Raw genomic sequence first — 228676 nt, forward strand, 5'->3', positions numbered from 1 at the left:
GCGTGGTAGCTGAAGTCCAGAATTGCTTCGAGCCGCTGAGCCACTGCTACGCAATGCATTGCTGATGGCCATCGCTGCAAATGGGACATTGAACCTGATGGCCAATGTCTCGGGGGCATCGAACCTGTATTCAGCTACGTGCTTGCGTGCCGCAACGAGTCTTCCCTGCAGGTAGCAGTACATAAGGTGCATAGCGCAGTCCAGCGCGCACTTGCCCCCGGGCCTGAAGCCTGGGGATTAGTAGCGCTGCGCTCACTGCCCCTTAATTGAAGCGCGCTTGGCATTCAGACCTTTACTCACCGTTAGCCAGTCGATACCTTCGCTTCGACCGTCTAAATTGGCCCTATGACGGACCATGTGCCGAACACGCTCCCAAAGTGCAGGATCGTAATTGGCAATTCCGGTTACGCCGTAGTGACCAGTCTGGTAAAGCTCAAGATCCGGCTTCGTTTCAAACGCTGGGGCGTGGCTAGCTTGATGACCACGGTCGGGCATAACGTGATTCCTCGTTTAGGCGGCTTATCCGGGGCTTCTACGGACTAACCCCACTTGTAACTGCGGGATTTGATATAGCGGGTCAGTCGAGCCGCGCCATTGCTTTAAAAATAGTTGCCCAGTCTACGCCAGAGCATACGGAGCCAACCAATCTTAAAGGTCCGCAAGGGTCGCTTTGCTCAACATACTCGGACTTATATGGGATGAGCTTAGGGCAGCCTTTTTGAACTAAAAGACCGGCAACGACGCACGCTGTGCTTCTGATCCATGCTTCCAAAGGAAATTCACCATGGCTTCAGACAAAGGCTTTTCCAAATCGAAGTCACCGTATCTTTGCTGAAAGTCAGCCCACCTGGTCTCTAAGAGGCCCATACGCCTGAACATTGGGGCAATCCAGATCCATTGGAGTGACCACTCTCCTTCAGCCTTTCTGGACGTTGTATGCATGAAAGCGCAAGCTCCGGCGATTTCGCCCCCGGGGCCAGCAAACAAATGGCCTCTCCAATCAGATGGTGCGCGTGTACTTGAGCCACCAGGCCACTGAATAAAATCGTAACCAAATTCCCTTCTGAAAGCTGCCGCCCTCTCGTACACCTCACCGTGCATCCACAGCGGGGCGTCCGGACCTACGAGTTCGCCGGTAATCCCGGTAACGACTCGCTTCTGAAGGCGCGCACTCGGCTTGGGATTTAATCGGCGAACCACTCGATCGTGTGTTGTCTTGTGCCGCCGCGCATCACCAGGATGATTTGTGACGTAGAGCATTCCGCAGAGGTCGCACGTCACCGCCTCCTGAGGTTTGGGCTCCCGGTATTTAGGCCCACTGATTTCCAGTGAATATGGCAGATCACCCCGCGAACAAACGGTGTATCGATTCCCGATCGAGTCTTTAAACGTCTTCTGGGTAACTGGCCCCTCAAGGAAGGTTCGATCAGCATTCAACTGGATCCGCCGTTTTCCCAGGGTATGCTTGTAGTGAAGGATGTCGAACTCAGTGCCTGTAAGAAGTTTACGATCCCCGATATGGGTAACGAGTGCTTCAACAAGTCTACTTGGATCAACCTGTACCCCAATCGCCTCCAGCATGATGAGAAGCCAGGTAGCATCGGCCGCATTCAACCCCTTCTCGCCCTCAACCTCATCACCAAGGCACTCAGGCCTGGGGTAGATGCCCTGGATGTACAGGTCAAACACAGTGGCCAGGTCTTCAACCAGTTCTTTAATGGCCGAAAACCCCCGTTTCTCATTGGCAACCAAGTGGGTTCCTATCGCGGTTAGCGTACAGACACCCTCCGCTAATAACGCATTCTCAAACCTCAACACCGTCGGAGAGGCAGTAAAGGCTCGCTGCGCCTCAGAAATAATTTCGCAAAGGCGAAGCAGGGTCTCGCCGGGTAACTTGAAGATCATGGTATCAGTGCTCAGTTTCAGACTCAGTATCTTGCCAACCGATAGCGGCCCGCACAACTAGGAATGCGTTACTACCGTATGTTTGGAAAGCTGAGGAATCGTGACACATGCACCCAGATACTGAGTAACCCAGCCTCCGGCCGAAAATCGGAATTCAGAACTTCATGATAGAATCGTGCCAAGTCAATTGTTTATTGATCTGTAGTCCGCCTGCAGTTGTTTGAGGGCTTGTTCAAAAGCAGCAGTATCTACCATGGGAAGCCCACCATTTCCACCAACTTGTATTTCCATTACTTGTTTTAGGCTTTCTTCATCAGGCGCACTCCAACAGAAACCTCTTTCACACCTCTCGTATTCAGTATGCTCATCACGCGTTACAATCCGCTGCGTTACTGGCGCCGACGCTTGCAAGGCAAGCTCTGCAACACTTCGCGAGTATGTTTGCCTATCTATGTAGATCCTGAGCCCATTATAGATACAGCCTCCCAATACTAACAAGATAGCCAAATACAAAACTACACGAGTGCCGACTGGAGATTTTGTACTAGTTTCCACCGAAATTTCCCTTTTTCAACTTGAAGTGAAAAGCTGAGAATTAATACCCTGGCCTGATTTTGAGGGTTTCTCGACGGTATTCACCCTTGTCCGAGCATATCCACAGCTTACCGCACCACTATGGCTGCGGGCTACCTTTTCTCGGTAGTTTCCTTGCAAGCAGTAATTAACTCCCAGCGCACTTGAAAAAAATAGTGGATTAATGCTTGGCTGGACAGTTTCAAGCCAGAGCCAACTTGACTATAAGGTACTGAACTACACAACAGAAATTTGTAAAGATTATGTAGCCACGGAATGGAGCCAGCATATACATCACGTTTTCTTCTTTTTGGGTTCATGGCACTCCAGTGCAAAGAGCGCTATAAAACACAAGGCGATCACCCACCATATACTGAAATTGGCTACAAAGTACACGGCAATAGGAATGACGATTAGGCACAACACCGTTAAAAAAAGTATCACTTCAATGAGCATCATTTATACCTATATATGAATTCAAGATTTAGATAGAGCTCACCAACCCACTCCAACCGTTAATATAACGGCGACGACCTCAGGTTTCAAGTCCAAAGCAAATTACGGATTCAATCTTGACTTCTCAAATGATGATGACAACGTTCTGCATGCAGCCCCAAATTACCAACCCATCGGATGCCTTGTCCGTGCGCTCATGAACAATCAATTTGAAGCAGCGGCGCCTAGCTGACCATCGACTTTTAACACGACGGCCAGGAGTATAGGCTTGCAATTACGTCATCATATCAATGCGCTCCATCGTGATGTGGTGCATTTTTCTAGCGCATGGAAACAAATTACATCTGGTATTACACTAAGACCTAAAGACCGCACTTCGCCTTCAATCCAACTCCCAACAGACATTTTGAAAAAATAGTCTGACCGTTACAGTCACCTTTGAAATCTCTATTTTTGCCTTCGAACCGCTCATGTTCTGTATTAACGCTTCAAAAGGAGATTTCACAGATAGCCGGAGCGCAGTTCAAGGTGGCTTTAACTGAAACCTGTTGGGAAAGAATCAACGGATTGGTAGACTTAGTATCTGAGACTGAAACCTAAATTCTGATCTCCGCCTCGCAATAGCACCTCCTTTTCTCACCAAAGGCGCTTCAGGCAGAACAGATTCAGAGAGCTCTAGGCTGGACAACTACGGCATTTGGATCTCGAGTCTTGCCAGTAACGCAATCGTAATCATATGGAGCACCAAATGAGCCTCATCAACGAATACCGTACCATTGAAGCAAATATCCTCGAATTGGAGGCCCGTCGAGAAGCACTCAAGGGTGACCCGAAGCTTCAAAAAGAGATCGAGTTTGAAGCCAAGTTGAAAGACCTACTGGCTTCCTACGCGAAAAATCTCCGCGACGTGATCAATATCCTTGATCCGCAGGCTTCCGCGAGCAAGGTTGCCAAAGCGGTGCCCGGTAAACAGGTCCAGCGAGCGCCACGCCAGATAAAAGTCTACAAGAATCCACACACCGACGAAGTTGTTGAAACAAAGGGTGGCAACCACAAAATTCTGAAAGAGTGGAAAGCTGAGTGGGGTGGTGATGTAGTCGAAGGCTGGGTATCTGTTCGTTAAAAATCTCGCGGCCACCCATACAGGCCAGGGAGATATCCCTGGTTTTTATGACAGTCAGGGCACGTAGTGATTTTCTTCGCTATTGGGCGCTCCTAACAGAGCCAAAATCAATTAGGCTGGCTCGCCACCTTCGAGATACAAGGTCTAGAGCAAACACATTTGTTAACCATGTTTTTTCCAAAAGTCACTGTTAAAAGTAAATCCCTAGGTCGATTTAGGGCAGAATTCGATCATCTATAACGGAGCACACGCATGAAGTGGATTAAAGGAGTGATTCTCGGCGCGTTTTTGCTGGTGGTCACCGGCGCTGCCCTGGGTCTGTTTTATGTTTTACCGCAATACGATGTGGTGGCCATCACCGGCGTCGAGGTAAAACGTGTGGATGATGACGGCGTCATTAATGCTGAAAACCCCGCGGACGGCCCTACCCGGGATGTGTATTTCATTAACACTGAACACCCAACATCGAAAAACGTAATGGTCTATCGCAATGAAGATACCGGGTGGAGTTTTCCGTGGTACTTCAAGTTTGACGCGGCCGATGTTCAGGCAAAGGCCCAGGGTTACTCACGAGATGCCCAGCAGCTGGCTCTCATTCGTTATTACGGCTGGCGCATTCAAATATTGTCCGTGTTCCCAAACATCACAGACATCGAAGCCACGAACAGTCGCGAAGAGCCGTTTCCTTGGTTCAACACGATTTTCCTCACCGTAGGCACGCTGCTTATTTTGTTTGTGGTGTTTTTCCTGCGCCGGCGATTCAAGCGCAAGACCAGGGGCGAAGTACTGGGTTGAGCGGTTGAACCACTCGCCTTTTCAGCTTGGAAGATCGTTAGCCGCAGAATGAAAAATGCCAGTCAGTTACCTGACTGGCATTTTTTGTAGGTGAGATTCTTTTATCCGGCCTGGCAAAAGCAAGCCAGTCAGCGCTTTACCATTTCACACTGACGTCGCAAGTCGTCGTTTTTGATGCTCCCGCAACTGCCATTGCCAGTCTTGGCGTAGCACAAGTATCGCTGATCGTCGTCACGGATACTCGCGCAACTCCCGTTGCCTGTTTCGACGTAGCAGGCGTTACGCAAGTCGTCATTGTTGATGGTTGCACAGCTTCCGTTGCCCTCTTTCACGTAGCAGTATTTGCGTTTGTCATCATCACGGATACTCGCACAACTGCCATTGCCGGCCTCCACATAGCAGGTAGCGCGCAGATCGTCGTCCTTAATGCTCGCACAGCTCCCATTCCCCTCTTTGACGTAGCAGTAGGCGCGTTGATCGTCGTTGTTGATGCTGCCGCAACCGGCGTGAGCGAAGCCGCTGAGCACCAGCAGCATTACCAAAATAAACCTCATCCCACCCTCCATGAATTGCCAAACGCTACCTCGAACTGTCCGTAGCAGCCGCGTCGATTACCGTGGTTCGGAGCAAATGAAGGTCAGCCGCGGGCATCCTTTCGGAGGTCGTCCAGTTCGTCGACAATGTCCTCATCGCGATCCTCGAACGCCTTGGCCATATCACGCTGCAGATCCACCTGGACGTCCATGGATTTTTTTGCCAACTTCATGCCGTCCTTAGAGCCCATAATAATTTTCATCGCCTGATCAGGATGCTTGTTGGCCTCGATCATCAGTTCGAGCTCGTCGGCATCAAAGTGATCTGCGTATACCTGGACCAAGGTATCTTTCAGTAGGTCCCGGGAAATGTTGTCCTCAATCACGGCCTTGATTTTTTCTGGCGCGACTTCGCGATATTTGGATGCATAACCCGACGTGGCGACTTGCACTACCATCTTGTATTGGACGTCCATGCCCATCAACTTGACCAGTTCTTCAGCTTTGTCCTGGCTTGAATCGCAAGCGGCCAGCAGCACCGAGCAGAACGCCGTGATTGCCCATTTGGAAACCTTCGTCATGAAATGCCTGCCTTTGTCTTGAAATTTTTTTGGTGACCGTGGAGTACGGCGGATCGCACTCCAGGTTCTAGGAAATGTGGTGATCAGTTCGTCTCAAGCGTGAAGCTTTTGCTCACGAACAGGCCGGAAAATAACGACTTGTCTTCCTTGAAAATGTAGGACTCTTCAAACTTGGCATCGGTGGCTAGCTTTTGAGCGATCGCGCACTCCGAATCGCTGTGATCCTTGCCCTTGACTCCAAAGTCACTCTGATAAACTGATAGGCCTGTTTCATTGCAAAAGCCGGTGAACTCCTCACGCCTGGTAGCGGCCTTGAATTCGTCGAACGACTCCTTTAACTGGTCGAAGCCCTTGTAGGTCAGCGAGTAGCTGGCCACCTTGGTCTTACGAGCAAAGTCACCTGCGGCTTCCGCAATTACGGCCTGGCCCATGGACGTACTGTAAGCCCCCATGATGAAGCCACTTAGCGCGCTCTTGAGTTGTGCCTGGACATCGTCAAGCTCTGGGATGGACGCAAATTTAGCCTCGCGCACAATCCTGCCAACTTCACTGCCGTCATTACGATGCACCACTACAAACTCGACCGAGCCTTCGCCGTCGCTAGAGCGCGTGAGCTTGAAGTCCAAGTCAACTTTGGTGCCGAACTCCCCTGTAGCGCCGGTGATAAATGCACCAGTGAACGGCAGACGTTGGACGATATTGCTACCCCACGAGTAGGGCGACTTGACCACGCCTCCGTACTGATCCATCTCCGCGCGCGGCTGGATCTCATCCGCTACTTCCGAGGGCAGGACCACATCTGTGCCTTTGTGCGACAGGTAAGGAGTACTCATGTCCATGCCCAACAATTGGACATGAATCTCGCCCTTCTTGTTATCACCTTCGCGGCTAACCTTGAGGGTGTCGGCCTTCAAGTAAACGCCACCGGCACGACCTCCACCAGTACTGGAAGAAAGCAGATACCGTGACCATTCGACCAGGGCAGACTCTTTTGCCCCGGAGTCCATTCCACCGAGCAGCCCCAGAATCCCTTTCAGGAATTTATCTGCGCCGTTGGTCTCTGCCGCAACCAGGCGGATTTCTGGTGTTTCAACGGTGACGTTTCCCGACCAGAAGGAATAGGAAATATCTCCCTCGCTCAGGACGTTCTCGAGGAAGTACTGTTCCTTCATCTCATCGTACTGGCGCAGCGCTTGCTTCTTGCCGGAGCTCGATAACCCCACACCAGCTGCAAGAATCGCAATACCGGCGACCGCAGCGGCGATGAGGATGTGCTTCTTGTTCATCGTTTTCATAGTCGGTTGCCTTACTGAATTTGAGCAGATGCTTGCTGCCAATCAATCACGTGCTGCTGAGAGACTGCAGGCGTCCAGTTGAAGTCGATCCCGGCGCTAGGAAATTCCTTGGCCAGTACGGCACCAAATGACACTCTGTCAGCACAGTGGTCTTGCTTGCAGGCCTCAGCCGCGCCAGCGGTATACACGCGATACGTAGGAACGGCGCGACCGTCTTCGAGCGCCAGGAAGGGTGTCATGTTTGCCGCCGGCAGCACGTACCACTGGCTCTCCAGTTCAGCATCAGCCTGTACACGCCCCTTACGTGGGAAGTCGACCTCGTAGAAGTCGCCGCTCTTTCCAGTGACGTGAATCATCATCGGCACAGCGGACTTTGAAGAGCTCGGGTCCTGCATTGCGATCGGCGATGGGAAGGTGACTTTAATACCAGCCATCTGCGCCAGCGCCTCAGCCTCCCGACCTTCGAATTCCTTCATCCCGGATTTGAGTTGTTCGTAACGCGCCAAGACGCGTGTGTGCAGCTCTGCCATTTGCTGCTGCAGACGACGTACTTCTCTCAGGCGGATCTCCTCGCGACGCAGGGCGAAGTTATTCCCTTGGCGAGCATCGAAGTAAAACTCACCACGGTTCTCGCCCATACGCGTTTTGAGAATGCTGTCTTTGGTTTCCGACGCGTATCCCTCGGGGTAAAGCGCTTCGAAATTCTTGGCGAAGAAGAGGTTCGACAGGCCGACGGTCGTTGGCGACGTTGCCTTCACCAATTGGTAGACCTCAACCACAGCGCGCTTCAACTCAACCGCATCAAGAGCAAATGCCTCATCTGCAGTGATCACTACATAATACGGATCACTGGAGAACGGCGACAGGACACGGTAGTTGGGGCGCTCAAAGGCCAAATACACCTTCATGCTACGCGCATGCAGTTCACCCAACTGAAAGAGTGCTTGGTCTGCCCGGCTATTCAGGAATGAAAGCGCCTTGCCTTTCACCGCTGGGACCAGTGCCTGGTTGAACATCAGACCGCTCGGGTGCACGGTTATTTTTGACCAGGTATCACCGCGATAGGTGTTCGGTACCGCCCAACGCAATTTGTCATAGGACCCCTCGGCATAGCCCGATGCAGAGCAAGGCATGGCGGGTGTCGACGCAAAGGACAGACTTGGATCGGACTCATCAGTTACCGACTTACTGATAACCCATTTGCATCCACTTCCGTCGGTAATCCCCATCAGGTTCCGGTTGTCCAGCACCAATGAGCGGCCGAAGTCACCGGTAGGAACGGCGGCAACAGCGGCCGGCGCTTCAGCTGGAGCGGCAGGCTTAGGGGGGGCGGCTGGAGCTGACTCCACAGGTACTGTGGCCACGGCAGCTACAGGGGCAACCGTCACAGGTACTTGAGCCACCGGCACCGGTTGCACTGGCACGGGTGAAGCCTCTGGTGCTGGTTGTGGTATCACAGGTGCCGTTACAGGCGCTGGGGCCGGTGCAGCAACCACAGGCGCTGCACCGGCAGGCTCAGTAGGCGCAGCGACGGCTGGTAGTACAGATGCAGCCGCCACAGCTGCTGGTGGAGTAGGAGGAGAAGCCACGGGGGCTACCGAAACAGCGGGCGCGGCAGCGGCCGTAGCGGCAGTCGGTGAAGTCAGCGTGGCCAGGCCCAGATTACTCGCATTGCCCGCGCCGGTGGCGTAAACCGCCCCCTTTGCGTCGACTGCTTTCCAGGTGACCTGGGCCGTCGGGCATTCCTGGCCAAGAATATACGGGAGCTTCGATAGAAGCGTGTTCAGCGGCTTCTGGTCATCCCAAGTTGGGCGCTGCATGGTGATGGCCACTTCTGGTTTGCACCAGGATGTCGCCTCACCATCAACGTTCACCTGGATCTGTTCTGTCTTCGAGTAGGCGAGCTGGTGTGCCCAGGCTTGCGGCGCGATGCCGCAAGCACCCACTACAAGGAGAGCGAGTGCGCGGTTTTTCATGAAGATCCCTTAGATGAGTTCCCAGGTGCCGTTGGCTTGTTTGCAGAAGGTGTTCTTCTCCTGCACAGTGTTTCCGTCGGCCGCTTTGAGGCTCACGGTCACCGGCCGGCAAGACGTTTCAGCAGCGACCTGCTGAGTTGGCAACGTCGGGATCGAATCGAGATCGAAGGCCCTTGTTTCTTTGTCAACAGCGACGTTCATCTCGTCCAGGTTGGCCGCGGACTTCACACGCTTCGCAACGGCTACTGATTTTGGTTCAACCAAATCTTTGTGGACGTAGCCGACAGTTACACCCTTGCGGCCGACAAGAATCCAGTCGCCTGTCGAACCAACGGCAGTGAACTCGGTGCCAGGTTTCAAACCACCCACTTTGTCTGCGCCTTTTTCAGGCGCGGCGCGCACATTCGAACTACTTTTGGTGACGTACTGTTCGTTGATGAGCTTCATCGAAGGGACGGCGACGATCTTCGGAGCACGTTTCACTTCAACCGTTTTGGTTTGGGTGAACTCTTTGCCCTGAACGATCTCCGCCGACGCGCCAGAATGGGCCGATGTCCAAGACACGGGCAGACTGGACCCGCTCGGCGACGCGTTCAATGCATCTTGCGTGCGTTGTGCCAGAGCCTGCTGATCCTGCTCATCGAGTTTTGCACCGATTTTGTTACCGATGTAACCGCCCAGTGCACCGCCGACAAGGGTTGCCACGATCCGTCCGTTGCCTTTCCCGATGAACTGCCCGATGACAGCGCCAGCAACGACACCCACTGCGGTACCAGCCTGTTGCTTGTTGATACCCAACTCAGCGCAGCCAGAGGTTGATGCTGCGATGGTCAATGCCAGTACTGAAACGAGAAACTTTTTACGCACGGTGACTCTCCCTTTGTGTAGGTCACTCTGCTTTCAGCAGAGGCCTTGTAATGTTGTAAAGCATTGCTTCTGAGGACATGGCCCAATGGAAAACGGTGGCAAGCACAACTGGCTGTTTGCCCAAGCTCCTGAACGCATCTCTATAACCGGGGCTATCGACAATTGCGTTGCCAACAACGAGAGGCAGCATAACGATCGAAATCACGGCGACCGGTCGAACGAAGCGAATTCGCCCGGGGAGGCTTCGAAGCGCCTCAACACCCGAGATGATCAAGACCACTAGACTGATGCCGCCGAAGAACAACCCACTAAGAAGGGAGAAGGGGATAAACCACATATTCTTGAGGACGTTCAAACCTTCAGCCCCGTGGATGTCGGTGTGAGCGACGTCATAGGCCATGTTGTCGGCAATGCCAGGCAGATAAGCCTGGTACTGCTCTCGCGTAGCCAGAAGGTTCATGCCCTTCACATAGAGAGGACCGAGTTTGGTCTTCGCCATGTGGCGAACCTCGGTGGTGTTGGCCAGAGCATCTCGTGTCCGCACACCGGGATTGATTGACCGGGCGTACTCGTCAATGGTCGGCTGGTATCCCAGATCTTCCCCTGCATTCGGCCATTTGATCGGTCGCCACTCACTCCCCGAGATGCCTCCCGCACGAAAACCTTCAAGCTGTGCATACGCCCTGCTGATGTCACTGATTGAGGGCACGACAGTTTCTTGCAAGCGCTCGTATAACGCGTCTCCATTACGGACGGTGTAGCCACGAAAAACAGCAGCTGAAAAGCCTTGGAAGTTCCTGTCGATGCGCTCGACGTAAGAGCCTTGAACACTCATCAGAACGCCGAGGTTTGCTATAAAAGCCTTCCCCTCTCCCTGATCCTTGTAAGCCTTATAGGGGATCTGCGGAATAGTCAGGGAGTCATAGAGCAATCCCTTTTTGGTGACGTATGCGTAGAGGCTACTGACCCGTAGCGAGCCGGGGAACTGCTCTGCGATCCAATCCGGTGCCGCACCCTGAAACCACCACGTCAACGGCGTAACGACAAGTGTCGATGCTCCGAGCCAAACCCACAGCACCCTCCCCTTGCCTTGGTATCGTCGATAACAGATTCGCCATACCAGCAAGCACATACTCGTCGCCGCCAGGATCTGGCTATAGGTCTCAAGGACTTCGAGTTTTCGGAGGGGGATATCAGCGCCAGCCATGTTGAGCAGTTCGGCGTTGAACAGCAGACTGCAGATCAAATAAAGGGCGTTCAAAACCACAAGTGCGATTAGCATCCAACGGGTCCTTGTCAGAAATTAAACGCCAGACCCTGGATGATGAGGGGAGCGCAAATAGATGTAGCATATTGCCATCTAGCAGGAGACCGCACCACTCAAAATGCCGTGTCGAATTCCGGTGCAGAACGCCGGGCAGATGTTTTTGTTTCCTACGAACAGAACTTAACGGGACTGAGAGGACTTTCAATGTCGCGCACAACATTCCCTCTCGTACGTTCCAAACTTGGGTTTCAGACGGTGTGTAAATGGAGAATGGATGTCTCGGCGGTCGCCGGCGGCCAAGCCGTTAAACTGCATCAATGCAATCAGCACCAATGAGGGATGTTTCCCCATTGGCCGGCCTTCGCGCTCAAACAACAAAAGCGCAGCGCATGAACAATGCGTTACGAAAACCCATGGAATAGGCGGCATGAATTGAATCAGTCACTCAAACCCGGCGAGAACACAACGATCTTTTCCTCCCAAGGGCGGGTGGAAGTTACCCATGCGGCAGGTAACAACCTAGACGTAACCCTTACTGCGTTTTTGGTCACCGACACTGGCAAGGTAGTGGATGACAGCGGCATGGTTTTCTTCAATGCACCCGAGCACTCTTCAGGGGCGGCGACATTCGCGCCCCCGATCGCTCGTGGCGACACGGTCAGTCACAGCATCAGCTTCGACTCGTCTCGACTCCCGGCAAACATCACGAAGATCGCAATCACTTTGACGCAAGACGGCAGCGCCGGCGGCTTCGAAGCAGTCAAAGACCTTCGCGCTATCGTCATTGCCGGGGACCAAACCCTGGAACTGGCACCTGAGCCCTTCTCACAAGAGACGGGCATCATCGTGCTTGAGTTGTACGTCCGGAACGGCCAACTCAAGGCACGCTCTGTATGGCAAGGTTTCGCCTCAGGTCTTGCCGGACTCTGCGGGTTTTATGGCATCGAAGTTGAAGACAATGCATCCTCCGCGCCGGCGGCGACACCTTCACCGCCTCCAAAGCCCGTCAACATCGCCAAGACCGTGGTTAAACTGGACAAGCCTGGCAGCAGCCACAAGGTGTCCCTCGAAAAAGGGCCGTCCGCTCCAAAGGTAATTCGGGTCAGCGCAACGTGGGTTGATAACGGCGACGGATCTGACAACGACGACCTCGATCTTCGAATCGGCATCCTTCGTCCTGATGGGCGAATGTCCATCATCCAGGCACCTGACAAGCGTGGGGCCTTTGACGTCGATCCCTTCGTTTTCCATACCGGTGACGTAGTCAGCGCCAGCGCCTCCGCTCCTGGTATTGAAACCGTCGAAATTAACCCAGCAATCTCGCAGCTCATGGGCGGTAAGGTAGCGCTGGTCTGCAGCGTTTATTCAGCGGTAGATAACGGTGCGGTTTCGGTGGCATCACTGAAACCTAAGATGCGGATGGAATACGGCGACCAGGTCGTCGAGTGCGCATTCGAATTCAAGGCTGGCGGTTTCTTCAGTTCAATGATTTACACTTTTGTTATCGGCCAAATCGAAATCCATGATGACCACATCCTTTTGAGCCCATCCGGAGTTACCTCCAAAACTGGCAGTGAAGCCACCCCCTGGCTGACTCGGAAAGGTGACAAAATCGAACTGACCATGGACGGCCCACACGTATTTAAAGGGCGCCCAATCGCAAGGAGCGGCAAAAAGCAGTACGTCTAAGCTTTCGTGTTTACAGGCGCTTTGAGCAGATCCATGCTTGACCAGTACTCCCGCGACGGCACACGGCCGCCGCGGGATTTCTTTTTTGGTTGTATGCCAGCATCATCTGCCTCATCAACTCATGTTGAATCGCCCCGCGCCCACGAACAAAACAGTTCTTACCATAGGAACTTCCCGCTGCGACCTCACTGGCCTTATAAGACTTGCAGGAAGGTCGAGCGCCGTTAGGTTTAAGCCGACGGATAAACCAGCCACCCGTGCAGAACCGGCTGTTTCACCATGGCCACTTCATCATCAGGCGCTCTAATCGTCACAAGGAACCATGCATGCAGATCACCCAAGGCCAGCGCATGCCGCTGGCAAATATTGTTCCCGGTCTCTCCCTCACTCTCTCGGTCAACATCGAAAGCCCCGGCGTCATTGACTTCGTCTGTTTCGGTGTCGACGACCAAGGCAAGCTTTCTGACGATCGCTATATGGTCTTCTTCAATCAGCCTGTCACGCCTTGCAGCAGTGTGAAGCTTGCCCCGGGCGGCCAGTTTGAAATTAATCTAGCCACCCTGCCCGCCTCTATCGAACGTTTGGTCTTCACAGCCTCTATCGATGGTGCCGGGGCCATGAGTGACATCCGGAATGGCAACTTCAAAGTAATCAGCCCCACTGGTGAGACAGGAGCGACCTGCGCGTTCTCAGGGCTCACATTCACAACCGAGAAAGCGGTAATGATCGTTGAGCTTTACCGAAAGAATGGGGAGTGGCGGTTGGCCTCTAACCTTCAGGGGTTTGCCGAGGGCTTGGACGCTCTCGTGAGGCATTTTGGCGGCGAAGTTACTGAAGAGGCGGCACCGGCCCCATCTCCCTCCACAATCTCTCTGGAGAAGCGTGTAGCTGCTGTCGCGCCGGAGCTGGTCAGTCTGGCCAAGAAGGCACAGGTTAGCCTCGAGAAAGCCTGCCTGGTTGGAATGAAAGCTCGCGTTTTGCTCGTGCTCGACGTCACCGACTCGATGAGAAATCAATACAAAACCGGCCGGGTGCAGGAAGTCCTAAATCGACTTGTGCCAATCGCCGTCGCCCTAGATACAGACGCTGAACTTGAGTGCTGGACATTCGCCGAACGACCATTGCGACTCTCACCTGTGAAACTGAACAACTACCAGAACTTTGTCGAATCCGACAACAGCGGCTGGACAAAGTGGGACGTCGGTCGGCGCTACAATGATGAGCCGAAGGCGATCCAAAAAGTGATCGAGTCCTTCCAAGCTTCCAAAGACAAAACCCCTATGTTTGTGGTTTTCATCAGCGACGGTGGCGTGTCTGAAAACCGCAAGATCACGCAACTTATGGTGGATGCAGCGAAGCTGGGAATCTTCTGGCAATACGTTGGTTTAGCAGGCCGGAATTACGGCATTCTGGAAAAACTGGACACCATGCCCGGGAGAGTCGTGGACAACTGCGGATTCTTTGCCCTGGATGACCTGCACGACATGACGGAAGAGCAGTTGTACGAACGGCTGATGCAGGAATTTCCGATGTGGATCTTGGAGGCAAAGCGCGAAGGAATCATTCGCTAATCTTCTCCTGCCCTGCCCCACACCGCGGCGGCTCTAGCCGCCGCGGTTGTCTTCAGTTCAAGACCGACATATCCATCGGCGTCACCTCAACAAAACGCGCAGAGCGGTCTAGCTTTACCACTGCGCCACACGCGATCAGGGTCGCTGCAGGATCGATCGCATCCAGACGATTAAAATCAATCGCATCCCACTGATCTCGGCCTACCAAGACCGAGAGCACGTACTGATCATCCACCGCACCGGTAGCGGGGTTGTTACGCTGAATGTAGCCCGACACCAAGATCTTCTGGATCGCCGGCAGTAAAGCAAATACCTCTCCTACAACTCGAAACAGAGAGCCATAGCACAATGCGACAAAATCCCTACGCACCTGGGCATCCGAACGATTCTTAAAGGTCAGCTTGCCATTTCCTCTGGCTTCAGCGCTGCGTTGCGGGATGTCGCCCTCATCAGGTAAATCAACATCGAGCGCGACGCCGGTAACGTCTTGTGAGAACTCATAGGCCACTTGGGTTTCTTTTGGCCAGGCAATGCCGCTCAACACATAGTCCAGAGCGCGTTCCATCTGAGCACTGAAGCCCTTTGCCGCCAGCCGGAATGCTTTCTCGATTTCGGTGCGTTCAAGTTCATGGGCGTCCCGCGTGGCCTGCCAGTTCGCGAGGTCTTGTCGATACTGCTCTTCCGCTGACTCGGCCTCACGCTCAATCTTCGCGCTGCGCAGCAGCATTCGATCCATCAAGCCTGGCGTTTGCTGAGTAGGCCTCGTGGGTTCTTCAATGGCGAAAGGAGCTGGGATTACCGGCATGGCCCCCGGCCGTGGCGTCAACAGGTGCACGCCTAGGCAGGACTCAAGATCCTGGTTGACCTTATCCGCTGCTTTCGTCAGCAAGTCCTGAATGGAATCGGCCATCTCGGATTTGACGCGTTTGATGACAGCAGCCGGCAACTCGATGTCATCCATGTCCGTAATCAACAACGTGCCATCTTCGTTTACCTTGACCTTTACCTGGCCCGAGTATTCGCTTCCGGCGGGCGCCGACTGAGAATTACTTGATCTACTGGGCCGGTCGATCCTTTCACGATATGAAAGCCCGGTACCGGGCAAACCCGCATTGAGATAGGTGCCATTGCGGCCCATCGTCATACTCAGACCACGGGGCCCAATAGAAGTACTCACCCCCTTCCCACTGATGTTAAGGCGTACGCCAGGCACAATCGTGATTCGCTTGCTGAAACGAAATCCCATGACTACTCCTTGATCCTTCTTCCTGGATTCTTTGTTGTTTGAAATGCCGGCTTCGGTCGGGCCCCTTAGACTGGCCCGACGTCCATTTACATCGGGGGCACGCATGTGGCAATAGCGCGACCTCCGATATGTCACTTATGCTCGTCCGGCTATGTAATCGTCGATCGAACTGAATTGCCGATTCCGGCACATCCAGCCTGAGAGGAATACGAATACGGTCGTGGCAAGAACTGCCCAGCCGCGCCGCCGCCGGGCCTCACTTTTGGTTCGCGCACCACCGCACAGCAGGAGGGCCATCATCAGAAGGTAGAAGGTCAGCAGAATGACCTTTGCGAAGAGGGATAAAAGGAAAAACCAGATGCTGTTGCTTCTGTACGTTTGGATAAGCACCTGCAATGACATAAGACCACCAAGGACACAGGCAGCAATGATGGAGTAGTTGCGTGGTACCTCGAGCCAGGCGCTCGCGACGAAATACGCACCAATCCCCAAGATCGGAGTCAAGGTTGTCCAAAGCGCGTCGGTGTAGTCCTGATAGATCGTAATGGTCCCCTGACGGTGCAGGTAAATGCAGACCAGCAGCAACATTGCCATCACGAACAGGCCAATCTTCAAGTTCAGGATCGCTTGATGATCATCCGTGGCATTTCGCGGGGCCGCCGGCTTCACCACGGCGGGGACCATTGGAGAAGTAGCGGTCTTTGAAATCACATTCGTTTCAGATTGATCAACCCGGGTAGCGGCAACGGAGGTTGGCGCTTTAGATGGCTGATCAACCCTGGTGCGTAATAGAACACTGAGCCGATCAGTCATCGAAGCGGTTAAGCAACTGGCGGTCTTGCAGTTGTCGCGCAGACGCAACCAGTCTCGTTGATCTTGACGGACCTGGGCCTTGTGCGGCGCTGCGTCTAAAGCGCGGACATATTCGGAGTTCATCTGCTCATCCAGACGACTGAGTGCAGAATCTGTGCAAATCGATTTCTCAGCAAAGCTTGCAGCTTTGGTGCAATCAAAGCTGGTGGCATTGGAGTGGGCTGATACCAGGGAGAGCAACATGACGAAAAGGCCAGAGCCGATGTTGAATCGCGACATATTCGATTTTTCCTTCATTTTGTTTGCTCCAGCGTTTCGCCAGAGCCCTGCCTAGCCGCACTCGTATGCACACGGCTAGGTGCCTGATGCCTGGCTCTTACTTACGACGTTGGGGCTTGAAGAAATGTCGTGCCGTCCCACTTGTAGTTTTCGGTGCTCTGAACACTCGGGCAGCAATCCGCATCATCCGGACCGACGGAGAGAACCGTCAGTCTGACGGTTTGGGGATCAACTACCTGAATGTCCTGGACACCATTGCCGACTACAGCTTTTCCACGGAAGTCCCATCCTGCCGAGTCGCCAATGAACGCGGCAAGGGTTTGGAAGTAGCCATTGCCGCCACCTTGACCTTCGATCGTGTAAAGCACTACGGCATCCTTGATGCCGTCGTTATTTAGGTCAGCAAACTTAACCTGACGGCCCTCTTTGTATTCATCCCCGCCATCCCGGGCGATTTCACTCGCGATCATCCGATCTGCAGATGCAGCAAGGTCGGATGGCACTAATGCCTGAACAGTCGACTCGGCGGCCTGTGCTGCTGGTTCCGCCGGCTGGGCAGTCGGGGTGACCTGAGCCTGAATCGGTGCCTGAGGTACCTTGCCTAACAAGATTGCCTCAGTCTCAGTGATTGGTTCATTAGGCTTAGCAGATGCTTTGCTCGCGTGGACACCGGAGCTGATCTTTTGAAGCACTGCAGCACTTAATTCTTGCATGTCTGCAATGTCAAAAAGTTGGTTGCGTGTGTTGCCGAACGGTTGACCTTCACCCAGGAACCATCGTGCAAAAAAACCTGGACGCTTGTTTTCCTGTTGATCGACCAAGTGGTCAATTAGCTCATTGGCAGTTTTTGAGAAACGATCAAATCCATCTTTGCCGACGACTTGCACAATCGAGTCCTTCTCCCGCTCGATGTTGCTTCGCGCGAGCTCGAGCATGACAATGTTCGTGTCGACCAGTTTGCTTTCGCACTCGTTCGTATAATTTCCAAGGCATGCCTGCCTGTATTCTTGAACTGCATTGTTTGCCTGGAAATCGTTGTAGGCTCCGCAGCCTGACATAGACACCAAAATACCTGCAGCTACAACCCCACGAAACATGCCCATCCAAATATCCTTTTAAACCCGAGAACCGGTAGACTGCCGTGGCGATCGCCAGCAGTCGCTCCTAGTGATGAAGTAGTCGAAACCGCCTACAGGACCAACTCCGTGGTGTTTCTGTAGGCAAGAAAAAGCCCCCGTTTCGCGGGGGCTTTCTCAACCCTTGCGGGTTAGCCGATGTTCACGCCCATCGATTTAGCCAGAGGCGCCAGGCCACCAGCAAACCCTTGGCCGATTGCCTTGAACTTGAATTCGTCGCCATTGCGGTACAGCTCGCCGAAGATCATGGCGGTTTCGGTCGAAGCGTCTTCGCTCAGGTCGTAGCGCGCCAGTTCTTTGCCGTCAGCCTTGTTCACTACACGGATGTAAGCATTGGCAACCTGGCCGAAGCTCTGCTTGCGCGCTTCAGCGTCGTGAATGGTCACTGCGAAAACCAGCTTCTTCACAGCGGCAGCCAGACCGTTCAACTTGACGGTGGCTTGCTCGTCATCACCTTCGCCTTCGCCGGACTGGTTGTCGCCCATGTGTTCAACAGAACCATCCAAAGATTTCTTGTTGTTGTAGAAAATGAAGCTGGCGTCGTCGAGAACCTGGCCACTTTCACCCAAGATAAAGATCGACGCGTCGAGGTCGAATTTGGAGCCGTCGGTAACTCGCGCGTCCCAACCAAGACCTACAGTGACTTCGGTCAGGCCTGGGGCCTCTTTAGACAAACTTACGTTCCCGCCTTTCTGCAGAGATACGGCCATTTTCGATTCCTTTACATGAGGTAAACAAGGCCTTGAAATCAAGGCCAAGTAAACAAAAAATAGTTTAATTAATGACTAAATTTTAAAAATTCATGCCGTAGTTATTGGCCAGAGCTTTCAAGCCGCCGGCATAACCCTGGCCAACAGCCCGGAATTTCCACTCGCCGCCGTTGCGGTACAACTCAGCGAACACCATCGCAGTTTCAGTCGATGCGTCTTCTGCCAGGTCGTAACGAACGACTTCCGCATTGGTCGTATCGTTAACGATGCGAATGAAGGAGCCGCCGACCTGACCGAAGCTTTGCTTGCGTACTTCTGCATCGTGGATGGTAACGATGAAGACCACTTTGTCCACGTCGGCCGGGATGCGGCTCAGGTCTACCTTGATTACTTCGTCGTCGCCGTCGCCCGCACCAGTGCGGTTGTCGCCTGTGTGCTCAACCGAACCGTCAACGCTTTTCAGCTGGTTGTAGAAAATGAAGTCGGCTTCCCCGCGTACTTTGCCATTTGCGCCCAGCAGTAGCGCACTGGCGTCCAGGTCGAACTCAGCACCATCAGTAGCACGCGGGTCCCAGCCCAGGCCTACCAAAATTTTGGTCAGGCTCGGGTCGGTTTTGGTCAACGAAAGATTGCCACCTTTCTGTAGGGTCAACGCCATGGGTATTACTCCTTGTGGTATGGGCTATTACTCAGCGGTTTCAGTTTGAGCTTCTTCCTTGCCTGGAAAGACAAGGCTTGCAACTACACCAATCACCAGTACAACCATAACGATTAGCAGGCTGGTGTTTGCATCGATTGTGTAGCCATGGTGAAACATGTGGTCGGTAGCGTTCAGGCCGAGTTTAATGGCGATGAAGAACAGCAGGGCGACTACAGATTTTTCCAGGTGAACCAGGTAGCGTTTCAGCGCTTCGAGCACGAAGTACATGGTACGCAGTCCCAGGATCGCAAACAGCATGGCAGAGTAGACGATCAGGGGCTCACGGCTAACGGCGATCACCGCCGGCACAGAGTCAAACGCGAACAACACGTCAGAAACTTCGGCCACTACAAGACAGAGGAACAGCGGCGTCGCAAAAACTGTTCCTTTTGCTGCCAGGGTCATGCCTTTATTCTCAGGCTTCTGGAGTTCGACCTCTAGCTGCTTACGGCTGACGAAGAAATTATGGCCGTGGAGTTTCGGCCACACAGGGAACAACTTCTGTGCGAAGCGGTAAGCCATGTGCTTGGAGTAGTCCTCTTCCTCTTCATCATCGCCGCCGGCGCGCAGCATCATAACTGCGGTCCACGCAACGATCACGGCGAACACGATTTCGACCCATGGACCGAAAGCCAGCAGACCGGTACCAATGGCAACGAAGATGCCGCGGAACACGATCGCGCCAATGATGCCCCAGTACAGCACGCGGTGTCGCATGCCATCCGGCACTTTGAACCATGCGAAAATCGCCATGAACACAAACAGGTTGTCGACGCTGAGAACTTTTTCGAGGGCGTAGCCAGTTACAAACAGGCTGGCGACCTCCGGGCCGTGCTGTACGTATAAGAAGCCGGCGAACGCCAACGAGATAGCGATCCAGAAGATCGACCAAATCGAAGCCTTAGCCAGGGAAATTGGCTTGTCACCGCGGTGAGTGACCATGTCGAGGAGAAGCGCGCCGAGCGCGATCCCCACGAATACCGCCATGGTCAGCGGAGGGAAACCGATGTGAGTGTCCAAATTACCGCTCCTTAAAGTTCAAAATCAGCTGGGTTAAGGCCCAGCTCAAGGCAGACCAAGCGGCACGCTGCTTTTTCTTTGTCATCGAAGTCGCCGTCAGACGCACCAATGGCGCAGCCGACGCGAACCAAGAGGCGGGAAGCGCCAGCATCGTTCTTGATCTTGCCGATAACCTTCAGTGCTTCGGCCTGGCCAATCTGAAAGTCGAACTCAAACTTTTCGCAGTGTGCGTTGAACGCCTTGATTACGTCGCCCATGTCGAACACTTTCAACTCAGGCGAGTTTTGAATGAAACCGGTCATCTTCTGTTTTTCTTCAGAAGAGATACCACCTGACGCAGCCGAGATGAGCGCGCAATTCGCAGTCATCGCATCAAGAAACTTCTGGTTCTTGAACTTTGAAACTTCAGTAGTCAGTGCTTCACGCGCTGCAACAGCGTTTTGTTTAAGCCATGCAAACATGTTGTGTTCCCTCAAGGGCGGGGTCGGCAGACCCCGCCAGATTCTCTATTTGGAGCCTGCGCGCCAGTTCATGCCCCAGCCGTAAGCTTTGTCCATTACTGCGTGACCTCGATGGAAGTCCACACGCCGAGAGACCTTAACGGCGCCGTTCACATTTTCAAGCATCGCAATGGCACACATTGCGTCACGACCACCCTCTTCATTGAGACGGACCTCAATTTCGGGTTGGCCAGGGATGAAAATCGTCACAACACCATCGGTTTCTTTCCAGTTCGGAGCACCTTCATAGATGAAGGCGAATACCAAGATCCGGCGGATGTCACTCCACTTCGCCCCGTTGATGTGCAGCCACTCACCACCAGCGACAGAGCCCGTACGGTCATCACCCATCAATTGGATGAAAGGTTCCTGGGTCAGGCTGCCGAACGATCTTCCGAGGGCTTGAACAACCCCCTTCTCGCCGTCTTGCAGCTCGTACAGGCAACCAACGTCCAAGTCGACGGATTGGCTTCGCTTAAAGAAGCCGCCCGAGCTGCCTTTGTTCCAGTTCAAATTCACCTTGATTTCGCCGAAACCGGCTGCCGTCTTTTCAAGACTGATAGACGATCGTGTTTTATCGAGGGTGACCTTGTTCAGACTAATCGTAGATTTAGGGGGCGCGGCCGGAGCAGGCGGCGGCGTTTGTACCACTGGCGCTGGGGCAGGGGCCGGCGCTGGTGCGGCGACATCTACACCGAAGTGCTTGGCCAACGGCTCAAGTCCGCCATTGAATCCCTGGGCCACACAGCGGAATTTCCAGTCACCATTTCGGCGATAAAATTCGCCGAGGATGAGTGCTGTTTCCTTCATGCCGCCAGTAGGGATTTGAGCTTCGATTCCTCCTGTCACCACAACCGAAAGTTGTGACACACGCTCAAAGCTTGCCTTGTTTTCGTAGATAGTGGCAGTAAGGGCCACTTTCTCAACTGAAGACTCAAGACGACTCGTATCGAGGGAAAACACTGCGCGCCCGGCCGAGGACTCGGTCAGTTGAACGGCGCCACCCAGAATTTGAGGCTGGCCATAGAAACACATGTCGCCATCGCCTCGGACTTTGGCCGAGGCGCCCAGTGCGAAGGCCGAGACGTCAATGTCGGCCCCCGGGATTGGCGTGTAATTGATATCAACGCGAAGCTGGCCGCTGGCAACCGGCGCGTTACCACCAGGTACGAGATTCGCCATTAGCGCAGCGCCTGAACGGCCAGAGTGATTAGGTCGTCGGCAGTTCGGCCATTCGTCGTCGTACCGATTGCCTTGAATTCCCAGTCGCCATTCTCGCGGGTCAGGCTCGCCATGACGATTCCGGTGTGCCCACCTTTTTCCGATAGGTTGAAGCGAGCTAGCTCATTGTTGTTGCTGCCATTCACAATACGGCAATAGGCCTTTTCGACTTTCTCAAAAGTCTGTCCCGTAAATGAGTTTACCGTAAAAATCAGATACTTGACGGAGGCAGGCAAGCGCTGCAGGTCGACATTAATGGTCTCGTCATCACCATCGCCTTCGCCGGTACGATTGTCACCGGAATGTTTGATCGAACCGTCCTGAGACTTCAGTTGGCGAAACCATACCAGGTCGATTTTTTGGTAATCGCTGTTCAGCAAAATGCAGGAAGCGTCGAGGTCGATCTCGGCACCGCCACCAAACATCTTGCCGAGGAAACCGCCCGCCTTGACTGGGTCCCAACCCAAACCAAGGCTGATGCTGGTCAGCGAACTGCCGGCCGTTTTAGCCAGGGAGATGGATTGCTGTTTTTGCAGGGTTAGTGCCATGGTTACGCTCCTTGTTGGTCATCAGTGTTCGCGTGTCGATCAGGGTTGATCGTCACTTGCAGGTTGGCTTGCGCGACATTGCGCACACCCGAATTCCCGCTTCTATTTGCCCGCAGGCCTAGACGACGCCATGCGGGATGAAAGTGTCGCCAGTGTGCTTCTTGGGCCGCAGCCAACAATTCGAAATCGCCGCGGGTATCACCCCATGCTTTAACCCGGAACAGGTCCAGTGGCCCGTACACAGCCTCAAGCCTGAGTACTTTGTTCTCGCATCTGCAGTTGTTGCCAGTCATGCGCCCGGTCAACAGACCGTCTACTACCTCAAGCTCGGTGCCGATCAACTTGATGCCAAGTCGATCCGCAAACGGCTTGAGAACCAACGCTGGGGACGCGGAGCAGAGAGTAACTACTGCTCCCGCCTCTACTTCGGCGGCGACAGATTTTAAACCTGAAGGGCGCATGAGCTGTCCCCAAAACAACCCGCAGAATTTCACGGCCTGCTCCTGCACCCATTTCGTTTCTACGCCTGTGAGAAACGTGCTGATCAGCTGTGCTTTCAACTCATCACGATTCAAACGCCGAGCCAGGTATCGAACGCTTGGCAGGGCAAGCCGCAAAATACGTCGATTGAATTCCCGGGTTCCAAAGGCAAACTTCAGGAATGGAACAAAGCTATCGTGCCGGGTCAGCGTGCCGTCGAAGTCAAAAACCGACAGCACATGACGCCTTTGCCCGCCAGCATCGTCATATTCCATTGTCATCCCACGGCCTCGGCCAAACGGATAGGGGCCTCAATGGGTCCTACATCTGCTTGCCGAACCCCGTGCCACTTCGCTCGTTCAAGGATGTTGACCGCCCACTTGTAATGGGTCGCAGGTTCGCACATGGCATCGTTGTGCTTGAACACTGCCGGAGCAGCGTCACTGACAATCATCTTCGCGCAGTTGAGGTCTTCGAGGCTTACGCGCAACGTGTCCTGGATCGTGCTGATCTGCGATGGATGAATCGCCGTCTTCCCTACCAAGCCATGGGCGATGTCGAGTTCAAGCTCCTCCATCAGCAAATGCGGTGTCGCGAGTTGCTCGAACACTGGTGCCGTCAGTGCGAAACCTTGGGACCCCATGACGCCTGCCAACATTGGGATCACGTAGCCCATTGGGGTGCTATAGAGCGTTGTTGCAGGATTCCGACGAAGTCCAAGACTTCCCATCAGGTCGTTCCCACCGATACGTAGGGCGATAATCCGCTGATTTAGGTTCGCCTTCAGCGCCTGGCCCAACTCGACCATTGCACCAGGGTTGAACACGTCTGTGGTTTCCAGCGTCGGCATAAGGTACAGCGCCGGGTTTGTAACGGCGTGTTCCCATTCCCCGAGGTTGCGCAGGGTCAATTTCGGCACAACGAACCCATCAACGTGGGCCATCAACGACCAATCATTCAGCACAGCAGCCATCACCGAGTCTCGGGGACGAACAAACAGCAGTGGACCATCGGACGGACGCCCACCACGCTCGTTGATTGCGGTAAGCAGTCCATGCAGATTTCTCAAAGCCGTGTCGACGTCAATCTCCGCGACCGCATCCTCAAGGCACACGACCAAAGAACGCAGTTCTGGCAGTTTTGTGCGGAAAACCACATCCAGCAGATCCGGACGTGTGGCCGGCATGTAGAGCGTTGCCCCCAGGGCATAAGGAGAAAGGACTTTCATCAGCTCACACTCCGAATGATGGTTACCGCCCGGTAAGGGCCTAATGCAGCACCCACTTCTTCCACAGCGACCCCAGCGCCCTCAGTCAGGTGCATGAGCAACTGAACATCACTGTCGCTACGGCTGCGCACCAAGACGTGATCAGGTACGCGACGCAGTACCGCGCGTGTTGCTTCGGCAATACCAGGCTTTACTCGATTGAGATTGGTAATGCCGAACTGGGAGGCCAGCGACTTGACTAGGTGCGAAGCTGCACCCTGCAGTTCAAAACGCTGGGTATCGGTCCATGGAGAGGCTTGAGGAGCCGTCCCCAACGCCTTTCGCTTCTCTTCGATCTGCTCGATGAACTCGCGGGTGACATCGTGCTCACGCAGATGGTCATAAACCACACAACCATGCAGGCCTCCATCTGCGGGCCATATGGAGCGCGAAACCAGACCAGACACCGTCGCACCAAGGATGCCGGAGGGGATAACCCAGTCTTCAGCCGACGCGGACAACCACGCCCGGCCGCAGGGATCTGCCAGTACTACAAGCCGGGGTTCCTCAGGGAAGCGCGAGTCGCCATTGAGGCTGCGCTGAATCTCGCCAGAGATTGCGCCCTTCCCTGTCCAGCCATCGACGAAGACGATGTTCTCGGAACCATGTTCCTGAATGATGGCCTCGAGGGCGACTTTGTCGATCCCGCGATCTCGGACAATGCTGATTCCGTAGTGGTGCGCATCTCGACCCATGTCGAGCAGGGCCCGACGCAATAAAACGCCGAGCGGCAAGCCAGCACGAACGAACGACACAAGAACAATAGACGGGCCCGTGCATGCCTCGCTCAGCGCCAGCGCCAGGGACTGAACGTCCATGGCCATGCGGGTACCGTTTTGTTCGAGTGCGCGCTCGTAGAGGGCTTTGTGCACGTCAGTCGGCGCACTCTCAAGGCTGATCATTTCGGAGTAGTGCTTCTGCTTCGACTGAATCAGACGCTCCTTCTCCAAGACATCAGTGGTCTCCATCTGAACGGCCTGCAGCAGGAACTGAACATCATCTGCTGCATAGCTGCCGCTCCCCACGGTAACCAGACCCGCAATGGCCTTAGTCATGGACTTTCCCTCCAACGAGCTTGGCCAATTGGCTACGCGCTGGGGTCGCCCACATATGGCACTCCTGCATGAAACCGAGGTCAGTGATGCTGTCCCCAAAGCCCAACACCGGACGCTCACCATTGGCCTCACGATCACGGCGCAACAATTCTTGAACAGCCACTACCTTCGACAGGCCCAGCGGCAAGAACGCGAGGTTGTTGGAATTTCCGTGGATGTGCATGCCTTCCAATAAACCGCGGGCCTGTACTTCAGCGAGAACCGTTTGCAGGACTTCATCATTGGATTCGTTGTGCTTGGTCACTACGTAGTGGCGCAGGCCTTCTTCCTCGACAACCCATCCGCGCAAGGAAATGCCAAGCTCCTTGCCAATGGCGAGGGTTGCTTCACTGAGGCCTGGCAAGCGAGCCTGATAGTCAGCAAGAACATCGCTCATGCGTGCTTGCCATTCCTCGTCAAGCTTTCCATCAGCACCAAGGATCACGCCGCCATGGGAGCAGACGGCACCGTGCATAAAAGGCAGTTTCACACGACTGAATGCTTCAACGCTGCGCGCTGTAACTGGGACCACGTCGGTCGTGGACAGGAGCCATTGTGCGAGGGAGTGTTGGACCGTACTCATGTAGCCATTGGGCTGACCCTCGATATCGAGAGTCGCAGTAATCCGCTGAGAACCTTCTGGCATTTTGCGAGCAGTCTGGAACAGGGTGTCGTCGAGATCAACCAGGGCGAGGGGGCGCTTATTGACCATCGACAATCACCTCCGCGCTCAGGGATTCAATCAGGGCGGCGGACACAGCCTGCTCAGGTGTTTCCGAGCAAATAAGGACACGATCAAATTGCCCTGGGCTGACATTGTAGAGGAAGTTGGGGATACCGAGACCGTAGTTGTCCGCGAACGACAACGCGTGACCGATGGCATGGCCCAGTGCGATTGGTGAGCGACTGGTCGAACTGAAATGCACATCAGCACCAGCACGCTCCAAGCGCTCGGCGAGCAAAAACGGACGCCAGACGAATTCGCTGGTACCAACCACGAGTACGCGCTCGCCCGCTTTGACCTTCAGATCGAGAGCCAAAGTGTCTTCTACACAACGAATACCATGGCGCCCCCAATCGCTTTCCGCCGACAACGGCCACTCTCCGGGCTCGATGCTACCCACGGCCGGCATTTCCGGCAGCGGCGCATCAGCGTCCTCGTGGAAGGTATACGCCCCCTGCAACAGCGAAACCTGTTGAGCAGAGTCACCGATGGTTTTGCGCACCGCATCGCCGGACCAATCCGTCAGTACGCAAGTCACCACGCGCTCGACCCGAGTCAGGCCGGCATCGACCAGCGCACGGTGAAGATTGATGAAGGTTTTGCCCGTTGAGGCTTCGTCGTCGACCAGCACTAGCGAACGGGCATTCAACATCATTTCCCGAACGTCGGCATCGATCGGCAAATGAATGAGGTGCGCACTGGCGTGACTATGTTCTTCTTCAAATCGGGCGAACAGGTCATTGCCAGTAGGGTGGCGTGTGCTGACCATATAAACCGTGTCCGGGCGCGTCGCGCTGTATGAGCGATGCACACCAGCACCCAGGCCAACTGCTGTTTCAGCCATGCCGATAACGAGTACGGGCCCAGGCAGGTCGTCAGGAATTTGTGCTGCGAGGCTATTGAAGCTTGAATTCATGATCGAAGGCCGCACAGGTATGTGGCGACCAAGTACTTTGGACACGAAAAGAAACGCACGCTTTGGATTACGGCGCTCGGCAAAACCGAACAAGGAGTCCGGGTCGATATGTGTGGCATCGACAGTGACATCGAGACGCCCGCGCATCAGTTGTGCGCTTAGAGCTTGTTTATCTGCGTTGCATTCCATGAAAAAATTCCTAGGGTTGCGTGAGGTCGATAACCTAACGTCTCTTCCGCAGTTTTCAAGTCAAAATAGGGGCTAAAAATTCTTGGCTTCGACGCGCCACATAGATGCTTGGGCCGAACGTGCTAATTCAGCAGTTGTGAACGTCCTGCTGCTGGATGTTTGAACTGCATCAACGCGGCACGCATCCAGAAAGGAGAGGAGCAAAGACGCTTTAACGGCAAAGTTCATATTTTGAGCATCAGGCATTGTAGAAGTTACCAACCCGATAACAGCGCCTGTCGAATCAAATAAGGGGGATCCGCTAGAGCCCGGTTGAATAGCCGCAGTAAATTGTAGAAGGCTAGAATCGTTATGCAGGCCAAACAACGCCGACACGCCGCCCTGGGTCACGTGGACACCACCGCCGGCGAAACCCGACATAGGGAAACCCAGCGCGACTACAGATTCACCCAAGTCGCAGCCGGAGCCTTCCTTAAAAGTGACAGATCTGAGGACAGGCGACTCCATCACCCTGAGGAGAGCGATGTCATTACGCTGATCAACGACGACCGGCTCTGCACGATAACGACCTTCAAAGGAGGAAATGAATATATCACTCATGCCCTCGATTACATGAGCACAGGTGAGCACATGGTGCTGGGAAACAGCGAAACCAGTGCCGGTTGCGCCCGCTCGTGCGCGGTCAGCCTCCGCAGAGCTAGTGCGCCCTTTTGGATGAGCGTCATTAATATCGATCCCGATGCGGCGGCCTAGAGCGGCTAAACCATAAGCCGAACCCTCAGCCAGTGCACGAAACTTCCATTGCTGATTGCGGATGTAGAATTCGCCGATAATGATCGCCGCTTCACCGTTATCGCGAAGGTCCAACCTATATTCAATCTGTTCGTCAACAAGTAGGTGCAACGAACGAAGATCGCTTACCGGTCCTGCTGCAGAAAAAGTGTATGCGATGAGGAGTAGCCTATCGCTACCGGACGGGAGGGCTGACAAGTTCAACTTACAACCAACCTTTGCTTGGTCGCCGCTCCACTCCATCCAGGACTGAGACGTCTGAAATAGGGCAGCCTCACCAGTGGGTAGGCGCTTGTCATTTACCGGCAGTATGGCAATCGCAGCGTACTCTCCGAAAGCCGAGGAGTTCCCGCATTCCAGAGTCCATTCACTCCGTGCACTAGATACCGCGGTGTTTGCGCCTGGCGCTAGCACCATCATTCCTTTTTTACTCCTTGAGTGCTAAATCCACCGCGCCACCGGAAGCGCTCCAATGGTACCAAACTTCAGGGTTCTCGATGATTCAGGATGTCATTTTGGAACTACAGCTGCAACGGAGACCCCTTTCACACGTACGCCTGCCCGCCAAACGGTAGGTGGCTCAGGAAGGTTTAGGCGGCGCGTAGCAAAGATCCCTGCCAAATTGACGCCAGCCTCCCGGGTGTAACCGACTCCACCGGAGTAGCGAGGATTGATTTCCAACAAATGCGGTTTACCCTGTGCATCATCCTTTGTTTGAACGTTCACGATGCCATCACACTGGAAATGAGCAGCCGCTTTTAGTGCCAACTCGACCGCCGCACCTTCCTTTTCAAATAACTGATACGCGCCGGTCTTCCTCCGGCCTACAAACGCAACCGCTCGGCCAGTCTCACAGACCATATCCACCGAACACTCGGTTCCAGCCATGTAGGGCATTACAAGCATCGACGGAGGATTTTCCACCTCGCTGTATGCACGCATATAGGTCGCGAAATTCGCAACGCGGGCATCGGGATCAGCAAAGCTACGAAATGGGTCAGCACCCTCCTTGAAGCGCCAAAAGCCTTGACCATAAATGCCAACGGCAGGCTTTACGCAAACCTCTCCCGAAGCAGACAGAGCCCCGTACGCTGCTAACATTTCATCGGCATTAGTTGCGGTTATTGCCGGAACGCAATCCAAGCCCGCAAGCTCCGCCTCAGCGGTAAACCTGCTTTTGTCATCAACAAGATCGAATGTGCGCATCGATGAACCACCAGTTACCAGCACCAGGCCAGCTTCCTCGAATCGATCCCGGGCGCTTTCAAATACCGCCCCCAAGCGACCCGCCAGGATTACTTTGATTCCATAGGTGCGTGCAGTAGTAATCACCCACGAAACCCGCTCTTCAGCACCACGGGGCTCGCAAAAGCTAATATCTGCTCCAGCCATAATTTCGGGGCGATTGTCGCGGTGCGAGGCGAATATCTTCACCTCAGGTGGCAGCGCGTCACGCGCACCTTCAATAATGTCACGCTGGCTTGACTGCCCTTCGAGAAACCAAATCATACTTTAACCTCACTTGTAGATGTGCACTGACAGTCAAACCCGAGGAAGGGGACTGACAGCATTCGATTGTTCAACCGGAACATAACGAGTCCAGCTGTAGCTTCAAGGCAATGCGGGGGGCCGCCCAAAATAGAGACGTCATTTCGACAAAAAGCCCCCCTCTACAATTTCGTTTTGCGGGTTTCAAATTGGTCGGCCTTGCTTGCGGTAACTGCGCTAGCAAAATATTTCTCGACGGTGGGTGTGGGGCAAAACGAGGTAAGGTAGACCGGTAAAATATAAACAACATCTACATTATAAGTTTCGGCACGGCCAAGACTGATTAACAATCCCAACAATCTCCCTCTAATTATGCAGAGACTCCAAGTTAGTCGTCCACAGATAATCTATTTCAGCATATGAAGGATCACGATACCCAGCTAAAAATGATTCGGTGTAAAGTGGGCCAACGCAGAACGGAGGATCAATATCAAGTCTATCACTAGATGTCAGGATTCACCGTTTCGAATTGGTTGCCCTTTTCCGTTTGCAAGCCGCGATCGGCCCAGGTGAAGAGAGCCATTTCAACATCGGCGATGCGCCATCCCGTCGCTGACGCAGCGGAGGGTAGATTGCACTCCGGGCGGCATATGCCCTTAGACTCGAGCTCGAAAACCAAACTCTCGCAGAGTGTTTGGAATTTCACGTAGCCTTCGATCATCGAGCTTTTATAGCTATCGTGTATTTTGGGAAGTAGGTCTGCTTTCAACAGTGCAAGCCTAATCCGGCGATCCAAGCTCCCATACCGGCCAGGGTCAAAAAAACGGAGAAGCTTGGAAGCATACGTCAGACCAAATCCCGGAATTTTAAGAGCAGCGTCAATAGCAGCAAGCGGCTGTTCAAGACTGGCCACTACTTGCTGGAGGATTACAATGAGAGACACGTTACCCAGCCCGGCCTCAAATTTCATCCCGGGGTCATTCTTCCCCGCGCCCCATGCAAGGATCTCGCGAAGGTAGTCCGTCGGGCACGCAGTAATGACACCTTTCGCCACAATCCTCACACCACGTCCTTCTAGCGACTGAATCCATGGAAAATCAGGAAACGTGTCCCCTGGATATCCACGAGAAGCATGATTAACGTTAGTCCAGCGATAGGCGCGAAGAAATGCAGGAAACTCAGCAACGTTGATGGCTGGCAAAATGGATCCTTAGCGCTGGACTGAGCCGGCGAATGCTTGTTCTAGTTGAGGGTTGATACGAAAGCCTGGGCGCTCGCGGAATAGCTCTGCTGCACCACGAACGTACTGTAGAGCCCGCTCGCCAGTGATCCAAGTCCGATTAAGCATTTCGGCGGCCAAACCTGTCATCGAGCGGCCACCCCATGGATCCACCACAAGGTCACCTTCCTCAGTCAAATATTTGATAAGGAATTCAGCAACGCTAAAGGGCTGGCCCGCACCATGACTAGGCAACCCCAGCGCTTCCGCTGAAGCACGAAACTGTGAGCCATATGGGCAGCGAATGCCGCGCTCCAGTACGTTCTTAGGAATACGTCCCTCAGTTTGGTTGCTGTAACTGCCAACCCGTAGCCGATAGGCACCGTCCCCATAGTTTGTTGTTCTCTTTTCGCCACCTGAATTGATTAATGCAAGATGTCGCTCAGAGTGAGGCTCGAGAACGCGCCTATTGTCCCCTTTAAAAAGCTTTGGGTTCTTTGCAAATATTAGAATTGGTTCATAGGTTGCGTTAAGAAGTTGCCTCGTCTTAGACGCCCAATGAACTGGCCCAGGCGGCTTGTTGGACTTCCATACCAAACGATCTATAAGCCCTAGACCCATGTCTTCCAGTGTTATCGTCAATCGCTCAACGTAGGTTGAGCGCGCGGGGGAATTAGGCAGGAAAATATCATTGCTGACATTGATAGCGAGACTACCTGTGTCTGCAAGCTTTTCAATAATTGGCTCAAGAATCCCCACAATGTATTTAACGATTTCCGATTGGGTAGGATTAGAGTAAGCCCGACTTTTTGCCAAAGGATAGGGAGGACTGCAAATAATTGATACTGGCTGAACATCTAAGTTATTGAAGATATACTCGCTACCGCCGAAAATTGCGACACCTAGATCAGTTCGAAAGCCAAGTACCTTGACGCCTGGCTTCGCCATGTTTAAATCGCGCTTAGCCTCCTCCGTAAGGCGCCAAATACCACGCTCACCCGGTACTCGCTCAAGGACCCCTGCCCTGCGCAGATCTTGCTGCGTCCATCGAATCGCACGCCTCTCTAGGCTATGCCGCTGCCCTGATCGGCCTACGGGTACACGCTCGTTCAATGCGCCAGCCGACAATCCGTTTCGCATGGCAACCAATCCATACAAGGTGGCATTGTCGATGTGTGCTTCCGGTTGGGATCTATAGATGGCGGCGATCTGATCTGCCCCGAAAAGCTCACCTTGCGAAGCTGGTACTGACTTGGCCTTAAAAGACTTCATTGCTGATAACTCGCCTAAAATATCGATGCCCTACCTTCCCATCGCGAAACCTGTGGCAGAAGCCTTCAGGTGGTAGGGATGATGTAGCGCGGTTAAAGTCTTGACTCCACTATGGAGATCTACTGTGACCCGCGATGAACTGGCTGCCCTCTTCGACCCTATCCAGCACTCGAACGTCGAATGCGATGGATTTTCACGAATTGTCTTTTCCGTTTTGACGGAGAGAGGGCACAAACCAATTCTCAAAGCGGGGGCACTGTCCGCCCGCGGCGCTATCGTGCGTCCACACCTCTGGATCGAGGTATACGGCTTTATGATCGACTACCAGGCCAGGCGGTGGCTTGGACATGAGCCATGGATTCCCCATGGCGTATTCAGAGCCTCTGAAACCGAAGCTATCTACGAAGGGGTCACCATAGAGGTAAAAGTGCTCCCTGAACCGATTAGAAGGCTGATGTTGATGTCTTTTGCCGACGTCGAGTCAGAAAGCCAGAGCAGCCTGATTACGCCCGAAATAATTCGCTGAGTAGAGGGCTCGACCCACTGTTTGTGGCCGCAAAGCACTGACCAGGTAAGCCTGCACAAACGTCAGCGCTTATGGTCACTCTGCCTACAGGAACGCTGAGATGCATGTAGCGACGCTCCACTTAATGACTAAACTTCTCAGTCAGCCCATACGCCCCATCGAGATCTACACCTGACAGAACAAGCACAAACTCCTCACCACTATTTCGAGCATCACCTATCGGCTTTACCAGCCCATCTACTAAATACCTACCGCATCAAGCACGGCGCTCATCATCGAAGAGTCCCGGCATCAGCCCACCCAGCACACTCGCGGTACGGACAGTACCCACTCCGCGATTTGGAAACCAAATGCACTTATGCCTCGCCCTGGTGATTGCCACGTGGACTAGGCGCAAAGCCTCGCCGTGAGAGACCGTATCCCCCGGCGCAGAGTCACCACCCGAACTGAACCCCGCTATCTTGTAGAGCTGATTGCGGTACCAAGACGAAACACCAGTCGACGGGTCTCCGACCATCACGACGATGTCCGCTTCAAGTGACTTCGCCTTGTGGAATGAACGAACACGGATAGACCGCCCGCCTGAAGCACGATCATCTCTAATCTGGTCCCCAACAGCAGAGTCGACCCAAGCCTTGTCGACCTCGCTGTCGATGAGTATCAAAACTTTGTAGCCATCTGCCGCTGCTGACTGGCAGATGCGTTGAAGTTGATCCAGATCATCACCAACTATCCTGACAGGCTGATCCTCCCCCTTTGGAGGTCGAATAGACCTAGGGCTTCGGTTTACTCCCAAAGAAAGGTTTTGGACCAGGTTAGATCCCGCATCGATAATGGCTTGAGTAGACCGGAATGACTCGGTCAGGGTCACCTTCGTAGCCGGTACCGGACTACTAAACATATCTTCGAAGTCAAAGAACAATTTTGGAGTCGCCCCAAAACTACCGTACACCCACTGATTCGGATCTCCTGCCACTGTAATACTTGATGACAAACCCCTTGTGTATATTTGAGCTGAGTCTCTTCTACGTATCTCAATCAGTACCGACCGCACCCAAGAGGCAACCGGGAGCGTCTGATCTTCTGCACCGTCAATGAGAAGGTGGCGGCATTGCTCGAGAATACTCATAGGCACGTACCGTACGGCTGGCAGCTTACCGCCCCCAAGCGCGGCGAACAGACGACCAAACGGAATCACCGGTCCCTCTAGTTTAGAGAGGTGCCGCTCAAGGGCCTCCCAGTAAATCGCCAATGCCTCAAAGTAGAGTGCGTCAGAATCTGCAGGTAGAAAATTCATTCTGCCAGGCACAGACCCTACCTCTATGCCCAGCGAATCAAGTAAGGCTGACGTTGAATTGAACGAATCGAGAACCGGTACCGGACCTGTTTGACCTTGTAGTGCGTAAGAAAAGCTTGGAGCGGCTTGAGCGAGGTATTTCAGCCTCTCCGACAGTTCGGCAGCATCTTGATAGGAGTCCAGGTGCACCACACCCTCTGGAAAGTAGGCCTGGAACAGGGTGCGCTTGATCGCGACCTCTTTGTACAGTTCCATTGAAGCTGAAGGATCGCGGCGCAAGCTCGGCCCTTCCGACCTATCGAAGCCAAGCACCACGTGGAGTTTCAATTGTGGGATGTAGCCATGTGTTGCATAAGGTCGACCTCTGACGGTGAAGACCTTTCTAGCGGCTGTCACACCCTCAACAGGCCAGGCCTTTGCTTTGCGCCACAAAGCCTCAACAGAGTTGGTCAGGGCCTCGTCATGCTCGCTGAGCTTCCATCCCAATGAAGCGCGCCTTACGACTTCGGGTGAATCGACTTCAAGCTGAGGTAGTCTTAGCGACGAAATCCACAAAGCAATGTAAGTTTCATTGAACCGCTTATTGGATCGATAGAGAAGGTTGAGGCACTTGGTCATCTCCACCCTCTGCGTATTGTTCAATGACGCCTCGAAGGGTCGGCCGTCAGCGAGGGCAGATGTGTCAGGCGGGCTGGCTCCATAGTTCTCAAGCGGTATCACCGTGGCAAGGTCAGGAAGAGCCATCGATTGGGTTAAAAGGCATGAGCGTGGGGTCATCACTATCGCTTGACATTCGGCCGGCGAGAGCACCACACCGAACAGACCAAAGACCTCCTGTAGATCGCTGGCCATCTCTACACGAGCCTCACGGCTGAACGTGAGAATACGTATCTGAGATAGAGGGACCTGCGCATATCGATGGAAAAACAATGCCCTGAACAGCAATGTCTTGGTCTTACCAGTACCCGCACCACCTCCGAGAAGAGTCGTATTGGATGTCGAAAGGATAGCCTTCCATTGCTCCATTGTGGGCTGTGCACACTTATCTAGCCTTGCTTCACAGTCAGCGCGCATAGCTGCGCGAGCATCACTGCTGATATGAATGCGTTCGCCGCCAAACACCAAGTCATCTTTGCCTGTGACCTGATGATCGGGCTCAGTGGTTTTCAAACCGGGAATTACGACCTGATCCTGGGTAGATGACTGCTGAGCTAATGCCTTGGCCTCCATGAGACCGATACGGCGGCCAGCCTCCCAGGACTCGAGATGTCTCGCATTAAGTAGATCCAATCCAGCACCCAACACCTGGGCTGCCAAGCGATGATGAAATGGAAGCTCATCGAGTTCGTAGGGTGGCTCGATTGGTTGATTCACTGTGATCGCCTGTCGAACAAATTAATAGATCAAGTGTGTCTTCAGGATCCTCTATGTGCTACCCAAAACGAGCTCACGGAAATTACACAGCCCTCTTTTGAGTAACACCTTCCACTGAATCTGGGTATCGTCCTGCCATCTCCCAATGACCAGGTATCTCGTCATTATGGGACTTACAGATGATGGAGCGATGAATGAAACATGCCGGCAGCAGTGCGCTCCAGAAGGCAGGCGCTAATACCTTGTTTACTGCGTCGGGCAAAAGACGAAAATTTGCTCGGGGTTCGACGTTGATGAGATTCGACTCTGAGGAACCATGTGTTTTTTTGCTCACAGAAGGTACTGCGGCTATACAAGTCACTGATCATTCTCAAGTAAGCGAGCTCAACATTGCGCACCTAATTCCTGGCGACGTATTTGGAAGCATCGATCCCGGAGAAGGCAACAAGATCGAAATGTACGTGCTTGCCAAATCTGAGTGCTTTGCATACGTGCTGACTGCCAAAGAGCTGCTGCAGGCCTGTGCATCTCAGCCTCTTGCGATGTTTGGACTCTGTCGTGAGCTTTCACGCACGAGCGTTAGGTCTTTACGCAAGGTCGGCCAATTTGCCTTCTATGACGTTCGCGGCAGAGTTTCAAGCGCGCTCGTGGAACTATGCAGTCTACCCGGTGCAATCTCTCACCCAGAGGGGTACGTATTGAAGAATACACGGGTCGAGATCGCGTCCATGGTCGGGTGCACGCGAGAGATGGTTGGAAAGGTGATGAAGGAGCTTTCTCAGGAAGGTCTTATCAGCATCAGGGGAAGGCAGACCCTCGTCCATGCCAGCACCACCAGGTGAGGTGAGCTGCAGGGTGTCTTTGCGTAGTGGACTACCTTGCAGACACTTGCGCTTTAATTAGTCCAGAGCCTTCGCCGGGAGGTCGCTATCTGGTGCGACCTTACCGAGTTGGTGGACTAGTTGCCGAACTAAAGCCGCTAATTCGTCCACCACGCGGCTGAATGCTTCCTGATCGTTCACAGCTTGTTTACTCGAAAACTGTACGGTTACCTTGATGCCATCGCCGAATTGCGAGGCAACGAGAACACGGCCGATAGCCCCCAGTATTTGATATTCACGATCGATCCTGGGAGCGAAAATCACGCCGCCCCTACGGCAACGGCCCCACGGGTTAGGCGGGGCTTGGGTGTTCCTCATGCGATTTTCTTGATGTCTACTCGGACTTGCTAGAAATAATCCCAATTGACCATCCGCTGGGGTTGCCGATGCTGTTCACAATGTATTTTTGGAAGAACTCCGCGCTAGACTCGCACTGGGTCTGCACCATAAAGAAGCGAATCATGCATTCCGAGCCGCTGTCCTGAAACTCTGGCCCTGGCTCATTAATGTCCTGTAGAGCAGTTGTTGCACGAAGCAACTTGTCGAATGAGTCCAGCGATCTGTTCAGGAGCAGATCGCGCCAAGTCCCCTCATGATGAATCTGGCCAGCGTAGGTGAACCGCTTGCCCCCAATTTCTTTTTGCTGCAAATGTCCCCAGCAGAGGAGCAGGGTATCCGCACCAGTGATCGCTTTGGCGCTCTCAAGCATCACTCGACGAACCTCATCTGCCATCTGGTCATGATGATCTAGCGGCGTGTAAGCAAGGCTGGTCAGGAAGACCGGTACCTTTTCGCTATCGGATATTTCAGGGCTACACGGCATGAAGAACGATGGTCCACCGTATTCATAATCTTCGACAAAGGTATCTTCGATCAGGTCGAACCCCTGATCGCTGTAAAAGTCCCAGAAATCCCCCGGTTCAACCGGATGAGAAATGCGCAGGCGGTCGGTTAAGTTATCCAGATTGCAGCCTTCGAGGCCTGGCGCACCACCTAGCAAATCCTTGAGCATTGCGTTTGCTACCCGAGGATCATCAAAGCCCGGCACATAGAGGCTCAAACCTTCATCTTCAGGCGGAGAATGCAAAGTACTTCGGTTGATTGATATAGTCTTAGGCATTTTGCCGCTGGAGGGACTGAGGTTCGCGGCCAGGTGGACGGCCATCGATGGGTTTATCGCAAAGACATCAACCATCACAGCAATGTAGCTATCCCGTCGAGCCATCAACTCGGGTACTTCTAGTTGCTCGTCTGGAACACTGGGCTGCTTGTTCCCTATCGCACTGGTAACTGCATCCCAAGTTCGGAAACCGCACAGATTTGCATACATGGCTGCGGCCTCAGCACGCTCGATGCCCAAGCTCTTGCCGCAGACCTCGACCCATAGGCGAGCCAATTTGTGTTCAGTAGCTATGAATTGCGTCATGACGGTGGCCTCGTATTCAAACAACGCTGGGTATCCCGCCATCGCTGTGGCGATACATCTGCACTGCGCCACCTTAGGCTTTTCACCACACGGTGTTGTCAGTTAAACATACGATTTCACTGCTGCGCATCTTCAAACCGATTCGGGCGACGATTTCGTCCAGCACAATGCCTTCGCATGTGAAGCGGGCGTTGACCGCGCTTTGCGGGTTCACTGGGTGGCATCAACATAGATTGACACAAAGCCCCTAAATCACTGACCACTCACGTATCAACCCGGACAGCAACGACAACATAGTTTGACACAACCTACCAGTGATTCCGGGCGCTGCAGGCTGTTGCTCTGCTCCAGAGGGCGATTCATCAGCGTTTTTGTGTCAATCTATAATGCCGAGTGTCGCAATAAGTTGTCTTGTGTCGAACGATGTTGTTTGCTGCCAACAGATCGCATGGCTCGTTTTTGTTTGCAACAGTCAGGACTGTTTCCGTGGTCATTCGTGGTCAAAAATCGCCGCCTCAATCTCTCCACTGTTTTTCGAGCGAAAACTTCTCATCGCATGAGAGATTTTATCGTGAGCGATTTTGACCTTCAAAGCGTATTCGGGTGGCATACACGGCAACCCTTCGATCAGGGTGCAAACATCTGTGATCAGCGGGAAGCCGTTATTGAAGTCCGATTCACGGAGCAGGGAGCGAATATTGAGCAGAAAGAAGTCCTTATTCTGTTGGGTTTGAGAGAACACGTTCCACCCGCCAGAATATTCACCTCCCGCAATCAAACTTAGCGTAACCGTCCGGCCAGCACCCTCTCCTGACAGCCCTCCAAATTGGCCAAGATAGTGGACACCATTTTTTAGTGGACACTATCTTGGATACAGTTGCCCCAGCCCGTCGAGCCGGTCGCCGCCCCAACTTTCCGCTGGACTTTAAACGCCAAGTCGTCGAGGCCACCTTCCAGCCTGGCGCCTCCGTGTCATTGATCGCTCGCGAACATGACGTCAATGCCAATCTGGTCTTTCGCTGGCGGCAGCAATACCAAGAAGGGCTATTCGGCCCGGTCAGCCAGAGTGCTTCGTTTTTGCCAGTCCAGGTGATCGAGGCGCCAATGGATCTGCCGCCAGTCTTCCAGCCACAGGCAGAGTGTCATTCCGAGATCGCAGTTGAGGTAGGAAAAGCCAAGTTGCGTATCACCGGAGCACCAGACCCGCAGACGCTGCAACTCGTCTTGCAGCAGTTAGTGCGATGATTGCCCCTCCCGCTGGAACCCGTATCTGGATCGCCGCTGGCGTCACGGACATGCGTCGTGGCTTCGACGGTTTGGCGGCCATGGTGCAGACTCAACTGGAAGCCGATCCCTTCTCCGGTCAGATCTTCGCCTTTCGCGGACGGCGTGGTGACCGGATCAAACTGTTGTGGTGGGATGGCGACGGCTTGTGCCTGTTTTGCAAACGGTTGGAGCAAGGACGCTTTGTCTGGCCGCAAGCAACCAGCGGCAGCGTGTCGCTGACGACCGCGCAGTTGTCGATGCTGTTGGAGGGCATTGATTGGCGCCGGCCAATTCGTACAGCACCCGTCCTCGCGGTCTGACTTGCCGCGCTGAAAAAATCCCCAGTAATATTCGGGCATGACCCTCGTGACCGACTCCCTGCCGAATGATCTTCAAGCCTTGAAGGCGCTGATCGCTGCCCAGCACGCAGAGATTGAGCGCTTGAAGATGATGATCGCCAAGCTGCGTCGTACGCAGTTCGGTCGCAGCTCCGAGCAACTGGAAGCGATGATCGACCAGCTCCAGTTGAGCCTTGATGAGCTGCAAATCAGCCAAGCCGAAATGACACCTCCAGTCGAGCCGGCACCTCGCGCAGTTTCGCGCCGTAAACCATTGCCTGAACACCTACCTCGCGAAACCCACGTTCATCAGCCCGAGTCGCAATGCACTGGCTGCGGTGGGACGCTTCGCCATTTAGGTGAGGATGTGTCCGAAGTGCTGGAGTACGTTCCGGCACGTTTCAAAGTCATTCGCCATGTCCGTCCGAAGTAGGTTTGCCGCTGCTGCGAGCACTTCGCCCAGGTGCCGGCACCGAGTCGCCCGATCGCCCGAGGTCTTGCCGGCCCAGGGTTGTTGGCCCATGTGCTGGTCTCGAAGTTTGTCGATCATTTGCCGTTGTATCGGCAGTCCGAGATCTATTCCCGTGAGGGCGTGGAGCTGGAGCGCTCAACCCTGGCCGACTGGGTTGGCCAGAGCAGTCAGTTGCTGCGACCACTGATCAACGCCCTTGAGCACCACGTCATGAGCGGACACAAAGTCCATGCCGACGACACGCCGATTGGCGTGCTCGCGCCGGGCAACGGCAAGACCAAATCGGCGCGCCTGTGGACGTACGTGCGGGACGACCGACCTACGGGGGACGCGACACCGGCGGCGGTCTGGTTTGCCTACTCGCCGGATCGCAAGGGGCAACATCCCCGCGCGCATCTCAAGCGCTTCAGCGGGATCTTGCAGGCGGACGGCTATGCCGGTTTTGCTCAACTATATGCCACGGGCACCATTGAGGAAGCGGCGTGTTGGGCTCACGCCCGGCGCAAGTTTTACGAGGTCTACAAAGACCTGGCTTCACCACTTGCCGCCGAGGCGCTGCAACGGATTGCGGCCCTGTATGCCATCGAAAGCGAGATTCGAGGGCAACCGCCCAACCTGCGAAAAGTGGTTCGGCAAAGCCGAGCCAGTCCGCTGCTGGAACAACTCCACGCGTGGCTCAACCAGACGCTGACTCAACTGTCGAAAAAATCGGCATTGGGCGGTGCGATTCTCTATGCCCTCAATCGGTGGCAGGCCTTGGTGCGCTATTGCGATGACGGGCGAATTGAGATCGACAACAACGCTGCCGAACGCGCGCTACGTGCTGTCGCGCTAGGCAGAAAAAATTATCTGTTCGTCGGTTCCAACGCCGGCGGCGAACGAGCGGCTGCGATTTACAGCCTGGTGGGTTCAGCCAAACTCAACGACCTGAACCCGCAAGCCTATTTGACACACGTGCTGGAGCGCATCGCCGACCACCCGATCAATCGGGTCGACGAACTGCTGCCCTGGAACGTTTCTCTCGCCTCCACGGAACTCTGCGAGGCCGCCTGATCCATGGTCAAAACTGTTCGCTTGCCAAAACCCGAACCTGATTTGTTGCTACTGCACATTGAATTGAAGTGGATCGAACCTGCCATCTGGCGCCGTGTGGCGGTGCCCGAGAACATCACCTTAGGCAAATTGCACGCGGTGATCCAGATCGCAATGGGCTGGCACGATGACCATCTGCATGAGTTTGAAATAGCTGGTGAGAGTTACGGTATTCCCGACTCCGATGGATGGGGGCCTCCCGTGAACTCGGAGACCCGCAAGACTCTGATCAAAGCGTTGAACGGGAAAAGGACATTCCGCTAGGTCTATGACTTTGGCGATGGCTGGGATCACCGGATCAAAGTCGGAAAGAGAAATCCGATGCCCACTCCGTAGGACATTGAGTCGAAATCCAATCACGATGTTCTCATTGGAAGGGTCTGCAACAGATGTCGATTAAGCTCCTGGCCCACGCCGAACGCCTCTTGGACGCTTACGATAGTCAATCCTTGATGCTTGGAGGCCCAATCTTCTGCCGCTGGGATAGATGCGAAGAAATGCACATGGCAACAGAAGGACTGACGAACGTCGGCCGCCTCCTGCGGCAATACCAGTGACACTGCCACGTCGGCAGGTTCAACAGCCTGTATCTCGCTGGGTGAAACCGTAAGCGAAACGGGTGCTCCAGTTGCAGCGCAATGCGACGAGACGCGAGCTGTACGGCCGATTAACGCCGGGAGCATCAGGGTGTCCAGCGCGCACCAGGCATACAGCCGGCGGTTGTCAATTTCCAAGACATGCGACGTCTCGCGCAAGGTGAGGACATAGCCGATGATGTTCCCATCGTTGTCGTATTCGGTACTGGTGGCTTGTTCGAGCACAGCCGCCACTTGCTCAGCGGGCCAGCCAAGAGTCCTGGCAAGCGTAGTTCGCGAAATCGGGCGTCCCTTGGCAAGTTCACCCAGTAGCGCGACCAAGAACTCCGCAAAACCTTTGGGCCGGTTGGTCGGGGTGAGACGTTCGGCGATCTCGGTAATGTAGCGGGCAAATTTCATGGTGCTCTCCATTCATCCAGCGCAGCAGGACAATTGCTTTACGTCCTTGGTGAAAGTCTGCGCCGCGAGCTTCAGGCCCTCGACCATGGTTAGGTAGGGGAACAACTGGTCGGCCAGCTCCTGCACGGTCATGCGGTTGCGAATAGCCAGCACCGCCGTCTGAATCAGCTCGCCCGCTTCCGGGGCCACCGCCTGCACGCCGAGCAACCGACCAGAACCCGCTTCGGCGACCAGCTTGATGAACCCTCGCGTGTCGAAGTTGGCCAGCGCACGCGGCACGTTGTCCAGGCTCAGCGTGCGACTGTCGGTTTCGAGGCCTGCGCGCTGTGCTTCCGCTTCGCTGTAACCGACGGTGGCCACCTGCGGATCGGTGAACACCACCGCCGGCATGGCATCGAGATTAAGCGTAGCTTCGCCGCCGGTCATGTTGATCGCCGCACGGGTGCCAGCCGCCGCCGCGACGTAGACGAACTGCGGCTGGTTGGTGCAGTCGCCGGCTGCATAGATATCCACTGCGCTACTGCGCATGCCCTGATCGATCTGAATGGCGCCGCGTTCATCCAACAGTACACCCGCCGCTTCCAGGTTCAGGCTTTGGGTGTTGGGCGTGCGGCCGGTGGCGACGAACAGTTGGTCGGCGCGCAGTTCACCGTGGTTGGTGGTCAGTACGAATTCGCCGTTGGCGTGGGTCACCTGACTGGCTTGTGTCTGCTCAAGCACGTCGATGCCCTCCATGCGGAAGGCTGCGGTCAGCGCCTCGCCGATGGCCGGATCTTCGCGGAAGAACAGCGAGTTGCGCGCCAGGATGGTGACGCGGCTACCCAGCCGGGCAAAGGCTTGCGCCAGCTCCAAGGCCACCACGGATGAGCCGATCACGGCGAGCCGTTGCGGAATACTGGCGCTGGCCAGTGCCTCCTCCGAGGTCCAATAGGGGGTGTCTTGCAGCCCGCGAATCGGCGGCACGGCCGCACCGGCGCCGGTAGCGATCAGGCAGCGGTCGAACGCGACTTCGCGCCCGCCCCCCTCGACCAGTTCGACGCTGAGCGTGTGGCCGTCCTGGAAGCGAGCGGTGCCACGCAGCACGGTGATGGCTGGTGTGCTCTCCAGAATGCCTTCGTACTTGGCGTGACGCAGTTCGTCGACAAGGCCTTGCTGTTGCGCGAGCAGCCGCTCGCGCAGGACGGTCGGCGGCGTGGCGGGCATTCCGTCATCGAACGGACTCTCGCGGCGCAAATGAGCCACATGCGCGGCGCGAATCATGATTTTCGACGGCACGCAGCCGACGTTGACGCAAGTGCCGCCGATGGTGCCGCGCTCGATCAGAGTGACGCGGGCGCCGGCTTCCACCGCCTTCAAGGCGGCCGCCATTGCCGCACCGCCGCTGCCTATGACTGCAATGTGTAGCGCGTCGCCGTTTTTGCCGACCTCGGTGTCGCTGCGCAACCAGCCCAACGCCTTATCGAGCTGGCCGGGGCGCGGTTGTAGCGAGGCGACTTCGAACGACGCTTGATACCCAAGGGCCTCGACGGCGGCTTGCATTTGTTCACGGCTGACAGCCGCGTCGGCCGTCATTTCGGCCTTCCCACCGGCGTAGGAGACGTCCGCCCGGTGCACGCCGGAGATTCCCTCCAGAGCATCTCTGACGCGGTCGGCACAGGAGGCGCAGGTCATACCGTGGATTCGCAGTGTGGTCATAGCGTTTACTTCCTCAAATGGGTCTCTTTGCGGCATTACTGTTTTGGCTGTGGTGGGCAGGCACCCGGGGCGCAACGGGGGTGGGCGGGCGACACGAGATCCCAGATCGAGCCCCCAAGCATGAGGGCCAGACCGATATAGAGCAGCCAACCGCTCCGCCAGCCATAAGCCCGCATCAAAAACACCGCAGCCAAGACCAGGACAGGGCCTATCAGGCCGAGTGCAGTTCGCTGCCACTGCCGATGTTTGAGCCAGCCAAGGGAATTGACGAGCAGCGCCAGGGCCGCAAACAAGGGCAGTAGCGTGGTGATGAACAGGCCTTCCCACTGGCTCAAAAAGCCCAGACCGATTGCAGCGCCTAAGCTAGCCAGAGCAGGAAAACACGCGGCGCAGCCTAGGGCTGAAACCAGCACACCGACGGAACTGGCTTTGTCACCGATCCGCGTGAACAGATTGAGAGGATTTCTCATTGGTATTTCCTCCTATTGCTTGATGGTAGATGGATAGCCGGCATCCTCGGTCGCCTTGGTCAGGGCCTCGGAGTTGGTCTTGGCATCGTCGAAGGTCACGATGGCTTCGCGTTTCTCGAAACTCACCTCGGTCTTGGTCACGCCCTCGACCTGGGTCAGCGCTTTCTTGACCGTGATCGGACAGGCGGCGCAGGTCATGCCCGGTACCGACAGGGTGACGGTTTGGATGGCGGCCCACACCGGGGAAACCACGGCAATGAGCGCGAGAGCGGCAAACAGCTTTTTCATGGGAGACTCCTGCCTGATCAGTAAAACAACGGGAGGATGTAGGGGAAACCGAGCGCGACCAGCACGAGTGCCATCACGAGCCAGAAAATGAACTTGTAGGTAGTTCGTACCTGCGGAATTGCGCAGGTCTCACCGGGTTTGCAGGCTTGAGCCGGGCGGAAAATGCGCCGGTAAGCGAAGAACAGCGCCAACAATGCCGCGCCGATGAAAAACGGGCGGTAGGGCTCCAGAACGGTGAGATTACCGATCCAGGCGCCGCTGAAGCCCAGGGCAATTAGCACCAGCGGGCCCAGGCAGCAGGTGGACGCAAGGATCGCCGCCAGACCTCCAGCGAGGAGTGCACCACGGCCCTTTTGTGATTCAGACATGGGTTCAACCTTTCGAATGTTTGATCGATGGGTTAAGGTTATTTCCGTAGTCAGGTACGGAGTCAAGCGGTATGAAAAACACTGCGGAAAGCCTGACCATTGGCGTCTTTGCCAAGGCAGCCGGGGTTAACGTGGAAACCATTCGGTTCTATCAACGCAAAGGGCTGTTGCCCGAACCGGACAAGCCCTACGGCAGCATTCGTCGCTACGGCGAGGCGGATATTGCACGGGTGAAATTCGTGAAGTCCGCACAACGGCTGGGCTTCAGCCTCGATGAAGTGGCCGGACTGTTGCGGCTCGATGACGGTACGCACTGCAATGATGCGCGTGTGCACGCCGAGCAGAAGCTCGAAGACGTGCGGGGGAAACTTGCGGATCTGCGGCGGATCGAGTTGGTCCTGGCGCAGTTGGTTGATGACTGTTGCGCGAGCCACGGGACGGTTAGCTGCCCGCTGATCGATTCGCTGCATGGAATAGATAGCCACGAAAACTTCGCGCCTTAGCCTACGATTTCCCGTTTCATTGCCCCCCTGTTTGTCGGCTTGAACAGGAAAAGAGCGGCGCTCAATGAGCCCCGTTGACTGGCCAAACCTACGGTCTGCTTTTATCCACGCTCTTACCCTACAGAGCCGAGAGTCCTGATCACTTCGAATGCAAATGATTGGTCAGTTGCAACGCAAATGGGTGGTCAAGTGGGGTGCAATTTCGCAGTTTTTGAGTGTGAGCGCGTCAATCAGCGGTTAAAGGGGATTAAGGTCTGAGATGCAAGGCGGTGTAGTTCGGACGCTTACAACTTAGCGAGCCAAAAACAGAGTGTATGTCACCATGAATTGCCGCTAGGGTGCGGTGACTGTCGAAAGCTAAAATTTCTTCGTCACGACCGATAATGGCATCTGCATCGCGAAGTACACTAAGAAGTTCAGTTAGGACATTCAGTACGTTTTGATTGTGTTCGGTTGCCTGCTGCATTGTGGCTTTCATTGGGTCTCTCATTTTATATTTACCGTCATTCATGACAAGATGCCGTTTGCTTACCTTACTTGCAATTACCCGCCTTCCTGTAGTTGCTCGTAATCGCTTCGGCTTCACTAGCAAATACCACCAGATTCTTCTCCGAGATCATTCCGTAGGACGGGCAACCGCTGGAAAGGTGGTAGATATGGGAGCTCTTATTACCGTGCACGCTCCCGACCTGAGTATTCGAAGCGGTAGAAAGGGCACCAAGCCCGGTCGATGCGAGAGGAGTGAAGACAGAGTCATTACGAGCCGGAGCATTCACTACCTGGTGCATCAGCTGAGCGGGTCCTTGAGGATAAGCCATCTGGACAGCACTCCCCAGCCTAGCCTTCCCAAGCTGGAAGAACACTGGCGCATGATCGCTCACGGCGCGCCGCCCATCCTCATGGCTTACCTTGAGCATCGCAGGGTAATTGACGATCCCAACACCGGACATCATCGATCGCGCTGACTGGTTGGCAAACACATTGTCGTACAGATTGGCAAACCGACCGCTTGTGTTCGACAACGTGCTTGCGCCGTCTGTAACCATTGGGATAGCACGTGCTCGAAGGGACTCGAACGCAGGGTCCGAAGGGGGCATGTTGAAATCACCCATCAGCATGATGGGCTCTCCTGGGTATACCTGCTCGAGCCATTCCCAGTAATTACCGAGCTCTTTCAGCTCTGGGGTTCTGTCAGCGGCTGACTTGCCGTAAATGATATGTACGGTGGCCAAGGCGAAGGTATTGCCGTCACTGAGGGACTTAAAGCGCGCGCTATAGGGCTCTCGCATGAACACATGCTTACGATCCAAAAAGCTTACGGCGCCGTCTTCATATTGAACTGCCGAATCGCGGCTAAGAAAGCAATACTGCTCCTTATAACTGCGCGAGCCTACAGGGCTTGAGCACAGCGAGCTCCACTTTTCACGTGTCCGTTGCTCCAGTGCCAGTTTTAGGTATTGGATGCCCTCATCATTCATCACCTCCTGAACGGCCAGGACGTCAACATTGGCGGCGACTGCTGCTAAAGCTGGGTAACTTTTCTGGTCACCGTTGCCCAGACGCATTGTATTCCAGGTTCCAACACGAGCGTCTGCGGCTGCGGCAACCCCTGATATAGCAGTAGCCAACACCAACAAAGCAGACATCAATAACGTTTTCTTCAAAGGTTATGCTCCAGGCAGTTAGGCTTCATATTCTGTGGGGGGGGTCATCTGACAACGGGGTTCAAATAAGCGCCCTGCGTAGTTCCGTGACGGGTTTGAATGTCTAGATCTTTGTCGTAGGCAGAAATCCGTTCTATCAGCGCGGCCGTAGCCTTCTCAGCGATCACCTTGGCGCGAGAACAGGGCACATCAGTGCGTGTCCCGTTTATTTTTGCCAGTAGCGTGGTGGCGGCCCGGTAGGCGTTTTGCGCATGCAATGCTTCATGAGCATTGAGGGCGCTGTAAAACCGCCGCCACTCTTGCTCAACACCTGGGGATTTGGGAATCGATTCCAGAACAGGTAGGTGAATCCTGATTTTCAAGAACACCTGCCCGTTATCGAGTAGGCAGCCATGTGGGGAGGGAATCAGGTCATAGGATGCTGAGAGATTCCATATCGTGACGCCGGCGTAGTAGGAGCCCCCGTTTCGACTGGGTGTATGCTCTGCAATCGATCGTTGAATTTGATCGATGGTTTGCCCGGACACTCCGTAAGTGACCAACTTGGAATCCACAACTGGAACCGTTGATGCCACAGAATGTAAAGGCATCCAAGCGAGGATCGCTGATATAGCGATTCTTCCAGCCCAATTTGAAGCACTCAGTCGAATCCTAAGTAGCATTTGCCACCAAGCGGGTGTCGAGCTTCTTTTGAAATGCAGCGATTTCCTTCGCTTCGCGCTTGATTAACGAGCGTTTCCCAATTCCGTGCTCAAGCATGTAATCGGCTACTTGCCGCGCAAGGGCTGCTGCGTCGACATGACCATAGATCCATGCCGCGCGAAGGAATTCCAGGGCGCCTTGCAGGTCACCACCTTTGGCAGACAATTCTCCAAGCTCGTAATTGGCTTCAGGATCCTTGCGAGAGGCGGCTTCGTTCAAGAGAGCCAGACCCTCGTCTACTCGCTTACTGTCACAGAGCATCTTCCCGAGGTCTGTCATCGCAATCGGGTATCCGAACTCGACAGCGATTCGCAGATATCGCTCAACGGCGGCTAAGTCTCCAGCTCCCAAAGCCTCATAGGCCAAGCCGTAAGAGCTCAATGGGTGCAGGGCCCCAGCCTTGCTTTGCCAAAGATGTGCCGTTACATCGCTTCCATCAGCTTTTGATGACTCATAGCACCGAGCCAGCGCTACAGCAGCTTCGACAATTCCGTCATTAAAACCCTGCTCAAGGGAGGCTATTGCCTCTTTGCGCCTGGCATCTTCTTTTGGCAGCTCTGTTTGAAATGCCAGCTTAATTCGACATGCCCACAGCAACAGCTCACGCTTGGAGCTCGGCATCAGCCTAAGCTCGCTGTCCCATAGATGGCCGACAACGCGGAGATCACGTGAGTCTTCATTTTTTTGGAAGACATGACCAGTTGAAGGGTCGATGGCCATGTTGCCAAGCAATCCCAACGGGATGATCCGGTTGAAGGCTACACCGTTTATGCGCTGGCCCAGGCTCCATGACGTATGGAGTGCTCCTTCAGCACATACGAGTCTCATCGCCGTGCGTACGAGAGCGGCCTCGCAGGGATCGCCGAGCTGCTGCGCCGGCTCAACTTTTGCCAATATTGCACCCCATCCACCCTCTACCCCTAAACCGAAGGTAGAAATGCCGTATCGGTTGATGGATGGGGCCCCGCGAGTAATCGGACCGCCAAGTGGCTGCAACTGCACAGAGTGATGTTGAATCAGGAAATTCTGTGTGTGGAGGTCGACCTCGTTAAATGAGGCCGAATAAACAGGAACACCTTGCTTGGTGGACAGCGACATCGCAGTGGAGGTATTCAGAGCCTCAGCCTCGTCTGCCGACTCTGCGGCAGGGTGAACCCATATTGCCAAGTCGACCTTCGAAAAGCCGCTCTCGACTGCTTCGCCGTGGGTCAATACGCTACATGCGGGAAGGTTGAGCGCTGTCGCAAGCTTTGAGAATTCGGAGTCCGCATTCTCGTCCAGGGTATAGATGATCTCCACAGCTCCTGGAGCTCCAAGAAATTCGCCAGCCAAGCTAGCCCACTTGGACTTATCGAATCTTATGAGAGGATCTGATCCCAGCAGGAGGACACGAATTGGCTTCTCGCTCCAGCTGATACCTGATTGACGAACGACATTCGCGACTAAAGCTCCCGGGGCCATTACCGAGGCAGCGTTGTTGAGCTTGGCCTTCACCCCGAGTTCGAAAAGTTGGGTCTTCAGCAGAGGCTTGATTGTGCGCAACCAGGCTTCAGTAAGAGCGCCCAGGTTCACTGCAGATTCAAAGGTTTTTGCCAGAGACAAGATTCGGATACCCCAATTTGGTTATGTGCCAGAGTGTACCCGCGCCATAATAGAATCCAATTCAAAACGCCTAGTCGAAAATCCAACGCCCGTTAAAGTGATGTGTGGGCTCACGCAGTGGACATCTCTATGGAACTCCACCTCAGCGCTATCAGTGAAGCAATCGCAGTGGTCAAACAGCTTGAGGCCGAGCTCAAGGTACTGGTCAGAATGCTCAATGACTCACGACACCGATTGAGAGTCGATGCGATTTTTGAGATGGAGTTTCGACAAGAGCCAGAAGTAGACGAAGCTGCGCCTATCCCGGTGAGGAGGCTTGAAGGTAGCGACGCGGTCGACGCAGCTATAGACGTCCTCACTTGCATCACGATGAAGGAAACTCAGAACGCGAAGGAAACCTTGAGGAGTCCAGGGGTAGTTGCGCTGCCTGGGGAAGTGATTGCCAAAATCATCGAAACGAATGATCTGCGCAGCAAGCTGGAAATGCTAATCGGCAAGATCAAGAAATCTAACGATCGCCGGAAGGTTTGGATTAAGTTTGAGGCCATATCGCCAAAGCAGGCAATGCGTTGCACCCCGGTGCTGATGAACCCTCAGACCATTAATTTCTACTGGACTGATACCGGCACATCCGGATCAAGGCATGTGGCTTCAGATTTAGTGAAAGAGTGGGAAGACCTCTTAGATGAGCTTCACGACCGACGTCCTACCATGTCCGACGCTCCTGAGGGATCAATTGAAGAGGGCTTGCTGACCGCTATTGATCTCTTACGGAAGCTAGGCAATGAACAGGTCGCTATTCGGAGACCAGTCAAACCCCACATCCGAGCACGGGTTCGTGACGGTGATACGCCGGTGCGCCAGATCATCTCTTCCGTGCCCTTCGTTTACGACATCGATGAATGCAAGTTTGCACCCACAATTAAACCGCTACTTAGCTACGACGTAGTCACGGCACGACGCAAATCTGCCGGCCGCGAACTACTCGAGAAAGAACCGTACATCAAGAAAATGAACCTCTATCAGTATCTCGAGAACTATCGCGTCTTTGGGCCTTTGGTACAGAAAGCCGAAAGCGATTCATTTCCTGCCTCAATTGATGAATAAGGCAATAATCAGAATGCAGTCCACTGACCAAACCACCAGTCTCCGCCTGGCCAGTCTCACTCGAGATCTGGTCTCCTGCGATGAGCGAAACCGAGCGAACGCATATCGAGACATGCTTGAGCTTGCTGAAAATGGAGATGGCAAAGCAATGTTCCAAGTGGCGAGGTGTCTCAATCAAGGCATCGGTGTAGACACTGACATAACCCGCGCTGACCACTGGCTCCGGCTCGCCTGCATTGCTAAACCTGCATCGACCGACGCCCTATTCACCTACGGAATGTCCCACGTCCTCAAACAACGCGCAGGGGCCGATCCAGTTAAGGGCATCCAATACATCGAGCGAGCTGCTTCTGCCGGTTACGTTAAAGCCACTATAGAGCTCGTCAAGATCGTCGAGCATGGCATGACTGACATCAAACCAGATCTTCGCCGCGCTTACCGCTTACTGGCATCCTCGCTTAGCGAGAAGTCCGACAAAGCCCTCTACGCGGCCTACGTTGGATTCGTAGAGCGCCACCAGCCCATCACCAACCTTCTGGACTCGTGAGCATGTACAAAGAGCAATCTGAACGTTTGGTCAAGAAAATGGCCTTGGGCATTAATGCTGAAGCGGCAAATGTGATCGTTGCGCGTGCCTACGGGTACAACCGTCTGAACGCTAAAACTGGTGAACTCGAAGAGCCAATCAATGGCCTGCAGATGATCAAGACCCCTGATCAGATAAGAGCCATTTCCGATCGAAGCCTCCAGATGATGGAGTTCTTGCGAATGGCCATGAACATGGATCCCCTCAAGAATACGTTACCCGACATTCGTAAAGGGCACCCTCAGGGAACGCCCATTGCAACCATGTGGGGGTTTAGCAATTTTGAAGCGCTGAAGGCATACGCAAGGCAAGATAAGATAGATCCAACCTCTCAATCAGCGGAGGAAATGGCGAGATTCAAGGCTCGCACTGGTTTCATGCCACCCTCCCAATATTTACTGGGACGTGATTATGCCGGCCATACCCTAATCATCCATACCGAGCCCCTGCACATCTCTCAATGGATCGACCAAGAGATTTGCCTGAACCGCCTTGATGACCTGTTCGTTGCCGTAGTGCGAGCCACACACGATGGCGACAACTATCTGAACCGTTACAGCCGCGGCCATGATGTCTTCAGAAAGTCGCTTTCTGAAGATCACAGTTCGTTCATCCTGGGTGAACGTCAGAAGCATCCAGACCACCACTTGGCGGTGACGATTTTACCAAGTCGTACCTACACGCTCGAGCAGCTAGTCTCCGCTCATTATTCTGCCCTTAACGAGGGAGCTGTGCGTGGACGCACCCTCATCATCGACCGGGTATCGGTCGCGAGGGATGAGGAATCGGTCACTGCCGGTTTGAAGCTTGCCAGTAGCGTAGGCATCAACGTCGTTCTAACCATCTCTCATCCAGACCCGATGCTTTGGGACAAATTTGATAGTCGTGTCATATTTGGCTTCGACCCTACAATGGTTGCTACGGGCCATGAGCAAATGGATCAATCGCTAGTTGCTTCAGCTCCATTCATTGGCCTCAAGAAGAACAACCTGCAACTCGCCTATCATTCGAACGACACAGGAGTAATCTTCAGCATCGTCCAGCTCGTGCCGGAAACCCAAGCCCAGGCACAAGGAGCTACGCTATTCAAACGGATATTCGGCAAGCCTGCCGTTGGTTGAGCTCTCTCATTCCCAGACGCGTCCTAAATTAGCGCGTCTGTTATTGCCAAGAATCACAACCAAGTTGACAGAATTGTCGTAAAAGGGAGGTGTAGAATTCCCGCAACAGGAAGCTACACGCCCTGAAATAGAGCATTACCAGTCCACTCGGGCCGGAGACAAGAAAAGAAAAATCCTGGTTTTTTTTGAACCGATGGGCGGCGAGAGGGTCGAAGACACTTGAGATAGAAAGCTTTTCCAGATTTTCGCCGCTTTGCGAGATTTCTGAGACCGCTGCATAGGTGTCAATTTATCGCAAATTCACGGCCTTCATCTTCACAAAGCCCGGTCGTTCGTACAGAATGTGCGGAATGGGGTTCACTCCCCCATGCCAGTTTTTGACACAGTTTCTTGAGGAAAGCATAGGCTTTAGACCTCCTAACTCCTAAGTCACCCCCTTCTACATCCAAATGCCTATGGGTGCCGTTGCTTCTCCTCGACTTATTCAAGGCCCGTCCATGAAAATGGGCGGGCCTTGTCGTATCACAACCAAGCAGTCACTGCTATCGGGTCAGCGCGCTTCGGGGAAGGACTCGCCCAGACTGTGAAGAAAAATATGTTCACGAGATTCCGGAGCTTGTTCGGACAGGGCAATCCCAAGCTGGAAATTTCCGCTTCGATGATCAGTACCGCAGTTCACCACCCTCCCTTCGAATTGAAGCTCGTCACCATTCCGCTGGATCAGCTTCATCGAGATAGCATCTCCGATTCCTTTCTTCTTTTCTGTCAGGATCATAGCGCCCGCGATCGATAAATCTCGCACCCGGCAATCGGCCCAACCCAGGAGCCCTGCTACCAAACCCTTTCCTTTGATTTTTTGAGAGAGCAGCGCTCCTTCAGAGATCACGTACCGCGTGTGCCGTCGGCTGGACGCATTCATCCTTTGTTTCCTATAGCTAGTTGTGCGGATCTGTTCAGAGCGCCGTTACAGAAATCCGAGACCCCTTTTTGGCTGGTCACCTTCAAGGAACTGAATAGTATCGTCACAACATATTCAACGGCTATTCAAAACCCCCTTATGAAATTCCTCCCTAGCACAGCTTCAATTTGGCCCCGAGGTGCTGGTGTGCTCGAGTCCCGAATACCCTGGCAACTTCAGATCCCGGTGTTCCTTTTTGTTTACTTGGCTGTGTGTGTGACTCTCACATTCGCCACACCTGACGGCGAACAAATCACTTTCCTGAAAGTGCTCGAGGATCTTGGCGTCTACGTTCTATTTCTGAGCTTATGGACTGGTATCTATGCTCATTTCCGCCGTGAAATGACCTTGGGGTGGCTCGCGGCAATTGCCGCAGTTTCACTATTCCAAGAAGAGGTCAATTTTCTTAACCTGGGGTACGAAGGAATTTGCTGGATGGTCGGTCACGTACCCACCGGCGAAGAGCGCCAACGCGGAGACGTCTACACACTGGCTCTCGTTTTTACGAGCTTGATTTTGCGGTTCATCGCCCAGCGTGGGTTCCGCAGTTTCATGCGAATTCACATCACATTCTTCCTTGTGGCCTACACCACCTTCTTGTGCTGCATCCACTATCTCTTCGCTTACTACATCCAGGGCGAATTGCTGACAGAAAGGATGCGTTACCAAGAGGAACTGACGGCGACCTATCCGGGTCGGTTCAAGTATGAATGTGAGCGTCTACCCATCAAATGCTTTCAATGGGTGGGAAATGAAATCCCAGCTGAGGTTTTGGCTGCACCTTCTGCTCAAGGTATCCTAGAGTCGATCGAAAGCTCAAAAATGAGTGTTACCGGATGGCTAGAGGTCTTCCCTGCTACCGATAACGAATCCGATACCGTCCTGAGGGGGGTTAGCGCAAGCCAGAAGGTGATCATCACTGCTTACAAAAACGACACCCTACATCGGGCGGTTTTCGATGAAAAATTCCCTAGTCATTCCCTCAACGTCGCCAAGGTTGGTCTACTTTCGTTCTCAACCACATTCATAGCTGTGTGGTTTTTTGGTGGGATGCATCTGGTCTTTATGCACCAGGCCCGCAGGAAGTCAAAACCCAAGGGAGCAATTAAGTGATCCTCGACTATAAGCTTTGGAAGCAACAGGTCATCAGTCAGGCCGTCTCTGCACATGAACAGTCACTCCCTATGGTGAACCAGCTCGCCAATCCCCAGATAATGGCTCTTTACGACAAGATCCTTGGGGTTCTCACTGGGCCGCACACAATCCGAGTCCGCCGAGACCCGGGGCTGTTTGATGCACTGCGCCTAAGGAAAGCGCAGCGATCCTTCGCAAGCGCCCTCTATCATCATCAGAAAATTGCAGATCTGAACAAATAATATCGGTCAAAGTCGCTGAAATGGGGCTGTCTCTTTCCACTATTAGGGCATGAGATATTTCAAGGGCCCCGTCCAATGTACAGCGAAGCGAAATCTGCCCAAGCCTGGGATCTTGCAGATCCCAGGACCATGCGCTCGAATTTTTCCTCCGCCAGCTTCTACATCGTCATCGATGGGCTGGACCACCCTATCGTCCTGCAAACTGCCAAAACGATTAAAACTGCCCTGCGCCGCACGCAAGGGGTGAAGGTGCGAGGCCCTCTCGCGCTTCCGACTGTACGCAGACGTCACATCATTCTCCGAGAAGCCCTGTCCAATGGCTCCCGCGGTCTTTACTGCGCCAAAGCCAAACGAATCAGGAATGTCCTCCTGGTTGAATCTCCAACCTCGGAATCCATCATGTCGCTCGTGGCGTTACCACTGCCGGCGACTGTCAACATCAAGATCGAGTCGTACCAGAGCCAATACGACTTGAAGGAAGCTCAATAATGGCAAACGGTTTCTCACACGCCATGAAACACCCAAACATTGCCGTCCTCGAAACGCCCGAACCTGACTGGTTCAAAACAAGCCCTCAAAAGGGAACGTGGGCCAGTTGGCTCATCCATGGCAACCATTACGGGACATTGATTGACCTCCCGCCAAAGACTCAACTGGACATCGACCGAGGGAATTTCTTCATCGTCCTTCAAGGCTGCGTGGTTGCCTATGCACTTTCGCCAGATGTCCAGGGCAAGGGGATCTTCGTAGACGCCCTTCGGAAGGGTGACATAATCTGGCCACTTCAACCTAAGCAGGTACGGTTTGGCTACGAGACTCGAAGCCATACCTTCCTACTCGCTGTCTCAAAGTCAAAATACGATGAGTTCATGAAAGCGAACAGCTACAGCGAGACTGTTCTCATGGCCGCTGAACTGAACTTGATGACCAAGCATTCCCAGGCTGCGCAGTACCTATTTGCCAAGGACCTTGATCGCATCAAGCGGGTGATTACCATGCTGGTTGAGCATCCCGACTCACGCCCCACGGCCCGCGGTATAGAGGTCCATGCCAGCAAAGATGAAATAAGAACCCTTGCGGGGGTCGAGAGGCGGTCGGGCAGTCGCGCGTTCAAAGCATTGGAAGAGGAAGGGTTGCTGAAGTTTGATGGGTACAAGACCTTTTTCTTTCAATCACAATCTGAGGTTTCGGCATGCGCCGCAGTACGAACGTAGCTGTTAGCAAGATCGCCGCTTATGCAGAGGATCCGCGCAAGTTCGTTGGGGCCGGTGGTGGGGCATACAACCAACGTTTAGCCAAAATGGGTACCGCAGCGCATGGCCGGATCGGCGCGGGGCCAAGCAAAGGCGGATTTATTGCCATTGTGTTGGTAGCCATCGCCGCCCTGCTCTACTTTAAGGTGATTACATTCTGACATGCTGATCATTCTTGGAATTATTGTAGCGGCCCTGTCGCTGTATCTGGCCCTCAAAGCCAAGGCACCACTCGATATTTACAAGCAGTTTTCGCTGCCTGCAACTCAGTGGGTAATTGTAGGGACTGACCTAGGCAAGGGGCATCCACGAAAACGGCTCAGCGCACTCGGCGTAGCAGGTGAACCGGATGCCATTTTCCGCGGAAATCGTACAGGGCAAATTGTAATCGGTGAATTCAAAAACCGAATGTACAAGGGGTTCGTACGACGCCGGGAATACTACCAGGTGATGCTGTATATCGGCCTTGCTCGGGAGGCATTCAAAGAATCGAATGTGGTTGGGCTGCTGAGCTTTAGAGATGAGTGTGTGCAGATCCCGTTCGATGAGCAGCTATTTCGAGCTTTGGTTTCCATCAGGACTGAGGTACCCATTTCACTCAAGAACAGAAAGCCGCAAGATTCAAGGCCTCTGCATAAGCGAATGGGCATCACAGTCAAGAACCCGAAAATCAGGTTCCCTCGTTAGGCTTAGGCAACCTCTGCAAGCCGGTCGAATGCTGGGAAATACAGCACCTTTTTAACAGGGATGGTGATACCGGCATCTTTCACAGCACGCTCGTACTCATCCATTTTCGGCCGGTACCGCTCAACCTCCCGCGCAACAAAAGCGTCTTCGGACATACCCTCCGGGCAGTCCGGAGTTTTGTAGTCGCTGATCCAGTAAACCCCATCATCTTCAAAAGGTCGATCCAGGAAGCGGTGAACCCAACGTCCGTTACGGTATGCACTGACCTGCACCTCATGGCCACTGCCCGGACGCTTCTTCAAGATCCATTGCCCATGAATACTGTTTACGGTATTGGACAGCAGCCGGAGGATGCGAGCAACCGCCTGAGGAAACTCAGCAGCAGGGAAGCCTTCACGACGAAGCATCGATGCGATAGCCTGAGCCTTTGTACGCACGCGAGCTTCATCCCAGAGTTCGATACCCTGCTTACCGATCTGCTCTACAAACCAGTGGTAGACGATACCGATGGTCTTGGCGCGATAGTCGCTCCCCTCCTCCTCCCGCAATTCATCGTTCAGTTCATTTTCAGTGGGTACTTGGTCATTGCTTGCAGCCGGAACAAAGACCGTTTTAGGCAATTCGACTTTGTAGCTGGGAGCCAGGCGTGCCTTAGAGGGAACCCCAGAATCCGTAACTGCAACAATAGGGAATGCCGGGGCGACCGCTTTCACTTGGGCTCCAATAGCCGACCACAAGCACTCAGCCAACGAACCTGCTGCTGGCTTGATTTCCTTCTCTTTCTGGACCTCACCCTCGGCAGCAGGGAAACGGTCGACGCATACGAAAAGGTGGCAATCTTCTTTGGCCCGAGTCGTCCCCACGTACGCCGCCCGACATACTTCATCAGAAATATCCTTGCGAACCATGCGGCCAACGAATTTGAATAGACGACTATCAGGGGTGGTAGTGTCCAAGTCTCCGAGGTTAGGAACGACGGAAAAGACACCATCCATCTGGCGGAAGTAGAACAGAGGCGCATCATCTTTAGCCCCGCCTTTGTTTAAGCCAGGAATCAACACAATGTCGTATTCCAGGCCTTTGGAGCCGTGGCAAGTCATGACTGTTACCGCGCCAGCTTTTGGGCTTGCATATGCTTTGTCAATCGCGCGGAAAAAGGCCTGAGGGTCAATAAGGTCACCTGACTCCGTGTGTGAAGTGAGTAGCTTGAAGATGGTTTCCACATCGTCCATCTCGCCAGTATTTACCGTTGCAGGTCCGCCCAAGGCGATCCAGGCTGATTTAACAGCCCAACCCAGCTCTGAACCACGACTGGAGCGCTTCACTCCGTCCAGAACCTCCAAGAGCCTCAACACTCGGGTCAGTCCTTCGGAAGACAATTGAGCCTGCACGCCTTCGTCGCGTAGAGCATTCTCAATGACGTTATGCCCCCGGGCGACAGTCAAACAGTCTGCCCAGCTAAGACCAACGAACGCTGCCCGTAACAGTGCGATCCACGAAGCTCGATCAGCGGAATGCCAGAGTGAACGAATCAGTGAAATCACTTCAGAGACAGGGGCAGCCTCTCCAATGGGATCAATATCCTTACCGCGAACCTCAATTCCAGCCTCTTTTAACATCGGCAGAATGTGTTTCAGGTGCGAGCGACCACGTACTAGGATTGCGATCGACTTTGAAGGGTCTTTTGAAAGGGCTTCCTGAACAACCTTTGTAACTTCTTCGGCTTCACCGATTTGACCTGTGGCCACGGGGTGTACGCTCACACCGCCATCGCCTTTCCGGAACGCTACCGATGGGACGAACTCATAAGCTGAGTCTTTGAAGACCTCGGCATAGGTCGCGTTATTCCACTCAACGACGCCCGGCAAGGACCGAAAGTTGACAGTCAACCGGAGAATATCCATTTGCTTGGGCCCGAAAGCTTTCGCCTCGACAACTGACGTGAACAGATTCAGGTCAGCGCCACGGAAAAGATAGATCGACTGAAAGCCATCGCCGACATAAGCGATAGAACGATTGTCGGCCGGCTCCCAGTTCTCTACCAGCAGTTTCAATAGGTCGTACTGGGCCTGGTTGGTGTCTTGGAATTCATCAACCATGATATGCAGAATCCGGTCTTCTTCGAGCAAGGCGTCGCCGACAGTCTCACCAGCGCCGAGAGCTTGAATGGCGCGCTGAGCGATTTCAGGGAAGTCCAGTGAGTTTGTCCCTTCCATTGCCAGCGTCAGATTGGCCAACAGATACCGAAGAATTACCGTGAAGTGCTCGACCATTTTTGCTGAACGAGCTGGGTATTGAAGTTCTGGCAGGGTTGCAAGTGTGGCTAGGGCCTGAGCATATTCTTGAGAATGAGGGTTAACCTTGAGGTCAGCCAGAATTCCATTCATCTCAACTGTGCTGAAATGCTTAGCTGGGAATCCGTTGGCTACGGTTACTTTCGCCCGGAGCGTGCCGGTACTAGTCAGCATGTAGGAGGCAAATTGCCCGAAATATTCGAGCGTTTTCGCACTCGCAATGGCAGCGGGCATTTCCGCAGCCCACTCGAAACCATCAAGGGCACCGGAGGCAGATTTAAGACAAGTCATTGCACGTTCGAGATCAGATCCTGGGATCAGTGAAATAGCTTGTTGGGCAGCATGCAGAACAACTGAGCTGACCGCTTCCTGCATTTCAATAGTGTCCAGTGCCATGATACGGCCGGCCCACTGATCGCGTTTCATTAGTAGGTTTTCGAACAGTGGAACCAAAGCTTCAAATCGGTTTTTAGCGAAAGACAATACCGCCTCAAGCGCGTTAGAGAGAGCCTCAGGAATGTCGTTGTCGTTAACGGACTTGAGGGTTTCGAGAATCGCTTGACGATAGATGAGCGAAGCATCGTCGGTAGTTTTACCGCCACCCAGCCCGGACATGATTGGAGTTTTGCTTGCCAGTGAAGCGCAAAAGCTATCGAAGGTCATAATGCGCAGACGGCTAGGGTTCAAGAGAAGGTTCCAACCCATTTCCTTATCTCGATCCAGCACCAAACGAGCCAGACGGTATTGCGGGAGCTCATGGGCCAATTCAGGCTCAATGCCAGTCGCTGCCTGCTGCAACGCACCAATAACACGCTCTACAATTTCAGCAGCAGCCATGTTGGTGAATGTGATAGCCAGCACTTCCTCAGGGCGCTCCACGACTGTCAGGCAGGAAAGCAAGCGCATTTGCAAGGTAGACGTTTTACCTGATCCGGCCGGGGCCAGTAACAGTAGCGAGCGGCGAGGGTCGATAGCCAGGGCGCGCGCTTCAGCATCTGCAATGCTGAGACCTCGGATTCCAGCAAAAATAGGGTCCAGGTGCGGCAGAGCGGCGAAGGGTACGAATGCAGTCATGTGGTCAGCTCCAATTCAGATACACCCAGAATAACGTCGCCCCCGCGTGCCACCAGCCGCCAAAGTAATCTTTCAGGACGCAGGTCGGTAAACCCGGGATTGGACTAAAAGTTTTCGCATGCGGAATGTTTTAAGCTATGGGCTCCCCTTCGCTATGCATTGGGAGCCCGACTGACGCTTATCGTGCGATAGGCGCAATGTACTCGTAGCCGATTGGAAACCCCTTTCCACATAGGTCCAGAGTCGCTTCGCCACGGATGAAGCCAGCACTCATAGAATCCAACTGCCGGTTCCATGCATCCTTCTGAGCTTCCCATTTGTCCGAGGTATCGACGTCCTCTTGTCTGGCCTTCTTCCCTTCGACGAGATTGGCCGAAAAGTTTGAGCGAGCATGAAAACCGAGAGACTTTTGATTCACCTGAGCCAGCACAATGCCGTCGATTGGTTCTACTGAAGCGACACTGAGGTCGATCTTGGTCGCGTAGATTGGCAATTGAGGCTCTGTGAGGGTGGAAGCATTCAGACTGTTCATCCGCATCTCTTGGCCTGTCTTGTAGTCAAACACAACACTCCGAGAGACCGTTTGCTCTTCGTTCAAGAAGATGCGCTCCCGACGATCAAGGCTTACCGTCAAAGGTACCTGCCCAACAACGATGTCATGGCGTTCTTCAAAGCCGATAACCTCGAACTCGAATTCCCGCTTCTTTTCGAGCTCCAACCACTCAATGGTCAGGTCGACGATACGACGTTGCTCAAGCATGATCAGCTTCATGCCGTAGCGCCAGATCAGCTTGTATAGAAGGTCCTCGGAAGCCAGCTGAGTGTGGTGCTGGACCTTGGCTTTGAGCTCGGCAACCGAGAATGCCTTGAGTGCCTTGGAGGTCACCACCTCAGTCCAAAATTTTTCAAGCACAAGGTGGATCATTGTCCCTTGGATTCGAGGATCAAGGCCGATGATTGGTTGCGGAAACATGTTGGCTCGTAGGCGATTGCGCACGAATGAAAAGAATGGGGACTCTGCATAGTCCTTGAAGATGCGAACTCCACCCTTGATATCAGTTAGTTCGATATCGCTGACAGCTGGGGCCACCTCTTGCTCGTAATTATTCCTATCCAACTGGCCCATCAGGTCATCAAGGAAGTCACCCTTTGTTTCCAGGGTAGGTGCAGTTGCGGGCCACGTGCCAAACAACTCACTGGCCCCGATGGCCGCCCCCTTTTCGTTATGGCTGGGGCACGACACCGTGACGTCAGCGCTAGAGCTGAGGAGTGCGCACACGACACTTTGAGCATATGCGAGCATCCCTTCGCTAGAGGCGTCAGAAATCCCCGCATCAATCTGAAGATCGGTAGGAATGAAGGGTGATGGCTCAGCGCGGCCCGGCAATACGTTGTTCGATGCGCCAACGATCCATAAGGCGTCGAAGTTGAGGCCGATAGCATCCTCATAGCCCAAGATCGAAACTGGGGCCAAATGGCTGATACGGGGCTGGAATTGTCGTGTGTCTACGACCTCCCTGAGCCACATGAATGCTCGCTCATACTGAACAGTCCCGAGTTGAGCATCCAGTGTGCGGAACATTGCAAGCGCCTCAGCCCAAGCATTAAGTGTCTGGAAATTGGCACTGTCCAGTTCGCTCTGACCGGGCCAGCCCATATCGTTCAGGGCTTCGGTAAAATGGTCGGCCCACTCAGATGGATATCGGCTTTGCTCGCCGGACACCAACTTCTCAAGAAGTCCACCAAAGCGCTTTCGGAAATCAGGAACTGCATCCCCCTTGTATGCCCCAATAGCCCGCAGAAAATCCTTGCCACCCATGTTCAGGCCTAGGTTGTCACGGAACCACAGATCCAGAAGGGCACGGGTCGCAGACTCGCCCACATGGCCAGCAATCCAGCGAGAGCGCAGCACACGGCTGAAAGTCTCGGAATCTGCCTTGTCGGGCGTGATGGACAACAGATCCATAGCCGCACGGATCATGGGGCGGCTACCCAGCGTTGCACCACTGGAAATATCCCACGGCGCGCGTGTTTCACCATCCGGACCAGCAGGCATTAATGATCCTGGGCTCGTATGCAAGCTCAGCGCATCAAGCAAGGGGCCTTTGTAGGAACGGATGTCAGGTACGACGATGGCGAGTGAAGGTGCAGCATGAGGGGCGTCCACGAAGGGCAGCAGGTGATTTGACACCCATTGCGCGACCTCTAGCATTTCGCTCGCATTATTGTGGCTGCGCACAAGACGCGGGGTCGTCTTATCCCCCTCTGCTGAGACGATAATTACATCAGTACCGAGAGCCTCTAAGGCATCGAACACGGCCTTTTCTGCTGGGTTCAGGGACATCATGCCTACGATAATCACCCGCTCCGGGGGTTGAACATCGCCAGCCTTGATAGCCTTAAGCAGGAGCGTAGGGAGGTGAGCACGGAACACATACTGTTTTGCGCCGCACACGCTATCGAGTTGAGTCTTCCATTGGAGGAAAGCCTCAAACTCTTCTTTGAATCGGAAGCGATCACTATCCATCCCAATCAGGTACTTGTTTACCTGCGAGTACGCCACCCCAACTCGGCGAGCTGCGTTCGTGGAAGAGATCATGTTTGACGGCAGTAGGTCCGACTGGTCAATTACCGACTTCACAGTGGCCAACTCCTGAACAGGGTTGAGGGCTTGTTCGTCGGGCATCAGCTCCAACCAAGTGGTCTCAATCCACTTCGTGATGGTCATAATCTGCCCCTTGGTGAACCAAGCCTTCTTCCCACCTACCGCCTGGAGCAGTGCTGCTTGTAGCTTAATGTGTCGCGCGACACGCTCTGTCGAGGCCAGGACAACTGTCCCGTCTGTGATGTTTGAGAGGTGGCTGAGGAATTTCATTCGGGCAGATCTCCGTTTTCGATACACCCAGAATAACGGCGGTCTTTAGTGCCACCAGCCCAGACCAAATGAATCATTTCCAACGGAATGCGGCAAATGGGGTAGTGACATCCCACTATTAAGGTATCCGCTCAATGCTTGGTTGCGTCATATGTCGATCCAGAGGTTATCCCAGACTTCGCCTTGGGCACATGAGGGATCAGTGCCCGTAAGATTCAGCCTGGCATACCAGCCAGTCTTCAGTGTCATGGATGACCAAAGATCAGTAATAGCCTTTGAGTCCTTGCTTCGGATTTCTGACAGCACTGGGACTCAGGGGCCAGCTGCGCTTGTCGCGCGTGCAGAGTCTGATGGTTCGATTGTCGATATCGACCGCTGGGTTCTGGCCCAGGTGATCAATCAATTGAAATCCCGGCCGAGGCTTTCTGTCTGGATCAACACAAGCCAGTTGTCGATCGCGCACCCATCCTTCGTCGGAGATGCCGTGCAGACCCTCCTTGCAGCGAATGTGATGGGCAGGGTCACGTTTGAAGTGACTGAAACTGCAGACGTTGATGCTCACCTGCTTGCGAAGCGTCTTGAGGCTCTTCGTTTACAGGCGCTGACAGTGATGGTCGATGACGTGCGTGATGGTTACGCAAAGCGCTCGCTCTTGCTAAGCGACTCGGTTGTAGGCTGCAAACTCTCACGCGAGTCAACCATGGAGCTCATGGTGTCTGAGTCAGCGCGGGCAGAGGTGCAGCGTCTGGTAAAGCTTTGCCGTCGGCGAGGTAAGCAGGTTGTGCTTGAGGGAATTGAGACTATAGACGAGTTGTCACTGGCCAAGCATTTGAATATTGACCTGTGCCAAGGGTACCTGCTTGGTATGCCGGCAATCCCCTCAGAATTACAACACTTCGCCGAGATGCGCCCCTGACTGAGGGGCGCTACAGCGTATCAATACATTACCGAACGTAGTCCAGTTGTGAGTCGTTGATACGACCACGTGTCTCAAGCCATTGGCGAAGTTCTTCACGTGTTGCCTGATTCTTGCTTACCCAAGCTGTCGCCGACTGGGCCATAGATACACGTTTCTGAGAAACCATTTCGTTCATCAACTGAGGCAACTTCTCTGGGCCGTCAGCAATGATCTGACGTACAGAGTTGGTTACATACAGCGATTCGTAAATGGGAAGCGGCTTGCTTTTCCCGTCACCGCGTCGATAGACATGCTGCCACCAAAGTCCGCGTAGAACAGATGGCAAGATCCGAGCGAGTTTGGGATCGAGCAGCGAAGCCATGCGCGTTGGGATATCGATGGCACTGTCCGCATGGAGGGTACCCACAACACTGTGACCGAGGGATGCGGCGAGAACCGCTGCGTCGGCAGTTTCTGGGTCACGAATCTCACCAACCATAATTGTGTTGCGATACTGCCGGACGAAGTCACGGATCGCTTCTGCGAATGAGTCAACGTGCGTACCTACTTCACGCTGAATCACTCCCCCGCCCCGGAACTCAACTTCAATAGGATCCTCCACCGTACCGAGGTTTCCGCGTTTGCGCCCCAACTGCTCGATTGCTGAGATCATCGTTGTCGATTTACCTGACGACATCTGCCCCGCAAAAATGGTCAAGCCCGACCCCTCAAGAAGCGGACGTATCGCGTTCCAGTCCAACCCTAGATCTTTCTCAATTCGCGGTATCGAGCTCATGAGTTTACGCATGGTAATGACCTGGCCGCCCGAGGAGTCAGCCAAGATGCAGCGGTAACGTTCCCCGTTGAACGGGGTGGTGAAGTTTGCGGCCTTACGCTTGTTACCTCTACCCTTCTCAGAGAGCATTTTATCGAAGAAGTCTTTCCACGCTCCTGGAGGCTTCATTATTTCGAACCGACCGCTGTTATCTTCAGCCTCAAGGCTGTCCTTGGTCAGAGTGATGTTAGTCGCGTCCTCCGGCCTCAAGGGTTTGTCATTAAGATGACTGGTTGTGAGCACAGACACCGGGTTTCTCCTAGTACAGTTGAACGGGGCCACTGAGGCGGGGATCTAAGGCGTTGCGATTGATGGCATGTGCCACAAATCGCTTTGCGCCGAAGCACTCATCGTCAGGCTTGTTTGGTTTTGCGAACTCGAGAAGGCATGCGTTACGAAATTCGCAGGATGCACATTCAGGATTGTTGTTCCTACGCATCTGCCGACGCAGGTACAGAAGCCGCTCTCGCGAACAGAGGATGTCTCGAAAAGTCACCCCCGGCTCAAGGATGTTCCCAAATGAGTGCAGGTACTCCTTCCAGCCATCACGGTAATTGGGAAGAACCATGTCGCCATCGGGGAGGAGGAACAGTGTTTGGCCGGCCATGTTGCTCATGGCGTTGCCTTTGATCTTTTCCACGGCAAAGTGTGCTTCGCCGATCGCAGGAGCATTGACCCCACGCTCCTGCAGCTCGTACCAGTAGTCGAGCATTTCGATCATGAAGTCATTGAAGGCTTTCATGGTTGGGGCAAGTACTTCGTATTTGCCGGGCACGTCGTTCTGCTCATTGAGCATGAACGGCAGCCAACCCGACTCCTGAATTCCCATCTCACGTAGCTTATCCAGAGTGTGCCTTGGGCCCTGGGTCAGGAGGTCCGAGTTGACCACGCTGATGGTACCGACATTCAGACCTCGCCTGATCGCCTCCCGAACCTTGAGTTCCCACTTGCGTACATAGTTACCTGAACGCATATCGCCATCGTATGAGGTCTGTACATAGCCATTGCAGTGCTTCTTCCACAGCGGTTCCCATACATCGAGGTCGACACCAAGCATTGAGGTCAGCATCACATGACGTACTTGGTAGCCCTCTGCTGCTGGGAACTCTTCAGCCATCATCTGAACGTAACCTTCGAAATATTCAGGCCCGGCGGCAGTTGGCTCCCCACCGTAGTTGTACGCAATGATGGTTTTCTGATCCGGCTGCTGCTCCTCGAAATAGTCGTAGATCTTGCGACAAATGACCCGCAGATCATCGAGGGACATAACGCTCTTATCTGCTCGCTGCTCCTTGCTCAGATAGCAATGTTTGCAGTTATAGGGGCAGTGCAGCGTCGGCATTATGGTGAAAACGAAGTAACCATTTTCAATCGTGTCTGGCCGAAGGGCTGGGCCCATGAGTGAAAAGCTATCGCTGCCGGACTGCACGCAGCACCTCCTCATCGATAACGAATCGGCCTTGGCCAAGCTTGTTGGATTCCTCAATGAGGGATTCAGCTTTTCTGAAATACGGCGAAGAGGCGTCCTCTACGTAAATCGGGGTCGACTCAAGGTGGGTCTCGAATTCAACCTCTTCAGGCGTGCGCTCGCCGCTGCCCTGCCCTTGCTTTTTCTCCAGGGCAACGAGGGTTTCGAAACTCAGCAATTTCTTGGCAGCGCGGAAAATTATTCGAGCCAAGAGAGGGAAAATTGAGAAGAATCCTGGTGTTCTAGACTCGTCCACTTTCACCCCACCGCAATCAAGTTATTTCCCATCGCGCGCTCACGCTCGAGAACAGACTTTGGAAGTACGCCTTTTTCCTCGACCAGATGGCGCACGTACTTTATGAAGGTCTTGAAGCCCGGGCATTCGTCTTTCTGATTCCACTGCTCATGCAATACACCGCAGTTTGCCTGGCACAGCGTTCGCTCATCGCAGGTACGACATATCTCTGGCAATCGCCGTGCCTTCGCGACCTCTCGCAAATAACTTTTTGAAGTGAGAACATCGTGGACGGACGTCGTAAACTCAACTTCGGTAACACCACCCTCCCCAATGACCTCTCTCGTCTCAAAGACATTGCCGTGGGAAACGTAGTCGTTAGTGCCACCCTTTTCGATACAGCTGATCGTACGGCCGTCAGAGTCGAAATCCAGAGCGCCAGCGACGATTGGACATACCACGTCGTCCGAGGGGACGTTCCGGAACACAGCTTCAAGCCATGACTCGCAAGGATTGATCCAGAGGTCATCGATGTGATCACGCTTGGCCAGGTACCAGTCCATCAGTTCCATATAGAACTTTGAGGTTGCCGCGTGCTTGGGCTGAATGAGTTTTGCATTAAGATCCCCATCGCCCGATGGGATGAAGAAGCCGAAATGGACTTTCGTGAAACCCAATTGGTACAACTCTTCCATCATCGCAACGGCGCCGGCTTCGACAACAGGCTTAACTAGCGCAGTCGTGACAGCGAAATCTTTGGGGCCGTAGATTTCTGGTTGTCGGGATTCATTCATGAGCGTGGTCACATTGTTTCGCCAGATCTCTTCCTGCCTACCCTTCGTGAACCTGGTAGACCGCTCATAGGATGTTGATATCTTGTCGAACAGCCGGGCGACATCAAGCGCCTCTTTTGTCACAAGGTTGGTCACAATCGAGAATGAAACTGCTTGTGGGATCAGGGCAAGCAATGCCTTAGCTTTAGGCAATGCGCTTTCATAGAATGGGACTCCAAGCATCGAGGGTTCACCGCCGATGACGTGGATATCGACATGGTTGTAGCGCTGAGCGAAATTATGATCCGCCTGCATGTGCTCGACGATCCCAGCCACAATGTGGAGAAACTCCGTTTCGCTCATGTCAGGACTCTTGTCCTTTTTGTCGGACAAAATGTAGCAGTGTGAGCAACGTAGCTGGCACCGGCGAGTGACGTTGATCTGAAACAGGAATGTGCTGCGCCCCGTTTCGCCGATTGAGGTCAAGCCTGGCTGCATGGGGGCGTTCCTTTAAATAAGACTGATCGGAGGTCGTCGATTCGTCCGTCGCTATCAACCACCTCGGGTTTGTTTAATCTTGCTTGGCCAACGCGCGTGTAAGCACTCCCGCTTGAGTCAACGAACGATGACGGGTGGCTTGTCAAAACGACGTTGCGGGCGCTGATGAATTCGATCTCATCGTGGTTGATGATCGTTCGGTGTAGACGTCTTGAGAGGTATTTCCAGGCAGGGTTGATTCCCGCTGCATCCCGCTCTCCAGGACGTACCGGAAACAACACTTCACGACCTGGCTCACCACGGATATGTCCGTGACTAGTCTGAAAGGTCGCACCATCAATCAAGGTGACCCGGCTAGTGGCCATGCAAGCGCTGCAGAGAAATGAAAGGCATTCGGCCATAGAGACCCCGGAGGGTAATGACGGGAATCGACTGCGGACTTCCTCGGCGATCGCTTCATCCCAAGAGTTGAAGATCGCGACCGCATTTTTGCCATAGTCAGGATTGGGCCATGATTTGGCGTCCAGTGTGTCTGGGAGCATGACAACTTTTTTGCCCTGGTCGGCCAGGGAAAGGGCTGCACAAATCCCCACGAGGGGGTCATTTCCCATCACAATCGTGTCGGGACGTAGCGACCCGTAAATCCCGTCCACAAAGGCATCAAGAACACGTAATACAACTCCAGTACGCGTTAGCGAAACCGGAGCCGTTATTAGTGCATCCCTGAATTGAAGCCGCCTCAGCGGGAGGTGAACACTGCTCAACGCCAATCATCTCCATATCTCTTGCGCGGGTAAGCACGCATTACATTCTCTCGATAGCCGAATTGGCCAATCAGTGTGTAGCGCGCCTTGTCGCAAAGGATCTCAGACACGCTATGAACCCATCTCGGGTTCGTGTTAATCAGCCATACGGCTGTGCCATGGTTGGGCGACACAGCTTCTTTCACGACAACCTTTGATGGATCGACAAGCGCTCCCTTGTCGTCAATGTCACCCTCACCCAACAACAGCTGCCCGCCGTCTTCAGGAGTCCAGATTTCGTCCGATAGGTAGATGATCACCACCATCTGCATGGGGTCGTAGGAGTCGTGGTGCCATCCCATCGAGTCCCCACGCTTACCACGCTGGAGCATCACGTTAGTCCGGCTCCAGTCGCCCATATGGGCCCGGATGTGCTCTGTCTCTTTGCCCAGACCAATCAATTCCATGGGCCCCAGGTAGTCCAGCGGTACTGACAGGCTTCGCGAGGGATCATCTTCTTCCCACGACACCACATCAGGGCTGCCAGGCTTATCGGGCTGGAAATCATCCGCCTTCGCGGCCTTCAGAAAAGCGTCAGCAATGTGCCTAGGGATAGAGCTTACAGCGAAGCCATCCCTGTAAATCGAATTCAGGTGCTTCAAAATTCAGCCTCCACCATTGCGGCCAGTTTGGCCCTATCAAGACCCGCTGATTTGGTGTTCGCGTGCCGCATGTCGATTCTATGAAGCCAATCAACGACCTCACCTAACCCATGCTCGGCGACGCCTTGATCGATCAGTGAGAACAGAGACTTCCAACTTGTGCAGTGCTGGCTTCTGCCGTACATGCCACGCCCTTGAGCTGCTGACTCGAACATACAGCCACCCTGGCATTCAGTGAGATACGGACACGAACGACAGTTGTCGTCGAGACGGTTCGGCCGCTCACTGAGCATTGCAACCATTTCAGCGTCCCAAATGCTTGTGAGGGCATTGCCTAGCTTCCCTATTCCGCCATCGGCCATGTCTTGGCATACATAGAGATCACCATTCGGCTCAAGGGAGAGTGACCGCTTGGTGCAGTCGGACTGAAACGCACAGGCAGCGCCTACAGCTTGCTGCTGGCCAGACAGCGTTCGAACTCGTGCCTGAGTGAGGTAGAAGTAAGGCTCTACGATGATGGGTAGTCGCATGAACCATTGGCGGAAACCTGTTACAAATGCGTCCCTTGTAGCCTCTGCCCCCTGCAAAACCTGGCCTGGAGTGCCCCCCTGGAAGAGCGGGCGGAGAGTCAGCATTCTTTGATCTCTGGCAGAGAGCATCATTTGTCGGGCTACGCCGTTTAGGCCAGATTCATCAAGGACATATACGGCCCCCGGCACACTCCGCTCACGCCGAAGAGCGGTATCAGCCTCCTTCCAAATAAGACGGTACTTTTCTGGCGAACCAGCAACGGTCCGGACATCACTCATGTCATCTACAGAAGTACCAAGCCGACCTTCAAACAAATCGTAAAGTCGTTTTGCCCGGGCGGGAGAACCAATCAGATTACTCTGGACACCATCTACAAATTGAATCCCACGTGAGGCTGCCATGTCGCGCAAGTAGGTGACACACTCCAATAGCTCTGCGTGAGGTACCGTCAAAATCTCTCCGCCGATGTACTGGGCAGTGAGATGTGTCGGAGAAATACCGAGTTTTTGAAACCCTTCCTGGAATATGAAATCGATAGAGCGCTTGAAGTCATTTGCGGGCATTCGTGTCGACTGCGATTCCTGCCAGCTACTGCAATACCCGCAATCGGCATTGCAGGCCTTTGTCATTCGAATATGAAGCGTGAGTGGTGAGGGAATCATGCTGCTCGCTCCCGCATCTGAATCACCTGGCTACAAAATTGGATCATCTCCTCATGGCTTCCACCGATCGTTTCCGCTCCAACTGGCAGACAACCCTCAAGCTCCTGAATCGTCCGCATCATCAGCTTGGACAGATACCATTCGCCGCGGTAACGAATCTCATTGAAAACGGCGACCGGGTCGAACTCGAGGAAATGAAAATTGCCATAGACAATATGCCGATAGAGCTCTTCTCCACCTTCGTCGGCGGCTTCAACGTACCAGCCCGGATAGTCATCGATTTGGGCACCAATTGCATCGTAGAAAAAGAGCCGCTCTACCCACCTTTTTTCGAAGAGCTTTCCAGGCTTCATTGCTACTAGCCTGGCCCGGTCGAACTCAGTGAAATACTTGTCGTAGTTACCAGCAACGCAGTCCTCAATGAGTGGCACATCCTTGCCCTTGGCCACAGCAGTCGTAACGAGCCTCTTTGTCATTCCCCCCTGGCGCCGGCGAGCTTCTGTTCGTCTGAGATAGCCAGCTCGGTCCAACCTACCTACCGTGGTTTCATCTGCAAAGTCCCACACGCGCTTCAAACCAGCACAATCGCCAGACGCAATGAGCGATGACATATTTGGATCGAGATCCTTATGCCACGCCCACCCTCCTGAGCAGGTGATGGCGAATTTGCACGTCCCGCATGCTTGATAAGGCATCCGATGCCGAGAGACGTACTCAGGAGTGTTATTGAAGATGGCCTTCGCTGAGAACAGTGGATCGTGCACGGATAGAGTCTGGGTCGGGAAAATTGACTCATTACCGGTGTAGCTAGAATTGAACGTGACCTGCCCATTGGGCTCGATTTCTATGTCGTATGAGTCGTTGCCTGGATAGTGATAGTGCTCGCCTGATCGGGAAGCGGTTCGCATCTCCACAAGCGGGCTGATAGTCACACCCTGTGGAACCAAGGAGTTGAGTTCAAGCAGGTAGTCGGAAACATCTCCGTACGTACAGGTCTTCAAGAAATAGCTCTTACCGCTGCCGGCCGGATACAGCATGTCGCAGCTGATGTCAGTTATTCCACGGCTGACGAACTCATCGACGATGAATTGAGGGCCGCGCTCAATGACTCCTCGGCTCATAGTGATACACAGTGTTTTCCGTTTGATACCGGTAATGGCTTCAAGCGTCGCGAAATACCGAGGAAGTAGTTTGTCGTTTTTTAGAAACCTGTTGGTGTCGGGCTCCCACGGGACAAAAATGTCAATCCCGTAGCCAAACTCGGTTCCGACAGAGTTGAGGAGGTCAATGTAACCAGGGTCTTTGAAGATAAGATTTGTGCACCAGATCAACGCTGCCTCAGCGTCATAAAGGGTTTCCCAGGCCTTCATAGTCTTGAGGGTCCACGGCAGGTTCCGCTCCCAGAACTGGAGGGGCATCATGGTCAACTCCCCACCCAGCAGCTCCACGTTTATCTTGGTGACCTTTTTGTCGCGACAGAACAACTCCTCGATCCGCTGGAAGGACTCGCGGTAAGTACCTTCATCCATCATGCTTTTGTCCCGCAAAAGGGCGGGATCGACATAGCAATGGGTGCAACTGAGGTTGCACAATCGGGTGGGCGCTATGCACACATTCAACATGTCTAGGGCGTTATGCACAAAACACCCCACCTGTAGGTTCAATTCGAATGGTCTTACCAACTAAATCTGCACCACATTCCACGCCCACAACATGCGGAATGTCCAGCCTGCGGGCGTGCTGAAGAAGATGCGATAGCGAGGAGCCAGATCGGACAACTAGAGCACCTGCTGTCGAAATCATGGCAAGCTGGGACATGTCCGTCGTTTCCAAGTAAACCGCTGTGCCTGCAGCAAAGTTGTCAGGGGTTGTGAGTGTCAATTCGAGCCCCGGGCGAGGTACGCCCCAGGCAATAGGCTTGGTGCCCGCCTGCGGATGGTGCTGACCATACTCAAAGAATTTGCGGATTTGCTTGGGCACTTCATCAAAAACCGGGCAGTTACCGGATAGATCGCCCAGGTATGACGGCAAGATGTCTAGCAGAAGGTCGGCGACCCCGCGCCGGCAAAGTTCATCAATTGCAGGACTCAGCCTTCCAAGTTCAACCATCATCATTACTGCGCATTTGTCCTTCATCCAGGCAAGAGGGGAATCCACTACCTGTATAACGCTTGATACCAGCTCAGCGTCTAAGCAAGGTTCGGCAAACGGAGCGTATGAGGTAACACCTGCATACCCTGCCACTGATGCCATTTCTACAGTCTCGTCTGGGCTGAACTTGCTGGCCTCATGCCCGATCAAAGTGGAGGTCAAGGCCCGTTCAAATCCCTGACTTGGGGATTCAATCTTCAGCTCGATCGCGGTCGTGGCTATTCGACTAAAGCGGCCGTAAAGGCGAGAGACGACAGCAAGCTCACATGCAATAGCTTCGGCCAATGCGCGATCAGGACCGCCAAGCGAGATTTGGCGGGTCCGGCGATCGCTATCACGCTTTCTGTCAGCCAATTCAAAAGCCTTCAACAGGAGAGCTCCTGGGACGCGGGAGAATGCAGATCGAGGCAGGGACCCAAGTACCGAGGTGATATCGGCCAGCTGAAGTGCCCGAGCACTTACGAAACTGCGAACCCGAGCTAGACGCACTCCCCCAACCGAGAACTGATCACCAGGTGCCGCCATAGCGGCCACCACCGCGGCACCTACGGAGCTTCCATGGTCTACTGGTAGTGCAACGAACCTAGATGATGTACGGCCATACCCGCTGGTGCCTTTCAACAGTTTTGAAAGACCGGGTCGCCCAAGGGTATCTGTACTGACCTGGAGGATCGTGAGAACTCCATTTGCCGACACCGCCCACTCAATCGAAGTTGCCCCCATATCCCGGTGCAGATTTAGAAGTGCTGAGCGAACCTTTTTCGTGTCATTCGACAAGCCAGAAGTTTTCCAGATAGGTATCGCTACACGCTCTGTCTTCCCTGTGCCGGCAGTAGCAGCGTCGCCCACCCCCCCTTCACAGATGAACAGATGACCGTCACCAGCAGTGCCAAACATTGCTACACCGAACATTCTCGCGGTGATAAATGTCTGGATAAGTGAAAAAGGGACTTCGCCGGCGGCAGTGATCTGCGCATGAACAGTCTTCAGTGCTGCCTTTACCTCAGCCTTGCCCTGGGCAGGTATCGACTCGAACACCCCGATTGTTTGAGCAGACGAACTCTCTGAGGAAGCTGCGGATCGAACCAGTACACGCGCTGAAGTTACCCAGTGCGGAAACCTGTCGAGGTCAACGTTTGAAACCACGTACCCCTTCTGCACGTTGTAGCCAAGCTCCGCAGCCCGCTGCAGAAGACCAATTTTCGCGGGTAGAACATCAATGACAGCGTCAGTTTTGAACTGCCGGCGGGCAAGAAAGTGCTTGGCTGCAATCCAGCCTGACAAGGCACCCAATATTTGCGAGATTGAAATGAGATCATCGCTAGCCCAAACCGGCGTTGTCTCAAGATACGCGAGCCAGAGAATGTAAGTGGCCACTGTACCAACGAGAGCTACGGCGACCTTCATGGCCGGATGTCGTGGGCGGGCAGCTAAGAATGCACCAATAAAACTGATGGCCAGGTTCAAGAAAACAACCCATGCAGCTGATCCAGGAACCAAACCGAACACGCTTCCAATAGCTCGGATGCTTCTGCCCTCGATACTTGCGTACATCGCCGCTTCCGGGTCGATGAGATCGTCGTCAGTAAGCACCGCTCGATTGAAGAGGCCGGGCTCTGTGTTGATACCGAGCCATCTAACTCCGCCTGCCGACAGGATTTCGCCCGCAAGGATGGAGTGATAAAAAGTCCTTCGATCGTATGCCAGCCCAACGTAAGCTTTGCTTTGATCCAGCCCGGCAATAGCTTGAGTAAGCCCACCTTTGGCCACGATTTCCATGTCGATATGGTCAGTGCGTGGTAACTGGTTCTTTGTTCTGGCCCAATCATCAGCAGACTGGAAGTCTAGGAATCGAACGTCTTGGTAACCCAACACGTAGTCGAACGATTGGGCTGCTCCGAAGTATCGATCTGCGTTTTTGTAAGCCTTGAAGTATGCTGGCTTGATCAGCAACTCTTCTCGGGTTGGCTGCATGAAGTAGGCATCGACACCCCTAGCTCGAAGCATATCGAGCAAAATCCAGGTATCACCCGAGTAATGACTTTCAGCCGCAGTGATGAGAACGGTCTTGCCATGAAGGGCTTCGGCAATAGCATCAGCCCCTGACAAGAACACAGGAAGGGTCACCGTCAGCCCATGCAGCCAGCCATAGTTCAAAAACTCATCGGGATTGGTCGTACTGATGATGGTTGGGTTCCGCTGCTCCTTGAACGATGGAATGTCTGCTGGCAACACCGCATGATCATCACCGAGCTTAGCCAAGTGATCCCACGCATAGTCATTGAGAGCATTGGCGCCGCCCTCCAAAAATTGTATGTGAACGCCGAATCTCTCATTCAGATCCTCAGCTATCGCAGCTGCTGTAGTCCCCCTCTCATCGACCAGGACCACTTGTTGGTTTCCCTTCTTAGCTATCCCTAGCAGTGGCTCAGGATTATTGTGGATCTGCGTCGCAGTCGCTCCAAACCCGAAATCCTTGAATAGCTGAGGGCCAAGGTCGACGCGGATGACACGAATCTTGCGATTAGAGACCCCTTTGTAGAAGTCATCTGCGGTAATGCGCGACCCTGATAATGCTTGGGCAGCATCACTTACATAAGGGTATGGGATGTCAGTAGTGCGCTGTGAGGGGGCTCCAAGGCTCTGTGTGTTAGCAAGGATCGCTTCACGATTCGCGTCAGCCCACTGGATGCAGACGATCGCGCAAATGAAAAATCCAGCCAGGGAACAAATAATCAGGGCAAGTCGGGGGAGCTTCCAGAGCTTGACGCCGAAATATAAGGCAAGACCAATTCCCAGAAGTGGGAGGAATCCCGCACCCAGAGCCAGGGCACCAGCTCCACCCAAAATCACTGGGAATGCCTGTGCCTGAGCACTGACACCAATGAGCAACAACAGCCAAATTCGATTCATGCGGCACCGTCTAGCGAAGGTTCGTTGTGATCAATGCCGAGTTCACGACCGCCAATCGCTCTTGCGACTGTTGAAATTCGACGAAGGAAACTGGCTGACTCTTCAGTTATCACCGCCGGCCGCCGAGCGAAGGCCAAGGCAAGAATGTCAGGCGGTGGACGTCGGAACAGGGCCCAAATGAGCAGATCCTCGAACTTATGGGAAACCTCTAGGCCGGAGCTTTGCCGGGTGCTACCGCCCAAGACGTCAATAGGAAGTTCTGCCCACGAAGAGAGTGATAGAGCGTCGATGACATAGCGGGACAATGGCGTCGTGGGACCTGACCTGAGTGCCGCCCATACCAGCTCGTCACTGAATGCAATCGAGTGGTAATTACCTGCCAGATGGTGAGCCAGAATCGAATAGCGCTCATCGAAACCATCCAGGCTGCCGTCCGGCAGGAGGATCTGTTTCTGCAGGCGATCGTAGAACCACAAGCGCTGGCGGGGGGTGCAGCCGAACATATCAATCGGTTCCAGTAGGACTCGAGTCGCCCCCTTCACGGCCTCGAAATAACCTTCGTAATCGCACGTGTAGTCAGCCTCGCGCAGCGGAGCAGAGTTATCCGCAACAGCTTGCTTCCTGAGTTGAGCTCGCTTAATACGGCGGACGTTGGCGTACTTGCTTACACCTAACGGATCAAAATTCTCACTCGCCTGTGACTCCCAAAGCTGGAAAAAACCTGGGCAGCTGAAGCTGTCATCTGAACTCTGCATGAACGACCGAACGGTTTCAGGCGGTAAATCCTTGTGTGGATACCACCCGGAATTACACGCCTGCAGGTATTGGCAGTCACGGCAGAAGTCGTGCTCGTAGCTGAGCTTGTTATCGAGCTCACTGTTGTTACCCCAAACAACTTTCAGTGCAGCATTCGCATCGTGCGCATTTAGATTTATGTAGGGCTTGAGCGCCTCTGTGCCGGTCTGATTGGGATTGAGCGAAAGCTCCCCTCTCTGGTCCCAGTGGAACTCGTAAGCATCGTTAAGCGTGTTCTGGGACCGTGACAGCGTACGTAACGACTTTTTCATGTCGTCCAGGTGATCGACCGTCAATCCATATTGCTTGCCCAGCCGAGCCAGTGTCGAAATGTACTCGGCAACGTCCTGGTACTGAGGTTGGGCTCGATCGAAATACGCCTTCCCTGAACCCCATGGAAAAATCATGTCGCAGGTTGCGTCGGTAACGCCCCGCTTCACGAACGTTTCGATGATGTACTCAGGCCCAAGATCAATTAGACCCTGCCCCATTACAAGCACCAGGTTGAGCATGTTGCAGTCGCCCAAGGCTTCTATACGCTTGAGGTACTTAGGCAGGATGGCCATGCCTCTTCCGAACCGCCCACTCTCAGGTCCCTCAAAGGGGATCGCAATATCCATTGCGGGGTGCCCCTTGAACTCACGAAGGAGACCTAGATACCGATCGTCCTTCCACATCAGATTTGAACAAAAGGTGAATTCTGTCTGAATACCAATCCTGTTCATCTCATCAATCTGGCCAAGCACCCAAGGGAGGTTTCGCTGCCAGAACTCAAAAGGCATGAGGGTGGCTTCCCCCCCAAGTACGTCCAGGTGTAGGTAGGTAACGGACTGATCTAGATGGAAGGCTTCAATGATGACCTCCACCGCCCGCCGAAAGGTCGCTTCGTCGATGTACTCTTTACGTCGGAGCAGCTCTGGCTGGATGTAACAGTGTTGGCACGCCAGATTGCAATTGAGGTTGGTCGATATGGTCGTCGACATCATCTCAATTGAGCGGTTACGCGGAAGGGCGAAGGGTTGGATATTCATACCCTAATAGTGGGAGGGGACTGCCCCATTTCGGCCGTTCTGCAAAAAAAAACCGCTCCATTAAAGCGGTCTAGGTTCAGCTAAGGTTATGCCGACGCCTTGCAATTCTGTCTTTGGCTCGTGCTTCAAGCTGAAGGTGGTGCGCGAGCTGCTGTACGAGTGGGTGCCGCTCATTATTCGACTCGCCAGAATGCGAAAGGCGCGGGTACTTGAGCACCCAGCGGACAAGTTCGGTATTGTGTCCGGCCACCAATATGTCTGTGTGGCACAGCCCGCTAGACTCTAGGTCAACCTCAGCTCTTGCAAGCAGGTCGGCCAATGGATCACCGCCATTGGCGTCAACCCAACTCCATAAAGCCTCTGAAGGTACCGAAACCGCGGATAGATCTTGATACACCAGGTGCTCGAAGAGCACGCGCTGCTCCGTAGCTGTTAGCAGGTGTATCTCAGCCTGCTGGATCATCGTGGCCGTCCCTACACCTTGATAAGCCCACAGTCGCTGGATCAACGGCTTATCGAAACTGCTCGATGCACGCACGTTTACTTTTGCTCCGCGGGTTTGCTTCAGCCAATCTGAGAATGTCCCTGCAACCCCTACCGCCTCCTCATGGAAGACTTCAGAAGGGGGCTGAGCCTTAGCGCTCATCATCATCGATTGCATTTCCGAGCTATGCCTGGCCTGCACAGGATCAAACGAACCGTGTCGATCCTTAACCTTTGTCCATAACTGCTTGTAGCCTGGACAATCTCCTTTATCCCATGGCCGGACATCGGCTGGCTCGGCTACCCTGTAGTGGTACCAGCCGCCAGCACACGCAGAGTGGAATTCACATTGGAAACAATAGCTGTGGTACTTAGATAGCTTGTTATCTAGCTCTTGAGTGTTGTCTGCAAGGACCCGGTAAGCCCAATCATCATCACCAACATAAATCTTACGCTCGCCAAGGGCTGCTTCAGCTGTCGTTTGATTAGCGTTGAATGTAGTCAACCCGTCAGGCTCCACAGCTAAATCGTATCGAAAATTGCCGATGCACTGATAGCTTGTTCCGCGGAAAACGGCTCCTGACATTTCATCGGCGGGGGTGAAGGTGATTCCGGGTGGCGCAATATCAAAGAGTCGACATAGGTAGTCACTCATCTCCTTGAAAGACACCATATTTGGCTGCCAAAAAGCCCTCCCCGAGCCGTAAGGGCTTATCATCTTGATGCTGAAGTCGGTTATGCCGAGCGGCAGAAACGTTTCTAGTAAGTAATCTGGACCCATCGCCACGGTGGTCTTCGTAAGAATCACATCGAGAATCTTCTGCTTGGCTTTGATCGCGCGCACAGTTTCAGCCCAGGGCCCCATGAGCTTCATGTTTTTGCCAAAACGATTTGTGTCGGGTTCCCAGGATGTATAGATCGCCATCTCTGGCCAGTCACCATAGGTGTTGAACAGGTCGACGTACTCGCTCCGATGCTTATCGTTGGCAAATATCAGATTCGTCAGGACATTGATAGATCCTGGCGTTTTGAAGCCAGCATTGAATTCACGGCACTTATTCAAAGCATAGGGAAGGTTTCGCTCCCAGTATGCAACGGGGAGCTTTGTAATCTCCCCCCCGATCAACTCCCACTCCACTTCCTCTAGACCAGTATCCAACGCAACGAGCTGAGCAACACTGTCAAAGACAGATCTGAATACAGCCTCGTCCATTTGCGTCGGATTTCCCAGCTCAGCTGGGTCGATATAACAGTGGGTGCAGCGCCGGTTACACCACCTGGTCGCGGTGATGCTGATGTTTGCTTGGTTTACACGAGACGCCTTATGCACTTTGCATCCTCAACGAAGAATTCCAGATGCTGAGTCCGCCGGCACACTCGCCCGAGCCATCAAAAACAGGCACATGCGCCGGTCCGCCACCGCAATAGCTGACATGCTCACACCCGTGACAAGCCCTAATTCTTCTGCGCTCATGGGAAATTCGGGATAGCCGGTTTCGTGAAATAATCATGGAGTCGAGCGAACTAACGTGCAGATCACCGAGTATGGTGCCTTCGAGGTCAGAGTACAGCGGGTTGGTAGTGACTGTGCCGTCTGGATTCAGGGTTAGGAACCGATCCTCGGAAAGCACATTGAACTGAAGGTTGCCCGCATCAGGATTCTGCTCGAACACACCAATTGTGATGCCGGCCCGAGTCAGCCGTGCATAATGCCGCTCCCTTAGATCTGCGAGGAATGACCAGGCTTTCTGGTATGGAACAGTGAGCGGTAATGCCGGCGTACTGGCGGGGTGATATACGGGTGTCTTCAAGAATGAAGCGAAGTCGACAGAAATGTCGAACTCCCATACCTTGCATTCACTTTGAAGCATGACATCCACAAGGGCATCCGCTCCAGCCTGAACCGTCTCTGCATTGAGCTCAACGTTGACAACGCAAGGGACCCCAGCGGACCAGAACTTGTTGAGGCCGGAAAGAAACCGTTCCTGATAGATGACTTCAGATCCGGCCAGGTTGAATTTGTTGCCAAGTGCATAGGTAGTTTCGACCAGCCCATCAAACTCTTCATGAACCATTGCCAATAGCCAGTCTGGCACTGAAAAGCAGTTTGTAACCATGGTCTGCCTTGCGCTTGGCAGCAGGCGACGGGCTGTATCAACTAAAAGTTGCATCGCCTGCGGCCCAATCACTGAAGGCTCGCCACCCTCCCAAATGAGGGTGCAGTCTCGGTCTGCCCAAAATGATGACTGGAGGAATTGCTGGAGTGTGGCGACCGGCAACCGCTCTTTAATGGCCCGGTGCTCCTCAGTGAGATAGCACCGCTTGCAGTCAACATTGCACTGTCGGGTTACGTTGATGAATCCGATAGCTTCTGAGCGCATGCATGCCTCATAGGCTGGCAGCTTACTGCTGCCAGCCGGGACTTAACCGACAGCGATCAAGCCACTGGGTGGGGTGGGCTTGGGCGTGGCAGGTGGTGGTGGCGGCTCTATAGCACCGCCAGCTTCGAGAACAACCTGAAGAAGTGTCGCAAGCTCACCTGCAGCCAAGGCAGCGACCTTTGGTGCAACACCAAGAGCATCAGCTACACGACCTGCAGCCAAACTTGGGAGGGTGGTTTCACGGTCAAGGTTGATCCGCTGATCGAGCTGAGTCGCAGACTCGATGGAAGCCCAAACAGCTTTGAGAGCGTCAGGGCCTCCAGCAACAGAACTAGCCATCAGGCACAAAGCTTTGGCCAAATCCGCTTGCTTGGTATTAGGAGCTCGAACGCGCATACCTGAATCCTCTGCAGGTACTTTTTCCTCTGGGTCGACCTGCTGAACTCCATCTGCATTCTTAACTTCAGCACTGGAGGCGGTGGAATTTTCGGGCTCTGGTTCTACTACTGGGTCAGATGGTAGGTACTTATCGAGCACTGTGTGGATTGCGTTCTTAAGCTCGAACAGTAATCCGGCCGCGTCGGCACCGCGAAGCCCCGTAGCCTCAGCCAGGATGCGAATCATGTTTGGAAACGGAGTGCGGGTATCCAACTCAGCTTCAAGGATACTGGCCCGAGCTTCCATGAACTGTAAATCCTTCAGGTGCAGGGCTTTTACAGTGTTTACAACGAGGTCTTTCATGAAGTCCGGGCCTAGGACTTCAATCACGACCTCCGCGATGCACGCTTTAACATGATCCATAACGACTTCGGGCATGGTATCGGTGTAGAGCAAGTTCATCATCTCGTCGGTGGAGATGACCTTTGGTTTGTAGCCAAGCTCTGCGTACAGCAGGTACTCCATGTAACCATCGATCGGCGACACCCGGATATTGCAGCTCTGGCCATGCAACGAGATCCGACCGTAATCACGAATGAGGTCACAATATGCCTCAACCTCGGCATTAATAACCGTAGCGTTCGCCGGGGGAAGTAGATTAACCCCAAAACCAGCAGACTCAGCCTGGTAGAGGATTTCACGCGTATCCACCGACGTGTCAAAAGGCACATCAATTGTGCCAGGCGATGACGATCCCATAGCGAGGATAAGGCTGAACTCAAAGTTTTCGCTCAGCATTGCAGGGTTTTGGTCATCAGCTTGAACAAGCAGGCCAATGGAGCGGGCGTCAAGTGGAATCTGATTCAACTGCTCGTCACAGATCACAGATTGATAAGCAACGTCGCGTTTTGGCTTTTCAGCACCCTCCTCCCGGATCTGACGATGCTGCTCCTCGAACAGCGCACGAAGCTCAGACACCTTCTTGTTGAACACAAGGTTGTACCGAAATTCTTCGGGTATCGATTCGTCAACCTGGTCGTCGCTGACCTGGGTGGGTATGTCTACATTGTCAGCCACAGTGGTTGCAGACTCCGGCAAATGAGAGCCCGTCAGGGCAGCTGCGTCATCAGTTTGGGTCGATTCAGGGGGGGTCATGTTCATATTGCCTTAGCGCCAGCCTCGTGCACCGTGACATGCACCGTGACATGCGCCATGGCATGCACTATGGCAATAGCCCCAATTGCCGACGTTCGTGGAGTCCATGTCCTTGGCGGTTGCTGTAGCGGCCAGAAGCATGTTGTTGATCCGCGGGACGGCCTCGTGCTTAACGACGCTGTTCAGAGTGTCAGCATGCCGCTCTACCATTGGCTTGATCGGGTTCATTTCGAGCAGCTTCCGCATCTGGGCGACGTTGTGGTCAGCTTCCAGTTCGGCCTGGGTCTCGTTGATTGTGAATCTGGTTTCAACGCTGTTGAACGCCGCTACCGCGATCGCGCTCACGGCCAAAGTAGCCAGCACCCTGTTGGGAGTAAATTTACTCATTATTCGCCTTCTCTCCAGATTATCAACGCGGCCCATACGGCACCGACTACTCACCCATTGCCGATGGAACCGGACTTGGATGTAGCAATACTTCAGAGGTCCTGACCATTCCCGACCAGAAGTCTCGCCCAGCTCACCAAGCTAATGGTGGACGTGGGAGTACATCGGGATAGTACATTCAGGTTTCCCAATCACGAAGCCAAAACGACACTACCGAATTATTCAAGATCCCAAGGGGTTCTATCCCGCGACTGCAATCAGCGATGGCTGCTCAGCCAAAGCCATTTGCTCGTTGATGAGCTTGAACGCGGTAAACCCACCGGCACACTCTCCGCTCTCATCCGTTTTTGGTGTCGCCATGCAGCCTGAACTGCAGATTGGCTTGAATTGACAGCTATAACAGTCAATCTGGCGATCCTCGCGCATCTCAACTAGTCGAGTCGGCTGGGCATCAGATCTGCCTATGGCGTTACGGTTATTTGATTCGGATGTGAGTGCAGTACAAGCTTTGTAGTAGCCGCCATCGTCAAAGGTGTGGAACCGGGTATCACAAGCGCCAGACAAGCATCCATAGCCTCCACGCTGCCCACTGCGAAGCCTCCGGACGCTTTCAGTCAAGCCGTCTAGTGGGGATATGTGAATATCCTGGTAGTGATCTCGAGGAGTCGCGATATACCGAGAATAAGCCATAGCGAACCGGGCGATCCAAAGACTGTATTGGCGGTTGGTCACACCGATACGATCCCAATTGGTGATTGCATATCCGGTCCTAGTCAGCCTCTCAAAGTGAACGTGACGGATTCCTTTCGAGCGAAGGTAGTCGATTAGGTCTGAGGGGTTTCTGAACCGTTGCATCAGGATCTTGGTGGTTGTAATCACCATGTACGGCTCAAGCCCAGCGCTCTGCAGGGATTCCATATTTCGCCAGAACCGCTCCTCGAAATCTACATTGGACCCAGGCTTGCTGGCCTTGGTACGACGAATAACCGGATCCCAAGAAACGCCTACAACGCCGTCAAAAAAATCTCTGTAGAGGTCGGCCCACCTGAGGTCGAAGTTCATCAGATTTGTTTGCAGTGAGAACACGACCTTGAATCCCTCAAGATTCGATCGCAGGTATACAACAACTTTACGCATCAACTCGACACCTACGAGAGTTGGCTCCCCGCCATGCATTTGAAACAGGATGGTGCTACCTGGAACAGCGAAGGTTTTGACCTTAGCCGGAATTGCTTCAATCTGCGCCCAACTCATCCGCTTTGGATTGTTTGGGATAAAGCAGTGCTCGCAATGTAGGTTGCAGGCCTCGATCAGTCGCACGTAAACCATGTGATCGAAATCAGGTGCGCCGATGCTCACTGAATACGCTCTATGCCGTAGGTGTAGGGGTCGTACCCGTATATTCCAGCTGCCGCTAGATATGAAGAAGCCAGCCGGACTCCATCCGCCGAGCTCAGAAAATCCTGGACATGGTTTAAGTGCGATCGATATCCAGCGCACTCACCCAGTCCTGAATGCACCTGATGCGCAGTGATCGGGCAGCCGGACTTGCACCAGCTCCGGAACTCGCATTTTCGGCAGTGGTTTTCGACGTGCTCGATATGCTGGACTCTGATCCAACCCTTGCGCGCAGGGCTAGACTGAAATGCATCGATACCATCAGAGGCCTTAGGCCAGGCGTCGACTTCATACTCCATCCTGTCAGGACATGAGTTGAGAGAGCCGTCCGGATTTATTACAAGAAAGTCACGCTGGCAAGTCCCGCCCCAACGCTCTCCTGGCTGCCCGTTCAATACACCGGCTATCGAGGCACCCACAGCATTGTTGGTAACGCACGAGCCGAACTGACGTAGGTCAGCCATCGAGATGTCGAATAAATCACGGAGAAATGTTGCGTGCTCACGGTTATCAGGGCGATTCTCATCACCGCCTTGGCTGTTGTAGCGTTCGATGTTGAAATGTTTGAAACCATTGCTCTTGAACCATGCGTAGATCTCGGGCGCCCTGCCTAGCTCGCCGCGGGTCGGCACCATGACAGGTCCAACCTCGAGGCCATTGTCCCGGGCCAACTGAACCTTATCCATCCAAAGGTCTACGTACCGGCTGCTAGAACCATTGATAGTTCGGCCAGAAAAGTCGATGGAGGAGCCAATGAAGGCGCCGCAACGCTCACGCAAAAAAGCAATGTGGCCCGGGCGCAGAGGGATCAATGAGGTTTGGATAGATTCTTGTACTTCAAGCCCAACAAGCCCCTGACGCACGGCATCAGAGAATTCGAACAATACTTCTGAGGCCAGAGTAAGAGGCTCGCCACCATGGTAGAGGATCGATACACGGTCGTGCCCCTCTCGTGCAGCAAGATCCCGGATCAGCTGCAGCGAGTGCTCCAACGTCTCCGTTGTCATTCGTTTCTTATTGGACCTGACTTCATCAGGCAGGTAACAGAAATCACACCCAACATTGCAGTAATTTGTTGGCTTCAAGTAGACCTGGAGCATCAGGACACCTTGCTCAGGTCTGAAATGCGCGAGTGAGCATCCGCAGGGGTGATGCCAAGCTTCAAAAGCAGCTTATCAGCCTCGCCGCTTGCCACTGATTCCTTGAGCCTGGTGAAAACCATTTTCCAGCTCTCACAGTATCCAAACTTGCCACCCATGCCGCGCTCAAACAAAACCGAATCTCGGGCGCAACCACCTTCACATTCGATGAAATGATCACAAGACCGGCAGTCGACCGGAAACTTTATTTGACGCCGCATAATCTCTTTGGACGCAGGCGACGCAGCTAAGGCAGAAACGATCTCGGCCGGCGGGTAGAATTTTACCTCTACAGGAGTGGAACCTTGGACCTCACCCGTCAGAATATTGCCAAATCGGTAGCGCTCATCACCAAGGTCACTGAACTCACTGCAATTGAATACTGAACCGTCTGGATCGATGGTTAAAAACTTACCGCCGCAAGACTTCGTCCAAGGGCACAGAGTGCTTCGGTAACCAGCAACCTTCTGGAGCATCTGATCCAGAGGCGTGATGTTGAAAATAGGCAGATCCTTGACCCAGCGATCGTACAGATCTACCAGCATCTGACCATACGTGTTTGGTTTTATCAGCATGCCAGAATCTCTGACCCGACCGGCCGGATACGCGTAGTTGAATCGAATGTCGAAGCCGTATACACCATAGGCCTTAGCTCGGTCATACATCTCCATTGCAGCCGGGGCAGCACCTTCGTCATACACACCGATGACAAGTGGACGAAACCCATCGCCAATCGCCGCATCCATAGCGCGCCAGAACAATCTGTCGTATGTGTCAGCCGACCCCTTAACAGTGCGGTAGCGCTTATAAGGGTCATAACTGGTTGAGATACGACCTTCAAAGACGTCTTCAAAGACATCTTTCCAGCGCGAGGACTTGTAGGCCAGAAGGTTGGTCTGAATAGCAAACTTCACACCAGGGTGGCGCGCCCGAGCGTATTCAGCACACTTGATGTAGAACTCAGGCTTCATGAGCATCGGCTCCCCGCCGTGCCAGATCCACTGCACGTTAGGGGTGAAGGAATCAACAAGCCGATCGAACATCTTCCGGAAATCGTCGAAGGTCCACCCTGCATTGCCGTCGGGAGGCGCAGAACAGTAAGTGCAATCTGCATTGCAGTCCTTTGTGGGCTTGGCGATGATGACTGAGTACGGCACTTATCAGTTAACCTATAGTGGCGAACGCCTCTTGTGAGGCTTAGGGGTAATAGCAGTACACGTCTACGAGCGAGTCCAGCTTGTTCCGCTCTTCCGCGGTCCCCCAGATATCCGTCTGGACAACCCACATGCTTCCGTTGTCGATAAGCCGGTACACGAACCCGAAAATACCGCTACCAGTGACACCAGGGTCGTAACCACCAGACATCATGCCAGGCCGTAACGAAGCCCTAGGGAGACCTCCATTCGAGCAAGTCGGCTTTATAACGCCCCAGCCATGTCTGACAAGGTATGTGCCTTTCTGAACATAGTTCGGTAGCAGATCCGAAAGGAGAGCGTTATTCCTCGACCTAATCTTAATATTGTCAACTGTCAGAATATTGTTAGTCGCGATGCTTACGCTTCCCGAGCCGGATGCAAGCTCTAGCTCCCCATTCAAAGCGGTAACCTTAGGGTTGACCTTGGAAAGCTGAATATCACCACCTTCTGCAATGGTTTGCTGCCCCATCAGGAGAGCAGTTTTCATTCTGTTGTCTTCGGGATCACCAGTTGCGATGCGACTCAATTTCGAATCAAGGGCCGGCTCTGTACCTGGGACACCAATAGTTGTCCTAACAGTATGGCTTGACGTATTTGTGATAGTGGTCGCAGGCAAACCGTTCGCAACATCCCCATCCCAGTCCGCAATAATGTTTTGAGAAATGCTGAAGGTGTAAACGGTGCAAGAGGTGTTAATGGCTGAGTTGAATTTGTTCTTGTTGGCAACTCCCGCGAGCATCGGTGGGGCCGTACCTTGAAGCACGATCTGGGCGTCTGTGCAGCTTGGACTGGCCGGCCAGACCCCATTCTTCATTCGATATGTGCGCACAGCATCCAAGAAAGTTTGCGTCTCTTGAATAGTCAAGCTGACGCGCCTCTCGTTGATCGACTCCATAAGCTTAGGAACCGTAAACACAGCCATAAGCGCGAGAATTGACAAAACTACTGACAGCTCGATGAGTGTGAAGCCCGCCTGAGCTTTGATTCTACTGCGATCAGCGTGTTTCTTCATCGTGCAAAATCCGTTTCTGATTGACAACCCAAGATGGGTATGAGGAATTCTTGATTCGCGTGGTGACTATCACCCGAGTCTTCCCACCTACAGTTTCGGTTGAATAGCCACCGTAGTCGCTCTGTAGGAACGGTAGGTCAACTGCCACGTAGCACCTGGCCGCGTCGAACTTCACCAGGATCTGGGAACCAAGGGCATTTTTTGTAGCCAGGTCGTAGTTGGTGGTCAGCTTCGACTGAAGCACCGTGGTCGATGCCCAGTTATCTAGAGAGCCATAGGTATGGGTGTATCGGCCCCGGGCATCTACAGATGTAGCCAGAACTTTCGTTCTAGCGATCTCGCAAATCTGCAAAATCATTTGAGCTTGCCCGATAGACCCCTCTACCTTTGCCTCGGTGATCCGCTCAAGTACTGGGGGCAAGATCGCAGTGCTGAGGATTGCCATGATAGCCAGCACGAAAATGATCTCCAAAAGAGTGAAGCCCGCTTGGGCATCGCGAGATCTCACATCTGTTTCAACGCTGAGTTGAGGTTTACAATCGGCATGTAGAACCCGATTGCGAACATCATGATGGTGAGAATCATCATTGCAAAACCGAGCATCGAAGCCGCTCTACTGACACGTGAGGAATACTCGAGGTAATAGGCACGCAAGGCTTCGTTGAGATTCGAGAGGATCATATCCCGGCCGCTGGGGCCCTGTTCCTCGAATCCCTGCAAGTTTTGATGGACAATCGTGGGCCATTCCGGACTGTCAAACACATCAGAGAGCTGACGGCCTTCAGTCAACCGGTCAGCCGCCTCTAGGTAAAGGCGATGGCTAAGCCCCTTCGATCGCACTGCGAGAAACCGAAAGCTCTGAAGGTTGTTGAAACCGCTACCCAGTAACAGCTGGTAAGAGGTTACAAAATCGAGTCCTCGGGAGATCTTCATCCGGTCGTTGATGAATGAAAAGATCGGCAGCGTACGAATGTTGTCCCAGATTTTCTCCCGGAATACATAGGTAGCGGCGACTGCAGCAATCAAGAAGACAAAATACTGGGTGTAGACCATGTACAGAAACATGATCATTTTACTCATGCTGTTGAGTTTAAGCGGAATGCGTTGAACCTCAATGAAGTCGTGCATTGTGCCGCCAGCCCATAGCGGGATACCAATCATGAACAAGCATCCCAGGACCGTATAGAGGAGGCCTTGCTGCATGGCCTTACCGAATTCTTTCTTGGCGTTAATCCGCTCCTGAATAGCTTTTGAAGCTCTGAAGAGCGATTCGGATAGCTTTCCTGCCTTCTCGCCGGCGTCCGCAACCAAGATTGCGGTTTCATCAAACCGCAGCTTGGTAAAATATTCTTTGGGGGTTTCGCACTGATCTAGCTCGGCGTAGGTAATGCCAAGACGCTCATGATCGACCGACTCCTTGATTGCCTTGCCGATTGTTTTACCGCTCGCCAGCTTTGAACCAATTGCAGAGAGAATCAGAACCTGTTCAACAAGTTGGAATCGTTTCTCAAACGTAGCCTTTACAGCACCCAGGTGATCAATCTTTACTTGCTGGATGAAGGCCGGGGGGCGACCGGAGAGAGTAATGGCTTGCTCGCGACTCTCTGCTTTGATTGACGAAGAAGTTTCGATGGAGCCGGACTCTCCGATGTAGCGAATCTGCCAGTAAGCCATTATCTCATTTCCCGATCAGTTGCAGCGGTAAGTGACAGCGATCCGGGTGTTACCAGAGGCAGTTGCCGACTGCACGTTGTTATTCGAGGAAAGGGCGGTTGCCATATCAGAAGCGGTTTTGGCATCCGTTGAATCGATGGTGTAGTTGATGGTGACGGTGTTCGAGGTCACACCAGCGACACTCCAGTCAGTGTTCCATACGGTGGTGGTCGGCAGGCCACGCGCGAGCAGCAGCTGTTTGGTGATCGAGGTGCTGGAGCAGGTATTGGTACGGGATACCTGACGCGTAATGGCGGACGGGAAGTCTTTCTCGAGCTGTGTCAGCGCGGTGCTGTACTTGGCGTCTTCCTTGTTCTGGAGCAAGCCAGGCAGAATGTACGCAGCCAGCATGGCCAGGATGGCGATTGCGATTACGATTTCCAGAAGGGTGAAGCCCTTCTGAACTTTCAGCGCTTGGTTTGAAACTCGGTGTTGGTGTTTCATCTCGGAGTTGCCTCGGTTTTCATGACTGTTTGTAAACGCAGATGATGTGAGCTGAATCTGCTGCTAGGTGCTACTGGTACCGCCGAGGCGGCCGTCCATGACAGAGCTAAAGACCTCATGCAGGACAGGGGTGAATCGAAATCCCCCATCCGAATGCCATCCATCGCCCTGTTTTCCGGGAGATATCTGCACTGCAAGATTGTCTTGGATGTTGTGGGGACACGCTATCCAAAACACCCTTCCCAAATTCCATAGGTGTCGCCACTCAGTAAAGGTCAGAGCTGTGGCTGAATTCGAAGATGCGAAGGTGTTTGTTGCCCGGCCGGATGTGACAAGCCCTTGGCCCCATGCTGACTTGCCCGGCCTGCACTTAGGCGGTCAGTCAAATAAGGACGCAGATGCTTTTCGAGCTCTTCGAAGCTGGTGATGCCGGCCTTGACCAGACGCAAACCATCGTCCCAGAGATCGAGGAAGGAGCCGTCCGCAATTGCGTTCCTGCGCATGGTGTTAGGCGGCACGCCAGCCAGGATTGCTTCCTGGATATCAGGCGTGAACTCAAGGATTTCCAAGATGCCAGCCCTGCCTTTCATGCCACCCGATTCATGCCCGCACTTCTCACAACCCTTGGGGTTGGCGCGATAGAGGCAGACATCGGTGTCCCCATTGAATATCTGGTTCAGACCATAGAGCGAAGCCTGGGCCGCAGAATCTTTTAATCTGTACTCAACCTTGCAACCGCTGCAAAGTCGGCGTACTAGCCGTTGGGCTGCAAACGCAGAGGTGTTGGAAGCGATTATGTCCAGCGGGATGTTCATTCGCTCAAGTCGACCGATCGACTCGTGGGCGTTGTTAGTGTGCAGGGTAGTTAGCACCAAGTGACCAGTTTGAGATGCCTTGAATCCCAGATCAGCCGTCTCCTCATCACGCATCTCACCAACGTAAATAACGTCAGGGTCTTGCCGCAAAAGGGCCCGAAGCGCGTCAGCAAAAGTCAGATGTTTCCCGCACTCAGTATGCGACATCCCCTCATGCTGAATTTCAACCGGCTCTTCGATGGTGTGGTAGTTACGATCAGGGTTATTGCGATATGCATCAACGAGCACAGCGCTGAGCGTGGTTGTTTTTCCAGAACCAGTCGGCCCGGTCATAGCTATGAGACCGTTAGGCTGGTTACCTAGCCGTCGCAAGATGTCCTCGTTGCGCTTCGAAAGGCCAAGCTGCGGAAGGCTAGAAAGCTGGGTGTTGTTTCCGAGAAGACGCAACACTAGCTTCAGCGCTTTATCAGAGCCGCGCTGGACGGGCAAAGAGCTCAACCGTAGGTTGATTTTTTTATTGCCCGTCAAATCGAAGCTGAATTTGCCGTCCTGGGGAGTACCTGTTTCAAGAATCAGGTTGCTTCGAGTTTCAATCGCCACCCGGCAGATAGAGTCATGAAGGGTGTTTAAATAGGTTCTTTGGGTTCGAAGATCACCATCGATGCGATAGCGCACCTGAACCCGATCACCCTGCGTGGGCTGCAGATGGATATCGGTAGCGTCCTTCGATGCAGCTTCACGAATCATGTCGTCAATACGCTTGGCAGCAAGCTGTTTAGCTTGTTCACCATCTGCGGTGATGACTTCATCATCATCGATAACGGTGTTGCGTAACCCGTCTAGTTTGGCTGCACCAATGACGCCAACACGAAGCTCGCTATCGGTCTTCAGCTCCCCTTCGTTCTTTTTCTGACGGGCCCAAGCCAAAGCTCGTGAAATGGACCGCTGATCCAGAGGATTGGTCAGAAACACAATGCCATCGTAAACGCAGTAGTTTTCAGAGGGGCCCGGTAGGACAGCTTTCCGCCCCTCTTCAACCTCGACAAATGCAGGACGACTCAATGCTGTTGCTACAGCAGCAACTAATGCGTCCTCGTTATTCGTCATCCGAGCAATGTCTGGGATGATCGACTCAACGGACTCAGACGGCGGTAACGACTGAGCCTGTGAATTGGTGATCTTCCCCTCGGAAACTAGAAGATTGAGAATTTTCTTCTGTTGAAGCTCAATAGATCGTATGTTTTCAGAGCTCATAGTCAGTCGTCCGCATAGCGCTTGGAAGATGTCCAGTCAATTGAAACTACCTGGGTTCCCTTAGGCCCCTTCAAATATGCTTTATCAACTGAGAAGCGAGTCAGAGTGAGGTCATAGACCTTCTCACCAACACGGAGGATCCGGTCGCCGTCATTGGTTCTGAGAATGATTGAGTCGCCGCGAACTTCTTGGAGAGAAAGGATCTTCTTATCGTCGTCATCAGATGCCGGCTGCTTTTGTGGTTCTGGACGCTCTTGATTCGGCAAGGGTGCCTGTTGTAGACGCTGCTGATTGCCAAAAGCGGAATTCGGCGTGCTGGGTACGGCCCCGCTCATGGTCGGCTGATCGAGCATGAAGGGCATCGCATTGGGGACGATTGGTGAGCCAGAACTCTGGAACGGGTTGACCTCGGAAACTCGGCCCTGCTTGCGCACCTCTACGCCCAGTTTCTGGATGCTTTCCACCCCAAGTGGATTACCTTCATTATCAACAATGAAACTGGCATCGGACATCTTCTTATAGGTTTCAGCCATGTCGGCTTGGATCTTCAAGAGGTCGCGCTTGTATTCCATTGCACTGAGGGTCTTCTGACGGTCAAGTACCTGGTCAGCATCATCTGCGAAGATCGGACATGCAACAACAGCAGTCACTGCCATTACCAATAAGTTAGGAAAGAATTTCATCTCAGGTCCCTACAACAGTGATGTTTAACTTCATGATTCCGCCTGAGATCGTGTAGTCATACAAGAACGTCGGAACCTCAGATTGGATTTTTTTCACGGCTCCAAGTACAGCCCGCGGCGAGCCGCTTACTTGAGCCGTCCAGTTTCGGAGAGGCCCAGAATAAGTATTGGCTTGTTCACTTTTGGCTTGATCATCCAGAGCTTTGAAAGAAACTCTGTGGATCGCAGCGGTAGCACTGGCCATTTTCCATGAGCTTTCAAGCTTCGGCAGTACCGGAAGCTTATTAATGGCATCAATTTCGTTCTGTAACCCGTTATTGACACGATCTATCTGCTTGTAGTCATTAGGTAGCTTTCGGTCTTCACTCAGCGACATCGTCACTTTGAGACTGATGAAAACTACAGAAATCATCGCCAAGTACATGGCGCCGGTGAAGAGAGGCTCACCACGGGTGTTTTTGCCCTTGGCCCCAAATCTTTTCCGGAAGGATTGAATATTAATACGCTACCTCCAGTGCATCAGGAGATACAGTCAAGAGATAGGACATTTGGGGCATCAACTTTGATGTAACACCTGGAATCTTTCCCGAAAGATCCACTGCAAAATCAGGCCGCGTCATAAAAACATGCCCAGCTGTAAAACCATTTGTGTGCCCGGCAGCAGTAGGCGTAGATATCTTGGGATCGAAGGCAAGAACCTGATCTATGCTCGAAATAACGACGCCATCATTTGGTATGGTCTGAAGCCGTTCTTTCAACAGGCCCGCGACGCGCGTATCCAAGTCGCTGCTTAACTTCTTTTTGGTTGTGTATTCGGCCATATTCATCGTGAAAACCGCATACATTGTGTAGTTGTAGCCAACGGCGGCGACAGCAGCAACGATGCAAATCGCTAGAGCGAGATACCAACGCTTTGTACGTTCGTGTTGCTTTTTGGAAAAGAGCTCAACTCGTGTAAACGCTGGCGTCGATGGAAGGATCAGGTCGGTGATGTCAACGCGGATTCTTGGCGCTGCGAGCAGATCATAGCCATATAAGTCCGCAGAGTAGTTGTCGATATACTCAGAGGATCGCTTGATATTTGCAGGACTGTCATAGTCAGTCCCATTCTGCATTTGCAGGTATACGCCACCTGCTTCGCTGGTAGGGAATACAACAACCTCGTGCCCCAAGGGCACAAGGTTGTTTGCAAATAAGAGCTGCCAGAGGCCATACACGTTTGTGCCGGGAAAATCCTCCCTTAACGTGCCGAGCTCATTCTCATCAATATAGATTGGTGGACGACCATCCGGGCCGGCATGCTCAATGACCGTGAATACTTCAGCATCACGGCCAGTTGCCAAAGCATCGGTACCGATAGCGTCACGGAAGATGATGACTTCTTCACCACCTATCTTGATCGGTATCCCAAGCTGAAGTTCTGCCATTACAACGCCCCTTGCACCAATGTTGGGGTTACGACCAGAACCAGTTCACGCCGCTCCAGAGAGTTGTTAATGCCTTGAGTGAGCGGATTAAGAATCGCTTTGGTCACCAGGTTCTGCCATGGCAACTGGCGCATGGCTTCGTTCATACGCTTTGTGATCAAACCACCAAGGTGCACTGACTGGCCCGAGGAAGTAATCAACTGGGTGCTGAACTCTTTAAGATTCACTCTCGGAGTATTGAACGAATAATCACCGATGTTGATTGTGTCCGGGTCATTCAGGTTGGAAATCACAGGCCAGACATCAACAAGCAACTGGTCATTATCAAGAACACGGACAGTAACGCTAAGCGTTACACCAACCTTCAGTCGGCCAAGCTTAGGGGTCACTGTTACGTTTCCGCTCTCATCCTGAGATTGTTCAACATCAACGATGTAGGTCAGTTCCTCACCGGCGTAGATTTGAGCTGGGACGCCATTGCGGACAGTGATGTTGGGTTGATCTTTAAGCTCAACACGGCCGTATTGCTCGAGGAATTTAACCAGAGCCGATGCCGTTACCTTGGAGGAGGTGTAGGTTCCTTGAACGTTCCAGAAAGGGTCGTCGCTCTTAGGAGACGTGTTAAAGAAATTCAGGCCGAGGGGGTTCCCGCTGACCGTAGAATTGACCAACAGATTCCAGTCGATCCCCTTTTGCTTGCCATCTGTCAGGAGGACGTCATAAGCCTCGACCTGAACGTTCACAACCTTCGTGGACTCTTCGATTGCACGCTTAAGATATCGATCAAGAACCTTCATCTTTGAAGGCTTGCCGCCGGCAGTAACGATGCCTACAGACCGAATGCCCTCGATGTACGCAGGTGCTTCCTCAGAGTCACCCAAGCCGCCAATCATAGCTGGGAGTTGAACGTCGAAATTCAACCCAGAACTTTGTTGGTTCGATGGGCCAGTGGGGGAGTTGCTACCGCGGCTTCCAGATCCAACGCTCGTACTATCTGCAGTACCCATTGAGCGCGTAGAGCCGCCTTTATCCGAGGCGGCACCGATGATCTTTCTGGCACCTTCCATGATTTTGGTCCACTCGTCCTCAGACAGGGTGAAACCAATGATGTTGCCAGTGGACGTGCCGGTTTCCTTGGTATTGTCTTCACTGTCACCCGCTTTGGCACCGCGGGTTTGAGTAGACGCAATCACGTTGTTTACGTTACGGGTCGAGGCAAAAGCTGCCAAGTTCCATTCACGCGTAGAGTAATTGCTGACAAAAATTCGGTTACCTTCGATCTTTATGTCGAGATCACGAGTTCCCTCAATGTACTCGATGAAATCCGCCATCTGCATGCCGTCAGCGGATACGTCGATAGTGTCATTCAGATTTACCTTACCGCGCGGGATAATTGAATAACCCGGAAGTGTTTCAGCCAGGACGGAGCGCAGGGGAATCCCCTTCTTGCTCAGGAACACCGGCTTACGCCTGGCGGCATCCTCCGTGCGAATCTCACGCACATAGGTATTGCCCCGAAGAGCCTGCATTTTCTCTTTAGCATCGGGCCGCAGGGCACCGTACTGAGTTTCAGGGGAGAATTCGAATTGGCTCTGGCAACCGAGCAACCCGGAGGCCAGTGTCAGTGCAAGTACAATATGCTTGAGCTTCATTAGCTGGCCTTACGTTACGGGCGATCGGTGAGGAGGATCATTGGAGAAGGGTTGCCACCGGCATCCTTCAAATCCCAAAAATATTGGTAACGGACTTTGGCGTCGCGAACCGAGGCCGTAAGACTTCGGAGTGCGACATCCCGAGCATCCGTGGAAACGAATTCATAGGTGCGAACCTCAAGTTCTGGCTTACGGCTGAAGTCAGTCTTCACACGCCAGCCATTCGGCATGATGCCGGTTACGATTTGCTTGATTGTTGCTGCCTGGTACTCAGCGGTAACCGTTTCGTTCATCACGACTGTGGGATCGATTCGCTCCAGGATCACCCGCTTATGGGCAGAAGACTCAATCACTTCAGCATTGTTTTCGGCCAGCATTAGCAGCTGGTCGCTATGAGCCTTGATATTGGCCACTGCTGCGACTTGCTCATACTTCAGGCGTTCTGCTTGTTGCTGAGCTTGTCGGTTAAGCGCTAGCGCTTGCTGAATCTCTACCTGCTGCGCAAGCAGATCGGAACGGCGCTTAGCCGCAGTTGCTTCGGCGGTAGCTTTAGCAGCCTCCAATTGGCGCTCAGTTTCCTTACGCGCATTCATCAGAGACTGCTTATTTGTTTCAAGGTCAGCCAGGGTTTGCCGGTACTTACGCTCCGTTTCAGTTTCCTGAACGGAAATCACTGGATCATCAGCAGAGAGATCGAGTTGAAGGCCGTGTGAGGGCTTAGTCTGCTGGTAGTCGACGGGTTGGTTGATGTTTTGCGCACGACCGGCCTCATAGGACCGATCGAACGGGGACAAGGCTTCGTTGCGTGCGAGGGCGCTGTCGCTGAACGCGCTATTCGCCGCATAAGCCGCTTGGCAGCCGATCATCAGTGCCAGGATGGACAGGGCATGCTTCACAAACAAAATCCTTTGGAGGTGACTGTTACCGTAATAGTGGAAGGCCAGTGCTCCAAAAACGCGGTTTTGGTTGGAACTTTTCGAAAAAAACCGGCACCCTTTTTGAGTCCCCGCTTTTGGTATGTCAAAAATGAGCTCTTCAGCAGCATCGAGCACTAAATCCGCGATGTTCCCATTGATCGTCATGTTGGCTTTGGTGATCGGTGGATACGCGGCCTACCTCGTCGAGATCGGCGAGGAACTCAACTACCAGGCACACGCGCTTGCGCCCGTCTGGTACATGTTCAAGCCACACTTGGTTACGCAGGTGATTTCGGATGGTGGCTACTTGGGTACCCTTGCTGCTGTAGGCATGAATATTGTCCACGCCTTATTGTTCTCGGCGGTGGCTTACTCCCTCGTAACCATAGGCTTTGCGAAAATCTATGCTCCACGCAACGATCAGCCCAAAGCTGAGGAAATGGAGGAACCAGATCCAGCGGTAACAGGCATTTATCCTTGTGACATTCCTGGTTGCACGATGATGGTAATGATCCCGGATAGCCGAGATGCCAGCACTGGGGCAGTCATTCCTGGTGTTAAGGATACGGACCCCTTTGAGCAATACTATTTGCGATGCGACCGCGCACCGGTCGCCACTGCTAGGCCGCCAGAATCGCCGATTGAAAAGCTCCAAGTTGCCATTCTTGAGTTACTCAAGGCTCATCCAGAAGTTCCGGCGAGCGTAGGACATCACCATGCTGATGCATCTCTCGGGGACCACTCCATAGCAATCTCTAAATCCGTTGCTGATTACATGCGTGCCAAAGGTTGGGAGGAGCCTCTTGCTCGCGTCGCCGGCCTGGCTCACGACATCGACAAGCTCCTCGCGTATCAGCAAAAAGGCCCTGGTGAATGGGTCAAACGCAAGGACGCGACCCACCACAACACATTCAGTGCTTATCTAGTCCGGCAACAGCCCGAGTTCAACTCGCTTGCCCCTGAGGACCGCTTCACGCTCACGATGGCTCTGCGTTACTACCACCACCCGACCCATCTGCCCACTAATGCAGGGGACCGCGTAGAGCGGCTCATTAGCGCTATCCGGCATGCCGACGGAAAGATTATTCAGTCTGAGAAAGCGGCAGGTATCGCTGCTGCTCAAGCTGCCTCAAATACGGTCGATCTTGTTGCTTCGGCAGTAGAGAAGTTCTTGAACGTGGCAGATATCAATGCTTACCGTGGCGGTCAAGATGCAGGCTGGACGAAGGATGCTTTCGAGTATGTGATCATGCCCATGTCACGCTTGATTGAGTCCCTTGATGAATTTTTACCCAACGCTCTTGCTCGTCAAATGCAGTTGGGCGTGGACTCACGAAGCTTCAGCCACCCGTCGATTCCCGTAATCAAGAATGCACTCGATTCACTAGGCCTTCTCATGTGGAAGGTCAAGGACATGGAAAGCCCCACTGCGATGTTCGACGTAAGGGTTGGTGTGAAACCATGGAAGGCCTGCGTGCTTCTCAATAAGGATCGAATCTCCGAATTGCTCCCAACAACAGTGCCTAAATGGGGAACCACCAAGTACGGAAACGTCAAAGTGCTACGTCCAACACTCGACAAAAATGAAGACGACAACGAAACGCCGGATGCAGACGCAACCAGCTAAAAGATTCTGCATGCGGAAACTTTTCCCCGGGGCAATCCCGGGGAAAGTGATCTTAAGGGGTGCTCAAAATCCGAAGGGCTGCCTCAGTTCTGACAACCCTTTCAGCACGATCTATCTCCCCCATTTCGTTCCAGCAGTGATAGGCCTCTTCGTACTTTGCTTGTCGCTCTGATATGCGGCACAGGGTCGTCTGATACTCTGACCCGGATAAGTAATCTTTCGCGAACTGCTTCAACGAATCGTCGCGACCGGTCTCCCAGAGAAGAGTGGCTACGGTATCGATTGCATGCTTTCTGTTTTCGCCACTGATGCCGAAGTATTTCATTCTGAGTTGACCAGAATTATTGCGGCTAACGTATTGGGCAAGCATCCGCTCAGCGTGCTGGTACTTACCCATTAGAACAGCCTGGTCCGCGCCCGAGAGTTGGCTCCGATCCTGCAATTCAGATTCAGAGGGTGCGAAGAAAGGCTTCTCGTCGTGAGCACAACCCGACATGGCAAGGACAGCCATAGCCAAAATGGAATAGCGCTTGATCATCACAATCACCGGAAATGGTTCACGAGCGAGTATGGACCTCCGGTACCGAACAAAAGGTTCTCGCGCGGCAGGAGAGATTTCAGCAAGGTCGGACGAACACCAAACAGCTTCGTTATTTCTTGGTACGAGGCATCAGGGGTCTTGAGCAGGAAAAACGTTGCAAAGTTCTTGAGCAGATCTTTGGTGACCTGGTCGGGCTGCTGCACACCACACCAGACGCCAACACCATAGCCTCGACCTTCCGTACCGATTCGGTTAAACGGACTTATTGGAGAGACGGAGATTTCCTTGATGTGTTTACCCTCGTCCGCAATGAGGATGTGAGCTGGAAATTTAGGGTTGAAGGCGTTGTTACGCTTGGTCTCCATTACCCCCATTGCGAATACCTGGCTTGCGATAATCCGCATGATCACTTGCTGGTGAGCTGGGCTCAGAGCGGTGAGATCATAGCGGTTGATTTTTCCCTGCCTCGGCTTAGACGGATTGCCGGTGAACAGCCTGCTATCAACCATCCCTTGGATGATTGCTTTGAGACTGTATAGAGTTTCCTTTGACCAATGTTCCCAGTCGCTACGGGCGCCATTTCGATTTGTGAGGGCATCGAAGTTGATAAGCTTTGAAGCATGACCTTTTAGCGTGTCCTCAAGGGTCGCTCGAATTTCGTGAACTCGCTCCTCAATTGCTGAATTAGGCTCCTCATCGATCTTCATCTTCCGGATGTCTTTTTCAGCCTGGTTTTTGGCCTGGCCAAAGGCCTTAAAGATGTCCGCAACGGTGGTGGTGTCCATTCCCCCAGTGAGGGCATTAAAGATCAAATCGATCTCACCAAGCACGTCGATCAAGGTTGGAGATTGCCGCGCCCAAGTCTCAGGGTCATCGTGGTCGATTCCTGACTTCGTGTAGACCGTCTTTAGAATCTCGATGAGGTAGTTCAGCTGCTTCGGGCCTGCCTGCGGGTTGAAGACCTTAACAAGCTCTTTAACGTACTCAATTGTACGCACGACTCCCCCACCCTCCTCTGTCCGCGGGACCTGCAGCGGATTGAGCGAGCAGCCGTCTTGGTAGTAGTTGAACTTGATCTCATTAAAGTCTTCAGGGTGGAGCATATGCCCCAAGCCCGTAGCCTCAAAGTTCGAATGCGCGAAGTCACCCTTAATGTCGATAACGTGTAGGGTCGTACCTCGCACATACACATTTGCTGCCATGTGATGGATCGTATGTGTCTTACCGGCACCCGACCCCCCAAGGAAAATGATGTTGAAATTGGTGACCGACGGATACGACCATATTTTGGGTTCGCCAGTCTTCGCGTCCACACCGATATGGATGTCTACGAAATGGTCCAACCCACTCCCGCGAGATACGCCTTGTGCTAACGCTGAAGGTGCGTGTGCTGAAGCTTGATGCATTTGATTTTCTCTAAGAATTTTAGGTCAGCGGCGATGCGCTGCGGAATTGAATCGCCCTGAAACCGGACGTAGGGAAACTTGCAGGTGGTGCACTTCAGCTCTTCGTTACGCAATTTGGCTGAATTACCTGGGGTGTCGGCAATCACATCGATTGACTCATCATCCCCGCATTCACACTCAACCAGGATGCCGCTCTTGCTCAACCGTACTGCTCGATCATCAAACTCACCCCGAACCTTGGCCAATGGCTCAATGTCCTGATCGAAACCACCTACGAGGTCGATGAAGATGTCGCTCCAAGCCTCGTCATGTGGTTTCTGAATTTCGACGCCATCAACCTTGGACTTCACACCATGTAAGACGTGAGCTAACTCATGGGGGATAACCTCTCTGATCATCACCTCGAAGTCCTGCATCAAGAATAAGGCCTGCAGGTTGAGCTTCACGATACCGTGGGGCTGCCCCCGTATCAGCATGACGTCTAGGTTTGATGAGGAGTGGTCGCTCAATGAGTAGTCGAACCGGAGATCGATCCACACGTCCTCACCAGGAAAGCCAACCTTCTGCAAAAGCCGACTAACCTCTTTGGCCGCATGTATCTCCCGGGCGTACTCAGCGTTGTGCTGATAAATCAGTGGGAATTTCAGATTCTCGTTCATACCCCAATAGTGGGACTGGACTGCCCCATTTTGGAGAAGTCACCTGGTCGAGGGGTGAAGCAAGCCGTAAATCTTGTCCCACTCAGTGAAGTCACCAACGTTGCCGGCTTTCACAAAACGATCCATGGCATCGACTGGACCATTCTGAATGTGCTCGATCGTACCGATGTCTTTGCGTGGCCATCTATTCTTTCCAACTGCGAAAACGGCCTTCTTGGCCTTCTCAATGTCGACCTCTAGGAGACACTCACCATTGGCAGGAATAGAGCCCAAAGGAGGCTCTGCGGGGAGCTCAGTTGGTTCGGGAACCACATTGACATGTGATGGTGTGCCAGTGGTCGTGGTGCATGAGGTTGGGGTCCTCATGCGAGGCTTCATGTGCGCTAGAAGAGCAGTATCACTCAATGATGGATAAAGCAGCTTGGCTAGCCCCAGGCAGTGCAGCTGCAGATGGAAAATGTCGGTGTCGGATAGCCCAACCAAAATAGACCTAGCACTACCATCCGAGTCATTTTCGAAGGCACGTATGCTAAGTGGGAATTCGAGGTCTGTCTCAAAGCCGGTCACCTGTTTCTTGGGAGCACCCGGCCGAATAATCTCATAGGTGAAATTGGGGGTATCGCCGGCTAACCATGCATAGAGTGATCTCACTCCACCCATGTCGAGAGTTAAGGAGATTTTTTGCATATCATCTTGCAAAAGAAACGTGCCCTTAACCTTCCGACTGAACACAAGCTTCAACCCAACGTGAACCTTAATTGCACGGCCCGCCTCGAAATCGTTCCTCAAGTAGAGGGCAACTCCAAGCCCGGCATTACTGAAAACCTGGTGGGTGCTCAGATGTCTACCTGTTCTAGGCTTTGCGGGGTTTACAGGGTTAAAACTCCAACCGGCCTCATCCATTGAACCCTTGAGGTAAGTTCGATGGACTGTCTCGAAGTCAATCAGCAAAAGACCTCCTCCTCGCGAAGCGGCGCTTGTGGAACCACAGAAGCCCAAGCGCCCCGAAAAGCCATACCGAGTGTGCTGCTGCACAAAGGATGTAGAAGGACCTCAAAATAACGGTATGGGCGCGGACACCATATCGACTGTCACCGATCACCCAGAAATGGCTGCCCTTCTTATACACAAGCACCGCCATCGTTCCATTAGATACAAGATCATTGTCGGAGCCAAAAGTCGTACCCAGCTCGGCTATCGGTTCTGACTTAAGCATCTCAATGCGCGCCCTGACTTGATCCCGAATGTAGGGATTGAATGCTGACGGCTCAAAGGTATCGCCTTGCCAGCAAACTAGACTACTTTCGCCACAGACCCGATCCATCTCAGAGGGCACCGCTACTGCCGCAACATTGCCCCAGGCAATGCTGAAATTCCAGCCTGGCAGAATTGTCTGCACAAGCAGCATGTGGAACAAAAGCGTTGTCGCTACCACGGTGCATTGAGCACTGAAAATCATGATCCGATCAAGCGTGCGCCATTGCTTCACAACCACCGTAACGCCGACCCCGAGTAGTGAGACAGCAGCCAGGCCGAGATTGAGGAACTGTGGGTTTACTGAAGGTCCAAAAATCAAATGGGCAAGCGTGTAGTTTTCACCTTGATGCCATAAAAGCAAGACGACAAAAAGCGCACCGAGTCCGCTTTTGGCGTTCAGTGTCCGACGAAAAATCATGGTTATCGATAGAGCAAAGGATAGGTAAATCAAGAGGTGAGAGTAATCGACGATCCAGTCGAAAATGTTGCCGGTGAACCAGTCACGGATGTAAGTGAACGAGAGGGAGAAATGGTCGAGATCAATGCTGCGGTCAGAGGCATCCTCGGTCCACATGATCTTGAAGAACTCTCTGTTAGACATTGGCAAGCGGCTTCTCAGTATGGGCGGTCACCTATGCTGCCGGTGAGGTCCTAAGATCGCTAGTCAAAATGGGGTAGGGAAAGTACAGGAGGCGTAAGGGCCGACTGCTCGGCCCTCGGTGCGTGTCCAGGTACACGCACGCCGGATGAGGTTGCGCCAGCAGAAGCAAGCGAGGAAGTAGGCTCACTTGCTTGAATACTGGAGCATCGAACCGCCAAGTATCGGCGGTAGGGTCTCGTTCTCGACGTTGCCCATAAATGAGTTACAGAAACTGATGTCCGCAAAGAGTACCAGTACGTGGTACCCAGGGTTGGCCATCTCGTCTTCTTGACTGAAGGCATAGTACCCAGTTCCTGGATGGTACCCGTGCAGCTCAATATTCCATTTCTCCATGGTATCGCGAACGAATTCAAGCGGCAGGGAGTCTTGGAAGTAAAGCTTGGGTGCCTCAGGCCGAGCAAGAATGCACTCTGCGCCGTAGCGAAAATGGCCCTCGAACGAAAAGCCTAAGTCTGTAACAAACTGGGGGGAATTGTCGCTAACGTGATCGTACATCGTGACACCTCATCGTCTGATTTCTGGGGCGGGCGCCACCTCCAATCAACCTCCAGAGGAAGATGCTTGGAGGTGACGCCCGCCCCTTCCGTCAGTCGGAAGAAGCGGGTCACCAATCAGTTAGAACAGCGCAGCCACGGCAGCTTCAAGAAAGCTCAAGGCCATCTGAAAAATGCCGTACACAACGCCCCCGATAGCTAAGTACCAACCGAGTGCCCGAGCCGTACGGCTAGAAGCATCAACGTCTTGATACATATGATAAAACTCCTGGTCACCGAGGTTGGCGGGGCCAACAAACAGCTTGAGTTCGGTCTCCTGGTTTTTAGGAATACCCAAAGCCTTTTTCGCGTCATAGTTCAACGCAATAGAGTCTTTGGTCAGCTGCTTTTCACCAGCTATGGTCGGTACGCCCTGGGCTCGGATCATCAAGAACTTACCGTTCTCAGCGTTGTAGATCTTGATCAGACCTTTACGGCTGACCAATCCAGTACGCCCTTTCCCAGTGCTACTACCAATGTGCATGTTTGAGAGCCGAGCAATACTTAACTCAGCATCAGCACCGCGTAGTGAGAAGCAATGCGTGACCTCAATGTTTTGAACCGGCTTACGAGCAGCAAAGTGCGTCTGAAGTGGACGTGGGTCAAAGACCTTCATGACCAACCAGAGGAATTTTGCTGCCTTGAGCACAGCTACGTCGAACATTGGGACCAGCTTAGCTTTGATATTTGCTTTCATGATTTTCTCCTACTGAGGGCCGGACCTCAGCTCGCACACCGTTTGGTGGCTAATGAATTATGGAGAGGACGCCGGCAGCGCCCCTCGAACATCAGTTAGTCAAAATCGTAAGAGAAGTCGTCAGACTCGAAAGCATCCATAAGAGCTTTAGATACTGGTTTTCTTCTCCCGCCCTTACTCGCAATGACTTCATCTGCTTCGTCGTCAAACTCAGCGAGATCTGCATTGAGCTCAGGCTCAGGTACGAATTCGTCTTCGACCTGTGCAGGCTCTTGCACGTCATCCACCGCCGGCACGCAACTGACCTCAACTGTCACGGAAGCAGGAACCACAAGTGGCTCGGCAACCTTGACGGGTTTAGATACAGCTTCGATCGGAGGTAGACCCTTTGCAGCACGTTGCTTGGCACGCATTTCACGCATCTGATCCCGCTTGGTAAGAGACCGGATGGTGTCCCCCGTGCGGGTGTTGTCGATGAAGTCGTGTTGGGCAAGAACTTGAAGGAAAGCTTTGAGGCAATATTGGTGGTCCTCATCGGCGTCCATCATTCTCAACCGAACGTCTAGGACGATAATTGAGTTGATGACCAACCAGGAGCAAGGGTCATGGAACAGCGGTTCGATTGCAGACCTCGCGGAGGTCAGCACAAGCTGCTTATTCAGATCCCGGAAAAGGCTGCCCTTCTCCCCATAACGTTTGGCGCCTTTGAATGGCTTACCAACGCGCCGGTATTGAAACCCGAACGTGTCGTTTAACCACTGCCCATTCTTCACGAGAGGTTCGAGCCCTAGAGCCTTTTCCAATCGCTCAATCGTTGCGTTGTCAGATCGAGTATCAGATGTGGCCATAACCTCAGCCACGTTTTCCTTATCAACCTGAACAGCACCGGGCAGATATCCAGAGGTCGACCACAGAGCCTTACGATCAAAAACCAGCCGGGTGGCGGTAGCTTTTCGGTCGGACTGTTTTCTAACGGATGGTGTGCGAATTACTTCGCCGAACAGATCAGTTTGCATAGCGCGCTCCAAATTGGGCGCACCACTCCCCTAACGGGTGTGGTGGCCCGTCAGGGGTGGGAAGTTTCGAAATTTAGAAGTAGAAAGCGAGCGAACCGGGGTTAGCGGTTTGCTGGGCAGATACGCTTGATTCAACGGCCGGGACCGCCTGCTCTAGCTTCACATCAGCAGCTTGTGCAGCTACGGCTGGAGCCGCAGCTTCTTCAACAGGAGCAGCCACAGAAGTGACTTCAGTTGTTGTCGAGGCAACCGCGGGGGCGGTCGCTACATTTTGCTGTTGAGCTACATCGCCCTGGACAGGTGCGCTTGCAGTGTTGCCCTGGGGAGCCGAGGCACCCAACAAGGTTTGCTGCGCTGTACTCACAACAGAGATCAATGGCAAGCCTTTGGTCAGGTGATCAACGACTTTCCGTTGGTCACGTAATGCAAGCAGGCACTGTTCAAAGTTGGTGAACTCAGGAGCACTCATGAACCCAGACTCAGGCAGCTTTTCCAACTCAGCCGAAAGGGCGTCGTGGAGCGGCTTGATCAGCGGATGAATGAAGGCCAGCGGAACCAGCTTTTCAGTCATCGCTTTAGCACGACGAATCGTGCGAGGGTTCAATTTGATCTCGCCAGTGCTAGTGGTCCGATCCTTACTGTCTACAAGCTTCCAAATTGCATACGCTTCAGCACAAACATGCTGAACGCAGGCACCCATCACCCCTTCACGAAGAGCCACAACGCTGTCGCGCTGGGCCTTGTAAAGCTTGGTATTAAAGTTCGCATCGTCCAGCTGGATAATGTGAACGCTGTACGCAAAGGTGAGGTTCTTAGCTACTTCCTCCCACGTTGGTTGACGCTTGACCAGTGCTGCCATCAGTTTCGAGACAGTGAGTTGATCTGCGCCACCTTTAATTGCTTTGGCACCCAATTCGAGCAAGTGCTTTTGGCACATGTCGGTGTAGCGCGCCTCATCAGTTGCCAACAGCTCATCCCATTTAACTTCCAATGCATCAAGTTCTTCTGCCTTCTCAACTGCCGAAGCGATGGTGTTAATACCGCCGAGATCAGTTTTGATGGAGCCGAGCTTGTCCAGCACCTCTTCCGCTTGTTCGCGAATGCGGTGGTATGGACGCAGAAAGTCCTTAGGGAAGATTTTCTCACAGAGCAGTTTACGTGCCTCCTTCGGCAGCTCTCCAACCACAACGTCAATGTCTTTCATGTCGATCTGACGATCTTCAGAAATGCACTTGATTTGATGATTTAGAACAGCAACCTCAGTTTCAGCAGTTTGAGCAACGATCTGAACAGAGCTGTTTACGTTTGCAATAGTCATGGTATTTCTCTCGCACCCGCCGGACCACGGGGCAAATTTAATTAACACCCGGGGCCGGAGCCGGGTGTGTATCGAGCAATAAACTCGAGCAAACACCCGGCGTAAGCCGGATGTTTGATCCAGCTCACTAGGAGGAGAAGAGGCCCGATATCGGGCCTCCCTGACTTATTGGCCGAAGCCGAATTCGTCAGGTTTAACGGTATGACTAAAGCGAGCCTGTGCGTTAAGTCCGATCGAGAACCACTCGGTGAGGAGAGGGAATCGCTCGAACTCTGGTGGGGTCAGTGCTCCCGGAGGGGCATTGAATCCAGCATTGCACGCTGCACAGATAGCGGCCTTTTCATCAGGCGCGCCACCGTTAGGAGCTATGTTCGTTAATGCGCTTACAGCGGTATCTACTAGGTCCATGATGGATCTCATTCCCGCCGTGTCGGGGTATTTGGTTTTCAAACACCTGGTCACGGGGCCAGGTGGAATCGAGATCGATGTCTCGAAAATCACCCAGCTAGGTCTGCCCGAAGGCCGTCCTGGTTGAGATAAGGCTCTAGAGAGCCTTCAGCTTCACTTCGCGGATTTCTCAGCGAGACGCTTAGCTGCTTCTTCCTTTTGATCGCGCTCACAAGCGGCTTTCCACCCAGCATTCCAGCCTTTCAGCAGAACAGGAGTGGTTTTAATCACGTCCGGTGCACCCCATGGATAACCATGGAAACCAGCTGAGTAGCCGTGACCCTCTACTGTTTCCAGAGAGATTTCACCGGGCTCTAAAACGTGATCATTGAACGCCGAAATTGCTACTTCGACGTAGTCGTAGTTGATTAGACCGGACATAACTTCCTCGCACCCTAGTTGGGGCATTTATGAAAAACGCCCAGGGCTACCCGGGCGTTCTGAGGCAAGACCTCGGAATACCCAGGTGGGTACAGTGATTGTTACATCAACAGTTTTCTGGCTTCAGCCAGTAGAACAGGTGTTACCTCAACACTCGAAGCTGCTACTGCATATGGGATACGAGCCTCAGTGAGCCAGTCTGTACGGACCTTTTCACCAATGACCAGATACACCACACGAACACCACTGCTTTCGCAGAAGCGGGTCATTTCAACAGCCTTGGCAACGTTGCCAGGGGCACCATCCGTGAGGACAAACATCACCTTACGGTTGGCTTCGTGGCACACCAGTCGACGCCCTGCATGGAATACAGCCTCTCCAATAGGGGTGTGACCGCCGCCCGCCACTTTCCTGAGTCCGCCAATGCGGTTGATTGCAGTTTTAGAGGAATCGCCGAAGCAGCGAGCCATAGAAATCAGCTCGCCGCCTTTAGGTGCGAACCCAAGAATCTCGCGAGGGCAACCGATCTGGTCGAAGACCTTCTCAAGGAGCATCACGGATTCAAGGATCGAACGAAGAGTGCTTGGAGCCTCAGCGGCCTCAAACTGGTCCTTCTCACCTTTGGCGAAATCTTTATCGGCTTTATCCTGAGTAGAGCTGGATAGGTCGACAACAATTGAGATTGCGGTAGTAGGACGTTGAGCTTCCTCACTTTGAGTGAAAACGCGAACATCGCCCAGGCCTACACGGTAGAGATGGTTTTGCCCCAGCTGACCGCGAGTAGTCGTAAACGACTCTGCTTCCTGCTGTTGCATCAGTAAGCCTTTCAGCTTACTAGCTAGCACTTGAGACCTACGCCCCAAACGCTTTTCCATATCGCGGGCCTCAGAAATGTCTTCGGGGCATACCGTCATCCCGTCGACCTTCTCCTTGTTGCCAGCGCCTCCACCGAAGCCCTTACCTGCTTTACCTGGTGCTTGATCCAGTTTGCCGTCAATGACGCAATCAGGAGCCAGCGATTGGCCTTTGTAGTCAGGGTTGGTACCGCTTTGTACAGACTTGGAGACAGACTTGACGGCGTCACCGTCGTCAAATACTTCTTTGTCGCCGAGGCCAGTGGTATTGAGAATCTCGTCAACGATTGATTTCAGGGAGCGACCATCAGCCGCCTCTGAACCGCCGGTTTGACCCGCATTACCATCAGTTGTACCAGCCTGTGCACCAGTTTGGCCATCAGGCCCAGTAGCGCCGTTACCTGGGGACTGCTCATCACCATTGCCTTTCCCGCTGTCAGCACCATCACTGTCCTGAGACTGTTTTGGGTCCTGGCCGCCGTCTTTGCTTGGTTCAGATGGATCCTCAGGTTCCAAATCGCCAGTGGTACCTTCAGTGCCACCGTCCTGTTTGGGCTCCCCATTCGAACCTGAATCGTCAGCAGGTGATGATTGCTCACCTCCCTTCGACTCCTCAGGTTGACCCTCATCCTTCTTCTCTTCATCTTCACCAAGCGCTTTCAGCATCGCAATGATCCGCAGCGTCAAGCTGCCAGCATCTTGAGTTGATTGCACATTTGGGAATTCGTTGATCAGAATTTCATTGAGATTGCCACGAACGTGATCAGCATGAGCACCGAAGTGCTTATTGAAGTTAGCCTCGATTACCGCGAACGGGTCACGATACTCACTCCACCGATCGGTACGTAAGTAGCAAAGGGAATAGCAGGCAACCGCTTCAGCAACAGAATTGCTGCCGTCACGGAATCGCTTGCGTTCAAACAGGATGCTCGCCTTACGCCGGAAATAGATTTCGGCTTCTCGGGTCGCTTGTGCTTGTTTGTACTCCATGTAGACGTCGTCCAATGCATTGAGCAGGAAGCGGGCGAAATCGCCATGCTTCGCAGCAAATGCCTGGAAGAAAACCACATCAGAGAATTGGATGTGCCCAACCTCGTGGAAGCCAAAGGCTTTCGTAAGGTCAAGATCATCTTTAGTCAGGTTCATAGGCAGGCTTGGAAGGTAGACACGTCGACCGTCCGTACGGGGTTGCTCATCCTTACCAAAGACGAACTCGATCCCCGAGTTTGAAGCCAAGACCCGAAAGAACGAGATCCAGCCTTGAGTGATTGCATTTTTGCTGAAGTTCATCATTGCAGACATGGTCATTCTCCGATTCGGATTGCTTTAGCTTTCTGATCGTGCAGCACTGCGTTGCCACGCAGCTTCGCGATAGAAGCTGTGGGAACGCGGTGTTGCGTGTGAATGACAAGATCGGCGTGATGAGAAGCCAGCTTCCGGTATGCCAGAGCCATGCGGCGGTGGTAACGGATCATCACGAATTTGGAAACAGCCTGCGCTACGGTTTTGAACAGTTTCATGGTGTTGCCTCGCACCCGCCGGACCTCGGGGCATAAAAGATCTACACCCGGGGCCGGAGCCGGGTGACGTTGAGTTCGAAGAACTCGACAAACACCCAGCCAGAGCTGGATTTCAACTCTCAGAGCAAGAGGCCGCCCGTTAGGGCAGCCCGTAAAACTGTTAAACCTTACCCTGCAGCAAATCAGCTTCCAGCTTGTGACGGAGAGCCTGGTGGCTCACGTAGTCAATCCGCGGGTGCTCAACTGCTGCAAGGGCCAGACGCTCAGCCAAACGGCTAAAACGTGCGGCCTGCGCTTCGTGATAAGTACGCAGAACGATGCCAATCCAGAACAAATCCAGAGCAGCGTCAACGCGAGTGATTGCTTTCATCAATGCTTTCATATTTGGAGCCTCTTACCTGCCGTGCACAGGAACAAATTTGGTTTCAACCCGGGCACGGTGCCGGGTCGTGTGAGCTCAGTGAACTCGAACAAAAACCCGGCGTGAGCTGGGATTTTGGTCCAACTCACTAAAGAGGTGCGGTCCATTGAGGACCGCATTTTCAACAATAAAAATCTACTGCACTGAAGACTTTCGTCGCCTGTACAGGGATCGTTTGGTCTAGCTTGAGAACACTGCTGAGAACTTCAGGGTGATCCTGATACCACTGAAGATGTTTCACATCAGCGGCAATGAACGGATTCGATTCGAGAAAGCGCCAGTTCTGATCAGATGTAAGCTCGATCACCGCGCCCGCCTTGATGGCCCCTTGCAGAAATGCTCGGACGTACACATCAAGAAAGGTTTCGCGAGTGCGCAGATGCAACAACCCACGCCCATCAGGGAGAAGGTAATTGTCATCCAGCATTCCGCGGTTCTCGCAAAGCTCCTTCGCCTTCGTGGTCATGATTTCCCATAACCGTTCAGGCACAAATCCAAACCTGATGATTTGAGCCCCAAGGCGCATCTCAACAAATTTGTCATCGTCATAGCTCTGTAGCTGGACATCAGCATGTGACAAGACCTCATGAACTGCCCGCAACCTGGCAAGCCCGGCTGCGAACTGATCTTTGGCCATAGTCTTCACACGTGCGTAAAAGCCTCTCAACACCAGAGGGAATTCCTCATGGTGAAGATCTGCTGGCACCTGCAATTTGCTGGCAGTGAATGCAGTGTCGAGATAACCGTCAGCTCTCGCCTCAGAAACCATCTCGCACATAAATTCCCATGCATCGTGAGAGCTGCTTGCAGCTCCCTCCAAACGCTTAGTGATCTTAGGTTCGCCTTGAACCATTTGACCCTCGAACATGATGCTTTCGCGCGTCCCAGCCGGCAGGAAGCCGGCCAGGAAACTTCCATTGGGGTTCACAACGTAAAACATGGCGAACTCCTTTGGTTAGGCGGCTGCTGCTTTTGAGGCAGCTACACTTTTGGTGATGAAATCGTCCGCGATCGACGTAACCGAATAAGCATGCTCTTCCGGCAAAATCAGGTCGCGGCTGAATGTTGACTTGAACAACTCAATAGCCAGCACTCGGTCGGTTTCTTCAAGATTGGTGTAGATAGAATCCACGAAGGACTCATCAGTATCGCCGTACATCATCCACTTGTAAGCCCAACGCTGAATCTCGCGGAACGAGATATTGTCGCAGGCTTCTTCCATGGCGAACGCTTTACGAAAACGGAAAGCGAACTCTACGAGTTGATGGATGAACATGTCATCCATTGGGGTCAGTTCACGCTTGGCAGCGTAGGCATCTGCAGCACCTTTGAGGGCTTTCATTTCCTCTTCAGGTGTCATGAAGCCCACCTTGAAGCTGGTCATGCGACTACGAACAGCAGCGTTCTGAGCGTTGACACCGGCGAACCGGGCATCGCTCTGCTGCTTACCACCAGTGTTATCGGTCGCGAACAACCGGAACATTGGGTGTTTAACGATAGTCATCCCGCCGTCCACGTTCAAAAGATCACGTGGGTTGAGCGTAGGATCAATACCGTGGTGTTTCAGGTTGATTACCCCGTCACCTTGAAGGATGTCGTTGACACCAACCATAACACCGGGACGCAGTGTGCAGATCTCGTCGATGAGGCATGTCAAGCCAGTGCGATACGCATAGCTCAAAACACCATCGAACTCTTCAACGTCACCACCCTTGATGGTTTTGCAACCAAGCAAGTGAGTGTCGTCGATGCCATTGCTGCCAGTGATAGCGATCATCGGCTTGTTCAGGCGATTGTGCATCTGTGTAACCAAGGAGGATTTACCTGTCCCTTTGTCACCTACCAGCATAAAGCTGGTATCGCCACCCTTCATGCTCAACAGGATCCGGCGAACCAGGCTCTTGTTGAAGACATGATCATCGTTACCCTTCGGCACTAGAGGATGGTCCCCAACGAAGACAGGCAGTTGCCCTACTCCCTTGAGTTCCTCAGAGAAGCCAAAAAGCTCGTGAGCCATGACCATTTTAACCGGCTGCGAAGCCAGGGATTCACGGTGCATCGCTTCGATATCAGCAACAGTGCGAGCAGCTACGGTGTTGGTTACAGCGTTAGTTACGTTAGTCATTTTAAAAGCCTCTCACCCGCCGGACCACGGGGAATCTTTAAGTAACACCCGGGGCCGGAGCCGGGTGCGAATCGAGTAGTGAACTCGAGCAAACACCCAGCGTGAGCTGGAGGTTTGATCCAGATCACTAGGAGAAAGGACGCCCGGATAGGGCGTCCGAATTACAGAAGAATGAGATGTGTACCCACACCCAATTGGACCGGGCATGAGTAGTCGCCACCTTCAATCTCAGTGAGATCGAAGGAGTGAAGTTGACCCATCCATTTCAGCTTCAGCGTAAGAACGTTGCCGTTCATGCTCAGCTGCGTGCCGGTGTACATAGCAACCTCTTCAAGGTACTGCTGGAACTCAACTTTCGAGATCCTGCAGCCCGTGGAAGCGCGACGAACGTTCAGCAACGTTTCGGTAGCGATACCAGTAAAACCTGGTACCCATTCGGCAGATATAGACATTTTGGTTCCTCGCCGGCAGTCGCCGGGATTCAAAATCCAGGCGAAATGCCAACGAGCTAACCGTCTGAGATTTACTCAGACTGGTTGAGCAGACCAGATATAACTTGGTGGTAAATGACGAAGCTGAGTGGTCACTTCATCGTAAGATCCCTTTCGGTGATACTCACAATTCGAATTCCCATCCCATACTTTAATCAGCCACATATTTATTACCCTTACCTACTAAATGCATGCGAAAGCACACACGGTCGAATGTTTAAAACATCCGGCAAGGCCGGATGCTTTATCCAGCCCTAATGCAAGGGTTACCCCGCTTCGCGAATTCCCAAAGGAATCGCATCCTCATCCCAGAAGTGATGAAGGATCATTCCAGCGCTTAACTGATCCCGAGAAACACCCAAGCGCGCAGCAAGTGCGAACTCAGACATTCCACCGACAGATAATCGGTTAGCTTCGGCCCAGAAGGCCCTATCAGGTAGGTGCTGCACTTCCATCAGAGGTAGTGAAACTACAACTGAAGCATTGATGGATTGCGACACCGCCGGAGCGTCATGCGACACTCCATGAGCAAAACCTTTCGCCCATTCAGCATGGTTGAAAGTGTTTGTCTCAAAAGGGTTGCTGGTGAAGCCCTCTTTGAGGTTAGCAGCCTGGCGGCCAGCCTCCCAAGGAGTGACTAGATCGTTAGCGAGGGCGATAAACCATACGAGGTCACCGCGAAAATTCATGTTGTTCATTGCAAAACTCTCCTACCCGCTGCAGACGGGAGATTAAAAAAAACGCCCGTCTGCAGACCGGGCGTGGAATTGCCGACGCCCGGCAACAGCAAAGCTGTGCCGGACGTTTTCACGACCAGACAGCGTTAGCTGTTTAGATACCCGTAGTGCTTCATTTCCATCTCTGCAGCTGCGACAGCTATCGAGAGAATTTCACCGGTCATCACGCTAGCGACTGAAAGCCACCAAGGTAGATGGATACCGTTGAAAAAGAGGATATAGAGCGTAAAACCAGTCACCCCCCATTTGAAAACCTTAGCCAGCCATACCGACACGAATGTAGGTACAACTAACCAGTGCCTCATAGGTGGCTCAGAAGTGATCGTCGATGCAAGAAGCACGAAGACCAGGACCAAGCGGTACTGATGATAGATTTTAATCAGTGCTTTCATAGGAGCGAGCCCTTTCTGAAATCCTGATAAACGAGTTTGTTGATTTTTGCAGTTTTGATAAAACATATATTCACCATTATTATTAGATTTTGTTTTTATAGAGTGCTGCGCCCTCCCAAAACCTAACAACCCAAAGGGGATTGTTAGGGCCCCTGGGCGGTGAATCCTTGCAGCTCCCTCAGTTACGAGGGGTGTGTCTGAACGGAATAAAACGCTTTCCGTTTGCTTCGCAGTGATCGCAACGTAACCATACTAAAAAAGCCATGATCAATACCGCTATGATTGCTGTGGAAGACATGGTCAGTTCCTTAAGTGAGTTAATGAAAGTTTTCATCTCACCATTACACTTAAGGGCCATGACCTTTTCTTTTCTTGCCGCGTAGGGACTTACGCTTACGCGCTCTCCGCTGCTGCAATTTCATTTTTCTGCTCTTCTCCTTTGAGGAAGTTGAAGACTTGGTCAGCATTACTGCGACCATCAGTACCGAAATCAGAAAAACAATCTTCTGTTCCTTAACAGTCCACCCTTCAAACAAGGAGGCAGAGACAGTACCCATGATAGCTGACACAATTGCCAGCATCAGGTTTTTGATGTATGACATCAGTACCTCCAGTGACGCCGTCGCGCGTTAGTTGATAACACTCCCGGGGCGTCCCGCCGGAAGTATTTACTTCCGGCCCGAGGGCTGGATTTAGCCCATCGTCTGATGGAAAACTATTTAACCGACATTAGCTTCAATGAAGTCTATAGCAAGTTGATTCTTTTGATGCTGACGCACGGCAACTCGTCTCTCCAGTCTGTCACGCAATGTAGTGCGTAGCGCTTCATACTGATGAGGACCTACCTTACGAACCCAAGAACTAAGGTAATGCTGTCCTTCGAACTCCTTCCGAAGTTCGGATGATAGGAGTCTATGGGTCAAAACCTGTGAATTGGGACACCAAACCACGTTGATCCCTTCCGCACCGTCTGAACTTTCGATCAGTTCGGTGTGTTGGGATATGTACATTTGCCGCTCCATTTGGCTCATCTTTTTCAGTGCCTCACAAAGATGATCACCTTGCGCAAGATATTTGATCAAGACAAACTGACCAATCTTGCGGTTAGAGTCTTCCTCTTTACGGCGCTTATCGACGGCACGTTGAGCATACCGCTCCATACGAACTGACTCTTTCATTTGTCACTCCGAAGGGCAGCATTACCCTGGGGGCAGTTGTGCCCCACTAGGTAGGATGATTTAGACCAGATCAGCAATTGTTAGCCCACCTGGTATTCTGTAGCCACGCTTTGAACCTTCCAGACACAGCCCAGCGAAATCACAACGAGTTTGACTATCACAGGGAGAGTTGTAAGCAGCACCAGACGTTCGATGAAACTCACCACGTCTAATACGGCCAGCAACTACACGAGCGTAGTCGAATGCTTCTTCAACATCACTACGTGTACGCTTGGTCCATTGCACTGGCTGCCACATGGCTTTTACAAGAGACTCGGAATCAGGTTTTGACATACTCGGCTTTAGCCCTGAGGCAAAACCACACGCTGTCGGTTCCTTAATCCCAAGAGACTCACACGCTAAACGTACAGCTTCCCAGTAAAACGTCAGTTGCAAAGCGATGCCTGCAAATAAAGCGCCTTCCTTAGTAGCTGCCGTTTTCCAGTCAAGAATGACTGTATCCCCTTTAGATGCGATAAGAACACCATTGAAAATGATGTCCCTTTCCGCAACACCAACAAAGTCGATGACCAGGTTGATGTAGGTATTGTGTGAAATCCTTAGCCGAAAAGCTCCCTCAATGATCAAAGGTCGAAGACCCAGATTCTCGAAAAACGATGGGAACTGATCTGCTAGACGCTTGCCGATTGCTTCGTTAACCTCGCGCGTCTTTGACTTTGCCATGCTGATTAAGCCTGACATAGACAAACGGAAAAACTCATCTGAGAAGTGCTTTCCCATTTGATCGCGGTCGATATAACCTTTGATATAACCTTCTATTACCCAGTGCAAGGCAGAACCAAACACAAGATTCAAAGGTGTAGCCATTGGTTTTATACGAGCTCGGTAATAGCCAAGTGAACGTTGGCAGACCTGAGATTTCAAAATCTGCGTAGGTGACATATCAACAACAAAGTCATCAGAGACAGGGTTGAAAATATATGTCGGATTAAGATATGCAGTCATGCTCTCACCTATTAACGGCGCACACGACTAACCCAAGGGCAGTGTGAGTGCCCTTGAGGGAAATAATATTTAGTTAAAAAGGAGAATCGTCAGACTCTTCCTTTTCATCCTTCAAATCAAAGTTACCTTCGTGTTCGTGCGACAAAAAGCGTGCTTTCGCTTGCTCAAATGAATCGCCTGAAGGTGTCCTCCAAATTGGAGGGACACTCACGAGTTCAACTTCGTTCGACATGAAGAACCTCCTATATCCCTGACTGCACCAGGAATAAGCTCATAGAGATTACCCGTGCAGGGGAGTTGGCATGAAGCCGGAGGAGCCATTATCAGAGCAAGAAAGCGCTGAGATGGCAGAGATACAAAATCCTGGGACAAATCTACTGAAGCGCGAACGCAGCAGGAAATGCCTAGTACCTCGAATATGGAAACGTCAAAAGACGGGTCCAAAATGGTTCCAGCAATGTCTGTGCTCAACAAGCCAAGAATTAGCATGACTTGAATCACACCCTGAAAAACCTCATAGAAATGCTACGACGTAGATCAGGTTAGCTCTCGAGGAGGGCTAGTAGGACGGGTTAATGCTGACTCACCTCTGATCGGCCGTCAAGCCAAAATGACAGCATAAAAAAACCCTCTGGCAGCAATAGCTGGCCAGAGGGTTGTTTTGTAGTCACGCCACTTTAGCCTCAGCCAAAAAGGTCTCTTTCGAGATCTTCTTAACGTGGCCTGTAGGTGTAAACACACCGCCTTCGAGAGCACGGGTACGCAGGTAGTCAAAACGCTCAGTCAGGGGCATCTCCAGCACCTTCTCATTGACCGCGATGTCCTCCCAGTCAGGACCTTTCGCTTCCTTGGTGGGGTTCGTATCGGGGATCATGAGACATACGCGAAAGCCTGCACGCATCAGCTCGATGAAGAGCTTGTACATGTAGGTCTGACCTGCACCATGCTTTTCGCTAACTTCGTTGTAAGGGTCGTGATCGGCCCAAAGCACAACGTCGTCAAACTCATCACGGTTGACGTAGAGACCAGGCAAAGACGTGCAGCTATTAGCAGCCCGTACGCTTTCACCCGTAACCAGATGAAGCGCCCATCCTTTTTCGACACCTTCACATATGTGCAAGGTTCTGCACTCTGGGACGGTGGCAATAGCAACGGGTGTCTTCGACCAGTTGTCCAAACCTGAGCAAACCTTCTTAGGCTTCGAAACCAGGGGGTGATCAAGCTTGAATCCGTCCTGAGTGAGGAAGATGCGATGAAGGTTCATCACCCTACCCTGCCCATTACGAAATGCAGACACGATCGCCGGGAACCTTCCTACCAGTTCCTTGATCCGGACTTTGTTCTCCACACGAGTGCGGTAGTACGGAAGAGCTGGATGGAATTTAACATCGCCAATGGCTTTGTTGAGTGGGATTCCGCGGCGACGGAAGTACAACCGTCCGACTGCAGCATCAGGATGACCAAGCGGAAGCAGATCCTTGACAATCTGTTTCATCGAAGCCGCCTTAATTGCATTGTCTTCAGCAGTTGAACGAGGACGCTGACGCTTAGGAGCCGGAGCTTCTTTAGCCTTATACGCCTCACTACCGCCACCAAACGCCCGCTTAATCTCTTTACAGACATCGACAAAATTACTGCCAACACCTGCTTGAATAAGCAGATCAAACTGACTCCATCCGTCCTGGTTGCAGGAGCAAATGGCCCGGCCTTCATGGTCCGCCTTTTCGGAAAACCTGAAGGAGTCACGACCGCCGCCTTCCCGATGACGCTCTGGGAAAGGACAATCTACGCCGTGACCATGATGTCGAATTGCGGGCGCGAGGATAGGGGCTACACGTTCGATGACGTTTAACCAACCACCAGCGTGCTTAACAATATCGGCAACCTCGTCCTTCAAAGGAAGACGTTTTTGACTATCTGACATGGCTGTATCTCCTTGAAAAATGAGGCAGCCATGTCCCTAGGGGCATTAGGCGTGCCCTTGAGGGTGTGTGTTACGTGAATACGGATTTTTAAAGAGCCCTAGCGCAGCAAATAGCTGTACGAGGAACCTTCGACAGAGTTCGATGCGAAATGCGCATGCGAAAAACTGGCAAAAAGATCACCTATGACGCTAAAGCTGTCGGAACTCGTATTCAAGGACACGATGTACCAGAAACGCAAAAAGCCCTGACGCGAACGCCAGGGCCTGTTGGGATTGCTTTCGCCTGGGTACCGCTCCTACAGCCTTGAGAAAAGCTGTACGAGGGGTACCCAGACAAAGTCATAGATGCAAAGAAAACGCTCTAAACCTACATCACGAAGTGTGGTGCGGGCGAAATACACAACTATGAACTGCGCATCAAGAGCTGATAATCAGCAAAGAGCAGCGGCGAACACGGTGGCATAGTCCTGAGGTTTTCAGTATCGACAAACGATAAGGTAGTCGAAACACATCTCTCTGAGGAGATTTGATACTGCATCAGAGATGTCATAGTTTTTAAGATCGGGACGGCGAACTGCGACAAGATAGTGATGAATGGTGAGTGCGAAAGGACACACACACAAACGTCAAAATCCAAGCAGACCGACCACATGCAAGTGAAAGCACAGATGGGCAATGAGCGAGGTGACGGATGGATGTGTAAACACCAAACGACAAGTCGCAGGAAGCAATCCTGAGAAAAACCGAAGACAATGACTTTTTAAAGAGCAGATCAGCGAAGCCGAGAGACCAGAAGTCAAAGGCAAGCTGTGAAGCTGAAGCAAGTGCAAAAAAGCAAAAGCAAAAGCCAAAGCAAAAACGATTAGTCAGGCCGGAGGAGAAGTAGCACCTCAGACAGACCACCTAAACAAACCAACGAAATAACGTAGGTCGGAGCAGGCCGTGATCAGCGCTTGAGAAATACTCGAAGCACAGGGAGATCACTAAAAACACCTTCAGGCTACTTTTGCGCAGATTGAGAATCAAGGACGGCATGTCCCAAATCAGGCACAAAAAAAGGGCCGCAGCCCTTTAAATGTTTTCGCATGCGAAATCTTTTAGTCGCCCGACGCTAGCTGAGCAATAGTAATTATTTCGATCTGATCAAGGTCAAACAGACCTTTTTGCTGCTTGCTTCCATCGAGATACGAAACCATGCCTTTGTTAGGGTTTCCGCAAACCACATTCAGAAGCAGCTCGCCGGTGAAGTGCTTCTTGTCAGTGCATACCCGAACCTGCATAACCATCTGATCAGCTGGAATCTCACGGACTTCGCTTTTCCCGAGCTTCTTCGCCTGCTGCCTAGCCGTTGGTGGTGTAGGGTTCAGTTCAGTGTGGCCGGCTCCAGGTTCTGACGGTGTAGTTGCTGGTGGCGGAGTCTTTGGGAGGCTTCCTCCGCCGTTTTGTTCTTTTGCAAGGTTATCTTCGCCGCTCTGTTGCGCTTGCGGATCGGATGTTTCGATACCACCCTGCCCTACCCCGCCGGCTTCAACTTCAGTCCCACTTTGATCTTTTGTTAGTGGGTTCATCTGAGATGTTACATGAGGGGGCTCGGATGGTTGTTTAGGCGCAGGCGCCCCTTTAGCTGCCTTTAAGTGATCGCGGGCCTCAGAGCGGCTTAAGCCGCCTTCAGACCGTGCTTGATCGATCAGTTGTAAATATAGATCTGGTTTAAGCTCACAAATTTTGGCTAATGATTGAATCAATTCCGAATCAGACGTGATCTCATCATCAATGAGAGCGGCAAGCTCATCAGGTAGGTCAGCAAGTGCCAGGTGTTTAGAAACCCACGATTCGGGCTTGTTGCAATAATCTGCGAGTTCACGGCCGGTGCCTTTCTTGCCCTCTTCCTTCATCTGTTCGCGTAAATCAACCAGCGCGATTGCGACTTCGATCGGGGTAAGCGGTTCACGCTGAATATTCTCAGCCAACTGGCTAGCTGTGGATTTAGACTTTGTTCGAATCGTCGGGTCGACGATAGCTTTGATTTTAAAACCTTCTCCGATGAGCATCGCGGCACGCAGCCGCCGCTCGCCTTTCTGAAGCAGATAAGTGTTAGTGTTTTTGTCTAGAGGTGAAACGATGATCGGAGATTGCTGCTCCTCCTTCATCGATCGCGCCAACTCTTCGATGTTACGAAACTTTTTACGGACCTGTTTTTCTACGCGAATTTGACTTGGGTCCAGCTCGAGAACAGTTCCCTGCTGAGCTCCCTCTGTCAGCGCATTAACGCTGGAAAGGCCTTTAAGACGGGTAAGATCGCGGGCCATTACTTTGTAACTCCTGATTTCTTCGCTACAGCCTTAGCTAGTGGCGGTTGGATCTTGGCACCCACATAACCGCAGATTTCCTGCATGAGAGAAACCATGCTCTTGGCTGTCTCTCGTTGAGCACCTGTTCTTTTGTTCTTCCACACAGGCACTCCATCCCGTAACGCATCATCCACTGCGCCGTTTGTCCCCAAACGAGCTGTCAGGATGTTCACGCCCGCAGCATTAAGCTCGGCCAACGCTTCCGTGTGGGAGTTAACCGGACGGAGCCGGTTACAAATGACGCCGGTCACTTGTAGCCGGTCCGATACATAGCGCTGAATCTCAGCCAGAGTTTCAAGAACACTTTCGACCCCTGTTACGGCGAAGGCAGCCATTTCAACAGGAACAAAGATGTAATTGCTGGTGATGCTTGCAGCAGACATCTTGTTGCCGTGGGCTGGAGGCGTATCCATGACGATGTAGTCATACGCATCCAGCATAGGGTCAAGATTTTCGTTGAAATTTATCAGGGCTTTGTCGAAATCCATACGCTCAACGTTGAAGAGCTCGACATCGCGATCAATCGAATAGATCAAATCGACGCCGTCTGGTGTGTCCAGAGGCTTGAGATCAGGCGTAGTGTCGTTGAAAAGATGAACGGAGCGGCAGCCACCTACTCGCTTGGATCGATCGAGGAACCGGCTTGAGAGGTTTCCTTGGCCGTCTAGATCGATAGCCAAGGTTTTGTACCCCTGCTCAGCCAGGTAGCAGCTGAGATGGTAAGCGATGGTGGTTTTGCCAACGCCGCCCTTCTGATTCTCGATGACAATGACCTTCGCAGGATCTTGGGTGCGTTTCTTCGGTGACATGACTGGCTCCTTTGCAGATGCAGATCAATGTAACCGCATCGCGGGCATTTTCAAGGATAAAAGCCCGCATGCGCAAATAATTTTTGAATTCTCACGCAATGCGGAATTTAGACCAAATAAAAAGATTCTGCATGCGGAATCTTTTTCTATCGAGGAACCTGCGTTTCGCGCACCTTCACATTGGATGAGGCGGTCGTTTTGTTTAAGTACGCAACTCGAGTCGCTGCTTCATCCTTGTCGTAGTAACGACCGCAATAGATGAAAAACTCACCTGCCTTGTTATTCCTGGTGGGCTCGAAATCAGTGATCCCATATGCCTTCAAAAACTGCTGAAATTTAGTCCAGCTCCCCTCGTCCTTGTACACATAGTAAACGTCGTAGATCGTGCGTGTTTTGGGCGATACCATCAAAGGGGCTACAGAAGCCTGTGCGGCCGGCGTAGAAACTCGTGGACCTCCTGCTAGCACGACGCCACCGATCTCATCGTTCGTGACAACTTTGGGCGTTGCATCTACTTTTGGTTCGAACCTACTAATGGTGAGAACTGGAGCTCCCTTCGCCACAGGAGTAGCAGGCTTTTGAGGCGAGGCTTGTGTTTCAGTTGGGATTTTGGGGGCTGCCTTGGGTTTCATTGTCCCGTTGTAGACGGCCCTTCCGGTTACAACCGGTGCAATCACATCCGCTTTAGCCATTTCAGTGTTTGCTGAAAGCGAAGCTAGCTCTGTCCTTGCTCTGGCTGTGATTTCGTTTTTATCCCGAGCGGATTGCGACTTCACTTCAGCAATCAACTGAGTCTTCCGGACATCCGCCTCTGCGCGAGCACGACTGAACTCGGTATTTTTCGCCTGCACATAGTCAGAGCCTGCTGGGGTAAGACCAGCTTGAGCTGATGATGCCGACGTTTTGAGTTCGCTACTGATCTTAGCGAGCCTATCGACTTCACCCTGGGCGAAGCTCAACTTCGATTCCTGAGTTCGGATTGCAAGCTGATCTTGGCCTTTGACCTTGACCAGGTTGGCTTCGATTACACCAATTTGTCGTTGAAGCTCTGCAATTTTTGCTTCTTCAGCGCTCACATGCATGGAAGCTTCGGCTCGTGCTCTATCTAACGCGGCCGACTCTTGATCACGGCGCTCCTTAGCAAGCCTTTCAGCCTCAGCGTTAGCTAATGCAAGGGTAAATCGTTGATCATCAAACCGCTTTGACTCAGCAAGGCGTTCAGCGCTATCAATACTGCGCCTTCCCTCAATGTCTTGATTGATACGATCCTCAACCTTTGAGAGATCCTTAGCAGCGTTGATCTCTATATCGGCAATCAGCTTAGCGGCTTTGCTGTCCGCTTCTAAGAGCTCCTTATCTCGCCTGTTCTCGATCAATGACTGCTCGATAGCCATGCGAGAGGTAGCTTCAGCAACACGTGACTGAGAGGCTCTTGAGGCCTCCTGGTACTCTTGTATTCGCCCCGCTTCAGTATCAGAAACGGGTGCGTCGGCTAGGCCACTTTCGTAAGCCCTGGCGTTGAGCCTTGCGTCCAAGTCACGCCGTTTCTTTTCCAGATCGTCGATCTGCGTTTGGTAATCGTTGAACCTGCGCTGATAAAGGATCTGTGCTTCTGTGTACTTTTGGGCGCCCAAAGCATCTTGAATGCGATCGTCATACTGGCTCTGCGGTTCAAGGGTCGATAACTCTGACGGCTTGGACGCGTGAGAACCGCATCCCGAAAGCGTCAGCGCCGCGGCCAACAGGGTCAGTTTGAAAAGATTTCGCATGCGGAATGGTCCTGGAGCTGTACCGCTGAGGATCTCCTGCCCAGCATCGCGCTCAGGACTAAAACAATCTATGAGTTCGAGGTGGGAAAGCATCTGCGGGGAATCCATATGTATTTATCTAATAGTGGAGGGCAGGTGTCCCAAAAACATGATGTCGCGGTTCAGTTTTCCAAATCAGAATCGAAGCGGACACCCAATCGGTCTAGAAGGCCGGTAAACGATTCACTTTCGGGTGCGAGAAACCCCAACTGCCAGCTGCCGCCAGGAGTGCGTTTAACAACGCAATCTAGCCCAGTGACCTCTGAAATGTCCCGCTCAAGACGCTTGAGATCAGGATCCGTATCAGACAGCTTAACGGGGGAGGGCTTACGCTGAGTGAGAGCGTTCACTGCCTGCTGAATCTTTTGAACGCTCCATTCAAACCGAACAGCCTTTTCCGCAATGTTTCGTTGATCAGCTTTGTTTTTCAATGAACAAAGAGGCCGAGCATGACCGTAGGAAAGCCGGGAGCTGATTAGCGAGTCGCGTACTCGAATGTCCAAATCCAGCAAGCGAACATAGTTAGAGATGTGGCTTCGGCTCTTTCCTAGCTGAGTAGCCAGATCGCCATGTGAAAGATTCAGTTCCGTGCAAAGGTCATTGTATGAGGTAGCTTCCTCGATGGGGTTTAGGTCCGTACGCTGAAGATTCTCAACAGCCGAAATGTATGCAGCCTGCTCATAGCTATAGGCACCAACCTCGCATTTCAGGGTTCGAAACCCCAGCCGTTGGCCTGAACGCCATCTACGCTCGCCTGCAATGATGCTGAAGTCACCATCTGGCCGGAAACATACAATCATGGGGACAACGTTCGTTCCCGTTGTCTTCATCGAGTCCGCCAGGTCATCCAAGGACTCTTCACTGAATAGCTTTCGCTTCTGCCAAACCCCAGGGTGAAGCCGCTCGACCTCAATGTTCATGAGGGTTGTAGGTACATCCTGGATACCCAGACAGGACAGCTTTTTCGGATCTAATTGATACACGTGTATCCACTCTGTTCGTCGTGTAACGGATACACAGGTATACCCGACATGAGAATTAATGCAAGGTCAAGCCAAAAATACAATAAACGACAACTCAGCTAAGGCCGAGACTGTGTAGATCTCGTCCTCAAAAACCATGTCGTCGAGGATTGGGTTTCCACAGATCGTTCAGTTCCCGAGCATTGAAGTCCTAGCTCGGAGCATAGTGTCGTCATCGATCAAGCCCCACGGCTTAGGAGTAGGCTTAAACCGGATGAGGAGACCAGGATTCTGGCCCCTTTCAGTGAAGGCGAGGGGATGGGCTATAAAGTGACCGTTGTCGTCCGGCAAAAAGCCATTCACGACGAATGCATCGAGGATAGGCTTGCAAGCTGCTGCCACTGATTCGTGGTCCAAAAGCCTAACTTCTGGGGTTATATAAATCTCTTCCACAATGACTGGGTACTCAGCGCGAGCAAGCCACTCTTTGAAAACTGGCATGCCTTCAAGCTTCATCGCTTCAATTCGTTTAACCCAGGTAGCTTTGAGAGAGGTGCTCTTCGCATCATGCACTCGCAACATCACATTGAGTCCTAGAAGTAGGGCACCTGGGAAAAAGGCACACAAAGACTTAGTCAACGTGTCGAATTCAAACCGATCATTCCGTCCGTCCATATTGGCATCACGCACCTTGCGCATGCGGGTGGTTGCCTTGCTTTCACCTGTCCGGCCAGAGGGTTGGGCGTTTATCTCTGAGCGAGGGGTGGCAGCTGTTTGTGTGTTTGGGGTTAACCCCTGCTTTGCAAGACGCTCAAGAAACTTCGGGTCAGAGGCAAATGCAGATCGATGGTTTGTTTTTGACGGCACTGGGTTCTCCTAAACCCAAGCAACATAACGACTGCCAAAAAAAAACCACCTCAGATTCGCTGATACCCCAGATATGGAGCACCTGAACCTCACTATTAGGGCATAGAAGAGGATTCAATATGCCCAAAATCAGATCTGTCTGCATCGTCGATGATGCCGGCGGTATGCGGAAGCTAGGTATCACGCTGCTTGAAAAACTCGGGTACGAGGTTCACGTCGCTGAGGATGGGTATAAGGCCCTGGCCGTGATCCGAGAAACAAACCCCGACGCATGTTTCATAGACCGTGAAATGCCCCAGCTCGACGGGCTTAGGCTCATCGAGCTACTACGCGGTTGGAAGGATTGGGGTGACAAGCCAATCGCAATGCTTTCAGGTGCAAGCAGCGTTTTCGACCAGCAATCTGGTCTCATAAGCGGAGCCGATCTGTACCTGACTAAACCCTTCACACGGGCGAAGCTTGAACAAGCTCTAACTGAGATGGATGAACTCCTTGAATAGCCTCAAGCAGAAAGGGGGGATGCACTTTGCCGGTTACCGGATAGGTGAAACTTACTGCCTTAGCCCGTCTACTTCGATCATTGCTGTAGATCAGGTGCCGAAGTTGCTCAATCAAATTCCGGGCACCAAGCCGTGGTTGATGGGCGCTGGGAGATTGGGCAGACAACTCCTTCCCTTCGTAAATATTTCACGCTTTTTGAACATATATCGAGACCCCGCCCTAGGTAATGAAGCAGGAGCGGCCCTGTTTGTTAAGGGCGGTGAGGGCGTCGGTAACGTGGCACTTGTCGTAGATGAGATTTGCGAATTCTTACTTGCGAGCGAGCTTCGGGATTGCGATCAGAGTGAATTCATGATCCCCCCAGGGCTTGGTAAGAGCATGCGGAAAGCTGTAACTGCAAGGGGCCGCACCTGGGCCCTCATTGATCTCCCAGCGCTAATAGCAGACGACAAGCTGCAGAACGTTGACCTCACTTGACCCCCACCCGAGATTGGACAGCATGAGTAATAATTCTTCCATCGTTTCACTAGCAACAATTATGGTCCTCCTGTCGGGTGGCGCAGCCGGTTATACCGGGTATCAATTCCTGAAAAACAATACCCAGCAAGGCTTCTTGCTGAAGGCCAGCTACCAAGCACAAACAAGCGCTATGCAGGCCATTTACCTTGCTGAGCGAGCAGCGACAGATAGCAGCTACAACTCAGATATGGCTAATTTAGAAAATGTTGTAGAGAAAGCATTCGCTGCTCTGCGCAACGGTGATCCAGTCCGAGGTATCGAACCAGCTCCACCAGTAGTGCTGGCGAATCTGGAATCACTTCAGAAGGTCTGGGCAGAGATTTCACCATCAATCTCCCAAATTGTTAGCCAGCGTACAGTTACTGATCAATACAGCAGGACTCTGGCTGACACCCAGAGAACCGCAGCCGAGGCTTTAAAAGCTGCGAAGGAGGCTCGTGCGAGCCTTGAAGCATCATCGGCCGGGCCGCAAATCAAGGGACAGCTTTCTAAGGCTGTGTCGTCGCTGGAAGAAGGCCAGCAAGCTTTGAGCTCGGATGGCGCTATCAACAGCGATACGTTGCGGGCGGCTGCGAGCGCATTCAGCCAGTATGTGACTACATTGGCCAGGCTCGGACCGTCGCTTCCAAAAGATCAAGACTTTATGACCCCCTTGGTCAAAAGCTATCGAGAAGCTGAATCCGTCGTTCGCCTGGTTCAAAAGACCATTGATAACGCATCAGGGGTAAGTGAAAACATTCCGCATGCGAAAACTATTTGGAATGTCCGTGACCGAGTTTCTTCGTCCGCGGCCAGCCTCATCGGTTCAGTTGAAGCACTGCCTGACAGTCGCCCAATGGGGATCACTATCGTCGCAGGCCTGGGCGGATTGACGTTGCTCCTTTCGATTATCTCAATGCTGATGATGCGATCGATCACTAGCAGTCGTACAGAGTCCATTGAGACTCAGGGCCGCCATCAAGAGGTCTCGATAAGCACACGATCTAAGCATTTGAAATTGCTGCTTGATGAGATCGAGTTGGTAGGGCAGGGCAAGCTCAATACACGGTTGACTGAAGACAACGAAGCTACGCGCGATATCGCCAAGGGCCTTAACAAAACATTTGGCAATTTCGCCACAATTCTTGACGAAGTCAAAGAAACAATCATTGGCCTTTCCGCAGCGACTGAGCAAACCCTGATAACTGAGCAGAACGTTGCACAGAATCGTGGCGAGCAGGACAAGGCAATTGAACATATCAGCCAATTGTTTGGCGATCTGTCTCAGTTCATCAACCAGATTGAGGATATGACGTTAGAGACTCAGCAGATCTCTGACGACATGGTGCAGAAGGTTGCTTCGGGTGAATCGTCGGTAACACAGGTTCATGACAACATCCTCGAGCTGCAACAGCAGACCCTATCAATCCAACACCGCTCGAAACACATGATCGAGAGTTTCCAGGTTCTGGAAACAATTGCGCAGGTTGTTGCAGAGGTAGCCTCCAGGGCCGCGATGCTCTCTTTCAACGCAAACCTTATGGCTGATGAGCTTCAGGATAAGGGGCAGTCGATCCGCATTGCCAACGCAGCAAAGGCAATGTCCCGCCTTAGTGAAGAGACGAAAGATGCGGTCGTGCAAATTAATGTCCAGCTGAAAACAATGAACGATGCCGCACGCGAAAACCAGTCCGCGGTGGATCGTGCGCAGCGTGAAACAGACAAGCTCCGTGATAGGTCGAATGTTGCTCAAGACGCTTTGAAAGACATCAAGGACCTGGCTGGTAACCTGACTCTGGGTGCACAGCGTGCAACCGAAGACACAAAAGAGCTGAAGGCGAAGTCGAGCGACGTGGGAGATCTTGTAGACAGCGTAAACCAGTACAGCGCTGATAACAGCGCAGCTAGCGAGCAGACAGCCGTCGCAATCAAAAACGTTAACCGACAAGCTCAAGACCTACAGAGCACGATCGCTCAATTCTCCAAGGACTGACGATGAATAGCCTCGATGCACCGGCTGAGCTGGACATATTTGACCGATGGTTAGTGACTATCGAGGCTAGGTTCTCAATACAGATTGATGCTAACCGTCAGGGCGCGTTCAAGAGCGCTCTGACGCGTTTTGTAGAAAGTATTGGTATGGACCTGGAAAGCCTGGATGAACGGCGTAAGTCGGGCCGTGTGGACGCTGAGACATGGTCAATGCTTCTACATCTGGCTACGAACCATGAAACTCGGTTCTTTCGATCGCTGCCAGCCAATGAACGAATCGTCAAGTTATGCGAAGGCATTACCTCGCCGCGGATTCTCTCTGTCGGATGTTCGTCCGGAGAAGAGCCTTTCAGCATTGCTTCCGCGCTACTAGATGCTGGTCACCCGACTTTCAGGGTTCACGGTACCGATGTTTCATCTGTGTGCATAAACACTGCGCGTGAGGGGCTGTACCCAAGGCATGAAGGTGTTGGCTTACTGGCCGCAGCCCCTACCCGCGGTAACAAGATGCGATTTCACAGGTTCGTCCGTGAAATGGTGACGTTTGAGGAGCACAACATTCTGCAAGACAGACCCGTGCAACTGGCGAATCCGAACATCGTAATCACACAGAACATGCTCATCTACTACCGCACAGATACTAGATACGAAATCCTGGACAGACTTTCAGCAATGCTTGTCCCAGGTGGCCACCTCATCACCGGCCCCGGGGAGACCCTCAATTGGTCTCACCCATTCATGACCCGTATTCCAAACAGTAATCCCAACGTATTCCAAAGGTCTGTCGATGTCTAACAAACTGCGTATCGCCCAACTGACCTGGCTTCGGGCTCCTATACAGAAGAGCGTCGACACGACCAAGTTGCAGCTTGAAGTCTTTAATAAAAAGTCAAAAGCTTTAGCGAGTCCTCCACCCGATGCCGAGCCTGTTTGGTTTGAAAACCAAAAGAAGGATCGCGATGCTGCATTCAAAAATGTCGAGATCGAGGTCAAGCATATCCATGCCGCGCTCGATGTTGCTGAGTGCATCGGCGGCAGTGCCTTAGCACTCGAAGTGAAGATCATCGTTACAAACATTGCAGATCATCGACTAGCTCAAGAGAAGATTGAGCAGGCGCTCGTCTCAATAATGGGTAGTCTGCTGACCATACCGAAGTTTCTGGGTATGGTTGTGGACGGCGCGCCAGATAGCGCTGGCATCCTTGCTAAACAGATCAACGAATTGAGGGAGCTCCGTGGGGTTCCACTACTGGAAGAGGACAACCTTCTTCCACCCGATGTGGAGTTCGCTTACGTCGAGCCACCGCATCGAAACCGCGATGTTTCTGACGATGAACGTCAGGATGTCTTTGGTCGTTCGCCCAAGCGATTTCAAACCGCATTCAGCGCGTACATGACCAACCAGAATAAAGCTGCGGTTATCGAACTGCGCGACATTCTTCGAGAACTTCAGGTCGTAACAAGCGATTTGGAAGTCGGTTGCTTTTGGTGGGTCGGGGAGTGCCTGACTGAAGCACTTGCTTGTGGTGCTATCCGAGCGGCTGGCGATACCCTTTCAAAAATTCGTATGCTATCTGTTGCCATTCAGAAAGCCGAGTCTGACGGAGAGGATGGTGCTAAAGCGACGCTAGGTGTCACAAGATTCAAATCCCTGCTTTCTGTCTTAAGCATGTCCGCGAAGCTACCTCAGTCCATCGAAGACGTGTTGGCCGTATTCAACGTCAGAAAGTCAGTGGACGCTACCTCGCTCGCGGAGCTTCAAGCCCGTATTGAAACCGCCAGTGCTGACTCGATAAAGGATGTGGTAGTCGAGCTCAAACCTCTGCTGGAAACCTCTATGGTTTCCCTTGGCCGGGCGATCATCAGCAAATCGCCGCTGACGTTTGATGCCCAGATTGCGACCTTCAGGGCCTCCATCCGGCAGGTAGCCAGCGTGTTCTACATGGTGAACGAGAGCGAGATGGCTGCTGTCGCGGCGCAATCGCTAGCGAGAGTGGAGAAGGTGTCCACCGTGGACGGTTTCACAACTGACGTGATTGAGAAGCTGAAGTCGGATTTCATGTTCCTTGATGAACACATCCGACGCCTGGACTCAAACGAATCGATTCAATCATTGCGTATTCCAGGGGTAAAACCTGACGTCATCGCCAGCGTTGTGGAGCAATCCATCCAAGAGTTGGCACTCACCCGACGCTCGATCACCGATCACTTGGACAGCGGCGCAGGCATCGAGGATTTGAGATCAGGCCTAAGCCGCTTGGTAGGCGCCAGCGCGGCACTGTCCTTCACGGGATTGACTCGTGCAGGTCTTGTTCTCAATGGGTCATGCCAGGGCTTCCTGAGTCAGATGACTGAACAGGGGATCAAAGGGTCCACTGCGGTAGATATGTCGGCACGGGCACTTGTAGCCGTCGAGAGTTACCTTGCGGCCATTCTGGCCGGCATGGCACCGTCTCCTACCCTCATGACACGGGCTGAAGAAGCACTTAGCGAGCTGAACATCCAGGTCGAGCACGTTGATGTTGTATCTCCCTCAGAATTGATGGAAAAGTTTGAGGCAGCAATCGCTACCGACGAAGTTAATGAGAGCGACGAAAATCACTTCCTCTCAGAAATCTTTGAGCTCAGAAAGATCTTCGAGCCCGTACTGCTCAAACCAGATGTTCGCGATAGAAAGACAATGGAGCAGCTGTACAAAGCTGCGGACCGTTTGGCGATGGGTGCGAAACTGTATGGGTTCGACTCATTCCACCGCCTTGCAAGAGCAATGGGCACGTTCAGTCAAACGGTGAATAACCATTCACGAGATGAGGGTTTCAATCGCACTGAAGCTGACGCTTTAGTCGTTTCGTCCCTCCAGATGATTTTCCGTTGCATGGACGAATACTCTGCTCGCGGTAAGGTCACTATCTTCACTAGGGATATGGAGAAAGCCCTACTTGCTAAGTCCGATCCAGGCATCGTCCAAGCACTCGACGAACCCCAAATTACCAACCACGACGTGAATCAGACACCTGACTCCTCAGAAACTAGTTCGGTGCTGGTTGGTGAGTTGGTTGAACGCGATACTGTTACTGAGCTCCGCGAATATCCAGAAGGCATCGACGGCGGCCACATCGAACTCTACCGTGAGGAATTCGTTCTCTACCACGGGATTCTCCTGTCATTTAGCGAGGGCAGCCAACCTCATCTGACTCGTGACATTTGCAGAGCTGCGCATTCAATACACGGCATCTCAGGGTCTGTGAATTGTGAGGTATTGCACGAGGTATACGGCGTCCTAGAGTCTCGCTTTGAGGTTCTATTCACGGCTGGCAAAGCGCTAACGGCCGACGACATATCGGTGCTTTCCGACGTACTCGCGCAGACGCATAAGTACATGTTGGATTTCCCGTGGGTGTCTGAGACTTCGCGCTTAGGTGCATGGGTCACGATGGCTGCCTCAATTGGAGATGATATTGAGGAAGCGGTATTCACTGAAATGCCTGCCGCGATTGCTAAGCCGCCAACCGAGCAGAAGGTGGAGGTTTTCGCAAGGCACAACAAATCGGAAGGTGATTCTGAGGAGCAAAAGATTCCGCATGCAGAATCTTTTTTGACCAACGACACAGGACCGACCCATGGTGAGGAAGTTGAAGCAGGCATTATTCAAGCGTCTATGGAGATTCCTCCAGAGTACAACGAGGATTTCCAGTTCTATCTAGATGAAGCTGAGGATGTGTTCCCCGATCTCGAAAGCAACGTTGCAGCCTGGCTCGAGGATATGAACGATAAAGATTTGGTGCTGACCATCAAACGCAATATGCACACCCTGAAAGGTGCAGCGTTGATGGCGGAAGCACAATCGATTGCAGCAATTACGCATTCGATGGAAAGTCTGTTTGAAAGCCTTTCAATTAAGCTTATCAATCCAAGTCCAGCGTGCGCTCAGCTAGTTATGCTGGTGATGCAAGCTATTACGGCGATGACGGAGGATGTTAAGAAGGGCCGTGGATACCCAATACCGAGTTCCCTCATTCAATGCCTTGAACAATCCGTAAATACAAACACAATCGATCTGTCTTTACTCCATTCAGATCAAGCGATTCCCGGTGCTCAACTCGAGGCGCAGATTCAGACCGTGATCTCAAGCGAGCCCGATCTTGAGCCTGCCACCGAAGACCAAGCTATTCTCGAGCAGCCTCATGACACAGGCGAAGTAGCGGAAGAAATGCCGGTGGTAACGTTCCTCGATGAGGTCAGCGTTGATCAAGCTGAAACCAAACCGGCTCGGAAGAAACGAGGTGGCCGCGGAAAAGGTGGCAGGGGCCAAGCTTCAACGGCTGCTGCCGAGATGGAAACTGATGGCGAGTATGGCCCAGCTGTACGTGAGGATAGCGTTCAGGGAGGCATAATTAATGAGGAAATCACCACTGATGACGCCGAGCAGGCGACAGTCTTAAACATTCCTCAAGCACCTGAACAGCTGATTCAGTCCGACGATATCGTAGCGAAAGAATCAATTGCTGATCAAAATCCTGTGCAGGAATCCCAACCTCAGCGGGAGACTGATGACCAAAACCAAATCGCCCCTAGCCAAAAGATTTCGCATGCGAAATCTTTTGAGGACGATCCAGTACGAGCCGAATACGCCCGCCAAGCTTCCGAGGCATTCGACAGGCTCTACACCATTAAAATGGACAGCGAGATTGGAGTCGAACAACCGATCGTCTCCAACGCTGTACTCGACCTGCTAGGGCGTGAGCAGGCCCAGGCCACTAATGATGGCAAGAAATCTAACGGGGGTACCTCCGAAAAGATCCGTGTAGAACTTCATCTGTTAGAGGCTGCTGCGGAAAGGGCTTCGGAGTTGGTCGCAGTACGCTACCGTCTTAGTGCCCTGAACGAAGAGGCGCACATCCGGCTAACCGGTGCCCGGGAATTACTTGAAGCCAACAGTCTTCAACACGGTCAGCTTACGACGGCCCTCAGGAGCTTCTTCAACAATCAACCTCAGGCCCGGAAATTTGAGGATGCTGCAGAAGCAGATTTAGAGCGGTTCAATGACCTTTCTGCGATGCATGTTGCAATGGGTGCACAAGTAGATGAAGTCCGTGAACAGGTTCACGAGATCTTCTCGTACATCCGCCAAATGCGAAATGCTCTCTATGAGCTTGATCCCGCCCTAATCGGACTCCAGCGAGATCTGCTCCATTCTCGCCTGGTACCATTCCTCAACGCCAGACAGAAGCTGACAGGGGCTGCGAAGACAGCCGCGAAAGCAACTGGCAAGGAAGTTGAAGCGACGATGGCGGGTGAAGAAGTCATCATGGATAAGATGATGCTGGACGCAATATCTGACCCTTTGACTCATATTATTCGGAACGCCATAGACCACGGTATCGAACCCCCTGCAGAACGTTTGAGGCTTGGTAAGCCGGAATTAGGCTCTGTAAAAATCAAAGCATCCCGCCGGGCTAAACACATCGTTCTCGAGATCAGTGACGACGGTCGTGGCATTGATGTTGAAGCCGTACACCGTAAAGCCATTGAGATGAAGATCATCTCCGATAGCGATCAACTGAGCCGTGCCGAGATCATGCGACTGATCACACATAGCGGTTTTTCGACCGCGGCTAAGCTGACGCATGTCTCGGGCAGGGGTGTTGGGATGGACATCGTTGCAACCACTGTTGAGGGGCTTGGGGGTCGCCTCTACATCGAAAGTGAGAAGGGTATCGGCACTCGGTTTCTGATTGAGTTGCCATTCACGATCGGCTCTAACAAAGCAATGATAGTGAGCTCTGGCAGCCAATGGTTTGCGATTCAGAGCTATTCAATGGTTCAAGTATTACTTGTATCTCGTAGCTCCCTGGCCGCGCAAAGAGCAGCTAATGGCTTTGCTACTGTCACGTACGACGACCGCAGCTTCGACGTCGTTCACCTGGCAGATCTGGTCGCTATGCCGGACTCACGCAGTGCCGATCAGAAAGGAGGGGATGTAACAGTCATTCTTTGCCAGCAAGGTGATGAACGGATAGCTATCGAGGTGGCTGAAGTCGACTCTATGCCAGAAATCCACATCAGAAAGCTTGAAGGTATGCTCGCGAATGTCCGTGGATTGGTGGGTGAGACAGAGATGCAAGATGGCAGTCCTGTCTTCGTGCTGGACGTAATGGAAATGGCTCGACTGAATCTCAAGCAAGGTTCGAAAGGGTATCAAGTTCGACAAAATCGCGTTCGTTCGCTGAAGCGTGAAAAAAAGCCAACTGTTTTGGTAGTAGACGACTCAAGAAGCTACCGCAGTCAACTTGAGCGAATCTTCACCGGATTCGGATACACCGTCATAACTGCAGTCGACGGTCAGAACGCGTTGCACAAGTTGGGCTTAATCGATAAGCCGGACCTGATGCTGGTTGATGTTGAGATGCCGAATATGAACGGTTTCGAGTTCACTGAGGCGATCAGGCGCAAGCCGGAATTTGACGACACTCCAATCATCATGATCACTACACGTACGGGCCTTGAAGAAAAAGCAATGCGGGCCGGCGTGACCAAGTATCTGCTCAAACCTTGTGATGCACCGTCTCTTCAACAGGCTGTAGCTCAGATCAAAGCGCAGAAATCGATGGAGGAATCCGCAGCATGAGAGTTGGCGTAGTAAGTACGGATGAGGTGCAGAAGGCGTTGTTCACTGAGCTTCTTGCACCACTGGTCGGCGACCTGATCATGTATGACGTTTCGCATGCGAAAGATGGCGACCTGGAAATCAGCAATGCACATATCCTGCTGATAGACATGGCGGACTCGAACGTCGTGGAATGTGAGGAGGTGATGGAGGCACTGGGCCGCGAAGAGCCCATCTGTCTTGTGCACGATAAGAATCTGTATGCCATGGCTCAACGTGATCGTATCTCATGGCGAAACCGTACGATCGAAGAAATCAAATTGGCTCTGCCTGACCTAGCCAACGAATTGGATGAAAAAAAGGATGAGGCGGACAATAAGAACGTGCCCGACCTTTGGATCATTGGTGCGAGCTCAGGTGGGCCGCAGGCGCTGCGTCAGTTCTTTGGTGATCTTCCAAGGATGCCCATTTCAATTTTCGTTGCCCAGCACATGTCAGAAGCTGGATACAGTCAGATGCTGGCACGCTTGAAGGATGTTGCTCCAGGGTGGGGAGTTCAATCAGCGGAGTCAGGCATGAAAATCAAGCCTAACTCCGTGTACCTAGTTCCGCGCGATAACACGATTGTGATCAATGCTGGTGTGATCCACCTTCAGCCATACAGCGCTCAATCTGTGTCATTCAACCCATGCATAGATGCAGTGATTCGTTCTGTCTTCGACTGTCACCCGCACCTCGGGGTGATCATTTTGTCAGGCATGGGAATGGATGGGTCTGGTGGGATCAGAACGATCAAGGGCAAAGCAAAAATGATCATGGCCCAAGATCACGAATCATCTGGGGCTAAGAGTATGCCGGACACTGCTCGCAATACCGGCGCGGTTCAGTATTCGGCGAACCCTGAGGGACTGGCCCGAAAGCTTGCCCAAATTTACGGACAAAAAACATTCTGATTCAAAGGCTACCCAAGGGTAGCCTTTTTTTCGAGAGTTAGTTGTTGTGCCGGTTGGGAGCGGAACGAAGCAAGTCACCGATTGCCGTACGCTGATCTTCAACGCAGCGGCTTGCGACTTCATGAATTAAGTCCAGGGCGCCTGGATTCGAAGTGGCAATCAAGTCCAGGAGAAACTGCAACTGCTGATCTGAGTCGACGGGGTAGTCGGCAGGTGGGAATTCAGCCCTGAGAAGCGTCTGAGGTCCCATTTTTGTGGTCACCTGTATGCAGGTATTCGGCATCAGGGTAGCGAAATTGCGTAGGAGGGGAGAGGTATTGATTTGAACGCTTGGCATAGTGTGATCCTCATGGTCGGGACCACTCTATGCGCTAAATCACGTGCCAGAAGCCCATCAGCCACACGTTTGTGGAGTACAGAAACCCATGATCTCATCATAGGATTTGCAGCAAACAACTGGGACCCACCACACAAAGGTATAGATCTCCTCCAGCGATACTGGCCACAACCGCATCTGGGTATCCAGAAGAAAGCTACCAGCCTCAAACCCTACAGTTACCCCTGGTGACGTCTGCTGAAGCTTTCCGACCGAAAGAGAGGCATTGAAAGGGAAAGAACCAACAGAAAAGCCACTGACATGAATTGCTCGGTAGGCAGCCTTTCCTGCGGCAATTGCCGCATTGTCATCGTGATCAGCCATTTGTCGCGGATAAAGGGCTCCCCACCTGGTGCCTATGCAGATCTCCGACCCAAAAAGGGAAACGCTGGATGTCAGAGGATTTGTGCATGCCACCATACCCAGGGCGGAAGCAACACCGATATCTCTGCACCCGGTGTTCCAAGTGGGGTCAAATTCAGTGTCATAGATCATTTTTGGAAAGCAACTAGGCAAGGCTTGGTTGAACGCATTGAGCGCTTTACTTTGGAGGACATTAGATGCCGCTCCGCATACATCAAGGATATTGGTCAACCCAACATTCGAGGTCCGAGCCATATCAGGCCCGCAAAGCTTGCAGCTTTGATAGGCCATAGCGATATCAAGGGCCCAGTCAGGGATCTCCCAAAGTCGCACATGCATTGAGGTGTAGTCGTTGTTATCAGTGCCGGCACTGAGCGGACCGCTGATGGGCTGACCCAAGGCGGTATCGCCCCCGCCTTTGATCACTTCACAGATGGCTACAGGCTGATAGTGGGACACGATGAGGTAATCCTCACACCACCAGCAACAAGGGCCATAAACCATATAGCTGAGGGTGACAGGATCAATGACAAGAAGGGTCGCTAGTGATGTTACTGCAGCTTCGGCATCTTCCGGCTTAAGCCCAAGGCCCAGACCAGACGCAGCTGCTAGAGCGGTAACCGCGGAAAGCTTGTTGAATTCGCGTCGAGTGGTCATCCCAATCTCCAAAAAGGAATCTTTACCTAATAGTGGAGTTGGAGTGCCCTAAAACGGGCTAAGGAATGTTGGTTACGGGTATGTGCGAAGGCCAATGCAACGCATCGGCCGTATCGTCAGAGTCGCACCCTTGCCCTACGCCCAAGGCAGCAGCGATCTTGACGGATAAGTGGTAGCCAGCTTCCAGGTCTGGAGATGGATCAAGAACCGATACCGTGGAGTCTGGATTGGCCGCCTGGTACAAATAGCCAAGGGGGTTTCGGACTAAGCCACAGCTAGATTGCCCATCATTGTGTTCGAGAGCGACGCAAGGTCCAGAGGTACAGTTCAAGTAGGTGCTGGCCAGCATGCAAGGTTCAAACGTGCAGCAATAGCCACATCCGTTGCAGGGCTGACCCAATCTAGGTTTTGAGAGGGTAAAGGGATTGATCATTATGGAGTCGACCTCCCACTCAATGTCGAGTCAATTTAGGGCGAATGACATGCCACGGAATGGAACACTCACCAAAGGCGCCTGACCATCGAGGCTCATATCTTCGTCAAATGAGGGGTTCATAACGTGCACAGTGGGGTCGGAAGCGTCCATCCGGACAAGCACGAGCACTCGCTCTGCGTCAGTCTGTGGACAGCGGCCTGTAACGTAGACATCGTGCTCAGATACGTAAGCGCAGATTCGACTGCGATACCGGTCCGCCCCGAACTCGCCCTTTCGCGGTTTAAGCGCAACAAGCGCACCTGATACGTTCATTGAGAGGTCGTGCTGTACCTCAAACATCAAATCGCCAACCTGGGCTTGGCCCTCAGTGCTCCAAACATCACCCTCAAACGAGAAGGAGGCTTCCCCCGTCTCACCCATGGCGGTTTCAGCTTGGAGGAGCTGCTTGAACTGAGCGAGTGCCATCGCGCAAAACTCCTCAGCATTGACATGCGCGGGGAGTGTGACGTTAAGCACACCATTGAAGTTTACTGGAAGGCTGATGCTTTGGGTCTGTTCGCTGCGTACTGTGTTCATGGTGATGCCCTTGAGAGAATGACTTGAGTATCCGCTCAGCGAGCTGTGCCACCAGCGAAAACCACATAAAATGGGGTAGTGGGTGGCCACTATTAGGGTATTAGCAACGGGAGAATTTGTCGTGATTGATGTGCCATCGAATTTGATTTGGATTGTAGGCTTAGTGTTGCTCGTAATTGCCTTGGCGTTCCTTTGGAACCTGAAGCTGAGCAACCATGCGTCCGAGGCGCAGCATTATGAGCATCCTCCTGAATTGTCGCATCCAGTGAATGAGGTACGGAGATACAAAGGCATGCCGGTTCTTGCGCCCGCGCCACCTCCTGTAGAGATCATCCTGGAAACTGAAACAGTTACTGTAGAGGAGGTCAAAACGGAAGAGTCCAAAATCGACAACCTCAATGAGGTGCCTGACTGCGAGGATGCGGAACGCATGCTTTCGCTGGCATGGAAACTTGAGGTGAACGGTGATTTTGAAGGTCGTGATGAGTTCGCAGGCATGGTCGTAGAGAACCAGGATGCGTCACCTCGTCAACGAGACCGTGCCCAAGCCATGTTGCGCCGTGACAGCATGGCCTGAAAACCTTGTACATCTTCAGATGCCTGGAAGTCCTCAATAGAGTGACCAAGCATCGTTGAGAAATCTTCATCGAATCGATCCCCAGTCGGACTCTTGCGCCACTTACACGCCCCCGATGAGACCGTAACGACACAGTCACTGATTCGCTGGATACCTACCAAGCAATCAATGCACTTGATGGCCATCAAGGACACGTTCGAGACCGATGATCGAATAGTGAAATAAACCTGCCCGTTACTCATCAGATCGGCCCCCACGAAAGTTCCCATAACGCCCTGGACTTCTACGTCTGCCCCAGGAAGAGGTAAGCGATCGTTCACATGTCACCCCACATTTCAAAGAGCGTCTCAGCGAATTCAGAGTCGCGAATTTTACTCAAAGCCTGGATCTCCAACTGACGCACTCGTTCTTTCGAGAGGTTCATTTCGACCGATAGTTCTGCCAAGGTTTTTTCACGGGCGTCGCCCATGCCGAAGCGATTGACAATTACGAAGATCTCGCGCTGGGTTAGAACGTCTCCCAGAGCGCTTTCTACAAACTGGCGCATGCTGTCGTCTTCGATCTCAGACATGAAATCGTTGTTGGTGTCAGCGAGCAGCTCATGAAGGCCATCTGCATCTGAAGTGTCAGTGCCCTGGAACGCTGTGTCGATCGATCTCTGACCGCCGGCGAAGTGGACAAGGTCACGAACAACGTCCTGCTCCAGCTTCGTTGCCTCGGCCAGGGAATTGATAGACACGTTTGGCTGATCACGAAGCATATTAGAAATCATGCGACGGTGTTTATGCATACCTTCGGGTAGGCGGATGGACTCTTGGTCAGCCAGATCTCGACTGATGGATACATTGATCCAAGTGAGCGCGATCGTCGAGAAGCGGAAACCCATCTCAGGCGCAAATCTGTAAACCGCACGAGTCAATCCCATGTTGGCTGCAGACCGAGCAATTTCCTTGTCCGCAAAACGGAAGCGGCCGATTTGCTGCTCTACCAGACGAACATTTGCGTTGGTGAAAATATCAGCGCATTTCTCAATATCACGATCAACGCGGTTGAAAACGGACCACGCGGAAAGAATCTCAATGGCTGGCGCTTCGCCGGTGGACGCAGCGTCAAGGATTGCTTGCTGACGGCTGGTGATACCGTGACGGAGTTTCTTCATCGCAGCTGGGGGGAAAAGCTTAAGCTCATAGCCGCCAGAGATCAGCAATGCCGGAATCAGCTTAGGTGATGTCCAGTTGCCAGAGATGATCCCTTCAACCTTGATCTTAGGAATCCGAACCTCGTCGCAGATAAACTTGATCAGATCACGAGTGCGAGCACTCAACTCCTTGCAGTTGACGCGAAATTGATCAGCCGCACGATTCAAGATGTAGTCGTATGGAACGATCTCAGCGAGCTTCAAACGCAGCTCATCGCGAACAGCAGCGCTGAAGAGAGTGCCGTCCATGCCTTCGGCCGCATAGCCCCGCAATTCGCTAATCAGGGTTCGGATCGTGTTCAGCTTGCGTCGAACAAGTGAAGCAAATTTCTGATCAGCAATAGCCTTTGCATTCTTGTGAGCCTCTTTGGCTGAGTAGTCGCCTTCAGGCAGGGTACCAACACGTAACCAGGCACCGTCGTGGTAGATCAGCGCAACCGCTTTGTCGACCTTGTCCTTCTCGCCCATGGCATCCCAGATCTCCTTGACCATCGAAGAGACAATGCTCGTATCGACGGCCAATGCCCGTACCAGGTCCAGTTGACCCATGAGGATCCGGAAGCCCAGAGCTTGCTCATCTTGAGCGCTCAGGAGCCCCTTTGGGCCATCGAGGCTTGGAAGTGCCGGGGTCTGGGTAGGCAGATCGAAGCCCCTACCAATACGTGGCTCTGCCGGGCTTTGGTGTTGTGTTGAAAGCTGGATCGCAACATTGCTCATCATTTATCTCCAGAGCCTGGCCCTATAGGCGTACCGGCATCAATACGAAACTGTGTGATGGCAAGTCTCGAGCTCTTAGGAGCGTGCCAGAAGCAGCTCCGGAAAAAATCACATCGATCTCGGCGGCTCCAAGAGAACGTACAATTTCCCCAGCCAGCTGGCCGTTGAAACCAATCTCCAGCGGCTCCGCGTTGTAGTCGCATGGGAGAACATCGTCGGCCAGGTCTTCGGCCTTACCGCCCACTGACTGGATCGAGATAGACTCGGCGGAAACTGCGAGGCGCACCAAGGAAACTGCACCTTCGGACAAGAGCCCGACACGGGCCATAGCACCAGCAAATTCGTCGCGGACAATGCGGGCGACGTCGCCTTGCTCAGCAGCTGCTAACAGCTTGCGGTAGTCAGGGAATTTTCCTTCAACTAGCTTCGTGTGTAGTACGCCACCCTCTCGAGTGAAGCGCGCCATGCTGCCAGAGGTTGAAACCCGAACGCTTCCGGTGCCAACGAATTGGCAAACATCCTCAATGCAGCTGCTCGGCAGGATGAAGTTTTGCATCGGTTCACCAGTCACAGGTACTTCAGTGACACCCAGGCGAAGTCCATCAGCGGCAGCGAGGGTCATGAGCCCCTGTTGGAAATCGAACAGAATGCCGTTGAGCATCACCCGAACGTCATTACGGGCAGCACAGAAGCCCACTTGATGAACTGCGGTACTGAGGGTACTACCAGCGATGTTCAGCTCACCCTTGCTCTGGTCGGCAGTGAACTCCATGACGGGAAAGTGATCGGCAGGAATTGTGGCGAGAGTGAAGCGCGATCGCGCAGCTGAAATCACGAGCTTAGGCTCGGCAAACTGGATGGAAACCATCGCATCTTTTGCCAGAGCTGAAACCACTTGGTCGAACTTGACTGCCGGGACGCAGACAGCAAACCCATCGCCCTGCAGGGTGAACAGATCGGCTGGGATGGTTAGGCTCATTTGCTTCTGGCCGTTATGAGCAGACAGCACCAAACCTGAGGCATCTACCTGTATCAAAAAGTGACCGTAGACGTCAGTGGCTTTGCGCTGGGGTACACGTGCAACGGTTTTAAGGTAGTGAGCTAGATCGGAACACTTGATGGAGAATTTCATGGGCTAATCCCTTTGAGGTATTGCCCATAATTACTGCCAAAAGAATGTGCCAGAACCAGTCGTGCTGATCAATTATTAACCACATCCTTTGAGGGTTGTTACCGTATGAGTTGCGGAGGGTTATGCACACATTTGTCCCCGGAAATTGTGGATAACATTACATTGCTTCGATCAGAACCTTGCTGAATGCGTTGGTAGCATCACGTCCGTCGACTCTAAATGATGACTTCTGTGCAAACCTTGCCATGTCACTGGCTACCCGGTGGGCGTACCCAGTTTGCCCTGAACGGTCAAAAAGGATCGCCAGCTGAACGTAAGCTTGAAGCCTCATGGCGTCACTAGAAAACTCGTAAAAGTCCTGTGGAGGAGGGTAGACACCTTGGGCTGCTTTGATAACCAGCCCGAACAGCACACCAATGTCTTTGCTGTTCAGTTCTTTGACTAGGCCTGCCGCTCGTTTCAGGAATACGTTTGCGTCTTCGATATGTCCGGTAGTCACGTAGCTAATCGCTATCTGAGCGAGCTCCATCGTGCTGCCCGGTCGCTTCGCGTAAAAATCTAGCAACACGTCTCTCAGGGTATTTGCCCGCTCGATGTCGCCTGTTGCCAGAAGAGTGAGTAAGCGTTGCTGAAGCGCGTCCATATACGCTGGCTGGTCTACCGAGTTTAAGGTGTTGAGGGACCGTCCAATCGCCTTAACATCGCTTGATCGAGATGCCAGCGCAGCAATGTGGCGAAGGGCTAATACCTGCGCTTCCGGATCCTTCACACTCAGTGCCTCATCGAGTGCTGAATCAAAGCGCTTCTCTCTAGCCGCGTTGATCGCTTGCCCAGCACTAACAAAGTCGATATCGGGCCTCAGGCACATGAAGGTTTCAGACTGCGTCTTCAGGTCTATCAGAAGCTGGGGGGTTGGAATACCAGCGCCTAGAGTTAATGCCGTAGTGCTGCGGATGGCTGAGTCCCGAACTGAACCAGGATGTTCGGTCTCAACGCTTTTAGCGATCATGTCACCGATGCACTTTTTGTCCGCGTGCTCAAAACAGATGGCTTTTGGAGGCGCTACAACCCAGGCAGGGTCTGCAGCGCAGCCACATAGCGAAAGCATTGCAATGATCAGCGCTTGGGCCTTCACGACTTAACTGACCCAAGGGAAGCGATGAAAGACCTTCCCCTGCTCCGCAGCGAGTTGTAGCAAACGGTTTGCCAGGGAAGAATCCGACTCAGCCTCTACACTGATTGTGAAGACATGGGTTCCCTTAGCGAGCATCTGATCAGCACAGTCTTGATCTGCTGAAGTGAACACTCGAAGGGGAATGTACCTGGCAAGTGCATATTTGTGCACCATTTCAGCTACCCCCGGTTCATCTGAAACGTAGATTTCATCGGGCATTCGGTTCTGAAACAGATGGTCAAAGGTTTTGAATATCTCTGCATCGATCACGCCTAAGTCGCCCGCCAGTACAACCCGCCGCAACTCATTTCCTGGCTCATGAGCTTTCATCAACCGCTCGTAGATGTCCGCGGCAACCTGGTCAATCAATGGAACACCTGTTTCGCATCCTGCCTGAAGCAATGACTCACGCAGGTGGTCTTGGTGCTGAACCAACTGCATCCACATTCCTGCTCTTATCAGAGCAAACCGAACCTGAACCCAATCCTGCCTTACACCACCCTGGTCAATGGCACCTGTCTCCAGCAGGAAGTCATCACGATCATCTTGCTTCAGCAGGAACTGACGATAGGACTCATCGACACCCCGGAATTTCTCAGATTCGACGAAGTGCATCAATGAGTAGCAAAACTCTCCCTCGGACCTATCAAGAGAGCGATAGGCAACAAAGGGTAAAAAAGCATATGGGTCGTAGCTGGGTGAGGTCGATGATTCCATGACTTATCCGATATTGCGGGTAATGCGTTTGTGCAGCTGCATAAGGCCGACTGCCGCTGATGATGCTTCATTGCCATCTTGTGCCTGTTTCAAGAGCTCTGCTACCCAAAGTGGGGGGGGCGAATTTTTGGCGAACCGAGATTGAGTGAATGCATCAACCTCGCTTCTTTGGCCGCTTGTTAATATTTCCGGGGCTATCCTGCCCAGCAGACGGACGACTAATTCATGGAACCTACCGTCGCTCGCGCCAACAGCTAGATTTAGCCATTCCCCCATAGGCGCTTGATGGAGCTCTTGCATCAGTACCTGGTCTTTAGGTGAAAATTCTCCTGCCCACATGCGGTGGTACACGTCAGAAGGTTGAGACGACAACTGGAGTACAGGTGTTTCCTTTAACCTGGACGGTAAGAGCGTCGCAGACCTGAGCTGGGCGATCCTTCGCTTCACCAGTCCGATATCGATGGAAAGCCGAGCTGCATCGGCCGGTCGTATGGCCGAAAGCGGTGCGCAGAAAGGAAAGCGGCTGAGGGAAATCCGCACAAGCGGCCCATTAGGATTTGATGAAGGGTTTCGGACAAAGCTTTGGTATGAAGTGATTGCTGGATTGCATAGTTGGCTAAGATCGGACTCAAGATCCGCCACATACAAAATATCGGGGTATGTGATATCGACACCAACTGGCAGTCCAAGGATGAAGCCTTTCGGTGCCTGCAGACTTTGGTGTACCAGGTACATGGGTGTGGCGCTTTCGAGATCGCTGACCTCACCCTGCTCTAAGCCCAAGGCAGATTTGATGCTCTGTAGAGATGAGTGCTTGAGAGCATGGCCAACAAGCTTGGGACAGCTGGCGTGCGTGTCCGCCAGTAGATCTCTCAACCTCACCGCGCGATTCTCGCCGCTTACATTCGCATCCCACATGAGGAAATGATGGAAGGATTGGGTGTTGGTTGGGTCAGGGCTGTCCGCCCAAGGGTACTCATCCGGCCTTAAGATATTAATGGCCCGGAGCATGGTTTCTAGATCCAGGTAGTAGCTGTGTCCCGGTAGCCCAATGCAGGGGAAAGGAAGAAGATTGCGGTAAAAAGTTGACCTTAGGAACGGATCAACTCGCGTAGTATTACCTAAGCCGATATGCAAACAGTTTGGTCGCGTGAAATGACGATGGACTGTTCTCGCACACTCCAATTCCGAATGGCCGCTCAGCAGATCCATTGAACCGAGTTCAGAGTTAGCAGCAGCCTCCAGATCAACATGCACATCACTGCGCAAACCGACCATCATCTCCATAACCTGAGGCATTAGAGACTCCTCGCACATGAGCGAGTCATAGCGCACGATTTGACCTTCAGCGGGTGATTTACCCGCTGTGATTGCATCGTAGAAATGGATTGCTAACGGCATTTTGTCTCCCCTATAGCCTAATAGTGGAAGGCAACTGCCCTATATTGGGATTTTTAGCTAACTGAGCCAGGATTCAGAAGGTTTGCTTTCAGATGACTCATTCAGCGCCAGCGTTATACTCGTATCACACCTCCAAACGTGATCGATCCGTGGGCCCAACGACTACCTTGCAACAAGCTATTCGCCAAGGGGACACCTTGGTGATGCTGGTGATGCACAAGCACGTTCACCTTGCTATGGCCCGACCTGAACCAGCTTTGATTGCAAGGCTAACTCTTTGTGATCTGTCTGTAGCTGGGAGTGAGGTCATCTACACTGTGGAAGTTGATGATCTGCCCGTGCTTCAAGATTTCACGATTTGTACATCGTGTGCCGCAGCATTCGCAGCAAATCTCAGGGAAGGAATGATTGCCCGGGCTAAGGCGCCAGGGCATTCCGGTCTGCCGCCCCAGTGTATGGAGCGGATTTATTTCGAGGCGAATCAGCTATCGCTGTTCTGAGGCGGGAAAGGGTAGGTTTGCTGCTCGCCCGTTTCCAAACTGACGGTGATCCAATTTCGATTTGTAGAGCCAGTACGGATCAACTCCCACACGACGTTCATCGCCGCCGTGGCAACCGTTCGATTAACTAGACAGTCTTGGGCTGCAATCGATTCAGCAGCAGAGCACGACTTCGTATGGTTGTCAGCCATGTCAGCAATTTCGGGGTAGTGATCCAGTACACATGGAAACTTCTTACGGTCTTTGGCCCGCAGCCCACCAAAAACAACCTGACCGTGACGATGTCCGTTGCCCATGTCGAGCCACATTGCGTTGTGCTTGAAATCACCCTCACTATTCCCGATTGCTAACCGGGCCGAGTTCACATCAACACATGAAATCAGCAGGTCGGCCTTGGCGAACGCAAATCGAGTTTCCTCACAAGGAAACCGGTACGGTAGGCCCACCCAATCAAGTCCCAGGTTCAGGTTGTAACGGTTGGCTAGGGCCACACTCTTGTATGCGCCCAAATCACAAGGCCAAAACCGCTGCCGGACTAGGTTGGATTCGCGCACTATTGCATCATCGATGACGGTGACATGCAGCCCATGTGAATGACCAAGGCTGCGCAGGGCGCAGTGCAACGACGACAGGCAGTCTACGACCTCGCTTCCGTTGCCCCCAGCTCCAAGTACGACGATACGAATTGCTCTAGAAGTCCATTCGTTGGGGGTCTTGTAACGTGTCGCCACTGGCAAGGCCTGAACGGTAGCAGTCATTCTTCACCCCCTGTAACCACTGCATCCTTCAGAGTGAGTTGAACCCCCTTGGCAAGCATCGGAAGCAGTTGAGCTGCCGGAAAGTTTTTGGCGCTGGTGTCGCTCAGCTTTTTATAGAAGGCAATAACCTCCTCGTAATTCGTCGGAGTCTTGAGCACCTTGATACCCATGTGCGTATTCACGCATTGCAGCACGAATCGCTCCCAGCCGGGGATGCTCGCGATGGTGTTGTCCTTTGGAACATCGCAGTTGCCCGAGCAGAAGGACCCCGAGCTATACATATTGCCCATTGGGGCCAAGAACAGTTTAGTGTCAGGGGTAGGACGCCCTTTACCCTTGAAGGCGAAGCAGCGGAGCTTTCCTTGGGAAGCGATAAATATCAGGCCCGGGATCGGAGCTTTGTGAACAGCGTCCCTGAACAGAACGTCAATGACCTGAGGCGGGTTGTACCAAGCCAGCAAGCTACGCGACTTGATCAGAATCCGGGTGTCGATAAATTCGATGCCAGCGTCAATATTCAAAAGAAGATCAACCAGCGTTTCCTTGTCTTCTTCTGAGAACGCCCGACCAGCTCCGAGAGTGAACCCACCTTCTACTGGTGAGTTAATGACCTCATGGGAAGTGAAATCGAGACGATTGGTCTTGGTGTGGTGAAACGCAATGAGGGCGCGGGCCGTGACATCATTGTTGAGCATTTGCAGGAACCTCAAGAGAGAGCTGGATGCGCCTTAGCAGTTCAAGGCATTGGCTAGTTCTCTCCATTATCGGGACTGTGACCTGTGCCACCAGCACCCCGGTGTTTAGCGGGAGCTTCACCGTCACATCAGCGCACTCCTCTAGATCGGCGTTGAAGCCCTCAACAGCTTCAACGTGAAGCGCCTTATGGCGTTCATCTGCGAGCACCCAAATGCAATCGAAGAATCGGTTTGGGCTGTTCTCGTATCCCCCAAGCTCCTCGCTGTCGCCGTAAGCCTGAGCAATTAGGGCGTCAACGGGTTGGTGTCCGTCAACCCGGCTAATGCAAGAGCTGAGCGCGTCAGACAGAACTTGCGCAAGACCAGATTCCCTTGAGTTCCGGCGGCTAATTTCCCGAGCCTGGGAAAGCAATTCACCCAATTCGGCTTTACGGTTTTCGTTGGTAACATCTTGGCCATAGGTAAGCTGATATTTGAAATTGCGCTCGACGTCATCCATCTGCCACAGCAGTGAAGCGGCGCGCTCAACAGATGCATCATCCATTTCGTCGGCATCCATCTCCATCCCCAGCCAGCCAAGCTCGTCGAGGTCATCGTGCGCCTTCAAAACCTCTACAATTTCAGCATGGCTCTTGCCCGTAACGTCATCCTTGATAGCTTCGTAGCTCTCAGAAACCCCGCCCGTGTACTGGCCCCAGCAACTGAAAGCTGTGAATGGCGTGTGAAACGGGATCAAGTAGGTATTCATCGCGTCGAGCGTCTTGGTCAGCAGGATATGCATCTCAAGATTCTCTTGGGTCAACTCTGGCCAATCGAGGTAGAAGCAGTTGCGCTCGCAGGCTTCTAGATAGAAGTCGTTACCGTGGATGTGGCTGTAAAAAGGCTGATCGGTGTAGACCGTGCCGCCTTCGACATTTCGGCATTCGCGCTGAGCTTGAGGCCACAAGGCGTCAAGGGCTGCCTTAGTTGCGTTGACAAGGTCATAGCCGCAATCGGCCCCCTGAGTGAGGATGGGGGCGAGAACAGAATCGTGCAGCAATCCTGCCTCAGCTACCGACAGCGCAATCCCGGAAGCGTATGTGATGTCGATGTCCTTACGGGCCAGACCGTAAGCAATTCGCTCGGCATCAGGAACCGCAGCCTCGCGTGTGAACTCGACCCGCGACTCAATGCTACGCACAACCTTGCCAGTCACCAGATGCAGGCCGTACCCATTCGGGTAGCAGTTGAGAGGGCTTAGGTCAGATTCGTGAAGCAATCCTCCCTGAAGGGCCTCCAAGCAGAAAGCGCTGTGACCTTTATGATCTACCAAATAGCCGTGCTCGCGCATGAACAAGGCAGCAACACTGTGTTGCACTGCTGCACTAACATGCGGGATGGTCAGCGCGGTTAGCGGGGCGCTAGGGAACTGGAGAGGACTCCAGGTTTGCTTGGTTTGTGCATGAGATTCCACAGTCTGACCTGCTGGCTGCGCTCAAGGCAGCAATCGTTGATGGTGGGTTCGGGAGTGGGGGCGGCTGCACCGCCCGCCCATGCCCTGAGTTGTTCTATCGGGCTAGCCGCGGTCGCCGAAGTTGCCTTGACGGAACTCATAAACTTGAGAATCTCCTTCGTTGATAGGGTCGATCAACTTGCCGCCATTCAGGCGAGGAAATTGACGGGCATAGTGCTTGAGCACATCCATCGGCTCCATGCTCGGATCAGGATCAGGAAGATCGCGACCGGCAAAGCGAAACAAACGGCTCAGAGTGAGAATTGAAACGGCCATAAATCCCCCTTAAAAGTTCGTTGCACTGTTGCCAGTAACTTCAGTTGCCACGGGGGCGCGATGGCCTGAGGCTTCGCTGTCTGCATCGCTGTCGGCTTCATCGTCACGGTCTTCGCTTTCGCCCACAGCAGGTGCAGTGGAGGCAGCTTTTGCCGCAGGCTTCGACTTGGCTTCATCAACCGCCTTAGTGGCAAGGCGCTCGATTTCATCCAGAGCGCTCAAACCACGACGCACTACAGCCGCCTTGGATGCGATCAACTCTGCGAACGCTTCCTCGATTTCCTCTGGCGTGCCACTCACTACCATTGGCTTTGCAATTGCGGAACGAAGCTGAACGACTGCCTCGGAGGATTTTTCAGGGGTTGGGCCAATGTCCGGGGTGTACAACAGCTTTATCTTTCCATCACCTAAGCCATGCAGCTCGACGGTTGCTTTCAGGCCGGTGGTGAGTACCGCACCTACTGACTGGAGAAAAGTGTTCATCGTTTGTGTTCCTCGTTAAGTTGGAGCCAGTGTGGGGGTGGTTAGACTGTGCCAGAACCATCGTAAGCAGAGATTTTCATCGTCTCTGGCAGATAGCCTTTCCAGCTGAATTCCTCAAATGCTAGGACGGCCTTGATAATTTCATCGCTCTTGCCCATCACAAGTTTTGCGAACTCTTTCGCCCCTTTGACTTCGTCATACTTCGCTTCAAAACCGCTGGCTTTACAGTCAGCGACCACACCGGCTTTAGTCAGGGACTTGAGGTAGCTTTCGGTCATCTGAAAATGATCGACCGGATCCATACCCGCTGCCTTGATGAATGCAATGGATTGAGCACCAGGAATCGATTTCTGGAATTGGTCGCTGCCGTCGCGGCGGAAAACAGTACAAGCGGCCAGTTGGCTCAGATATCCCTGAAGCTCCTCTGCGGGTTTCTGTGCCAGTGCAGCCTCGGTAGATGCCCGGTCATGCCCGAACAGACCATTCGGTAAGCCAAGGGCCTTCTGCAAGCGGGTAAGCAGTTCGCTTGGCAGATCGGAACGCATGTCGAGGTACATCGAAACGATGGCAATCGCCAACGAGTAGGATGGATTCGCTTGAATAGCCTGACTGCCCATTTGCGAAAACAGAGTGAATGCCTCGCGCTTGATCGCCTTTTTGACCTCCTGCGGCTTGGCAGGGGAGTTAGCACCGGGCTTAGTTGCCGACTTTGGGCCGGTAGCAGCCGGAGCTTTTCCAGTCGGGCTAAGCGATTGTGCGTTGTCGCTTTGATTCGCTGCGGGTTCAGCAGTGGCGCTAGCGATCAAGGCTTTGTAGGCAGTTTTATGCTCGTTATGGCAAGACGTATTGAAACAGTGGCCACCGATGATGTGCCCTTCGTTCCCCGGCTTGGTGCTCACCACAGCGCCGTAGCTCTTGCAGGCTGTGCAAGCAGTGAATTGATTGATGCCGACGCCATTCGGGCCTTTGTCTTCCAAAAGCACATAGCCATTGTCAGGAAGGGTCAGGTCGGTATGGACGATTCCGTACTCTTGCTCGGCCTCAATGAGCTTGACCTTAATGAGCGAGGACGTTTTCTCCTCCCAGCAGGTGCGATTCTGGCACTTAGCTTCACCAAGCGAGGTGCCGAACAGATCACCGAATTGCGAGCTGTTATGTTCGCAGCCTTGGCAGGCAGTTGTATCGAAGGGGGCATTAGCGATAACCCCGGAAAGTTGGATCAGTCGCTCGCGGGTCGCGGCAACTGTCATCTTGCGCTCAACAATACGGGCACAGATTAGTCGCTGGTCATCGTGAATCATTGGTGCAAGCAGTTCGGCATGGCCGAGCTTGATATCCCCTTGCACAAGGGCTTCAGCAACATCGTCGCAGCATTTGGACAGAAGGATGCGAGCGTCGAGCTTGGAGCGCGACCAACCGAGTGTACGGCATGCCTCTTCGTGATCGTTGTTCTGATCAGCAAGCTCAGTAACGGCTGCATACGACTCCTCAATGGGAGTCAGATCGGCGCGCTGGATGTTCTCGATGGTGGCTGCGCGGCGCGCCTCAACATCGGTCATTTCACGAATAATCGCGGGGATATCCGATATGTCCAGATCGACGCTGATATCGAAACGGGTGTTCCCATAGACGACTTCGTATGGATAGTCAGCATTGAGGATAGGGCGCAACAAGATGGGTTGAATGACACCTTCAGCCCGGATGCTTTCTTTCATCTGTGCATAGCGGGCCTTATTGCGACCCTTACGGGGGTCATTCTTTGGATTGCGTCGGATTAGATTACAGGCCACTCGCTGACCAGAGAGCGCTGGATCAATTTGGGTGTGGGGGACATTGGTGGTCGCAAGAGAAAGGTTCGTCACGGGAGGATCTCGTTATGTTGGGATGGGCAAATTGTTGACCCCATAACTGCGTGCCAGAACCCTCAGCGTCCGTATTTATCTTTAAATCCAGTTCAAAGTTTAAGTACGGAGCCGGGTTAGGGTTTTATTTTCCTTTGCCCTTTTGATTTCATAAATTCGGGTACCACAACACCACTGAATACCTGGGTGTCGAGATGGGGGAATGAATGGACCTTCTTACGTAGCCACTCACCCCAGCGGTTAACCGCTGAGAGTTGAGCTTCAGTGAGATGCCACTGACTATGGAGTTTATTGAGCATCGCAGTCAGAAATTCGCGTCGATCGGCGTGCGTGTTCTCCAGAGCCTCACGAAGCCAGTGATTGACTCCAATGCAACGCATCACATTAGCCTCACTGAAAACCGTATTCTGCTCACCCGCATTACGAATCGTCCCTGCAACTCTCTTGCGGTCAGCTTCATCAAGTTGCCCCGTTCGGGTATAGGCATCAAAAGCCTGAGTCAATATTTGAGATCGATGGTGCGCAAATTCGGACATGAATTCGCACCTCAGCCTGAGGTACTGAACGATCTTGTCGAGAGGTGGAAGTGGAGAGCGGACCTGAACCTGAGTCTTGGGTACAGACCCAAGCTGCGGAACTGATTTCAAGCTTGGAAGAGTCGAGGGGGCGGGAGGCAAAGTCGGGTCATCGTCGGAGACTACGAGCAGCGCAAGGCGAGTAACGTCCAGAAGACGTTCTTCTGGTGGGCCTAGCATTTTTTTCGCGCAATTAGGGCCGGCAAAGGCCTCTTCAGACCCGTTGGAAATAACGATTCCTTTGCGGCTCCGCAGAAGCCGGTTGCAGAAAATGCAAATGGCATGAGGGCCCAGATAGTCAACACGCGAGTAGTGCCACATTCTGAAACCCTCTAAAAAGCCGAAAAGGTCTACATCACTTTCCGGGGGGCGGTGAGTAGGATCCTGTTGTACGAATGAGCCATAAATATCAAACGAACCAACCTTTGCCTCCCCATAATCCGGACGTAAGGGCTGCAGCAATAGCAGCGCACACACATACGAGTATCAAAAGTCTTAACAAGGGGACCTCCAAGGACACACCGATCAAAAAACGTTAACCCTCGTAATACATGCCGAAGCACATTCAAAAGTGCTAAAGCACCTTCAACATCACCGTGTATTTACCATCGATCACAACGACCTTTGTACGGTTGGGCTCAACCTGGACGGTATCGGAGAACGCTTTATTACTCATGTTCACCTCTTGATTTTGACCGCAGGAAAAACTCTTGCCGTCGACCAGACTATCAAGGGTTGAGACCTGACCGATGACCTCGACAGGCTGCGAGCCATCAGCTGCTTTGGGCAAGGATCGCAAAGAGAGCAGCAGACCAGTTTTGTACTGGGCTTCCCGGCAAACGTCCCGCTTGGTTGCACCATCCTTGAATGCTGCCTGGTAACGATGGCTCTCACGAATGTCGAGCTCGTATTTGTTGCCATCCAGAGCGTAGTGGTAAGCCTGTGGCTCTTCAGCACCTGCAACCACAGAGACCTGCAGTTCCGCGGTTGCTGCGTGGGTTACCAAAGGGACCAGGCACAACATGAAACCAATCCAACGCATTGGTAAGTCCTCACAGGATATTGGCAAACTTGCTCATGATGAGTTTGAGAGCTGGTACGTCACCAAAGGTGGCGTGATCAAGCTTCGCTTTTGGGGTTGCAGGGTATTTGTCGAAATCGAACTCGATGACCTCAGGAACACCCGCCCAAGCTGTAACCTGATGGCATTCGGTGTAACCGTTGCAAAGAACGTCGATCAGGAAAGCATCCTTCCCATCCGGGTACGAGACACGGCATGTCTCGAACATACTTTCGTAGTACCCCATGGCGTATTGCGCCAGCTCGATCGAAGTCAGTCCGTCAATCGAACAGGCCACACCGACATTAGGGGCAAAAACCAGAACCGTTTTCGTAGTCACAGTGGTACGGCCCGGACATTAACGCTGATCGGTTGAACCGAACCGAAGTTGAAGGTCTTCTCTTCACCAGGTTTGCCGTTGAATCGGACGTTCAAACGGTCCATGTGGATCAGCGGGTTAGGTGTATTCAACTCTGCAGATGGGACGTAAGTCCGATCGACACCTAGGCAGAAACTCAAGTTTTCGTCTTTGAACTGAGGCTGTGCAGCACGGACAAAGTAACCTTCAGGGAAGTAGAACAAATCGCCCTGTTTGACCATGCCATTTTTGTCGACGCCGACCATGAGAGTCTTGTCTTTCTGAAAGTCGCGCACCAGGACATCACGGCCGTGGTTTGATGGGAGTTCAACCTTGATCAGGTTTCCGTAGGTGTCAGGGCTGTGGTCAAGGATTTGAATTTCAATCCGAAAACCGGTGATCTGTTGAACACCATTGGGTTGGTAAGTCCGCTCATCCCGCCAGCGCTCTGTGCACTGTTCATCAGGAACATTGGTGGTTTCGGTAACAGCTACGGTCCCAGAGTGCTCTTTGGAGTCGTACTGGTACGTTTTCTGCTGGAACTCGGGCTTGCTAGCACAGCCCGCGATGGCGAGGCAAAGAGCTGTGAGGCTGAACAAAGACTTGAGCATGGTCATCCCTAATTGGCCGGGAGGCAATATTTGTTGAGTGAGGATTGGTTCACGATGCCGGCCAGGCCGAGTTCGTGTATTGCTTTTACGACATTGGTCTGGTTGAGCGGAGGGATAACAATCATTGACCGTTCGGGTTCTCCATTGCCGACAACCTGAGGACCAACACACATGAGCATTGCGGGGGTGGTGTCGGTTATTACCTGAGCCAAAGCCTTGAATGGCTGGGACCTGAAACCCTCAAGCCCAAAGACAATCACCAGGTCAGGCTTTGATTCAGCTATTTCCTCAAGTGCTCCGGCAACGGTATTGCACGCACGAACCCTATCGAAGAAGTCGCTTAGGATCTGCTGAGTGTGAAACGCCTCGGACGCGACGTCAGTGAGGATGAGTGCTCTTGCCATGACAATGGTCAGTTCTGGCCCATGATTGAGCAGATTCTAACTGCCGCGGCACACATGACAATCCAAAACACCTCATCAGAATTCGGGAAGGGCGTTATGACTTGCTGAGAGGGGGAATACCGGCACAGTGGTTTGATCTATAAAACCGCTGGTGAACCATGGCAGATGAGTCCGCTACAACCTGGATGAATACCTATTCAATGCCAGTTGTGCCAAAGGGTGAGAGGTATGTGAAGCTCAGCGGCCTAGCTGAGAAATACAAGCGTGAGGCATGGGAACAGATATCGAGCACCAATCCTGCCTTGGCACAATTGCTGAAAGAGCCAGAGCTTAGGGAAGCCATAAAATTCTTCGACGCTGATCTCTTTGTCGAGGCGTCATCGGCCCCTTGCCTTCCTGTGGAGTCGCTGAAGGGCCGGAAGCGAGCGGAATCTTAGAACGGCGACCTTAGGTCCTCTTTCAACTGTTCGAAGCGTCTACGGCGCTCGACGATGTCCAGCTCTGGTTCAAAATGCTCGGAGTTGCCGCCCAGGGGGCTAAGGTCAAGGCAAGCCTTGGGCGGGGGATCTGGGAGAACCAATTCTGCTGGATCTTTTCCAATCGACATCATCAGATGAGAAATAGCAGCCATGATCTGTTCGACAGATAAACCGCTTGGTGGCCTCGCCACTTGGTGGCATAGATTGTCGACAGATTGCTGAATTTCTTCAGTGTTTGGCTTTTCATTCGAGAGCCATTCTTTTGCTTGCTCCAACGGGCTCATCTGAAACCTCCTGGGCGAACCAATGTGGATCTGAGCTCTTGCAGCCTGCTTCGCTTTTCCTCCTGGCTCAGCGGTGCGACCGTTACCTGATCGGGGTACAAGTTCCCATAATCAAGCCCTGCTGAACCAACAGTTGCCAGCTTAGTTTCCAAGCCGTCACTGATCGGAATTTCAGGGTAGGAGGGGAGGTCTGATAAGTCGCCACCGCCGTCGACAAAATGCTCAGTCAGAGCGTCGTAGGTATCCCGAGAATCATCGTCGTTGGCGATAGCACCTTTGGAAACCTTGGCAACTATCGCTGATAAGGCTTGCTTCACATCTAGCAACTCAGGGTTGGACATGAGCCATTTCTGGGATCGTACGAGCAGTGATTGGGTGCCGCCAATTGGACTTGCTTTTGCGTTCATTAGCGTGCGGCTCCAGAGATCTCTTCATGCCCAGGCTGTACCGGCATCCCGAGTGCTTTGTTAGTCAAGCTTCGTATCAAAGTCCGCTCTAGAGCGACTGCTAGTGCGACCATGGAAATCATGAGCAAACCAGCTATCGTCATCTGCAGGCCGCGTTCGCTCAAGAAACCGAGCAAGCAAGCGAAGGCAAAATCCAAAGGGACTGCAAGCCCTCCAATCAACAAGGTTGGAGCCAGAAGCCATGACATCGAACGCACCGAGCGAGCAATCACTAACGCGATGATGCAGGCTGGTGATACAGCGCCAGCGAAAGAGATAACCGTTGGGCCTACTGGTAGTGGCGAAGGAGTAAGCATCAGATACCCGATGACCAAGCTCCCAACGAGTGACCCGACCGTAAAGCAAATGACGGCAAAACGACCGTAGGCGGTTAGTCCTTCCATAGTGAAATCCTCGCAGTGAATTTGAGGGTATTAAGCTACGTAAGGGCGCGTGCCAGAAGCGGGTAAATCAAAGGAATAAATAGGAAAAGGACAAAAGAAGGAAGGAACTCAGGAACCCAATAACAGCGGGCCTTGCAGCGTATCAACGTGGACCAAACCTGACTCCAACCGTGCATCAATCCTGATTAAGAGACAAAAAGGAAGCCGGAATCATGGACCAATCCTTACTGTATAAGAACTGATCGTGAACTAAACCTCACTAGCCTTAGCTTGATCGTGAGCCAATCCTCGCTAAGGAAAGCTGCTATTTAGACCGAATTTCTGTGGATAACTAGAGATACAAAGGGTGAATGCACCAATCCTGACTACTATCGTGAACCAATGCTTACTACTGTATAGCGGTGAAAAGAACAAAATATTTTCACTTGGTCAAAATTAGAGACGAATGTCAGAGAACAGTTCATTCCTTTCGACATCAAGGAATCGTGAAGCAATCCTTGCTAAGCGGTACCGAGAACACAGTTAACATTGAAGTCAATTCAGAAAAGGGCGCGAACGGGCAGAAATGCAAGTCTGCCTGGAACATACCGATTTGGAATTTTCGAATCGTGCATCAATCCTTGCTATCGTCGCTGGTGAATCGTGGAGCAATCCTGACTGTTCAAATGACAGTAATCGATCGATGGCGGATCGGCCAGATGTCGATTTTGAATAAGGTTTGAACGTGATTCGACAGCGAGGTCTTGACATGAAGATGCAGAGTCCTCGGATTGGAGGCAAGGAAACCGAGTATAATTTGGTATCGAGAGAAGATTAGGCTCGGCAATCGTGCACCATTCCTGACTTCTGATTTGCCTGCACCTGGAACATGTTTCAGAACAGGTTGGTTTGAGAGAAATACAACTATAGCTGCCTATTCAAACCTGTCGCGGCGGACTTAGGATTAATGAGCGCAACAGGATGGCACCTAAGCCTTCGGTTACAATTGGTCTGTAACGAAGGTTCTCCTGAATCCATTGAGCGATGCTTAGGGGTTCAATTATGATTAGTCAAACGCTGACCCAGGAAATCAAACCATGATCGAAAAACAGAGCATCGATGAAAGGCTTGAACAGTCAGTCAGAGCAGCAGGCAACGAGGGCAGTATTAGATTTTTGGATTCTCCGAACGACCCTTGGCGCAATGGCTATCGAAACCTCTCACCCTCTGAATTTGAGACGATGAAGGCATCTTTGGTTGGACAGCCAAATGCACGCACTTCTCCCAACCAGTGCCCGGGCTGCGTAATAGACGCAACCCTCACGGCCGCTACCAAAGCTTGAAAGTCATAATTTCCCAAATCCGAGATGTGTAGGGGAAGTTTTCAGCAAGTGCAAAAAAGCCCGCATGATGCGGGCTTAATGCTGTATGCCGGTTGATTACGCTGTGAGGGCAAGCTGGCGGTTGTTTTCTCGACGATGGCCATCGATCATCATCCCGACAAACTTTTTAGTTGGTAGGATTTCGTAGACGTAGTCGATTGCACCTTTGCCCTTAGGCTTCTTGATCGGTGTCGACTTAAACTCGGAGAGCACCCCTTCCTGCACAAGCTCGGCCAAGGCTATGTTCACCGCCCGATAATCCTCAGGCATGCGTTTGGACAAGCCCCTCGCTGTATTACTCAAAAACTCAACAAGGTGGAAGCGATAGGGGTGGGTAGGGGAAGCATTCCGCCAGCGCATTGAAAGCTCCCGGTTTAAAGTCTTAGCAAGACTGTTCGTGAGTTTCATCGAGGTTGAGTAGTGGTACAGGCGGTAATCGCCCCGTTCGATGCCACGTGAGATCAGGGGGTGTAATACGGCCATACACAGAGTGGCGTCACCCTTCTCCTGATCGGAAATATCCTTCACATCGATGTAGTTTTTGCTCTTCTTGTTCTTGCTTCGCAAGTAGAGAAATGGGAGATAGTTGGAGGTAATGTCTATCACGTCTCCATCGGAGGACCGGGTTTGTATCGTCAAGCTTGATTTTGCCAGGATGTCCAGCGCCTGGCGCAGTTCATCGTAGGTGTAGGTATGGCCTACAGACTTGAGTTCCTGCCGGAGGTCGTAAAGGCTGAAGCTAACAGAGCACTTCACCTCATTGAAGCGCCCGGGCTGTGTGCTGAACTTTCGAAGAGCCTCCTCAACACACTCTTCGCGGCTGCTGGGGTACAAGCCAACCCACTCCGTCTGGCCAGTCGCCTTTCCTTTGATTTTAATTGGGATCTCCATGCTCACAGCCTTCATGACCACACGGAAGGGCTGACCATTGAGGCTGCCCTCAAGCTGGGTGCTCATCTGGCTCATGTCACGAACAGTCTTCGAAGCCCAACTGAACCGAGGCAGAGCATCGTAGATCGATACCAGATTACTGTGATCAGCATCATCAAGTCGGATTTCATATGGGTTGAATAGTTCGCCCTGCAGATCTGGCCCGGCCGAGCGTTGCATGTTGCGATGCTGCATGTTGCGCAGCTTGGCAGCGATAGAGTTGTCGGGGCGGCCAGCCGAAGCTGATACATTTTCCATCCCAGGGAGTTGCTGTGTGCTTGGATTGCTGTGGTCCATTAGGGGTTACCCGTGCACCCCGCGATGCATATATGCATTGCGGCGGTTGAAGCAAGAAGAGTGAGCTGGCTCACTTTACTTTTGAATTTACGCACTTCGCTTTCAATCTGCCGACATGGAGGTAGACAAGACGATAACGAAAGGCGGACGAAGAATGCATGGGTGATCAAATACCCTTGTTGGCTTGTGCCATAGCTACGATTACGCGGAAATCACAGTCAGACATGCCGGATTTCGATTCCATAACCCCATCAATGACGCGTTGAAAGTCCTGAACATTGTTCGCGACAGCGTCAAGCATCTGAGAAACCTCAATGTATTGGGCCGCAGTGGCTTCAGCAGATTGCGTGCAGACCGCATATCCTTCCAGCCGGGCTTTACCCAAACGTGTAGACGCTGCAGGCAGATCAAAAGACTTAGGATCAGCAATGAATGCCTTGCCGATCGCCAATCTTACGGTGTCGGAATCCTCAACCTGCGCAGTAGCAAGTGCTTGCACATCGTCCGGCCGCTGCAAAGCTGCGTATGCAGCAGCTGCCATCGCCATGGCGGCAACGGTCAAAACGATCTTCTTCATTGAAATCTGCACAGTCTTGGTCTCGAGAACAGGTCAGCCTTCGAGGATAACGGCTGATATTTCGATTGCACGCCAAAAGGGGTCGTCGGAATTCATGAGAATCCCAGCACTGAATTCGGAGGACCATTTTTCGGATGCGTCGGACCCGAGCAGGGGATATGGTCTTGGAGTCAATACAGGAGGCAACATGCTCGTACTTACTCGAAACAGCGGTCAATCAATCAAGATTGGTGATGACATCACGATTACTGTCCTGAGCTGCGTTGGTACCCAGGTCCGCTTGGGGATCACTGCTCCGAAGGATGTTGATGTTCATCGAGATGAGATCTATCAACGCATTCAAGATCAGCGCCAGCTGGAGAAGGGCAGTGCCTAGAACGACAACAGCCATGCTTCTATTGACCGTTGCATCGTTAGCTGGATGTACATCCGCTTGGATAACCGATCCAAGCCCGGCGATGGCGAGCCTGATCAACGATCTCAAGCTTGAAGGATTCAAATGCAAGGCTGGGTTCTCAAATATCGAGTGCCGGCAGATTGATGCATTAGTCGAGAAGTCAGCAAAAATCTGCTCCTCAGAAAAGGGTTGTGAGCCTCAGCCTTGTCACGATGTACGCCTTGTTTACACCATCACACAGGCCCGAGACGGAATTCCGGGTATAGCTCAAACCACTGAGCGTACTGAGACTCGAAAGCTCCCGTCGGGCGACATGTATTCACAAGAACGTATCGCTGACCTTAAGGAATACTGCGCCATTCGATGACGAGGTTGACGCGGCCAGGCTCGCCGGCCGCGGTCACCGCCTGATTATGAAATAGCGCTGGCGGGTGGATAGGCCATCAGGTGGGAAAGGTAAGGGACAGGATCACCGTAGTATAGACGGTGCAGCCCATTGAAAAAACTTAAGACCTCAACCTGGTTCGTAAGCACTGTTGTTGGCAGGTGGTATGTACGCTCACCTGAGTAATCGTGATCAATGGCGATGCCGTCAACAAGATGCCGAGCCAACGTACGCATAACGGTTCTGGTTTTATCTGCCCCACAAGAAAAACCTTCAGCACGCTCGATGGCCTTTCTTACATGTGACTCAATAAAATCCCCATGCTTAAACAGGAATTTTGCACTCGAGTTACCCCCAAGTTTCGCCAGGAGCAAGCCGTCCACAGCTCTCATATGCTCGACACTCAGGTGCATCGAGAAACGTTCGGGCGTTCGTTCTTCGATATCCTGAGCGAGCTTTGCATAGAAATCTGTTTCGGCCAGACCCAGGTATGCTTCATGGCTCTCCTGTTCAAAACCATTCAATATTCCGCCAAGCACAGCAGCTAAGGCGTCTTTCATCGTGGGGTATCCGCTATTTGGGCGGATGATTTCACCAACCCCGAGCGTAAAGCATCCTTCTCAAAGGCCGGGAGGTTTCCAATCGTGGCCCAAACCTTATTATCCGAACCCTCAATTCCAAAGCGCCCGTATACCACTGGCTCGGGTTTTAGTGGATTATTAATCGTGGTGTAACCCTCTACTGTCACCTCGATGCTCTGGGATTGGACCAGACACTCAGATCGTGCTTCGAACACGTTCCCAGCAGCCGCAAAATAGGCTTTGAATGCATCGCTACCCCCGCCGGCCATTGCAATAGAGCTTGCCTCGTATATGAGGAATAGGGATTCGGGATGCGAGCAGACTATCGAATCGGTTTTCAACGAGGTCCGTATTGGTTTGGGCAGTGTTTCTACAGGTGCTGCACGTGCTTGCACCTGAACAAGGCTCAAGGTGATCAGCAGACCGATCCCAGCGCTGAGTGGCCTTCTCATAAAAACACCCCTGCATCAGTCTCCGTAAAGCTGATGAACAATCCTGACTGGCAACGATAGATAGTTGGCTGGAAGCCAAGCGTGCGTGCTTCAGCTGCAGCGATGTGCGGGTTGTTGGTAGGGCGTAGTTGTTGAATGTCTACACCCCCACGGGACTGGGTCCAAAGCTCAAAATACCGAACCCCAGTGTCACGTAAAGAAGTTCGCTCAGCGATCATCAGGAGGATTGAGCGAGGGAACTTATCACGTGGAGATGACATGGCATGGCGCACCGACATGTTCAACAGCTCTGTGAACTGCAGTGGTGAAAATTGACCTCGGCCGAGTGCCAAGAGCTGATCCACGGTGAACGAAGCCGGCAAGTAGAACATCGTGTCCGGCTTATCGGTCAGTTCGTTTCCGTCCGGAATACCGAACGACAAGCTAACCCCTACACGCATCGGTAAAGCCTCGTTCGATAACCCGCACACCTCAGGCTCCATGAGGGCAAAGGTGATGCCCCCCTGATCAGTCAGTAAAGTGAGCTTTACCCAGTCGCCCTGCAGATCAAAGCTCGTAGGTAGACCTACCTCAGCAAGACCGCTGGCAATGCGGGTAGCTAGATCAATGAGGCCTTTGGTGAAGCCAGCCAGTAAGGGTTGCAATGCTTGGATTTGAGTCGCGGCTATCGGCTGGTAGGCATCAGTCATCATCTAACAGCCTTGCATGCCGCGCAGCAAGCCCAGCCACAGTATCTGTGGTGGTTTCCTCGATTGTATGAAGGGCTGAGCGAAGATTGCGAATGCGCTCTTCGTCAAGAGCAGACTGTTTGTCCGCGGAATGCTCCAAAGCTGAGCCTATAAGAGCTTGGACTTGCTCCAGACTGAAGCTGTCCGGTAGCGCATCGGTCTTCAGGACCGTGAGAATAAAGCTGTCGACATCATTCATGCTTTCACCATAAGGCCCGCATGCGGCGGGCCTTATTCAGTCAGTTAAACGCCGGCGGGAATATCCTCGCCGCCCAGGGCGGTAAGCAACGCTGGAACGGCTTCGTTCAAGGTTTTCATCATGAGCAGGAAAGATGCGTCAAATTGGGAATCTGCATCATCACCACCATCCTGAACTGCCTTCTCATGCAGGAGCGATTCAAAACGGAGGCCCTGAATTGCAAGCTTGTCGTTCACAGTGAAGCTCAGCAAGTCCTTGTAAGCCAGATTGATCTGGCTGACGATTTTACCGCTATCGAGCAGTTGTTTGATCTCGTCAGATGTAAGGTCCTGATTCTTGACCTGGATTTCCCCGCCGTCCTCACTGATGTCGTTCAGACGGCAGTTGCTGAGGACGTAGAAATCATCAGCAGCCTTCTCGGTCTTGATCCAGGAAGTGTAGGTGGCCGTTGGTGCAATTTTGACTGCTACAGGACGTACCGGCAGGCTGCCCAGCACCTCTCGCAATGTCGAGAGAAGTGCCTCTGCCGATTTAGGGCTCGAGGTGTTCACATAGATCAGGTTCTGTTTGAGATCGATGGCAGCGTAGGTTGTTGCCTTTTTGATGAAGGCGCGCGGCAAGAAGGCCTGGGTGATCTCGTCCTTGATCTGATCCTTTTCCTTTTTGTAGACCTTTCGCAGCTGACTGAGCTCGATTTCTTCCACCTTCTCAGCGACAGCATCAGCTACTACTGCTGGGGGGAGGATACGTTCATACATCCGGAGTGCCACGAGAAACACACCATCAACAACGTGAGCAAGGGGAGCGTCGGGGTTCTTGCTGTTAGGAGCAAGGAAGCCAACAGTTTGGAGGACTTGGCTTTCAGGTAGCTTGGCAACCTTGGTACGCAGCGCTTGCTCAAGGCTCTCGAGGGTAAGAGGCAGATCTTGGGTCAGCCGATAGACCAAAACGTTTTTGAACCACATCGTGCACTATTCCTCTGTAATCAGTTTAATGAAGGCGAACAGGGTAACGCACTGCCCGCCTTTGCCAACTCAAAGGAACCGCTCAGAAATTAGAGCTTGGTTAGCCTACCAGCGATAAAACTGTCAGTCCTATCATCGCTGGATGGGCCCAGGCCGGCGGCGATGTCCTCTCCCAGGTCATGATCGTACTTTCGGCAAAGCCTAGCTTCGATCCGAGGGAACCAGGGGTAAGGCCCAACCGCTCACGCAGACTACTGAAGCGCTCACCAGATAGCGTTTTCACCCCTTGATCAACAAACATAAGGCTACCTAGGCCTAGGCAGGCAATAGTCATCCACGGCCGAGGAGATGTTTTCTCTGCAGTTATGATGGTCGTACGGGCAACGTCAAATTCGATAGCCAGCTCAAGCTGGGATAGCCCGAGCTTGTTTCTAGCTTCACGTAGTGCGTTGAACGGCCTGTGCTTCTTGCTGGTTGATTTCTTCTTCATACGTCTCCACCCATCCCGCAATGATCTAGTTCTAGGCAGCAGCGAGCCACACAAAGCAGGCTTCGGTTTTGAGGCCGCCGGCAACAGAGAACAGTTCGCGAGCAGTCGCCATATTCGACATGGGCAGGTACCAGGATCTGGCTGTTCTCAATGCCTCGGAGAAGCCGAAAGTGGGTGCTGTGTGAGCCACGTCGGTACGCAACAGCACTGTCAGGTTTGGCCCGTCCACTCCGTCATCCATAAGGTCGAGAGTGAATCCAATATCATCAAGAATCTCGCCTGTTCGCGGGTTGATGTAGCAATGGACAACATCGCGACCGTCCCGATAGCTGCTCTCGAGCTGGTACCCATGATCAAGAAGAACGTCAGCAATCGCCTCACCTGCGGCTTCTACCAGCCGCGGAGTAACAGACCCGGCGTTTAAATCCCGATGTTCAATATCAATCAGATGTTGAATTACAGCTTGGTTAATCCGTCGGCTCACTTCACACCTCCGATCCCCAAGACCTTCAGCACCTGGTCAAAGGCGGCCTGGGCCGATCGAGTGATCAAGAGGTGATCCTCATCGGGAAAGGCCTCGGCCAGCTTTGATGTGAGAGATGCCGCGGTTTGAGAGGCGCCGTCGTTCACGCAACCCGCTGTCAATGTGTCCAGATCCAGTTCGAGAGCCCCAATTTGCTTGCGGCCCAAGAAAAGGCAGAGAGTCATCGTCTCCTGGAGCACGACCAGTTCAACCTTGGTCGTGCCCTGGACAATTACCCGCCCAGACTTCACTTGCTCTTCTGTTTTAAGGCGGGAATCGAGGCGGTTTCTGAAAATTGACTGAATGACGTACTGCGGGCCCAGGTCCGGCATGCGCTGGATCGGTCCGAAACGAAGACCAGGGGTGCGAAGGCCTACCTGACCACTTTCAGAGGGATACAACTCTGTGTGCCCGAGAGAGATCGCACGGTCGAGTAGAGCTCGCCAGGTCGTCATGCCCATGTGGAGAACGCGATCATCAACGATCATTCGTGACAAAGCCTCCCCGGCTGCGATCCCAGTTGGGTTGGTAAGGTCGAGATCCGGGATGGATTTTGATCCAGACTTGTTGATGCCGGCAGAAAGGGCCATGCCAGTGGGGAAATCGAATCCGAGCTGGGGTGTAGTAGAGCGGGAAGAGATGGTGGTGTTCATGAGTACACTCCTAGAAATTAACCCCATTGGAGACGTACTTGTCGCGTGGCAGAAGCCTCACACCAAAAAAGGGGCTAGGCCCCAATTCTGGTTACGGCTCGATTGAGCGGTCCGAACGTTTCTAAATAGCGGGTGAAGGAGTGTGGGCGGTGCCAGAAAGACCAATGAGATCACCGAGAAGGTCAACAGCTGAATCACTGCTCTTTGGATCGGCATAGGAGCTGAGAAATGAAGAAAGCAAGTCGTTGAGCATCTTGCCGCCAGGCTCTCCTCTGAGGACGGTCATAATGCAAAACTGCTCGAGGAGCGCAGGGTTCACGCTTGAGAGGAACCCTGCGCCTACCTCATTGGCTATGTTGGTTAGGAGAATCCTAAGGTAATGATCAGGTGAGCCGCTATTCTCAGCAGGGTTGACCCCATCGTTAGAAAGACTCAAAGGGCGTTGATGAGAAGGGCCGTGAGGCAGTTCTTGAAGGACGCCTAGCGTGCGGGTGACATGCTCGCTGACGTCAGTGCAATCAGTCTGCATGACTTGTCTCGTATTATAGATACGTTCAAGGCTATCAGCGTTCTGAATAAGGGCGTAGCGAAACTGCCAGTCTAAATAAACAATCGATTCAGACAATGCTACCGAGCCCACTGACTCACTGCGCAGATGTGCGCCTCGTCTAGGAAGGCCCAAGCCTGAGCTGGAGTGAACGCGCCTAAAAGGTCGACATGGCAAAGGGCGAGCGCAACCATGAGTCGATCCATATCTGAGGAAAGGTCAACAATCACGCCGGCGTCCACAGCACGAATAAGCGAAACGAGATGAGTGGCTTCGGGAGTGCGGATTGCATCAGGCCGATCAAGTCGATGTGACCTGATCCAGGTTGGAGCGAACCGGTAACCACAGGGTTGTGAGTGGTTGTTATCGCAGGAAGTGACCAGTCCATTATGAAATTTGACGAAGGTTTCAACAACGGCCCCATCGATCTCACAGCACACCAGGAATACGCCCGAAGCGTCGTTGCTTGTGTAAGCGAACTGATCACCAATTGGGTGGCGAACAAGAATCGAAGCTTGATTCACAATGAAGGAATCACCTGGCTCCGCGCCAGAGACAACCATATGTTCTGTCGTCGGCAAGTCCTGAAAATGGAATTGAGATTTGAATGTGCCTCGCATTAGAGCGCAACCACTTGATGAACAAGGGTCTGAGGCGGCTCTGCCTGAGGAACGAGGTATGGGGCGAGGAGATTAAGGTACTCCTGAGGCACACCAGCGTCTTCCAGAGCTTGAGTGATTGAGCCTGAGCGCAAGGCCTGCACCTGAGGAGCAATCTGACTAAGGAGAAATCCTGCGCGAGCACCGTGTGCGTGGTCGCCTTGGGCAGCGGGCTCGGCAAGAGCTCGGGAAAGAGCCTCATGGACGGCCCTATAGCCGTCCAAACCGCCAAACGCATTATGAGTTTGCTGTAGATCCGTCATGTTCCCTCGTTGGACTCACTGGATATTGATCCAACTTTGACACTTTACAGCGACCGAATCACGTCAAAACGGTTATGCGGAATGCGCGTCTGTGGAAAGTTCAGCAGCCACTACCTTGCCGCCAATACGGCCGGGCAACAAAAGGATCCCGCAGAAACTTACGAATGCGAACCACAGGCCACCAACGCAGAACCAATCCTGAAGTGCGCTGTTGGATGCGGTCAAAGCCATGGTGCTTGCAACGGCGCAGGTACCGAAGAAGAGCCCCATCGTTAGAAACGAGACGCGTAGGAATGACTCGGAAAGTTTGTGACCGGGTTTTGCAGCGGCAGCCCTCGAGGCCCAAGTTACAATCAGAACGAAGGCAACGAACGACACCCAGATACTGCTCAGACTGAGCTTTTCGACAGCCGATAGGGTATCCGCACGGCTTAGAATGGTGCTTGTGAGCAGCGCGCTCGCAAATGTGTAGATGCCAATGGCGAAGTAGGCAATACGAAGAAGTGATTCAGTCATACGTGTTCTCCCGAAGCGATCACAGAAGGGGTCGACATTGACACCCTGTTTGGTAGGCCGTTGGCCTGTGATACTGGGATAACGTGTGAATCTGAGTTTACAAGGGTTGAGATGGAAAATGATGTAAAGGTGGGGTTAACGGGGCCAAGATGGAAGGCCCCGTGGCATCGATAGGGTCATTGCTGATTGGTGCTGCTGGTCACTTTGTAGTAATCGGCACAAAGGTAGGAACGTGCTTAGTAACGGCAGCGATCAGGTCTTCTTGCTTGAACGGTTTTGACAGGTAATCAGTTGCGCCGGCGGCCATACCCTTGGCTTTGTCGAAAACCCCGTCTTTCGAGGAAAGCATTACTACTGGTTTTGAATTGAGGTGTTCGTGAGACCGGATGACCTGGGTGACCATGTAGCCATCAACTCGGGGCATCATTACATCAACGAAGATGAAGTCAGGAGCGAAGTCTTTGATTTTGGTGAGGCAGTCAAACCCATCCTCTGCAAGCATGACTACGCATCCGGCACTGGTCAGGATGTCTTCGCCAGCTTTGCGAATTGTGCGGGAATCATCAACGATCATAACGCGTAGTGGTGAATCAGCCATTTCTCAACCTCGGGGAAATTGGAGCTCCATGCGGGGCCATGGTTACCGATAAACGGTAGAGTAGCTACCCAAAACGATGGTGCTTTTTTTAATCAATCAACAGAGCGCAACGAGTGCTCTCAAATTTCGAAGGGCCATAATGACTTGCCTACGATCCTTGACCATATAGAGTTGCTGCGACCCGTAAGCGTAGACATGAGCTAATGAGACACCCCAAAACACCGCTACTCGAACATCAGAATTTTTCGCGGGGCCCCGCCAACATTGTTATTTCCGAGCTCGACCTTCAAGCCCTGAAGGTACTGAATGGGCTAGGAGGTTCTGTGCTCACTGCTGCAGACTTGGGCGGTGCACTCAACAGCAAGCTGGACAACTCGCGCAAGTCGATGCTGGGCGGGCGTCACCTTCGTCGCCTTCAAAGCGTCGGTTTTGTAAAAGCTATTGAACTGCCTGGTGGTGGTTACGAGATTACGGTTACTGGCCGCGCGGCGGCCAGCGTCGCTAGCTAGCCATCGATTGCAGCGTTCAGTTCTGCAATGCAAGCATCCATTCTTCCTGGGTACTTTTTGTCGGCGAGGGTTCTGACTCCCGCCAAAGACCGAACCTCTTCCCGTGCTGGCCCATACCCGCGGGCGGCAGCCACGGAATACCAGCAGTAGGCCTTGAATTGTGGATCTCCCTGGGCGCGTATGCGCCCTAGTGACAGGTTGAGCGCATATTGGTAGATCGCTGAGGTGTCGCCTGTTCGCCCCAACTGCTCCAACTCATCACCACCATCCCGAATAGCCTGGCGTGGCCTGGCTTCATAAGGCCGCTTTGCTGTATCCGCTCCCGCGCTAAGTGCGGTACTGGGCTCAGGTTCAGGCGCAGAAGCTGGGTTGGCTGTGAAAGCTGCCGCAAATGCCTTAGCGGCCTCTGTATCACCTGCTTCGGAGGCCGACTTAAGATATTCGAGCCCTCGCTCCATATCATTCAGATGAGGAATGCGCTGGTTAGTCAGCGCCATACCAAATTCACGTTTGGCTCTAACGCTGGTCTCCGCGGATTTAGCTAGCAGCATTTCACCATAAGCAACGTCTTTGCCTACCCCGTTACCCATCACATATAGCCAGCCCAAGACGCGCGTAGCTTCTGAATGACCCAGGTTCATTGCAGAGTTGAGGTACCCGACAGCGGCGTCTGGGGCTTTCTCAACACCAATGCCTGTGAGATAGATCTTTGCCAATTCATAGAACGCGTTTGGATTGCCCATGTATCCGGACTGCTCAAGCAAGGCAAGCTGTCCCATAACATCTCCAGTACGTCCAACCCGGCGCGCCTCTTGAAGCACCTCATCGGCTTGGCTTGGGGTTGTGGTTGGCTGGGTCTGACCTGGTGACGAAGGATCAGAGGTATCCACAGCTGGAGAAGGGACAGAGACGCTAGAGTAGGGAGCTTCATCTACAGCATAAACCTGTACATCAGACTCCACCGGCTGGTCTGAAGCCCCATCACTTAGTTCAACCTGATTGGGCAGCTCTTGCGGAGTTGCGGGAACAGGTAGTGGTGGCTGACGTGAGACCGAATCGACAACCTCAGGTGCAGCGAGAGGCTCATCAAACGGATTGCCGGAACTCATAGGCCTCGTACTTGATGAACACCCAGCTATGACAGCAACCGTGAGGATACAAAGAGGTAGTCTGGTGAAACTCATGTAAGTGGAATTCCGGCATTTGCGGGAATCAGATCATTACACCAAGCAGGGTGTGTTCACAGTCAAAACAGGGGTTCAGAATTCATTGTTCTCAGCCGGCTGGACAAGGCCAGGGTAGTCATCAAGAGACAAAGCATTGGTTCTGATCGCCGGGGAGACGGAGGTAGCCGAATCAGCTGGTGTTTTGTCCGCCTGGTGGTCTCGCATTTTTTCGAGCTCGCGCTTGAACGCCACTTCCTGGACGGTTGGGCGTTTCACATAAGGTTTAGGGTCCGGGGCTCGCTCTGCGGCATAGAGCACGACCGCATCAGGATTCTGCTCAACGGCTTCTGCAAACTTTGATGCTAGGAATTCCCGGAGTGCATCCTTAGATGGGGGTGTGTTCAAAACGATTTCTCCTATGTAGCTACTACCGAGGTGTTATTTCCCGGCACAATCTTTGCCGCTGTGGTTAAGAGCAGAATCAATGGGGTTGGTCGCTATTAAGGGTAGCCTAAAGCAGCAACGCTGGTCAGACCACCGAAGGGACTTTGCGACCATGGAAGCTCCAGATCGATGGGGACGTGCTCCAAAGCTCAAGGCTCGCTAACAAGTGTTCAAGCTCGGCGTTTGACGCACCAGATATAGCATCCCACCGATGAGCAGTCGTCATATCGGGATTAGGACGTTCTCCTACATTGACAGCTAAATGAAGATCGCTCATGCCGTGTCGGCCGGCAGTCCAGATAACGATGCCACCAGTGATAACGCAGGCACCCGGTCCGTCACTAGATAACCAATTCTCTACCTCGAGCAGGGCGTCAAAAATCTTGAGCACAGTCTCAACTGCACAGGACGCCCTAGCTACCTGATTCGACCACTCCGCTAGATAGGTTTTAACTAGCCCCTTTGACTTGGGGCGAAAGCGGCCAGGAGACTCAAGGAACCTGCTCACACTTTCAGTGATCTGCATCATATCAAGGTCATCAGCGCCAATCAGTGCGCGAATCGGCGAACAGGATGCGCAGCCGTCGGTGATCTGGGCGCAGTGCAGTACCGGGGTGTGCTCCAGATGAAAAAAGACGTGACCGTCGATAACTGCTGCATTCCCCAGCCCTCGTGAACGAATCAGACTGGATAATCCGCAAAGCAATGATGGATGAGGGTAGAGAGCTTGATGCGCTTGAGTTGGCATTGACGTGAGGCCTTGGACATCAGTCCAGTATTGGTTGCTGGCTACAAAATACTCCCCCTAATGCAAGACGCAAATCCATACCAGGGCAGTTAAAAACTGCCCTAGCGAGAGGCTATCCCTGCTGTTCTTCCTTCCATGCCCTGATCATTTCAGGTGGAACCTGGTTACGGGCCGCGAGGATGCACTGGCTGAACTCAGCATCGTAGTAAATCACTGCAGACTCAGCATCGAGCTCGGCGCGTACCCTGGCCACCTTCTGAGCTTCGGTAGAGTCATCACCGTTATCAGTGCCTTCTCGGCTGACGAAATCTTCGATCAACCGTTGAAGAGTTTCGGGTGAGAGACGCCCGGGAGGGATGATCATTAAAACTGCCTCCCTACCTGCAGAGATCCTGAAGAGTGATCAATTAGACCTTTGCTGCAAGGGTAGGTGAGTTGACCATCTTGCCAGCGGACAGCAAAGCTTCTCCCCAAGCAGCCTTCCATCTGACAGCGACGGCTACCGCCAGTCAAAATTCCGAAAGTGGTACCGTCGGTACTGTATACCCGCTTCTGCGGGGATGAGGCTTCGAAATCTGCAGCTGATCGCATGGTTTGCTCCTCTATGAATGATAGAGAATCCTCGGTTCATCCAGGCCGTGGCAGAACCCCTAGCGGTCTGTGCAGTGCTTGATCCAACTTCTGACCAGGTCCTGCTCGCCTGTTGCATCGACCAAGAAGCCGTAGAACGTGTTGGAATCCTTAGTGTGGAAACCAAAACCGAGTTGTTCGCCACCGGAAATGGCCCACAGCATTGAATCGTTAGGGGTGAAACTGGCGAGTACATAGTCACCACTGACTGATGGTTTTCCCTGCAGGGAAGCAATCGGTAAGAACTGCTTGTTAATGCGTAGGGTGTAGTTCGTGGCGTTGCGAGTGATAAAGCCGTTGTTATCGCCGGCGTCATAAAGGGCTGAAAACCTCACCCGCTGATTTGGAGCGCACGACATTATCAGCTTGCCTGTGCCGTTCCAGGTCTGCTGACGCCCCATCAAATAGACCTGCCCCTGCTTTCCTTCGATACCCCATTCAGCCGGAAGCACACCGTTGTTCACTAGGTTGAGCCTAGCGGCGTCAGAGTGCGAAAGAAGCTCCATCTGACCTCGGCCGACTTGGACCATTCTTTCGAAAAGGGCAGGCACTACGCCCATCTTGATTAAGTAGGCAGTGATGGCCGCGGAGAGCACCTGAGCAACATCAAGATCCGTCGACTGTGCGGTGCGCCGGTAAAACCGGTGAATCCCTAGCTGGGAAGCTGGATCAATGAACCTGAACTTACCGCCAGCATAAGTTAGGACGCAGGCACTCATGCATTTCCCGGGGGAGGGGCGTCCAGATGTTTTCCCCGGCTTGCCGATAGCGGTGTTCATGCTAGACCCGCGGATAAGCTCACCAAGCCGCATACCAGCTTGAGGATCTCCGCCGGCAGAGTCCAAATACACGATTGAACCAGCCAAGCCTCTGCTCGGTATTAGACTTGCGAGCTGTGCGACGGTGTCGTCAGTAATTTCGCCAGCCAGGTATACCTCTGGAGGGGAAGAGGCTCCTGCAGTAGCCGAAGGTAAAATCTCAATATCGTTTGCTGTAGCAACGCTAGAAATAGCGCTGAAAACGGAGGCTGCGAGCAGCCCGCAGAGGAAGAAGCGCATTCTAAATTCCTGAGGCTCGCCCACTGACCAAAGAATTGAGGCCGGGCATCCTGTAGTAGGAGCTCGATCTCAGAACTCGAATTTATGGTAGATGACGCGGCTCATTGGTAGCGCTTGGACAAGGTCACCATCATCATTACGCTTGAGTTGAGCGAGACGCTTACCCTGGGTGTCGAAGGCGGTAAAGGTGGCACCCTCACGCTTCCATTCGGAAATCGAAACAGCGCGGCCATCTGCGATGATCTGGTCTTTTTGAATAATCGCCAACCCCACAGGGCGCGGCTTTTCTTCGGCGTACTGGATAGAGGCCTGGTAGGCGCCATTGATACTGTCGCCGCACCCAGCCAGTAGAAGTGGGAGCAGCAGAAAGGCGAAGGGTTTCATTATCGATGTGTCCTGGAATACTTGAGGACAACGTACCGCAAAGATTCAAAATCACCAGTCAAAAGGTGGCGTCCGAATTCGAAGCTTAGCTCTTTAAGCGGCTTGCCCTTCTACGCGCTGGCTGTGGAATGTCTGTGAGCCCCGCCTTTGACATACGGCGGTACTGATCAGCACGAGGTGGGGGCGGAGACGGTAATTCGTCCGGTAGAGGTATGCCATCCCGTTCAGCAATGCGCCGGATCAGGTCATGGTAGGCCGCAGTGTAAGATCGCTTGCCTATGTATGCCCGAAGGGGTTTCAGTCCAAGCACATGGTTGCTCCCCCAGTAAGAGCGCCCCATAGGCGATTTAGAAACGATCAGTGAAACCCCAGACCAAGGTTTCCCAGCTGATCTAGATCTGAGACTGCCTGGCTTTATACCAAGCTTCGACTCTGTTGGTACTTAGCGGCTCATAACGATCTGGGGTGCCAGGTCGACGGCTCATTTTTGCATGGCGCGATCCTGGTGCCCGGTCGTACCCTTCGTGTAGGGGCACATGAAAATTCTATGGTGAAGCAAGTAGCGTATGTGGCTTGCAAGGCCTTGCACGCCGAATGTTACTGAGACGATACAGCAAACCTGCAGCTATTTTAAGATGGAAAATTCCATAACGGCCACATCCACATCCGGCTTTAAGCAGGTGCAGTATCCACATCAGGACTTTAAACGGGAACGTTTCTAAAGAAACTTTCATCATAGTCAGGCATGTCCTCCATCTGTAGGGGCGGCGGGGTAAAGTCCGCATGCTCAGGTGGGGATTGGTAAGACTGACGATTAGGGGCGGGGTGTCGTTGGCCTTGGGGTTGGGAACCCTGCTGAGGTCTGGACTCTCTCTGAGCCGGCGCGGATGAGGTTCGAATAGAAGCACTCGCACTTTCCACAAAATGGCACTGTCCGTCGAAGTCATCAACGATGATCTCCGTAATCGACTTCTCAACGGAGCCAACAGTGTATTTACGAGATTTAAGCTTGCCCACGACGTAGAGATCTCGGCCCTTGCGGCCACCCTGCGCCACTACGTCAGCGTGCCTGCCCTTCAAAACGATGCGATGCCACTCAGTTTCTTCAACCTTCGAACCACTTTGTTTGTCAGTCCACGACTCGCTTGTAGCCAGGGAAACTACGGTGGTGGAGCCGTTATTGAACTGCTGAACCTTCGGGTCAGAGCCCATTGTTCCGATGATAGTGACAGTGTTAACGCCGCGCTTTGCCATTGTTCGGGAAGACCTTTGAAGACTGATTTAACGCCGAGCGAACCCAGCAATACCCGCTATTCAACCATCGAATAGATCGCAGACGTACTCAAAACGCACCTCTCAAACCAGAATTGGCTGATCAGCCAGCTCGACCAATAACCGGTGTAGAAGGTTGGCGAGATCTCGACGGCGGTCGGCAGTCAAAACCGAACCATCGCCATAAAGCCCTTTGGAGATATGTCGAAGGCGAACAAGCTGTTCAGCTTCAACAAAGAACCCTTCATCTGAAGATTCGTCGGTTGGTGGTTTATAGCAGTCCCTCCAGTGCGTAACACTATCGGTCAGATCAAGGCTGTCCGGACATTCACTAATCCAGCGGCCGGACCACATGTCACCGTCATCGTCATAACGGACGAAACGGGCTACCCGTTGTGAACCCCATTCGAGGAAAACCATGACAGGTACAGATCTCGCGTATAGAAACTCTCTGTCGGGCAGAACCGGCAAGGCGCGAGTTACTTTGTGCCAGGGCATGGGATGAACCTCAAATAAGATGAGATCATCATGCTGCCTATCGACTCGTGCCAGAATCACCCATCCAGAATATTTTGTATCATTTGACTCAGGCGCTCGTGTAGGACTGGGGAGCCCTGGGTTGTCAAAGGCAGGATCAGCTTTTTCTCGCCCGCGTAGGTGAGAGCAAAAGCAGGGGAGCGCTGCTGCAGGTCTGAGAAATTGTGGATGGCATCGGCAAGCCTTAATGACTGCCCATCAGGCGACGCCTTGGACAGGTGCTGGCGGTCGATCGCCTTTCGAACCGCCCTGCTACCATCATTCATTCGACTCGGGTTTGTGACTTCTTTCACGAGCTGAAGGACGGCAGACCCAAGAAGGTCGAGAATCACTCGCTCACGCTGAATGCGAATTTCTTCAGGGCACTCAAGGGTGTCATGGAGATAGCCTGCCGCGATCAGTTCCCAACTGTCTGAGATCTCCGCCAACAAGTTTGCTACCGCAGTAGGGTGTGTGATGTATGGCACATCGGTAGTGTAGTTGCGCAACTCACCCAAATGCCATTCTGTGGCCAGTCCCATCGCAACCTTCAACCGCTCATCCATGGAGGTGAGTGCCTGAAGCATCCAGCACTGGATGGACCCAGTACGCCAGGCAAGGGTAGACCGGTAGATCTGAAGGGTGGTGAGCTTTTACCTTGCAGAAGCCTGCGTTCGCCAGGCCGTTGATGCCCAAGTAGTTATTGGTTTTAAGGCCAAGTCGAATTAGTGAACCTTCCCCACTATATTCGTCGTTGCGGATGATCCGGAACTCAGGAATGCCAATCTGTATGCCGGCGGCCCACCCCCAGGCAGTTGCCTCGCCGTCACCGATCTGGACAACTGCGCGGTCCAGTGGAGAGCCAGGGAAGACATCAATGCCGGAGACCGCGTTGAAAACAGCTCTCTGACCTGCCCCGACATTTCCAGAGAATAAGTGTCGGAACTGTTCAGGAACGGTAGCCAAATGTCCCGCCTCATGCAGGAGAGCAGAAGCTCGGCAGCGAGGATCAACGTTGATTGATCCCGCAGAAATCTCGCAGTGCTGGGCAAACCCAGTAGCTCCAGGTACTAGCCTGACAGTGATGCCAACTTCGTTGAGGAAGTCCATGGTTCGCGTGAGGTACTTGTCCATCTGAAATCCAATGCGCTAGCTAATGAGGCGGGTAAATAGCAACCGCCGTGTTTGACTATAGCGTGGCATGACCTTTGATGTGGCACCACCCTAGTGGGTCAGTGGCACGATGAGGCGATTAAACGGATCAATGCCTCCTCAGGGGGAATAACTTCCCAACGCCGGCCAAGCTTTTGGCCCGCGGTGAACGAGGTGCCCGCGTAGTGCCCTTCCAACCGAGTGATTGTTGTGTAGCGGCGGTGAGCCACGTCCTCGACGCGAAGGAGGGCGTTTTCACCGGGCTGCATAATGTATTCACCGGGACGAAGCTGATTGGTGGATTTGGTCTGTCGCTGAGAGAGGTCTAGGGACATCGATTGAGCACCTGCAGATAACCACGTTATCTAGAGCTTAACTATCAAGTCCCATATTGCACTCCAAAAGAGGGTGCCAAAAATCAGGAGGCTACTGGGGTAACAATGAAATGAAGGCTGGCATAGGCAGAATTACAACTCCAAACCTCCACTCCGGATTTGCTGAAGTAGGCCCACCCATCACGAATCGTCAGGTCAGCTTCAGGCCACACAGAGCTGTGACCATTGATGCCTGCCTTGAGAAATGTAGCCTCTTTGCAGCGGGCCAGGTAGACACCGGCCTTCAGCTTGGTTGGTTCATTGAGTCGACTCATCTTTGGGCTCCACAATCATGCGCTGAATCATACCAGCCGGCGCATGACTGCACAGGGAACGCAATTACAGACAGAACCGCCACTGGAGAAATAAAAGGATGTTGCTTTCGATGATGGCTCACTGGACTCTGCGCCAGAACCAAGGCCGTCCTCAGTAGCTGTACGCTCTTGAGCCTGTGCAGCCAGCTGGGCCATTACCTGATCGGCGAGGTACTCGAGCAACCCCTTGTGAGGCTGGGTATGAGAACCAATTTGATTGGTTGGGTACAAGCTAAATCCTCCATCCGGGCTTTAGACGCTAATGAGAGCATTTGAAACACCAAAGCTGAGTCACCACCTTCCCGATGCCAGGGTATCGGCCGCACAAAGGCATGCCTTAGAAAGTATGATCTAACCTGAAGCAGCTCAGGTTCAGAGCTAGTCTGATAGGCATCAAGGTGTGCCAGAAGCAAAAAACCCCCACAACCTGAATAAGGCTGTGAGGGTCCTCCCTGCTAGATCAATCAATCTCAGTGCTCGGAACTAAACCGTTCAAGGGCCAGAACATTGCACCAATATCAAGCGGCCAGCTTTGTCGGCTGGCTATGCTTGGTTTCAATCTTTTGAAACTCTGCAAGCATCTCGCTATACGTCAAAGACCCACGTTGATGGGCTTCGATGTGCGCTAGGCGCTCGCAACCTTTTTTCCACTCCAGGGTGGCTGACAGTTTGTCGAGAGTGTCTCGTGGCGCGACCCGGGTGAACCCAGATTTAAACGCCTCAAGGACTGCTTCGTCGAGGGTGTCAGTTGAATAATGGGACATCCATCCTATGTCACGGAACGCAGAGTAACGAAAGCGTCCCGCTTCTGAAGCATCCGGCAAGATCAAAGCCCACGAATCCCCCGATTCGTTTTGCAAGATCATGCCGAGGCCAAGCTCATCGAGCTCGACATACACCGCCTGTAAATTCTCGTGTCGAACCTCAATTTCCCGGATTAAGGATTTCTCGAGCGCACAAGGGGTGTCTTTGTTCGATTGGATTGGACGTAACAGTTCGCGCGTAGCCTCGATTTGGTCGAAGTAGTAGTTACGAAAGCTGAATGTGGTCATGGGTACATCTCCGAGGAGGGGCATCCATGCCAGAGCATGAGAATGCCCTGGTGGGGTGGTAGGTACGACTCTGCTTGCCTAGGGCGCGCAGCTTGTTACGGCGCGCAGCGGCCTGATTAAGCAATAGCTGTGGAGCACCCCAACTCATGAGTTTTCATAGGGTTTCTCTCGCCAGTAGAACGGTGGGCACATTACATATACCCGGTGCTCTAAGGCCAGGTTCGGAAGGTGGGAACCAACATTACCTGGCCAAAACCTGGGGATGTCAGGCCTTACCGGAAGGATCCGCTTTTGCGGAAAGGGTGATCTGTATCGCGTAGCCAGCCACAAAAAGAGCATTAGGCGGAAGCCGATCAGATCAGACATTGCGACGGGTCAAGGAGGAACTCAACGGCAAGCCGTTGGGGTCCGCACAGCTGGTGAGCTGTGTTCTGCGCAATGGATTTCTCGTTACCGAGGATTTACCCATAAGCAATGCAATGAGCAAAGCTCCAAGCTAGGCGCTCATACCTGAAGGAAATGAAAACACCAAGCCTGACGGCAGGATGTGATCTCTACCGTCTGGGGGAAGCACCTTCAAAGAAGGGCAATGCGATCATCACCAACAAAAGTCGATGCGATCTGGATGCGTAGGAAGGTCGAAACCTTGCTACGAATTTAGATTGATCTAGCAGTATCTACGCAAAGGAATGGCAGAAATAACTGACAGTCCAATGAGTCCCTGCAAACCTGACGGATTAACGTCGAGATAGGTAGGGTGCGCAATCAAGGATTGGGCATAGAACGTGATCTTTTTAGCACCGCTCGCTCAGGGCCACAAGTCAAAAAACCACCCCAAAATTCAGTGTAGCGGTGGAATGGCATTCGTTGTCGCACCTGGGGCATGAAGATATTGATATGAAGTTTGACAGGGATACACGGCATTTTGGCGACCATTGCTTGGGTTGGGATAAGGCGCCAATGGGGTTACGCTAGCTCAGCTGCAGCACAATTTCTCAAGGAGCTATCATGGATACATTCAGTGCCGAACCAAAGCCGCCAAAGACAAAGCAATCGATCGCTTGGCTGGTTGCCATCGTAGCTTTCGCTTTGGCGGGATTGGTGCCCATGCCTGTTGGGGCTCAGAATCTTCTGACTCTACTGGGACTCGGAGTCTTTGGCTTTGGGGCTGTGATCGGCATTAAGCACGATAGGGCCCACGCGAAGTGGCTATCAACTCAACCAGCCTCAGTAGATCCAATGCGTGGATCTCCGAAGCTTCCTCACGTCCCCCAACTCATCGCTTTTTTGATTGGGATAGGCTCAATAGGAGCCCTCTGTTATCTGGGGCTCCCACTGAAGGATGGCGGTTTCACCAGCGCAGATTGGTGGCTTCTGCTGCTTAGCATCACTGCCTTGGGAGGGTTTGGTTATGCCTCGAAAATCCAGAAAAAACACAACAAAGCCTATATGGAATGGCGGAATACCAAACATCCCCTCTAAGTGCGGTATCCCTTCGCGAACACATTCAGCTAAGCCCCGCTGGTATACAGCGGGAGCCTTCTTCACGCCGCCACTGACTCAATCATTCCAATAGTTGCCTTGGCGTCTTCCAGCTGCTGGATGATGCGCTCCACGGTGTCGGCTGTGGTCCGATCAGGTCGAAGCTCGCCGAATCGTGGCAGAAACAGGCTGTAGAGGTTTGTTTTCTTGTTGGGCTTGGTGACGTCGTTGAATGTCACCTTGATGATCGAGTCAATGTAGCGCTCAGGATTGTTGAAAATCTCAAGTCGCAATTCGTCCGAAAAGCCTGAAATGTTGACCTCCAGCATTCCGCACTCACTCACGCACTCAAGTGCGCCGAACGTCTTCGCATTTTTACCCTTCCCTTTACTCAACCCCTTCACCCGCAGCTCAGCTGGTGCTTCCATTTTGATCTTGACGCTGAACGGCGAACCACTGGAACCGGTGTCGCGCCAAGGGCCGTCAGGGTGCTTGATGACCGCGCCTTCTTTGCCATTACGGATATACACACCAGAGGCGGCATAGGCCTCGTCCAGCGAGTAAACGACCTGTGTGTGAATCAGCCTCACCTTACCGCCGCCCAGATCCTCGACCACTTTACCGACTTGCGAGAAGCGCTCTGAGTATGGCGTCAGACAGCTACCTCGTCGGGTCAGGGACTCCAACGGCACAACGTCCCAGAGGTACGGCACAGGCACGCAACCAGCTTGGAACGGGGTGCCCTTGTTGACTGACGTAAGCATGCCATTGCCAATCTCACGCGGCAGGATTGCCCCATCTTTTTCCACGAGCATTTCGCCGTGGTACTGGCCGTCAGGCCAGCTGGCAAAGACCTCACCCAGATCACCGTACAGCTCAAGGGGCCACTCGAAACCAGAACGGCTGATGACGGTTGCGCCACCGTTTTTAACGGTGAGGGCAAAAAAGGTACCGTCCGCCTTTTCTTGTAGATAGATTCCTCGCGCCCATGGCCAGCTTTCCAGATCCACATCTGAAGGCAGGCTGCAACGCATGTACGGTACTTCGGGAATGGTAAGCGGCAGAATCTTATTGATTGAGCCCTCAGAGAAACCTGCCCTCGGATCTCGGTGGAGCACTCGCCACAGCAGCTCCGAGGATTCTGGAGTGAGGGTATTCAAAGCCGATTGCACTTCACGATTTGCGGCGTCCCCTGAGAGTTGGCGGGTAGCCAAGCGGTCAAGCATCAGCCAAGTGTCATCGGTGAATACCCCGGTACCGAACACCTCGGAGCGAGCTGGACGCTTGTAGAAGCTGATCAGTGGATTGAGCATGAGCTTCATCACGCGTTGGAATGTTGGGTCAACCATATAAGTTGTCAGAAGCGCCGACTTCTCGAGCTTGCCGCTTACAGCAGCAACGGTATCAAGGGCACGCAGGATTTCGCAGGAGTTCATTTAGGCAGTCTCTTTAGATGATGGGATAGATTTTACGGGTGGCTAGCTGTGCCACCAGCGGGAACAGGGCGTCAAAATTCACTAGGCAGCTCGTGCCAGCAGGCCTGTGTTGATCCCAGTTACTTCAACTTCAGTTCCTACCTGGTGGATTGAACGCAGATGGGCCTTCGCAAACTCCAATCCCGTATCACAGTCAATCGCTCGAACAAAAAGGACGGTGTCGTCGCAATCACCTGGGTAGCGAAGCTGATAGTGGTAAATATCACCCGTAGCATCAGCTATAAGAATGCACTTTTGGTTCAAGCTGAATAATTCAGCATTGGGAGCGAGCAAAGCCGCGATCGCTTCGGCTTCATCCTTGGGGTAATACCCGAGCGTCACTCGAGACTGCCTGCCTGCTGCGTCCTGAAGAGCCACTTCGGTTACACAGCCATACCACTCAACCTGCTCACCACTTGCATGCTCAGCAACCCAGTCCATTGCCGAACAGCTATAAGGCCCATTGGCAATATGGTCCAAGCAACCTTGGTAATCATGGTCTGCGATCAGTAAGAAGCTATCGGTATCGGCAACCAATCTGAAGCCGGGAGCTGTCCCTACATCCATGGCATGGGCATCCAGCAAGGCTTGATCTTGCTCGGGGTGGGCTGACAGGTAGGCGAAATGATTCGGGCCAGCAGGTGTAAGTAGCTGGCCGAGGGTGCGCAGAACTGGATATGGGCGGGACATGAAAAACTCCATATAGGTGGTGGAGCCATCTTATGGATGCCGCCGCGTGCCAGAAGCCCAGCTCAAGCAGAGCAAGGGGAGCTTTGAAAAAGGGCAGGGGGTTTTGAGTCGCGATGTGAAGGATCAAACCATACACTCGCCCCAGAATAAGCCACATGTTGCCTGTTGGTATGAGCCAGAACATCCTCATGAGCCGCCGTAGCATCGTCACTGCGGCGATTGCAGCGCCTCTAGCCATGGCTGCACTACCAGCCTTCGCAAACAATCCAGGTCAACGCGACTGGCGTGCCGTGCTCCTAGACCACGACCGATTCTTGGACCTAGAGCGGCCACAGTCAGGAGAAAAAGCCAGGTTTTACTACTACCGAAAAGGGCAGGGATGGGACCCCCGCGGCTATGCCATCGCTTGCACCATCCTGAGAGACGTTGTCTCGAAGAAAACGGTGCAGATCGATGCCAAGCTCCTTGATCTGTTATGGATCGCAACTGCTTACCTCAGGGTCAAGCAGCTGCCTGCGAAGATCATAGTGACCAGCGGATATCGAACGCCTGAGTTCAACTCGTCCCTAGAGGGCGCCGCCCTCAATTCGATGCATGTGAAAGCAAAAGCAGCTGATATCAGAATTCCGGGTGTGGGAACTGAAGCTCTGGCCAACCTGATCAAGGTGATTGGTGTTGGCGGAGTGGGGACCTACATCTCGAAAAACTTTGTTCACCTAGATGTTGGATCTGTCAGAACGTGGAGGCAGGCATACTATTCGCCCTACGAAGAAAGCTGGCTTGCGGGTTATTCAGCGTTGGATCTTGAAAGCGTGCTGGCCTCGTCAGATACACCTGAACAAGGCCGGATCGTTTACGCCTGATTTTCAGCCTTGCTTGATCTGGATCTCTACCCGGCGGTTTTGTGCGCGGCCTTGAGCAGTAGCATCGGTAGCCACCGGCATGGAAGGGCCGACGCCTCGCACTGCAATAACTTGAGCGGGTACACCAGCGGCATAGAGATACTGGGCTACTGCTTGAGCGCGGGCATAGCTCAGGACATTATTGAACTGACGGCTGCCCGTACCATCTGTGTGGCCAGTGATCTCCAACCGCAGATCTTTCTGGTCTTTCAACGCAGTGGCAATTGCACTAAGGCCTTGGAACGCTGCTGGCTGTAGGTCGGCGGATGCAGTGGCGAAGGCAATGTCTGCTGGGGCTTCAATGGTCATCATTTGACGGCCAGTGACTGGGTCGAGACTGGTCGTTGCATCCATACCCTTCTGGCGAAGCTCTTCTTTCAGCTTCGCCGATCGCTTATCCATCCAGTAGCCCGTACCGCCACCGAGCGCTGCGCCAGCTGCAATGCCCACCAAAGCACCACGTTCGCCCCCTACTGCTGCACCCAGGATGCCACCGGCCACCCCGCCTATGGTTGTACCAATCGCGGTGCGGTTGAATTCCCGTTCGCCTGTCTGAGGGTTCACTGAGCAGCCGGTAACGATGGCGAAGCACAGGGCAAGGGCGGCAGCTTTGATAACGTTTTGCATGGGTTAACTCCTTAGTAAGTGGACCCATGTTCATTGCAGATAGGGTGTGCCAGAACCCCTAGATAAAAACAAAAAGGCAGAGTGTGCCTAACTACCAGAACAGTCAGGATTGGCGCACGATTCTGAATGCTCAAGTTGAGACCCTATCCGCTCGAAGGATAGCCACCGAAGCGCCTGTACCCTTGAACTCTCCCTCATAGACCTTCGACCATTGGTGCTCCCAGCCTGGCAAGATGTCCTTACCCCGCAGGCTGGCTGGGAGAATCGCAACGATGCGCCGACGTGCGATCAATGAGGCTGACTCAAGGTGAGCAATGGCCCGCCCACTTGAATAGGGTGGGTTCATAGCGACGACATCAAAAGATGAAGCGTTCAAAGCCCAGGTAAGGAAGTCAGCTTGGACGACCAGGTTGAAATCAAATTTACGGAGGATTCCACAGTTAACCTCGGAGACCTCGACGCAAGTGGTCCGGCTTGCGGGCAGATATTGAGCGATTCCAGCCTGGCCAGCGCTAGGCTCGCATACCGTCTCGCCAGGCCGGATATCTGCAATTGCTACTACCTCCTTTGCCAAGGTTTCACCCGTACCATAGAACTGGTGTGTCTTTTGCTCCGGCAGACGCCCAAGGGAAACAACAAGGTCGACTACCTCATTCACCTCCGGGTAGGGAAAGGCATACTCCTGGTAGTCAACTTTCGCGCCGCCGATGGCCTGGATGATCATTTCTGCTTCAGGCATGAACTTCATTTCAAAACGTGAAACGTCAAGGGTCCAGACGCCAGTAGGCTTGATGCTTTGGCGCTTCAGTTTGGAAACGATTGCAAGAGCACCGAAGCTCAATGGGACTTCCATCAGGGGCCAGTCTTTGTGAACAGCCCGCTTTTTGGTCGGGCGACGAAACCTGTCAGGGATGGCGTTGGGGTAAATCGAGGCCAGGATTTGGTTGAGCTGCCAAACCATTTCAGGGTGAATTTCGACATGCACTGTCCCGCTAAGGTGAAAGCGAACCCGCAGAGCCCCGCCGTCAAGAAGGATCCACTTGCCAGGGTTATTGCACCCATAGCTCATCGCTCTTGGGTTCGAGCCAACTGTACGGTCCCGGCCCATCAACATGGCGATCACATAGCGAAGGTCGGCAATCAGGCGAGTCTTCTCAGACTCGGGATTGCCTGTGGCCTTGCAGCGGGCGTACTCGAGGATCATGCGCTTTCCGAATCCTGCAGGTGAATTCGAAACATGGTTAGGTGACAAAGCATGGAACACGCCATCGACTTGCTCGGCTAGGAATCGAGATCTGCTAGCCAGTAAGGATTGCAGTGTGTCTCGAACTGCCAGCTTCTCGAATGGCAAGCACGTTCGGTTTTCGATCTGTTGATCCCACTCCTTCTGACGTGCGGATGGCATGAAAACGCGGACATCCGTAAGGCTCAAAGCACGATTCCAGTATTCAGCATCTAGTGCTTTTACCGCGGCCACAGCATCGAATAGCTCGGGTGTTGCCCGCATGCGCAAAGCCAGTTCGCCATCAGCGCCGGCGAGGAAATACCCCAAGATTTCGTGGTACCCACTCCCGGCCATCAATTCGCTGACACGCTCAATGAGAGCCTTTTGGTACCGGTGTTGGGAAACCAAGCTCTCGATAAGATCGTATTCATTAAGGTCTTTAAGGCCTTCGGCAGAATCAACCAAGTGACCCTCTGGGGTGGCCGGGTTCGCTAGAGGCGTTGCCATGTGATAAATCCTGTATTTGATGGGCACAGGATGTAGGCAGTATTGGAGTGGCAGAACCCTTACGGCTCTCTAGATACACGCCATCTCGCAGTGGGCAATAAGGCAGTGGCCACTGCCAATCGCTTGCTCACCTTGATGTGGAACTGAGTGATTGGTTGTTGGCGAAACTCTAGATCGTTGATAGCCAACCTGTCCTGTACTGCACTGCAAACGCTGCAGCTATTCAGCACCACTGAAGCCTTGGACGGTTGGTGGTAACGTTTGCGGATGTCACCCACTTTGAAGGACCGAAGATCCTTGGGCAGCAGCTCGCCCAGTAGATGAGCAGGTATCTGCTCAAGGCCGTAGAGAGCAAATGTCGACTCACGGTAGGGAGAGATGATCTCGATAGCAGAGCAGAGATTGGTCCATGCGCGGCACGTGGTGCATTTGGTGAACCCGCCATCAACCCGGACAATTGCCGATTTCCCCTCACGTAGCGTTCCAAACCACAATGCGCCATTCAGCGCCGAGGTGATGAAATCTTGAAGAGGTAATATCTGGGCCCAGTCACTCAATCGGTTAAAACTCCGAGTGCCGGAAGGAGTACCCGACCCGGCAAGCAAGGCAGTGTATCCGCTCGCTTCTGACCAGGTCACATGGGCGGCTGGTAGATCAGCCACCGGAGTGAAAGCAGGGAAAGGTAAAAGCCACATACCTCTAATGCCGGCACCGCGTAACTCTCTCTGCTTGGCTAATACCGATTCGGTGCTCGATCCAGCACTAGGTACCTCAACTGCGATTGTCACCTTGCCTCTTCTAGCGCGTACTGACGCCCACCCTGGTCCCGATTTACTGAACAGGACCTGCCAGCCACACAGTGCAACCGCAGATGAAATGACCTGCACCAATGAGGCTTGCTGGGAGAGGCGGGAAGAAGGCATGGGCAGGACATTGCCAATTCGTGGGTTTGGTTCCGATGATGACCCAGCGACCGATAACCTGCTATCCAAAATGGGCTAGTGAAACCATCAGGTGGATGCTGAATTAGCAGTGACTTCAATTCAATCCTGCGCGGCGATCCTTGGCATGCTTCATCATCGAAATGACCATCGTGTTTAAAGCAAGCATCTTCATCCCTCTGGTCGAGACCACGTAGTAGAGGTTGAGCTCGTCATTGCGGCGATCAGGATCATCTTTCGCAGCCTGCTCATCCAAAGGATCGTAGGTAAAGTCATCACCGAGCTGAACGTAAGGCCATTCAAGACCTTTGGAGCCATGCCCTGTTGAAAGTGTGACTGTCGCTGCCATTTCCTGCTCAACAGTGATCTGTTCCAAGCGCTTGATCAGATCAGGAAGCGAATCACCATAGCTCTTGAGGATTTTGATGATCCGAACCATTTCTGGATCTTCGGTTTGGTCCGCAATCTCGGCGTATTCCTGAAAGCTCTTATAGTCACGTGTGAGCTGGAAATTCTTGATCTTTGAAGTCTGGTTCAACGAAAACCAGTACATGTCCAGGATGGTCTGGATTTGGTATTTTTTGATTCCTCCGACCCAATACACACGCTCCCCGTTGTCAGGCTCCTGCGGGGCGGGCAGGCACATTAGCGCCCGGTCGATAACACCAGCCACTGTCCGATAAAGGTAGGTGCGGTGCTCAAGCCCATCCGGTAACTTCGACTTGATCTGGGTCTGCTGCCCGAAACCCTGCAGTAGCGTTCTTTCGCCCTTGAGGGCCAGGATTGTATTGGCGACATGACTCGCTCCCCAGCCAAAGCGGAAGCTTTTTGAAAGTGTGTGAACCTCGGCATCCTCGAGCCACGGCTCATCTAGGGCATTCTCCGCACCGCGGAACCGGTAGAGTTGCTGGTGGCGATCGCCAACAAAAATGACTTTGCAGCCATTCAGATACTGCTGCCTCACGAATTGAGTTAGCAGCTTCGTGGTGTCCTGCGCCTCATCAAGCAAAATGGTCTTGTATCGACGGCTCATGTCAGGGTTAGTGAGTAGCCATGCCTTCAAATACCCGTCGTGCGGCATCTGAGCTTCAAGATCCTGAAGGTTGCACATCCGGCTCCAGTAAACATTGGCATGCCTGATAACGAGTTGGGCGTGCTGGACTTGACGGCTGTTGAGTGAGATCCCTCGGAATCTCACCAAGTGATGATGCGCAATTTCAGTGTCAGGGCTACTCATAAACGAATTGAGCATCCCAACAACATCCTTAGCCATCGACCAATCAGACGTATTCATCGCCTTGGCCACGTCAGTGAGCCGAATATTGTTGCAGCGCTTGTGGTTGTACTGGCTGCCCAGGGGGCCGTAAGCAAGGCCGTGGGACGTCATAGAAGTCACGTTGCGAGGAAAACGGCGCCGAGCTTCAGCGGCCACCTCGGTGTTGTAAGCGATGTAGAGGATCTTCTCGTCTGGGTGGTTCTCAGCGTAACCAATCAAAGTCGTCGTTTTGCCGGTGCCAGCGAACGCATTGACTTTAACCAACCGAGCTAGTGTGGTGATGATTGGGTACTGCTCTTCAGTCCACTGGCGCATGGCCTGTCGTCCTTCTGAAAATTGTGTCAGCCATGCCGAAGTGGACCAGCCTATCCGACGACTGCTCTCTATGCCCGCCATAATGGAGGCACAAAAAGTGTGCCACCACCTACCGAGCTAGATCTGTTGGCCATGCACAGTCGAAAGGGGCCACATCGAAAGCGAGTCCGTTCGGTGATAGGAAGTCAGCTTGTGCTTCGCCGTAGTTCACCGCGGCGGTGAGTGGAGCGCAGGTCTTCTCATAGACGCTCACCGAAGTCCCATCCACAGAGTGAGCACCAGCGGCCGCTGAGCAAAGCAGAATGCGCTTAGCGCTATTCACCCTGCCAATATGGAGGTGGCATCGCCGACGACGCGCCAAGAGGCCCCAGCTATGTGCAGTTTTCAGCTTCCACCCTGTCGACCCCCCAACAAAGATACCAACTCCAGGATTTAGAAGGTCACGTACGTCATCGGGAACCATCCCGTCTTGAACTGCCAACAGCGCCACGCCTGGAATCCCTTGGATTCGGTTGAGCCACTTGAGTGAGAACTCAAGGGACTTCAGGCCGCCAGCGACGATATCTGGCACGACTACCATTTTGGCATTCTCACCGAGTAGATCAAAAGCCTTCCCAAAAGCTCGCTCGTCGAATACCTCCCCCTGTGTGAAGGCAGTCCAAGCACCGTTGTCCAGCATGTACGGAAAGCCTTCAGTGCGCAGGACACCTTTTGCAGACACCAAAAGCCCCCATCCATTTGCTCGCATAGCGTCAAGATTGCGCTTTGTGCCAGTTCGGCTGGCATATGGGATCATTGGGGTTCTGGAGCTACCAATCAGCTCTTCGATCGCGCCATCAGTGTCAGCAGAACCATCAGTGCAGTACATCTCACCATAGGCCTGCAGGGCTTGTGACCGTCCGATGCGGGTACCGTCCCGGTAGGGTTGCAACCAACGCGGGGCGGTATAAGCGGGCGCTTTAGCAATGGGTAGTTGGTGAGTATGCATTCGATGGTCTCCGAAGTTGTGGAGACCATACTCGGCCGGGGAATCGCGTGGCAGAAGCCTCTACCTCAGGTTTTTCAAGGCCGGTAGAAGACTCCCAGGGATTTTGCAGAAGGCAGCCAGATCGTCAATTGAAAGTTGTTTAGTGAAACGCTTCATGCGCCAACCCTCGCTCGGGTATGAAGCCGAGGTGTAGCTCGGCTTCAGCCAGTTCAGAGCCTGTGCAAGGGATTGAAAACGATGAATGCCTTGGTATCCAAGGTCGGGACCAATATTCACGCAAGTGATTCGGCTCCGAAGTCTGACAGGAACAGACTCAATAAGAGTGATTAGTGGGCTGGCCGGTGTGTACACCTGGGGCAGTCTCCCATTGATGGCAAACTCCATCATGGCTTTCGGGCTGCGCAGCATCAGCTGATTTCGTCGTTGGTCGATCATAAGTTCTCCTAAGAAAACACAATGATCAGCGGCCCCGGGTTGTGCCAGAAGCCTAGGCAGCTTGTGAGGATGCATCCTTTGCAATGGCTACGTCAGCCATATGAGCCTCCCAGTCGCCGCGAGAAAGCTTCAGGCGACGTGCTGGAGCGTCATTACGACTGAAGGGATAACGTGCGTCAGGGCGCATGCGATAACGACTCAGGTTGATACAGTCGCTGTTCCAATCCACCGAGGTAACCCACCAAACCTGCAGGTCATCGGAGCGGGGCAACATCTCGTCATCATCTTTACCATCGAGCAGCACAGCTACGCCGGTGGCCACACGGATGTTGCTCTGGATTTCACCATGCTGGCCCGCCAGCACAGCCTTGAACGGTTTTAAGCCTTGAACCTTCTCCCACATGCGAGCGAAGGTGCCACCAGAGATGCAGGACTGGGCATAGAAATGTTCGTCGAAGGGGCGAAAGACTCCCACGCAGGTACACATACTGAGCGCATTGAGACGGTTGGCGTCATCAGGGTTAAAACCCATTTTGAGACGGATCGCGGACATCAGGAATTCGTTAAGCGCAGCGCTTTTTTGTCGATCGCCAATGGACTTTGCAATGCCGGCGGCGGCGGCAAGCATGAAAGCCAGGCCGGTAGACTGGGCTTCGTTAGTTGTCTTCATCGGGCTAGCCTCAAGCAATAGCAGGTTGAGCATCGGGATTCAATGCGCCGTGGACTTTGAACGTCCCGAGGTTTGAGTAGACATTGGCAGACACCCCGTGTGGGAAAAGTCCACCTTCACGCACAATGCGAACGCGCCAGTTGCCGAGGTTGGTATCGAGAGCCTGGAACACAGTCCCGCTGATCACCGGTGCGAGTTCGGAGATTTCGTTTGGTGTGAAGGTCACGCGGTCGAGCGGGCTGACCGGGCAATTGGGCAATTGGGCAGAGTGGTGGCAGGGGCTGAGGTATTTTGAACATTGATCACGGGGGAAAGTCCGGTTGGCTGTATTGATGCCATGTTCCCCCAAGGCCGAGCGTGCCACGAGCAGGCAGAGAGGATTATTTCGAACAGCCCAGGATCACCGAATCCTCGTCAGCTCGCACCCGCCAGGTAGTGTTCAGGACCTAGCACAGCAGGCGTAATCCGCTGGATCTGCCAGCCACGATGAAATAGCTGCCCGTCTTTGACCAACCATGTATCACCAAGCAGGCTCAGCATGTCCGCAGCTACCCGGGCTTCGATCTCTTCAGCCGTGAATTCGACCGATTCACCTTTGGCTTGCCGTTCATTGGACAAGAATCTGAGATGTGCAACTTGCTGATCGGCAACGATCGATGTGAAGCGACAGCCTGCCTTTCCAGCCTGGCCTGAGGCGATGAAAGCGGCCTTCAAATCCTCGTTGCTCATCTGACCGGCTCGAGATAACCAGCTAGCATCTCGCTCCGCACGCCAACGGCACTCAGCTTCGACCAGATCTGGAGTTGTGAGCTTGGTGATGTCTTCTCGGTGCCAGCATACAAGATGCGCCGTAGTGGTCTCAGCACCCTCATCGGCCTGCCAAATGCGCCAAACAAAACCAAGCGCGTCCCAGCCCGGGAATGTCACGGAGAAATCAGTGTCATTACCACCAGGAAGCCGGTCCCAAACATCCTGACAGATCGCAACGCCATGGCGTGTATCCCACTCAGGTGTCCAATCAGTTGGTCCGAAAGGCAGGGGGACTGGCGTGTCAGACTCGACAACGCTGTACCAGGGATAGCTATGGTTTAGCGGGGGGCGAATAGCCAATGGCTGCAAACCTTTTAATAGCCGTTGGTACAGAGAGGACTTGGCAAGGATGTGATTTTCCAAGCACCCCTGTGCTGACACTAATTCGCGGTACCGAGCCAGTACGCGCTCTTCATTCGGGATTTCCATCTCGGATGTTCCTCAACGGCAGTGGCGGCAGATGCCGCTCGGAGCTTGATCAGCAGTGACAAATTGGCCACAGCCTCCACACTTGGGCGTCATTCGGCGCTGGGGAAGGGGGCGCTGTAGCGTGATGCCAGTTCCAGCAAGAGCTTCATCAACCGACATGGTCACCGCCGAGGCAACAGGGCGTGCAGTTGCATCGACGTAAGCCTTAGGCCAGATCTGCCGAGTGAATGCGGAGGCTTCGCTACCAAAATGGGAAAAAGCTTCATCCAAGGTAAAGACGGAGGCTTTCGTCAGATCAGTGGTCAGAGCATCACCGCTAAGCCAGAAGATGTCGTTCCCGTCAAAGTGGAACCTGGCCGCGACATAGCAAAGTTCAGTTCCGCCCCTTGGGACCCAATGGATAGTGACGTACTGGAAGTCCACTGCCATCTCGTGTCGTGGTCTGACAAAGCCCAGCGGCCAAGGGATATCGCTCCAACGTGATGCGTGCTGACTCATCGCATCGTCACGTGTGAAAACCTCAGCTTGATTGAGGTCAGTGGTATATGAGCCACCCTCGCGCCACCAGCTTATCCGGCTACCGATCAGCCCGCGGGAGTCTTGCAAGATGAACTGTTCCATTTCCTTCAACCCATTCAACCCAATCATTGATTGGTGTGACGATCGTGAAAATCATAAGTAGAGTCAGAACGGCGACACTAGGTCGCCGTCCAGGTTGTAGAAGACTCGGTTGTCTATGGTGTTGTGCTGTGAGTCAAGATAAGCAGCTCGCCACATGACATCGGGTATTTGGATGGAGAGCTTCGAAGCAATCGCTTTGAAGTGGGCAAGGTCTGATGGATGCCCGACGTCGTCAAGGTTGCTGTAAACGATACCTTCATCGAACTCATCCAAACCTTCCTCGCCATCCTTCTCGACAACCATGTAAAAGCCTTGGAGAGGCCGGTCCCAGCCCAGTTGGACGCGAACTAAGCAGCTGCTTTGAGCGTGGTAGACCTTAACGTAGTGCTGGCTCATGCAACCTCCTGATTTGCTATGCCGCACAGGCTACATCCCTGTACGACCGTCACATATCCAAAACAGGCTAGGGTTTTTCACCAGCAGCCAAGGCGGTGAGGGTGCCACCAGAGATAAACGCCAGCACTATCGAGATCCAGCCGAAGCTGTCACGGATGAAGCCTTCAACCACTGCGCCATAGGTAAGCGAGAGATATTGCATACCCATGGCCACTAACAGAATAACAACGGCGCCGAGGCTATAGATGAAGCTGCGCATGATGATGTTCCCTTGTTGAGTGAGCCCATTATCAATGCGTTCTAGGCGTGCCAGACCCCTCTGCGCGCACACGGATTGCGAAGACATCAACTGGCAGATCACCAAAGTGTTCATGCTCAATTGTCTGCTCTTCAAACCCCAGCCATGGGATTAATATCTCTCGCTCTGCATCCCCCTTTTTGGGGTATCCCCAGCAGACCCGAACCATGTCGTAAGTGCGCCCTTCCAGTCGAGTTCGCCAGTAGGGAGTCCGCAGTCGGAATTCAAAGGTTTTGGTGCCCGCCGTGATCTGATGGAAGTAGGTGCCGATCAGGTTGAGAGTCAGGATCCTCAAAGGGCAACCTCTGACGGAGCTAAATGGAACCCGCAGGGTGTCATGCCGCAAGTGCACAGGGCGGTGATCATTTGGAAGGGCGTTTTGAGGGTCATGTCGAACATTCGGTACACCTCCAGGGCGGGCTATATCCGGGCAGAGTTAAGGGCGGCCAACTGAAACTGGTGGCCAGATATCTACACCTTAACGTGCCCGAAAGGAGTCAACACCTTCGCGCGCGGGATTCACAAGCTAATCTGATCCATCACCCCAGCGCATCCATGCTAGCTGCCGTATTGCAGCGATCCCAATTCCCACCAGTAGAGCCAGAAAATCAGAAGTATTCCCAAGCCAAGTCGCTATGGCCAGGGTTGGCAAAATCAATGCGAAGGCAATGATGGCAAGTCCGGCCGGGCTTCTCAGCCAGAAATACGTGGTACCCATCGTGATCTCTCCATAGTCATTCGGGCTGATCGCCCCTTATTAGCTAAGACAAGATATTAGTCGAAAGGTCGATTTTTGAGTTGTGACTGATGCCCGCGGCATGGCATGGCTATGTCATAGCCCAGAACCATTTTGGCTTCCAGGTTTTGGGTTGCAGACCATTATCGACGTGGCATTGTGCAAATTCGATTCCGGTAATACTTGCCGGAATGGTTATGGAGTTCACCATGCGCAAGAAAATCATCGCTCTGCTGCTCGTTGCAGCGGCGACCCCCACTCTGGTAATGGCAGGCGACAAGCACGGTTCTGACTGCTGCCCTAAGGGTTCGCACGGCCACTTCGAAGCTGGCCCCCAAGGTCCAGTCCGTGACTTTGCTGGCGGTCCAGGTCTCCTGGGCATTGATCTGAATAGGGATCAGCGCAAAGCAGTTCGTGAGGCCGACCGCGATGAGCGCCTGGCTGTCAGCAAGATAAATCGCGACTATCTGGACAAGCTCTCTGAGGCTGATAAGGCTGCTATGAAAGGGGCTATCCAGACGGCACGATCCGATTCAGAAGGCAAGGTTCGTATGGCGCTGAATGCTGATCAAATCAAGCAATTCGATGCAAATCTGAAGCGCGAGGCCGATCAACGCGCAGAATGGGAAGAATTCCAGAAGTGGAAGGCAGCCAAGAAAGGCTGAATGGAAGCGTCAACCGGTCCACGCAACCGGCTGACGTTCACTTTAGATTCCGCATGGGGAATGCTTTTGCGTCTTCTCCGTCAGATCTTCTCGGCAAAGCTGGGCCGCGCACCAGAACAGAACTGAGCAAAGCTATCGATCATCTCGCGTGAATCGTTGACGTCGATAGTGAACTGAGCTTTCAAATCCGTAGCATCTTTCTCATACGAAAAACCGACCGTTCGACCTCCTCTGAATGCTGCCAGCTGCTCTGGGGTGGGATCGAAGGTGATGTAAGAAAATCCATTCTTCAAACTGGGACCGACCTTTCCGTTACGGACTGAGAACCGCTTGTTGTCAACGATCAACGACAGCTTATCCATCAGCCCAAGCACGCTTGTGTCGTACCACGCCTTGTAAAAGGCCCCCATCGATACTCCACCCTGAGAGTTGCACGAAATCCCGATCCTGCCGGTACCGGTGATCTTTGTCTGCTCACCCATCAAGTACACAAGCCCGTGCTCACCGCGAATGGTCCAGGTTGCTGTTAGCGATCCTGCATTCACCAGATCCAACTCATAGGCATCGAGCGGAGTAAGATAATTCATGTCTGCCGGACCGGCTTTAGAGGCAACCTCAAGCAAGCGAAGATCGATTCCAAGGTTGCTTAGGTGGTTAGCAAGCAGGGTAGAGGTGATCTGGCCCGTGGCTATGTCCGTATCCCCGGCTACGCCGCTGGCCTTGAAGAACTGGTGGACACCCATCTTGGATTCACCGTCCATCAACCGAAACACGCCGCCGGCGAAAGCAAATGGGCAGGCACTCTCACAGTAACCCGCACTGGGGTTGGTATGAGGGCCATTCCAGACTCCAATGCGCGTTGAATAGCCGCGCTCCCGGATCAGTTGGCCAAGCTCCATAGCCGCAACCAAATCCCCACCATGAGAATTGAAATACACAAATCCAACCTGCCGGTCTTTCAGGAAGCCGTTCTTGCGAAATGCTTCGACCGTAGGCCGGTGGATGTAGCCATCGATGTAGACCTCAGGTATGTCCTGCGGGGTCTTAGGGGGAACGAAATTGATCTGTGCTGGGATTAACCGCTTATCAACGTGATCATGGGCCACTGGCGCGGCTGCTACAGAGCAGCAGAGAAGCAAGGAAGCAACCGCAAGCAACGGGCGAATCACGAGCGCTCCTCGACCTGCTTAAGGAAAACGAGACCTGATTGGGCTGACAGAAACTCAGCGAGTTCCGAGCCCGCGGCCAGTACAACCCCAAGGTCGGTTCCCTTGAGCCGAATGCCTTCTTCGCTAATAGCCCCAGCGGGGTCCAGCTCCAGACCCAAGGCAGCACAGAGTCGATCTGCCTCTGCCTCGATGCGTGACCAAACATCAGAGTGAAAGCCTTCATCAGCAATGCGGTCAGCAGCCCATGTGAACGGTATTTCGATGTAATGCTGAACGTGGAGCGCGGGGGTTGTTACGCGTGTCATGGTCATAATGCTTGCCTCATCAATACACAATGATTGCATGGTGAGGCAGGATTGCGTGTGCCAAAACCTGTGTACCAAAATTAGTCGGTAGGCACCAACATGCCCGGTTTACCTGCAAGCTCACTGACACCTAGGACAATGCGCTGGACCTCTTCCTCCAAGCTTTCACGTGGGACAACCCACCGCAGCCCCACGTAATCAACGCTACAGGCCGAGTGCGGCCGCAGCCATGTCAGCGGCCCGGGGCGCTCACTGAAGAGTGTGCCTCGGAAGATGCCGATCTCTCGCATGCTGCCATTGTGATCATCGATCGCTGAAAATGAGTGATCAGCATGGACTGCGAGATGAATCTCGACGGTAGCCGCGTCACTCTCCTGCCGATCGGGCCAGAGCTCAGAACATACCAACCAACTGGTAGCCGTACTCAAGATGCCTGGAAGGTCACTGATACTCTCCGTTGGGTGTCGGGGTTCGTGAGAGTCATCAGAGGACAACACAGCAACACTCGCCGCGCTTTCCAAGGCTCGGCTCGGTTCGCAAACAAGTAAAGGATCACTGCGTTTCCTCTCCAATGCTGGCTTTCCAAGCGCTCTGGATCGCTGGAACCTTGGTCGACCGAACCCCAATGGCAGCCAGCCCCTTCCTAATCTCCCGATAGGTCTTCACGAAGTCCGATTTAGGTATCGTCCACTGAACGCACAGAAAGCCGTCATCACCCTGCGGAAGCAGCCAGTGATGCTTGAGTGGCGAAAACGCAAACACATCGCCCGGGCGGACCGTCATCGATGTAACGAGCCCAGGAGCCACCATAACTTCAAATAGGTGGTTAGCTTGAACAGCCAGGGTGAGGAAGATCGACTCACCCCAAGATGGATCGGTGTGTGGGTGGGCCTGGACACAGCCAAGCCAGTCGGCAAGATCAGTCCTAGGAAGGGGAAGGTCATCCAACGCGACAACCTCAATATCCCAGGATGCAGCGCATTCTAGGGCAGCCTCTGGTATCTCCAGCCTCTCAATGCTGGCTGCGTCTATTCGCATGCGGCGCAGCGCGCGAGGAAGGGCGCATTGAGTATTCATCACACTCGATCTCATAAAAAGGACAGCTGTTGAGGTTGGATCTGTAGAGCCGGGATCAACTGGATAGCGCTCTCACCCTCTTCAGCAGCAACCCCGCCCTTCAGTCTCATCTGTTCCATCAGTTCCTCGTAGCGTTGAATGATGCTCTCGGGTGTGGAGCATTTGATGGTAAGCCCCACGCCCGCCGCTACCTCGCTGCGAATTTCTGCCAGCAATGTAGCCTCCTCAAATGTTGGGATGCAGGTTGGCCAGCCTTTGGTGTAGAGCAGATGTTTAGGGATTGCGGCTTCTAATGCCTTGCGGCGTAAGGATACCTGCTTCGCCATAGCCAGGCGGCCCAAGGTTTCTGAGGACAGAAGGGAAGGGTTTACATCTCCGAGCCATTTGTTGCTCTGGAAGGCGAAAGTGGAATCAATCTCCAGATCAACCATCTGCCGGTATAGGGGATGTCCGGCCTCATCCAAAGTGGCGTTATAAGCGTCGCCAGCACTCGACATAATGCACCACCGGCAACTTACCCTTGTCATGTTGAACCGTGTATATGCCTCATGTGGCTCAAGTCCCACGCTGGCGATTGCGCCCCATACAGCCCCCACATCCCACTCAATGATCGGGTTCCACTGATAAGCATCAAAGCCGCGGCGCGCGGCCACAGGTTCATGCTTGGCAATGGGCATTTTGGCTCGATTGGGCGATTCCTGGCGGCGAACCCCAGTGGCATTGAGAATATTAAAATCAGGGTAAGTGCGCTTAAGGTGGCTGCGTATTACGGCGCTCTTGAGCTCGGATGTGCAGAACCGCATCGAGGGCGTTGACCACGGCAGGATCAGTTGGACACAACTCAGATCAATGTAACGCTCAACGTTATTTTCCCAGCGCTTCAGCCATCGCTCCATCATTCCACCGGCGGCACGTTTAACAACCTCAAGCTTCCAGCCAAGCTTGTCGGCAACCTCCTGGCACTTGAACAAGCTCTGTTCCCATTCAACCGAGCCCAAGTCCGCATGCACGGCGCACCTCGGCCCTTCGAACCCAATGCTGTCCAAGTAGCGATGGACCGCAATCAGGCACGCTACGCTATCTTTTCCTCCGCTGACGCCGACGGCTACAACCGTCTTCTGCTTCAGGAGAATGTCGATTTCAGGTGTAGTGGCTACTGGGGGAAGGGCGAGCATGGTGTGGATTCCTGGCTTGGATTCGATGATCCATGGTGAGGTCGGCCAGAGAGTGGCAGAAGCCTTTAGGCTGATGTTTCAGCGCAAGGTCGGTTGTCCAGGTAGAGAATGAATACAGGTAGGATAAGGGGCAGGATCATTGAGGCCGAGCACCAACGATCCTGCGAATCAGCTAGGGTCGGCTACTGGTTGTAATGATTTTGTTCTGAAAGCGAGTTATCCAGCAGTGATGAAAGGCGCATGCCTCCAATCTCCGCAATCAGGTTCTCGACAGTGATAAGCGCGCAGACACGTATCTGGTGCTTGTCGATTGAACCTGTTCCACCGCCCAGCACCACTGAAGCGTTGCAAGCCGACAGGCTAGCGATTCTACAGCCAGTCTCATACAGGCTCACAACCAATGGCCGATCACCCTGAGAGCAGACCGATCTCGGCTCCGCATGGACTGATATGTTGAAATCCGTTTCGTTAATACGGTGCTTGAACAGATCAATCTGCTCTACCTCTACCATCTCACCTTTGCGTCCAGCAACGAGAATCGAGTGCGACATGTTGTATTTCCTTCTACAGGTCCTAAGACCTCATCCATTTCACGTGCGCCCTTGGGCACAACAGTTGGCCTTAACTGGCTCTGACTCCCTTTTCGGCAGAAGTACCGAGTTATTAAGACCGTTCGTCGGTTCTGTGAAGGGTTTCACAAAATTGAAGTGATGCCTCGCCACTCAGACTTTTTCGTAGTGCCGGCAGTTCCTGGCCAAAATGGGAGATGTACGGGAAAATTGTTTGAGATCGGATCAGCCTTTATTGGCCATTCACGGTTTCGTCGGTTGCCAGAAACACGTGCGGTGCTCTGGCCTGCGCAATCGCTTCCCCCTGCTTTGCTAGCTGGAAAATGCCCATGTCCCTACTCTCTGGAGTTTGAGGCATTGGATCAATGAGGTTGTAGGCAACCCGAATACGGCGCGCGTCGTCTTCAGGCCTAGTGCTGAGGATCAAGTCACGATTCTGTAGAGTCAGGCCAATGTCAGTCCATGTGACGACCTGGTACTTCAACCCAGCATGAGCCGGCACCCCGGAAGGCATAGCCTCGTCCCAGGCAATACACCGGGCTTCCCACTCAGAGAACGGTATGTCATCGGGGCCGTCAGTAGCGTTCTGATAGTGAAAGTCCGCAAACCCCGCTTGGGTGAGCATCTGCGTGAACCCTGGGTTGTTTTCAAGGTAATAGAGCGCAAGTACATGCTCATGGTGGGGGATTAGAATTACTTGGAATGTAAAGTCCCAGTCCACGCTGCGTATCCCTTCACCCTCGACCTTGATGCGCTGCTGCTTGAGGATGTCAAGGACTCTCCAGTAGAAGCTGCCGTACTCCTTACGTGGAATGGGGATGAAGTTCTGGTCCATGTCAGCCCAGTAGTACCGCTTTGCAGCTATGAGCTGTGCCACTGCAGCTTGTGCCCTTGTCACTGCCTCGGGGCGCAAATCCTTAAGCCTGGCCAGCGCATCGCTGAGAGTTGCATTCCTCAGAATACGGCCGTTGTATAAATTGGTGCTCATCCACGTCTCCTCAATCCGATGAGCACATAATCAAGCAGACGGTGTCGTGCCACTACCCGAATTGATGTATCGCTTTTCAAAGCGCCAGATGGATGCCCGACAGAGCTAGGGTGAAGACAATCATCAGGATGAAGGTCAACTTTACCATCAGTATTCGACCACCACAGACCAGCAGGGCAGGGGAAAATCCTGCAAGTTGGGCTTGTGTCTTTGACGACGTGGAGGCGAACCGGAGAATGCCGGCAGTCATGACCACGACCAGGGAATGAATGATCACAAAAATCACTGCAGCCTTTGGACTAACTTGGGAGAAACAGCTCGCGAGCACACCACCGAGCCAGTAGGGGAAATAGTCAAACACTTTGCCTATGCTGAGGGGCGGAACGTTGAGCTCAGCAGATGGAAGCAATCCTTCAGCAACGGTTCCAAAACCGGCGGCCGCAAGTATGCAAATCAAAGGGACCATGACTTCGCCTCGGTAATAGGGAAAAGGGCACCTACTGACGTGAGATCTTGAAGCATCGCTTTCACTTCTGAACTGTCTTCGTTGACTTCTGATCGCAGGGATCGGCTACTACCTTGCTTGAGCTTGAGGCAAGCATTCCCTACCTTCACCAAGTGGACGATGGTACCGAAAGCCTCTGCCCGAGAGGTCGAGGTGTAGCCCTTGTCGAGCTGCTTGAGGCGCGAAAACCAGCCTGAGGATTCGATATTCGACTGGGGTTTCATGCGGACCTGAATCATGGATCAATCCTGCCTAAAAATTGGGAAGCCATGGTGGAGGCAGAGAATGTGTGGCAGAAGCTGAATACAGGGGGGGTTAAGGTCATTCAGGCGATCGGCCAGGCCTTGAGTGCGGGCAAGAGCTGCACCGGGTAGAATGGAAAAATTCAACTCGTAAACCGAGGTTCTACTCAACGAATCTGGGCAAATCGTATTTTGCAGAATGCTGAGGAGCAATTGATGGCTAGCACCGGAAAAAAGGGTATTGCGAAGACTGGGAGCAAAGCTACAGACAAAACACCCCAGCTCGCCCTTTTTGAGCTTCTAGACTCCTCGGAATCTGACTACAGCAATACGATCGAGCTTTATGACGCCTTACCGAAATACGTTTGGGCGAATACTGAACTCGACCTTAGAGAAAACAGCGTTATCACCCGGCAGTTAAAATCTCGCGGGGCGGTGTACACGATCAAGATCAAGCCGGCCGTTGTTGAGCGGACGAACGATAACGGCGAGACGGTCAGCGTCATGCTCTATCCTGGGTCAAGAGAGGAGATCGTCGAGGAAGCACTGCGGAAGATTGCGGTGAACGGTAATTCCTTCGAGTCGCCAGACGATAAAGAGGTAGGAGTTTACTTCACCATCAGCCAGCTTAGGAAAGAGCTGGCCAGAACGAAGCACTCTTACAGCGCCCAGGAAGTACAAGAGGCTCTTGATGTCATGAGTTCATCACTACTCGAGTGCTCAACAGGCTCGGGTAAGGGGCGGAACAGTTACCGGGGCAACCTGCTGCCAAAACTCGCTATCACAACACGCGAAGACTATCTGAGCGATGGGTCGGCAAGGTGCTTTGCTACTTTTCACCCGCTGGTGACCTTGGGGGTAAAAACGCAGGCGTTCAGGATGTATGACTACAGCATTTCGATGGGGCTGAAGTCCGACCTTGCTCGCTACATTTACAAGCGCATCTCCCATTACTGGACCCAGGCATCGCTGAACCATCCTTACCAGCCAAAGTTGGTCAGCTTCCTAGAGCAGAGCCCTCGTGGTCTCTCAGAGCGTATGAAGGACAACATGCGGGCCATGCGCACAGCGCTGAAAAGCCTCGCCGAACAGAATGTGATCCTGCCTGGGTGGAACGAAGTGATGATCAAAGACGATCATGACAAGAGGGTCACCAAGGATATTCAATTTGAAATCCTACCCCACGACAATTTCATCAAACACATGATGAAGGCCAACAAGAAGGCTAGCGATATCAAGGGCAAGATAGGCATCGCTGAGGCTAAAGAAGCGGTTAAGGGGAAAAATGTCATTGAAGGTTCCGCTGAGGCTCCGCAGAACATTGGCGCAGAGGGCTCATTCCCTGAGGACGGATCCGACCAAGTGTTCGACTGATCGGGCCCACCAAACCTACAACATCGTGAACGAATGCAGGGTCGGACTAGGTCAGGCCCACTGAACCTACAACATTGTGTTGCCATCTAGAGCGCACCAAACCTACAACCTACAGTGATGTGGCCAAGTCTCGATGAGATAGGGCCCCACAAACCTACAACCCTATTCCTGCTTACACCCGCCGGCGCTACCTCATAAATGCAGCGCATCAAACCTACAACCCACGGCGGTCAATCCAACCTGCAGCATTCCCCCAACACCCCACCTGCGTCCAGGACAAACTCAAACCTAGACCACGTAGGCTGATGTCATGTCTGGTCTACAGCCCCTCAGGGGTAACGGCTTGAGCCCAATTTATGTGGCCGTGGTGGGAGTGATGGTGAAGAAATAGGGCACATCAAACCTACAACGTGGGCTGAGTTTTCTGAGATTGGGCGCAGCAAACCTACAACGGTCGATTTGCATAGGCACTAATATCAGATGCTTAGGAATGATACATACCTTGAGATCGAGCTATGTACCGTAACCCACTGAATCCTGGCTAATTAGTGAAAACTGAGAATTTCATTGAAATTGCACGCTTGGTTGCAATTTAGGGCGCAGTAAACCTCCAACCCCAGCACTTGCGAGAAGATAGGGCGCATCAAACCTCCAACCCGTACATGCCGGCCAACGAATGCGGGCGGGAGAATCAACAGCCGAGCTGGCATTAAGACAATAACGTAAGCCACTGGAATTGAACGGTTAAACCTATGATTGGTGCAGTCAAAGCCCTCACCTGGGCGGTGAAAAGTAGAGCGCAGCATACCTACAACCTTGAAAGCCATAGGACGGTCCAACAAGGGCTCACCAAACCTACAACACCACACGCTGGAACTGCCCAGATAAAGAGCGCACCAAACCTACAACTCAGGCCAGATATAGCTTGATACTGTTCCTCATGGGAGGGCTGTGGCTAAGCCTGTGTGTAACTGAGAAAAAGTTGTAGGTTTGCAGGGCCCGAAACGCAACAGGTTGTAGGTTTGATGCGCCCAACCGATTTCGAGGCGACAGACACCAGAAGAAAAACCTCCTGAATTGCTGCAGAGTTGTAGGTTTGGTGCGCTGCACAGGTGAGAGCCTTTCCAGATCCACCAATTAACTTCAATCGGGTTGTAGGTTTGGTGGGCTCAACTGGTCATTGGAAGTGCTGGAAGGGGGTAAATGTGGATAAACTTGTGGATAAAAGCAGGCCAAAAATAAGCGTTGTAGGTCTGGAGGGCCCTAAGTAGTAGGTCTGTTCCGCTCCATGATGTAGGTATGCAGGGCCTGAATTTTAGCTGAGATCCACGTAGCACAAGGGCCGTAGGCTGAAATCCATCGACCTATCCGTTCTTAATCGCTCTTAGCCTTTTAACCAAAAAAACAACAACACGCTTCGCAACCGGTGAACAGGAAAAGCCCGAAAAAATCAGAAAATGGACCTAGGCAGGAAAACATCGGACACTATCTTCCAGTAAAAATAGGATTGGTTTCGTTCTCATCGCGAATCGCATTCATAAGATTGTAGAGCGCTTCACGCACCTTTGGGGATCGACCACCTCCTGTGACCGAGGTGCAAAATTCTAGAGCTAGTGATTCACCCTCTGTGCTGATCACCTCGATGATCACGTCAGCGTCACCATCCATGATCATCCGGAGCCGGCCCAGGCCCATGTCATCTTTCCTCTCGAAGAACTCAAGCAGAGGAATGGGGGGGCTCGACTGACGTTCCAATGTGACTAAATGCGCTTCTGCAGCAGCAATTACTTGGTGACCAAAATAATCTGTCTCGAGACGCCCACCATTGTCATCGATAACGTAATCACGAACAGCCTGGATTGCCGATTTACTGATTAATGACATCGCGTTGTCTCCACACTGGTTAGATCGTTGAAGTCTGCTTGATCCAAGTGGCCCAACCTAGGCCTTTGACCAAGCACGACGGATCAAGGTTACCTGGGATCTCATGCAGAACATCAGCACTGATTGCATGCTTGAGGGCCATGGCCATGCCGGCATCAGAAGTGAGCAAATGTACTGCTCCATGACGTAAATCCAATCCTGTGACTTCGAGATCAAGCTTATCCTCACCAGCTTCAAAGGCGCACTGGTACCGTCGGTATAAGCGATTGGCCATCATTTCAACGGGGCCCCTGTGACAGATCGGTAAGCCTCACTGAGGCCAGCCAGCGCCTCACGCATTTGATCTCGCTCGGTACGAGTGAAATGATCGGTATGGGCTGAGCGCCAAAGCTTGTGTTTAAGGTCACTGTGCTGAGCGTAAAGCTGGGCAGCATCACACGTAGGAGTCAACAAGGGGGGTAAAAGAGTGGTTTGAAGTTTCATGCATATATCCATCAGATTTCATCTCGGGAAATCATTCATACCGAGTGGTGATAAAAAAACGATGTGGACGGCGAAGTCGCCTTGGCCACTAACCGAGTCATCATCATTTTGAAGGGGGCGTGCCAGAAGCCCCCCCGGGCGAATGCGGGTTACACTGGGCGCACTATCAAGTACTAAGGACTCGGCGCAATGGCTGCCACAAATCCAGACCCATACCAGGACCCTGACGGCATCGTGGATGCAAGAGGACTTCAATGTCCCATACCGATCCTGAAGGCTCGGCTCGAATGCAATCGAATGTCACAAGGGCAGGTACTGCAGGTCTTGTCGACCGACGCTGGGAGCAAGAGGGACTTCAAAACCTTTGCTCAACAGACTGGCCACGAATTGATAGGAGAGGCAGAAGAAGGTGGAGTGTTCGGATTTTGGTTGAGGATCCAGCGCAGGGAATGAAGCGGTACGGGCAGTCCTTCAGCCCGTACCGAACTCGATCAACCCTCAGCTTCTCGACCAATCTCAAGCAATGCAGCCGGATTATTCTTGAAAGCTGAAGCAAAGGCCGAGCGATTTTTCGCCATGAAAATACCTACTTCTTCACCCATTTTTTCATCTAACCCAGGCACATTCTGAATCAGTGCCGCAGTGAGTGCTTCGCCAAGCTCAAGCATCGCATCATGTTGATCTGCCAGCTTTTTTTCCACGAAGATTGTCTCCAGGTCTCGGGTACTGCGATACAAGGTTTCTACAGCCATGATCGGCCTCGTTTATGTGATGACTTTTAGTCGGAAACTGATTCAGCAGGTAGGGTTCTCTGCTCAACGCTACAGGTTGCTAGCCTGTACAAAATTATTGTCTACGGCTGTGTGTGCCAAAACCCCACAAGTGAATTCAGAAAGCTGCGTAGCTGAATCCTCTTTCAGATAGGCGATTCCCATCTCGCTTTCAAGTGAAAAACCGCGCTTGAGCTTGTAGTCAAAGAGATTCATGGCATGTGAGGGGGTATGCCAATGAGAATACTCAGCTAGCGTCAGGGTATTGCCGTGTACCACAACGGCCGGGATGTGAAGCAAGCTCAACTGAATGAAGGCCATGTGAACGGCGCGTATGTCGAGATCGATCAAGGTGGCGTGCAGGTGTTGCTGGTAATTGATACCCAGTTCGAGCATTGAATTAGCAAACCCGATGACCATGGCACCAGATCCGCTTGCGGGTTCCGAAAGCGTCACGAAACCTCTGCGCTTCACCTGTGCTTGAATATGCTCGCTATCCATCGCGAGCTTTGAAAGCACGGTTGAAATAGAGGGTGGGGTGAAAAATTGCCCCATATCGGCATTCGATACCCCGAGGCGCATGTAGAGCTCGCCGAGTAGATCACCAGCCTGTAAATCAAGGGCTTGAACGAGATGCTGCAGTAGCTCACCGAATTTGGGCTGATCTTGTGGTTTGTACTTGCCAATGAGGGTTAGATAGCGGGCTTCCCGAACATCACGCGCAGATTGGTCGCACGAATTGCGTATCGCGATTGCGGCCATCTCAACAAAATCGGCGAATACGCTCCTGGCTGGGTAGTAGCCTACAGAGCTGATGATGCTAGACATCGTCGCAAGGCTTTCTTTGGTACTGGGCATTGAAGCACTCCATGATTGAGCTATAGGAGTGAGTCTCTAGCGAGTGGCTGAGTGCCAGAACCACCATTTTGCTTACGGCATTTTGGCTCGCCGTATTCACAAGGTGCCGTTATCGTGAGTAGTGGGCGTCATCCATGCCTGCTACCTGGCCGCAATGAAGCGGCCAGGTACCGATCTGAACAGGAATCTATTCGTGAAGAAAGTTGCACTAATTGCCGCTGCTGTATTGTCCTTGGCCGTCCTGGGCGGTTGCGCTAACGGAAAGTCACCTCTTGACTACGAAACTGGGACTTTCGTCGCGCCAGAGAAAGTTCAACAACTTAAAACTGCTCGCGCATCTCAAGAGCAAGTTGTTAAAGAAATCGGTTATCCATCTTCAAAAGGTGAAATCTCTTCCAAGGAAATTTGGCGATACGAATATAACCTCATTACCGCGATTCCTTTCGTAGGTAAAAACAAAGCCGAAGCGACCGTCTTTGAATGGTCGAAGAGTGGTAAGTTGCTGGACGCTTACAAAACCAATGGTGGGAATGGTAGCTCCAGTAACCCACTCCTGAAAGCCGCTGGTATGTGATTTCAGTCAGATCAAAGAGGGGCTCAGATTGAGCCCCTTTTTTGTTCTTTGCTCATGATAGTCGCAAGGGTCAGGTCGGTGCTCACAGATGGCTGCAGATGGCGCTAATGACATTGTCATAGCTTGAGGCCGGCAAGAGTGAGAAAGGCGGGAGGCAGTTCGTAGAGAGGCAAGGACGGTCAAAGGAGATGAGAGGCGGGCCGCATTTAGCCCGCGCGGATCAGTGTTTGACAACTGCCGAGGGGAATTGAATGTCAGGATCTTCACATCGCTTCAAAAGTGCTTCAATTTGTTGGCTGTAGTAGACCCAGTCAGCACAAGCATTGGCAATCGCAATCTTCATGGTGTCGGCCGATGATGCTTTAACCTCATCCCGCAAGCCTTCTGGAAAGCGAATGTTGAAACCCTGTACGGTGCCTTCCTCAGGATCAATCCGCTGGAACCTTAAAAGCACCTCGTCAGCCACATCTGAGCCCAGCCGGGTGGCCAGGGAGTTGCGCATTGTGATCAGCCGGCGATGACTCTCAAATTGGCTGATAACTGCGAGTGCCACTTCACTGTTGAAACTGCGGAACTGGCGTCGAGCCACCTCTTCGATAGCTTCTTTGAGCACGATCGGAATACGAAGTACGAATTTTTCAGCCGTCCGCGACGGGGCCGCAGGGAATGCGGAATCCGGGGTTGATGTCAGGCTGGTCGAGCTATTCATGGTGTCAGACTCAGGTCGGTAGTCAATAAAACTGGGCGCATTCTCCGCTGAACCTTATCATTTTTCCAGTCAAGAACATGACGCCAAATTGCCTGTTGTCGGATTTCTACGGCAGTTTGGCGCTTTGTTCATGTGGGGAATAGGTTTCAGCAGATGTTTTGCATTCAGAGGCCTTTGAGTGTCTCGTTCAGGAACTCGATTTCTGATTCACCATAGGCCTCAATCAAACCTTTCTTCACCTCAGGGGTGAAGATGTAAGGGAAGACCTCAACTTTTCCTGGAGTTGAGTTGAACACTACCAGTGTCGACTTTGCAGTGGCCTCACGCAATTCACGCACGATGTCCATTTCATCGGCTATTTGGGCAATGGCCAGGCGCATGAAGTCAGTTGGATTTGTGGGGCGGATTGCATTCTTGGGGATCTGCGTGAGATCCAAGCTGAAACCATGCTTCACTAGATTCTCAATGATCTGTTCTTGAAGCCCCTTGTTCAGTACCAAGGTGAATTCTCGATTGCGCTCAGAACCTGATGCAGAGCCTACAATTGCACCAAAGAAAAGGAGTGAGCACGACCACTCTCGGTTTCCAGGACTGGATGACGGTCCCTTAAGATTTCCGAGGGTGAGTTTTGCAGCTTTTGCCGCGCGCAATGATTCGAACATGATCAGGTGCTCTGCTGTTAGGAAGCACCAGAATCAATGGCTTTAGGGTGTGCCAGAAGCGGGTCATTTGAGAGATTCCATAACTGTGAAATACAACGAAAGCGCCTATTCACTAATTCCACGGACATCCATAAGGCTTAGCTCATAGCCAGCTCGATCCTTATTGCATAGTTCAATGCCTATGGAGATTAAAGCTCTGCGCGTGCGATATGAAGCACACGCAAATTGCCCGCGGTTGAGGTCGATCTTGTTCTATTCACGTGGCAACCAAACGGTACTCGCATCAAGATCTACGGTGAATCCTCATGCTGCTATTTCTGCGGCTGCCAAGGCGTAGTCGTCGCCCCATGACTATGTGAGGAAACGAAGTCATCAAGTATTAGCAGTTCGATAAAGGGCTTCTTGCGATCTCGGCCGTTCCAGTCGCTACCATGTCCAGCCACCAGGTGCTGATGTGAATCTCGCAACCGGGGCATAGCTAACGGATGTCCACAGTTAGGTTGATTGAGGCATAGCCCTTACAGCTTGAAGGAGACCTCCACTAGGCATGCAGGTTTCGAAGTAGCAAAGAGCTTATGAGGTCATGGGGGCTCGCTTGATCTTCTTGCTGTGGCGTCCTGAGCCGCACTGAGGTATTGTGACAGCAAACTACTGGTCCACGCGCGCCATGTCGGCTTCGTTGTGAGGAACTCCGCCTTTGTTCAGCCGTTTGTAGAGCGACTTCAAGGTCAGTTCGTCACCGATGTACTCGATCTCCATTTGAGGGAATGGATGGTGTAGAAAACGTCGCATCTGATCGGCGCGGGGAATATCTGACCAGTAGATGTCACCAAAGATTTGGAACTCGCCGGCAAGGAAGTCACGCACGGCCGATACTCGCTGCTGACCATCCAGCAACCATCCAGCCATGGGAGCCGGCTTAGCAGAATCTCCCTCCCACTCACGGCCGTTTACAACGAGAAAACCGGTTCCGAAGCCTAAAAAAACACCTTCGATGAAGCTAACCTTCTTCTCACGGTCCCAGCATTCAGCACGCTGCCAGTCGGGCAACACGAAGCGCATGATTTGGCGGCTTTCTGGAAGAAGGGTGAGGTCGCGATTTATTGAAGCCGTAGGGATCAGGCATTCGATCGTAAAAGCGCGGGTCGTACCATTGAGCAGTCGAGGGGGAAGCATTGCGGTATCTCCATAACGGTTATACCGCACATCTTCTGGTGGTTTATATCGTGCCAGAAGCTACCTATGTATGACTCCACTGATAGCGTCACTAGGCATAAAGCCAGCGACCATCTCAAGACCAACATCGCCTCCGGAAGTCATCAGCAGGGCTGCCATTGGGTGCTGACGCGCCTCTTTTGCGTTCATCCCGAAAGCGTTAAACACTGGGATGCCAAAGTAGATCTGATCTGTCGGTGCAATGCCTACCTGTTCGGAAACCGCAGCCAGGGCACCACTCAGAGCGGCTTTACGCTCACGCCATGGCAGCTCAGAGATAATTCTGGCAGATCGGTTAAATGGTTTACCTACATTGTCCAACGCTTCATAGGGCACTGATTTCATCGACGGTTCTCTGTATTCAGAAGTTGAGTGCACCCATTGTCTTGCTATTAGCGTGTGCCTCAAGCCTGGTCATCCATCTGGATCGAAACTCGCAGACCGAGGCCCTTAATCAGTAGCGCGGCTTGCGTAGGGTTGATCAGCGAATTCTTGAATTGGCGTGGGTCAGACATGAGAATGAGAGTTGAGTACAATCCAAAATGGGGCATGGAATGCATGCCCCTTGGGATGTGCTTTGGGATCAGAAGCAGAAACCATGCTGCATAGGAGCGCTCGATTCAGGGGCAGAATGGGCTGGCTCATTTGTTGGCTTTGGCTCCGACACTGGTGCGACTACCGAGACAGCTGTAGGTGGCTGGTATTCGGGTTCAGTGATCTCACCCTTCTGGACGCGAAGCGCTTGAAGGGATAGGTAGGCTTCAAGGTATGGTCGAAACTTAGATCCGTGAAGACCGCGCGTTGAAAGGTCGCGTCCCTGGGTCTGAGCACGATTCGCGATGTAGTTGCGCTTGTTTTGAGACATCAGCAGGACGTAACCAGCGCTATACCAGCCTTCGATCATTGTGATGATCGCCGGCATGTTCTCCTTGAACACCCGCTGCGCAGATTTGAGCTCGTGATCAAGCCGGGCTTTCGCTTTCGTCAGATCGTCGTCCAATTCACTTACACCACACCATGCTCGGAGGGCTTCGCGTGAAGCTCCTTGGGCCTTAGGAAGTTTCAGGCCTGCAACTGTGCAGAACACTTCTTTGCCAACTGAATTCAGTCCATTGCAGATGTGCTCAAGGCCGTAGAAATCTTTATTCAAAACCTTCTCTGCAAAGCCGATGTGGTACTCGCGGACGTCCGCAGGCTGGCCGGCGCACTTCGCGTGCATGCTCTGCATGTAAAGGGTCGCGATCGAGGTGATCAGTTCAGCCCGGGGCAGACCGGACTGCAACAGGGTAGAGGTGGCATGGCTGGAAGTGCTGATCATCTGAATGAAGCCTCAATGTAGTGAATGAGGCTATTTTCAGATCGGAAATGATGTGGCAGAACCCCTGGAAGAGTAGGCGTACGAGGTAAATCAGGATGCTTGTATGTCTTCAGTAAAGTGTTCCTGGATAGCACTCTCACAGCTAACCCGGTGAGGGCCTGGCCAGTCTTTTACCCATTGCGGCGCCTCCACTGCTAGCCTCAGGTCGTCGGAGTGGTCGTCGTTGTCCTTCAGCTTCAGCGCTTGGAGCATACCCATGTCAAGTATGGCGGCCGTGACATCGATCTGCGTTTCACCCGGGTCCGCCACAGTGGCATTGTCTTGAATCCAGACCTCTGGGTAGAACGTTACGAAAACACGTTGCGATTCTGAGGCTGACGCCAAGTACCAGGTGCGGAATTGAACTGCGGTCGCACCATCGGATGCCGCGGGAAATCGGTCAATGATGTAACCACTGACCTCGATGTTGTGGGACGGTTCGCCGTCGCGTGAACAGGCGAGAAGACCGAACTGGCCTTTGAGATGTGACGGTTGGAAGCAGACCAGTTGCTTCATGCTGTCTTTGTAGTAGACCCGGCAGTTGCCGTTATCGGTGTGGTGGAAAGTCAGAAGTTTCATGGGCGCTCCCAATGATTGGACGCGCCCATGATTAGACCTGGCCCAGCGTGGCAGAACCCTTAGGCTGCCTGTTGAGCGTTTTTAGGCAGATAGCGCTCTACCAACAGTCGCATGCGGCCTGTATCCGGCACATTCGCCTCAAAGACTCGGCCGGGGTCAGTGATACCTGTGCCTTGTGCAGCCTTAACTCCCAAAAGTTCGATGATCGGAGGATCTGATCCATCCTCTGACACAAGGAATATGGATAGCACAGGGTTGGGCTGACCTTCGCGGTCTAGCCTTCCTGTGACCTGCTCGTGCACTTTGGGCGACCAGTCCAGTTCACCGTGCAGCACAACACTGCATCGAGCCTGTAGCCCGTCGAGGCCTGCCCCGGAGCGCAGTGACAGAATCAGAACATTCGACTCTCCCGCTAGGAAGCGACGTTTGGATTCTTCCTTCTGCTTGGGCGACTCACTCCCCGTGTACATAACGGGGTTCCACTGGGCCAGCTCTTCATTCCAGATGTCGTAGACGGCCCGATGCCAGCCTGCAAGAACAATGGGCACATTGTCCTCCAGAAACATGCGCGCGTATTGAGCAATAAATCGAGCCTTCGAGATGCCAGTGGCCTGGCGCACGAGCATGTCGAGCTCTCTGCCGGCCTGACCACGCTCTTCGAAAGTGCCAGTTTGGTACCTAAGGGCTAGCTTTCGAGCTATCTCTTCGATCGACTTCAGAGCCTTCTGATCATGGGCAATGTCCTCAACCATCGTGCTGACCTGGGGCAGCTGTCGTCCTACATCCTCTCGCGTGCGCCGCAGGAAAACCTTCTGTTCCCTAAGGTAAGATCCCAACGCCTCTGGGTCTGATACGTGCTGGCCATCGCTACACCACTCTCGAATGAATTCTCCACGAGTACCTAACACATCGGTCTGAAGGATCTCGAAAATATTAAAGATCTCAATCCCAAAGTTGTACACCGGTGTTGCTGATAGGCCCAATCGAAAGTCCACATTCTGGGCGAGCACGTTCGATGCTTCGCCTTTGACGCTCTCCAGGCCTTTGCGAAGGCCGCCGATCTCATCCCAGCAAGCTGATTTGAAAAAACGACTTCTGAACATATCAACCCACCCGGCCAATTTACCGTATGTGATGATGTAGACGTCGCTGGGCGGGAGGTCGTAGGGCGTTCCGGTCCGGATTATGTGCGCCGACAGATCAGAGAATTCCTCTACCTTGTTCAGCCATTGTTTTTGAAGGTGAGTGTCCACAACCACTAACCCGGGTCTACATGCCGGATTCAGCAGCCACATCACGGTAGCCGCCGTTTTCCCGAGTCCGATGTCGTCCCCCAGCAGAAGTGTGCCGGTAGCGTGGGCGAGTGCAGCAGCTTGCATTTGGTAAAGCCGTGACTGGCATGCGGGCTTCAATCCTGAGCATGGGGACGGAACGAAGCTGGGAAGGAGGATCTGTTCGAGTTCAGCCTTCCGAGCCTGAAAGCCTTTGCGGCCCTTTTTCAAAGCCCTGGCTGCAGAATCCGAAATGTCGAGAGGGTAGCGACTGGCAAACCATTCAAGATCGCTGCAATGCTCCAGATCATTAGGGAACGTGAAGCAATCAACCTGAGTTTTCGATACTCGCGGGAAAATCTGCTTGAGACGGATCGCTACGTGCGGAGCTAACCCCTCAAGCAGCCACTGACGTTTACTGTCTGTCAGGGTCAACTTGCCATAGGTATTCATCGCAGCCACCCCCGGCCCATTGAAGCGAAGATGGCGGGGGTGTCACTGATCTGCGGTGGAATGGCAATTGCTGTAGCGCTGAGCAGGATGATCCCGTCCACGCTTTGGTGCTTTGAATAGCGCTCTAGTTGGCGGAGGATCTTCATCCGTTGGCACCGGGTTTTCATTTCGAGAACGATTGAGAAGCCCGATTCTGAGATAAGAAAATCGGGGATGTCCTGGGCTGAAAGTCTGTGTTCGCGTTTGATGTCAAAACCTGCGCCGAGAAGTAGAGTCTCCATTTGGGCTTGGGCGACCTTCTCATCTTTCATCGCAACGCGTTGACTGGAGCAGAACCTGACAATCTTGGACATGGCTAGTCGAAGAGCCGTTATCCGCTCGTCATTGTCGATAGCCGTGCCCACAACGGAGTGTGTTGGCATATGTGGTAACCATGGGAGATAGTCGTTCAAGTACACCTTAACGACGGGCATCCGGCTATCCAAAACCCATGCATGAAAATTCGCCAATGCTTTGTGACTACTTAACAGATTTCGGCAGCCTGCTCTCGCGAGGAACTGAAATTACGGGTCAGAGCATTGCGTTTCCTCGCTGCAATGCGTTCTTGGATACGGGAGCGGGCGGCCAGCCGTTCTTCACCAAAAGACGGCAACGCTAAGCCCAGCAGGTGGAAGCGCAAGCGTTCTGCTGCAGTCATCCAGTCCAATACTGTGCATCCTGCAGAATCACCCGCCATGTAGTGCCCTGAAGGTTCGGCCAGTCCTGCGCGGTCACCCGTCTCGTACCTGGATTTGGATATCTCAGATAAGGAATGGCGCTCAGCCGTAATAGCGTCGACACTCAGTGATGAACGGATTTCTTGGGCATGGGCCTCATCGCTGGTTACCGCGGTAGAAGGCTGCGGTTTAACTTCCAGCACAGAAGTTGTAGGTATGGATTTCATGATGAGCCCCGATCAGTGAGTGATTGATAATCGGGGTGTAATGGTTGTGGCAGAAGCCCATGTGGGGTTATCAGTGCATCAATGCCCGGTCCATATCCACTTTGACGCCCGCCCAAGCTTCGAGCTCCCATCCTGATCCGAGCTTCACTCGATAGCTTGCCTCAACCTCGCCGCTTGTGAATACGGCCCGACCATCACCAAAGTGAATGCAGGTGAACCCTTTGTACGGCACCAGGTTTAAGCAGTGTTTTTTCATGTCGACATCTGAGGGAACGTAGTGCTGCTCAACCTTCACCATTTCACCGTCAACCTCACGCTGCCAGACGACCACGGAGCCCTCTTCGACAACCACCTGTAGCGTTTCCTCCTCATCACGATAGAGGACGCCGTATTCCTCACCAAAGGCTAGAGTGCTGCCGGGCATCCAAGGTCTGTGTTGAGGGGCTGCCGTTGTAAGGCTTTGGCGCGTACTGCCTGACTTCAGCTCCATGAGTGCATCCGTGGACCATGCCTGAAGGCCGATACCCCGGCGAGCAAGCAGGTCAACCAAGGCCAAGTGAAGGGCAGATGCAGCATCAGCTACTACGGAGTCATCGTTGTCTGAGCTCATGACCTTGTTCAAGCTACTACCAAGTTCATTAAGATGTTGACGAACACTCTCAACCGAACTGTATGCGGTCGGTACCGCAGCTTTGCGGAACCGGTTAAACAGAGCATGCACACTCGCCTCAAATGAGGTTGGGAGTGGTGCCAGACCGACGTACGCGTCCTCCCGGCGGGTCACGGCTCCCGAGTCGACATCCCCAATCAGGACATACTCACGCTCGCCTGGGTATTGGGCGATGGTGAATAGAGGATCACCCGCCAGGTTGTCTCCGGAAGACGTTTGGTAGGACAGGCTGAGCAGCTCAATAACAAGCGCTGTAGGCCGGCCGATGAAATCCTTCATCAGGGAATAGAACAAGATCTCAGGGTCTTGGCTGTCGTGACTGGAATTGGAGTAGAGAGTGGCCGCGGCCGGGTGGCCAATCTCATAGATGATCCGTTTGCCCATAAGTTGAAGCTCCATCTGGTGAACGTTTAGCCATGATCAATTTTGTGCTCGGAAGCCGACAGACCTGGTTAGAAAATGACGTCTTTGAATAGGTAGGCAGCTACGATAACTTGGAGCATAACAACGAGGTGTACCGGCCGGTTTAGCAGCCACCTGATTGTCGGTGGGGTGTTCTGATTGTCCGCTACTCGTCTCATCATCCGACGCAGCTTCTGCCCCATCTGAGTGTTCGCCACGAGGTCTAGAAGTCCGGCGGGGTTCGCAGAGATCGGTGCTACGCGTTCGGGAATATGTGGGGCGGGACGCGGCTCTTGCTCAGTTCTGTGTGATTTCGCTGCCAGTGCAGACTTGCGTGCTGCCTTCAGTTTTGCATCGTAAACCGAGCGTTTATCCGGTTCAGAGAGTATTTCATAAGCATCTGTGATGATCAGAAATATCCGGCTGGCTTCCTCAGCGTTGTCTGAGTTCCTGTCAGGATGATAGCGCTGAGCGAGGACCTTGTAAGAAGCCTTGATGATTGCCTGATCTGCGTTCTCTTGGACCTGCAGGTTGTGATAATGGGTACGCATATTCGAAATCATGTCTTCTTGGAGAGTGCAGGCGGCTACTGACCACCCATCGCGGGCAAAAGGATCCAATGATAGATGCCGTTCATGTTTGTCAGCAGGAAGCAGGCTTGCAAGGTGAGCAGCCAGCGAGCTTTTATTCTACCGGCATGACCAGCAAGCATCGCGCTGCTCACCAAGAACAACACGTAACCGTAAGAGGAGTAGGTGACATTCAACGACAAGAGCACAGCCCCGGAGATTCCTGCGACAGTGCCAGCTTTTTCCAGAAACCGCGTCAGGTCGAATGTCATTGTCCTGCCCTCATGAGTTGGTAATTGGATTGTGTGTGGAAAGGCTTTGTGCCACCAGCCAAAACGAGGCAGCATTTTCAGGACTTCTGGTTGTGTGGCGTGGTCTTGAGGAATTGAGCTCCCCTCGAACCGTCTGGCGTGGCGAAGCGATAAGCAAGAGGGGAGGTCGGTCAGGTTGGGATTCGAGCGATCTTGAAGAAACACTGGTAGCTATCCCACTGCCTGGCGCTGGCGTATGTGTCGGCCAACACTTCAAGTGCGACGGTGGGAAGAGACTGCACGTTTTCAAATTGCAGAGAACCGGGTTCCTGGAACTCACCGTGCCCTTCAGCGGCAAGTCGTGCAGCGCATGAATCAAACAGCGATTGATCTGCAGTGATATGTGGGAGGGCATACCCAACAAACCGCATCAATGCCGCGTGGGCCGAAGGGTAGAACTCTGGGCCAATCAATCCATCCGAAATGTTACCAAGATCGTGAACATCAGCAAAAATCAGGACATGAGCTGCAGATGCTGGCTCATTTTGTAGTGTTGAAGTAGCTGTCATGTTTCCTCCAGATTAAAGGAGCCCGCAGGCTCCACAGCCATCTGTTTATTCAGCGTCCGGCTCAAACTCTTCCCAGAGGCCGAGTTTCCCGAGCAGCGCTTTCAGCGCGATGGTAGAGGCCTTTGGATCAGCCCCCTGCTCAACGTCGAGCACAGCTTCACGAGCGGAGCTTGCGAGCTCCCGCAGTTGATCTCGAAGAGAGTTTGCACACACCACTGAGCTGTGAGTGCCGGGGGTTTCAATAGCGATGCTATCTCCCTCAATTTCACTCCAAACTGCTTCGCTAAGAAGGCACTCGGTGCCATCCGAATCGGCGAGGTAGACATCTGTACCCACCTGCTGAGTTTCAGAATTGTCCCAGTTCGGTTCTGAGTCGTCAGTGATCTCAAATATGATCTCACCATCCACTTTGGTGATCTGCTGAGGAGAGCCTGCTGGAATGAACTGGATAGTCACTTCCAGGCGCAGACCTGTTGTTGGGTGATATGGGAAGAGTGTGGTGGTGGACATGGTGACAGCTCCAGTGCGTGTTTGGTGGAGCCATATTCATGCCTCCTCGCATGTGCCAGAACCCCTAGCAAAAGAAGAACCACGTTTAGAGTTGTGTGAGCTCAATGCCGGTAGAATCCCCCACATCGGATTTAAAGGATGTGTTTGTGGATCAGGAAAATATCGCTGCCGGCAGTATTGAAGGTGAGGTGATCAGTTTTGTTGCCTCGAAAGGCTACGGTTTCATCAGCGGTGATGATGGCGAGCGATATTTCGTCCATCAGAAGGACGTCAAGGGTGGCGAACCTCTGACTTCCGGCCAGCGAGTGACCTTCGTTCCTACTCCGTCCCCCAAAGGGTCGAAGGCCAGGCATGTTCTTCCAGGAATCGGACCAACCCTGATTTATACCAATCCCGACAATTTTGTTTGGTCGAAATCCGGTGCTCCGAAAGGGATGGAGGTCATGATGATCACCGGGGATGGCTGGGCACAGTCGAACGATCCCAATCTAGCACGCGGGATGTTGGTGGCTCAGGCTCAGGAGAATGGCGCGAATGCTGTGATCTTTGCTTCGCTTGAGAAGTACACCGACTCAGCCGGGATGCAGTAATTACCGCTTCACCATGCACCGCTTTACAGGTCAGTACGCCATTGTGAAAGTCGTCAGACTCAGCTCAGATCCAGCGGCCATCATGGAGTCTCAAGCGCAGATGCAGGATCTTCACGACTGGTGGCAAAGCAAGACAGTCCCTCGAAGCGAAACGTGGGAGCTGTCGGCAAACGAAACTAGATTGATAGAACCCGCAAAGGTCAAGTTTATCCTGGGACTAATTTGGTCTTGGTCACTAACCCTACTCAAGATACTTGGGCTTTCTTGTCTGTTTTTTTACCGGCAAGGGGTGAAGTTCATCAAGGGGCGGTTGGCTGCTGACCGAATTGAAGACAAAAAAAGGCCGGATGACCCAGGGGAGTAGGTCATCCGGCTCAGGACCGCGGAGGGGACGCGGATTACTTAACACGATGAGACTGGGTGTCATCCTTGGCACCTGTTCTACAGAGTAACGGCTTGTTCTTGAATGACCACCCAAAACACCCATTTCTTTTTCGTCGCGCGTCTGCCGCTGTACGGGCATGGTTCAACCAACTTTCGCCGAATCGCCAGAAGCTTCGCGCGCCTTCTTCACTTCAATCCCCAGTTCAGTAAGGTGGGAAGCGTTGTCTCCACTACGGCACCCGCTAACCAGACCAAGATTTGATAATCCAGCCATGACCATGCCGTCACGATGACTGGCTGCGTCTATTGCGTAAAACAGCGCTTGGGCTTCTCGTGAGTCTAGTAGGCCAGCCACTCGAACTGGATCCGGGTAGCTGCCAGATCCGTCGCATGCACGGCACTTGTAACGACTCGTCCAACCGATCCGCTTGTCCCCAGCACCATTGCACACTGGACACGTTTCGACTTGAGGATCTGAATCAGCCTTTCCAGCAAGGTGTGCGCTATAAGCCCCATTAAAGGTAAGTGACACGATTTCGCATAGTTCGCTATAGGTGTCGGCCTGAAGTGTCCCTTGGTTAGCCGGAAGGATTGTAGGGCCGCCGCCCCACCGGTCGCCGATCTTGAAAGTGATCTGTGCCTGGCACGCCTGCAAATCCAAGTGAATTTCGCTGTAGAAAGAATCCCCGGAAGATCCCAGCGGCCGGAACACATAGGCGGTGATCCTGCGACTACCTCGTTGTGCTACTTGAAGCACGCTTGCGTCGACGTCGTAGCCGATAACGTGGCCCCGCGGAAGCAGTAGTGAGTTCTTCAGTCTGGGGAAGACTTCATTCGCGACCTGGCGGGTGCTATCTGCAATATTCGAGCGGATGGTATTGAGCAGCACCTCTTTCGAGAAACGACCCATCATAGATGCAACCGTAAAGCCACTGTGCTTGGCCTTAGTAAAGCGTCCGTCCTGCTCAAACGAAACGCCCGCCCGGGCGTACGACATATCAGCGCAACCCAGTGATTCAAAACACGCAGCGCGGACACGGGTCGCTAGCATTTCGGTCTCGCGCTCATCTAATTTAGGTGGAATGGTGCAACTCGATTTGCTGGTGGCAGTGTTCATGACCTGGATCCTGATGGCTAATTGACTGAGGCCAATGATCAAGCTAGTTGCGGCGTGCCAGAATCGCAGGCCAAAAAAAACCCACGCCTGGGGGTGTAGGCGTGGGCCGATAAATTTAGGGGATGCCCGAAGGCTTCGAAATCTCCAGCAACGTGCTCAAGGCCGTGAAGCTGGTGACTTGCATGCCCACCCCTGGGCAAATTGATTAAAACATCACTGTGCCAGCACAACTACCCAAAACACGTTGCCAAAATTCAATGGGCATGAGCCCTGCTGCGAGGTCTATCACTAGGGTGGCGTGCAAGGTGAGCTTCCATCGCAAGTTGGGCTGCGTTGGTGACTTGATGTGGTGTCATTAACTCAGCTTGGATTGCACCTGCTTGAACGAGAACGTGTCCGTTGGAGCGGGTGTTCCAGTCGACCACAACAACATGTACGCCTGGAACCATGGTGTACGAGGGAAGTGTGCCCCAGAGACGTGTTCCACGGGTGAAGTTGAACATGTGAGCCAACAGGTTTTGCTTGTCTTCTTCTGTAGCACCTGATGAACGGGTATCGAAAATCGCTAATTTGTTAGCGTACTCATCACCGGCGTTCAGGGTGAGAGAGGACAGGAAATCCTGTGGTAGGCCATTTTCATAGATAGCTTTCAACATTTGGCCGTGGAGCCTGCAACCAGCCTCGTAACCGTACGAGTAAATCCATACGGGCACAAATTCGAGATTTTCTGCTGGTAGGTTTTCATCAGGGGCCCACCCTTTTGCCAGCACTTGTTGCATCATCTCCGCGGTCTTTGGTGTGCTTCGTTCCGTCATACAGATGCCTCAGTGATTAGGTGAGTGCCTATGATGGAGTCCTCAACGTAGTGCCAGAACCGGGGGTCAGGATTTTTTGGATTTCGCAGACAGATCCGTAGCCCAATCACGAACCTCTCCAGGCACGATTAACTTGAAGCGTGCCCGAGTGCCGCCGGTGTAAATGGCAGCCAGCGCTTTAGCAGCGCCCATTCGGTCGCCGGACTCAATCCTCGATAAGAGGTCAGGTGCGAGCATTACAGTGTCGACCTCTGTGTTTCGAGCATCCGCAACTCGTCCGAGTTTGATAGGGGCGCGGCCAGTAGCATCGAGCCACAAAAGCGATGCTTCGAAATCGGTGGCTTTGTAACCCTTCTTGAGCATGCGTTCTATACGGATAAAGGCCAGGTCATCCTTGGCCATGTCCTTCACAAGGGACGCCCAGCTTGTGTACTTGAACAGTGCACTGTGCGACGGCCGAACGCTTTTGTTGAACAGCTCGATGCAATCAAGCACGAACAGCCTGAACGCTTTGTCTGCGCCTGGCAGAAGACTGAATTTTGCCCCGGCATTGCCTAAGCGCTGGAACCACTCGAATAGGCCCCATTCGGAGTTGCAGAGTATCGTGGCCGGCTCGGTTGGGATCTCGGCGTTGTCGTAGTAGATGACTTTGGTGTCACGCTCTCGACTGCCCTCCATGTGGGCAACTCGAACCACTGGATTCTGGTCGATCAGGGTATTCACTACACCCTCAATCTGCCTACCTGCCCTTATGGAGTGAACGACCTCGCGGCTTCGGGTAGCCGGCGAGCGTTTGCTCAGGTTTCCATCCAGCCTCTGGCATGCGTCGCCGAGAGTGATCACGGGCTGTGGGCAGCGATCCAGGAATGCGCACATTGGCCACGTGAGGTCATGACTCTCGTCAATGATGATGTGGGTGTAGCCCGGGTCTATGAACGTATCGAGCGCCAGCGCCAGGTGCTTGATTCGGTGGTAACCACGCAGAGGCATTTCAATCCGAGGATCCGTAGGCTCTATAGTTTGTTGCCAGAACACTTGGGCATATTGAGCTAAGGCGATTTTATCCAACTCGGATAGTTTGGTATCCAATGGGGGGATGTGGCGAGTATCTAGCGTTGTGTCCCGACTAAAACAGAACCTCATCACCATGCGGTTGCATGTCTGGGCCACTTGCCAGGGTGCCATTGAACCTACTGGCCCAAACCCAAGGCGCTCAGCAGCCAGTGAGGGTGCGAGCTGGTGGGTAGACCATGCGCGCTTACCTGCCCGGCGATATGGCTTGCTCTGGTCTCGCTCAAGACACTCGGTAGCTAGTTGCCCGAAAGTCATCCCAGTTACACGATTTGGACCAATGCGAGCCATCAGGGCTTGGAGCTGAACCTGAGTGTACGCTAGGAGAAGAGGGCGATACCTGCTTAGGCTATCGACCATCCGCTCGATCAGATAGGTTTTCCCTGTCCCCGCCAGTGCCTGGACGTCCATGCTCTCATCAAGCTCACCTCGAAAAACGCTGAAGGTGCGGGCCTGCTGGTTAGTCAGGGTGAACTCTTTCCCGTCATTAGTAACAAATTTCTCAGTGAAGGGATTTAACTGGGCTGACAGCTGGCGCTTAAATTCAAAATTCCACTCCCCATTGGGGAAAACAAAACCGCCCTTTGAAATCAGCTCGGGATCTAGAAGACGTGCGGGGATTCGTTTAAGGTCATTTAGGCCTGTATTGAAGTTATCTCGGTTGAAGCGCGCGGCCATAAGCCGACCAAACTCACCCTGGCCGTTGGATCGCTCAACCTGAATGCCGATGCTGATGAGTTCGGCTAGAGCCTTCTCGGTTTTGTCAGCTCTGAGGTTGTGGCCAGCAAAAGCAGTTGAGTTCTGGATTACAGCCGCACTAGCGATTTCATGAACTGACCATTGGTGGAATAACTCAGCCGACCGTGAGTCCACAGCAGCAAGTTCCTCGGCTTTGTCGATTTCCAGCGGTAGGAAAAGAGTAAGTTTCGGTGTCATTGTGCTGAGCTATTTGACAGCGTCGATTGTGTGTTCAGATTCATATCTTGGCCTTCAATCGTTAGTGAGACCAAGCTGAAGGGACCATTCAGTGCTGTGGCTTCCAATACCGCGGTCCAGTACCCAGGTGTATCAGCTGGTAGCGAAGCCAACTGGTGCACTGAATTATGGTCCGGAGAGTGTACAACTTGTAGGCGTAACAGGGCATCCGGGCCTTTTTCAAAGATTGAAACCTGGAAAATGTCCATTCTTTCGTTGAATGGGCTTGCCACGTAATTCTTTGACCCAGCAAGCGCCTCAAGAGCGCGTATCAGACGCGCGCCCGCACCGAGATATCCATAAAGACTGAAAACTGCCATTACGGCCGCTTCGCGCACTATGTGAATTTCGGAATGATTGAGCCGGTTATGCATGGGAAATGCCTCTAAATTGATGAGACACATTGCCCCTGATCACAGTGTGGCAGAAGCCGTGCTTGTCGATCATGGGTAAAGCTTCAGGGAATGAGCTTTATCTCAGCATCGTCAGCCCAATCAAGCAGCTTGGCTAGCTGCTCGTTCAGATCATCAAGGGCTAAACCTGGTGGATCCTCTGGGTAGCCAAATGGCTTGATTGCATCAAGGCCGTCGATGATGGCAGCCAGATCAAAATCGAAACTGTCACCACCCTCAAGCAGCCATTGGACAGGCAGCTGCTGGCGCAGAGTCAGGGCAATGTCGGATGCAGCTGCGGAGCACTCCCGATCTGTGACCGCCCGGCTGTGCCGGGTGAACACCGAACGGATCTTCAGGGTGCGCGGGGCGGTGCGAGTTTGCACCTTCACACCGAAGGTGATGCTATTGCGTGTCTGAGCGGCAAACGTACCCATTTTCAGATCCAAATGTAGGTTTTGGGGGATTCGGGCTTACCGATTGCGGCCAGGCGACAACGCACGGCGTGTAACTGAACATTCAAGGATGCCAGATCAGCGTTTTCAGCTGAACCTCGAACCAGAACCGCTTTTTGGATGACGGGATCGGCTTCCATCTCAGCCGCTCGCCGACAGAGGTCTTGCCGCAGCATTACGAGGTGTCCTTCTGAAAGGTCAGCAATTGGTGTTGCCAGGGCCTTCTCAAGATCTTGCTGCCCTATCCGGGCACAGCTACGCACAAAGTGGTGGCTGTGACTCATCATCTCAGCCCGTGCGTTAGAAGAGATCATTCCCCAGAAATCACTCGCCAGGCGGGTCAGAATGTTCTTGTTGATGCCCTGAATGTCTTGGGCAGAAATGACCATTTGCTGAGTCAGGTTCTGAATGAGCTCTTCGTTGCTTTCGTACAGGGCTTGGAGTTGGGGCGGGCTTGGGTATTTCATGTCAGGCTCCGTTGAATATGAAGCCAGCATGCGGCAACTTGGTGCGTGCCAGAACCGGGTGGTGCGTTGAAGCCCTGCTGTTGCTCTCAACCAACTAGCCGAAGTCCTTGGGTGACTCTCTCAGCCCTTACAAAGGTCTGGTGAGGGTGCTCCCCCGCGTCCACAGAACGAATCAGCACTTGAAATGCGGCCTCGATTGACCCGATGTCAGTAATCGCTTTCGCGGATTGAAGGTCCGAGCGGACGCGATCCATCAGCCCCCAAAGTACGGGCTGGAGCTCTGGGAGTGAATCCACCCAGTCATCTTCCATAAGCATAGAGTCGACGTCATACCCTAACGAGGCGCCCAGAGACTTCATCCATCGGCTGAAACGTCGGACAAACAGGATGATCCCCAGAAACTCCCGGCTACCAACGCTGCGGTACCAGCCCGCTCCGCGCTCGGGGAACATGGCCAAGTCACTTGTGAGCATGGCGGCGATGTGCTCGGGCGGGTGTGCTGCCCGCGCGGGCATCGGCAGGGCATTATGGATTGCCTGTGTGAGCATGTTGACGTCGATGAAGTAGTAAGTGACCAGCTTCTGAGACCAGACGGCACGGTCGTACTGGCTGTTGAATTCGGTCATTTGTTGGTACCTCAGCTATGTGTTCTACGCTTATGCCGGCAGAGTTGCTAAAGGGCCTGCAGACGGATAGTCATGCTGGACCATATGGAACAGTGGGTTTTGGCCCACATCAATACCGGTAGCTTTGACATGCGCCTCAAGCGCCAGCATATCGTTGCGAACCATCTTCGCCGTGGCCAGAATTACATCAGTGCCCTGAGCCTGGGTCTTCGCGATCAGCTTTAATGTTGCAGCTGACGCGACTGCGGCAAGCAGCAGAGTGGTGGTGCGGTTCATTGGTGAAGCTCCTGAAATCTGATTTCCATCTTTGCCGGTGTGCTGAAACAGTAAGGATTGGTGCACGATAGGTGCCCGGTTTCTATGCTGTTCCCTTGGCGCTAAAGCACCGCTTGTGATACCAATGTCCATTGATCTTGAGCTGTTCGCCATGGACATCCTGGACCAATCCGCAGCCAGGTATATTGTCCCCAGCTGCGTACTCACGTGTAGGCAATGGCATTCCGAAGAGAGCATTCCCGCCTATTAAGTCCTGGGGCCGGCTCGTGGACCACTTACGGCGTAGCTCAGCAACGCCGCTAGTATCCCCAAACTGGGTATCGGCAACATACTCAGCGTTCTTGAGCCACATCCCCCGGGACAAACCATCGAATGTGTGGCGGATCGATTGGTGGCTGTCCCTTAATACCCTCTCCGTGGCCCTGAGCAGGCCAGATAGGGTCTTGTAGGCGGTTGGGTGTCCCATTACGCATCACTCGCTCTGAATTTGTGCGGTAAGTCTTAACCGTAAACAGATGTGCCCCAACCCTCACAGAAAGATTCTGCATGCGGAATCTTTTTATCCGCCCCCAGTGTGTTCGCTGACCTATTCCCGGACGTAAAGGGTGAGGTTGCTCTCTTTCGGAATCGGGAAGGTGTTGATTGGAGCCAGGGCTTCAACCTTTGCCATCGTCATATCCCCACGCGCCGACTTTAGGCAGACGCGCTGATCAGCTTTTACGACCCATCTCTCATTCGGTTGGCCGGCTGCTATTTGAACCAGCTTCCCCATATAGGTACAGGAAGATGCTGACCCCACTACCTTGAGGACAACAATTCCATTCATTCCCGAGGTTATTGGCTGGAGGTTCTGTACCTCCAACGTTTTAGCTGTTGCATAGGCCGGGAGGGCAATCATCATGGCGGAGAGTGCTACTCGTCTCCATTGCAGGCGAGCTTTGTTAAGGGTGGGGCTTCTCATTAATACGTACCTGACGTTAGGGCCGACGCATCATGAGGTTCGGAAGGGCAAGGACAAACCCAAAATGGGGTCGCGGTTTTCAGGATAGGTAAGGCGGTTGTGCCTAACCTTCCCCCAAAAGCAGGGCGAGCCCTGCTAGTGCGGTCTTCGCGTTCTATTTAGCGATGGGATACCAAGTGTAAGGGTCGTTCTGCTTCATGCCGGCTCGGACAGCTTCAAGTTCTTGATGCGCCTGCCAGGCTTCATGAAGCTCTGGCTCAGGCAGGGTGTTGGTTGTATGACTCACAGTCCCCCAGACATGCTTCACAGGGTCGTAGCCCACCAGGCGCGCCACCTGTAGGTCAGGGTAACTATCCGGCAGCTGGACTCGCTTAGCCCCACGCTTTTTGCTTTCAACCTTGAGCTTTACGACTAGGCGAACCTGAGCCACCATGTCATCAACATACACCGTCGTTTGCTCGCGGTAGGTGATGGAGCGCTTATTGATCTGCGGCTGCAGGTCAAAGGATAGGCTGACAATCTTCGACAGATCTGTGATGCCGGCACTCACCAGTAGGGAAGAGGAGAACAGTGGGGTTTGCTGTGCTGCTGATTTCATGGGGTCACCTGTTTGGTTGATGGGCCTATTGTTTGGCCTTACCAGGTGTGGCAGAACCCCTGTTGCGGATATTCTCCAGCGCCATATCCATCAGTTTGGAGAGTGTCATCCCTTTTGAAACTAGATGCTCAAGATCTGCCGTTCCGATTCCCTGGGTCAGGTTCCAGAGTGCAGCAATGCGGCTAGCGACCATTTCTTTGGTCTGATCGTCCTGGGCAAAATTATATGTACAGGTACAAAGTGGCACTTTGCCACCATTCAGTCGGACTGTTCGGTTTCGGTGTCCGCCCACTTCTGCCGTGTAGTTCACCATGCGCTCGATGGTTTGGTCCGGATCGTATGACATCGTAGCAATTCCTAGAAGTGATTTACCCCATTGAACCGCCGATGTTGACGTGCCAGAACCGGGGACAATCCACCTATGGTTTTATGTGGACTTGGTAGGTCGCGCTGGGTGTCTGAAACGTTACGTTCGTCTCGACAGGTTCGCCTTTAGCCCGCATGGTGACGCGATTATATGGTGGTACAAGCTTGCCATCCCAAGCTTGGGAATTACCGACGCTGACCGAGCTGATGGCCTTCCCGTCGCGGGTGCAAAGATCTTTTGACGATAGATCCTTGGCTGTGACTACGTTGGGCTGAACAGGGTTTAGCAGAACGCAACCACGTGCTGGGTTCTGGGCAAGTGCGGGTGTGCAGGTAATCAAGAGGCACAGCGCGGCTGCTACGGCTGGATCGGACATGAGGTTTTCCTGACTTCTGTCTTGGCACAGGATCTAAGCTTACACGCGCGCAGCGAAGGACTTTGCATAAAAGCTTGGCTTGAGCCTGTGGCTTCCAGCAATAATCGAGAGCTGTCAGAGCGTGGACAGGCATAGGTTGACCGCTCCCTCAGTGAACATTCCTATGGATAGATGGGCACAGAATTCATCGCAGGCGCCGTTCGCCTCAAGCTCCCGGCAGGTGTTACTGTCGCCTCTTCTTGACCTTCTAAGCACTCAGATCTCCTTACGCGGCCATAGGAATGGCTAGCTTGAGCTTGGCCAGGGCCAGCTTTTCAATTTGGCGGATACGTTCAGCCGATACGTTGTATTTGCTCGCCAAGTCATTGAGTGTCGCCTTGCTCTCCGATAGGAATCGTTGTGCAAGAATGTCACGGCTGCGCTCGTCCAGGTTGTTGAGTGCCGCATGCAAGTCGTCTGTAGAAGTGCCGGCGTCTGCCTCAGTCTCGTACTGATAGGCGGGATCGTAACGGTGGTCTCCAATCTGATGGGACGGGGTGATGTATGCCGACTCATCATCGGCATCTGCGGCGGGGTCAAACGACGTGTCGTTACCTGCCATGCGCGTCTCCATCTCCTTAACGTCGAGTACGCTCACATTGAGGGTGTCGGCGATGTGCCTCGTCTCATCGGCAGTAAGCCAGTTGCGGGACCGGGGTTGCTTGCGCAGATTGAAGAACAGCTTCCGCTGAGCCTTGGTGGTCGCCAGGCGAACCATTCGACCGTTGCGGATAATGAACTCGTTGATCTCTGCGCGAATCCAGTGGACTCCGAAAGTGATGAGTCTGACCTGAGCTGCGGGATTGAATCGCTTCACGGCTTTGATCAGCCCGATGTTGCCCTCTTGGATCAGATCGCTTAGAGGCAACCCATAGCCTGAGTAGCTTCGTGCGATATGCACGACAAAGCGAAGCTGGGATGTAACGAGTTCGCGTGCTGCGTCCATGTCATTGTGCTCGACAAGTCGCTCAGACAAACGTCGCTCTTCCTCGGCACTCATGTTTGGTATCGAGTGAATCACGGTCAGATACGCATCGAGGTTCGATCCCGGGACCATCGGGATCTGGGCTGCCGCCTTGGTAGAAAGTGTCGAAGTGTTCAATGTTGCATTCCTGGAGAGAGTGGTGGCCCGCCGTCCCGGCGGGCAGTCTGCTTAGAGAGCGGCAAGCTCTTCATTGATGATGCATGTCAGCTTGTCGCCATCTTCCTTGCGCACAAGTTCGCCAAGCATCGGGGTCTACCGACTGCAAGCGCATTCAATGTTACCCAAACTGGGTGGGCGCATAGCCCCCAGTTGTGTTCAATGAGAAAGCAACGGCGCCGGTTGAATACGCTGGGTCAAATATCTGCCGATCAGGACCGCGGCCACAACATAAGCTACCCAAGTCAAGCCCTGGGAGAGCGCCGGGGTTAAGGGGTCAACAGAGCTCACCATGCTAAGCAGCGCAGCTGCACTACTGCGCGCCAGGCAGTCCATCAGCAAGGCCAGCATGAAGATGCGTGCATCGACCCAGGTAAGTGACCATTTCGCATTTTTGTCGGCATCGGGATACCAGTGTTTGCGAGCCAGCTGCATCAGCGGGGTTACGACCAAAGATGCAAAAACCAATACAACGGTTTCGTTCGGCGCTTCCTGAATCAGTCCGGTATGCAGCAGGGCGAGGACTGTAACGTTCGATAACAGAATGCTCAGTACGAACCCGGCCCAGGTGTAGTTCACGCGGTTGCAGAATAGATATTTCATGATTGGCTCACTTTCTGGATGGCTAGAAGTTGAAGATTGAATGGGATTCAGGCATGCCAGAATCCCCCGCGTGGACTTAGGCTGCGATTTTGTCTGGCGTCTTTACCCACATACCGCTGGCATTCTGGTAGCAAGCTGCGTGAAGCATGGTGCGGCCCAGGCGTGTTGCCAGAAGGTAGCCGTCGTCTTCAATCCCTTTCAGTTCAGTTGTCAGGCCAGCCTTATGAAATGCTGCCAGGCACTCCTGCGTGGTTGTCTCGCGGTTGGCCATGGAAACGTACTGGTCGAAGGTCACACCCAGCTTGAGCATTGTGGCGTTAGCCTTGAGGGTGTCCAGTTCATCGACGATGTTGGAAGCGAGCTCAAGCTCTGCCCGAAGGCCCAGTCCAGTCAGCCCTAACTTCTTTTCCGTGATGCTGCAGGTGCTGTGCATGAAGAAGATGCCCTCAACCCTGGCAGTGGCTGTAACGAAGAAGCGCTCTCCATGGCGATTGGTGACCAAGCAGGCAAAGACTTGTCCATCCAGGGCGTAGAAGTGGATGCCGCCAGCAAAGCGCTTGTAGAAGCCGCTCTCGTCACCCGTGGTTGGTGTCTCTGCAACGACCTTCGCCGCGGGAATCCACTTGTTGCCTGGGGTGATGATGTGTTCCATGTTGCGCTCCTGATTAGTTGATACCCTTATTAAAAGGGCGTCCAACGTGTGCCAGAAGCGGGCGAAACAGATTTAATTCAACCGGATTTTCTAGCTCGCAAGAACCACTGCTGGGTTCTTCTTTCGATTCCGGATGTTGGCTCTCAATGCCTTAAGATCGGCAGCGGCGTCGTTGTGGTAATCGGCGATGACATAGCGACGACCACTGTCCGTTGTGATGATATCGGCACCAACAGTCTTGATCCGAGTTGTTTGGATGGGTGTTTCGTCTTCAAAGCCGATTCGGCCGTATATGAAGCCGCCGGCCTTTGGCAGCAGCTGTGCACCATCATGCACAAGACGAAAACCTGATATCACGCCATCGGCCTTTTCTTGTTTGGCACGATCGAGAGCGGCCTGGATGTGCGGGGCGTGCTTGGCGAACGGTGGATGATGATTGCGCATGAAGACATTCCTGATTTGGGGAGGGCGCCGGGCCCCTGGTATGTCCTATGCGGCCACTTTGTTCTGTTCGAGCCGCCAGTTGGGATGCTCGCCGCTTTCGGACTCCTGTTCGAGACGCTCGCGGGAGAAGTTAGTGGTGCCTTCACCCATGGTGACGCTTACCAGCTGCGATACGTGATCAGCAGTGAACTCACCCTTGATCCCAGCAACAGTACGATCGGCGTCGTACATAGTCTGGGCTGAGATAGCAGCCAAAGTGGCCTCCATGGCAGGAACAAGCAGATTGCATTGCTGCAGGGTGGTGACCAGGTCGACATCCCTCTGGATGCACACCGCGCTCCCGCTTGCGATCAAGTCACACAGCGCCTGCATCTCAGAGCGTTGGCTTTGGCCGTTTGGGCCTCGCCCGTGTTGCCGAATGGCATGGTCTACAGCCTTTTGATAGGAACGCTCGGAAATCCCGTCGAGGACAAACGTTGCAGCAACTGCATATGCGCTTGCGAGCTTAGGATCCCAAAAGGAGGTTGTGTAATCAGCGAGAAGGATGACCTTAACAAATTGCTCCGATCGGCCCTGAATGCAGACCCGAGCTCGAGCGCTCACATTTCGGACAACGCCTTGAGCGTTATAGAGATGAAAGGCCTGGTTGAGGTTTAGGGGGGTGGCTTGTGCTGTTTTCATCAGGACTTGCTCCAGTTAGTTAATGGAGCAATGGTCAACTGGTCTTTCGTGTGGCAGAAGCCGTTGAGGTGAATTGCCTAATGGAACTCCTTGTCCTCCGGAACCGCCGTCGGCCAGTGCTCACAGCAACCCTTTCGCTGGCACCGGAGGAACTTTGAAATTCCCACTGCTGGCTCTGTGTCACAAAGCACTGTTCGAAGCCCACAGGCGGGATTTGAACCATCCAGCACGATGTGTGCTTTCTTGGAAAATCTGGTGTCTGGCCGGGAAAAAAAGCTGGCGTCTCGAAAAGCCGCTTTGATGATGTTTACGGAGGGCCCTGCGTCCTTAGCGATGACTCCTTCTTCGCCTTGGCAGCTATCACACAGTCCAATTTGTGAAGCTTCGAGTTCCGTCCAGCAACTGTCACAGTGCTCTAAATCGTGGTCCATACCTTCTCCTTATTTCTGAGCGGGACGTCGGTGGTGGCGATTGATAGACATAAAAAAGCCCGGAGCTAGCTCGTTTTACGAGGTTCTTCCGGGCTTTGTGCGAGTTGGTGTTAGGCAACGCGCGACTGGGAAACTTCGGTTAATGCCGGCTTGATGGTCATCAATTCCAGAATGGCTTTCTGGTGCGGGCCATGCATGTTCCGGAAGGCCTTAATGAGTTGCTTCTCGCCTGCAGTCAGGCTGGAGGCATCAACCTGAATTGCGGCTGCTTGGGATTCTTCCGCCAAACTAGTCTCCAGGCGGGCAATGATCTCGGAGTTCATGCTTCGATGGTGTACTTTGGCTATGTCGGCAATCTGCTCACGCATTCCGTCAGGGAGGCGGACAACGAACTTGTCAGCTGTGCGGCTATTGAAGGGTGCTAGCTTGGGTGTGGTCATCATGTGTTCCTCTTTTCATGCCGTCGAGTTCGGCTCATGTCGCACAGTTTTAGGCTTGTTTGTGCGTGCCACCAGCACCCCGAAATATGATTATTCCGTATGCCTAGTGGCTAAATAGTATTGATATGGAGCCGAAACGCCAGCCAAAACAGGTTCCCGAATTTCAGGATGTTTTGGACGTGCTCAGCGCATTCACCATGATCCTGGTGCAGCGCTTACAGCTGACAGATCCGGCTACGGCATAGTTTTGCCCTGTGTCTTCAGTCAGGGTTACGCCGCAAAGGCTTGTTGTCCCGGCGGAGCGAAATAAGTGAGTAACGCACCCGCCTGCACTAGGTTCATACCGACAGTAGCCAATCCATGCGTCCGCTGGTTCAGGTACCCACAGTCGAGTGGCCTTCAATGCATTTGCCCGCGCTCGTTGAGCACTTGTGCAACCAACCGATTGTTGATCAGAACGTTGGCGACCAGTTGCTCGCCACGGTTACTGATGAGCTGCTCAAGGGCGTTCTGGCCCTGCAAAGCAAGCTCAGTGTCCACAAAGACTGGCGACTCTGTAGGTACCAGGGCTTCAAAGGGGATCTCAGCAACACCCATACCGGTGTGCAGCTCAGATACCTTGATGTGAGTGCTGGAGGAGAGGTGACGATGAATCGCGAAGGTGAAGGTCTCGCCGGCGATGTCGGAGTCAAAGGTAGCGAATAGCTCAGCAGAGCTTATGCCTTCGCGGGTGGCGAGATTGATTAGCTGGTTCAAGTGATGACTCCATCTGTAAGTTGATGGAGCCATCATCAGGTCTCCCAGCATGTGCCAGAACCACCTAGTGGGAATAATTCAGGAAGCATTAGTCCATGATTAATGAGTCATTCCAGGGGTGTTTGCTGGGTGGTTTTTAAATCTGAGCTGAGGAGATCGAGCCCTCGGAGTGGAGATACCGCGGTCCTGTGCCAGCTGGGTCCACTTATCTCCAAAGGTCTTACCCAGCCAGCTCTTGACGTAGACCTGGCGGTTCTCAATTTCCAGCGTTGCGGTTGAGCCTGGCATCACGCTGTAGGTACGTAGTGATAAGCAGTTGTCCTTGGTGACCGTAACAACCCGAACACGCATTTTGGGTTGAAACTTGGAGACCTTGAATGCGAAAGCTTGCTGGTCATGGCCAGACTCAATCAGGAGAGACTGGATCTGAAGAGCTGATTCTTTGGTGGCCGCCGTCCTGCGAAGTGAGGATCGTACCGTGGGGAGTCTGCGAGCGAGGAGTAAAGCTGAGACTGCGCAGCCGGCCCAGATCAGTGGTGCCTGGAACCCGGGTAGCAGATTAACTGCGGTCACTGCAGCTGTTGCGATGATTAGGGTCAGGTGGATCCGCGCTTTTCGCCTCTCTCGCCTGGATTCGAATCTCAAGTCCAGAGATGAAGCGATATCGACCCCTCTAGCTAAGTCCTTGCTGTCGAGAATTCCGGTTTTACTCATTTTTTTGCCGGGAGGCGGATGCCCCCAGCCAATCCTGGTGGCTGCGTTAGGAACAGGTATATCTAAAAGATGGCGGCGATGCCACCGGAAATTGAATTCTAATATTGGCAATCGAGCAGGTTCTCGCAGGCTTGTTTCAAGCGGCCAACCCACCAAATTGCCAAGTCAAAGCCAGGGCGCATACCTTCACCCACGGGTTAGCAGCGAGTAATACGGACTGCGCGGGCTCACGCCACACAGTCAATGAGCGCCATGAAGGTTTTCGAGTGCCTGTGGATCTGGATGCCAGCCGGCCAGCTGGCAGGCTGCATCGAAAGCTGCCATGTCACCGGAGAGGCGGAATTCGGCAGTCATACCCTGGATCTGATGTGCACGATCCTTCATGCCGCTCACGGTCACTGCAATCGAGTTACCGATGACGCTGGTTATTGCCGATGTGCGCAGGACGTCGGCAGATTCAATCATCTGAATTGCCATTTCGTCCATGCAGGCTGCGATGGCTGTCAGGTTGGTTTGAGCCGCTTGAGTGTTGATGGTTGGTGCCTGGATCATATTGTGTTCCTCTGTGTCAGTTATCGAGTGGCCGGGCGAGTAGTGCTCTGCGACCTTGGTGGTTCGTAGATACGGGCAGCCTTGAGCTCTTCTGTGGAGCGAATGAAGGCGGCAGCTTGTTCGTCATTTAGTGCAAATACACCGGTACCGCGCAGCGTTTTCAGTCCCGATGCGGCAGCCATTGCCTCGCCGTAGCTCAGGGTGCTCAGAACCGGCTTAACGGTGCCGTCGGCGGTGGACAAGTCCACTTCAACCAGCAGATTGTTGCCTGCCACTTTGAATCGTACGCTTGGCTGGTAATCGGGATTGAAGGAGGGCTGGTGGGAGCGCACTTCTTTCATTCCCATGGCCAGACCTTCAAAGAAACCTTCCGCCCAATGCGTGCACACCGTCCAGCGTGTGAAATCGTCACCGAAGTGGCTATACGCGTGCTCCGCAGATGCCACGGCAAGGCCTGCTCGGTCTAACGCCCTGGCCAACACTCTCTTGACGCTCTTCAGCATGGTCTCTGCCTCCTCAGTTGTTACCAAGTCATTGCTTGATGGAGTAATTCTGTGGCCATGTTCTGTGTGCCACAATCCCGCAGAATTAGCAGATAGGTGCTGCCGGCGGTGATGCATCCTTATCGGCCTGCCGTTTTGCCTTGCGAAGGCTCGCAGAGCGTTTTGACTGAGCCGAC

The 228676-nt window shown here is 53.0% G+C and carries 239 protein-coding genes and 3 pseudogenes; 42 read left to right on the plus strand and 200 right to left on the minus strand.

Annotated elements, in window-relative coordinates:
• Positions 1-252: 252 nt before the first annotated feature.
• From HBO10_RS23575 to HBO10_RS23585, 3 genes are all read right to left on the minus strand, one after another.
• The gene (locus HBO10_RS23575) at positions 253-495 is read right to left on the minus strand and encodes a hypothetical protein (protein ID WP_078465788.1); all 243 of its coding nucleotides are present in this window, start codon (positions 493-495) and stop codon (positions 253-255) included.
• 228 nt (positions 496-723) lie between these two features.
• Positions 724-1905 (minus strand): C2H2-type zinc finger protein, encoded by a 1182-nt coding sequence (locus tag HBO10_RS23580; protein ID WP_078465789.1) that lies wholly within the window; start codon positions 1903-1905, stop codon positions 724-726.
• A gap of 183 nt (positions 1906-2088) precedes the next feature.
• The gene (locus tag HBO10_RS23585) at positions 2089-2460 is read right to left on the minus strand and encodes a hypothetical protein (RefSeq protein WP_153045949.1); all 372 of its coding nucleotides are present in this window, start codon (positions 2458-2460) and stop codon (positions 2089-2091) included.
• Between the two features lie 1222 nt (positions 2461-3682).
• On the opposite strand from HBO10_RS23585, the gene HBO10_RS23590 reads away from it, so the two are divergent.
• Positions 3683-4057: a histone-like nucleoid-structuring protein, MvaT/MvaU family gene (locus HBO10_RS23590; RefSeq protein WP_078465790.1), complete on the plus strand. Its 375-nt coding sequence runs from the start codon at positions 3683-3685 to the stop codon at positions 4055-4057.
• Between the two features lie 252 nt (positions 4058-4309).
• Positions 4310-4852, plus strand: coding sequence for a DUF1523 family protein (locus HBO10_RS23595; RefSeq protein WP_078465791.1), 543 nt, complete (start codon positions 4310-4312; stop codon positions 4850-4852).
• Positions 4853-4980: 128 nt separating this feature from the next.
• Here the strand turns inward: HBO10_RS23595 and HBO10_RS23600 are convergent, their stop codons facing one another.
• The 6 genes from HBO10_RS23600 to HBO10_RS23625 all read right to left on the minus strand — a co-directional run bounded on the left by HBO10_RS23600 (position 4981) and on the right by HBO10_RS23625 (position 11386).
• Positions 4981-5406: a hypothetical protein gene (locus tag HBO10_RS23600; RefSeq protein ID WP_078465792.1), complete on the minus strand. Its 426-nt coding sequence runs from the start codon at positions 5404-5406 to the stop codon at positions 4981-4983.
• A gap of 83 nt (positions 5407-5489) precedes the next feature.
• Positions 5490-5966, minus strand: coding sequence for a hypothetical protein (locus tag HBO10_RS23605; protein WP_078465793.1), 477 nt, complete (start codon positions 5964-5966; stop codon positions 5490-5492).
• An 83-nt stretch (positions 5967-6049) separates the two neighbouring features.
• Positions 6050-7261 (minus strand): hypothetical protein, encoded by a 1212-nt coding sequence (locus tag HBO10_RS23610; protein ID WP_169904192.1) that lies wholly within the window; start codon positions 7259-7261, stop codon positions 6050-6052.
• Between the two features lie 11 nt (positions 7262-7272).
• Complete coding sequence (locus HBO10_RS23615) at positions 7273-9237, minus strand: hypothetical protein (RefSeq protein WP_169904191.1); 1965 nt, start codon at positions 9235-9237, stop codon at positions 7273-7275.
• Positions 9238-9246: 9 nt separating this feature from the next.
• Positions 9247-10104, minus strand: coding sequence for an SH3 domain-containing protein (locus tag HBO10_RS23620; RefSeq protein ID WP_078465796.1), 858 nt, complete (start codon positions 10102-10104; stop codon positions 9247-9249).
• A gap of 22 nt (positions 10105-10126) precedes the next feature.
• Positions 10127-11386 carry a hypothetical protein gene (locus tag HBO10_RS23625; protein WP_169904190.1) on the minus strand — a complete coding sequence of 420 codons (1260 nt, stop codon included), beginning with the start codon at positions 11384-11386 and terminating at the stop codon, positions 10127-10129.
• 381 nt (positions 11387-11767) lie between these two features.
• Here HBO10_RS23625 and HBO10_RS23630 point away from each other — a divergent pair, with 381 nt between their 5' ends.
• Together HBO10_RS23630 and HBO10_RS23635 are read left to right on the plus strand one after the other, a co-directional pair.
• A complete protein-coding gene (locus HBO10_RS23630) occupies positions 11768-13060 on the plus strand; it encodes a TerD family protein (RefSeq protein WP_233100536.1) in 1293 nt (430 codons plus the stop codon).
• Positions 13061-13386: 326 nt separating this feature from the next.
• Positions 13387-14631 (plus strand): VWA domain-containing protein, encoded by a 1245-nt coding sequence (locus HBO10_RS23635; RefSeq protein WP_078465798.1) that lies wholly within the window; start codon positions 13387-13389, stop codon positions 14629-14631.
• A gap of 52 nt (positions 14632-14683) precedes the next feature.
• Here HBO10_RS23635 and HBO10_RS23640 read toward each other — a convergent pair whose 3' ends face one another.
• From HBO10_RS23640 to HBO10_RS23725, 18 genes are all read right to left on the minus strand, one after another.
• On the minus strand, positions 14684-15877 hold the full coding sequence (locus tag HBO10_RS23640; protein ID WP_169904189.1) for a DUF4236 domain-containing protein: 1194 nt from the start codon (positions 15875-15877) through the stop codon (positions 14684-14686).
• Positions 15878-16012: 135 nt separating this feature from the next.
• Positions 16013-16987 carry a lysozyme inhibitor LprI family protein gene (locus HBO10_RS23645; protein ID WP_078465799.1) on the minus strand — a complete coding sequence of 325 codons (975 nt, stop codon included), beginning with the start codon at positions 16985-16987 and terminating at the stop codon, positions 16013-16015.
• Positions 16988-17070: 83 nt separating this feature from the next.
• Complete coding sequence (locus tag HBO10_RS23650) at positions 17071-18072, minus strand: hypothetical protein (RefSeq protein ID WP_169904188.1); 1002 nt, start codon at positions 18070-18072, stop codon at positions 17071-17073.
• A 164-nt stretch (positions 18073-18236) separates the two neighbouring features.
• Complete coding sequence (locus tag HBO10_RS23655) at positions 18237-18815, minus strand: TerD family protein (RefSeq protein ID WP_169904187.1); 579 nt, start codon at positions 18813-18815, stop codon at positions 18237-18239.
• An 82-nt stretch (positions 18816-18897) separates the two neighbouring features.
• Positions 18898-19473 carry a TerD family protein gene (locus HBO10_RS23660; protein WP_046071045.1) on the minus strand — a complete coding sequence of 192 codons (576 nt, stop codon included), beginning with the start codon at positions 19471-19473 and terminating at the stop codon, positions 18898-18900.
• Between the two features lie 27 nt (positions 19474-19500).
• Entirely contained in the window at positions 19501-20502 is a 1002-nt protein-coding gene (locus HBO10_RS23665; protein WP_078466138.1) for a TerC/Alx family metal homeostasis membrane protein, read from the minus strand.
• 44 nt (positions 20503-20546) lie between these two features.
• Entirely contained in the window at positions 20547-20996 is a 450-nt protein-coding gene (locus tag HBO10_RS23670) for a tellurite resistance TerB family protein (protein WP_078465801.1), read from the minus strand.
• 45 nt (positions 20997-21041) lie between these two features.
• A complete protein-coding gene (locus tag HBO10_RS23675) occupies positions 21042-22217 on the minus strand; it encodes a TerD family protein (protein WP_078465802.1) in 1176 nt (391 codons plus the stop codon).
• Entirely contained in the window at positions 22217-22804 is a 588-nt protein-coding gene (locus HBO10_RS23680) for a TerD family protein (protein WP_078465803.1), read from the minus strand. The genes HBO10_RS23675 and HBO10_RS23680 overlap by 1 nt, the downstream gene beginning before the upstream one ends.
• 2 nt (positions 22805-22806) lie before the next feature.
• Positions 22807-23565: an HAD family hydrolase gene (locus tag HBO10_RS23685; protein WP_078465804.1), complete on the minus strand. Its 759-nt coding sequence runs from the start codon at positions 23563-23565 to the stop codon at positions 22807-22809.
• Positions 23562-24512, minus strand: a complete 951-nt coding sequence (locus HBO10_RS23690; RefSeq protein WP_078465805.1) for an HpcH/HpaI aldolase/citrate lyase family protein — start codon at positions 24510-24512, stop codon at positions 23562-23564. Before HBO10_RS23690 ends, HBO10_RS23685 begins: the two co-directional genes overlap by 4 nt.
• On the minus strand, positions 24512-25606 hold the full coding sequence (locus HBO10_RS23695; RefSeq protein ID WP_078465806.1) for a cysteine protease StiP family protein: 1095 nt from the start codon (positions 25604-25606) through the stop codon (positions 24512-24514). Before HBO10_RS23695 ends, HBO10_RS23690 begins: the two co-directional genes overlap by 1 nt.
• Positions 25599-26357 carry a trehalose phosphatase gene (locus HBO10_RS23700; RefSeq protein ID WP_078465807.1) on the minus strand — a complete coding sequence of 253 codons (759 nt, stop codon included), beginning with the start codon at positions 26355-26357 and terminating at the stop codon, positions 25599-25601. Before HBO10_RS23700 ends, HBO10_RS23695 begins: the two co-directional genes overlap by 8 nt.
• Positions 26347-27474 carry a phosphoribosyltransferase domain-containing protein gene (locus tag HBO10_RS23705; RefSeq protein WP_078465808.1) on the minus strand — a complete coding sequence of 376 codons (1128 nt, stop codon included), beginning with the start codon at positions 27472-27474 and terminating at the stop codon, positions 26347-26349. Before HBO10_RS23705 ends, HBO10_RS23700 begins: the two co-directional genes overlap by 11 nt.
• A 72-nt stretch (positions 27475-27546) precedes the next feature.
• Positions 27547-28686, minus strand: coding sequence for a trypsin-like peptidase domain-containing protein (locus HBO10_RS23710; RefSeq protein ID WP_078465809.1), 1140 nt, complete (start codon positions 28684-28686; stop codon positions 27547-27549).
• A 90-nt stretch (positions 28687-28776) separates the two neighbouring features.
• On the minus strand, positions 28777-29775 hold the full coding sequence (locus tag HBO10_RS23715) for an ATP-grasp domain-containing protein (RefSeq protein WP_078465810.1): 999 nt from the start codon (positions 29773-29775) through the stop codon (positions 28777-28779).
• A gap of 481 nt (positions 29776-30256) precedes the next feature.
• On the minus strand, positions 30257-30955 hold the full coding sequence (locus HBO10_RS23720) for a hypothetical protein (protein ID WP_153045950.1): 699 nt from the start codon (positions 30953-30955) through the stop codon (positions 30257-30259).
• A 9-nt stretch (positions 30956-30964) separates the two neighbouring features.
• Complete coding sequence (locus HBO10_RS23725) at positions 30965-32245, minus strand: site-specific DNA-methyltransferase (RefSeq protein ID WP_078465812.1); 1281 nt, start codon at positions 32243-32245, stop codon at positions 30965-30967.
• A gap of 124 nt (positions 32246-32369) precedes the next feature.
• Here HBO10_RS23725 and HBO10_RS23730 point away from each other — a divergent pair, with 124 nt between their 5' ends.
• Positions 32370-32771, plus strand: a complete 402-nt coding sequence (locus HBO10_RS23730; protein ID WP_078465813.1) for a hypothetical protein — start codon at positions 32370-32372, stop codon at positions 32769-32771.
• A 256-nt stretch (positions 32772-33027) separates the two neighbouring features.
• On the opposite strand, the gene HBO10_RS23735 is transcribed toward HBO10_RS23730, so the two are convergent.
• Positions 33028-35442, minus strand: a complete 2415-nt coding sequence (locus HBO10_RS23735) for a UvrD-helicase domain-containing protein (protein WP_078465814.1) — start codon at positions 35440-35442, stop codon at positions 33028-33030.
• Positions 35443-35636: 194 nt separating this feature from the next.
• Between HBO10_RS23735 and HBO10_RS23740 the strand changes: the two genes are divergently transcribed.
• Positions 35637-36284, plus strand: coding sequence for a helix-turn-helix domain-containing protein (locus HBO10_RS23740; protein ID WP_078465815.1), 648 nt, complete (start codon positions 35637-35639; stop codon positions 36282-36284).
• A 373-nt stretch (positions 36285-36657) separates the two neighbouring features.
• On the opposite strand, the gene HBO10_RS23745 is transcribed toward HBO10_RS23740, so the two are convergent.
• Entirely contained in the window at positions 36658-37773 is a 1116-nt protein-coding gene (locus HBO10_RS23745; RefSeq protein ID WP_169904186.1) for a hypothetical protein, read from the minus strand.
• 466 nt (positions 37774-38239) lie between these two features.
• Positions 38240-38491: a hypothetical protein gene (locus tag HBO10_RS23750; protein ID WP_169904185.1), complete on the minus strand. Its 252-nt coding sequence runs from the start codon at positions 38489-38491 to the stop codon at positions 38240-38242.
• 113 nt (positions 38492-38604) lie between these two features.
• On the opposite strand from HBO10_RS23750, the pseudogene HBO10_RS31475 reads away from it, so the two are divergent.
• The 4 genes and pseudogenes from HBO10_RS31475 to HBO10_RS23770 all read left to right on the plus strand — a co-directional run.
• Positions 38605-38793, plus strand: a pseudogene (locus tag HBO10_RS31475) (transposase); the annotation flags it as partial.
• A gap of 197 nt (positions 38794-38990) precedes the next feature.
• Positions 38991-39335, plus strand: coding sequence for an IS66 family insertion sequence element accessory protein TnpB (gene tnpB / locus HBO10_RS23760; protein ID WP_003425037.1), 345 nt, complete (start codon positions 38991-38993; stop codon positions 39333-39335).
• 37 nt (positions 39336-39372) lie between these two features.
• A pseudogene (locus HBO10_RS23765) lies at positions 39373-40878 on the plus strand (IS66 family transposase).
• Positions 40879-40881: 3 nt separating this feature from the next.
• Positions 40882-41178, plus strand: a pseudogene (locus HBO10_RS23770) (plasmid pRiA4b ORF-3 family protein); the annotation flags it as partial.
• Between the two features lie 95 nt (positions 41179-41273).
• Here the strand turns inward: HBO10_RS23770 and merB are convergent.
• The 5 genes from merB to merT are packed head-to-tail and all read right to left on the minus strand — an operon-like array spanning position 41274 to position 44733.
• Complete coding sequence (gene merB / locus HBO10_RS23775; protein ID WP_003425042.1) at positions 41274-41912, minus strand: organomercurial lyase MerB; 639 nt, start codon at positions 41910-41912, stop codon at positions 41274-41276.
• A 12-nt stretch (positions 41913-41924) separates the two neighbouring features.
• Complete coding sequence (merA, locus tag HBO10_RS23780; protein ID WP_003425044.1) at positions 41925-43607, minus strand: mercury(II) reductase; 1683 nt, start codon at positions 43605-43607, stop codon at positions 41925-41927.
• A gap of 35 nt (positions 43608-43642) precedes the next feature.
• On the minus strand, positions 43643-44077 hold the full coding sequence (merC, locus tag HBO10_RS23785; RefSeq protein WP_003425046.1) for an organomercurial transporter MerC: 435 nt from the start codon (positions 44075-44077) through the stop codon (positions 43643-43645).
• 12 nt (positions 44078-44089) lie between these two features.
• Complete coding sequence (gene merP / locus HBO10_RS23790; protein ID WP_003425048.1) at positions 44090-44365, minus strand: mercury resistance system periplasmic binding protein MerP; 276 nt, start codon at positions 44363-44365, stop codon at positions 44090-44092.
• Positions 44366-44382: 17 nt separating this feature from the next.
• Complete coding sequence (gene merT / locus HBO10_RS23795) at positions 44383-44733, minus strand: mercuric ion transporter MerT (protein WP_003425049.1); 351 nt, start codon at positions 44731-44733, stop codon at positions 44383-44385.
• A gap of 71 nt (positions 44734-44804) precedes the next feature.
• Here merT and merR point away from each other — a divergent pair, with 71 nt between their 5' ends.
• Positions 44805-45236: an Hg(II)-responsive transcriptional regulator gene (gene merR / locus HBO10_RS23800; RefSeq protein ID WP_003425050.1), complete on the plus strand. Its 432-nt coding sequence runs from the start codon at positions 44805-44807 to the stop codon at positions 45234-45236.
• A gap of 247 nt (positions 45237-45483) precedes the next feature.
• Here the strand turns inward: merR and HBO10_RS23805 are convergent, their stop codons facing one another.
• The 4 genes from HBO10_RS23805 to HBO10_RS23820 form a co-directional block, all read right to left on the minus strand.
• Complete coding sequence (locus tag HBO10_RS23805; protein WP_169904183.1) at positions 45484-45747, minus strand: hypothetical protein; 264 nt, start codon at positions 45745-45747, stop codon at positions 45484-45486.
• A gap of 22 nt (positions 45748-45769) precedes the next feature.
• The gene (locus HBO10_RS23810) at positions 45770-46900 is read right to left on the minus strand and encodes an endonuclease/exonuclease/phosphatase family protein (protein ID WP_228759002.1); all 1131 of its coding nucleotides are present in this window, start codon (positions 46898-46900) and stop codon (positions 45770-45772) included.
• A gap of 44 nt (positions 46901-46944) precedes the next feature.
• Positions 46945-47454, minus strand: a complete 510-nt coding sequence (locus tag HBO10_RS23815) for a DUF922 domain-containing protein (RefSeq protein ID WP_169904182.1) — start codon at positions 47452-47454, stop codon at positions 46945-46947.
• 97 nt (positions 47455-47551) lie between these two features.
• Positions 47552-49204: a sel1 repeat family protein gene (locus HBO10_RS23820; RefSeq protein WP_153045954.1), complete on the minus strand. Its 1653-nt coding sequence runs from the start codon at positions 49202-49204 to the stop codon at positions 47552-47554.
• Positions 49205-49333: 129 nt separating this feature from the next.
• Here HBO10_RS23820 and HBO10_RS23825 point away from each other — a divergent pair, with 129 nt between their 5' ends.
• From HBO10_RS23825 to HBO10_RS23835, 3 genes are all read left to right on the plus strand, one after another.
• Positions 49334-50311 carry a DNA replication terminus site-binding protein gene (locus HBO10_RS23825; RefSeq protein ID WP_169904181.1) on the plus strand — a complete coding sequence of 326 codons (978 nt, stop codon included), beginning with the start codon at positions 49334-49336 and terminating at the stop codon, positions 50309-50311.
• Positions 50312-50423: 112 nt separating this feature from the next.
• Positions 50424-50858: an SEL1-like repeat protein gene (locus HBO10_RS23830; protein ID WP_169904180.1), complete on the plus strand. Its 435-nt coding sequence runs from the start codon at positions 50424-50426 to the stop codon at positions 50856-50858.
• 2 nt (positions 50859-50860) lie between these two features.
• Complete coding sequence (locus HBO10_RS23835; protein WP_169922121.1) at positions 50861-52018, plus strand: hypothetical protein; 1158 nt, start codon at positions 50861-50863, stop codon at positions 52016-52018.
• A 550-nt stretch (positions 52019-52568) separates the two neighbouring features.
• On the opposite strand, the gene HBO10_RS23840 is transcribed toward HBO10_RS23835, so the two are convergent.
• A complete protein-coding gene (locus HBO10_RS23840; protein WP_078465823.1) occupies positions 52569-52937 on the minus strand; it encodes a PilZ domain-containing protein in 369 nt (122 codons plus the stop codon).
• 186 nt (positions 52938-53123) lie between these two features.
• Between HBO10_RS23840 and HBO10_RS23845 the strand changes: the two genes are divergently transcribed.
• The 6 genes from HBO10_RS23845 (at position 53124) to HBO10_RS23870 (ending at position 56292) form a co-directional block, all read left to right on the plus strand.
• Positions 53124-54089 (plus strand): hypothetical protein, encoded by a 966-nt coding sequence (locus tag HBO10_RS23845; protein ID WP_078465824.1) that lies wholly within the window; start codon positions 53124-53126, stop codon positions 54087-54089.
• On the plus strand, positions 54086-54352 hold the full coding sequence (locus HBO10_RS23850; protein ID WP_078465825.1) for a hypothetical protein: 267 nt from the start codon (positions 54086-54088) through the stop codon (positions 54350-54352). The genes HBO10_RS23845 and HBO10_RS23850 overlap by 4 nt, the downstream gene beginning before the upstream one ends.
• A 75-nt stretch (positions 54353-54427) precedes the next feature.
• A complete protein-coding gene (locus tag HBO10_RS23855) occupies positions 54428-54841 on the plus strand; it encodes a 30S ribosomal protein S10 (RefSeq protein WP_078465826.1) in 414 nt (137 codons plus the stop codon).
• The gene (locus HBO10_RS23860; protein ID WP_078465827.1) at positions 54841-55566 is read left to right on the plus strand and encodes a Crp/Fnr family transcriptional regulator; all 726 of its coding nucleotides are present in this window, start codon (positions 54841-54843) and stop codon (positions 55564-55566) included. The genes HBO10_RS23855 and HBO10_RS23860 overlap by 1 nt, the downstream gene beginning before the upstream one ends.
• Positions 55545-55766, plus strand: a complete 222-nt coding sequence (locus HBO10_RS23865; RefSeq protein WP_078465828.1) for a hypothetical protein — start codon at positions 55545-55547, stop codon at positions 55764-55766. Before HBO10_RS23860 ends, HBO10_RS23865 begins: the two co-directional genes overlap by 22 nt.
• Position 55767: 1 nt before the next feature.
• Positions 55768-56292, plus strand: a complete 525-nt coding sequence (locus HBO10_RS23870; RefSeq protein WP_078465829.1) for a hypothetical protein — start codon at positions 55768-55770, stop codon at positions 56290-56292.
• Between the two features lie 2 nt (positions 56293-56294).
• On the opposite strand, the gene HBO10_RS23875 is transcribed toward HBO10_RS23870, so the two are convergent.
• Both HBO10_RS23875 and HBO10_RS23880 read right to left on the minus strand, forming a co-directional pair.
• Positions 56295-59660: a UvrD-helicase domain-containing protein gene (locus tag HBO10_RS23875; protein ID WP_169904179.1), complete on the minus strand. Its 3366-nt coding sequence runs from the start codon at positions 59658-59660 to the stop codon at positions 56295-56297.
• Between the two features lie 178 nt (positions 59661-59838).
• Entirely contained in the window at positions 59839-62535 is a 2697-nt protein-coding gene (locus HBO10_RS23880; RefSeq protein ID WP_169904178.1) for a PD-(D/E)XK nuclease family protein, read from the minus strand.
• A 151-nt stretch (positions 62536-62686) separates the two neighbouring features.
• On the opposite strand from HBO10_RS23880, the gene HBO10_RS23885 reads away from it, so the two are divergent.
• Positions 62687-63451 (plus strand): EAL domain-containing protein, encoded by a 765-nt coding sequence (locus tag HBO10_RS23885; protein ID WP_228759001.1) that lies wholly within the window; start codon positions 62687-62689, stop codon positions 63449-63451.
• A 28-nt stretch (positions 63452-63479) separates the two neighbouring features.
• Here HBO10_RS23885 and HBO10_RS23890 read toward each other — a convergent pair whose 3' ends face one another.
• Entirely contained in the window at positions 63480-64517 is a 1038-nt protein-coding gene (locus HBO10_RS23890; RefSeq protein WP_169904176.1) for an ATPase, T2SS/T4P/T4SS family, read from the minus strand.
• Positions 64518-64527: 10 nt separating this feature from the next.
• Positions 64528-65535 carry a transcriptional regulator gene (locus HBO10_RS23895; RefSeq protein ID WP_228759000.1) on the minus strand — a complete coding sequence of 336 codons (1008 nt, stop codon included), beginning with the start codon at positions 65533-65535 and terminating at the stop codon, positions 64528-64530.
• 130 nt (positions 65536-65665) lie between these two features.
• Here HBO10_RS23895 and HBO10_RS23900 point away from each other — a divergent pair, with 130 nt between their 5' ends.
• Complete coding sequence (locus tag HBO10_RS23900; protein WP_169904175.1) at positions 65666-65962, plus strand: hypothetical protein; 297 nt, start codon at positions 65666-65668, stop codon at positions 65960-65962.
• Between the two features lie 32 nt (positions 65963-65994).
• Here HBO10_RS23900 and HBO10_RS23905 read toward each other — a convergent pair whose 3' ends face one another.
• The 24 genes from HBO10_RS23905 to HBO10_RS24020 form a co-directional block, all read right to left on the minus strand.
• The gene (locus HBO10_RS23905; protein ID WP_169904174.1) at positions 65995-67242 is read right to left on the minus strand and encodes a radical SAM protein; all 1248 of its coding nucleotides are present in this window, start codon (positions 67240-67242) and stop codon (positions 65995-65997) included.
• Positions 67227-68006, minus strand: a complete 780-nt coding sequence (locus HBO10_RS23910; protein WP_169922122.1) for a hypothetical protein — start codon at positions 68004-68006, stop codon at positions 67227-67229. The genes HBO10_RS23905 and HBO10_RS23910 overlap by 16 nt, the downstream gene beginning before the upstream one ends.
• Positions 68003-68647 carry a 2OG-Fe(II) oxygenase gene (locus HBO10_RS23915; RefSeq protein ID WP_169904172.1) on the minus strand — a complete coding sequence of 215 codons (645 nt, stop codon included), beginning with the start codon at positions 68645-68647 and terminating at the stop codon, positions 68003-68005. Before HBO10_RS23915 ends, HBO10_RS23910 begins: the two co-directional genes overlap by 4 nt.
• Positions 68644-69840, minus strand: coding sequence for an SPASM domain-containing protein (locus HBO10_RS23920; protein ID WP_169904171.1), 1197 nt, complete (start codon positions 69838-69840; stop codon positions 68644-68646). The genes HBO10_RS23915 and HBO10_RS23920 overlap by 4 nt, the downstream gene beginning before the upstream one ends.
• Positions 69837-71372 (minus strand): radical SAM protein, encoded by a 1536-nt coding sequence (locus HBO10_RS23925; protein WP_228758998.1) that lies wholly within the window; start codon positions 71370-71372, stop codon positions 69837-69839. The genes HBO10_RS23920 and HBO10_RS23925 overlap by 4 nt, the downstream gene beginning before the upstream one ends.
• A gap of 100 nt (positions 71373-71472) precedes the next feature.
• Positions 71473-74904: a PEP-utilizing enzyme gene (locus tag HBO10_RS23930; RefSeq protein WP_169904169.1), complete on the minus strand. Its 3432-nt coding sequence runs from the start codon at positions 74902-74904 to the stop codon at positions 71473-71475.
• On the minus strand, positions 74901-76730 hold the full coding sequence (locus HBO10_RS23935; RefSeq protein ID WP_011922853.1) for a hypothetical protein: 1830 nt from the start codon (positions 76728-76730) through the stop codon (positions 74901-74903). Before HBO10_RS23935 ends, HBO10_RS23930 begins: the two co-directional genes overlap by 4 nt.
• A 76-nt stretch (positions 76731-76806) precedes the next feature.
• The gene (locus tag HBO10_RS23940) at positions 76807-78426 is read right to left on the minus strand and encodes a radical SAM protein (protein ID WP_169904168.1); all 1620 of its coding nucleotides are present in this window, start codon (positions 78424-78426) and stop codon (positions 76807-76809) included.
• 109 nt (positions 78427-78535) lie between these two features.
• Positions 78536-79594: a hypothetical protein gene (locus HBO10_RS23945; protein WP_169904167.1), complete on the minus strand. Its 1059-nt coding sequence runs from the start codon at positions 79592-79594 to the stop codon at positions 78536-78538.
• A gap of 42 nt (positions 79595-79636) precedes the next feature.
• Positions 79637-81127, minus strand: a complete 1491-nt coding sequence (locus tag HBO10_RS23950) for a hypothetical protein (RefSeq protein WP_169904166.1) — start codon at positions 81125-81127, stop codon at positions 79637-79639.
• Positions 81128-81139: 12 nt separating this feature from the next.
• Positions 81140-81514 carry a hypothetical protein gene (locus HBO10_RS23955; protein ID WP_169904165.1) on the minus strand — a complete coding sequence of 125 codons (375 nt, stop codon included), beginning with the start codon at positions 81512-81514 and terminating at the stop codon, positions 81140-81142.
• 240 nt (positions 81515-81754) lie between these two features.
• Positions 81755-82873, minus strand: a complete 1119-nt coding sequence (locus HBO10_RS23960; RefSeq protein WP_169904164.1) for a radical SAM protein — start codon at positions 82871-82873, stop codon at positions 81755-81757.
• Positions 82870-84012: an SPASM domain-containing protein gene (locus HBO10_RS23965; protein WP_169904163.1), complete on the minus strand. Its 1143-nt coding sequence runs from the start codon at positions 84010-84012 to the stop codon at positions 82870-82872. Before HBO10_RS23965 ends, HBO10_RS23960 begins: the two co-directional genes overlap by 4 nt.
• Positions 84012-85094, minus strand: coding sequence for an SPASM domain-containing protein (locus tag HBO10_RS23970; RefSeq protein WP_169904162.1), 1083 nt, complete (start codon positions 85092-85094; stop codon positions 84012-84014). Before HBO10_RS23970 ends, HBO10_RS23965 begins: the two co-directional genes overlap by 1 nt.
• 154 nt (positions 85095-85248) lie before the next feature.
• Complete coding sequence (locus HBO10_RS23975) at positions 85249-86259, minus strand: prepilin-type N-terminal cleavage/methylation domain-containing protein (protein ID WP_169904161.1); 1011 nt, start codon at positions 86257-86259, stop codon at positions 85249-85251.
• Entirely contained in the window at positions 86243-86767 is a 525-nt protein-coding gene (locus HBO10_RS23980; RefSeq protein ID WP_169904160.1) for a prepilin-type N-terminal cleavage/methylation domain-containing protein, read from the minus strand. Before HBO10_RS23980 ends, HBO10_RS23975 begins: the two co-directional genes overlap by 17 nt.
• Positions 86764-87933 (minus strand): type II secretion system F family protein, encoded by a 1170-nt coding sequence (locus tag HBO10_RS23985; RefSeq protein ID WP_169904159.1) that lies wholly within the window; start codon positions 87931-87933, stop codon positions 86764-86766. The genes HBO10_RS23980 and HBO10_RS23985 overlap by 4 nt, the downstream gene beginning before the upstream one ends.
• A 15-nt stretch (positions 87934-87948) precedes the next feature.
• Positions 87949-88416 (minus strand): prepilin-type N-terminal cleavage/methylation domain-containing protein, encoded by a 468-nt coding sequence (locus HBO10_RS23990; RefSeq protein ID WP_169904158.1) that lies wholly within the window; start codon positions 88414-88416, stop codon positions 87949-87951.
• A gap of 275 nt (positions 88417-88691) precedes the next feature.
• Complete coding sequence (locus HBO10_RS23995; RefSeq protein ID WP_011922841.1) at positions 88692-90485, minus strand: GspE/PulE family protein; 1794 nt, start codon at positions 90483-90485, stop codon at positions 88692-88694.
• Positions 90486-90487: 2 nt separating this feature from the next.
• Positions 90488-91168 (minus strand): hypothetical protein, encoded by a 681-nt coding sequence (locus HBO10_RS24000; RefSeq protein WP_011922840.1) that lies wholly within the window; start codon positions 91166-91168, stop codon positions 90488-90490.
• A 1-nt stretch (position 91169) separates the two neighbouring features.
• Positions 91170-91586, minus strand: coding sequence for a hypothetical protein (locus tag HBO10_RS24005; RefSeq protein WP_153045957.1), 417 nt, complete (start codon positions 91584-91586; stop codon positions 91170-91172).
• 79 nt (positions 91587-91665) lie between these two features.
• Complete coding sequence (locus HBO10_RS24010; protein ID WP_169904157.1) at positions 91666-92595, minus strand: hypothetical protein; 930 nt, start codon at positions 92593-92595, stop codon at positions 91666-91668.
• Positions 92595-94247, minus strand: a complete 1653-nt coding sequence (locus HBO10_RS24015; RefSeq protein WP_011922837.1) for a type II and type III secretion system pilus protein — start codon at positions 94245-94247, stop codon at positions 92595-92597. The genes HBO10_RS24010 and HBO10_RS24015 overlap by 1 nt, the downstream gene beginning before the upstream one ends.
• A 14-nt stretch (positions 94248-94261) precedes the next feature.
• Positions 94262-95329 carry a hypothetical protein gene (locus HBO10_RS24020; protein ID WP_262378123.1) on the minus strand — a complete coding sequence of 356 codons (1068 nt, stop codon included), beginning with the start codon at positions 95327-95329 and terminating at the stop codon, positions 94262-94264.
• On the opposite strand from HBO10_RS24020, the gene HBO10_RS24025 reads away from it, so the two are divergent.
• A complete protein-coding gene (locus tag HBO10_RS24025; RefSeq protein WP_169904156.1) occupies positions 95310-96791 on the plus strand; it encodes an HD domain-containing protein in 1482 nt (493 codons plus the stop codon). The genes HBO10_RS24020 and HBO10_RS24025 overlap by 20 nt on opposite strands.
• A 52-nt stretch (positions 96792-96843) precedes the next feature.
• Here HBO10_RS24025 and HBO10_RS24030 read toward each other — a convergent pair whose 3' ends face one another.
• From HBO10_RS24030 to HBO10_RS24165, 28 genes are all read right to left on the minus strand, one after another.
• The gene (locus HBO10_RS24030) at positions 96844-97329 is read right to left on the minus strand and encodes a hypothetical protein (protein ID WP_169904155.1); all 486 of its coding nucleotides are present in this window, start codon (positions 97327-97329) and stop codon (positions 96844-96846) included.
• 5 nt (positions 97330-97334) lie between these two features.
• Positions 97335-98675 (minus strand): type IV secretion system DNA-binding domain-containing protein, encoded by a 1341-nt coding sequence (locus tag HBO10_RS24035; RefSeq protein ID WP_011922833.1) that lies wholly within the window; start codon positions 98673-98675, stop codon positions 97335-97337.
• 26 nt (positions 98676-98701) lie between these two features.
• On the minus strand, positions 98702-99397 hold the full coding sequence (locus HBO10_RS24040) for a hypothetical protein (RefSeq protein ID WP_078465854.1): 696 nt from the start codon (positions 99395-99397) through the stop codon (positions 98702-98704).
• Between the two features lie 39 nt (positions 99398-99436).
• Entirely contained in the window at positions 99437-100348 is a 912-nt protein-coding gene (locus HBO10_RS24045) for a hypothetical protein (protein ID WP_169904154.1), read from the minus strand.
• Complete coding sequence (locus tag HBO10_RS24050) at positions 100338-101255, minus strand: hypothetical protein (protein WP_169904153.1); 918 nt, start codon at positions 101253-101255, stop codon at positions 100338-100340. Before HBO10_RS24050 ends, HBO10_RS24045 begins: the two co-directional genes overlap by 11 nt.
• 183 nt (positions 101256-101438) lie before the next feature.
• Entirely contained in the window at positions 101439-101810 is a 372-nt protein-coding gene (locus HBO10_RS24055; protein WP_011922829.1) for a hypothetical protein, read from the minus strand.
• Positions 101811-101930: 120 nt separating this feature from the next.
• Entirely contained in the window at positions 101931-102545 is a 615-nt protein-coding gene (locus HBO10_RS24060; protein WP_011922828.1) for a hypothetical protein, read from the minus strand.
• A 95-nt stretch (positions 102546-102640) separates the two neighbouring features.
• The gene (locus HBO10_RS24065; protein WP_169904152.1) at positions 102641-103561 is read right to left on the minus strand and encodes a hypothetical protein; all 921 of its coding nucleotides are present in this window, start codon (positions 103559-103561) and stop codon (positions 102641-102643) included.
• A gap of 73 nt (positions 103562-103634) precedes the next feature.
• Positions 103635-104879, minus strand: a complete 1245-nt coding sequence (locus HBO10_RS24070; RefSeq protein ID WP_169904151.1) for a DUF3150 domain-containing protein — start codon at positions 104877-104879, stop codon at positions 103635-103637.
• A gap of 561 nt (positions 104880-105440) precedes the next feature.
• Positions 105441-105707: a hypothetical protein gene (locus HBO10_RS24075; RefSeq protein WP_078465859.1), complete on the minus strand. Its 267-nt coding sequence runs from the start codon at positions 105705-105707 to the stop codon at positions 105441-105443.
• Between the two features lie 101 nt (positions 105708-105808).
• Positions 105809-107863 carry a hypothetical protein gene (locus HBO10_RS24080; RefSeq protein WP_169904150.1) on the minus strand — a complete coding sequence of 685 codons (2055 nt, stop codon included), beginning with the start codon at positions 107861-107863 and terminating at the stop codon, positions 105809-105811.
• Between the two features lie 2 nt (positions 107864-107865).
• A complete protein-coding gene (locus HBO10_RS24085) occupies positions 107866-108081 on the minus strand; it encodes a hypothetical protein (protein ID WP_078465861.1) in 216 nt (71 codons plus the stop codon).
• A gap of 160 nt (positions 108082-108241) precedes the next feature.
• Complete coding sequence (locus tag HBO10_RS24090; RefSeq protein WP_007250479.1) at positions 108242-108463, minus strand: hypothetical protein; 222 nt, start codon at positions 108461-108463, stop codon at positions 108242-108244.
• Between the two features lie 160 nt (positions 108464-108623).
• The gene (locus HBO10_RS24095) at positions 108624-109442 is read right to left on the minus strand and encodes a hypothetical protein (RefSeq protein WP_169904149.1); all 819 of its coding nucleotides are present in this window, start codon (positions 109440-109442) and stop codon (positions 108624-108626) included.
• 15 nt (positions 109443-109457) lie between these two features.
• A complete protein-coding gene (locus HBO10_RS24100) occupies positions 109458-110627 on the minus strand; it encodes an AAA family ATPase (protein WP_011922821.1) in 1170 nt (389 codons plus the stop codon).
• A gap of 161 nt (positions 110628-110788) precedes the next feature.
• Positions 110789-111079: a hypothetical protein gene (locus tag HBO10_RS24105; protein ID WP_116826566.1), complete on the minus strand. Its 291-nt coding sequence runs from the start codon at positions 111077-111079 to the stop codon at positions 110789-110791.
• Between the two features lie 305 nt (positions 111080-111384).
• Positions 111385-111816 (minus strand): hypothetical protein, encoded by a 432-nt coding sequence (locus HBO10_RS24110; RefSeq protein ID WP_011922819.1) that lies wholly within the window; start codon positions 111814-111816, stop codon positions 111385-111387.
• A 125-nt stretch (positions 111817-111941) separates the two neighbouring features.
• Positions 111942-112313 carry a hypothetical protein gene (locus tag HBO10_RS24115; protein ID WP_169904148.1) on the minus strand — a complete coding sequence of 124 codons (372 nt, stop codon included), beginning with the start codon at positions 112311-112313 and terminating at the stop codon, positions 111942-111944.
• A 281-nt stretch (positions 112314-112594) separates the two neighbouring features.
• Complete coding sequence (locus HBO10_RS24120) at positions 112595-112849, minus strand: hypothetical protein (protein ID WP_078465865.1); 255 nt, start codon at positions 112847-112849, stop codon at positions 112595-112597.
• A 117-nt stretch (positions 112850-112966) separates the two neighbouring features.
• A complete protein-coding gene (locus tag HBO10_RS24125) occupies positions 112967-113425 on the minus strand; it encodes a hypothetical protein (RefSeq protein ID WP_011922817.1) in 459 nt (152 codons plus the stop codon).
• A 60-nt stretch (positions 113426-113485) separates the two neighbouring features.
• Positions 113486-114430, minus strand: coding sequence for a PD-(D/E)XK nuclease family protein (locus HBO10_RS24130; RefSeq protein ID WP_011922816.1), 945 nt, complete (start codon positions 114428-114430; stop codon positions 113486-113488).
• A 73-nt stretch (positions 114431-114503) separates the two neighbouring features.
• Positions 114504-114662: a hypothetical protein gene (locus HBO10_RS24135; protein ID WP_155007399.1), complete on the minus strand. Its 159-nt coding sequence runs from the start codon at positions 114660-114662 to the stop codon at positions 114504-114506.
• 435 nt (positions 114663-115097) lie between these two features.
• Positions 115098-116354: a hypothetical protein gene (locus tag HBO10_RS24140; protein WP_169904147.1), complete on the minus strand. Its 1257-nt coding sequence runs from the start codon at positions 116352-116354 to the stop codon at positions 115098-115100.
• A gap of 1097 nt (positions 116355-117451) precedes the next feature.
• Positions 117452-118663, minus strand: coding sequence for a ParB/RepB/Spo0J family partition protein (locus HBO10_RS24145; RefSeq protein WP_169904146.1), 1212 nt, complete (start codon positions 118661-118663; stop codon positions 117452-117454).
• Positions 118663-119514, minus strand: a complete 852-nt coding sequence (locus tag HBO10_RS24150) for a ParA family protein (RefSeq protein ID WP_169904145.1) — start codon at positions 119512-119514, stop codon at positions 118663-118665. The genes HBO10_RS24145 and HBO10_RS24150 overlap by 1 nt, the downstream gene beginning before the upstream one ends.
• Before the next feature lie 146 nt (positions 119515-119660).
• Entirely contained in the window at positions 119661-121376 is a 1716-nt protein-coding gene (locus tag HBO10_RS24155; protein WP_228758996.1) for a hypothetical protein, read from the minus strand.
• Positions 121377-121444: 68 nt separating this feature from the next.
• Positions 121445-122305 carry a ParB/RepB/Spo0J family partition protein gene (locus HBO10_RS24160; protein WP_011923275.1) on the minus strand — a complete coding sequence of 287 codons (861 nt, stop codon included), beginning with the start codon at positions 122303-122305 and terminating at the stop codon, positions 121445-121447.
• A gap of 168 nt (positions 122306-122473) precedes the next feature.
• Complete coding sequence (locus HBO10_RS24165) at positions 122474-123151, minus strand: hypothetical protein (RefSeq protein ID WP_011923274.1); 678 nt, start codon at positions 123149-123151, stop codon at positions 122474-122476.
• Between the two features lie 119 nt (positions 123152-123270).
• On the opposite strand from HBO10_RS24165, the gene HBO10_RS24170 reads away from it, so the two are divergent.
• Genes HBO10_RS24170 through HBO10_RS24195 form a run of 6 tightly spaced genes read left to right on the plus strand, consistent with a single transcriptional unit; the run spans position 123271 to position 133702 of the window.
• Entirely contained in the window at positions 123271-123651 is a 381-nt protein-coding gene (locus HBO10_RS24170; protein WP_011923273.1) for a response regulator, read from the plus strand.
• Entirely contained in the window at positions 123644-124129 is a 486-nt protein-coding gene (locus tag HBO10_RS24175; RefSeq protein ID WP_162886998.1) for a chemotaxis protein CheW, read from the plus strand. The genes HBO10_RS24170 and HBO10_RS24175 overlap by 8 nt, the downstream gene beginning before the upstream one ends.
• Positions 124130-124151: 22 nt before the next feature.
• Positions 124152-126143 (plus strand): methyl-accepting chemotaxis protein, encoded by a 1992-nt coding sequence (locus HBO10_RS24180; RefSeq protein ID WP_169904144.1) that lies wholly within the window; start codon positions 124152-124154, stop codon positions 126141-126143.
• Positions 126144-126145: 2 nt separating this feature from the next.
• The gene (locus HBO10_RS24185; protein WP_169922123.1) at positions 126146-126937 is read left to right on the plus strand and encodes a CheR family methyltransferase; all 792 of its coding nucleotides are present in this window, start codon (positions 126146-126148) and stop codon (positions 126935-126937) included.
• Positions 126930-132770 (plus strand): response regulator, encoded by a 5841-nt coding sequence (locus tag HBO10_RS24190; RefSeq protein ID WP_169904143.1) that lies wholly within the window; start codon positions 126930-126932, stop codon positions 132768-132770. The genes HBO10_RS24185 and HBO10_RS24190 overlap by 8 nt, the downstream gene beginning before the upstream one ends.
• Complete coding sequence (locus tag HBO10_RS24195) at positions 132767-133702, plus strand: chemotaxis protein CheB (protein ID WP_011923268.1); 936 nt, start codon at positions 132767-132769, stop codon at positions 133700-133702. Before HBO10_RS24190 ends, HBO10_RS24195 begins: the two co-directional genes overlap by 4 nt.
• A 394-nt stretch (positions 133703-134096) precedes the next feature.
• On the opposite strand, the gene HBO10_RS24200 is transcribed toward HBO10_RS24195, so the two are convergent.
• Together HBO10_RS24200 and HBO10_RS24205 are read right to left on the minus strand one after the other, a co-directional pair.
• A complete protein-coding gene (locus HBO10_RS24200; RefSeq protein ID WP_116827395.1) occupies positions 134097-135098 on the minus strand; it encodes a hypothetical protein in 1002 nt (333 codons plus the stop codon).
• A 463-nt stretch (positions 135099-135561) separates the two neighbouring features.
• Positions 135562-136110, minus strand: coding sequence for a hypothetical protein (locus HBO10_RS24205; protein ID WP_078466149.1), 549 nt, complete (start codon positions 136108-136110; stop codon positions 135562-135564).
• Positions 136111-136231: 121 nt separating this feature from the next.
• Here HBO10_RS24205 and HBO10_RS24210 point away from each other — a divergent pair, with 121 nt between their 5' ends.
• Positions 136232-136687: a hypothetical protein gene (locus HBO10_RS24210; RefSeq protein ID WP_169904142.1), complete on the plus strand. Its 456-nt coding sequence runs from the start codon at positions 136232-136234 to the stop codon at positions 136685-136687.
• Between the two features lie 316 nt (positions 136688-137003).
• Here HBO10_RS24210 and HBO10_RS24215 read toward each other — a convergent pair whose 3' ends face one another.
• From HBO10_RS24215 to HBO10_RS24235, 5 genes are all read right to left on the minus strand, one after another.
• The gene (locus HBO10_RS24215; RefSeq protein ID WP_169904141.1) at positions 137004-138602 is read right to left on the minus strand and encodes a sigma factor-like helix-turn-helix DNA-binding protein; all 1599 of its coding nucleotides are present in this window, start codon (positions 138600-138602) and stop codon (positions 137004-137006) included.
• 22 nt (positions 138603-138624) lie between these two features.
• Positions 138625-139734: a DNA polymerase III subunit beta gene (dnaN, locus tag HBO10_RS24220; RefSeq protein ID WP_169904140.1), complete on the minus strand. Its 1110-nt coding sequence runs from the start codon at positions 139732-139734 to the stop codon at positions 138625-138627.
• Positions 139735-139891: 157 nt separating this feature from the next.
• The gene (locus HBO10_RS24225) at positions 139892-140869 is read right to left on the minus strand and encodes a hypothetical protein (protein ID WP_169904139.1); all 978 of its coding nucleotides are present in this window, start codon (positions 140867-140869) and stop codon (positions 139892-139894) included.
• 3 nt (positions 140870-140872) lie between these two features.
• The gene (locus HBO10_RS24230; RefSeq protein ID WP_169904138.1) at positions 140873-141625 is read right to left on the minus strand and encodes a hypothetical protein; all 753 of its coding nucleotides are present in this window, start codon (positions 141623-141625) and stop codon (positions 140873-140875) included.
• A gap of 3 nt (positions 141626-141628) precedes the next feature.
• Positions 141629-143026, minus strand: a complete 1398-nt coding sequence (locus tag HBO10_RS24235) for a hypothetical protein (protein ID WP_169904137.1) — start codon at positions 143024-143026, stop codon at positions 141629-141631.
• Positions 143027-143226: 200 nt separating this feature from the next.
• On the opposite strand from HBO10_RS24235, the gene HBO10_RS24240 reads away from it, so the two are divergent.
• Entirely contained in the window at positions 143227-143526 is a 300-nt protein-coding gene (locus HBO10_RS24240; protein WP_169922124.1) for a hypothetical protein, read from the plus strand.
• Here the strand turns inward: HBO10_RS24240 and HBO10_RS24245 are convergent.
• From HBO10_RS24245 to HBO10_RS24310, 14 genes are all read right to left on the minus strand, one after another.
• On the minus strand, positions 143508-144284 hold the full coding sequence (locus HBO10_RS24245) for a PRTRC system ThiF family protein (protein WP_169904135.1): 777 nt from the start codon (positions 144282-144284) through the stop codon (positions 143508-143510). The two genes, HBO10_RS24240 and HBO10_RS24245, sit on opposite strands and share 19 nt — an antisense overlap.
• Positions 144281-144979: a PRTRC system protein B gene (locus HBO10_RS24250; RefSeq protein WP_116827401.1), complete on the minus strand. Its 699-nt coding sequence runs from the start codon at positions 144977-144979 to the stop codon at positions 144281-144283. Before HBO10_RS24250 ends, HBO10_RS24245 begins: the two co-directional genes overlap by 4 nt.
• The gene (locus tag HBO10_RS24255; protein ID WP_169904134.1) at positions 144966-146432 is read right to left on the minus strand and encodes a hypothetical protein; all 1467 of its coding nucleotides are present in this window, start codon (positions 146430-146432) and stop codon (positions 144966-144968) included. Before HBO10_RS24255 ends, HBO10_RS24250 begins: the two co-directional genes overlap by 14 nt.
• A gap of 102 nt (positions 146433-146534) precedes the next feature.
• On the minus strand, positions 146535-146747 hold the full coding sequence (locus HBO10_RS24260) for a PRTRC system protein C (protein WP_078465885.1): 213 nt from the start codon (positions 146745-146747) through the stop codon (positions 146535-146537).
• A gap of 9 nt (positions 146748-146756) precedes the next feature.
• Positions 146757-147230 carry a PRTRC system protein E gene (locus HBO10_RS24265; RefSeq protein ID WP_169904133.1) on the minus strand — a complete coding sequence of 158 codons (474 nt, stop codon included), beginning with the start codon at positions 147228-147230 and terminating at the stop codon, positions 146757-146759.
• 41 nt (positions 147231-147271) lie between these two features.
• Positions 147272-149092 carry a PRTRC system ParB family protein gene (locus HBO10_RS24270; protein WP_284184496.1) on the minus strand — a complete coding sequence of 607 codons (1821 nt, stop codon included), beginning with the start codon at positions 149090-149092 and terminating at the stop codon, positions 147272-147274.
• Between the two features lie 116 nt (positions 149093-149208).
• Complete coding sequence (locus tag HBO10_RS24275; protein WP_169904132.1) at positions 149209-149628, minus strand: hypothetical protein; 420 nt, start codon at positions 149626-149628, stop codon at positions 149209-149211.
• 613 nt (positions 149629-150241) lie between these two features.
• Positions 150242-150709 carry a hypothetical protein gene (locus tag HBO10_RS24280; protein WP_169904131.1) on the minus strand — a complete coding sequence of 156 codons (468 nt, stop codon included), beginning with the start codon at positions 150707-150709 and terminating at the stop codon, positions 150242-150244.
• Between the two features lie 10 nt (positions 150710-150719).
• Positions 150720-151067 (minus strand): hypothetical protein, encoded by a 348-nt coding sequence (locus tag HBO10_RS24285; RefSeq protein WP_011923250.1) that lies wholly within the window; start codon positions 151065-151067, stop codon positions 150720-150722.
• Positions 151064-151696: a hypothetical protein gene (locus HBO10_RS24290; RefSeq protein ID WP_169904130.1), complete on the minus strand. Its 633-nt coding sequence runs from the start codon at positions 151694-151696 to the stop codon at positions 151064-151066. Before HBO10_RS24290 ends, HBO10_RS24285 begins: the two co-directional genes overlap by 4 nt.
• 8 nt (positions 151697-151704) lie before the next feature.
• Positions 151705-152100 carry a hypothetical protein gene (locus HBO10_RS24295; RefSeq protein WP_078465891.1) on the minus strand — a complete coding sequence of 132 codons (396 nt, stop codon included), beginning with the start codon at positions 152098-152100 and terminating at the stop codon, positions 151705-151707.
• A gap of 433 nt (positions 152101-152533) precedes the next feature.
• Positions 152534-152863 (minus strand): hypothetical protein, encoded by a 330-nt coding sequence (locus tag HBO10_RS24300; protein ID WP_078465893.1) that lies wholly within the window; start codon positions 152861-152863, stop codon positions 152534-152536.
• Positions 152860-153270 carry a hypothetical protein gene (locus HBO10_RS24305; RefSeq protein ID WP_078465894.1) on the minus strand — a complete coding sequence of 137 codons (411 nt, stop codon included), beginning with the start codon at positions 153268-153270 and terminating at the stop codon, positions 152860-152862. The genes HBO10_RS24300 and HBO10_RS24305 overlap by 4 nt, the downstream gene beginning before the upstream one ends.
• Positions 153270-153713, minus strand: a complete 444-nt coding sequence (locus HBO10_RS24310) for a hypothetical protein (RefSeq protein ID WP_078465895.1) — start codon at positions 153711-153713, stop codon at positions 153270-153272. The genes HBO10_RS24305 and HBO10_RS24310 overlap by 1 nt, the downstream gene beginning before the upstream one ends.
• Positions 153714-154789: 1076 nt before the next feature.
• Between HBO10_RS24310 and HBO10_RS24315 the strand changes: the two genes are divergently transcribed.
• Positions 154790-155035 (plus strand): hypothetical protein, encoded by a 246-nt coding sequence (locus HBO10_RS24315; RefSeq protein ID WP_155007412.1) that lies wholly within the window; start codon positions 154790-154792, stop codon positions 155033-155035.
• A gap of 96 nt (positions 155036-155131) precedes the next feature.
• Here the strand turns inward: HBO10_RS24315 and HBO10_RS24320 are convergent, their stop codons facing one another.
• Positions 155132-156301 carry a replication protein gene (locus HBO10_RS24320; protein ID WP_230383543.1) on the minus strand — a complete coding sequence of 390 codons (1170 nt, stop codon included), beginning with the start codon at positions 156299-156301 and terminating at the stop codon, positions 155132-155134.
• A 166-nt stretch (positions 156302-156467) separates the two neighbouring features.
• Positions 156468-156878 carry a hypothetical protein gene (locus HBO10_RS24325; protein WP_116827411.1) on the minus strand — a complete coding sequence of 137 codons (411 nt, stop codon included), beginning with the start codon at positions 156876-156878 and terminating at the stop codon, positions 156468-156470.
• Positions 156879-157065: 187 nt separating this feature from the next.
• On the opposite strand from HBO10_RS24325, the gene csrA reads away from it, so the two are divergent.
• Entirely contained in the window at positions 157066-157254 is a 189-nt protein-coding gene (gene csrA, locus HBO10_RS24330) for a carbon storage regulator CsrA (RefSeq protein WP_011923241.1), read from the plus strand.
• Between the two features lie 13 nt (positions 157255-157267).
• Positions 157268-157642 (plus strand): hypothetical protein, encoded by a 375-nt coding sequence (locus HBO10_RS24335; protein WP_169904129.1) that lies wholly within the window; start codon positions 157268-157270, stop codon positions 157640-157642.
• A gap of 44 nt (positions 157643-157686) precedes the next feature.
• Here the strand turns inward: HBO10_RS24335 and HBO10_RS24340 are convergent, their stop codons facing one another.
• The 10 genes from HBO10_RS24340 to HBO10_RS24385 form a co-directional block, all read right to left on the minus strand.
• On the minus strand, positions 157687-158220 hold the full coding sequence (locus tag HBO10_RS24340; protein ID WP_078465898.1) for a hypothetical protein: 534 nt from the start codon (positions 158218-158220) through the stop codon (positions 157687-157689).
• A gap of 469 nt (positions 158221-158689) precedes the next feature.
• The gene (locus tag HBO10_RS24345) at positions 158690-159382 is read right to left on the minus strand and encodes a hypothetical protein (protein WP_169922125.1); all 693 of its coding nucleotides are present in this window, start codon (positions 159380-159382) and stop codon (positions 158690-158692) included.
• Positions 159375-159620 (minus strand): hypothetical protein, encoded by a 246-nt coding sequence (locus HBO10_RS24350; protein WP_078465901.1) that lies wholly within the window; start codon positions 159618-159620, stop codon positions 159375-159377. The genes HBO10_RS24345 and HBO10_RS24350 overlap by 8 nt, the downstream gene beginning before the upstream one ends.
• A 44-nt stretch (positions 159621-159664) precedes the next feature.
• Positions 159665-160585, minus strand: a complete 921-nt coding sequence (rdgC, locus tag HBO10_RS24355; RefSeq protein WP_078465902.1) for a recombination-associated protein RdgC — start codon at positions 160583-160585, stop codon at positions 159665-159667.
• A gap of 100 nt (positions 160586-160685) precedes the next feature.
• The gene (locus tag HBO10_RS24360) at positions 160686-161075 is read right to left on the minus strand and encodes a hypothetical protein (protein ID WP_078465903.1); all 390 of its coding nucleotides are present in this window, start codon (positions 161073-161075) and stop codon (positions 160686-160688) included.
• A 31-nt stretch (positions 161076-161106) separates the two neighbouring features.
• Positions 161107-161559: a hypothetical protein gene (locus HBO10_RS24365; protein WP_011923235.1), complete on the minus strand. Its 453-nt coding sequence runs from the start codon at positions 161557-161559 to the stop codon at positions 161107-161109.
• Positions 161556-162251, minus strand: coding sequence for a hypothetical protein (locus HBO10_RS24370; protein ID WP_169904127.1), 696 nt, complete (start codon positions 162249-162251; stop codon positions 161556-161558). The genes HBO10_RS24365 and HBO10_RS24370 overlap by 4 nt, the downstream gene beginning before the upstream one ends.
• Before the next feature lie 121 nt (positions 162252-162372).
• Complete coding sequence (locus HBO10_RS24375; protein WP_169904126.1) at positions 162373-162876, minus strand: hypothetical protein; 504 nt, start codon at positions 162874-162876, stop codon at positions 162373-162375.
• 916 nt (positions 162877-163792) lie between these two features.
• A complete protein-coding gene (locus tag HBO10_RS24380; RefSeq protein WP_011923229.1) occupies positions 163793-164236 on the minus strand; it encodes a hypothetical protein in 444 nt (147 codons plus the stop codon).
• 199 nt (positions 164237-164435) lie between these two features.
• Positions 164436-164834 carry a response regulator gene (locus HBO10_RS24385; RefSeq protein ID WP_011923228.1) on the minus strand — a complete coding sequence of 133 codons (399 nt, stop codon included), beginning with the start codon at positions 164832-164834 and terminating at the stop codon, positions 164436-164438.
• 323 nt (positions 164835-165157) lie between these two features.
• On the opposite strand from HBO10_RS24385, the gene HBO10_RS24390 reads away from it, so the two are divergent.
• Positions 165158-165343 carry a hypothetical protein gene (locus HBO10_RS24390; protein ID WP_116827419.1) on the plus strand — a complete coding sequence of 62 codons (186 nt, stop codon included), beginning with the start codon at positions 165158-165160 and terminating at the stop codon, positions 165341-165343.
• On the opposite strand, the gene HBO10_RS24395 is transcribed toward HBO10_RS24390, so the two are convergent.
• The 12 genes from HBO10_RS24395 to HBO10_RS24450 form a co-directional block, all read right to left on the minus strand.
• Entirely contained in the window at positions 165340-166452 is a 1113-nt protein-coding gene (locus tag HBO10_RS24395) for a sel1 repeat family protein (RefSeq protein WP_169904125.1), read from the minus strand. The genes HBO10_RS24390 and HBO10_RS24395 overlap by 4 nt on opposite strands.
• A gap of 150 nt (positions 166453-166602) precedes the next feature.
• Entirely contained in the window at positions 166603-166914 is a 312-nt protein-coding gene (locus HBO10_RS24400) for a hypothetical protein (RefSeq protein ID WP_011923225.1), read from the minus strand.
• Between the two features lie 124 nt (positions 166915-167038).
• Positions 167039-167701 (minus strand): hypothetical protein, encoded by a 663-nt coding sequence (locus tag HBO10_RS24405; RefSeq protein WP_153045969.1) that lies wholly within the window; start codon positions 167699-167701, stop codon positions 167039-167041.
• A gap of 112 nt (positions 167702-167813) precedes the next feature.
• Positions 167814-168065 carry a YheU family protein gene (locus HBO10_RS24410; protein ID WP_078465908.1) on the minus strand — a complete coding sequence of 84 codons (252 nt, stop codon included), beginning with the start codon at positions 168063-168065 and terminating at the stop codon, positions 167814-167816.
• A gap of 286 nt (positions 168066-168351) precedes the next feature.
• Entirely contained in the window at positions 168352-169389 is a 1038-nt protein-coding gene (locus tag HBO10_RS24415; RefSeq protein WP_078465909.1) for a hypothetical protein, read from the minus strand.
• 69 nt (positions 169390-169458) lie between these two features.
• The gene (locus tag HBO10_RS24420; protein ID WP_078465910.1) at positions 169459-169773 is read right to left on the minus strand and encodes a hypothetical protein; all 315 of its coding nucleotides are present in this window, start codon (positions 169771-169773) and stop codon (positions 169459-169461) included.
• A gap of 702 nt (positions 169774-170475) precedes the next feature.
• On the minus strand, positions 170476-171027 hold the full coding sequence (ssb, locus tag HBO10_RS24425) for a single-stranded DNA-binding protein (RefSeq protein WP_169904124.1): 552 nt from the start codon (positions 171025-171027) through the stop codon (positions 170476-170478).
• Positions 171028-171129: 102 nt separating this feature from the next.
• Positions 171130-171543, minus strand: coding sequence for a hypothetical protein (locus HBO10_RS24430; protein ID WP_169904123.1), 414 nt, complete (start codon positions 171541-171543; stop codon positions 171130-171132).
• A 56-nt stretch (positions 171544-171599) separates the two neighbouring features.
• A complete protein-coding gene (locus tag HBO10_RS24435; RefSeq protein WP_169904122.1) occupies positions 171600-172127 on the minus strand; it encodes an HD domain-containing protein in 528 nt (175 codons plus the stop codon).
• Positions 172120-172695, minus strand: coding sequence for a hypothetical protein (locus tag HBO10_RS24440; RefSeq protein WP_169904121.1), 576 nt, complete (start codon positions 172693-172695; stop codon positions 172120-172122). Before HBO10_RS24440 ends, HBO10_RS24435 begins: the two co-directional genes overlap by 8 nt.
• Before the next feature lie 436 nt (positions 172696-173131).
• The gene (locus HBO10_RS24445) at positions 173132-173362 is read right to left on the minus strand and encodes a hypothetical protein (RefSeq protein WP_169904120.1); all 231 of its coding nucleotides are present in this window, start codon (positions 173360-173362) and stop codon (positions 173132-173134) included.
• A 557-nt stretch (positions 173363-173919) separates the two neighbouring features.
• Positions 173920-174453, minus strand: a complete 534-nt coding sequence (locus tag HBO10_RS24450) for a hypothetical protein (RefSeq protein WP_078465916.1) — start codon at positions 174451-174453, stop codon at positions 173920-173922.
• 1008 nt (positions 174454-175461) lie between these two features.
• Here HBO10_RS24450 and HBO10_RS24455 point away from each other — a divergent pair.
• Positions 175462-175935 (plus strand): hypothetical protein, encoded by a 474-nt coding sequence (locus HBO10_RS24455; protein ID WP_078465917.1) that lies wholly within the window; start codon positions 175462-175464, stop codon positions 175933-175935.
• Positions 175936-175997: 62 nt separating this feature from the next.
• On the opposite strand, the gene HBO10_RS24460 is transcribed toward HBO10_RS24455, so the two are convergent.
• The gene (locus HBO10_RS24460) at positions 175998-177371 is read right to left on the minus strand and encodes a hypothetical protein (RefSeq protein WP_169904119.1); all 1374 of its coding nucleotides are present in this window, start codon (positions 177369-177371) and stop codon (positions 175998-176000) included.
• Between the two features lie 81 nt (positions 177372-177452).
• Positions 177453-178100: a hypothetical protein gene (locus HBO10_RS24465; RefSeq protein WP_169904118.1), complete on the minus strand. Its 648-nt coding sequence runs from the start codon at positions 178098-178100 to the stop codon at positions 177453-177455.
• 155 nt (positions 178101-178255) lie between these two features.
• Between HBO10_RS24465 and HBO10_RS24470 the strand changes: the two genes are divergently transcribed.
• Positions 178256-178963 (plus strand): DUF882 domain-containing protein, encoded by a 708-nt coding sequence (locus HBO10_RS24470; protein WP_233100525.1) that lies wholly within the window; start codon positions 178256-178258, stop codon positions 178961-178963.
• Positions 178964-178966: 3 nt separating this feature from the next.
• Here the strand turns inward: HBO10_RS24470 and HBO10_RS24475 are convergent, their stop codons facing one another.
• The 11 genes from HBO10_RS24475 to HBO10_RS24525 all read right to left on the minus strand — a co-directional run bounded on the left by HBO10_RS24475 (position 178967) and on the right by HBO10_RS24525 (position 188615).
• Positions 178967-179629, minus strand: a complete 663-nt coding sequence (locus HBO10_RS24475; protein WP_078465920.1) for an OmpA family protein — start codon at positions 179627-179629, stop codon at positions 178967-178969.
• A gap of 130 nt (positions 179630-179759) precedes the next feature.
• On the minus strand, positions 179760-181361 hold the full coding sequence (locus tag HBO10_RS24480) for a DUF4942 domain-containing protein (RefSeq protein ID WP_169904117.1): 1602 nt from the start codon (positions 181359-181361) through the stop codon (positions 179760-179762).
• Between the two features lie 59 nt (positions 181362-181420).
• Complete coding sequence (locus HBO10_RS31480) at positions 181421-181918, minus strand: hypothetical protein (protein ID WP_228759026.1); 498 nt, start codon at positions 181916-181918, stop codon at positions 181421-181423.
• A gap of 481 nt (positions 181919-182399) precedes the next feature.
• Positions 182400-183893, minus strand: coding sequence for a UvrD-helicase domain-containing protein (locus HBO10_RS24490; protein WP_169904115.1), 1494 nt, complete (start codon positions 183891-183893; stop codon positions 182400-182402).
• A 109-nt stretch (positions 183894-184002) separates the two neighbouring features.
• On the minus strand, positions 184003-184881 hold the full coding sequence (locus tag HBO10_RS24495; protein WP_169904114.1) for a hypothetical protein: 879 nt from the start codon (positions 184879-184881) through the stop codon (positions 184003-184005).
• 60 nt (positions 184882-184941) lie between these two features.
• Positions 184942-185316 (minus strand): hypothetical protein, encoded by a 375-nt coding sequence (locus HBO10_RS24500; protein ID WP_169904113.1) that lies wholly within the window; start codon positions 185314-185316, stop codon positions 184942-184944.
• Positions 185317-185368: 52 nt separating this feature from the next.
• The gene (locus HBO10_RS24505) at positions 185369-186019 is read right to left on the minus strand and encodes a hypothetical protein (protein WP_169904112.1); all 651 of its coding nucleotides are present in this window, start codon (positions 186017-186019) and stop codon (positions 185369-185371) included.
• A gap of 381 nt (positions 186020-186400) precedes the next feature.
• On the minus strand, positions 186401-187225 hold the full coding sequence (locus HBO10_RS24510; RefSeq protein WP_169904111.1) for a hypothetical protein: 825 nt from the start codon (positions 187223-187225) through the stop codon (positions 186401-186403).
• Between the two features lie 12 nt (positions 187226-187237).
• The gene (locus HBO10_RS24515; protein ID WP_169904110.1) at positions 187238-187846 is read right to left on the minus strand and encodes a hypothetical protein; all 609 of its coding nucleotides are present in this window, start codon (positions 187844-187846) and stop codon (positions 187238-187240) included.
• Between the two features lie 63 nt (positions 187847-187909).
• Positions 187910-188242: a hypothetical protein gene (locus tag HBO10_RS24520; RefSeq protein WP_078465926.1), complete on the minus strand. Its 333-nt coding sequence runs from the start codon at positions 188240-188242 to the stop codon at positions 187910-187912.
• A gap of 67 nt (positions 188243-188309) precedes the next feature.
• A complete protein-coding gene (locus HBO10_RS24525) occupies positions 188310-188615 on the minus strand; it encodes a hypothetical protein (RefSeq protein ID WP_169904109.1) in 306 nt (101 codons plus the stop codon).
• Positions 188616-189485: 870 nt separating this feature from the next.
• Here HBO10_RS24525 and HBO10_RS24530 point away from each other — a divergent pair.
• Entirely contained in the window at positions 189486-189941 is a 456-nt protein-coding gene (locus HBO10_RS24530; protein WP_169904108.1) for a hypothetical protein, read from the plus strand.
• Positions 189942-190021: 80 nt separating this feature from the next.
• Here the strand turns inward: HBO10_RS24530 and HBO10_RS24535 are convergent, their stop codons facing one another.
• The 8 genes from HBO10_RS24535 to HBO10_RS24570 all read right to left on the minus strand — a co-directional run bounded on the left by HBO10_RS24535 (position 190022) and on the right by HBO10_RS24570 (position 195968).
• Positions 190022-191110 carry a hypothetical protein gene (locus HBO10_RS24535; RefSeq protein ID WP_169904107.1) on the minus strand — a complete coding sequence of 363 codons (1089 nt, stop codon included), beginning with the start codon at positions 191108-191110 and terminating at the stop codon, positions 190022-190024.
• Positions 191107-191421 carry a hypothetical protein gene (locus HBO10_RS24540; protein ID WP_011923197.1) on the minus strand — a complete coding sequence of 105 codons (315 nt, stop codon included), beginning with the start codon at positions 191419-191421 and terminating at the stop codon, positions 191107-191109. The genes HBO10_RS24535 and HBO10_RS24540 overlap by 4 nt, the downstream gene beginning before the upstream one ends.
• Positions 191422-191967: 546 nt before the next feature.
• Positions 191968-192492, minus strand: coding sequence for a hypothetical protein (locus HBO10_RS24545; protein ID WP_262378124.1), 525 nt, complete (start codon positions 192490-192492; stop codon positions 191968-191970).
• An 11-nt stretch (positions 192493-192503) separates the two neighbouring features.
• Positions 192504-193667: a phosphoadenosine phosphosulfate reductase family protein gene (locus HBO10_RS24550; RefSeq protein ID WP_078465932.1), complete on the minus strand. Its 1164-nt coding sequence runs from the start codon at positions 193665-193667 to the stop codon at positions 192504-192506.
• Between the two features lie 182 nt (positions 193668-193849).
• Entirely contained in the window at positions 193850-194218 is a 369-nt protein-coding gene (locus HBO10_RS24555; RefSeq protein ID WP_078465933.1) for a hypothetical protein, read from the minus strand.
• A gap of 250 nt (positions 194219-194468) precedes the next feature.
• On the minus strand, positions 194469-195224 hold the full coding sequence (locus HBO10_RS24560) for a hypothetical protein (RefSeq protein ID WP_011923192.1): 756 nt from the start codon (positions 195222-195224) through the stop codon (positions 194469-194471).
• Between the two features lie 76 nt (positions 195225-195300).
• A complete protein-coding gene (locus HBO10_RS24565) occupies positions 195301-195690 on the minus strand; it encodes a hypothetical protein (RefSeq protein ID WP_078465934.1) in 390 nt (129 codons plus the stop codon).
• The gene (locus HBO10_RS24570) at positions 195678-195968 is read right to left on the minus strand and encodes a hypothetical protein (RefSeq protein ID WP_078465935.1); all 291 of its coding nucleotides are present in this window, start codon (positions 195966-195968) and stop codon (positions 195678-195680) included. The genes HBO10_RS24565 and HBO10_RS24570 overlap by 13 nt, the downstream gene beginning before the upstream one ends.
• A 219-nt stretch (positions 195969-196187) precedes the next feature.
• On the opposite strand from HBO10_RS24570, the gene HBO10_RS24575 reads away from it, so the two are divergent.
• A complete protein-coding gene (locus HBO10_RS24575) occupies positions 196188-197345 on the plus strand; it encodes a replication protein (RefSeq protein WP_078465936.1) in 1158 nt (385 codons plus the stop codon).
• A 1485-nt stretch (positions 197346-198830) separates the two neighbouring features.
• On the opposite strand, the gene HBO10_RS24580 is transcribed toward HBO10_RS24575, so the two are convergent.
• Both HBO10_RS24580 and HBO10_RS24585 read right to left on the minus strand, forming a co-directional pair.
• Positions 198831-199229: a hypothetical protein gene (locus HBO10_RS24580; protein ID WP_011923188.1), complete on the minus strand. Its 399-nt coding sequence runs from the start codon at positions 199227-199229 to the stop codon at positions 198831-198833.
• 19 nt (positions 199230-199248) lie between these two features.
• Positions 199249-199506 (minus strand): hypothetical protein, encoded by a 258-nt coding sequence (locus HBO10_RS24585; protein ID WP_169904106.1) that lies wholly within the window; start codon positions 199504-199506, stop codon positions 199249-199251.
• A 395-nt stretch (positions 199507-199901) separates the two neighbouring features.
• Between HBO10_RS24585 and HBO10_RS24590 the strand changes: the two genes are divergently transcribed.
• A complete protein-coding gene (locus tag HBO10_RS24590; protein WP_078465938.1) occupies positions 199902-200165 on the plus strand; it encodes a sulfurtransferase TusA family protein in 264 nt (87 codons plus the stop codon).
• Between the two features lie 38 nt (positions 200166-200203).
• On the opposite strand, the gene HBO10_RS24595 is transcribed toward HBO10_RS24590, so the two are convergent.
• Together HBO10_RS24595 and HBO10_RS24600 are read right to left on the minus strand one after the other, a co-directional pair.
• The gene (locus HBO10_RS24595) at positions 200204-200464 is read right to left on the minus strand and encodes a YebG family protein (RefSeq protein ID WP_078465939.1); all 261 of its coding nucleotides are present in this window, start codon (positions 200462-200464) and stop codon (positions 200204-200206) included.
• Positions 200465-200533: 69 nt separating this feature from the next.
• Positions 200534-201340 carry an N-6 DNA methylase gene (locus tag HBO10_RS24600; protein WP_169904105.1) on the minus strand — a complete coding sequence of 269 codons (807 nt, stop codon included), beginning with the start codon at positions 201338-201340 and terminating at the stop codon, positions 200534-200536.
• A gap of 193 nt (positions 201341-201533) precedes the next feature.
• Here HBO10_RS24600 and HBO10_RS24605 point away from each other — a divergent pair, with 193 nt between their 5' ends.
• Entirely contained in the window at positions 201534-201914 is a 381-nt protein-coding gene (locus tag HBO10_RS24605; RefSeq protein WP_078466155.1) for a hypothetical protein, read from the plus strand.
• A gap of 220 nt (positions 201915-202134) precedes the next feature.
• On the opposite strand, the gene HBO10_RS24610 is transcribed toward HBO10_RS24605, so the two are convergent.
• The 14 genes from HBO10_RS24610 to HBO10_RS24675 all read right to left on the minus strand — a co-directional run bounded on the left by HBO10_RS24610 (position 202135) and on the right by HBO10_RS24675 (position 212074).
• Positions 202135-202623 (minus strand): Arc family DNA-binding protein, encoded by a 489-nt coding sequence (locus HBO10_RS24610; protein WP_078465940.1) that lies wholly within the window; start codon positions 202621-202623, stop codon positions 202135-202137.
• Positions 202624-202787: 164 nt separating this feature from the next.
• The gene (locus HBO10_RS24615; protein ID WP_153045972.1) at positions 202788-203285 is read right to left on the minus strand and encodes a hypothetical protein; all 498 of its coding nucleotides are present in this window, start codon (positions 203283-203285) and stop codon (positions 202788-202790) included.
• A 648-nt stretch (positions 203286-203933) separates the two neighbouring features.
• The gene (locus HBO10_RS24620; RefSeq protein ID WP_169904104.1) at positions 203934-204461 is read right to left on the minus strand and encodes a DUF262 domain-containing protein; all 528 of its coding nucleotides are present in this window, start codon (positions 204459-204461) and stop codon (positions 203934-203936) included.
• A gap of 60 nt (positions 204462-204521) precedes the next feature.
• Complete coding sequence (locus tag HBO10_RS24625; RefSeq protein ID WP_078465943.1) at positions 204522-204845, minus strand: hypothetical protein; 324 nt, start codon at positions 204843-204845, stop codon at positions 204522-204524.
• Between the two features lie 238 nt (positions 204846-205083).
• Positions 205084-205818, minus strand: a complete 735-nt coding sequence (locus HBO10_RS24630; protein ID WP_169904103.1) for a hypothetical protein — start codon at positions 205816-205818, stop codon at positions 205084-205086.
• Between the two features lie 90 nt (positions 205819-205908).
• Entirely contained in the window at positions 205909-206436 is a 528-nt protein-coding gene (locus HBO10_RS24635) for a hypothetical protein (protein ID WP_078465944.1), read from the minus strand.
• A gap of 59 nt (positions 206437-206495) precedes the next feature.
• Positions 206496-208160 (minus strand): DEAD/DEAH box helicase, encoded by a 1665-nt coding sequence (locus HBO10_RS24640; RefSeq protein WP_011923178.1) that lies wholly within the window; start codon positions 208158-208160, stop codon positions 206496-206498.
• Entirely contained in the window at positions 208157-208513 is a 357-nt protein-coding gene (locus HBO10_RS24645) for a hypothetical protein (protein ID WP_153045973.1), read from the minus strand. Before HBO10_RS24645 ends, HBO10_RS24640 begins: the two co-directional genes overlap by 4 nt.
• A gap of 170 nt (positions 208514-208683) precedes the next feature.
• Complete coding sequence (locus HBO10_RS24650; protein WP_169904102.1) at positions 208684-209103, minus strand: hypothetical protein; 420 nt, start codon at positions 209101-209103, stop codon at positions 208684-208686.
• 70 nt (positions 209104-209173) lie between these two features.
• Positions 209174-210157, minus strand: coding sequence for a hypothetical protein (locus HBO10_RS24655; protein WP_078465947.1), 984 nt, complete (start codon positions 210155-210157; stop codon positions 209174-209176).
• A gap of 68 nt (positions 210158-210225) precedes the next feature.
• On the minus strand, positions 210226-210726 hold the full coding sequence (locus tag HBO10_RS24660; RefSeq protein ID WP_161952147.1) for a J domain-containing protein: 501 nt from the start codon (positions 210724-210726) through the stop codon (positions 210226-210228).
• Between the two features lie 35 nt (positions 210727-210761).
• Positions 210762-211016, minus strand: coding sequence for a hypothetical protein (locus tag HBO10_RS24665; protein ID WP_078465949.1), 255 nt, complete (start codon positions 211014-211016; stop codon positions 210762-210764).
• 170 nt (positions 211017-211186) lie between these two features.
• Positions 211187-211564: a hypothetical protein gene (locus HBO10_RS24670; protein WP_078465950.1), complete on the minus strand. Its 378-nt coding sequence runs from the start codon at positions 211562-211564 to the stop codon at positions 211187-211189.
• Positions 211565-211609: 45 nt separating this feature from the next.
• Positions 211610-212074 carry a hypothetical protein gene (locus tag HBO10_RS24675; RefSeq protein ID WP_169904101.1) on the minus strand — a complete coding sequence of 155 codons (465 nt, stop codon included), beginning with the start codon at positions 212072-212074 and terminating at the stop codon, positions 211610-211612.
• 146 nt (positions 212075-212220) lie between these two features.
• Here HBO10_RS24675 and HBO10_RS24680 point away from each other — a divergent pair, with 146 nt between their 5' ends.
• A complete protein-coding gene (locus HBO10_RS24680; protein WP_169904100.1) occupies positions 212221-212664 on the plus strand; it encodes a cold shock domain-containing protein in 444 nt (147 codons plus the stop codon).
• Positions 212665-213190: 526 nt separating this feature from the next.
• Here the strand turns inward: HBO10_RS24680 and HBO10_RS24685 are convergent.
• The 20 genes from HBO10_RS24685 to HBO10_RS24780 all read right to left on the minus strand — a co-directional run bounded on the left by HBO10_RS24685 (position 213191) and on the right by HBO10_RS24780 (position 228500).
• Entirely contained in the window at positions 213191-214165 is a 975-nt protein-coding gene (locus HBO10_RS24685) for a hypothetical protein (protein WP_169904099.1), read from the minus strand.
• Positions 214166-214419: 254 nt separating this feature from the next.
• Positions 214420-214947 (minus strand): hypothetical protein, encoded by a 528-nt coding sequence (locus tag HBO10_RS24690; protein ID WP_153045975.1) that lies wholly within the window; start codon positions 214945-214947, stop codon positions 214420-214422.
• Between the two features lie 99 nt (positions 214948-215046).
• Entirely contained in the window at positions 215047-216987 is a 1941-nt protein-coding gene (locus tag HBO10_RS24695; protein WP_169904098.1) for an AAA family ATPase, read from the minus strand.
• Complete coding sequence (locus HBO10_RS24700) at positions 216984-217400, minus strand: hypothetical protein (RefSeq protein ID WP_153045976.1); 417 nt, start codon at positions 217398-217400, stop codon at positions 216984-216986. The genes HBO10_RS24695 and HBO10_RS24700 overlap by 4 nt, the downstream gene beginning before the upstream one ends.
• 83 nt (positions 217401-217483) lie before the next feature.
• The gene (locus HBO10_RS24705) at positions 217484-217855 is read right to left on the minus strand and encodes a hypothetical protein (protein WP_078465956.1); all 372 of its coding nucleotides are present in this window, start codon (positions 217853-217855) and stop codon (positions 217484-217486) included.
• A gap of 2 nt (positions 217856-217857) precedes the next feature.
• Complete coding sequence (locus HBO10_RS24710; protein ID WP_078465957.1) at positions 217858-218340, minus strand: hypothetical protein; 483 nt, start codon at positions 218338-218340, stop codon at positions 217858-217860.
• A gap of 86 nt (positions 218341-218426) precedes the next feature.
• The gene (locus HBO10_RS24715; protein ID WP_078465958.1) at positions 218427-218966 is read right to left on the minus strand and encodes a hypothetical protein; all 540 of its coding nucleotides are present in this window, start codon (positions 218964-218966) and stop codon (positions 218427-218429) included.
• 30 nt (positions 218967-218996) lie between these two features.
• Positions 218997-219242: a hypothetical protein gene (locus HBO10_RS24720; protein WP_169904097.1), complete on the minus strand. Its 246-nt coding sequence runs from the start codon at positions 219240-219242 to the stop codon at positions 218997-218999.
• Positions 219243-219828: 586 nt separating this feature from the next.
• Positions 219829-220143 carry a hypothetical protein gene (locus HBO10_RS24725; protein ID WP_078465961.1) on the minus strand — a complete coding sequence of 105 codons (315 nt, stop codon included), beginning with the start codon at positions 220141-220143 and terminating at the stop codon, positions 219829-219831.
• 214 nt (positions 220144-220357) lie between these two features.
• Positions 220358-220801: a hypothetical protein gene (locus HBO10_RS24730; RefSeq protein WP_078465962.1), complete on the minus strand. Its 444-nt coding sequence runs from the start codon at positions 220799-220801 to the stop codon at positions 220358-220360.
• Positions 220802-220826: 25 nt separating this feature from the next.
• Positions 220827-221147, minus strand: a complete 321-nt coding sequence (locus tag HBO10_RS24735; RefSeq protein ID WP_169904096.1) for a hypothetical protein — start codon at positions 221145-221147, stop codon at positions 220827-220829.
• A 662-nt stretch (positions 221148-221809) separates the two neighbouring features.
• Positions 221810-222685, minus strand: coding sequence for an RNA polymerase sigma factor RpoH (gene rpoH, locus HBO10_RS24740; protein ID WP_011923157.1), 876 nt, complete (start codon positions 222683-222685; stop codon positions 221810-221812).
• 198 nt (positions 222686-222883) lie between these two features.
• The gene (locus HBO10_RS24745; RefSeq protein WP_169904095.1) at positions 222884-223327 is read right to left on the minus strand and encodes a hypothetical protein; all 444 of its coding nucleotides are present in this window, start codon (positions 223325-223327) and stop codon (positions 222884-222886) included.
• 76 nt (positions 223328-223403) lie between these two features.
• Positions 223404-223979 (minus strand): hypothetical protein, encoded by a 576-nt coding sequence (locus HBO10_RS24750; RefSeq protein WP_169904094.1) that lies wholly within the window; start codon positions 223977-223979, stop codon positions 223404-223406.
• A 90-nt stretch (positions 223980-224069) separates the two neighbouring features.
• Positions 224070-224423, minus strand: a complete 354-nt coding sequence (locus HBO10_RS24755) for a hypothetical protein (RefSeq protein ID WP_011923154.1) — start codon at positions 224421-224423, stop codon at positions 224070-224072.
• A gap of 45 nt (positions 224424-224468) precedes the next feature.
• On the minus strand, positions 224469-225104 hold the full coding sequence (locus tag HBO10_RS24760) for a hypothetical protein (RefSeq protein WP_169904093.1): 636 nt from the start codon (positions 225102-225104) through the stop codon (positions 224469-224471).
• Positions 225105-225645: 541 nt separating this feature from the next.
• Positions 225646-225978 (minus strand): Arc family DNA-binding protein, encoded by a 333-nt coding sequence (locus HBO10_RS24765; protein ID WP_011923151.1) that lies wholly within the window; start codon positions 225976-225978, stop codon positions 225646-225648.
• A gap of 396 nt (positions 225979-226374) precedes the next feature.
• Complete coding sequence (locus HBO10_RS24770) at positions 226375-226731, minus strand: hypothetical protein (RefSeq protein WP_078465972.1); 357 nt, start codon at positions 226729-226731, stop codon at positions 226375-226377.
• A 954-nt stretch (positions 226732-227685) separates the two neighbouring features.
• Positions 227686-227997 carry a hypothetical protein gene (locus tag HBO10_RS24775; protein WP_011923148.1) on the minus strand — a complete coding sequence of 104 codons (312 nt, stop codon included), beginning with the start codon at positions 227995-227997 and terminating at the stop codon, positions 227686-227688.
• Positions 227998-228017: 20 nt separating this feature from the next.
• The gene (locus HBO10_RS24780; RefSeq protein ID WP_116827199.1) at positions 228018-228500 is read right to left on the minus strand and encodes a hypothetical protein; all 483 of its coding nucleotides are present in this window, start codon (positions 228498-228500) and stop codon (positions 228018-228020) included.
• Positions 228501-228676: the final 176 nt, after the last annotated feature.

This window comes from Pseudomonas sp. WS 5503 (assembly GCF_012985385.1).
Taxonomy (GTDB): domain Bacteria; phylum Pseudomonadota; class Gammaproteobacteria; order Pseudomonadales; family Pseudomonadaceae; genus Aquipseudomonas; species Aquipseudomonas paracarnis.

Excerpts from the sequence above, each read along its gene's own strand:
- HBO10_RS23575 (WP_078465788.1), bottom strand. The coding sequence starts at position 495 with ATGCCCGACCGTGGTCATCAAGCTAGCCACGCCCCAGCGTTTGAAACG.
- HBO10_RS23580 (WP_078465789.1), bottom strand. The coding sequence starts at position 1,905 with ATGATCTTCAAGTTACCCGGCGAGACCCTGCTTCGCCTTTGCGAAATT.
- HBO10_RS23590 (WP_078465790.1), top strand. The coding sequence starts at position 3,683 with ATGAGCCTCATCAACGAATACCGTACCATTGAAGCAAATATCCTCGAA.
- HBO10_RS23595 (WP_078465791.1), top strand. The coding sequence starts at position 4,310 with ATGAAGTGGATTAAAGGAGTGATTCTCGGCGCGTTTTTGCTGGTGGTC.
- HBO10_RS23600 (WP_078465792.1), bottom strand. The coding sequence starts at position 5,406 with ATGAGGTTTATTTTGGTAATGCTGCTGGTGCTCAGCGGCTTCGCTCAC.
- HBO10_RS23605 (WP_078465793.1), bottom strand. The coding sequence starts at position 5,966 with ATGACGAAGGTTTCCAAATGGGCAATCACGGCGTTCTGCTCGGTGCTG.
- HBO10_RS23610 (WP_169904192.1), bottom strand. The coding sequence starts at position 7,261 with ATGAAAACGATGAACAAGAAGCACATCCTCATCGCCGCTGCGGTCGCC.
- HBO10_RS23615 (WP_169904191.1), bottom strand. The coding sequence starts at position 9,237 with ATGAAAAACCGCGCACTCGCTCTCCTTGTAGTGGGTGCTTGCGGCATC.
- HBO10_RS23625 (WP_169904190.1), bottom strand. The coding sequence starts at position 11,386 with ATGCTAATCGCACTTGTGGTTTTGAACGCCCTTTATTTGATCTGCAGT.
- HBO10_RS23630 (WP_233100536.1), top strand. The coding sequence starts at position 11,768 with ATGCGTTACGAAAACCCATGGAATAGGCGGCATGAATTGAATCAGTCA.
- HBO10_RS23635 (WP_078465798.1), top strand. The coding sequence starts at position 13,387 with ATGCAGATCACCCAAGGCCAGCGCATGCCGCTGGCAAATATTGTTCCC.
- HBO10_RS23640 (WP_169904189.1), bottom strand. The coding sequence starts at position 15,877 with ATGGGATTTCGTTTCAGCAAGCGAATCACGATTGTGCCTGGCGTACGC.
- HBO10_RS23645 (WP_078465799.1), bottom strand. The coding sequence starts at position 16,987 with ATGAAGGAAAAATCGAATATGTCGCGATTCAACATCGGCTCTGGCCTT.
- HBO10_RS23650 (WP_169904188.1), bottom strand. The coding sequence starts at position 18,072 with ATGGGCATGTTTCGTGGGGTTGTAGCTGCAGGTATTTTGGTGTCTATG.
- HBO10_RS23655 (WP_169904187.1), bottom strand. The coding sequence starts at position 18,815 with ATGGCCGTATCTCTGCAGAAAGGCGGGAACGTAAGTTTGTCTAAAGAG.
- HBO10_RS23660 (WP_046071045.1), bottom strand. The coding sequence starts at position 19,473 with ATGGCGTTGACCCTACAGAAAGGTGGCAATCTTTCGTTGACCAAAACC.
- HBO10_RS23665 (WP_078466138.1), bottom strand. The coding sequence starts at position 20,502 with ATGGCGGTATTCGTGGGGATCGCGCTCGGCGCGCTTCTCCTCGACATG.
- HBO10_RS23670 (WP_078465801.1), bottom strand. The coding sequence starts at position 20,996 with ATGTTTGCATGGCTTAAACAAAACGCTGTTGCAGCGCGTGAAGCACTG.
- HBO10_RS23675 (WP_078465802.1), bottom strand. The coding sequence starts at position 22,217 with ATGGCGAATCTCGTACCTGGTGGTAACGCGCCGGTTGCCAGCGGCCAG.
- HBO10_RS23680 (WP_078465803.1), bottom strand. The coding sequence starts at position 22,804 with ATGGCACTAACCCTGCAAAAACAGCAATCCATCTCCCTGGCTAAAACG.
- HBO10_RS23685 (WP_078465804.1), bottom strand. The coding sequence starts at position 23,565 with ATGACAATGGAATATGACGATGCTGGCGGGCAAAGGCGTCATGTGCTG.
- HBO10_RS23690 (WP_078465805.1), bottom strand. The coding sequence starts at position 24,512 with ATGAAAGTCCTTTCTCCTTATGCCCTGGGGGCAACGCTCTACATGCCG.
- HBO10_RS23695 (WP_078465806.1), bottom strand. The coding sequence starts at position 25,606 with ATGACTAAGGCCATTGCGGGTCTGGTTACCGTGGGGAGCGGCAGCTAT.
- HBO10_RS23700 (WP_078465807.1), bottom strand. The coding sequence starts at position 26,357 with ATGGTCAATAAGCGCCCCCTCGCCCTGGTTGATCTCGACGACACCCTG.
- HBO10_RS23705 (WP_078465808.1), bottom strand. The coding sequence starts at position 27,474 with ATGGAATGCAACGCAGATAAACAAGCTCTAAGCGCACAACTGATGCGC.
- HBO10_RS23710 (WP_078465809.1), bottom strand. The coding sequence starts at position 28,686 with ATGATGGTGCTAGCGCCAGGCGCAAACACCGCGGTATCTAGTGCACGG.
- HBO10_RS23715 (WP_078465810.1), bottom strand. The coding sequence starts at position 29,775 with ATGATTTGGTTTCTCGAAGGGCAGTCAAGCCAGCGTGACATTATTGAA.
- HBO10_RS23725 (WP_078465812.1), bottom strand. The coding sequence starts at position 32,245 with ATGAAGTCTTTTAAGGCCAAGTCAGTACCAGCTTCGCAAGGTGAGCTT.
- HBO10_RS23740 (WP_078465815.1), top strand. The coding sequence starts at position 35,637 with ATGAAACATGCCGGCAGCAGTGCGCTCCAGAAGGCAGGCGCTAATACC.
- tnpB (WP_003425037.1), top strand. The coding sequence starts at position 38,991 with ATGATTGCCCCTCCCGCTGGAACCCGTATCTGGATCGCCGCTGGCGTC.
- merB (WP_003425042.1), bottom strand. The coding sequence starts at position 41,912 with ATGAAATTTGCCCGCTACATTACCGAGATCGCCGAACGTCTCACCCCG.
- merA (WP_003425044.1), bottom strand. The coding sequence starts at position 43,607 with ATGACCACACTGCGAATCCACGGTATGACCTGCGCCTCCTGTGCCGAC.
- merC (WP_003425046.1), bottom strand. The coding sequence starts at position 44,077 with ATGAGAAATCCTCTCAATCTGTTCACGCGGATCGGTGACAAAGCCAGT.
- merP (WP_003425048.1), bottom strand. The coding sequence starts at position 44,365 with ATGAAAAAGCTGTTTGCCGCTCTCGCGCTCATTGCCGTGGTTTCCCCG.
- merT (WP_003425049.1), bottom strand. The coding sequence starts at position 44,733 with ATGTCTGAATCACAAAAGGGCCGTGGTGCACTCCTCGCTGGAGGTCTG.
- merR (WP_003425050.1), top strand. The coding sequence starts at position 44,805 with ATGAAAAACACTGCGGAAAGCCTGACCATTGGCGTCTTTGCCAAGGCA.
- HBO10_RS23805 (WP_169904183.1), bottom strand. The coding sequence starts at position 45,747 with ATGAATGACGGTAAATATAAAATGAGAGACCCAATGAAAGCCACAATG.
- HBO10_RS23825 (WP_169904181.1), top strand. The coding sequence starts at position 49,334 with ATGGAACTCCACCTCAGCGCTATCAGTGAAGCAATCGCAGTGGTCAAA.
- HBO10_RS23830 (WP_169904180.1), top strand. The coding sequence starts at position 50,424 with ATGCTTGAGCTTGCTGAAAATGGAGATGGCAAAGCAATGTTCCAAGTG.
- HBO10_RS23835 (WP_169922121.1), top strand. The coding sequence starts at position 50,861 with ATGTACAAAGAGCAATCTGAACGTTTGGTCAAGAAAATGGCCTTGGGC.
- HBO10_RS23840 (WP_078465823.1), bottom strand. The coding sequence starts at position 52,937 with ATGAATGCGTCCAGCCGACGGCACACGCGGTACGTGATCTCTGAAGGA.
- HBO10_RS23855 (WP_078465826.1), top strand. The coding sequence starts at position 54,428 with ATGTACAGCGAAGCGAAATCTGCCCAAGCCTGGGATCTTGCAGATCCC.
- HBO10_RS23860 (WP_078465827.1), top strand. The coding sequence starts at position 54,841 with ATGGCAAACGGTTTCTCACACGCCATGAAACACCCAAACATTGCCGTC.
- HBO10_RS23865 (WP_078465828.1), top strand. The coding sequence starts at position 55,545 with ATGCGCCGCAGTACGAACGTAGCTGTTAGCAAGATCGCCGCTTATGCA.
- HBO10_RS23870 (WP_078465829.1), top strand. The coding sequence starts at position 55,768 with ATGCTGATCATTCTTGGAATTATTGTAGCGGCCCTGTCGCTGTATCTG.
- HBO10_RS23875 (WP_169904179.1), bottom strand. The coding sequence starts at position 59,660 with ATGACTGCATTCGTACCCTTCGCCGCTCTGCCGCACCTGGACCCTATT.
- HBO10_RS23880 (WP_169904178.1), bottom strand. The coding sequence starts at position 62,535 with ATGAAATTCCTCAGCCACCTCTCAAACATCACAGACGGGACAGTTGTC.
- HBO10_RS23885 (WP_228759001.1), top strand. The coding sequence starts at position 62,687 with ATGTCGATCCAGAGGTTATCCCAGACTTCGCCTTGGGCACATGAGGGA.
- HBO10_RS23895 (WP_228759000.1), bottom strand. The coding sequence starts at position 65,535 with ATGTCCCTCGATGATCTGCGGGTCATTTGTCGCAAGATCTACGACTAT.
- HBO10_RS23900 (WP_169904175.1), top strand. The coding sequence starts at position 65,666 with ATGAGTGAAAAGCTATCGCTGCCGGACTGCACGCAGCACCTCCTCATC.
- HBO10_RS23905 (WP_169904174.1), bottom strand. The coding sequence starts at position 67,242 with ATGCAGCCAGGCTTGACCTCAATCGGCGAAACGGGGCGCAGCACATTC.
- HBO10_RS23920 (WP_169904171.1), bottom strand. The coding sequence starts at position 69,840 with ATGATTCCCTCACCACTCACGCTTCATATTCGAATGACAAAGGCCTGC.
- HBO10_RS23925 (WP_228758998.1), bottom strand. The coding sequence starts at position 71,372 with ATGATGGATGAAGGTACTTACCGCGAGTCCTTCCAGCGGATCGAGGAG.
- HBO10_RS23930 (WP_169904169.1), bottom strand. The coding sequence starts at position 74,904 with ATGAATCGAATTTGGCTGTTGTTGCTCATTGGTGTCAGTGCTCAGGCA.
- HBO10_RS23935 (WP_011922853.1), bottom strand. The coding sequence starts at position 76,730 with ATGAATATCCAACCCTTCGCCCTTCCGCGTAACCGCTCAATTGAGATG.
- HBO10_RS23940 (WP_169904168.1), bottom strand. The coding sequence starts at position 78,426 with ATGGACGAGGCTGTATTCAGATCTGTCTTTGACAGTGTTGCTCAGCTC.
- HBO10_RS23945 (WP_169904167.1), bottom strand. The coding sequence starts at position 79,594 with ATGCGCTCAGAAGCTATCGGATTCATCAACGTAACCCGACAGTGCAAT.
- HBO10_RS23950 (WP_169904166.1), bottom strand. The coding sequence starts at position 81,127 with ATGACCCCCCCTGAATCGACCCAAACTGATGACGCAGCTGCCCTGACG.
- HBO10_RS23955 (WP_169904165.1), bottom strand. The coding sequence starts at position 81,514 with ATGAGTAAATTTACTCCCAACAGGGTGCTGGCTACTTTGGCCGTGAGC.
- HBO10_RS23965 (WP_169904163.1), bottom strand. The coding sequence starts at position 84,012 with ATGCTCCAGGTCTACTTGAAGCCAACAAATTACTGCAATGTTGGGTGT.
- HBO10_RS23970 (WP_169904162.1), bottom strand. The coding sequence starts at position 85,094 with ATGTTCGATCGGCTTGTTGATTCCTTCACCCCTAACGTGCAGTGGATC.
- HBO10_RS23975 (WP_169904161.1), bottom strand. The coding sequence starts at position 86,259 with ATGAAGAAACACGCTGATCGCAGTAGAATCAAAGCTCAGGCGGGCTTC.
- HBO10_RS23985 (WP_169904159.1), bottom strand. The coding sequence starts at position 87,933 with ATGGCTTACTGGCAGATTCGCTACATCGGAGAGTCCGGCTCCATCGAA.
- HBO10_RS23990 (WP_169904158.1), bottom strand. The coding sequence starts at position 88,416 with ATGAAACACCAACACCGAGTTTCAAACCAAGCGCTGAAAGTTCAGAAG.
- HBO10_RS23995 (WP_011922841.1), bottom strand. The coding sequence starts at position 90,485 with ATGAGCTCTGAAAACATACGATCTATTGAGCTTCAACAGAAGAAAATT.
- HBO10_RS24000 (WP_011922840.1), bottom strand. The coding sequence starts at position 91,168 with ATGAAATTCTTTCCTAACTTATTGGTAATGGCAGTGACTGCTGTTGTT.
- HBO10_RS24010 (WP_169904157.1), bottom strand. The coding sequence starts at position 92,595 with ATGGCAGAACTTCAGCTTGGGATACCGATCAAGATAGGTGGTGAAGAA.
- HBO10_RS24015 (WP_011922837.1), bottom strand. The coding sequence starts at position 94,247 with ATGAAGCTCAAGCATATTGTACTTGCACTGACACTGGCCTCCGGGTTG.
- HBO10_RS24025 (WP_169904156.1), top strand. The coding sequence starts at position 95,310 with ATGTTCCCATTGATCGTCATGTTGGCTTTGGTGATCGGTGGATACGCG.
- HBO10_RS24020 (WP_262378123.1), bottom strand. The coding sequence starts at position 95,329 with ATGACGATCAATGGGAACATCGCGGATTTAGTGCTCGATGCTGCTGAA.
- HBO10_RS24030 (WP_169904155.1), bottom strand. The coding sequence starts at position 97,329 with ATGATCAAGCGCTATTCCATTTTGGCTATGGCTGTCCTTGCCATGTCG.
- HBO10_RS24040 (WP_078465854.1), bottom strand. The coding sequence starts at position 99,397 with ATGAACGAGAATCTGAAATTCCCACTGATTTATCAGCACAACGCTGAG.
- HBO10_RS24050 (WP_169904153.1), bottom strand. The coding sequence starts at position 101,255 with ATGTCTAACAGAGAGTTCTTCAAGATCATGTGGACCGAGGATGCCTCT.
- HBO10_RS24055 (WP_011922829.1), bottom strand. The coding sequence starts at position 101,810 with ATGTACGATCACGTTAGCGACAATTCCCCCCAGTTTGTTACAGACTTA.
- HBO10_RS24060 (WP_011922828.1), bottom strand. The coding sequence starts at position 102,545 with ATGAAAGCAAATATCAAAGCTAAGCTGGTCCCAATGTTCGACGTAGCT.
- HBO10_RS24065 (WP_169904152.1), bottom strand. The coding sequence starts at position 103,561 with ATGCAAACTGATCTGTTCGGCGAAGTAATTCGCACACCATCCGTTAGA.
- HBO10_RS24070 (WP_169904151.1), bottom strand. The coding sequence starts at position 104,879 with ATGACTATTGCAAACGTAAACAGCTCTGTTCAGATCGTTGCTCAAACT.
- HBO10_RS24075 (WP_078465859.1), bottom strand. The coding sequence starts at position 105,707 with ATGTCCGGTCTAATCAACTACGACTACGTCGAAGTAGCAATTTCGGCG.
- HBO10_RS24080 (WP_169904150.1), bottom strand. The coding sequence starts at position 107,863 with ATGTCTGCAATGATGAACTTCAGCAAAAATGCAATCACTCAAGGCTGG.
- HBO10_RS24085 (WP_078465861.1), bottom strand. The coding sequence starts at position 108,081 with ATGAAACTGTTCAAAACCGTAGCGCAGGCTGTTTCCAAATTCGTGATG.
- HBO10_RS24090 (WP_007250479.1), bottom strand. The coding sequence starts at position 108,463 with ATGAAAGCATTGATGAAAGCAATCACTCGCGTTGACGCTGCTCTGGAT.
- HBO10_RS24095 (WP_169904149.1), bottom strand. The coding sequence starts at position 109,442 with ATGTTTTACGTTGTGAACCCCAATGGAAGTTTCCTGGCCGGCTTCCTG.
- HBO10_RS24100 (WP_011922821.1), bottom strand. The coding sequence starts at position 110,627 with ATGACTAACGTAACTAACGCTGTAACCAACACCGTAGCTGCTCGCACT.
- HBO10_RS24105 (WP_116826566.1), bottom strand. The coding sequence starts at position 111,079 with ATGTCTATATCTGCCGAATGGGTACCAGGTTTTACTGGTATCGCTACC.
- HBO10_RS24110 (WP_011922819.1), bottom strand. The coding sequence starts at position 111,816 with ATGAACAACATGAATTTTCGCGGTGACCTCGTATGGTTTATCGCCCTC.
- HBO10_RS24115 (WP_169904148.1), bottom strand. The coding sequence starts at position 112,313 with ATGTTTTATCAAAACTGCAAAAATCAACAAACTCGTTTATCAGGATTT.
- HBO10_RS24120 (WP_078465865.1), bottom strand. The coding sequence starts at position 112,849 with ATGTCATACATCAAAAACCTGATGCTGGCAATTGTGTCAGCTATCATG.
- HBO10_RS24125 (WP_011922817.1), bottom strand. The coding sequence starts at position 113,425 with ATGAAAGAGTCAGTTCGTATGGAGCGGTATGCTCAACGTGCCGTCGAT.
- HBO10_RS24130 (WP_011922816.1), bottom strand. The coding sequence starts at position 114,430 with ATGACTGCATATCTTAATCCGACATATATTTTCAACCCTGTCTCTGAT.
- HBO10_RS24135 (WP_155007399.1), bottom strand. The coding sequence starts at position 114,662 with ATGTCGAACGAAGTTGAACTCGTGAGTGTCCCTCCAATTTGGAGGACA.
- HBO10_RS24140 (WP_169904147.1), bottom strand. The coding sequence starts at position 116,354 with ATGTCAGATAGTCAAAAACGTCTTCCTTTGAAGGACGAGGTTGCCGAT.
- HBO10_RS24145 (WP_169904146.1), bottom strand. The coding sequence starts at position 118,663 with ATGGCCCGCGATCTTACCCGTCTTAAAGGCCTTTCCAGCGTTAATGCG.
- HBO10_RS24150 (WP_169904145.1), bottom strand. The coding sequence starts at position 119,514 with ATGTCACCGAAGAAACGCACCCAAGATCCTGCGAAGGTCATTGTCATC.
- HBO10_RS24155 (WP_228758996.1), bottom strand. The coding sequence starts at position 121,376 with ATGCTTTCCCACCTCGAACTCATAGATTGTTTTAGTCCTGAGCGCGAT.
- HBO10_RS24170 (WP_011923273.1), top strand. The coding sequence starts at position 123,271 with ATGCCCAAAATCAGATCTGTCTGCATCGTCGATGATGCCGGCGGTATG.
- HBO10_RS24180 (WP_169904144.1), top strand. The coding sequence starts at position 124,152 with ATGAGTAATAATTCTTCCATCGTTTCACTAGCAACAATTATGGTCCTC.
- HBO10_RS24185 (WP_169922123.1), top strand. The coding sequence starts at position 126,146 with ATGAATAGCCTCGATGCACCGGCTGAGCTGGACATATTTGACCGATGG.
- HBO10_RS24190 (WP_169904143.1), top strand. The coding sequence starts at position 126,930 with ATGTCTAACAAACTGCGTATCGCCCAACTGACCTGGCTTCGGGCTCCT.
- HBO10_RS24195 (WP_011923268.1), top strand. The coding sequence starts at position 132,767 with ATGAGAGTTGGCGTAGTAAGTACGGATGAGGTGCAGAAGGCGTTGTTC.
- HBO10_RS24200 (WP_116827395.1), bottom strand. The coding sequence starts at position 135,098 with ATGACCACTCGACGCGAATTCAACAAGCTTTCCGCGGTTACCGCTCTA.
- HBO10_RS24205 (WP_078466149.1), bottom strand. The coding sequence starts at position 136,110 with ATGAACACAGTACGCAGCGAACAGACCCAAAGCATCAGCCTTCCAGTA.
- HBO10_RS24215 (WP_169904141.1), bottom strand. The coding sequence starts at position 138,602 with ATGAGCAATGTTGCGATCCAGCTTTCAACACAACACCAAAGCCCGGCA.
- dnaN (WP_169904140.1), bottom strand. The coding sequence starts at position 139,734 with ATGAAATTCTCCATCAAGTGTTCCGATCTAGCTCACTACCTTAAAACC.
- HBO10_RS24230 (WP_169904138.1), bottom strand. The coding sequence starts at position 141,625 with ATGGAATCATCGACCTCACCCAGCTACGACCCATATGCTTTTTTACCC.
- HBO10_RS24235 (WP_169904137.1), bottom strand. The coding sequence starts at position 143,026 with ATGCCGTTAGCAATCCATTTCTACGATGCAATCACAGCGGGTAAATCA.
- HBO10_RS24245 (WP_169904135.1), bottom strand. The coding sequence starts at position 144,284 with ATGACTGCTACCGTTCAGGCCTTGCCAGTGGCGACACGTTACAAGACC.
- HBO10_RS24250 (WP_116827401.1), bottom strand. The coding sequence starts at position 144,979 with ATGCTCAACAATGATGTCACGGCCCGCGCCCTCATTGCGTTTCACCAC.
- HBO10_RS24260 (WP_078465885.1), bottom strand. The coding sequence starts at position 146,747 with ATGGCCGTTTCAATTCTCACTCTGAGCCGTTTGTTTCGCTTTGCCGGT.
- HBO10_RS24265 (WP_169904133.1), bottom strand. The coding sequence starts at position 147,230 with ATGAACACTTTTCTCCAGTCAGTAGGTGCGGTACTCACCACCGGCCTG.
- HBO10_RS24275 (WP_169904132.1), bottom strand. The coding sequence starts at position 149,628 with ATGTCCGAATTTGCGCACCATCGATCTCAAATATTGACTCAGGCTTTT.
- HBO10_RS24280 (WP_169904131.1), bottom strand. The coding sequence starts at position 150,709 with ATGCGTTGGATTGGTTTCATGTTGTGCCTGGTCCCTTTGGTAACCCAC.
- HBO10_RS24290 (WP_169904130.1), bottom strand. The coding sequence starts at position 151,696 with ATGCTCAAGTCTTTGTTCAGCCTCACAGCTCTTTGCCTCGCCATCGCG.
- HBO10_RS24295 (WP_078465891.1), bottom strand. The coding sequence starts at position 152,100 with ATGGCAAGAGCACTCATCCTCACTGACGTCGCGTCCGAGGCGTTTCAC.
- HBO10_RS24300 (WP_078465893.1), bottom strand. The coding sequence starts at position 152,863 with ATGAGCCCGTTGGAGCAAGCAAAAGAATGGCTCTCGAATGAAAAGCCA.
- HBO10_RS24305 (WP_078465894.1), bottom strand. The coding sequence starts at position 153,270 with ATGAACGCAAAAGCAAGTCCAATTGGCGGCACCCAATCACTGCTCGTA.
- HBO10_RS24310 (WP_078465895.1), bottom strand. The coding sequence starts at position 153,713 with ATGGAAGGACTAACCGCCTACGGTCGTTTTGCCGTCATTTGCTTTACG.
- HBO10_RS24315 (WP_155007412.1), top strand. The coding sequence starts at position 154,790 with ATGATCGAAAAACAGAGCATCGATGAAAGGCTTGAACAGTCAGTCAGA.
- HBO10_RS24320 (WP_230383543.1), bottom strand. The coding sequence starts at position 156,301 with ATGGACCACAGCAATCCAAGCACACAGCAACTCCCTGGGATGGAAAAT.
- HBO10_RS24325 (WP_116827411.1), bottom strand. The coding sequence starts at position 156,878 with ATGAAGAAGATCGTTTTGACCGTTGCCGCCATGGCGATGGCAGCTGCT.
- csrA (WP_011923241.1), top strand. The coding sequence starts at position 157,066 with ATGCTCGTACTTACTCGAAACAGCGGTCAATCAATCAAGATTGGTGAT.
- HBO10_RS24335 (WP_169904129.1), top strand. The coding sequence starts at position 157,268 with ATGCTTCTATTGACCGTTGCATCGTTAGCTGGATGTACATCCGCTTGG.
- HBO10_RS24340 (WP_078465898.1), bottom strand. The coding sequence starts at position 158,220 with ATGAAAGACGCCTTAGCTGCTGTGCTTGGCGGAATATTGAATGGTTTT.
- HBO10_RS24345 (WP_169922125.1), bottom strand. The coding sequence starts at position 159,382 with ATGACTGATGCCTACCAGCCGATAGCCGCGACTCAAATCCAAGCATTG.
- HBO10_RS24350 (WP_078465901.1), bottom strand. The coding sequence starts at position 159,620 with ATGAATGATGTCGACAGCTTTATTCTCACGGTCCTGAAGACCGATGCG.
- rdgC (WP_078465902.1), bottom strand. The coding sequence starts at position 160,585 with ATGTGGTTCAAAAACGTTTTGGTCTATCGGCTGACCCAAGATCTGCCT.
- HBO10_RS24360 (WP_078465903.1), bottom strand. The coding sequence starts at position 161,075 with ATGAAGAAGAAATCAACCAGCAAGAAGCACAGGCCGTTCAACGCACTA.
- HBO10_RS24370 (WP_169904127.1), bottom strand. The coding sequence starts at position 162,251 with ATGAACACCACCATCTCTTCCCGCTCTACTACACCCCAGCTCGGATTC.
- HBO10_RS24380 (WP_011923229.1), bottom strand. The coding sequence starts at position 164,236 with ATGACTGAATCACTTCTTCGTATTGCCTACTTCGCCATTGGCATCTAC.
- HBO10_RS24385 (WP_011923228.1), bottom strand. The coding sequence starts at position 164,834 with ATGGCTGATTCACCACTACGCGTTATGATCGTTGATGATTCCCGCACA.
- HBO10_RS24395 (WP_169904125.1), bottom strand. The coding sequence starts at position 166,452 with ATGAGTTCCGGCAATCCGTTTGATGAGCCTCTCGCTGCACCTGAGGTT.
- HBO10_RS24405 (WP_153045969.1), bottom strand. The coding sequence starts at position 167,701 with ATGCCAACTCAAGCGCATCAAGCTCTCTACCCTCATCCATCATTGCTT.
- HBO10_RS24410 (WP_078465908.1), bottom strand. The coding sequence starts at position 168,065 with ATGATCATCCCTCCCGGGCGTCTCTCACCCGAAACTCTTCAACGGTTG.
- HBO10_RS24415 (WP_078465909.1), bottom strand. The coding sequence starts at position 169,389 with ATGCGCTTCTTCCTCTGCGGGCTGCTCGCAGCCTCCGTTTTCAGCGCT.
- HBO10_RS24420 (WP_078465910.1), bottom strand. The coding sequence starts at position 169,773 with ATGAAACCCTTCGCCTTTCTGCTGCTCCCACTTCTACTGGCTGGGTGC.
- ssb (WP_169904124.1), bottom strand. The coding sequence starts at position 171,027 with ATGGCAAAGCGCGGCGTTAACACTGTCACTATCATCGGAACAATGGGC.
- HBO10_RS24430 (WP_169904123.1), bottom strand. The coding sequence starts at position 171,543 with ATGCCCTGGCACAAAGTAACTCGCGCCTTGCCGGTTCTGCCCGACAGA.
- HBO10_RS24435 (WP_169904122.1), bottom strand. The coding sequence starts at position 172,127 with ATGGATGAGCGGTTGAAGGTTGCGATGGGACTGGCCACAGAATGGCAT.
- HBO10_RS24440 (WP_169904121.1), bottom strand. The coding sequence starts at position 172,695 with ATGGACAAGTACCTCACGCGAACCATGGACTTCCTCAACGAAGTTGGC.
- HBO10_RS24445 (WP_169904120.1), bottom strand. The coding sequence starts at position 173,362 with ATGAGTCGACTCAATGAACCAACCAAGCTGAAGGCCGGTGTCTACCTG.
- HBO10_RS24450 (WP_078465916.1), bottom strand. The coding sequence starts at position 174,453 with ATGACCACATTCAGCTTTCGTAACTACTACTTCGACCAAATCGAGGCT.
- HBO10_RS24455 (WP_078465917.1), top strand. The coding sequence starts at position 175,462 with ATGGATACATTCAGTGCCGAACCAAAGCCGCCAAAGACAAAGCAATCG.
- HBO10_RS24460 (WP_169904119.1), bottom strand. The coding sequence starts at position 177,371 with ATGAACTCCTGCGAAATCCTGCGTGCCCTTGATACCGTTGCTGCTGTA.
- HBO10_RS24465 (WP_169904118.1), bottom strand. The coding sequence starts at position 178,100 with ATGTCCCGCCCATATCCAGTTCTGCGCACCCTCGGCCAGCTACTTACA.
- HBO10_RS24470 (WP_233100525.1), top strand. The coding sequence starts at position 178,256 with ATGTTGCCTGTTGGTATGAGCCAGAACATCCTCATGAGCCGCCGTAGC.
- HBO10_RS24475 (WP_078465920.1), bottom strand. The coding sequence starts at position 179,629 with ATGCAAAACGTTATCAAAGCTGCCGCCCTTGCCCTGTGCTTCGCCATC.
- HBO10_RS24480 (WP_169904117.1), bottom strand. The coding sequence starts at position 181,361 with ATGGCAACGCCTCTAGCGAACCCGGCCACCCCAGAGGGTCACTTGGTT.
- HBO10_RS24490 (WP_169904115.1), bottom strand. The coding sequence starts at position 183,893 with ATGCGCCAGTGGACTGAAGAGCAGTACCCAATCATCACCACACTAGCT.
- HBO10_RS24495 (WP_169904114.1), bottom strand. The coding sequence starts at position 184,881 with ATGCATACTCACCAACTACCCATTGCTAAAGCGCCCGCTTATACCGCC.
- HBO10_RS24500 (WP_169904113.1), bottom strand. The coding sequence starts at position 185,316 with ATGATCGACCAACGACGAAATCAGCTGATGCTGCGCAGCCCGAAAGCC.
- HBO10_RS24505 (WP_169904112.1), bottom strand. The coding sequence starts at position 186,019 with ATGCTCAACCTGCTATTGCTTGAGGCTAGCCCGATGAAGACAACTAAC.
- HBO10_RS24510 (WP_169904111.1), bottom strand. The coding sequence starts at position 187,225 with ATGGAAATCCCGAATGAAGAGCGCGTACTGGCTCGGTACCGCGAATTA.
- HBO10_RS24515 (WP_169904110.1), bottom strand. The coding sequence starts at position 187,846 with ATGGAACAGTTCATCTTGCAAGACTCCCGCGGGCTGATCGGTAGCCGG.
- HBO10_RS24520 (WP_078465926.1), bottom strand. The coding sequence starts at position 188,242 with ATGAGCCAGCACTACGTTAAGGTCTACCACGCTCAAAGCAGCTGCTTA.
- HBO10_RS24525 (WP_169904109.1), bottom strand. The coding sequence starts at position 188,615 with ATGAACACTTTGGTGATCTGCCAGTTGATGTCTTCGCAATCCGTGTGC.
- HBO10_RS24530 (WP_169904108.1), top strand. The coding sequence starts at position 189,486 with ATGCGCAAGAAAATCATCGCTCTGCTGCTCGTTGCAGCGGCGACCCCC.
- HBO10_RS24540 (WP_011923197.1), bottom strand. The coding sequence starts at position 191,421 with ATGACCATGACACGCGTAACAACCCCCGCGCTCCACGTTCAGCATTAC.
- HBO10_RS24545 (WP_262378124.1), bottom strand. The coding sequence starts at position 192,492 with ATGAATACTCAATGCGCCCTTCCTCGCGCGCTGCGCCGCATGCGAATA.
- HBO10_RS24550 (WP_078465932.1), bottom strand. The coding sequence starts at position 193,667 with ATGCTCGCCCTTCCCCCAGTAGCCACTACACCTGAAATCGACATTCTC.
- HBO10_RS24555 (WP_078465933.1), bottom strand. The coding sequence starts at position 194,218 with ATGTCGCACTCGATTCTCGTTGCTGGACGCAAAGGTGAGATGGTAGAG.
- HBO10_RS24560 (WP_011923192.1), bottom strand. The coding sequence starts at position 195,224 with ATGAGCACCAATTTATACAACGGCCGTATTCTGAGGAATGCAACTCTC.
- HBO10_RS24565 (WP_078465934.1), bottom strand. The coding sequence starts at position 195,690 with ATGGTCCCTTTGATTTGCATACTTGCGGCCGCCGGTTTTGGAACCGTT.
- HBO10_RS24570 (WP_078465935.1), bottom strand. The coding sequence starts at position 195,968 with ATGATTCAGGTCCGCATGAAACCCCAGTCGAATATCGAATCCTCAGGC.
- HBO10_RS24575 (WP_078465936.1), top strand. The coding sequence starts at position 196,188 with ATGGCTAGCACCGGAAAAAAGGGTATTGCGAAGACTGGGAGCAAAGCT.
- HBO10_RS24580 (WP_011923188.1), bottom strand. The coding sequence starts at position 199,229 with ATGTCATTAATCAGTAAATCGGCAATCCAGGCTGTTCGTGATTACGTT.
- HBO10_RS24585 (WP_169904106.1), bottom strand. The coding sequence starts at position 199,506 with ATGATGGCCAATCGCTTATACCGACGGTACCAGTGCGCCTTTGAAGCT.
- HBO10_RS24590 (WP_078465938.1), top strand. The coding sequence starts at position 199,902 with ATGGCTGCCACAAATCCAGACCCATACCAGGACCCTGACGGCATCGTG.
- HBO10_RS24595 (WP_078465939.1), bottom strand. The coding sequence starts at position 200,464 with ATGGCTGTAGAAACCTTGTATCGCAGTACCCGAGACCTGGAGACAATC.
- HBO10_RS24600 (WP_169904105.1), bottom strand. The coding sequence starts at position 201,340 with ATGCCCAGTACCAAAGAAAGCCTTGCGACGATGTCTAGCATCATCAGC.
- HBO10_RS24610 (WP_078465940.1), bottom strand. The coding sequence starts at position 202,623 with ATGAATAGCTCGACCAGCCTGACATCAACCCCGGATTCCGCATTCCCT.
- HBO10_RS24615 (WP_153045972.1), bottom strand. The coding sequence starts at position 203,285 with ATGTTCGAATCATTGCGCGCGGCAAAAGCTGCAAAACTCACCCTCGGA.
- HBO10_RS24620 (WP_169904104.1), bottom strand. The coding sequence starts at position 204,461 with ATGCTTCCCCCTCGACTGCTCAATGGTACGACCCGCGCTTTTACGATC.
- HBO10_RS24625 (WP_078465943.1), bottom strand. The coding sequence starts at position 204,845 with ATGAAATCAGTGCCCTATGAAGCGTTGGACAATGTAGGTAAACCATTT.
- HBO10_RS24630 (WP_169904103.1), bottom strand. The coding sequence starts at position 205,818 with ATGATCAGCACTTCCAGCCATGCCACCTCTACCCTGTTGCAGTCCGGT.
- HBO10_RS24635 (WP_078465944.1), bottom strand. The coding sequence starts at position 206,436 with ATGAAACTTCTGACTTTCCACCACACCGATAACGGCAACTGCCGGGTC.
- HBO10_RS24640 (WP_011923178.1), bottom strand. The coding sequence starts at position 208,160 with ATGAATACCTATGGCAAGTTGACCCTGACAGACAGTAAACGTCAGTGG.
- HBO10_RS24645 (WP_153045973.1), bottom strand. The coding sequence starts at position 208,513 with ATGTCCAAGATTGTCAGGTTCTGCTCCAGTCAACGCGTTGCGATGAAA.
- HBO10_RS24650 (WP_169904102.1), bottom strand. The coding sequence starts at position 209,103 with ATGAAATCCATACCTACAACTTCTGTGCTGGAAGTTAAACCGCAGCCT.
- HBO10_RS24655 (WP_078465947.1), bottom strand. The coding sequence starts at position 210,157 with ATGGGCAAACGGATCATCTATGAGATTGGCCACCCGGCCGCGGCCACT.
- HBO10_RS24660 (WP_161952147.1), bottom strand. The coding sequence starts at position 210,726 with ATGCGTACCCATTATCACAACCTGCAGGTCCAAGAGAACGCAGATCAG.
- HBO10_RS24665 (WP_078465949.1), bottom strand. The coding sequence starts at position 211,016 with ATGACATTCGACCTGACGCGGTTTCTGGAAAAAGCTGGCACTGTCGCA.
- HBO10_RS24670 (WP_078465950.1), bottom strand. The coding sequence starts at position 211,564 with ATGACAGCTACTTCAACACTACAAAATGAGCCAGCATCTGCAGCTCAT.
- HBO10_RS24675 (WP_169904101.1), bottom strand. The coding sequence starts at position 212,074 with ATGTCCACCACCACACTCTTCCCATATCACCCAACAACAGGTCTGCGC.
- HBO10_RS24685 (WP_169904099.1), bottom strand. The coding sequence starts at position 214,165 with ATGAACACTGCCACCAGCAAATCGAGTTGCACCATTCCACCTAAATTA.
- HBO10_RS24690 (WP_153045975.1), bottom strand. The coding sequence starts at position 214,947 with ATGATGCAACAAGTGCTGGCAAAAGGGTGGGCCCCTGATGAAAACCTA.
- HBO10_RS24695 (WP_169904098.1), bottom strand. The coding sequence starts at position 216,987 with ATGACACCGAAACTTACTCTTTTCCTACCGCTGGAAATCGACAAAGCC.
- HBO10_RS24700 (WP_153045976.1), bottom strand. The coding sequence starts at position 217,400 with ATGCATAACCGGCTCAATCATTCCGAAATTCACATAGTGCGCGAAGCG.
- HBO10_RS24705 (WP_078465956.1), bottom strand. The coding sequence starts at position 217,855 with ATGGGTACGTTTGCCGCTCAGACACGCAATAGCATCACCTTCGGTGTG.
- HBO10_RS24710 (WP_078465957.1), bottom strand. The coding sequence starts at position 218,340 with ATGAAATACCCAAGCCCGCCCCAACTCCAAGCCCTGTACGAAAGCAAC.
- HBO10_RS24715 (WP_078465958.1), bottom strand. The coding sequence starts at position 218,966 with ATGACCGAATTCAACAGCCAGTACGACCGTGCCGTCTGGTCTCAGAAG.
- HBO10_RS24720 (WP_169904097.1), bottom strand. The coding sequence starts at position 219,242 with ATGAACCGCACCACCACTCTGCTGCTTGCCGCAGTCGCGTCAGCTGCA.
- HBO10_RS24725 (WP_078465961.1), bottom strand. The coding sequence starts at position 220,143 with ATGATGATTGCCCTCCCGGCCTATGCAACAGCTAAAACGTTGGAGGTA.
- HBO10_RS24730 (WP_078465962.1), bottom strand. The coding sequence starts at position 220,801 with ATGAAATCAGCAGCACAGCAAACCCCACTGTTCTCCTCTTCCCTACTG.
- HBO10_RS24735 (WP_169904096.1), bottom strand. The coding sequence starts at position 221,147 with ATGTCATACGATCCGGACCAAACCATCGAGCGCATGGTGAACTACACG.
- HBO10_RS24745 (WP_169904095.1), bottom strand. The coding sequence starts at position 223,327 with ATGAAATATCTATTCTGCAACCGCGTGAACTACACCTGGGCCGGGTTC.
- HBO10_RS24750 (WP_169904094.1), bottom strand. The coding sequence starts at position 223,979 with ATGGAACACATCATCACCCCAGGCAACAAGTGGATTCCCGCGGCGAAG.
- HBO10_RS24755 (WP_011923154.1), bottom strand. The coding sequence starts at position 224,423 with ATGCGCAATCATCATCCACCGTTCGCCAAGCACGCCCCGCACATCCAG.
- HBO10_RS24760 (WP_169904093.1), bottom strand. The coding sequence starts at position 225,104 with ATGAAAACAGCACAAGCCACCCCCCTAAACCTCAACCAGGCCTTTCAT.
- HBO10_RS24765 (WP_011923151.1), bottom strand. The coding sequence starts at position 225,978 with ATGATGACCACACCCAAGCTAGCACCCTTCAATAGCCGCACAGCTGAC.
- HBO10_RS24775 (WP_011923148.1), bottom strand. The coding sequence starts at position 227,997 with ATGATCCAGGCACCAACCATCAACACTCAAGCGGCTCAAACCAACCTG.
- HBO10_RS24780 (WP_116827199.1), bottom strand. The coding sequence starts at position 228,500 with ATGCTGAAGAGCGTCAAGAGAGTGTTGGCCAGGGCGTTAGACCGAGCA.